This window comes from Arthrobacter sp. B2I5 (genome assembly GCF_030816735.1).
In the GTDB taxonomy this organism is placed as follows: Bacteria; Actinomycetota; Actinomycetes; order Actinomycetales; family Micrococcaceae; genus Arthrobacter.
This window is the reverse complement of the sequence record NZ_JAUSYF010000001.1, coordinates 3473822-3704507: the sequence shown is the minus strand read 5'-3', so window position 1 is coordinate 3704507 and position 230686 is coordinate 3473822. Positions and strand designations below refer to the sequence as shown.

Below are 230686 nucleotides of genomic sequence, written 5' to 3'. Positions count from 1 at the left end.
GCAGATCATCACTGTCAGACCCCCTTGTCATGATGGGTTTATGGGGAAAGCGGCGGTGGTGAGGGCGTTTGAGGACATCAAGGCTGCCCTCGCTGTGCTTGACGCGGAAGTTGATGGGGCGGGTTTGGAGCCGTTTTCGTTGACTGATCCGTTGGCCGGTTTGGCGGATGGGTGCCTGGATATTCTGGCTGGGTCCCGGCGGGTCGAGGCGGGGATCGCGGGGCTAAAGGCGAAGGCCGCGGTGAGGTACGCGGAGAAGGCCCATGCTCTTGCGCCCCCGGATACCCCGGTGGTGGCCCAGGAGATGGCGGTCGCTGCGGAGATAGGGTGCGTGCTGGCGTTGGGTCCGCGGGCTGCGGGGTCGTTCCTTGCCACGTCCCACGCCGTAACAGCCACGTTGCCGCGGACCCTGGAGGCTTTGCAGGCCGGGGTGATCTCATGGCAGGACGCCGTGGCCATGGCCGATGAGACGGCCAGTCTTGATGCTAGTGGGGCGGCGGCGTTGGAGGCGCATTTCCTGGACCCCGACGCACCGGACGCGGCAAGGGGGTGCCCAGTGGGGCAGATGCCGGCGCACCGGTTCAAGGTTAAGGCCCGGCTCTGGCGGGAACGCCACCATGCCGAGTCGATCGAGAAGCGCCACACCAAGAGTGTGGCGGACCGGCGGGTGGAGTTCCGGCCGGACCAGGACGGGATGGCCTGGCTCAGCGCGTGCCTGCCCGCGGACCAGGCTGTGGCTGGCTGGAACCGGCTCACCGCTATTGCCCGCGGCATGCAGGGCCCTAACGAGTCCCGCACCATGCCCCAGCTCCGCGCGGACACCTTTGCCGACGCGATCCTGAGTGGTGGGCTGGGCGCCTGGGGTGACGCCGGGACTGTTGAAGCAGCAGATGTCCTGTCCCCGTCTATCCGGGCGCAGGTTTTGGTCACCGTCCCGGTGTTCGCGCTGATGGGCCGGACGGATGAGCCTGCAGTCCTGGACGGGTACGGGCCCATCCCGCCGTCGATGGCCCGGCGGCTCGTCGCGGGCGGGGCCGACTCGTTTTACCGGGTCCTGGTGGATCCGCGGGACGGGGCGCCGTTGGAGATTGGCAGGACCAGCTACCGAATCACGAAAGCGATGCGGGCCTGGTTGAGAATGCGGGACGGCAAGTGCCCGTTCCCCGGGTGCAGCAACAACTCGCTGGACAACGAGGCCGACCACCTCCTCGCCTGGCACCAGGGCGGCACCACCGGTATCAGCAATTTGGGACAACCTTGCCCGAAACACCACAAACTCCGGCACATCACCGGATGGAAACCCACCCCGGCCAGCAAGAACGAACCACCCGGCTGGAACTCACCCACCGGCCGGCACTACAAAAGCGAACACCAGGACTGGGAACCACCACACTGGCCTCCCGGGTTCCTGCCCGGCCAACGAAGCCTCCTCGAGGAAGCACTCGTTCAATACCTTGCCTCGTAGTAGCCCAAGATGCTGCATTGCGGAACATTGATCCAACCGTGACTTGTCGACTTGTCGACTTGCCCGCTTGCCCGTCTGCCCGCTTCCCTGGCGGCGGCGGCCGGCACTGGCGTCCGGCGCAGGCTGCGACACCCTGCCACCCGCCGTCCGGCGCAGGCTGCGACACCCTGCCACCCGCCGTCCGGCGCAGGCTGCGACACCCTGCCACCCGCCGTCCGACTTTCCCCGTCCATGCACGTCCGGTTAGATTCATCAGCAAGATGACAAATTCACAGACTCCAGTCCACGCAACCGCATACTGGACAACTGCCAAGGAACACGGCGAGCTCAGGGCCGAAGAGGTGCCCGCACCGGGGCCAGGCGAAGCACTCGTGAAGGCCTTGTACTCCGGCATCAGCAAGGGCACCGAAATGGTGGTCCACGCGGGAGCCGTGCCGCCGCGCGTTGCCGAAGAGATGCGCGCCCCACACCAGGAAGGGAAGTTCCCCGGACCCGTGAAGTTCGGCTACCTCTCCGTGGGAGTGGTGGAGGAAGGACCCGAGGAGTGGAAGGGCCAGCGTGTCTTTTGCCTGAACCCGCATCAGGACCTTTACGTGGTCCCGGTTACCTCCCTGACCAGGATTCCCGACGACGTTCCATCCCAGCGCGCTGTCCTCACCGGCACGGTGGAAACGGCAGTCAATGGCCTGTGGGAAGCGGGACCGCGGCTGGGTGACCGGATTGCCGTCGTCGGCGCCGGCCTGGTGGGCGGCATGGTGGCGACGCTGCTGCGCACCTTCCCGTTGCAGCGCCTGCAGCTGGTGGACCTCGACCCCGGCCGGAAGCAGCTCGCGGAGACCCTGGGCGTGGACTTCGCGCATCCGGATGATGCTTTGGCGGACTGCGACATCGTGTTCCACTGCTCGGCATCGCAGGAAGGCCTGGCGCGCAGCCTGCAGCTCGCCGGCGATGAAGGCGAGGTCATCGAAATGTCCTGGTACGCCAACCGTGAGGTCACTGTGCCGCTGGGAGAGGATTTCCACGCGAGGCGGCTGTCCATCAGGGCGAGCCAGGTGGGCATGGTCTCACGTGCACGCAGACACCGCCGCACCAATGCGGACCGCCTGGACCTTTCCGTATCGCTGCTCAAGGACCCCGTCTTCGACGCGTTCCTGACCGGATCGTCCCCGTTCCAGGACTTGCCAAAGGTCGTCCAGAGCCTTGCAGACGGCAGCCTGGAAGCCCTGTGCCACGTCGTCGAGTACCCCTCCGGCGCTCCCGAGCCCGCACCAGCCGCCCACAACCCGGAAAACTCGAGGTAACCCATGTTCAGCCTGACCATCCGCCGCCACTTCATGATCGCCCACAGCCTTCCCCGTGAAGCTTTCGGACCCGCGCAGGGCCTGCACGGCGCAACCTTCGTCGCCGAGGTGGCCTTCCGCCGCCGCGCCCTGAACGCCGACGCGATCGTCCTGGACATCGGCGCCGCCGGAACCATCCTCGAGGAAGTGCTCGCCGGCCTGAACTACCGCAACCTGGACGAGCACCCGGACTTCGAGGGCCAGCTCAGCACCACGGAAGCCCTCGCCGAGTACATTGCACAGAAGGTGGCCGCACAGATCAAGGACACCGACGACGGCCGCGAACTCGCAGGAATCGACGTCACCCTGCGCGAGAATCCGGACGCCTGGGCCACCTACTCCCTGGACCTCACCGCCTAGCCATGCGCCCCATCCGGCTGCTGGTCCCCGGCAACATCCGCCACAGCTCAGGCGGCAACGTCTACAACGCGCGCCTGGTTGCCGGGCTGCAGGAACGTGGGGCCCACGTCGAAGTGGTCGCCGTGGAGGGCAACTGGCCGGACGCCGGTGCGAAGGACCGGCGCCGGCTGGGCACCTTCCTCGGGGCATGGGGGCCAGGGGAGGGCCCGGGGGAGGCAGTGACCATCGTGGATGGGCTGGTAGCGGTGGGCGCCCCGGAAGAGATGGAATTCGCGGCGAAGGCAGGGCGCGAAACATGGATCCTGGTGCATATGCCCGTTGAGGAAAGTTCCGGAACTGCAGCACTGGAACGTGAAGCCAGGGCTCTCCGCGCGGCAACAGGCGTGATCTGCACCAGTAGTTCTTCAGCAACGCTCCTCCTGGAGAGGGGGCTTTCGCGGGCGGAAGTTGTCCTTCCCGGAGTCAGTCCCGCACCGCAGGCACACGGATCCACGCCCCCGCACGTGGCGGTGGTCGCTGCGCTGCTGCCTAACAAGGACCAGCTGCTGACGGTGGAGTCGCTGGCCCAAATCCAGGACCTCGAATGGACGGCATCGCTCGTGGGTTCAGACCATGCGGACCCGGACTACGCGCAGCAGGTCCGGGCTGCCATTACGGCCAACGGGCTCAGTAAGCGGGTCCAGCTCACCGGCGAGCTCAGCGGCGAAGCCCTTGAGGCTGAATGGGCGCGCACGGACCTGACTTTGCTGGTTTCACGGGTGGAAGCGTTCGGCATGGCCGTCACCGAGTCCCTTGCCCATGGCATCCCCGTCCTGGTTCGCGAAGGGACAGGGGCGGTGGAGGCACTCGGCCTGGCTGGACCGGCAACGGTCGACGGCGAACCACACCTTCCTGGGGCAGCGCTGCCCCTTCCCGACGGGGGAGGGGAGAGCGCTGGCCGGCTGGCCGCGGTCCTGCGCCAGTGGCTGACAGAAGCGGCGCTGCGTCGGCAGTGGCGAATTGCAGCTGGTACAGCGCGGGTTCACCTTCCGACTTGGGAGTTCACTGCACGGTCAGTTGCAACATTTGTAGGCCTGCAAGTCTCGTGAACCGAGCGGCGGACCGTTTAGGCACCGCGTGACGGCGAACATTGGCCCAAAGCCAGTGGAGGAGACTCAGCGGTCAGACGCCGGCCAGTCGCGCCAGGCAACTCCCGGCTCAATACAGTTGGCTGGCAGGAAAGGCAGTCAGCATGATTAGCCATGAGTGGCGACGGGCAGATTGGACGAGGACCGTCGGCCCGACAGTTCCGGCGCACGGGCAGGGAAGGAATCTGCTCTTGAAACGACTGACTCCAGAGTCAAGGTCGCCAACAGGATGAAGTAGGGCAGGTAAAGGTATAGGTACCTGGAGCGCGTCTCAAAGAGTAGTAGAAAGAGGAACAAGCAAAGAAGCGCGATTCGCATGATGGATGCCGAACTGCTGAACAACTTGTTTCCGCGAAGGAAGAAAGCAATTCCTACGAGTAACAGGATGGCTAGCCAAGTTGATTGCCATACGCCGGTAGTAAACGGAAAGTTTTCACCTCGCACCCACAGATAATCCTGCACGTCACGGCTCAGCGGATCTTTTGACAGGAAGGGGTCTTCCTGGTTTGCGACAAGGCCCTCAGACCACATGAAAAACGTGCCGTCCCCATAAGTCCACAATGCCTTACGTCTTAAAAAGTCCGCATATCCCCCTACGCCCATTGCTTCTACCCGCTGTGCGTAGACCTTCAAGCCGTTAACGAACCGTTCGTGGGGGTCGGCAATTCCCACTGTTTCATGCACGTCCGCTTCATTGAAGGTTCCATACCCTTGGGCCCCCATTTTAAGAAAATGCGTAAGGGGTACTGCTTGGGTGTTCTCTTTGACATCGAACGGAACGACTGAAGTGCTTCGTTCAAGCTGGGTCAGTGCAACGCTGCCTGCCCCGAACGTGGCAGCTAAAACGGCGACTGAAGTCAAGACTGATCCAATCTGGTGCTTTTTCTCCCGTTTCAACACCGCCGTCATCACCGTGACGACTACCACTCCAACAAGGACAAACACGACGGTAGGTTTGATATTAAATCCGATTACTCCGGTTAGCCCCATGGCTGCCCAAAGGACAAGCCTAGACGCAAGCCTGGCCGCCTCTTTAGCCCGGAGGTAGAGGTATATCAGGAGTAGCGGGAAAGGCAGGCCGAAGGTGTCCGAATAGGGGACTGCGATCCATGGCGAGACTACGACAAACACCGTGGACGGCAGGAGGGTCAGGATGGCAGCGCCTGTTCCCGCCAGGCGGCGCGCCACCAGATATGTGAGTAGGACGCCCGTCAGCAGGGCGACCACATTCAGTACAACGCTGGCCCACAGCAGGTCCGTGACGCCAAAGAAGATCATGACGCGGCTGAACGCGGCGATCAGTAACGTCAGGGTGATGTTATTCGGATATTTCGCAAAATAGTCGGCGCTCATCGTTGCTAGGGAATGGTCCGCGAGTCCGAAAGCGTTGCTCAGAACGGCACCTGCATCCCAACCTGGGAATTGATACAGGGCCTTTGCAATGGTTAGCTGCGCGCAAAACAGCGCAGCCATGACAAAGCATAGGAAAACCGCGTGCAGCAGCTTCAGTTTTGAGTCAAGCCATAACCCCACTTGCCGGGCCCGCAAGTGCAGCGATGGCAGCACCAACATGACGGTTAGAGTGCCCAGCAATACCGGCGCTGTGTCATAGTGCAGGAAAGCCAGCTGGATGGGGCTTACGACGATGTTCATAAGCAGGACGAGGATGATCGCGGTGAACAGAAGGCCGGGAAGGATGATCAGCCAAGGTTCACCGATTTTCGAACGGAATCTGGGCAGGAACTGATCGAACATGGCCCCATAAAAATTCGATATCCGGCGGGCGTCCCAGACGACAACGGCAGTGTTCACAACCGCCAATATTTGAAAGGCCAGGTTGGGGATGAGAAGCGGCGCGACGGTAGCCGCCAGCCCCGCGAGCAAGAGAGCTAGACCTGCTCGAAACCAAGGGAATGAAGCAACCCGCGTGCGCTGTTTTCCGGACTGTTGGCTCATCTTGCCACAGTGTCTTCCAACGAGGGCGTCTTGTCCCGGAATGCCCAGAACCGCATGAGCAGGAAGGTGACTACTGCGACAAGCCCAACTGCAGCTAACTGAACCGGGATTTGGGGCAGGTGCCAAGTAACGACGAAAAGCGTGAGGATAAGGAAGTTAAGTCCGTAGCCTACTGCGTTGACTGCAAGAAACCGCGCGAGCGCGTGAGACAGCTTGCCTCGATGGCCAAACGTCCATTTTCGATTGCCGCTGAAGCTAATTGCCATGCCCAACGCATAGCTGATTGTCATCGCCCCCAGGGCCGGCACACCTGCCAGGGAGAGCATAACGAAGGTGCCGTAGCCGATGAGGTTATTGATTACGCCCACAATGGCGAACTTCATTACCGGCCTCGCGAGGCGGTAGCGGTCAGTTTTCAGGGCTTCGGGAAGGCGGGCGGTCGTGGCGGCAAGGCTGACCTTTTGTTGCCGGTCGCTGCTCATAGCTCCGACGCTTGTTCGACGCGGCGAGACGTCCGGGCTGCGTTGCCACGGATCTCCCTGACGCTATATAGCGGTCTGTCCTGAACCTCGGTATAGATGCGGCCGATGTAACCGCCCAATATCCCAAGCATAATCAACTGCAGGCCACCCATGAAGAGGATCGAGATCACAATGAATGTCCAGCCTTCCACCACTGCAGCGGGGACAAAGATCTTCATATACATGGCATAAAGTACGCCGCAGATACTCAAGGCGGCGACACCAAAACCTACTCGGGATATCAGTGTCAAAGGAAAAGTTGAGAAGCCCAAGATGCCAGCCGCGGCAAGTTTGAACATCTTCCTAAGGGGATACCCGGAGGTCCCGGCGAACCGCTCGTCGCGGTCGAATTGGACGGCGACCTGCTTGAATCCCACATGGCTGACCATGCCGCGGAGAAAACGGTCGTGTTCGCGGTACTTGTTTACCTCGTCGACCACCCGCCGGTCCATCAGCCTGAAGTCACCAGTGTTTGGCGGAATGTCTACATCAGCTACTCGGCCCAGTAGACGGTAGAAAGCCGCTGCCGTCCATTTCTTAAATGCGGTGTCCTTGCGTGTGCGGCGCTGTGCATACACGACGTCATAGCCGGCCTCCCACCGCTTCACGAGTTCCAGGCAGATTTCCGGGGGGTCCTGCATATCGCTGTCAAGGACAATGACGGCATCGCCGGTTGAAGCATCCAGGCCAGCCGTTACTGCCAGCTGATGTCCGAAGTTACGAGCAAGGTCGATGATGGTGACGCGCTGGTCTCGGTCCTGGAGGGCAGTAAGCAGGTTCAGCGAGTTGTCCGTGCTGCCGTCATTGATGAAAATCATCTCGACACCGTAATTGAGCACTGACGCAACGGCGTCTAAGCGCTCGTACAACCGCGGTATATTTCCCTCCTCATTGTAAATAGGAAGGACAAACGTGACGTTCCTGCTACCGTCTCCGGACATGGAAGTGCTCCCCTGAAAGCCTGCTCTTGCTGGTCTTGGTCTGCGATATTGAGCCGCAGCGACCAAACGCCCCGGAGATACGTGCTCCTCTGACATTCGGTTTACCCGGACCATCGTATCCTTTGGTGGGGACATCAGGGCCCTCGACCAAGGCTAGAGACTGCTGCGGTGCGCCGCGAAAAACTCCCGCAGCACCAAGGCGCATTCTTCTTCGCGGACCCCGGGGTACACCTCAACCCAGTGGTTGAGCCGGCGTTCCCGGAGGATATCGAACACGGATCCCGCGGCACCGGCCTTCTCGTCCCAGGCCCCAAAGACAACCCGGGGGATCCGGGCCAGGACAATCGCGCCCGCACACATGGCGCAGGGTTCCAGGGTGACCACCAGCGTGCAGTCGGACAACCGCCAGCCGTCGCCACTGCCGCCCTCGAGCCGTGCCCTCTCCTTCAACCGCGCGGCTGCCTCCCTGATGGCCACCACCTCGGCGTGGGCTGTGGGGTCGCCCAGCTCCTCCCGCTGGTTCCGTCCGGAACCCAGCACATCGCCGTCGGGCCCTATGACCACGGCGCCGATGGGCACATCCTCCGTAGCCAGCGCGCGGCGGGCCTCCGCAAGGGCAAGGCCCATCCAGGCGTCGTGTTTCTTTTCGGGCAACCGCATGGCTCAATGATAGTTTCGGGGTTAGTCAGGTTACTTGCCGATGCCGGGAGGCACCATGGACACTCTGAGGGACCGCCTAGGTACTTGGTTCAAACCGTACGCGGCGCTGATCCTCACCATTCTGGTGGGCGGTGTGGTCATCGTGTCCCTGGCGCTGCTTGGGTCCGAGGTCTACGACGACGTGGTGGACTCCGCCGGGCTGGCCAACCTGGACAAACCTGCCCTGTCGTTCGCCGAGACCCTGCGCAGCCCCTGGCTCGATGCGCTTGTCACGGGGTTCACCAACATCGGTGGCGGCATCGGAATGCCGATCCTTGCCAGCATCCTCACGGCATGGCTGACCTTCCTCAGCCGGAACTGGCGCCCCCTGGTGCTGATCGGCGGTGCAGCGGCAGCCTCCGTCAGCGCCACCACCTTCGGCAAGAAGCTGGTGGGCCGTACCCGCCCGGACCACGCGGACGCCGTTCCCCCGTACGAGGATTCGCCCTCCTTCCCCAGCGGGCACACCTTGAACACGACCGTGGTGATCAGCCTGGTGATCTACCTCATTTGTCTCCAGTTCCATACGATGCGGGTGCGCGTCAGCGCCATCACCGCCGGTTCCCTCTTCATCATCGCCATGGGACTGAGCCGGGTCTTCCTGGGCCACCACTGGCTGACGGACGTCATGGCCGGGTGGATCCTGGGACTGGCCTGGGTGGCCATCGTCATCCTGGCCCACCGGCTGTTCCACCTGGTCCGCAGGCGCGAACACATCGGCGCAGCGCCGTCGTTCGACCGTCCCATTGTCCGCGACGTGGTGGCCGAGGAACTCCACGACGGCGGATCTTCCGGACGTGGGAAGGGCAGCGCCGGGTGATAGTTTTGGGGGATGCGCACTCTCGTTGTTGACCACCCCCTGGTCGCCCACAAGCTCACCGTCCTGCGGGACAAGAACACGCCGTCGCCGGTCTTCCGCCAGCTGACGGAAGAGCTGGTAACCCTGCTGGCGTACGAAGCAACGCGGGAGGTCCGCACAGAGCCGGTCACCATCCAGACGCCGGTCAGCACCACCATCGGCACCGCGTTCACCAAACCCACCCCGCTGGTGGTTCCCATCCTCCGCGCGGGTTTGGGCATGCTGGAGGGCATGACCAAGCTCGTTCCCACCGCTGAGGTGGGCTTCCTGGGCATGGCCCGGGACGAGGAAACGCTGGACATCATCACCTATGCCGAGCGCCTGCCGGAGGACCTCACCGGCCGCCAGGTCTTCGTCCTGGACCCCATGCTGGCCACCGGCGGAACCCTGCGCGAGGCCATCAAGTTCCTGTTCAAGCGCGGCGCCTCCGACGTCACCTGCATCTGCCTGCTGGCCGCTCCCGAGGGCCTGGCCCGGCTGGAAGAGGAACTGTCAGGGGCCAACGTGCACATCGTCCTGGCCTCCATCGACGAGAAGCTCAACGAGAAGTCCTACATCCTCCCCGGCCTGGGGGACGCCGGCGACCGCCTCTACGGCATCGCCGGGTAGATTTCACCCTTTTTCAAAACAGTTCCCGCCGCTAGCCTGTGCGGATGGACTGGAAACTCGAGCTTGTCTTTCTCCCCGTGTCCGACGTTGACCGCGCCAAGGACTTTTACGTCAACAAAGTGGGCTTTAACGCCGATTTCGACGAGCGGCCCTCCGACTCCATCCGCTTCGTGCAGCTGACGCCGCCCGGTTCGGCCTGCTCCATCTGCATCGGCGAAGGCCTCACCGACGCCCCTCCCGGCACCGGTTCCAACCTGCAACTGGTGGTTAACGACATCAAAGCCGCCCATGACCACCTGAAAAACAACGGCGTGGAGGTCAGCGACGTGGACGTGCAGGATTGGGGCCACTTCGTCTACTTCGCCGACCCCGACGGTAACAAGTGGGCTGTCCAGTACATCCCCTGGCGGAACACCGGACAGGACGCCGGGCAAACTGCCGGTTAACCACAAACGCGGGCCGCATCATGATGATGCGGCCCGCGGTTGAAGCTGGTTGCCTAGTACCAGTTGTGCGCCAGGTGGAAGTTCAGGGCGCCGCAAGGTGACTGGTAGCGCTCCTTGATGTAATCCAGGCCCCAGTTGATCTGGGTGCGGTAGTTGGTGAGGTAGTCCGCGCCGGCGCTGGCCATCTTCTCGGCAGGCAGGGACTGGACAATGCCGTATGCCCCGCTGCTGGCATTGGTGGCCGTGGTGGTCCAGTCCGATTCCTTGGTCCACAGCGTCTGCAGGCACTGCATCTGGTCCGGTGCCCAGCCAAAGGTCCCCAGCTGGCTGGCGGCGTACGCCTGGGCGCCGGCGGGATCGTTGACCGCGACGACGGGAGCCGGCTCGGGTGCGCGGGCGGGCTCGGGAGCGGGCGCCGGGGCAGGGGCGGGCGCTTCGGGCGCGGCCGGTGCTGCAGCAGGAGCCGGTTCCGCTGCCTGCGGTGCCACGCTGATGGCGGCGGGAGCGGGGCTGGCTGCCGGGTTGGAACGGATTTCGCTCTTCTCGATGCTCATTTGAGCGTCTGACGCTGCAGTGGAAGAGTTGGACCCGGTGGATGACACCGGAGTCATACTGCTGGTGGCCTGTCCTGCCGCGCCAACCCCCACCAGCACCGCACAGGATGCTGCAAGGACGGCCGCGCGCTGGCCCAGGGTGGTCTTCTTTGCCTGCTGCTTGGCCCGGTGTTTAGCCCTGGCCTGCAGCAGACGTGCTTCTGCCGTGTTTTTGGACATGATTGATCGCCTCTCACACCTGCGGAGTTAGCTGTCGGGTTCGGATGAGGGCATCCGGCCGTACGGAAAGATCACGTACTGGCTTAACCCCAAGGGCATTCAGTGCCCGGGACGGTGGGTCCCCCGCCTCTGCCGTAGCTCAATCGGAATCCGGGGAAGCGGCAGAGCTTGGCGTCAACCCGGGATATGCGGCCCGAACGGGGACCGCACCCAATCGACGGTACAGGAAGAACACGCCAAAGTCACATTTAGGTAACGGAAGTCACGGGAACCAGCGCGTCGAATTGCGGACTTCCTGCGGCCTATGTCGTTTTTACCGTTCTGCACATACCTGAGCGTTACCTGGCCAATGGTGTCCTACCGGGTGAGTTGGTACATGGTGGAGTTGCCTACGGACTGGGCATGGAAGTTGGCATGGACCCACGCAGCAACCTCGGAGTTGCCGCTGCGGCCGCCCATGCCGCCCCCGCCCATACCGCCGCCGCCTTCGATGAAGTAGCCGATCTCTCCTTTGGCCACCATGGCCTGGAACCCGGCGAGCGTGGGGTATGGGTCACCGCCGTTCCAGCCGCCCAGGGCAATGACGTCCGTGTTGGTGGCGAGTTCCAGGCTGGCTGCCTGGCTGGCGCCGGACACAATCGCCGACCATTTTGTGGTGGTACCCGCCAGAAGTGCCGTCACTGCGGCATCTGCCGTTCCTTCACCCGGGCCGCCGGATCCATCCGCGGCACCGCCGGGGCCAGTTGCACCGTCGAAACCACTGGAGGGATCAAGCCCGCCAGCGCCTGGGGCAGAGTCCATAGCGGCGGCATCCCTGCCGCCTGCCCGGTTGCCGCTGAACCCAGCGGCCCGGTTCCCGAAGCCGCCCGCCGACGAACCCGCGGGCCCCGACGTGGGAATGGAGCCTGAGTGTGCGGAGGCAGCGGTGGCGAGGGTCCAGGCGCCGGTTCCGAGTCCTCCGGCCAGGAGGGATAGGACGACGACGGCGGCCGCGCCGGCGCGCCGGAACCGTCCGGAGGTGCCCAGTGCGTCGAGGCGGAGGAGGATTGCGGCGGCCGCGAGGACACCCAGGGCGATGATGGTGACGCGAAGCCAGGGGAGCCACGATGCGTCGCGGCCCAGCAGGACGGCGGACCAGATGGAGGTGCCAAGGATGGTGGCGGCCAGGACGGTCCGGGCCGGCCAGTAATCCCGGCCACGCCACAGTTCCACGCTGCCGATGCCCACCAGCGCTGCGACCGCCGGAGCCAGTGCCACTGAGTAGTAGGGGTGGACGGTGCCGCTCATGAAGCTGAACACACCCGCGGTGACCAGGAGCCAGCCGCCCCACAGGATCAGTGCCGCACGGCCCGGGGAGGTCCTGACTTCGCGGCGCGTGAACCACAGGCCCGCCACCAGCAGGACCAGGGCGGCAGGCAGCAGCCAGGACACTTCGCCGCCAAAGCTGGTGCCGAACATCCGCAGCAGGCCCGCTGCCCCGCCGAACCCGGCGTTCCCGCCGCCTAAGCCGCCACCAGATCCGCCGGCCGCGCCTCCCGCTCCGCCGCCTGGCATGCCTTCGCCGGAACCGGTGATGCGGGCCAGTCCGTTGTAGCCGAAGGTCAGTTCCAGGAAGCTGTTGGTGCTGGAACCTGCCATGTACGGCCGCTCGGAGGCAGGCGTCAGCTGGAAAAGTGTGATGTAGCTGCCGGCTACCACCAGGATTCCGCCCAACGCGCCCAGCAGGTGCGCCAGCCGGCGTCCGATCGACGTGGGGGCGGCCCAAAGATAGGCGAGTCCCAGCGCCGGGACGATCAGGAAACCCTGCAGCATCTTGGTGAGGAACGCCAGGCCAATCACGGCCCCCGCAGCGACAAGCCACGTCCATCCCGCCCGTTCGATGGCGCGGGTGGTGAAGTAGGCGGCGAGCACCAGGCAGAGGGTAAGCAGGGCGTCCGGGTTGTTGAACTTGAACATGAGCGCAGCCACCGGCGTCAGCGCCAGGGCGCCGCCAGCGAGCAGGCCTGCAGCCGGTCCGGAGACGCGTTTGACCGCCAGGTAGAGGAAGCCGACGGCGGCCACCCCCATGAGTGCCTCCGGCACCAGCATGCTCAGCGGCGAGAATCCGAAGATGCGCCCTGCCAGGGCGGGGATCCAGAGTGCTGCCGGCGGCTTGTCGACGGTGATGGCGTTGCCGGCGTCGAGCGAGCCGAAGAGGAACGCGGTCCAGTCCTTGGTGCCGGCCTGGATGGCTGCGGCATAGAACCGGTTTCCGTAACCGGTTGCTGCCAGGTTCCAGAGGTACAGGACCGCCGTGGCCACCAGAAGCCCTGCGGCGGAAGGCCGTACCCAACGGGGCTGGACGCCGAATGTGTAGCGGGTCCAGCGGGATCCCGGCACAGCCGACCCGGTCATGGACACCCCGTGTCCGGATGACGAGGGTTGCCGGCCTGCGGCTGAACCGGCGTCCGCGGGGGAGACGGTGGAGGTCATGATGCTGCCGTTTCTCTGGAAGGCGTGGTGTCTTTCGTGGCCCTGTTGCTGAGGTTGCCGCGGAACACCCACAGCCGGAACAGCAGGAAACGGGCCCCCGTGGCCGCAAGGTTCGCCGCCACAACGGTGAGGATTTCCACCCACCGGTCGGGCGCCGTCGTCCGGTGGACCAGGGCGAGTGCTCCGGAGGTGAGCAGCAGGCCGATGCCGAACACGATCAGCCCCTCGAAGTGGTGCCGGACCGGGTTGCCGCCCTGGATTCCGAACGTGAAACGCCTGTTGGCGCCGGTGTTGGCCACGGCGGTGACCAGCAGCGCCAGGAAGTTGGCCAACTGCGGGTCCATGAAGCCCCGGCAGGACACGAAGATCAGCAGGTAGGCCAGGGTAGAGGCGGCGCCGATGGCGGCGAAACGGATCAGCTGGCCGAAGAGGCTGCTGCCACGTGTCTGCTCGGCCGCCCGTGAAGACGCCGGAACCGGGCCCCGTGCCAGGGCCGCCCGCAGCTCCGGCACCGGGATGCGGCCCAAGACCAGGTCACGGGTGAGCCGGGCCATTCCCCGGACGTCGGAAAGTGCCGTGCGGACCACATCCACACTGGAGTCTCGATCGTCAATCCAGTCGACGGGGACTTCGTGGACGCGCAGGCCGCAGCGTTCGGCGAGGACCAAAAGCTCAGTATCGAAGAACCAGGAGGTGTCCACGGTGTGGGGCAGGATCTGCTGGGCGACGTCCGCGCGGATGGCCTTGAACCCGCACTGTGCGTCGCTGAACCGGGCGCCCATGAAGGAGTGCAGCATCAGGTTGTAGCTGCGTGAAATGAACTCCCGCTTGGGCCCGCGGACCACACGGGAGCTGCGGGTCAGCCGGGTGCCGATGGCCAGGTCCGAGTGCCCGGAAATCAGGGGCGCCAGCAGCGGGGGCAGGGCGGCGAGGTCGGTGGAGAGGTCCACGTCCATGTAGGCCAGGACCGGTGACGGGGAGGCCAGCCATACTTTGCGCAGGGCATTCCCGCGGCCCTTCTCGTCGAGGTGGACCACGACGAGCTCGGGAAACTCCCGGGCCAGCCGCTCAGCGATCTTCAGGGTTCCGTCCGTGCTGGCATTGTCCGCCACGGTGATCCGGAAGCTGTGGGGGAAGGTGTCGGCCAGGTGCGCGTGGAGCCTGCGGAGGCATTCCTCAAGGTCTCGTTCCTCGTTGAAGACGGGAACGGTGACATCGAGGACGGGGACGGCGGTGCGGGTGTTCACGGGGGCCCGCCGTGCAGCATATGCCCGGGACCGAGGGTCCGGCGGCGCCACCGCGGCGTCCTGCAGGGTTCCTGAAGTGGAGTCGGTGAGCGTCATGCATCAAGAGTGGTGCCGCCGGATTTGAGGGCTTTAGGCGCAACCTGTGACGTGCCTGTGTAGTCTTGCCCCGCCGTCGCGATCAGGGCGTGGCGGGGCCCGCAGCGGGAAGGCGGACGGCGAACTCGGTCCTGCCCGGCCGGGAGACCAGTTCCACGGTGCCGCCGTGGGCCATGGCGATCGACTCGACGATTGACAGGCCCAGGCCGGACGAGCCCTCGGAGCCGGAGCGGGCGGCGTCAGCCCGGGTGAAGCGCGAAAAGATGCTGCCTTGGAATTCGGCGGGGATGCCGGGCCCGTCATCGGTGACCGTGACCACCACGCTCCCGTCTGCGGAGCGCATCAAGCCGGTGGCCACGGTGGTCCCGGCCGGGGTGTGCTTCCGGGCATTGGAAAGCAGGTTGGCCAGCACCTGGTGCAGTTGGGTGGTGTCCCCACTGACCGTGACAGGTTCGTCTGGCAGCTGCAGCTGCCAGGTGTGGTCCGGGGCCACGACCTTTTCGTCACTGACGGTTTCGATCACCAGCTGGGTAAGGTCCACATCGGTGCTCTCGGTTGCCTTGCCTTCATCCAGCCGGGCCAGCAGGAGGAGGTCCTCCACCAGCGCGGTCATGCGCTCCGACTGGCTCTGCACCCGCCCCAGCGACTTCCGGCCGTCCTCGGTGAGGGTCTCGGTCATGCGCATCAGCTCGGTGTACCCGCGGATGGCGGTCAGCGGCGTCCGAAGCTCGTGCGAAGCGTCGGCAACAAACTGGCGCACCTTCATCTCGCTGCGCTGCCGGGCTTCGAGCGCCCTGGAAACGTTGTCCAGCATCAGGTTCAGGGCGTGGCCCACGCTGCCCACTTCCGTGTTGGGATGGGCGGCCGACGGCGGCACGCGGACGGCGAGCGCCACCTCGCCGGCGTCGAGGGGCAGCTTGGAAACCTTGGTGGCGACGTCGGACAGCTGTTCCAAGGGGCGCATGGTCCGGCGGATCAGAGCGGTGCCAACCAGGCCGATCAGGACCAGCCCGCCCAGCGAGACCAGCACCATGGTGAGCACCAGTGAGGCTTCGGTGGCTTTCTTCGTGCCCAGCGGAAGGCCGGTGATCACCACGTCGCCGTACGGCGTCTCGGTGGCCATCAGCCGGTAATCGCCGTTAGACAGCTGGCGGTCCACCGGCACGCCGTTATGGGGAAGCGCCTGCAGGGCCGCCACATCCGAGGAAGTCAGGGCCGTGCGGGTCGCGTCGGAGGACAGGAAGCCTGCCTCCCGGCTGATCTGGCCGTTGATGACGCGTGCGTTGAGCGTGCCCACGCTTTGGCCGCGCGCATCGAGCGGGTCAGGCCGTCCGGACGGGTTGCCTTCCGGCGGCCGGCCGCGGGAGGCCTGCATCAGCTGGTTGTCCAGCTGGTTGGTGAGGACCACGTCCATGGAGGCGTAGCTGACCACGCCGATGGCGCCCGAGATGGCCACCAGCAGGGCCATGGACAGCAGGATCAGGCGGGTGCGGAGGTGCCAGGTGGATGGGTTGAACCAGGACCGGCCGGTGGGCCGGGGGACACCGGAAAGAGACACGCGTTTCCTTTGGCTAGTCTGCAGGCTTGATGACGTAGCCCGCTCCGCGCACGGTGTGGATCATCGGCGGATGGTTGGCTTCGATCTTCTTGCGCAGGTAGGAAATGTACAGTTCCACGATGTTCGCCTGGCCGCCGAAGTCGTAATCCCACACATGGTCCAGGATCTGGGCCTTGCTGACCACGCGCTTGGGATTTTCCATCAGGTAGCGGAGCAGCTCGAACTGGGTTGCCGTCAGCTGGATCCCTTCCCCGGCACGGGTAACTTCCCGGGTATCCACATTGAGCACCAGGTCGCCCACCACCAGTTCGGCAGTATCCATGGCGGCCACTCCGGAACGCTGGACCAGGCGGTGCAGGCGCAGCAGGACTTCCTCCATGCTGAAGGGTTTGGTGACGTAGTCGTCCCCGCCCGCGGCCAGTCCCACGATGCGGTCCTGGACGTCGTCCTTGGCTGTCAGGAAGAGCGCAGGCACCTCCGGCGCAAAGGCGCGGATCCTGCCCAGCAGCTCCACGCCGTCGAACCCCGGCAGCATGACGTCCAGCACCAGGACATCCGGATGGAAGTCCTTGGCGAGCTTCACGGCAGCGGGTCCGTCCGCGGCCACGGCCACAGACCAGCCCGCCATGCGCAGGCCCATGCTCATGAGTTCGGACAGGCTCGGTTCGTCATCCACCACCAGGGCACGGATAGGGGAGCCGTCCGGGTGGGTGAGCTGGGGAAGGTTGTTGGTCATGGAGTGCGGGGATGCCATGGGACAACTCTCCGATCTGTCGGTTTGCCAAGGCTTTGCCATTGCTGTGTTCCAGCTGTGAGGTCCAGCCTAGCCACCTGGGACGAAGGCAGCCGCTGGGCCTGCCCCCGCGGGCCCGGCAGGTCACAGGCTGGCTTGGCCTGCCGCACAGCCCTTGCACAGCCTGGCGGCAGAGCCTGTGGGGACAACAGCATCAACACCATCAGTTCCGACCTTTTGGAGAAAGCCATGGATCAGCAAGACGACCAAGCCGTACCCCCGGCCTCCGGGCAAAAGAACCAGCCGGCTCCTGTATGGGGCGGAGCGGCCGACGGCGCCGGCCGTGACGGTGCCGCCCCGGCCAACCAGGCCGGCGGCGGGCATGAACCGGCCTCGGCCAGCCCGCCCGGCGTCGACCATGGACCGGCCGCACACAATCAGGCGACGCAGGACCAACCTCCGCAGGGGCAGCCAGCACAAGGCTGGGGTGCACCCGCTCCAGCCTCGCCTTCCCCGGAATGGGGCACGACGCCGGCAAACGGCCGGGTGCCCAACACCGGCACGGGCTGGGGCGCACCACAGCAGTACTCCGCCGGCACTTCCTCCCGTTCCGGGAAAGGGAACTGGACGGCGAAGAAAGGTGTACTGGTGGGCGGTGTGGTGGTGGTTGTGGCTGCCGCAGCCGGTGCCGGTGCCTACGCGGCCGGAAACGGGACGGCTGTTGCTTCCACGAACAACGGCGTGGGCACAGGTGCCACCGGCCAGTCCGGAACGGGAGGGCAAAGCGGCATGACCGGGCAGGGCGGCATGATGGGGCCGGGCGGCCAAAGCGGCATGGACGGCGGCATGGACGGCGGCATGGCCGGCGGCACGGGAATGGACGGTGGGCCCGGGGGCCTGGGGATGGGTTCGGCGGCTCTGAACGCAGCCGTCCATTCCGAATACGTGGTTCTCCAGGACTCAAGCTATGTGGCCATGGCCGGCCAGAAAGGCACCGTCACGGAGGTCTCCGCCACCTCCCTGACCGTCAAAAGCGAGGATGGCTTTTCCCGGACCTATGCGGTGGGTTCCGATGTGCAGGTGACGCAGGGAATGCGGCAGCGGGGCAGCGGGACCGCTTCCAGTCCGCTCAGCATGTCCACCGTGACCACCGGAGCCACCGTCCGCGTGACAGCGCTGAAGGATTCGGACACCTACACTGCGCAGACCATCCAACTGGCAATGGCCGGTTCCGGCACAGTCCCGGCCCCGGGCACCAGCAGCAACTGACACGCACAGCCAATGCTCGTGCCCCCTGCGATGGACAGCGCAGGCCGTTCAAGCGCAAAAAATCGGCAGAGGACGGGACGTCGGCTGGACAGGAAGGGTCCCTGTCCGGCCGATTCTATGTCAAACGGTTGAATTTCGGCTCAATTCGAAAAACGGCGGTCTGGGCAAAGAAAATTCGAGGCTAGAGGAGACGCAAGCCCCTTTTCCGGATAAGCAGCAAAAAAATTTCCCTCTTCCGAAATAGTGATCTGCGGCACAATTCCACATTTTGTCTCACGATGCGGACGATCCGGTCCATTGTTACTTGCAAGTTCGCATTGTTACGCTGCACACTTCCAATGTGAACAAGAACTCAACAGCACCTGCAGCCGCAGAATATTGGCCCAGCACATCAGCTGCTGCCGACATGCGCTGTTGTCGAATGCACGCCTGACCTTCCCACCCACCGAAGTTCTTAGGCATTCGCCCCCAAGCCCAGCGTCGGGCGCCCCTCCCCGGTCCGCTGACGGGGAAGCCAGCATTCGAGCCGCGAAGACGGCCATTCACATTGAGGTAACCACACATGTCAGTTGCATCCGGATACGTCCACATCTCAGTCCGTAACGCCGCCAAGGCAGGACAGCCCTCCGGTCTTCGTCCGGGCTTCGCTCCCCGCCCGTCGCTTGCTCCCTCCACGTCCGGCAGCAGCTTCCCCGGCCAGGGTTTCGCCCCGCAGGGATACAACCCCAACTCCTACGGCCAGCTCCGTGCCGTGCACCCCGCAGAGTCCGCACCCGTTACCGCCCCTACCCCTGTGGTGGCCGGCCCAAACGCGGTCCGCCCGGTAGCCAACGAGAACGTCGCCCGCGGCTTCGTCCTCTACATGGGCATCGACGAGGAGACCGCAGCAGCAGCCGGAACCTCCATCGCCAAGCTCGCACAGGAAATCCGCGCCTACGCCCAGTCGCTCGTCTCCGGCGCCGAGAGCTACGCCGCCGTTGCAGTAGCCCCCGCCGGCACCCCCGGTTCCGCTCTCGACGTCGTCCGTTCCACCTTCGGCGACCCCACCGTCAACTCCCGCCAGCGCACCGAAACGCCGCGCGCTGCCCAGCCGCAGGAACCGCGCCCCTCCGGCGTGCTCATCGACCTCGCCCGGCGCGAAGTCCACCTCGACGGCGAATCCCTGAATCTGACCTTCAAGGAGTTCGAGCTCCTCAACTACCTCGTCGAAAACGGCACCCGCACCGTTGGCCGCGACGAGCTCCTCGAAGGACTGTGGCGCAACGCCGAAGAAGTGCCCAACGAGCGCACCATCGACGTCCACATCCGCCGCCTCCGCTCCAAGCTGGGCCGCCTCGCCAACACCGTCCGCACCGTTCGCGGCCAGGGCTACCGGTTCTACGAGCACCCGGAAGTTGTTGTCTGGGCCGCTCCGGAGTACTCGATCTAGCTTCTCTCTACGCACAAAAGCGGCTTTCTGCCGTGCCTTAGACACCTCCTTCGTTCCTCAGTCGGCGATGCGGCACTACGCAGAAAGTCGCTTTTGTGCGCCCGGGCTCTCCAAGTACTGTGCCTACGCGGCGGAGGGATCCTCGTGTCACTGTTGGCCTCACGCAACAACGGCGCTGTCAGGATGCCTCGCTGCGCTACGGCGCCGCACGATAAAGGCAGCCTTCGAGGCGCGTTGAGGCTCTCCGGGTGCTATGCCTCCGCGGCTTAGGGATGCTCGCGTCACTGTGAGCACGTTTTCGGGCTGTTGTCTGCTGCCGGGGCCCGGGATTCCGCCAATTTTGTTTTTTGCTGGTGCCTAAAGCGGGCTTGGCGTGACGTTCTCCGGCCAAGGAACTGTGCGCTTCCTCGTGCTTTTGCTGGGGCTAGGCTTGGGCCATGAGTTCGCACCATGTCCGACGCCTTGTGATCATGCGGCACGCCAAGGCAGACTGGCCCGGCGGGGTGGCCGATCACGAGCGGCCACTCGAAGAGCGCGGGCACCGGGAAGCGCCGCTGGCCGGGCGCTGGCTGCTCAAGCACAACATCGTCCCGGACTTCATCCTGTGCTCCAGCGCCCTGCGTACCCGGCAGACCTGCACCTGGGTCTGCTCCGAACTCGGCGACAAGGCCCCCACGCCCAAGCTCGAGGACGGACTCTATGAGGCGTCGGCCCTCCGGATGCTCACCGTGGTCAACCACGTGCCGGACACCGTGACCACGCTGATGCTGATCGCGCACCTGCCCGGCGTGCAGGACCTGGCCATGCACCTGGCCTCACGCGACTCCGACCACGACGCCTACATGGACGCCGCCACCCGCTTTCCCACCAATGCGCTCACCGTCCTGGAGACGGAGAAGCCGTGGGCGGAACTCGACGGCCAGGATGCCCGGATCATGCGGTTCGCGGTGCCCCGGGCCCACTAGATACAGGCCCACTGGACAGAGCCGCACTGACGCCCGTCCCACCGGTCCCGGTCCCACTGCCCGCGATCTCCCGCAGAAGTCCCGCCACGTGCCTGATGCCGGGACTGGCCGTCATGGTCCTGCGGTGGACGAGTCCCACTTGCCGCGCCTGGACCGGATTGACCACTGGAATGGCGACGACGTCCGGAGGCAGCGCCGGGCGGCCCAAGCGCGGCACGAGCGCTACAGCCACCCCCTGCTCCACAAAAGCGATATGCGTCGCAAAATCGGGGTCGTAAACCCTGATGTCGGGGACGCGCCCCAGGCCGGCGAAGATCCGCAGCAGGGCTTCGTTGCAGATCGCTCCTGCCGGCGTGCTGATCCAGCGCTCGTCCACGAGCTGTGCGGGTTCAACCTCCGGCTGCTGGGCGAGCGGATGCCCGCGGTGGACCAGGACGTCCGCCACGTCCTCGCACAGCCACTCCAGCGTGAGGTGCTCCGGGATGACCAACGGCACGGAATTCCAGTTGTGCACCAGGCCCAGGTCGGCTTCGCCGTTGGCGACCCGGGCCACGGCCTCGCGCGGGTCCTCGGCCAGAACGGAAATATCCAGCGCTGCCCCCGATTGCCCAACCTGGGCCAACAGGGGGCCTACCAACCCACGGCACGCGGTGGAAAAGGAAACCACCCGCAGGCTGCCGCTGGGTTTGGCCGGATCGGCCATCAGCGTGGACTCCAGCTCCTCCAACTCCGCGAGGATGCGCCGCCCATAGGCAGCCAGGGCCAGTCCGCGCTCGGTCAGCAGGACTCCCCGGCCGCGGCGTTCCAGGACAGCGAAGCCGCCCTCTTTCTCCAGCTTCTTCACCTGCTGCGAGACGGCTGACGGGCTGAACCCCATGGCTTCCGCGGCGGCAACGACCGTGCCGTGCTTTTCTATGGCCGCGAGCGCCCGTAAGGACCCTATGTCAATCATGAAGCAAAGTTACATGATCGAACGCCGAATAAAGCGCTGGTGCTTCATTTGCCCCTCTGCCAGAGTAGGAGCGTGAGCCTCCGCGATTCCCTCCTTGCCCTTCTCGTCGCCCTGCTGTGGGGCCTGAACTTCGTGGCCATCGACATCGGACTCCACGCGGGCGGCCAGAACTTTCCGCCCCTGTTGTTCGTCGCGCTGCGCTTCGTCCTGGTGGTGGTTCCCTGGATCTTCTTCGTCAGGAAACCCGAGGTGGGCTGGAAGGCCATTGTCGGCGTCGGACTTTTCATGAGTGCCGGCCAGTTCGGCCTCCTCTACCTGGCCATGGCGCTCGGCATGCCGGCGGGTCTCGCGTCGCTGGTCCTGCAGGCGCAGGTGCTGCTGACCGTCCTGCTGGCCGCCGGGTTCCTCGGCGAGCGGCCCAGCCGGCGCCAACTCGCCGGAGTGGTGCTGGGCGTGGCAGGACTGGCCGTCGTGGCCGTCGGCCGCAGCGCCGTGGCCCCACTGCTGCCGCTGCTCGTCGTCCTGGCGGCAGCGCTGTCCTGGGCGGCCGGAAACGTCATCGCCCGGAAGGCCAGGGCCGCCTCAGGCCTGGGGCTGGTGGTCTGGTCGGGCGCCGTGGTGCCGCTCCCGCTGGGAGCATTGTCGGTGCTGGTTGACGGGCCGGGCCAGGTCTGGACCTCGCTGTCCACCGTCCAGGTGCCCACCATGCTCAGCGCCCTGTACACCGCTGTTTTCGCCTCGCTGGTGGGCTACGGAATCTGGAACCGGCTCCTGGCCAGCCACCCGTCGTCGGCCGTTGTGCCGTTTACCCTGCTGGTCCCGGTGGTGGGAATGAGCGCTGCCTGGCTGGTCCTCGCGGAAGTGCCGTCGCCAACGGAACTGGCGGGCGGGCTGCTTCTCCTGGGCGGCGTGGCGACGGCGGTGCTCACCGGGGCAGGAGCGCGGCGTCAGCGGCGGGAGGCCGAGCCGCTGCCGGGCCTGGGAGCCGGCCGGGCTGAGGGTGGAGCGGACGACGGCGGGCGCTTGGCCGGCGGGGAGCCGGCGGGCGGGGTGCGGGTGACGGAAGCCCGTTGACGGGCGGCGGCTTGGCTGCCCGGGCGCTGGGCGGCAGGGCGTTGGGCGGCAGGGCGCGCCGCGGCAGGGCGCGCCGGCCGCGGACTCCCGCGCCGTGCGGCGGAAGGCCGGCGGCCCGCCGCGCTCCCTCCCCGTCCCGGCCACAAGGCACCCAGGAAGAGGATCCCGAAGGTTCCGGCCAGCGCGCAGGCGGCACCGAGGAAATAGTTGTCGGGGTCGTCGGTGGGGAGTGGGGTGCCCAGGAAGGAGGACTGGCCGTCGAACGCGAGCTCCCATGTGCTGAGGAACGCCAGGGAAAAGCCGAGGGCAAGGGCAGTTCCGGCGCCGGCGGCCAGCAGGGCAAACCGCCGCCGCCGGAACAGGATCTCGGCAAGCGCTGCGAGGTAGGCCAGGCCCAGCACGCCGAGGAACGCCATGAACACCGGCTCGGCCAGTGTCATCGCCGTAAGGACCAGCAGCCCTGCTGCGACGATGCCGCAGATCACCGCGAACTTTCCGCTCTTCCCCGTATGGCGCATGTGCTCCATCATCCCCGAGGAGCGGGTTCCCTGAGGACGTAGCCGCGCATGATGGCCATGATTGCTGCAACGCTCTGGTCGCGGGTGCGCTCGGGGTTGTAGGTCTGCCGGTCCAGGCCCACCACGAAGCAGGCACCGAAGATGGCGGTCTCCAGGCTTCCCCTGGACACTGAATCGTCCACGGGGTAGGCCTCGGCCACACGTTCCACGGCCTGGCCGATCACTTCCAGGAGCTCGCCGCGCAGGACCGAGAAGGTGCCCTGCCACTCGCTGGGAATCCGCCAGTTCTCACTGACCCACAGGCGTGCAAACGACGGGTACTCGGCCATGAAATCCATGGCCTGGCCAATCATCGCTTCCATGCCCAGCAAGGGGTCACGGCCGGTGCCTTCACTGCCGGCGGCCTCGAGCAGCTGCGCCTTGAGGATGTCCACCCCATGCCGCAGCAGCTGCGCGATCAGCTCCGACTTGCTGCCGAAGTTGTAGTAAACGGTGCCCTTGGATACGCCGGCAGCAGCAGCGATCTCGTCCACCGTGACGCTTGCCGCCCCGCGCTCACCGATCAGCTCCATGGAGGCGTCGAAGAGTTTCTGGCGGGTGGCGTTGGTGCGGGCGGGCCGGAGCCCTTTGGCAGCGGCCGTGGGTTCGGTGCTCATACCGCGATCTCCGGTTTCAGCGTCTTGAGGGTCCAGTATTTGTTCTTGCGCACCGCGAGCGTGGACAGTGCCGCGCCCAGCACCGTGTAGCCCAGCAGGCCCGCCAGGGTGGGGACAATCATGGACAGGTCGCCGCCGTAGATCAGGTGACGCATCCCGGTTACCACATAACCCATGGGCAGGACCTGGTGCACCACGTGCAGCGGCTGCGGGGTGGTCTGCCACGGGAACGTGCCGCCGGAGGACACCAGCTGCAGGACCAGCAGGATGAGCACCACCAGCTTGCCCGGCGAGCCCAGCAGCGCCACGACGCCCTGGATGAGCGCACTGAACGCCATGGCGGCGGCCAGCATGAACAGCCACATCAGCACCGGGTGGGCCGGGTTCAGCCCCAGCGCCACGTCCACCACCAGGGTCAGCAGCGACGCCTGCACCACTGAAACCAGCAGGAAGGGAAGCCAGCCGCCCAGGGCGATCTTCCATGACGGCGCGTTGGAGGCCAGCGCCCGTTGCGTGATGGGACGCATGGCCTGGACCAGCATGAAGATCCCGATCCACAGGGCGAGCGTGAGGAAGAACGGGGCCAGGCCGGCGCCGTAGGACCCGGCCTTGGCCTGCGACACGTTGCTGACCGCCACGGGATCGGCCATGACCTGGGACAGGTTGCTCTTCTGGGCGTCGTCCGGGTTGGGGACCTGGCCGGCGCCCTTGCCGATTTCATCGGCCAGCGCGCGGGAGCCCGATGCGGCCTGGCCCGCGCCATCGGCCACCTGGGCCGCTCCGGCATCCACCTTGTGTGCGCCGTCCGTCAGGGCGGCGGCCCCGTCGACGGCGGACTGCTCACCGGCTGCCAGCGCGGCGGCGCCGGTGTGCAGCTGGTCAGCCCCTGCTGAGGCCTGTGCGATGGCGTCCTTCAGTGCGGGCATCCCCGCCGCCAGCTGGGCCGCGCCAACACTGACTGCTTCGGAACCGTTGGCCAGCTGCTGGACCTGGGCCGCGTCCGTCTGGATTTTGCTCTTGGCGCCTGCCACCGGACTGGATGCCGCGGCAGCGTCGAAATCGGCAAGGACCTTGTCCGCCTGCTCCTGGGTGAGGACGCCCGAAGCGACCAGCCTGCTGTTGGACTCCATAACCCGGGCGCGGAGTCCCTGGTCCGCTGCCTCCAGCTGGGCCGCCACGTCCTGGACCTTCGCGTTCAGCTGGGCATTCCCCGCAGCCACCCGGGCCGCGCCGGACGCGAGCGTCTGGGTATCCGTGGGCAGGGTGGCCGTCTTGTCTTTCAGGACTGACAGGCCGCTGCTGAGCTGCCCGGCGCCATCGGTGAGCTGGTTGGCGCCGTCGCGCAGCTTCAGCTGGCCGGCGTACAACTGGTCCGCCCCGCTGCTCAAGGCCGTAGTCCCCTCGTGGAGGGTAACGGTTCCGTCCCTGAGGATTGCCACGCCGTCGGCCAGTTGGGAGGCCCCGTCCGCGGCCTGGACCATCTTGCCGTGGATGGTGCCGAAGCCGGTAAGCAGCTGGTTGGCGGTTTCCTCACCCACTTCCTTGGCAACGGTGGAGTGCACGGCAGTGGTCAGTTTGTCCACGATGGTGCTCAGGAGGTAATTGTTGGCATCGTTCGTGGTCACGTTCAGCATGGCCTGGCTGGCGGAGTCGAAGCTGCCGGGGGAAACCAGGTTGGCTGAAAAGTCCTTGGGGATCTTCAGCGCGAAGGCGTACTGACCGCTGCTCACTCCGGCGTCAGCTTCCGTGGAGCTGGCCACGGGCACCCAGTGGAAGACGTTGCCTTCCACCAGGCTGTCCGCCACTTTGGCCCCCGCCTCCAGCCGGGTGCCGTCGGCTGTGGTTGCACCTGCATCCTCCACCACCAGTGCGGCGTCCAGGTTGTTGAGGTGCCCGTACGGATCCCAGTTGGCGTAGAGGTATACCGCGCCGTAGAGCAGCGGGACCATGGTCAGCGCCAGGATGGTCAGCTTGGGCAGCAGCCCGCCGGTCATGCGCTTGAGTTCGGAGCGGGCCAGCCGCAGGACACTCACTTGGCAACCTCGGTTTCGAGTGGGGTTTCCTGGTTTTCGGGGGTTTCCGCGTCGTCCGGTTCCGCGCCGGCTTCCGCGGCCGGGGCCGCCTCCGGCACCGCGTTGCCGATCACAGCCACCGGCCCGTCCCACGAGCCGGGGACGGCACTGACTGCCGCCACGACGGCGAGTGGGCGCCCGGCGTCGTACGCCAGTTCCTGCAGGCGCGGCAGCCAGGTGTGGTCATCGGCGCTGTGGCGGTCCGGGGAGTCCACCACCAGCAGGTCCGTGCGGGGGTTGGCCAGGGCCAGCGCCGTCAACAGCTCGAGCCGCCGCTGCGGTTCCAGCTGTTCTGTCCACAGCCCCGCGATGTCCTCGAACCGGTTGACCTTGAGCCACGGGCCGCTGATCAGCGCCCCGCGGTAGCGGCGGGGTATCAGGGCCAGGTCCTCGGTCACCAGGTCGCGGACGCTGAGGTGTTCCTCAGGTTCATTGACACCGGGGGAGTCCACCAGGGCTGCCGCCAGGCGGAGGTGCTTGGTCCGCGTGCTGTTGTCCCAGCTGACCTGTCCACCTGAAGCCTTCATCCTCCCGCTGAGCAGGAGGGACAGGGCGGTGCGCTGGTCCTGGCGGTCGCCGGCAACGAGCAGCAGTTCACCGCGGCCCACGGCCAGTGAGGTTGGCGGAAGCAGCGGGTCCCGGCGTCCTTTGGCGTGGAGCTGGTGTGCTGAGAGCAAGGCATGCCTTTCACAGAAATGGTCTGCATCAAGGCTAACCGAACTGACTGGTCAGTTCAAATAAGAATCAGAGCCCACACTTTTCCAGCAGCCGGAGCCACACCTCGCTGATGGTGGGGTAGGAGGGGACGGCATGCCAGAGGCGCTCCAGCGGCACCTCGCCCACCACGGCGATGGTGGCCGCATGCAGCAGTTCCGCCACATCCGGCCCGGCGAACGTGGCACCAAGAAGGACCTGGCGGTCCTCATCAACCACCAGCTGGGCCCAGCCTTCATAGTTCTCCGAGTGGAGGGAGGATCCAGCCACCTGGATGGGCAGCTCCACGGAGGCCGCGTTGTACCCGTCCTTCCTGGCCGCCTGCAGCGTGCGTCCGACGCTGGCCAGCTCCGGGTCCGTGAAGACGACGCTGGGCACAGCATGCTGATTGGCCGTCTGGGCATAGCGGGACCAGTCATCGGGGGTTCCCTTGAGCTCACCGTTGGCCCGCGCCGCGATGGCGGTGCCGGTGGCGCGGGCCTCGTACTTGCCCTGATGGGTAAAGAGGTTTTTGCCCGCGGCGTCCCCCACTGCGTAGAGCCAGGGGTCCTCTCCGGGGGTTTCTTGGACCAGGCCCGACGTGTCCGTGGTGAGGGAAAGGTGCCCGGAATCATCCGGCTCGAAGCCCAGGCTCTCGAGGCCCAGGCCTTCTAGGGCCGGATGCCTGCCCGTGGAAACCAGGACCTTCTCCGCCGTGACGTCGGTTCCGTCGCTGAGGCTGACGGTGAGGGTGCCGTCGTCGTTCTCCCGGATGCGTTCCGTGGCGGTGTTCAAGCGAAGCTCCACCCCGTCCGCGCGAAGTCCTGCCGCAACCAGTGAGGAGGCCTCCGGCGGAAATTTGCCCAGCAGTCCACTGCGCGCCACCAGGGTGACGCTCGAACCCAGCCGGGCGAAAGCCTGGGCCAGTTCAGCGCCGGCCACGCCGCCGCCCAATACCGTCAGGCGCTGCGGGACCTCACCCGCCGATGTGGCTTCGCGGGTTCCCCATACCTGCACATCCTGCATGCCCTCAATGGGTGGTGTGTTGGGGGTTGAGCCCGTGGCGAGTACCACGGCATGCCGCGCCCTTAGCAGGTGCCGGTTTCCGTCCAGTCCTGCCACCTCCACGGCCTTGGGTCCTGTCAGCCACGCGTGGCCGCGCACCAGGTCAATGCCTGTGTCCTCCACCCAGGAGACCTGGCTGTCATCCTGCCAGTTGGAGGTGAAATAGTTACGGCGTTCCAGGACGGCGGCGGTGTCGAGGGTGCGGGTGACTGCCTCCTTGGCGCCCGGCGTCGTCTGTGCCCCGTGCAGCGCGGTGCCGGGCCGAAGGAGTGCCTTGGACGGCATGCAGGCCCAATAGGAGCATTCACCGCCCACCAGTTCCGCTTCCACGAGCACGGCGGTAAGCCCGCCCTCCACGACGCGGCCTGCCACGTTTTCCCCTACGGCGCCTGCGCCGATCACAACAACATCAAATTCGCGCTCAGTGGCGTCGGGCATCATGTGCACAGCCTAGCCGGGGACGATGGGGTTGGCGGCACAAAAAAGGTCCGCACCGGCGAACCGGTGCGGACCTTGTTGGTGCGCCCAAAGGGATTCGAACCCCTGACCTTCTGTTCCGTAGACAGACGCTCTATCCAGCTGAGCTATGGGCGCATTCCGTGTCCCGGGAGAAGAACCGCTCTCCCCGAACCTCGAATTACTTTACGCGAGGGTTGGCCGGGATGCCAAATCGAAAGGACTGTAATCTCGACAACTAGACCGGTATAGGTGACCTTTGTCACTTAATCGGCCTTTTCGCCGCAATAATTCCTTGATTTTCCGCGGAATTCACTTTTGGTGACGGCAGATGTCAGTCAAGCTCCCCAAAAACTCCACTGGTCCGGACCATAGCATTTAGCTCACACCGATGAACCCGAGGAAGGGAACTGCAATGGGCGATCTGGCGCAGAAGCCGCTGCTTGAGAAAGCACCCACCACACATGCCGGCCTGCTGGCATGGGTCGAAGAGGTTGCTGAGCTTACGCAGCCGGACCGCATTTACTGGGTCGACGGGTCCGAAGAGGAATACACCCGCCTTACCGACGAGCTTGTTGCTGCCGGAACCCTGACCCGGCTCAACCAGGATCTCTTCCCGAACTCCTTCGCCGCCTTCTCGGATCCCGCTGACGTTGCCCGCGTTGAGGAACAGACCTTCATCTGCTCGGAAAACAAGCGTGACGCCGGGTTCACCAATAACTGGATGGAACCGCGGGAGATGAAGGACAAGCTGCGCGGCCTGTTCGCCGGTTCCATGCGCGGCCGCACCATGTACGTCATCCCGTTCGTCATGGGCCACCTGGACGCCGAGGACCCCAAGTTCGGCGTGGAGATCACCGACAGTGCCTACGTTGTTGCCTCCATGCGCATCATGGCAAACATTGGCACCGAGGTCCTGGACAAGATCACGGCCACCAACGCCTTCTTTGTTCCCGCCCTGCACTCGCTCGGCGCCCCGCTAGCCCCGGGCCAGGAGGACGTGGCATGGCCCTGCAACCCGGACAAGTGGATTGTCCACTTCCCCGAAGAGCGGTCCATCTGGTCCTTTGGCTCCGGTTACGGCGGCAACGCCCTGCTCGGAAAGAAGTGCTACGCCCTGCGCATCGCCTCGGTCATGGCCCGCGACGAAGGCTGGCTGGCGGAGCACATGCTCATCCTCAAGCTCACTTCGCCGGAGAAGAAGTCGTACTACATGTCCGCAGCCTTCCCCTCGGCCTGCGGCAAGACCAACCTTGCCCTGCTCGACCCCACCATCGAAGGCTGGGAAGTCGAAACCCTTGGCGATGACATCACCTGGATGCGCATCGGCAAGGAAGGCGAACTGCGCGCCACCAACCCGGAGGCCGGCCTCTTCGGCGTAGCCCCCGGCACCGGCTGGGGCACCAACCCCAACGCCATGCGCGCCATTGCCAAGGGCCACAGCATCTTCACCAACGTGGCCTTGACCGACGACGGCGGTGTCTGGTGGGAGGGCATGACGGACGAAGTTCCGGCGCACCTGACCGACTGGGAGGGCAACTCCTGGACCCCCGATTCGGGCCGTCCCGCCGCCCACCCGAACTCCCGGTTCTGCACGCCGATCTCGCAGATCGACATGCTCGCCGAGGAGTACTACAGCCCCGAAGGCGTGGAGCTCTCCGCCATTCTCTTCGGCGGCCGCCGCAAGACCACCGTTCCGCTGGTCACCCAGGCGCGCAGCTGGACCAACGGCATTTTCATGGGTTCCACACTGTCCTCCGAGACGACGGCCGCTGCCGCCGGACAGGTCGGCGTGCTCCGCCGCGACCCCATGGCCATGCTGCCCTTCATCGGCTACGACGCCGGCGACTACCTGAAGCACTGGATCAGCGTCTCCGGAAAGGCCAACCCCGAACGCCTGCCGCACATCTTCCTGGTGAACTGGTTCCGCCGCACCGCCGACGGTGACTTTGCGTGGCCTGGCTTTGGCGACAACGCCCGGGTCCTGAAGTGGGCCATCGAGCGCCTCGAGGGCAAGGCGGACGCCGTCGAAACCCCCATCGGCTTCGTTCCGGCCGGACACTCACTGGACCTTACCGGCCTTGACCTCACCCACGCCCACGTGGAGGACGCCGTCCGCGTTGACCGCGAGGAATGGGACGCCGAGCTCGCCTCCATCGAGGAATGGTACGCAAAGTTCGGCGATTCCCTGCCGGGTGCCCTGCGCGCGGAGCTCGACTCCCTCAAGGAACGCATGGCCAAGCACTAGCCACTGGTTAAACCAACGACGGCGGCCCCGCACCTTTTCGAAAAGGTGCGGGGCCGCCGTCGTTCCACCCATCGATTGCTCCCCACCGGCCCCTGGTCTCGCAAGCTCGGCCAGGGAACCCTGCCGGCGTGGGCCCACCCAACCATCGATTGCTCCGTACTTGTCGTTTTCAACCTCCAAAACGACAAGTACGGAGCAATGGAATCAGCTGGCGAGCCAGATGTCCGGCCCGAAGACCTCGTAGTGGATCTTGGTGGCCGGGATGCCGGCGTTGATGGCCTCGTTGCGGATGTTCTTCATGAACGGCAGGGGGCCGCACAGGTAGAGGGAGGCGTCGGCCGGAAGGTCCACTTCGCGCAGGGACATGAACCCTTCCCGGGTGCCGTCCACCGGCTTCTCCAGCCAGAGCTGCAGCTCGGCGCCGTCAAGGCGCTCCACGTCGTCCGTCATCTGGCTGCGCAGGGCCCAGCTGTCCAGGGTGCTTTCCGCGTGCAGTACCAGGACCTGGCGGTCGGAGCCGGACTCGGCGAGCGAGCGGAGGATGGAGGCGGTGGGGGTGCAGCCGATGCCGGCGGAGGCGAGAACCACCGGGCCGTCGCCCTCCTTGAGCGTGATCTCGCCGTAGGGGTTGGAGATCTCGACGACGTCGCCCACCTGGACGGTGTTGTGCAGGACGGGGGAGACCTCGCCGCCGTCGTCCAGCTTGGTGGTGAACGTGCGGCTGGTGCCGGCATCGCCTGAGAGGGAGTACTGCCGGACCTGGCGCAGGCCATCCGCGACGGCCACCTTCACGCTGATGTACTGGCCGGGAAGGGCCGGGGTTACAGGGGTGTCGTCGGCGGGCTCGAGCGTGAAGGTCATGGAGCCGGTTCCTGCCGGTTCCTTGGCTGCCACGCGCCAGGGCATCCACATCCTGTCATTCGCCTGTGCGGCGTAGAGGCCTTTTTCGAGCTTGATCAGGGCGTCCGCCATCAGCCAGTACACCTCGGTCCAGGCTTCGGCGATCTCGGGCGTGATGACCTCGGCCAGGTCTTCGGCGATCGCCGCGAAGAGGTGCTCGTAGACCACCTGGTACTGCGGTTCGGTGATGCCCAGGGAGGCGTGCCGGTGCGCGATGCGCGAAAGGACGGTTTCCGGCAGGGTGCCCGGGTTGTTGACCAGGTGGGTGGCGAAGGCGGCGATGCTCCCGGCCAGGGCCTGCTGCTGGTTGCCTGAGCGCTGGTTGGAGCGGCTGAACAGGCCATCCATCAGTTCAGGGTGCGCCGCGAACAGGCGGGCGTAGAAGTTGGGGGTGATGGATCCGATCCTGGAACCCACCAGCGGCAGGGTGGCCTCAATGACGGGGCGGGACTTGTCCGAGAGCATCTGAACTCCTGAGGTTATGGCCGGGGCCTTCGTCCGGCCGGATGAAAACTCATATTTCAAATACAAGTATTTCAGCCTCAGTTCTACACCTTGTAGAAGTTTGAAATCAAACCGGGAGCCGGCACCCGGATAGCAGGGTCAAAGCCCTGGACGGAGGCCGATCATCTGGAAGACCGGCGCCATCTGCCGCTCCTGCGGGAGGTCCGCGATGACCACGGAGTCCAGTTCCGCATAGAAGGCCTCGCGGGCGCGGGCGAGCGCACCGCGGAGTTTGCAGTCGTTGATGAGGGGGCAGTTCCCGCCGGGTGCCACGCAGTCGGCAGGGTCAGTGCGGGTATCCAGCTGCCGCAGGATCTGGCCCACGGTGGCGATGCGGCCCGCATGGCTGAGCCGTGAACCGCCGGAGCGGCCGCGGACAACCTCAATGAGGCCCATGGTCCGCAGCTTCGCCATGGCCTTGCTGACGTGGTTGTAGGGCGTTCCCACTGAGTCCGCGATGCTCTGGGTGGTGAGCAGCGCGCCGTCCGGAACGGCTGCGAGCACCATGAGTGCGCGCAGGCTGACGTCGGCGAAGGCGTTGATCTTCATGGCTGCAGTCCGGTCTAGTCCACCCAGATCGCGGGTTCGCTGGCGTCCGCGCCCAGTTCGCCGAACTCCCAGGACTGGGTGGTTGCGTTGGCTGAGTACGGCAGCACTGCGGCAAACAGGGAACCGTCCCGGTGCTCGGCGGCCACGTGGATGGCGTCCGACTCCTCCTCCACCAGCAGGATGTCGCAGACCACGGCCGCGGCGCGGAAGTCGTCCCGGTTCTGGCGGAGGAGGGCCTGCAGGTCGTGGATCATGGCATCGGCGTCGAAGTCCCCGTCGCTGCCTTCCGTGGCATCCGCCGGGGAGACGGCAACCAGCCGCACCTCGCCGTCGTTCTGGACCGTCAGGGCGAAGGGCAGGAAACCGCCGTTGCGCTGGAGCTGCTCCTGGGCCGCGCTGACGCCCGTGCCCAGGAGGTTTTCCAGGTCGGTTGCCGTGGCCTCGGAAACGGAATCGCGCCAGCTTTCCTGCCCGCTGTTTCCGTCCGCTGCCTGCCCGGTGTGGTCTGCCATCCGCTGTTAGGCCCGCACCAGGGACAGGACGCGGTCGCGGATGCGTTCCATGGTGGCCCGGTCCGTGGCCTCGGCGTTGAGCCGCAGGAACGGTTCGGTGTTGGAGGGGCGCAGGTTGAACCAGTAGCTGCCGTCATTGGCCGTGAAGGTGCTGCCGTCCAGGTTGTCGATGGTGAGGTCCTCATCCGCGAAGGCCTGGCGCACCCGCTCCACCGCTGCCGGCTTGTCCTCCACCTCAGAGTTGATTTCGCCGGAGCTGACGTAGGGCTCGTATTCGCGTGCCAGGTCGGAGAGCGGGCCGTCCTGCTCGCCCAGGGCTGCCAGGACGTGCATGGCTGCCAGCATGCCGGTGTCGGCGTTCCAGAAGTCGCGGAAGTAGAAGTGGGCGGAGTGCTCGCCGCCGAACACCGCGCCTTCCTTTGCCATGACTGCCTTGATGAAGGAGTGGCCCACGCGCGTGCGGACGGCGCGTCCGCCGTCGTGTTCCACCAGTTCGGCGACGGCGCGGGAGGTCAGCAGGTTGTGGATGATGGCGGGCTTTTCCTCGCCCTGGGCCTTGGCTCGGGCGATCTCGCGGCGCGCCACCATGCCGGTAATGGCCGACGGCGACACGGGCTCGCCCTTCTCGTCGATGACAAAGCAGCGGTCGGCGTCGCCGTCGAAGGCAAGGCCGATGTCCGCGCCATGTTGGATCACGGCGGCCTGCAGGTCGCGGAGGTTTTCCGGCTCCAGCGGGTTGGCCGGGTGGTTGGGGAATGAACCGTCCAGCTCGAAATACAGGGGGACGATGTCGAATGGCAGCTTGGGCAGCAGCGCGTCGCCCAGGACGGCCGGGGTGGTCAGGCCGGCCATGCCGTTGCCGGCGTCCACCACAACCTTCAGCGGGCGGGAGGCAGAAAGGTCAACGAGCTTGCGGAGGTACTCGGAGTAGTCCTTGAGTACGTCGCGGACGCTGATAAGGCCCCTGGTGCCGGTTGCGGGGATGGACCCCGAGTTGAGGTACTGCTCCGCGAGGGCCTGGATCTCCTTGAGGCCGGTTTCAGAGGAGATGGGGACAGCACCCGCCTTCGCCATCTTGATGCCGTTGTACTCGGCGGGGTTGTGGCTGGCGGTGAAGGTGGCTCCGGCGCGGTTGAGGAACCCGCAGGCAAAGTAGAGCTCATCGGTGGAGATCAGGTCCAGCAGCTCCACATTCGCGCCGCGGGCTGCCGCCCCGTTGGCGAAGGCCTTGGAGAACTCAGGGGAGGAAGGACGCATGTCCCCGCCCACTACGATGGTCTGGCCTTCAAGCTGCAGGACATCCACGAACGCGGCCCCCACGGCTTCGACGATTTCGGCAGTGATCGACTCGCCCACAATCCCACGGACGTCGTAGGCCTTGAAGGATGCCGAAAGGTCAAATGTCGTTGTCTGTTCGCTAGTCACGGGCTTTATCTTACGTGGGCAGCGCGGGCGGCCAATGTGGTTGGGGGAGCTCTTTCGTAACAGGTCCGCCCTTAGGGGCCGCTTTCCACATAGCAGCCGGCCGCTGTGCAGGGTGTCGGAGGGTGCTGGGATACTGAATCAATGGCCGATAACCAGTACACGTCCACAGTTTCCGCTACCGCCGTTGCAGACATGGCAGGTCCCGGCGCACCCGGCACCGCCACCCACGCCGAGGCGCTTGAGGTCCTGCGCGGCCTGGTGGGGCACCCGGACGCGGTCTTCCACGACGGGCAGTTTGAAGCCATCGAGGCATTGGTCGACGGCGGGCGGCGGGCTTTGGTGGTCCAGCGCACCGGCTGGGGCAAGTCGGCCGTGTACTTTGTGGCATCCCTGCTGCTGCGGCGGCGGGGCGCCGGGCCAACGCTGATCGTCTCGCCGCTGCTCGCCCTGATGCGGGACCAGGTGGCCGCCGCCGCCCGCGCCGGCGTACGCGCCGTGGCCATCAACTCCGCCAACCAGCTGGAGTGGGACAGCGTCCGTGAACAGCTGGCCGCCGATGAGGTGGACGTGCTCCTGGTTTCCCCGGAACGGCTGACCAATCCCGCGTTCCGGGAAACCCAGCTGCCCGAATTGATCCGGCGGACCGGCCTGCTGGTCATCGATGAAGCCCACTGTATTTCCGACTGGGGCCACGACTTCCGCCCCGACTACCGGCGGATCGCGGACCTCATCACACGGCTGCCGGATTCGGTCCCGGTCCTGGCCACCACCGCCACAGCCAACTCGCGCGTGGTGCACGATATCGAAGAGCAGCTCGGCGCCGGGGTCCTGACCATCCGCGGTTCGCTGGGCCGCGACTCGCTGCGCCTTGGGGTCCTCTCGCTCCCCGACTCCAAAGAGCGGCTGGGCTGGCTCTTGACCCACCTGGCGGATCTGCCGGGCAGCGGGATTATTTACACCCTTACCGTTTCCGCGGCCGAGGACACAGCCCGCCTGTTGTCGGAGGCGGGACATAACGTGCTGGCCTACACCGGACGGACCGATCCCGCGGACCGTGAGCGGGCCGAACAGCTCTTGAAGGACAACCAGGTCAAGGCGCTGGTGGCGACGTCCGCCCTGGGAATGGGCTTCGACAAGCCCGATCTGGGTTTCGTGGTCCACCTCGGGGCGCCGTCCTCGCCCGTGGCTTACTACCAGCAAGTGGGGCGTGCCGGCCGTGGTGCTGCCAACGCTGACGTCCTCCTGCTCCCCGGCGCGGAGGACCGGGAGATCTGGCAGTATTTCGCCACCGCGTCCATGCCCTCGGAGGAAAAGGCCGCGGCGGTGCTGACTGCTTTGGCCGAAGCTGGAACCGCACTGTCCACGGTGGCACTGGAAGCAAGGGTGGACCTTCGCCGCACACCGCTTGAGCTCCTGCTGAAGGTGTTGTCGGTGGACGGCGCTGTGGAACGGGTCGGCGGCGGCTGGCGGTCCACCGGCCAGCCGTGGGTTTACGACGCCGAACGCTACCGCCGGATTGCCGAGGCACGGGTGGACGAGCAGGACTCCATGGTGATCTACCAGGACACCGCAGGCTGCCGGATGGAGTACATCACCTCGGTCCTGGACGATGAGACGGCCCGTCCGTGCGGGCGGTGCGACAACTGCGCGGGCCGGTGGTTCCCGGCGGAGGTGGCAGCCGATGCCACAGCGGCGGCCAGCCAGACCCTGAGCCGCGCCGGCGGCGTCCTTGAACCGCGGCTTCAGTGGCCCAGCGGCATGGACCGGCTGGGAGTGCCGGTGAAAGGAAAACTCAAGCCCGGAGAGGGCCTCTCGGAGGGGCGTGTCCTGGCCCGGTTGACGGACCTCGGATGGGGCGGCGCTTTGCGGGAGCTGTTTGCCGCCGGTGCGGAGGACCGGCCGGTGGACCCCGGGATGCTCCAGGCATGCGTGCAGGTGCTGCGCGAATGGGGAACCGGCGACAGCCGGACCCCTGGGTGGAGCGGAGCGGGCAGGCCGGCCGCCATCGTGGGTGTGCCGTCCCGCAGCAAACCGCAGCTGGTGGGTTCGCTGGCGCGGGGAATTTCCGATATCGGGCGGATCCCGTATCTCGGTGAGCTGCAGCTGGCACACGGAGGCCCCACCGGCGGCCGCGGCGGAAACAGCGCCTACCGACTGGCGGGAGTATGGGACCGGCTGATGGTGGGACCCGAGCTTGAAGCCGCCCTGCAGTCCGTCCAGGGCCAGACAGTCATGCTGATTGATGACCTGGCCGACAGCCGGTGGACCCTTACCGTCGCGGGGCGCGCCCTTCGGCTTGCCGGGGCGGGAGCGGTGCTTCCCCTGGTTCTGGCCCAGGCCGGCTGACGGCGGCCCCTGCGTGGCGGGGGAGCAGGAGGCTGTCCGCGGTACTGGCCAGCATCAGGACAGCCATCGCCACGAACGCGCCGCGGAAGGGCCCGGCCGGGTCCTGCGGTCCAAAGGGCAGCCCGTCGAAGGTCCGGATGAGCAGGGCAGCCACCGCGATACCCGAACCCGTGCCGAGTTGTACCAGCGTGGCGGAAACAGTGTTGGCGGAGGTCAGCTGTGCCGGGGGGATGTCGGCGTACTGCACGGAGGCATAAGCCGAGAAGCCGATGGAGCGGAAGGCTCCGCTGCACACCATCAGAACCACCATCAACGCTTCAGGGGTCTCCGGTGTGAGGAGGGCGCAGAGAGCGAAGGTGACGGCGGACCCCAGCGAGGCGAACACCAGCATCGCCTTGAAACCGAACTTCCGGATCAGCGGGGTGGTGGCCGGCTTGATCCCGATGTTCCCAATGAACACGGCTGCCACCAGGGCGCCGGCATGCAGCGGAGACCAGCCGAACCCGGTCTGGAGCATCAGCGGAAGCAGGAACGGGACCGAACTGATGGTCACCCGGTACACAAACCCGCCCGTGGCCATCGCCCGGAAGGTCCGGGTACGGAAGACCTGCAGGTTGAACAGCGGATGGGGCGTCCGCCGCATCCACAGCACGGCTCCGGTCAGTGCGGCAATCCCGGCAGCAGCACTGATTCCGGCCCAGGGGAGGTCCGGGTGGCTGCTGGCCAGCTCCAGGCCGGCCACCAGGGCGCCCACCCCCACGGTGGTCAGGACCATCCCGGGCCAGTCGAGCCGCCGGCCGGAATCCCCGGGTGCTGCTGGGACCAGGCGCAGGGCGGCGAGAAATGCGGCGGCACCCAGGGGGATGTTCATCAGGAAGATCCAGTGCCAGGAAAGGTACGTAGTGAGCGCCCCGCCCACCAGCGGTGCCAGGACCGGCGCCAGGAGTCCGGGCCACACCAGGAAGGCGGTGGCGCGCAACAACTCGGATTTCGGGGTTCCGCGCAGGACCACCAGGGTCCCCACCGGAACCATCATGGCCCCGCCAACGCCCTGGGCGACCCGGCTCAGCGTCAGCGTGGCCAGGTCCTGGCTAAGGGCGCAGGCCAGGGAAGCGAGCGTGAAGACGGCGATGGCCGCGCAGAAGATCCGCCTTGCGCCGAACCGCTCCGCCAGCCAGCCGCTGATGGGAATGCCGACGGCTACCGTCAACAGGTACGCGGTCATGGTGATGTTGACGTCGGCGGCGGGAACGGCCAAATCTGCCGAAATGCTGGGGATGGCCGTGGTGAGGACCGTGCCGTCCAGGAATTCCATGAAGAACGTTGCCGCCACGAGAAGTGCCAGTCGTGGGTTCCATGCCGCCCGGGCGACGTCCGGTTGGTGTGATTTGCTGCGTGCCGCCATGGGCCAATCCTGCCACTGCGGCAGAGGCAGGCGCCTTCCCCGTCCGCTGTCCGGACAGCGCGTTCCCGCGGGAGGCGAAAGCGGCGCCCACGCTCTCAGAAGCTTGTCCGCGCATCCGAACCTACAACGCGCTGATCTGCGAACGGGCTTATGGCCGGCCGCGGGGCGCCGGGAAACGCAAAAGGCCCCGGTCCAGTGGACCGGGGCCAAACGCGGAGACGGGGGGATTTGAACCCCCGGTCGAGTTTAACCCCGACCCTTCATTAGCAGTGAAGTCCATTCGGCCGCTCTGGCACGTCTCCAATTGCTATTCCTAGCCCACCAAGGATACGCAGATCCGGCCATGCAGTGCAAAACGGTCACTGCCAAAGCCCTGGGACGCCGGCCGCGATCCGGGCAGCTTACGGGAAACGCTGCACGGGGCGCACCATGCGGATCTCCGGCAGGTCCTCCCAGTCCGGCAGGATGTCCCGGGCGCCATCGGGTTCAAAGCCGAAACGGCGGTAGAAACCGATGGCGCGGCCGTTCCCGGCGGCCACCCACAGACTTGCCGCCTTGGTGTCCAGGGCCGCCGTGAGCAGGCGCCGGCCCAGCCCAAGGCCCTGGTGTGACGCCAGCAGGTACAACCCCCACAGTTCCAAATCACCCGAGGACGGCGGCGGGTGTCCTTCGGGGGAACCGGGAGCCGGCAGGAGCCGTGCACCCGCGAACCCGACCACCGTCGCGCCGTCGCATGCCACCCACACCTCGGCAGGTTCGGGCCGGCCCAGCAGGTGCCGCCAGAGCCGCAGCCGGTCTGCCGGATCCACTGCAGCGAGGAAAGCATCGGACAGCATGCCCCGGTAGGTTTCCTGCCAGCAGCGGACGTGCACCTGGGCCAGTTGTTCGATGTCCCCGGCGCCGGCCCGGCGGACGGCCAACCCGGATTCCATAGCGGTCAGCCTGCCAGCGCCTTCCACAGGAAGTGCTGGCTGCGTGCCTGGAGCGCGGCGGCCTGACGGTTGTCCGAGGCACCCGCATGGCCGCCTTCCAACGCTTCGTGGAACCACACGTTGGGAATGCCCATGGCCAGCATCCGGGCTGCCATCTTGCGCGCCTGCACCGGGCCCACCCGGTCGTCCGATGTTGCAGTCCAGATGAAGGTCTCCGGGTACTCCACCGCGTCCTTGAGCAGGTGGTAGGGCGAGAAGGTCCTGATGTACTCCCACTGTTCGGGGACGTCCGGGTCCCCGTACTCGGCAATCCAGGAATGCCCGGCGGAGAGCTTGGTGTACCGGCGCATGTCCAGCAGGGGCACCCCGCAGGAGACGGCCCGGAACAGTTCGGGGTAGCGGGTGAGCATGTTTCCCACCAGGAGGCCGCCGTTGGAGCCGCCCACGCAGCCCAGCCGCCGGGGAGATGTGACCCCGCGAGAGATCAGGTCGCGGGCCACAGCGGCGAAGTCCTCGTAGGCACGGCGCCGGTTTTCCTTCAGCGCGGCCCGGTGCCATGCCGGCCCGTACTCGCCGCCGCCACGGATGTTCGCCACCACATAGACACCGCCGCGGGAGTGGGGTGCCTTGCCGTCGCTTGCATCCGACAGCGTGGTCCGCCGCTCCAGCCATGCCCGGCCCACCGTGCCGCTGTAGGCGGGCGTCCGGGAAACCTCAAACCCGCCGTAGCCGGACAGCTGGGTGGGGTTCTGCCCGTCCAAAGCCAGCCCGCGCGGAGCTATCTGGAAGTACGGGACCCGGGTGCCGTCGTCGGACACGGCGAAGTGCTGCTCCACCTCATAGTCACCGTCGGCAAAGAACGACGGCGAGGTCTTGATGGTGGCGTGCCGGCTCACCACGCCGGACGTCCCGGCGTCGTCATGCCCGTCCCAGGCCCTTTCCAGGGTGCCGCGCATGAGGGTGGTGGGGGTGGTGAAGCCGGTGGCGACGAGCCAGAAGTCCTCGCCGGCGCCGCCGTCGGCCGGTCCCTCGTCCTCGTCGTCCACGGCGTAGGCGTTCACGTCATGCAGCGGCGGGCAGGCATCAAGGAGGCTGGCCGCCCAGCCGCCGTCCGCATGGCCAGTGGGCCGGGAGGGGTCCAGCACCCGGATTTCCGAGGAAACGTCCCTGAGCAGGTTGAGCAGCAGGAAGTTCCGGGTCCAGCTCCAGGACTGAAGCGACGTGTGGTCATCCGGAGTGAACAGCACAATGAGCTGCGGGCTGCCGGAAAGGTAGTCCTCGAAGTTGGCGGCCAGGAGTGATCCGGACGGGTAGGTGGTGCCGTCCAGGACCCAGTCCTGCTGGGGGCGGAAGAGCAGCCATTCCCGGTGCGCGCTGATGTTGACGTCGGTGGGCACATCAATCTGCACCCAGTCCCCGTCCCGCAGCACAAAGTTGGTCCGGTTGAAGAAGTCTATGTAGTCCACGGCGAAGGTGCGCTCAAATCCGGGTGTGGAATCGTGCGCCGCAAACGCCATCATGTGCTCTTCCGGCACCTCGAACAGGCGCGGGGCCGCGGCCAGGGAGTCACCGCGCTTCAGGGTCACCGCGGTACGGGCATAGGAGGATGCGGTTTTGGGCAGGCCCTCTGCGGTGGAGGACACCAGGAGCGTATCGGCGTCCAGCCATGACACATTGCCCTTCGCGGTGGGCAGGTCGAACCCGCCCCGGGCGGGATCAACGAAGCCGCGCGCCTCGACGTCGAACTCACGGTAGCGGTTGGCGTCGCCGCCGTCGGGGGAGAGGGCAAGCAGCGCCAGGCGGTAGGGCTGGCCGGCCGCGGGGCGCAGGAACGTGGCCCCGTGGAACACCCACTCTTCCCCTTCGGCCCGGGACAGTTCGTCAACATCCAGCAGGACGTCCCATTCGGGGGAGTCGGTGAGGTAGCTCTCCCAGGTGGTGCGCCGCCAGAGGCCCTTGGGGTTCCCGCTGTCCTTCCAGAAGTTGTAGTACCAGTCGCCGCGCTTGCCCACCATGGCGATCCGGTCCGTGGAGTCCAGGACCTCCAGGATGCTGTTCTCCAGTTCGGCGTAGCCGGAGTCCTCCAGCAGGTCCTCGGTCCGGGAATTCTGCTCCCTGACCCAGGCCAGCTGTTCCTCGCCGTAGATGTCCTCCAGCCACACATTTTCGTCGACGGGCACCGGTGCCGTTCCCTGCGGTGCGGTGCCGCGGGTGTCCTGGCCGGAACCGGGAAGGGACGCTTGATCAGCTGCTGTGGTGGTCATGTGGCCCATCCAAACAACATCCCCCAAGGCTGGCAAGTCAAGCGGCCGCGGCATACTCCGCTTCCAGCCCGTACGCTGGATGCCGTGGAATTATCGCAGAGCAACCGGGCCGTCATCATCGGCGGCGGCCCCCGTGGCACCAGCGTGCTGGAGCGGCTGCTCGCCCACACCGCCGCAGCGGGCGCCTCCGTGCGGCTGCACATCGACGTGGTCGACCCGTACCCGGCAGGCCCCGGACACGTGTGGCAGCCCGGTCAGTCCCGGCTGTTCCTCATGAACACCCAGTCGTTCTACCCCACCCTGATCCCGCAGGACCCGTCGCTGCCCGCACCGGTTGCCGGCACCACGTTCGACCAGTGGCGGGCGCAGCAGCAGCGGGACCCGCTGCCGGCCCTCACCGGCGAGGAACGGGCGGAACTGGCGGTGCTCGAGTCGAACGACTTTCCCAGCCGCGCCCTGTACGGACGCTACCTTCAGTGCACGCTGGAGGAACTGCTGGGCAAGGCTCCCGACGGCGTCACGGTCGAATTCCACGACACGTCTGCACAGTCGGTGCGTCCCGTGGGGGACGGAAGGTACGACGTCGGCCTCGTCACCGGAGCGACGCTGCGCGCCAGCGCCGTGGTGCTGGCCCTGGGGCACATCCCGTCGCGGCTGAATCCGGAACAGCGCGAGCTGCAGGCCGCAGCCTCGCAGCTGGGTCTGCAGTACTTTCCCCCTGCCGTGCCAGCGGACGTGGACTGGTCCCGGATCCCCGCGGGTGAGCCCGTCCTGGTGCGCGGCATGGGCCTGAACTTCTTTGACACGATGGGGCAGCTCACCGAAGGCCGCGGCGGGAAATTCGTGTCCACGGGCAGCCGCCTCGAGTATGAACCGTCCGGCCAGGAACCCCGGATTATTGCTGCTTCCCGGCGCGGGACCCCTTACCGGGCCAAAGCAGCCCTTGACGGCTACTACGCCAGGTCCGTCACGCTCCGCTACCTCACGGAGGCCGCCTTGGAGCGGCTGGCGAAGGCGGGAATCCGGCCCTCGTTCGACCACGACCTGTGGCCGCTCCTGCACCGCGACGCCCTCTGGGCCTACTACTCGACGCTCGTGCGCTCGCAGCCGGCCGCGGTCCCGGATGCGAAGGCCTTCCTCGCGGCGCTGGAGGAAGCCCTGCAGCCGCACGCGCACAGCGCCACCAAATGGGAAGACAACGTGGAGAGCGTCCTGGCCGTCCACGTCGGTCCTCGGCACCGCCTGGACCTGCCGGGCTTGGCGGCCCCGCTGGCGGGCCGCTCGTTCGCGTCCCGTCGGGAGCATGACGCAGCAGTGGTGGAATTCCTGCTGGACGATGCGCGCCGTTCAGCCCTCGGCGAGGACGACCCCGTCAAAATGGCCATCGCCGCGCTGCACCACGGGCGGGCCGTCCTCAAAACGGCAGTGGCCGACGGCGGCATCACCGACGAGTCCTGGGTCGCCGGGCTGCGTGGCTGGTTTGAGTCCTTCGTGGAGGGCCTCGCCAGCGGGCCGCCGGCGCTGCGCGCCGAACAGCTGGCCGCACTGGCCAGGGCCGGCGTCGTCAGTTTTGTGGGGCCGGACCCCAAATTCGGAGTGGACCGGAAGTCCGGGACGTTCACTGCTTCCTCGCCGTGGGTTGCGGGTCCCCCGGTCATGGCGCGGACCATGGTGGAAGCCCTTGCCCCGGGCAACCGGGTGTCGGCCAACGATTCGCCGGTCCTGGAGCAGTTGCTGTCCGATGGGCTGGTGCGGCCCCGGCTCATGATGGCCGCAGAAGGCGCTCCCGTCGAGTCCACCGGTCTGGACGTGGAGCCCCACCCGTACCGCCCGGTTGCCGCCAACGGGTCGGTAACGGAAAACCTGTACGTGCTGGGCCTCCAGTTGTCCTCCACCCAGTGGGGTACCGCCATCGCGGCCGAAGCCCTCCAACCCGGCAGCCCCGCCTACCGCAGCGGCCAGCGGACCCTCCGGGATGCCGACGAGATCGCGGCAGCCATCCTCGGCAGCTGACCCACGCCCGCTCACCTTTGGCAATGATTCTCCAAACGCCCGCTCACCTTTGACCGTTAAAACAACAGCGCCCGCTCACCAATGGCGAGCGGGCGCTGTTGTTACGCCGGGCGCGTGGCAGCGCCGTCGGGGTGCCTTTCCGTTAGCCCCGCAGGCAGGCACGGTAGGCGGCCATGGCCTGCCCGTAGTTGGCCTGGCCCCTAAGATCGGCCGGGCGGGTGGGCTTGACCGGCAGCACGCACACCGGCTCAGTGGGGGTTTCCGCCCCGACCAGGACGGCGACCTTCACTACGGTGCCGGACTCGACGGCGGTGAGCAGCAGTGTGGCCGCGCCCTCCGCTGCCCCGGCCGGGACCGCCAGGTTTACGGCGGCCGCGCCGGAGGCAACCGGAACGGTGCCCAACCGGGTCACGGTGCCGGCGGCGTCGGTGAACGAGGCCTCCAGTGCCGTGTTCACCGGGCTGCCCAGGGACGTCAGGTCGAGCTTGGACACGGCCAGCGTGACCGGTTCGCCGGGCTTGGCCCCAGCGGCGGTGGTGTTGGTGACTGCGACCGAACGCCGGGCGAAGTCCGGGGAAACGGGGCTGCTCTGCTGGAGGTACCCCATCCACGCGTCCCGGTCCACCAGCCCGGAATCGCGGGTGTTGGTGCCCTCCGTGAAGATCCGGAAGTTGTCGCCGCCGGTTGCCAGGAAGCTGAACGTGCCCACCCGGTAGGACCTGGCCGGGTCCAGCAGTTCACCGTTCACCCAAACCGAGGTGATGCGGTCCCCGGCTGCGCGGGCGGCGTCATAGGTGTAGTTCACGTTTTTTGACAGGCCCAGCTGCAGGTAGGCGCGGCTGGGAACCGTGCCGTCCGGGTTGGTCTGCCACTGCTGTTCCAGCTGCGTCTTGAACTGCGCCCCGGTCAGGGACGTGGTCCACAGGTTGTTCACGAACGGCAGCACCGCATTGGCCTCGGCGTAGGTGATGGTGCCGTCCGGAGCGTAGTACAGCTCGTTGCGCAGGCCGCCGGGATTGACGACCCCGATCTCCGCACCGCCGAGCTCAGCCGGCTGCAGGGAAGAGAGCAGGGAGTCGGCCACCAGGTTGCCCAGGGTGGATTCGCTGCCGCGGTCATCGCGCTTGGGGGTACCGGCGGCGTCTGTGGTGAACGCGGTGGTGATGTCCTTGGTGACCGAGCCGATGGGCTGGTTGCCCACAACGGCCGCGTCCGCCAGGGCCTTCTTGACAATGGCATCCACTGCGGCGACCCGCGGGTATGCGGCAACCAGGTCAGCAGCAGCGTCAGCGGTGCGTTTGACGTTACCGGCCTTGTACGCCGTCACCTCCTTGCTGGCGGTGTCCACGGTCAGCTGGATCTGGCCCACGTTCTCGCCGTAGTTTCCGGTCTGCACGATGGGACGGGTCTTGCCCGCTGCGCCGGGAACGGGTGCGTCCCAGGCGTATTCCTTGTGCGTGTGGCCGGTGAAGATCGCATCCACCTCGGGGGACGTTTCGGTGACCAGCTTCGCGAACGGGCCGCCGGCTGCCACTTCCTGCTCCAGTGTGGCGCCTTCCACCACACCCGAGCCGGCGCCGTCGTGATCCTCCACGATGATCACGTCCGCCAGCTTGTCCGCCGTGATCTTTGCGGCCACCCGGTTGATCGCGTCCACCGGGTCCCCGAAGTCGAGGTCGGCGATGCCGGCCGGCGTCACCAGGGACGGAACCTCCTGGGTAACCGTGCCGATCACGGCGACCTTGATGCCGTTAAGGTCCAGCACCGTATACTCGGGCAGCACCGGTTCGGTGGTGCCCTTCCTGTAGACGTTCGCACCCAGGTAGGGGAACTTGGCGTTGGTGCCGCCCGCGATGACGCGGTCCCGCAGGTCGGCCCAGCCGCCGTCGAACTCGTGGTTGCCCACGGCAGACGCCTTCAGTTCCAGGGCGTTGAGAACATCGATGGTGGGCTGGTCCTTGGCAACTGCCGAGGCGAACAGGGAAGCGCCGATGTTGTCACCGGCGGACAGGAAAGCCGTGGCGCCGGGAGCGGCCGCGGCCCGCAGCTTCTCGATGGTGCCGGCGAACTGGACCGTGTTGGTGTCGATCCTGCCGTGGAAGTCGTTGATGTTCAGGAGGTTGAGGTCAACGGTGGCAGGTGTGGACGCCAGGTTCAGGCCCACCACCACGGGGTCGTGGTCGCTGGCACGGAACTGGTCCGGGGCGTAGTAGTTGGTGATGTTGTTGTTGTAGCGGCTGTATTCCAGCGCCACGGATTCCACGGAGTTGATGTTCCAGATGTCGGCGCCGCTGACCACGGCGTTGGCGGCGGGGGAGGCAAGGATGTGGTCCAGGGACCCCACCAGGCCGCCGAAAAGGTAGGAATGCTTGGCTGATCCGTCTGCGTTGCGGGCCTTGTCGTCCTGGTTGACATACCCCGCGCCGGTGAGGACATTGATCGGGTCTTCCTTGCCGTACGAATTGAAGTCACCGGCCAGGAACACTTTGTCGGTGCCCTTGGACTTCTGCAGTTCGTCTGCGAATGCCAGCAGGGACTGCGCCTGGGCAGTGCGGGCGAGGTTCGAGGCGCCCTGGCCCTTGTCGGTGTCGTCAGGGGTTGCAGCCGAGCCCTTGGACTTGAAGTGGTTGGCGATGGCGATGAATTCGGTGCCGGCTCCGCCGTCCACAGGCCTGAAGACCTGGGCCAACGGCTTGCGGGCGCTGGCAAAGGCCACGGTGTCGTTGTGGATGATGGATTCACCTACGGGTTCGGTCACGGCCTTTTTGTAGATGAACGCGGTGCGGATCATGTCCTCGTCAGCCAGCGGCGGAGCGTTGGCAGGGGAGCGGACGTAGTCCCAGATGCCGGGGGAGGGGATGTTGAGGGCTTCCACCAGTTTGGCCAGGGCATCGTCCCGGTTCTTGCCGAACTGCGCGGAGTTCTCGACTTCCATCAGGGTCACCACGTCGGCGCCGGATTTGGTGATGGCGGAGACGATCTTGTCCTGCTGGCGCTTGAAGTTCCCGGCGTTGGCGGCGCCGCGGGCGTCACAGCCGCCGCGGACCGTGATCGGGTTGCCGTCGCGGTCCTCATGGAACGTGCACCCGGACAACGTGTCGCCCGTGGTGGGGAAGTAGTTCAGGACGTTGAAGGACGCGATCTTCACGTTGCCGCCCACCGGCGCGGGAGCTTCGGTGCGGGTGGCCCCGAAGCTGGCGGGCTGGACCGTAGCCTTGTTGGCTTCGGTGAGGTGGGTCAGCGGCTGGAGCTTCCAGGAGTTGTTGGCGTAGCCCAGCACCACATTGGTGGTGAAGCTGACCGGTGAGCCCACCCGGACCGGGTCCGTGGTGGTGAGGTAAGGCAGCACCTCGGCCTTGGTGGTGGCGTCCTTGAGGAAGTTGGTGCTGGACCCGTCGTCGAGCTTGATGCCCCGGGCAGCATTGTCCGCGACGACGGCGGCGTACTCAGGTGAGCCGTACGGCGCCACGGCGGTGGGCTGCACCAGGGGAGTGGTTCCGCCGGCCAGGCCAATCTCGCCGTACTGGTTCAGGCTGTAGTTGTCGCTTACGGTCAGAGGTCCCTGGGGTGCCAGGAGCATGCCTTCCAGCGACTCACGGAAGGCCTCGCTGGCGGGCAGGGTGAAGAGTGCCGGCTTGACTTCGGGAGCCGCGTCGCTGAGCTTGGTAAGCCCGGTTTCGGCTGTGACGTTGAGTTGGGTCATGCCGTAGTACTCGGCCACGGTGCCGGTTACCTGGACGTAGTCACCGGCCTGCACTGAGGCCGCTGTGGCCGGGGAGTAGACGAAGATGCCGTCGGAGGCTGAGTGGTTGGTGGCCGTCAGGTCGCCGCCGGTGCCGGGGGTCTGGAGGTAATAGCCGTTGAGCCCGCCCGTGGGGAAGGCTGCGGTGACTTTGCCCTTGGTGGTGACGGTGACGCCGGCCAGGGGGCTTTCCGTCCCGGTGCCCTGGATTTCCGCGATGGCCCTGGCCACGGGGTCGGGGGCGGGGACCGGCGTCGGATCCGGAGCGGTGCCGCCGGAGGAAGCCGGCGTGACGGAGGCGTTGAGCGTGAAGTCCGCGGCGTTGCTGTTGCTGTCCGCGCCCGCGGTCCGGTTGAGGCTCTTCACGTCCGTGTTTGATGCAGGTGCCGCGGCGGCCCGGGTCTCGAAGGTGTTGGAGGTGCCATAGCCCAGGAGGTCGGCCACGCCCGTCGTTTCCACCGCGGAGCCGGTGGGGAGGCCGACGGCGGTGGGCTGTTTGGCGAGCACGATGGTGCCGCTGCTGCCGCTGAAGTTAAGGGCGCCGGCAACGAGGTCCGGCGCCGGCAGGTCGGCGCCGTTGGTGCCGTTGCTGCTGCCCTGTACCAGGTAGTAGCCCTTGGCGGGAATCGAACCTGACAGGGCGGCGACCCCCGTTGGAGCCGCGGTGCCGGTGCCGGAACGGTACTGAACGGACCAGCCGTCCAGGGAAACAGGAGCGTCGGAGCGGTTGTACAGCTCCACGAATTTGTTCTTGTAGGCGGCCCCGCTGCTGCCGCCGCTCAAGTAGGCCTCGTTGATGACAACGGGGGAGGTGCCGGCCGCGGCTGAGACCTCCGCGGCCGCCGGGACAGCTGTCAGCGGGGCTGCGATGAGCCCCGCTGACAACGCTGTGCCCAGCGCTAACTTCCAAGGTGTTTGATGCATCCGCTCTTACTTTCATTGAGGTGTCCCCGGTGGGGGACCCGGTGGAGTGCGTCCGGCTGTACCAATCGGACTGGGGCCCGGATCCTGCTCCTGGTCAAGTGGGTGTCCGGCACATGACAACAGCACTGAATGAACGCAGGGTGGATGGAGCGTGCATTCGGCGGGACGTTCCCCAGCGGAGCGGCCCGCTCTCCGGCCCGGACCTGCCTGGCCCGAACCGGAGGTGCTGTTGGCGGGAGTGATGTCACCGGAAAACCCCCAGGTGTGCCGGCAATCACAAACGATACCCGCGGGTAGCTTTCGGTCCAGGGTTTGGCAGCGGATTAATCCAAAGAATTTACGCGCCTGCAACAGGCGCGGCCCGGAAGTTCAGGACCCGGAAAGTTAAAGCAGGAAACCCCTGGCGGCCGTTGCCGGCTGCCAGGGGTTTCTTCCGCGGAAGGTAAGAGATTCGAACTCTTGGTACGGGGTTACCGCACACTGGTTTTCAAGACCAGCTCCTTCGGCCGCTCGGACAACCTTCCTCAGCTAGTAGTGTTTCATAGGCACTTGCCTGCAACAAAACAGGCCGGGGTTGGTGACCGGTGCAGACTGGTTGCAGCCAGGATTTGAGTCAGGAACGGGAGAGGTCCATGAAAGCCGTCTACATATCGGAACCGGGCGGCCCGGAAGTGCTGGAAGTCCGGGACGTGGATGCGCCGGTGCCCGGCCAGGGCGAGGTGCTCATTGATGTGGTGGCCGCGGGCCTGAACCGGGCTGATGTCCAGCAGCGCAGGGGTTTCTACCCGCCGCCGCCCGGAGCCTCCGAAATCCCCGGGCTGGAAGTGTCGGGCCGGATCGCAGGCTTTGGCCCCGGTGTCAGCAAGCCCTTCTCGCTGGGGGACAAGGTGGTGGCCCTGCTGGCCGGCGGCGGCTACGCCCAGCAGGTGGCGGTTCCGGCCGAACAGGTCCTGCGGGTTCCGGAAGGGGTGGACCTGGTCACCGCGGCGTCGCTGCCGGAGGTGGCCGCAACGGTCTACTCCAACCTGATCATGACCGCGCAGCTGCAGGCTGGTGAAACTGTCCTCATCCACGGGGCTACTGGCGGGATCGGCACCATGGCCATCCAGCTTGCCAAGGCCTTCGGTGCCAGGGTGGCCACCACGGCCGGCACGGAGGAAAAGGTCAGCACTGCCAAGGCCTTCCTTGGAGCTGACATTGCCATCAATTACGCCGAGGAGGACTTCCCGGAAAGTCTTCGGCGGCAGAATGACGGCAAGGGGGCGGACGTCATCCTGGACGTGGTGGGTGCCAAGTACCTGCAGCAGAACGTGGATGCCTTGGCAGACTACGGGCGCCTGGTGGTGATCGGCCTGCAGGGTGGCACCAAGGGTGAGCTGGACCTTGGCCTGTTGCTGAAGAAGCGCGCGGCCGTGGTGGCCACCGCCCTGCGGCCCCGGCCCGTGGCGGAAAAGGGCGCCATCATGACTGCTGTCCGGGATGCTGTCTGGCCGCTGGTGGCCGATGGCAGGATCCGCCCGCTGGTTGCCAAGACGTTCCCGCTGGACCAGGTGGCCGCGGCGCACCGCTATTTCGACAGCGGCGACCACGTGGGCAAAGTCCTTCTGGTCATGTAGCACCGGCGTTACATACCGGGTATTGCCTTCAGCTGCCATCCCCATTAGGCTTCCTATACGCGGTATGCACGGGTCTTGGGGGCCTGTGCATGCCGGTATCGACCAGCCCGGGGGAGCACAATGTCCATTCGCCACAGTCTCCTCGCCCTGCTGCAGGACCAGCCGCGTTACGGCTACCAGCTGCGGGTCGAGTTCGAGAACCGCACCGGAGCCACGTGGCCCCTGAACATCGGGCAGGTGTACACCACGCTTGACCGGCTGGAGCGCGACGCCTTGGTGGCCAAGGAGGGCGACGACGGCGAAGGGCACGTCGTCTACAGCATCACCCCCGCCGGCAAGGCCGAGGTGCGGAGTTGGTTCGCCGCCCCCGTGGAGCGGAACAACCCGCCGCGCAACGAGCTTGCCATCAAGCTCGCGCTCGCCGTCACCCTGCCCGGTGTGGATGTCCAGGCCATCATCCAAGCTCAGCGCGTGGCGTCGATCAGGGCGCTTCAGGACTACACCAAGGCGCGCCGCGACACGGCCGCCAACCAGCGGGCCACGGACACCGCCTGGCTGCTGGTCCTCGATTCGCTGATCTTCCAGACCGAAGCGGAAGTCCGCTGGCTGGACCTCTGCGAGGCCAGGATGGTCCAGCAGGCCCAGGCCGCTGCGGCGGGTGGAGCACGGAAAACGTCCAACGGGGCCACGGAAGACGCCCCGCTCAATGCGGACAGCCGCCGGTGAGCGTGCAGGGTCCGCAGCAGGTCCTTGAACTCGCCAAGGTGGGCAGGACGTTCGGGGAACGCGCGACGGCGGTCGCCGCCCTCCGCGACGTTGACCTCACCATCTCAGCAGGGGAGTTCGTGGCCGTCATGGGCCCCTCGGGCTCCGGCAAGTCCTCCCTGCTGGCTCTCGCCGGCGGACTGGACCAGCCGACGTCGGGCGCTGTCTACGTGGAGTCCACGCCCCTGGCAGGGCTGGGACTGAACGAACTGGCCCGCTTGCGCCGCCGTGCGGTCGGATATGTCTTCCAGGACTTCAACCTGGTCCCCACGCTGACCGCGGCGGAAAACGTGGCGCTGCCGCTGGAACTGGACGGAACATCCACGAGGAAAGCGCAACGGCAGGCGGCCGATGCGCTCCGGCAGGTAGGAATTCTGGAACTGGCAGACCGGTTCATGGACCAGATGTCCGGCGGCCAGCAGCAGCGCGTGGCCATTGCCCGGGCCATCGTCGGCAAGCGGCGCCTGATCCTGGCGGACGAACCCACCGGGGCGCTGGATTCCACGACGGGCCAGGGCGTCATGGAGGTCCTGCGCGCCCGCGCCGACGCCGGTGCAGCCGTCATGCTCGTAACCCACGAACCCAGGCACGCAGCCTGGGCCGACAGGGTGGTCTTCCTTCGCGACGGACGCATCATCGACCAGGCCGCAGCCATGCACGATCCCGCCATGCTCCTGACGCAGGCCGGACTCTGATGCCCCTGGACCTCGCTCCGGTGCCGCAAGGGCGCCGGAGCAGCTACCGGGTTGCCCTGCGGCTGGCACGCCGCGACATCGCACGGCACAAGGGACGGTCGCTCCTCATCATCCTGCTCATCATGCTGCCCGTGGCCGGATTGACCGGCGCCGCCACCCTGTACCAGAGCTCCCAGCGGACGCCGGGGGAGATCGTCAACTACGAACTGGGCAATACCCAGGCCAGGTTCAGCGTCCTGCCGGTGCCCAGTGCGGACTCCCTCCAGGATCCGCTCAATGACGGCGTGGTCGCCTCCAGTACTGGCCGGTTCGACCCTGATTTCCAGCGAACGGACCCTTTCGACGCCATCCCGGCAGGCTACGGCGTCCTGCCGCAGCGCCTGCTCCAGCTGACCACCGGCGTAGGGGAAGCCCTTGTTTCACTGCAGGGCCGCGAAGTGGATGCGCTCAATCCGGCCTTCACCGGTAAATTCAGCCTCCTGGCCGGGCAGGCCCCAAGCGGCGGGACGGAGGTGCTTGCTTCGCCCGGGCTGATGACGCGTTTCAACCTCACCTTCGGGCAGGAATTTGCGACGTCGGCAGGAACCTTCGTCCCGGTGGGCACCATCCGCGATGCCGGCGTTTCAGACGGCAACAGCATCCTGTACCTGCGGGAAGGCCAAGTCCCCGCTGACCTGGCCCAGGGGCCGCTGACCCGCCAGTCCGTGTCGTACTACCTGGTGGGCCCGGACCCGGTCACCTGGCCGCAGGTCAGGGAAGCCAACAGTAAAGGCGTGGGCGTGCTGTCCCGCAGCGTGGTGCTGAACCCGCCGTCCCGTGAGGAACGGACCGTCGCCGGTTCCCTTCCACGGAATGATTCGACGGAAGCGGTGGCAATCTACGCCAGTTTCGGGATGATCGGTGCGCTGGCGCTGCTGGAGGTGGGCCTGCTGGCCGGTGCTGCCTTCGCCGTCGGCGCCAAGCAGCAGGTGCGTGAGCTGGCACTGCTGGCATCCTCAGGCGCGGAAGGCGCCACCATCCGCGCTGTTGTCACCGCCGGGGGACTCTGGCTTGGCGGCCTTGCCGTTGCCGCCGGAGCCGCGGTGGGGCTGGGAGCTGCTGCCGTCGTCGTCCACGTGGTCCGGGCGAACGGATCCGCCCGGCTGCCGGGACTGCATCCGGATCTCCTCCTGACAGCCGCAGCCATGGCCATGGGACTGGCATCCTGCGCCATCGCGGCCATGGTGCCTGCACGCCAGGTGTCCCGGCAGGCAGTGCTGGGTGCCCTGAAAGCCGGGCGGGCTCCGGCGGCGAAGAGCCGGCGGGCAACCCTGGCCGGCGCCGGTACGGTGGTGCTTGCCGCCGGGCTGTTGGCGGCCGGTTGGGTTTTGGGACGGTCCACCAACGATCCGGACCTGCAGGCCGAGCACCTGCCGGTGGTGGTCACGCTGCTCATCCTCGGCGCCGTGCTGGCGGTAGCCGGACTGGTGCTGCTGACCGGCTGGCTGGTCCTCCGCTTGACCTCCCGCATCCAGTGGATGCCGCTGCCCCTTCGGATGGCGGCCCGGGATTCGGCGCGGAACCGCGGGCGCAGCGTTCCCGCCGTCGCAGCGGTACTCGCCGCCGCCACCCTGGCAAGCGCGGCCCTGGTTCTCTCTGCCAGCCAACAGACGGCGCTGCGGGAGTCGCATTACTGGAGTGCCCTGCAAAACCAGGCGTACCTGCCGCTGGTCGTGGACCCGCCGGCATCAGCCGACGGCAGCAGGCAGCCGTCCGTCCGGGTGGATGTCCACGAACTCTCCTCTGCGGTGGCAGATGCCCTGGGCACTGTTGAATCGACCCAGGTCATCACCGCACCTGAGAGCCTTCGCCACTGCCCCGACGGTCCTAGCGACCTCACAGTGCCCGCCCGGACCGCAACCTCCAACTGCCTGATGTACTCATTGGCTAAACCTGCAGCCAACCAGTGCCCCAGGACTCCCAAGGGAAGGCTGCTGGACCCGGGCGACTGGCGGTGCCACGGCTCCCTGGTCAACGAACAACCGTCCGGGCCGGCCATCCTGGTTGGCGGCGAGGAGGACATCCGGGCGGCGCTGGGCCGCAGCGCCACCCCGCAGGCCCTTGCGGTGCTGAACGCCGGCGGGATGGTAGTGACAAACCCGGTGTTCGTCAGTGACGGAAGGGCACTGCTGGAGGGGAAGGATGTGCGGACCCACGAGCCGGCGTCTTCGGGGCCTGGCACCGTCCACGCAACCGTCAGGAGCGACTCCCTTGCAGCGGCAGTGCTGGAACCGGCTGTCCCCGTGCCCTACTACGGCGTAATCTCCCCTGAAACCGCGGAACGCCTGGACCTCCACGTGGCCCCCGCAGGAGTGCTCGTGCAGCTTTCGACCTACCCCTCCGAGGCTGCGGCGGATGCAGCCTCAGCTGCGGCCGCCGCTGTCTACGGGCAGCCCGGCATGCCTTTCCAGCCGGAAGCGGGCATCTCGCAGGCACATCAGTGGATCACCTGGTCCATCGTGGCCGCGGCTGCCCTCATCACCTTCAACGCGGCGGGCATTACCACGGGGCTGTCGATGGCAGATGCCCGGAAGGACCATGCGGTCCTGGCCGGCGTTGGTGCCTCGCCACGGCTGCGCAAGGCGCTTGCCGGGTCCCAGGGACTGTTCACCAGCGGGGTTGGAGCGGTCCTGGGAACGATGGCGGGATCGATGCCCGCGGTCCTGCTGGTCCTGTCCACGGACATGCGGACAGCCCTTGAGGTTCCCTGGCTGCAATTGTCCGCACTCATTGCGGCAGTACCTTTGACCGCGGCCGCGCTCGCCTGGGTTTTTACCCGCCCCGGGCTGCCGCTGCAGCGGCGCGGGTGGATCCAGCGGCAATAGGACACACAAATGGGTCTTTTTGATCACTGGGATCAGGCCTACGGTGGGTTCCGGGAGCCGCCCGCCGGGCGGCGGAACTTACGGAGGAACGTCATGACAACACATGTTGCCGACTGCAGTGTCACCCGTTGCTCATTCAACGACCACGAAGGCTGCACCGCTCACGCCATCACTGTTGGCGGAACCCAGGACCATGCATCCTGCGCCACCTTCATCGAGACCGGCATCCACGGCGGCCTGCCCAAGGTGCTGGCGGATGTCGGTGCATGCCAGCGCGCCGAGTGTGTCCACAACGACCACCTGATGTGCAACGCTGCCGAGGTGCACGTCGGGCCCGGCGCCGACAACGCCGACTGCCTCACCTACGCCCACGCCTGACTGCCCCTGGCCCTCACCCTCGCGGAGGCTCCTGCCCGGACTCCCGGACGGGAGCCTTCGCTGTGCCGCCGCCCGCCGTCGTCCACGTGATCCTGCTCATTCGGCGCCGGCTTACCACCGCTCGCCGCACAGCGACGGCGCCGCGCCGCCGTCGGGCGTTCCCGGCATGTTACCCCTTGGTAGGGTGCCCAGTAGGAAAAGTGGGAAATCTCTCAAGGAGGAGACATGGCCGGAGTGCCTGACCAGCGGAAGAACGGATCCCGGGCGGAGGGCGGACTGGCGACGGACCCGGATCTTCCCCCACCCGCCGTGGACGAGGCACGGCTTGAAGCCGAGGACCGGAGGTGGACGCCGGGCAAGATCGCCCTCTGGGCAGCAATTGCCCTCCTGGGCGGGGTCGCATGGTTCATGCTGGCGATCGTCCGCGGGGAAACCGTCAATGCCATCTGGTTCGTCTTTGCCTCCGTGTGCACCTACCTGATCGGGTACCGCTTCTACTCCAAGGTGATCGAGCGCTACATCACCAGGCCTGACGACCGCCGCGCCACCCCCGCCGAATACAAAGCCGACGGCAAGGACTACGTCCGTACGGACCGCAACGTCCTGTTCGGCCACCACTTCGCCGCCATCGCCGGCGCGGGCCCGCTGGTGGGCCCCATCATCGCTGCCCAGATGGGATACCTCCCCGGCACCATCTGGATCATCCTCGGCGTCGTCCTCGCCGGTGCCGTCCAGGACTACCTGGTCATGTTCTTCTCCATGCGCCGCGGCGGCCGCTCCCTCGGCCAGATGGCCCGCGAGGAACTCGGCGTCATCGGCGGCACTGCCGCCCTCATCGCCACCCTGCTGATCATGGTGATCATCGTGGCCATCCTGGCGCTCGTCGTCGTCAACGCCCTGGGTGAAAGCCCGTGGGGCGTGTTCTCCGTGGGAATGACCATCCCCATCGCCCTCTTCATGGGCGTCTACCTCCGCTTCCTGCGCCCCGGCAAGGTCATGGAGGTCTCGATCATCGGCTTCGTCCTCCTCATGGCGGCCATCATCGGCGGCGGCCTGGTGGCCCAGACGGAATGGGGCGCCACAGTGTTCCACCTGGACAAGGTGACCATTGCCTGGGGCCTCCTCATCTACGGCTTCATCGCAGCGGTCCTGCCCGTGTGGCTGCTGCTGGCCCCGCGCGACTACCTCTCCACCTTCATGAAGATCGGCGTCATCGTGATGCTCGCGCTGGCCATCATCGTGGTCCGGCCCGAAGTCAGCGTCCCGGCCTTCAGCGAATTCGCCGGCCGCGAGAACGGACCGGTGTTGTCCGGCGCCCTGTTCCCCTTCCTGTTCGTCACCATCGCCTGTGGTGCGCTGTCCGGTTTCCATGCCCTGATTTCCTCCGGCACCACCCCCAAACTGGTGGAGAAGGAACGGCAGACCCGGTACATCGGGTATGGCGGAATGCTGATGGAATCCTTCGTGGCCATCATGGCGCTGGTGGCAGCCATCTCGATCGACCGCGGCCTCTACTTCGCCATGAACGCCCCCGCAGCCCTGACGGGCGGGACCGTGGAAACGGCAGCAACCTGGGTCAACAGCCTTGGCCTGAACGGCGTCAACATCACGCCCGGCCTGCTCAGCGAAACGGCGGCAAACGTTGGGGAGCAGAGCATCGTCTCCCGCACCGGCGGCGCACCCACGCTGGCCGTGGGGCTGGCGCACATCATGCAGCAGTTCATCGGCGGGACGGCCATGATGGCGTTCTGGTACCACTTCGCCATCATGTTCGAGGCACTGTTCATCCTCACCGCCGTGGACGCCGGCACGCGCGTTGCCCGTTTCATGCTGCAGGATTCCATCGGCAACTTCGTCCCCAAATTCAAGGAAGCCTCCTGGCGCCCGGGAGCCTGGCTCTGCACGGCCATCATGGTGGCTGCCTGGGGCGCCGTGCTGCTGATGGGCGTGACCGATCCGCTGGGCGGCATCAACACCCTGTTCCCGCTGTTCGGTATCGCCAACCAGCTGCTGGCCGCCATCGCGCTGGCTGTATGCCTGGCGATCGTCGCCAAGCGCGGCACCTTCAAGTACCTGTGGGTCGTTGCCCTGCCGCTGACCTTCGCCGCCGTGGTCACCATCACTGCCAGCTTCCAGAAGATCTTCTCGCCCGTCCCCGCCGTGGGGTACTTCGCCAACAACGCCGCCTTCAGCAAGGCGCTGGCCGACGGCAAGAAGGAATTCGGCACCGCCAAGACCGTGGCCGCCATGGAAGCCGTGGTCCGCAACACCGCCATTCAGGGCTGGCTGTCCGTGATCTTCGTGGTGCTCACCATCATCGTGATCGCGACGGCGGTGCTCGCCACCGTCAAGGCGTTCCGCGACAGGGCGGCCGGGAGAGCCACCACGGACAATGAGGACCGGGCAGTTCCTTCGCGGGTCTTCGCCCCCGCCGGGCTGGTGCCGACAACGGCCGAACGGGAACTGGCAGCCGAATGGGACAGGGTGCCCGCAGACGCACGGCTTGAACGGGCCGGGCACTGATGAGCGCCGGCATGGCCCTGGTGGCCAATGGATTCCGCGGCTTCGCCCGATACCTGGGCGGAGTCATGGGCGCGGACGCTTATGCCAAGTACCTGGAACACCACAGGGCGGCCGGGCACCAGGAACCACCCCTCACTGAACGCGAGTTCTGGAGGGACCGCACGGACCGCCAGGACACCAACCCGCAGGGGAGGTGCTGCTGATTGAGCCGGCAGCGGACAAGCCCGCCACAGGCCTTCATGCGTGGACCCCGGGCGGATGGGCCGTGAGAGTATGAACGCATGAGCGATCCCAATGACACTCAGGCACCTGAGGACCTCCCGGTAGAAGGCACTCCCGTTGACGACACCCAGGACCCGGTACAGGCTCCGTCCGCCATGGACGGCAAGCCCCGGGGCAGCAGCCTGCAGGACCTCGTGGACGAGCCGGCCAAGGTGATGCGGATCGGCACCATGATCCGGCAACTGCTGGAAGAGGTGAAGTCCGCGCCGCTGGACGATGCTGCCAGGGGCAGGCTGGCGGCCATCCATGCGCGCTCCATCAAGGAGTTGGAGGACGGGCTTGCGCCTGAGCTGGTGGCGGAACTGGACAGGATCAACCTGCCGTTCTCCAACGAGGCCACCCCCTCCGATGCCGAGCTCCGGATCGCCCAGGCCCAGCTGGTGGGCTGGCTGGAGGGCCTGTTCCACGGGATCCAGACCGCCATCGCAGCACAGAACGCCGCGCGCGAACATGCCGCAGCGCAGCTGCAGCTTCGCCAGTTGCCGCCGGGCACCATGATTGCCCCCGGCGTCGTGATTGGCGAAAACGGTGAGCCGCAGCGTGCCCCGGCCGGGGCACGCCCCGGTCCGCAGGCGCGGCCCGGCCAGCGTGACGACCCGGACCACGGTCCGGGGCAGTACCTGTAGGTTCCGCTTGGGCCTTTTCAGCGCTGCCCGGCAGGGGCGCAAAGATGACGCGGAATTGGGCAAGGGGCTGTGGCGCCGCGCGCACGACCGCTTCCAACGGGGACTTGACCGCTTCCACCAGGTGCTCGAGGGCGTGGAGGACGACCAGCTGTACGGCGAACTGCTGGAGATCGCCAACGAACTGGCTGCCGTCCTGCAGCGCGTCCGGGCGGTGTGCATGGAGGCGCAGCGGCGTGCGCCCAGCGAGGGCCTGGACATACCGGCAGGCCTGGCGGACGTGCACCGGTCCCTGTCCAAGGCAGGCAATTCGCTCGCCACCACCGCGGAAGCGGCGGCCATGCTTCGGCTCGCTGTGGGCCCGGTGCCGGTGGGTGCCGCGTCGGTGCGGCGCCGGGCTGACGCCGTCTTTCAGCAGGTGGACGACGCCGAGAGGCGGCTTCGCGGGGACTAGCTGGGCCGGTGCCACGAAAATATTCCCGTCTGGGCAGGAGAATTTTGCGGTTAAGCGGGTGGCTTACATTGACCGAAACGGGGGCGTGGCGCGGGGGACGTTTGGCAGGATGAAGGAATGACTTCTTCACCTACCTTGACTTTCAACGACGGAAACACGATCCCCCAGCTCGGCTACGGTGTGTGGCAGGTTGAGGACGACGTGGCTGAAAAGGTTGTCCGCCAGGCGTTCGAAGCCGGCTTCCGCCACATCGACACCGCGAAGATTTACGGCAACGAGGCGGGCGTGGGCCGTGCCATCGCCAGCTCCGGCCTGTCACCGGAGCAGATTTTCATCACCACCAAGCTGTGGAACGCGGACCAGGGGTACGAGTCCACCCTCGCCGCTTTCGAGGATTCCATGGCCAGGCTTGGCCTCGAAACGCTTGATCTCTACCTGATCCACTGGATGCAGCCCAAGCAGGACAAGTACGTCGACACCTGGAAGGCGCTGATCGAACTCCAGAAGCGCGGCCGGGTCAAGTCCATTGGTGTCTCCAACTTCACCGCCGAGGGCCTGCAGCGCCTGATCGACGAAACCGGAGTGGTTCCGGCCATCCACCAGATCGAGCTGCACCCCTACTTCAACCAGCGTGAACTGCGGGACTTTGGAGCCGAAAAGGGCATCCTGACCCAGGCCTGGTCCCCGCTGGGCCAGGGCGGGGAACTGCTGGAGGACCCTGTTGTCGCCTCGATCGCTGCGAAGCACCAGGCCACCCCTGCCCAGGTGGTCATCGCATGGCACCTCGCCATCGGCAACGTGGTCATCCCCAAGTCCGTCACCGAGTCCCGCATCAAGGAGAACTTCGCGGCACTTGAGGTATCCCTGGACGCTGAGGACGTTGAAGCCATCAACAACCTGGACCGGACCGCCAGCGGCGAAGGCCGCATTGGACCTGATCCCGCGGTCTCCGACTTCGCGTAACCCCGCGACGGCGGCACCGGCCCAACAGGCCGGGGAATCCGCCAACCATCGTCAGCCCGTGCTGCCGGCAACCGCCAGGCAGCGCGGGCTGACGCCGTTAACGTCGATGGTGCGGAACAGTAGCTGCTGGCCCTGGGTCTTTCCCCGGGGCCGGTCAGGCAGCGATCTGGACGTGTTCTACTGTGACGGCATCCACCATGGCCCAGCTGTCTTCGCCATGGCAGTGGCGGCAGGCGAAGCGCTCCGCCTCTTCAAGCGTTTCAAAGACCTCTGAACGCGTGCGGCCGCAGTCGGCGTCGAAGTACGTTACGTGAAATTCCTGTATAGCTTGGGTTTCCATAAATCCAGTGTGCAACCGGGGTCTGACATTCCCAGGAACCAGCGCGCCGCGTGTTGTCCGGACCTGCCACGGCGGCGGGTCTGGCGGCGCACCTGGAGGGTCAGTTGGTCCCTGAATCCGGGATGGCTTCCGGCGCCGGCCGCACCTTCAGCGCGAGTCCGGCCAGCGACAGCATTGCCAGTCCGCTCCAGGTGAGGGTGCCGGTCCAGATCTCGGGCTGGAAGCTGAGAGCCCCGTCATGCAGTGCCACAGCGGCGAAATACGGGGCCCAAAAGACGACCGGTGCCAGGCCTGCCGCGGTTATGAGCCGCGCGGACCGGTCCGGGGCAGGACGCACTGCTGCCCACACCAATCCCACGAGGACGGCACCGGCGAGGGCCGCCGGAATGAACCAGGCATCCCGCAGGGCCACCATGATCTGCAGGACTGCGGAGGGAAACAGCGCCATCGCCGCAGGCACCACGGCCGGCAACCGCCACCGCAGTGACAGCAACAGGACGGGAACGAAGAGCACTACGGTCGAGACAAGGAATGAGGCCAGGGAAACCATGATGCTCGACGACGTCGGAACCGTCACCGCCGGCAGGGTCCCGGCGGCGCTGGAGTATGTCTGGATGAGGCCATGGCGGGCGAAGACCGCAAACTCCTGCAGGATGAACGCCGCCACCATGCCGGCCAGCATGGCGCTCACGAACGCCGGCACCAGCTGCGGCCAGGCACGGTCAGGAGAGTGCCATGCTGCCGAGAAAGGGGCGCCCAGGATGAGGAAGGCGCCGGTAGCGAGTCCCAGATGGGCCGGGCTGAACAGTGCGTTGATGTTCTGCTCAATGCCGAACAGCGAATGCCAGGCAAAGTCGCCCATCCCCGACGCCAGGAAGAGCATGACGCCGGCCGCTGCACCGCCGTAGCCGGCAGGGATTGCATCCTGCCATCGCGTACCCGGGGCGTGCCGGCGCCAGGTCAGGGCGGCGATCCAGACGGCGCAGGCCGCGAAGCCCGAGTAGAGGATGGCATGCCACGGTGTGAAGAACGTCTCCAAGTCGCGGAGGTTGTTGTGGGCCCAGCCGTCGACGTAGGTCCCTGTAATCAGCCAGACACCGGCCGCGAGGGTGACGGCATCTTCCGCGGCCGTCGTGGGGCGGTGAACTGCTACCGGCGGAATCGCAAAGGCGTGTGCTGCTGCGGCGTCCATGGCTCCAGAGTAGGTCCTGCCGGCACCCGGGGCGAGGGGACTTCCACAATACGTTGGCACTTCTCAGCTGCTGGCCAGGCGGAGGACGCGTTCCTGCGCCAGCATGGCAGTACGGCTGGCCTTGCCGGCCGCCCGCACCGCCTGTTTCGCCTCCGCCGAAGTGGCGGCAAGCCCCTTGCGGGAGCGTTCCAGGCTCTCCTCGGCGGCCTTGAGCCGGCTTCGAAGTTCAGCCGTTTCCTGCTGCAGTTCCGCGATTTCCGCCCGCATCCGTTCCTCCTGCTCCTGCAGGTCACGTGCCAGCCGGGAGGCTTCCTCCTCGGTCGCCTGGGCCTCGACCAGCGCGGCCCTGGCCCTTTCCAGCGCCGGCGGCGACGCCGGCCGCGGTGTCTGCCGCACAGCCTCAAGCCGGGGCTTGGCGGGCTTTGGCTGGGTGGTGTGCTCCGCCGTCGTACGGGTCTTTGCCGCTGTTGCTTTTGCTGCCTTCGCCGCTGTTCCCTTCACCACAGCCGGGGGAGGGCCGGCACGGTTGCCGGCGGGCGCTGCCGGGAGCAACCCAGGGAGGGCCACCGCCCCGTCCAGGTCCACGTCGTTGATGCCGTCGGCGCTCAGCACTTTCAGCAGCCGGCTGCTGCCCACGGCAGCGGCAGCACGCTCATCTGCCGTCATTGCGCGCAGGGTCTCCTCAACGTCGGCGGCGATGGCGTCACTGATGGAGCGGCCCTGCTCCTGGGCAACAGACCGGGCAACGTCGACGGCGTCAGCCAACATCGAGCGGCGCTCCCGGCCCAGTTCCCGGAGGGCAGGCGCATCCAGCGACTCCTGGGCCGCCCGCATGCGCTCGCCAAGGCCGCCCAGCCCGGCCAGCACATCCGGCCGGAACCTGGCGAGCATGTTGACTGCCCACGCCGCCACGGATGGTTTCGGCAGGGCGCGGACCGCTGCTGCCAGCTGCTTGTCCTGGCGCGCAACGTCCTTCGCCGCTGCGGTCCGGGCCGCAATGAAGTCGTCCAGCGGCCCTCCGTACAGCCTGTCAGCAATGTCCGCCAGGGCTTCGTCTTCCATGCCGCCATCTTAGGTGCCGTGCTGCGGCCGGCCGGTCACCCGTCCGGCTCGGCGGACAGGACGCCTGCCGCCTGCAGTGGCAACGGCACCCTGTTGTTCATCGGCCCGTAGGGGTATGTTGCACGAATGGACGATTCATACCAGGTCATCGTGGTTGGCGGCGGCTTCGCCGGAAAGACGGCGGCTGAGGAGCTGGGCCGCAAGGGCGTCCGGGTGCTGTTGCTCGATGCCAACAATTACCAGCAATTCCAGCCGCTCCTTTACCAGGTGGCTGCCTCCCAGATAGGCGTCTCGGCGGTTACCCGGCCGCTCCGCTCCGAATTCCGCAAGATCAACAACGTGCGGGTCCTGACGGCGGAAGTGACCTCGATCGACGCGGCCAACCGCGCCGTCACCACCGCAGACGGCTCAAGCTACCGGGCCAGGATCCTGGTCATCGCCACGGGGGCCGTGCCGAACTTCTTCAACACCCCGGGCGCTGAAGAGAACGCCTACCCGCTGTACTCGGTGGCGGATGCAACGCGGCTCAGTGCTGCCATCACCGCCGTTTTGGACGAAGCCGACCGCGAGCCGGCGGCAGCGGAAGCCGACGTGATTGTGGTGGGCGGTGGTCCCACCGGCGTGGAGACTGCCGGCGCCTTGGCGGAAAACGTCAAATACATTCTGCCCAAGTACTTCACGCCGGGACTGGCCGCCCGGTGCCATGTCCACTTGGTGGATATGGTTCCGAACGTGCTTGCCGCCTTTTCGGAGAAATCGCAGGCGTACGCCCGCGACCGCCTGACCAAGCTGGGCGTGCAGTTGCACATGGGGCAGGCAGTCGGCGAAGTGCGTCCCGACGGCGTGACCCTCAAGGATGGCACCGTCATTCCTGGCCGCATTGTGGTGTGGGCCGGTGGCCTGCAGGCCGGCCGGATCATCACCGAGTCCGGCCTGAAACAGGGCAGGGGCGGCAGGGTGGACGTGCAGCCCGACCTGACAGTCCCCGACTTCGAGGGGGTGTACGTGCTGGGGGACTCCGCCAACATCACCGACGCCGCGGGAAATAAATTGCCGCAGCTGGGTTCGGTTGCCCAGCAGTCAGGCAAATGGGCGGCCCGCAACATCCATGCTGACCTTACCGGGGGTGTGCGGCAGCCCTTCCGCTACGTGGACAAGGGTTATATGGCCATGGTGGGCCGCGGGGCAGCCGTGGCGGAGCTGGGGCCCCGGCGCCTGCAACTGCAGGGACCATTGGCATTCGTGTCGTGGCTGGCGGTCCACCTCGCCCTGCTGCCCGGATTCCAGCAGAAGGTCAGGGCGCTTTTCTCGTGGGCCAACGGCTATGTCACGCACAGTCCGGCGCAGGTCGTGGTGGGCAGGCCGGACTAGGTTCGCCGCGCGGATCTGGGTGTCTGGCCCCAAACACCCGGACATTGTTGGCCAAGCCGGGCCGCCGCCGTCGTCAGTTTTTTGTGAAACTCAGGAGGCGGCCCGCCACGGTCCAACCGGATGCCTCGTAGAGGTCAGCGACGTCCGGGTCCACCACCATGTGCAGGTACTCCGCGCCATGGAGGAATGCCTCCTCAGCCATGGCCGCAAGCAGGCCCTGTTGGAAGCCCGCCTGATCCGGCCCGTCCGGGAGTTCCGTGATGGCCACCGCCGCGAAGTCGTCCCGCACCTGGATGCGGCCCCTCGCCACGGGGCGGTCAAAGACCGTGATTTCGACGGCGTCGTAGGTCTCCATGGGTGCCAGGGCCACCTGGGAGTTTTCCGGCAGTTGCACCGCTGTGTTCAGTTCGGCGGTCGGAGCCATGAGCAGGACCCGCTCCGAAACCCGGGTGAGCCCGTCCGGGTCGCCCATGCCCTCGGCGTCGGCGCAGACCAGGGTGAGGCGCGCGCCGGCCCCGCCCACTGACTTGGTGGCCAGCTCCTCGGTGGCAGGACCCAGCCAGGCCGCCACGTACTCCTGTCCCCCGGCCGTTTGTCCTTCGCCCATCTGCCCATTGACCGCCTGCCCGGCATCCCCGACGAGGAATCCTCCATTGACGGGCTCCGCCGTGCGCTCCTGAAGATCGGCCCAAGCCGGGACCCAGCCGATGGCGGGGGTGCTGCGCTGTTCCGGCATGGCGGGTTCCTCACGTTCGGCGCCGGCCTTACTGGTTTAGCCGTACGCTGCTGGGCAGGGCTTCCTTGTCAAAGTATCGGATCGACGGGGACCCCGCCAGCCGGGCGTTGTGTCATTCTCAGGGCAAATGGGTGAAGGACAATCCGGCCGCCACGAGCTTGTCCAGCGCCTGCTTCATGCCATCAGCCGTTCCACCGTTGGGGTGGTTGCCGTGGCAGATGACCACATCACCTGCCCGTGCCCTTCCCACCTCTTTGGCTAAGACGGCGGCAGGATAGGTTGCGCCGCCGTCGCCATTGATGCTGAATCCCGCGGGCTTCACACCCAAGGCGTTCAGGATGTCTACGGCGACATCGTCCATGTAGGCGGTGCCGGGGCGAAAGTACCGGGGACGCTTGCCCGTGATTCCGGACAGGACGCCATCGTTGGGCATGATCTCGTCGTAGACTTCACCCGCATTCCTGGTGCCCGGGATGCCATAGGCCGTGTTGCCTGTGGTGGAAAGCGGCTTATGGGACGTTCCGTGGTTGGCGATGTCAAAGAGCGGATCTGCCGCCAGTTGCCTCGTCGCGGGATTGGCCGTTATCCACCGCGAATTCAGGAAGAGCGTGGCCGGGACGTGCCGTTGGCGCAGCGTGTCAGTCAGCGCCTGGTCATAGCCGCTGCCGCCGGGGCCGCCGCAAAAAAGGACCTTGGCATCACTTATCAGCCGCGCTGTGAGTGTGCCCTGCCCCCAGTCAGCACTTCCCGCTTAACCAGCGAAAAACCCCGGAAACCCCTAAAAGAAGGGGCTGTCCGGGGTTTATCCCGAGCTTCCTATCAGAATCGAACTGATGACCTTTTCATTACGAGTGAAACGCTCTACCGACTGAGCTAAGGAAGCACCGCATGACATCCCCGGCGGAACCGGGCGCTTCATGCAAGAGTCAACTGTAATAGAGTCCCGCCGCCGCGGTCAAAATGGCCGGGCAGGGGCTGCTGCGATCCTCAACACACCGTGTTGTCGGCCGGCAGTTTGCCGCTGACCAGATAGTTGTCCACCGAATCCTCCAGGCAGCTGTTGGCCCGGCCGTAGGCGGTGTGTCCTTCACCCCGCCACGTCAGCAGGGAAGCGTTCCCCAGCTGCTTGCGCAGTGACGCGGCCCAGTCAACGGGCGTGGCGGGGTCGCCCGTGGTGCCAATGACCACAATGGGGGAGTCTCCGCTGTATTCCACCGCGGCCGGCGTACGCACGTTCTTATAGGGCCACTCAGCGCATGTGACCCCGCCGTACGCGAAGAAGTAGCCCAGGGTGGGGGAGTCCTGTTCCAGCCGCTTCTCCTCCGCGCGCATGCCTTCCGTGTCCGAAACCATGGGGTAGTCCAGGCAGTTGATCGCGTTGAAGGCGAACGTCGAATTGGATGTGTAGGAACCATCGGGGGAACGGTCGGCGCCGAGGTCGGCAAGCCGAAGCATGAGGCTGACGTCCCCGGACACGGCAGCTTCCAGCGCCTGGGTGAGGGCCGGCCAGCTTTGGTCGTTGTAAAGCGGGGTAATCAGGCCGCTGACCAGCGTGGTGGCATTCACCAGGCGGCCGTCCTTGGCAGTGCGGGGTGTCTGCTGTACGGAGTTGATGAGGTCCCGGATCTGCTGTACGCCGGAGTCGACGTCGCCGCCGAGGGGACACTTGCCTTGCTTCTGGCAACTGGCCACATAACTGTGCAGCGCTTTTTCGAAGGCGCGCGCCTGGCCGCTGGTCAGGTCCTCATTGCTGATTGATGGATCGAGGGCGCCGTCGAGGACCATCCGGCCCACATTGTCCGGGAACAGCGAGGCATAGGTGGAGCCAAGGAAGGTGCCGTAGGAGTACCCCAGGTAGTTCAGCTTGGTGTCGTTGACGACGGCGCGGAGCACGTCCAGGTCCTTCGCGGAGCTGACGGTATCGATGTGCGCCAAAACCGGGCCTGTCTGTGCCGCGCACTGGTCGGCGATGGCCTTTGTGTCAGCCAGTGCCTCCGCCAGCCCGGCATCGGTTTCATACGAGTAGATTTTGGCACGCGCGGCGTCGCGTTCCGCGTCCGTCATGCAGGTGACGGGGGCGGAGCGCTTCACGCCGCGCGGATCGAAGCCCACCAGGTCGTAGGCGTTGCGGACAGCCGCTGAAAAATGTGTCCCGGCAGCGTCTTTCACAAAGTCGTACCCGGAGGCCCCGGGGCCGCCGGGGTTAACCAGGAGGCTGCCGGTCTTCTTTCCTGTGCTGCCGGCCCGGAGCGCGGCAATCTGGATGGTATCCCCGCCCGGATTGCCGTAATCCATGGGCACGGTCACTTTGGCGCACTGGAATTCCCCTTCGCAGGGCTGCCACACGACTTCCTGCGAGTAGAACTTCTCCAGCCCGGCAGGAGCCGACGCCACGATTGAGGGGTCGGCCTTGGCGGTGGCAGCCTCCGGCGGGTTCTTGTCGCCGCCATTAAGGAGACTGCATGAGGCCAGAACCATCGCCAGGGCCATTGCGCCGGCGGCGCGGACGGCGACACCGATGGACCTGTGGCGTGCGGGCAGGGGGCGGGCAGTCATCGGGTCTCCTTGGAGGGCTGGATCAGGCTGGCAGCCATGGACTCAATGGTCAGCAGCGGGGCAACGTTGGTGGTGGTGATGCGTTCACGGGCTTTGTTGATGGCATCCATTCGGGCCAGCGTGGCTTCCGGGGTGGAGCGGGCGGCAAAGTCTTCCAGCTCACTCCTCAGCTCAACGTTGACCAACTCCACGGCGTTCCCAAGCTGGATGATCAGGACGTCCCGGTAGAAGGACAACAAATCCGTCAGCGTCCGGTCCAGGGAGTCGGTGATGGATCTCTTGGCCCGCCGTTTTTGGTCGTCTTCGAGCTGTTTGAGCTGGCTGCGCATGGCCGGGGGAAGGGTTCCTGATTCCGGAGCGCCCAGGGTCGCCAGGAGGGCTGCCTTCTCCGCCGCATCCCTCTCCTCGTTGGAGCTGTTGGCTTCTGCCGTGGCGATCTTGACCAGCTTGTCCGCCATCATGACCGCGGCAGTTACACCGCGCAGCCCAAGTGGAAAGCGGACTGTCTCCAGGCGGCGTTCCCTTGCGGCGGGATCCCTGGCGAGTCGCCGGGCAATGCCCACATGGCTCTGGGCAGCACGGGCCGCCTGCTCAGCAAGGACAGGGTCCACGCCGTCGCGCCGGACCAGCAGCGCTGCCACGTCGGAGGCGGGCGGCAGCCGCAGGGCAACGCTGCGGCAGCGGGAACGGATGGTCACCAGGACATCGGCGGGGGAGGGTGCGCAGAGCATCCACACGGTCCGCGGTGTGGGTTCCTCGATGGCCTTGAGGAGCACGTTGGTGGTCCGCTCGGCCATGCGGTCGGCGTCCTCCACCACGATGATCCGCCAGCGCCCGGACGATGGCCGGTTGCCCGCGGTGGCCACCAGTTCGCGGGCCTCGTCAATGGTGATGGTGACCTTCTCGGTGCGCACGAACGTCACGTCCGAATGGGTCTCACCCAGGATGGTGTGGCAGGCCTGGCACTGCCCGCAGCCACGCAGGCCCACGTCCTCCTGGTCACAGTTCAAGGCGGCAGCGAACGCCTTGGCGGCGTTGGACCGCCCGGACCCCGGCGGACCGGTGAACAGCCACGCGTGCGTCAGGCCTTCGCCGCTTGCGGCCTGGCGTAGTTGTTCGACGACGGCGGGCTGGCCTTGGAGGTCATCCCAGACGGTCATGAGGCACCGCCGTCCGTGGCCGCTGCCGGGGCGGGAACGGCCAGGAGCGTATCCACCCGGGCGAAGATCTGCCCCGCCAGCTCATCCACCGGCAGGTGGGCCGGGAGGACCAGGTACCGCTGCGGGTGGCCGGCGGCGAGGCTGAGGAAAGCTTCCCGGATCCTGGTGTGGAACTCGTCGGCCTCGGATTCCAGGCGGTCTTCCGCTGCCTGGCCGGCAGTCCGGCGCCGGCGGCCAAGTTGGGGGTCAACGTCCAAGAGGACTGTGAGGTGGGGCTGGAGGCCGGAGGTGGCCCAGTCATTGAGGGAACGTACCGCCTCCAGGCCCAGGTTGCGGCCGGCCCCCTGGTAGGCCACGGAGGAGTCGATGTACCGGTCCGTCAGCACGATCTCGCCGCGGCTCAAAGCCGGGCGGATGACCTGGCTGGCGTGGGCGGCACGGGAAGCGGCAAATATGAGGGCTTCCGTGTGGGCATCGATCTCGCCGTTGCCGTGGTCCAGCACCAGCGACCGCAGCTTCTCGCCAACGGTGGTGCCGCCGGGTTCACGGGTGCGCAGCACGGTGTAGCCACGGGAGTCCAGTGCCGCCGCAAGCCTGGCCGCCTGGGTGGACTTGCCGGCACCATCGCCGCCTTCGAAAGCGATGAATACGCCGGCCCTCTGTTTATTCACTTCTCAAGCCTACCGAGGCCTGCCGACATTTCCCGACCCGGAACTGCCCGGAAGGCGGCTGCCATGTGAACGGCGCCAGTCCACAAAGCGACACCGCTTTCCGGCGGATCCGGGAGGAACAGTACGCTTTTCACCATGAGTCTTTCCGAGCATCAGGCCGCTTCCCTTTCACCCGAGACCGTGGTGGTGGCGGCAGGGCGGCCGCCGCGGGAAAGGGACCAGCCGGTCAATCCCCCCATTACCCTTTCCTCCACCTACTTCGGCACCGGCCCCCTGGGGGACGGGGACCGGGGTTACGGCCGCTACTCCAATCCCACCTGGGATCCGTTCGAGGAGGCGCTCGGCCAGCTTGAAGGGTCCACTCTTCCCGGCCTTCTCTACGCATCGGGGCTCGCGGCGGTCAGTTCCGCTCTGTCCCTTATTCCTGCCGGGGGCGTGCTGGTCATGCCCAACCACAGCTACTCCGGCTCGCTGGTGATGGCCTCCGAACTCGCCGAAAAGGGCTTCATCGAACTCCGGACCGTTGACATCGCCGACACCGGTGCGGTGAAGGACGCCCTGGCACCGAAAGGCCCGTCGTCGAAAGCCGCGGCCATGCTGTGGCTGGAAAGCCCCACCAACCCCATGCTGGGGATCGCGGACATGTCCGCCGTCGCGGAGGCCGCCCACGCTGTCGGGGCAATCGTTGTCACGGACAACACCTTCTCCACCCCCTTGGTGCAGCAGCCCCTGCTGCTCGGATCCGACATCGTCCTCCACTCGGTGACCAAGTACCTCGCCGGGCACTCCGACGTCGTCCTTGGTGCGCTGGTCACCGCCAACCCGGACATCCGTTCATCGCTGCTCCACCACCGCATCATCCATGGCGCCATCGCCGGTCCCTTCGAAGCCTGGCTCGCACTGCGGGGCCTGCGGACCCTCGCGTTGCGCGTGGAACGGTCGCAGGAGTCCGCGATGGTCCTCGCGGAACGGCTCGCCGGGCATCCCGGCATTGAATCCATCCGGTTCCCCGGCCTCGACGCCGACCCCGGGCATGCCCGGGCAAAAGGGCAGATGAAGGGGTTCGGCTCCATCATCTGCATCCAGGTGGCACCTGCGGCGGGCCTGGGCGGCGCCGACGCCGCGGACAAACTGGTGCAGGCGCTGGAGCTCTGGCTGCCTGCCACGTCCCTGGGCGGGGTGGAATCCCTCATCGAACGCCGGCGCCGGCACTCAGCCGAACCCGCAAGCGTGCCGGAGAACCTGGTCCGGCTCAGTGTCGGCGTGGAAAACGTCGAAGACCTCTGGGCCGACCTGAAACAGGCGCTGGACACGCTGGAGGGCTAGGCTGGGCTTGTGGACGGTCGAATAATCATCGCGTACGTAGAGCAGGCAGTGTTCTTCATTCTTGGCCTCGTGGCGCTGGGGCTTGAACTGTGGGCGTTCGTCGACTGCGCCCGGCACCGGGCCAACGCCTTCGAAGCCACGGGCAAGCGGACCAAGACCTTCTGGCTTGCCCTGACCGGTGGCGCGCTGCTGGTCGGCATCATCTCGCTGTTCGGCGCCGGCGGCGGCATCATCAGCACCCTTGGGCTCTTCGGGCTCGCTGCAGTGGTGGCGGCCTCCGTCTACCTGGCCGACGTCCGCCCCGCGGTAAAGGACGCCGGCCGCGGCGGCAGCCGCAACATGGGCCCCTACGGCCCCTGGTGATCAGCGCTTAACCCGGCTCCCTAACCCAGCGGAGCCACCGCCTCCCAGTCCACCGTGAGTTCGCCCAGCCGCCACCGGGCCGGTCCGTCCTGGAGCGGCCATCCGGCGTCGCGCATGCTCTGGCACATCCCCACCCAGCGCTGCCTGTTGCCAAATGAGGCAAGCGGTGCACTTTCAAGCCACGCCCGGTCCATCGCCTGCATGAAGGCATGAATCGGCTCGCCCGGGACGTTGCGGTGGATCAATACCTTGGGAAGCCGTTCGGCCACGTCCGAGGGCAGGTCAAAGCTGCCGAAGCGCACGGAGATGCTGAGGGACAACGGGCGGTGTTGGTCCAGCGCCACCCAGGTCACCCGCCGCCCAATCTCGTCGCACGTGCCGTCAACGAAGATGCCGTCCGGCGATAACCTGTTCTGCACCAGCCGCCAGATGCCCTGGACGTCGGCTTCCTCGTACTGGCGCAGGACATTGAAGGCGCGGACCAGGACCGGACGGCCTGGAACAGGCAGTTCAAAACCGCCCACGTGGAAGGTCAGCCCGGGCCGCTGCAGGGGAAGCGCAGCGCGGACGCGTCCGGGCTCGATTTCGATCCCGCAGACCCGTACGTCCGGCCGGACGGCAGTGAGCCTTTCATGGAGTTCGACGGCGGTGGCAGGGGTTGCGCCGTAGCCCAGGTCGACGACGAGGGGGTCGGCCGCGGACCGCAGGCGCCAGGCCTGCGGTCCGGCCAGCCAGCGGTCCACGCGGCGCATCCGGTTGGGGTTGGTGGTGCCGCGGGTGACGTTGCCTACCGGACGGCCCTGCCGGGCGCCGGGCGTCCTGCCGGAAAGTTGCGGGGCGTTCACCCGTTCAGCCTTTTGAACCACCGCACAACCCTATCCCCGCCGCCTGGGGAGGCGGGCGTACGGCAGCCGGCCTTGTAACGCTGGGCGGGCGGCAACACTGCTCGGCTAGGATGAAAATCATGACTTACAAGCTGATTCTGCTGCGCCACGGCCACAGCGAATGGAACGCCAAGAACCTGTTCACCGGCTGGGTGGACGTTGACCTGAACGACCAGGGCCGCGCGGAAGCAGCGCGCGGCGGTGAGCTGCTGGTGGAGAACAACATCCTCCCGGACGTGCTCTACACCTCCCTGCTGAAGCGGGCCATCAACACCGCGAACATCGCCCTGGACAAGGCCGACCGCGGCTGGATTCCGGTCAAGCGCGACTGGCGCCTCAACGAACGCCACTACGGCGCGCTGCAGGGCAAGGACAAGGCCCAGACCCTGGCCGAATACGGCGAAGAGCAGTTCATGGAATGGCGCCGTTCCTACGACACCCCGCCGCCGCCCCTGGATGACGACTCCGAGTTCTCCCAGGCCCACGACCCCCGGTACGCGGACCTCGGCGACGCCCTGCCGCGCACTGAATGCCTCAAGGATGTCCTGGTGCGGCTCCTGCCCTACTGGGAATCGGACATCAAGGAAGACCTCAAGGCCGGCAAGACGGTCCTGGTCACCGCGCACGGCAACTCTCTCCGTGCCCTCGTCAAGCACCTTGACGGCATCAGTGATGAAGCCATCGCAGGCCTGAACATCCCCACCGGCATCCCGCTGGTCTACGAACTGGACGAGGACTTCCAGCCGGTCAAGCCCGGCGGAACCTACCTTGACCCCGAGGCTGCCGAAGAGGCCATCCTGGCCGTCGCCAACCAGGGCAAGAAGTAGAGCCTTAGAGCCGACGACGGCGGGCTGGTCACCTAAGTGGCCAGCCCGCCGTCGTATATCCGCTCGTTATGCGTCAGCTGTGCTCGGTGGCGTTCGGCTGCCATGCCCCGGTAACCAGGTAGGTCACCTTCTGGGCTACGGAGACGCCATGGTCCGCGAAGCGCTCGAAGTAGCGGCTGGCGAGGGCCACATCCACCGTGGTGGCGGGGGACTCGTTCCACTCAGGCGCGGCAATGGCCTTGAAGACGCTCAAGTGCAGATCATTGATGGCCGTGTTGGCCTTGAGGATATCCCTGGCCACCTCAAGGTCGCGGCTCTCCAGCAGGACCGTCAGCTTGTCGGCGATCTCCTGGTCGAGTTCCGCCATCCGGTTGAAGGTCTCCGTCATGGACTCCGGAATCACCATGGACGGGTACCGGAGACGGGCCAGCTGGGCGATGTGCCGGGCCAGGTCACCCATCCGCTCGAGGGAGGCGCTCATCCGGAGCGAACCGACGATCATGCGCAGATCGCTGGCGACGGGACCCTGCAACGCCAGAATGTCGATCGCCCGCTCATCGAGGCTGTTCTGCAGGAAGTCGATGCGCGCGTCCGCGGCGATGACATCCTGCGCGAGATCAACGTCCGCTACCTGGAATGAGGTAGTGGCCTTGTTGATCGCTTCGCTGACCAGCCGGGAGATCTCCACCAGCTGGTCACCGACCTGGGTGAGCTCTTCCTGAAAAACCTTACGCACGTAGGCGTCCTTTCCTTGGAACTCCCGCGGCCGCTCCGGGGCAGCAGGAATCGTGTCGCCATGAGGCGCTCTGACCACCAACTCTGTCACCGCCGGGTAAACGATTATGCCCCCATAGATGAACGTTAGTTGAACCGTTTGCCGGATGGGCCTGAAGGCGGCAGGGGGTTGAAGGCAAGAGCATAAAGTGGAGCTGTGGATCCTATGCTCATTGGTCTGGTAGCCGGCCTTGTCGGCCTGGCGCTTGGCACGTTCGGCGTGCTCGCCTACCGGGTCAGCGAGAAGCAGCGCCAGCTGCTCGATGTCGACGCCGGGGAGCTGGCGCTGCCGGCCGGCGCAGCGGAGGTGCTCGCCGTCGTCGGACGTGCCTTCGTGGTGCTGGATGACGTGGACGGCGTGGTCCGTGCCAGCCCCGCCGCATACGCCTACGGCCTGGTCCGCGGACACACCGTGGTGCACAAGGAACTCCTGGACATGAGCGCCGGAGTCCGGCGGGACGGCGTCATCCTTGAAAAGCAGCTCGAACTCCCGCGCGGGCCGCTGGGCAAGGGAACCATCATCGTCCAGGTCCGTGCCGCCATGCTCGGCGAGGAATACATCCTGCTCCTGGCCGATGACCGGACGGAAATCACCCGCACCGAAGAAATCCGCAACGACTTCGTCGCCAACGTATCGCACGAACTGAAAACCCCCGTGGGTGCCATCTCCTTGCTGGCAGAGGCGCTGGAATCCTCCGCCGACGACGAAGAAGCCGTCCGCCGCTTCGCCAAGCGCATGCACAAGGAATCAGCCCGCCTTGCTGCCCTGGTCCAGGACATCATCGAACTTTCCCGCCTGCAGGGCGCCAGCGTGACGCAGGAGGGCGGCCCGGTGGACATCAACGCCGTCATCACCGAGGCCGTGGACCGGTCGCAGCTTCCCGCGGAGAGCAAGAACATCAGCATTGTGGTGGGCGGCCGCGCCGACGGCAAGGTCTTCGGTGACCAGGACCTGCTGGTGACGGCGCTGCGGAACCTTATCGACAATGCCATCCGCTATTCGCCGGCCAACACCCGGGTGGGGATCGGTGTCCGGTCCCGGGAAGGCCTGGTTTCGATTTCCGTCACGGACCAGGGGGACGGGCTGAACCCCGAGGACCAGGAACGCGTCTTTGAACGCTTCTACCGTGTGGACGCCGCCCGGTCCCGCCACACCGGCGGCACCGGCCTGGGCCTGAGCATCGTGAAGCACGTGGCATCGAACCACGGCGGCGAAGTGACCCTGTGGTCCCAGCCCGGGCAGGGGTCCACCTTCACCCTCCGGCTGCCCGAGATGGAAGGCCAGGACGGCGAGGCCGGGCCCGCCGCAACGGAAGCGCCGGCATTGGCGCCGGAGAAGGTCAGTCTCACCCCAGTACCCCGCGCCGCCGGCGCAACAGAACGAGGAGCCAGCGCTTGAGCAGGATTTTGATTGTCGAGGATGAGGAGTCGTTCAGCGACCCCCTGTCCTATTTGCTGGGCAAAGAAGGGTTCGAGGTTGAAGTGGTGGACAACGGCCTTGACGCCATCACCGAATTCGACCGCAACGGCGCCGACCTGGTGCTGCTTGACCTGCAGCTGCCCGGGCTCTCCGGCACCGAGGTGTGCCGCCAGCTCCGCCAGCGCTCCAGCGTTCCCGTCATCATGCTGACGGCCAAGGACTCGGAAATCGACAAAGTGGTGGGCCTGGAGCTCGGTGCGGACGACTATGTCACCAAGCCCTACTCCTCACGGGAACTGGTGGCCCGTGTCAGGGCAGTACTGCGCCGCCAGGGCGAGCCGGAGGAACTGATCTCGGCAACCGTCCAGGCGGGTCCGGTCCGCATGGACATCGAACGGCATGTGGTCAGCGTGGACGGAGAGCAGGTCCTGCTTCCCTTGAAGGAGTTCGAGCTCCTGGAGATGCTCCTCCGCAACTCGGGCAGGGTGCTGACCCGCGGCCAGCTGATCGACCGGGTGTGGGGCTCCGACTACGTGGGCGACACCAAGACCCTGGACGTCCACGTGAAGCGGCTCCGCGGCAAGATCGAACCGGACCCCTCCGCACCGCGCTACCTGGTGACCGTCCGCGGCCTCGGGTACAAATTCGAGCCGTAGGCCGAGCCGGGACAAGCCCGGAAGGCATAACAAAAGGGAGGGCCTGGATGGCCCTCCCTTTCGTTATGCCTGCTTCCGGCGGCGACCCGCTGTTCGCCTAGCGGCTGGTGGCGGTCGCCGTGGCGCTCGGAGTGGCAGTGGCGGAAGAGCCGGCGCCGGCGGACGCGCTGGAGCTGGCTGAGGAGCCCGTGCTGGCCGAGGAGCCGGCGCTGGGGCTCGCGGACGACGAGGATGTCGCCGAGGAGCTCGGGGTCGGCACGTAGTCCTTGTATTCCGCCAAGGTGGCGTCCAGGACGGGAACCTTCACCGTGTTGCTGACGTTGGTGCCGTTCTCACTGATCTTGACGTCCACCAGGGAGCCGGGCTTGCCGCCGGTGGTGCTCAGGATGGCCTCGTCGGAGTCCTCGTTCAGGAGCGTGTACGAGTTGGCCTTCACTGGCACCTCGGTCTGTGAACCCTTGGCGCCGTTGACCGTGAGCTTCACGTCCTTGGAGGAGGAGTTGTAGACGGCGCCGATGAGGCGGCCGGGCTGGTCCTCGCCCGCGGAAACAATCAGGATGTTCCGCAGCTGGAGGGGACCGAGGTCGGCGCGGATGCCGTCCGAGGCGGAGTACTGGTGGCTGGTCTGCTGGGGTGTGATGTAACCGCAGCCTGCGGTCAGCAGGCTGGCGCCAAGGGCAGCAGCCGTCAGTGCCAGTTTGCCGCGCTGGGCCCGGTTCATCGCAGTGGAACGCACGTCACGTACTCCTCAAGAAATTTGAAGTCTTTTTCAGCCATAGCCTATCCGCAATGAGGGGCAAACGAGGATTCGGCAGTGTCACATCGGGCGTGGGAGCGCTCACGTGATGCACTAATCTTGCCATCCGTCAAGGGGGCGGAGGGGGTCGATTGGGCCGATTTTCCGCGTATTTTCGCGGTTGGAAGCCCTTTCTCCGGCCGGTCATATGCCTGAATCGTGATAAACTGGTCTGCGGGAAAGGGGAAATGTCCACATGGTATTTGAGGTCGGCGAGACAGTAGTTTACCCTCACCACGGTGCTGCGAAGATTGAAGAAATCAAGATGCGCACCATCAAGGGCGAAGAGAAGATGTATCTCAAGCTCAAGGTGGCTCAGGGTGATCTGACCATTGAAGTTCCAGCAGAGAACGTTGACCTTGTTGGGGTCCGGGACGTAGTGGGCAAGGAAGGCCTGGAGCACGTGTTTGATGTGCTCCGCGCCGAGTTCACCGAGGAGCCCACCAACTGGTCACGCAGGTACAAGGCAAATCTGGAGAAGCTTGCTTCCGGTGACGTCATCAAGGTGGCAGAGGTTGTTCGCGACCTGTGGCGCCGGGATCACGACCGGGGCCTTTCCGCAGGCGAGAAGCGAATGCTGGCCAAGGCCCGTCAGATTCTGATTTCAGAACTGGCGCTGGCTGAAAAGACCGACGAGGAGAAGGCTGCAAGCGTTCTCGACGAGGTCCTGGCTTCCTAAGAATTTAGCCCCGGCGGCACGCAAGTGCCGCCGGGGCTTCTTTTTTTGCGCCCTTCCGGCGGTGCCCTCGGCACCTGACCGAAGTGGCGGCGTCGTAGGCTTGTCCGCATGAGTGATTCATCCACGCGCCTGGTCACCGCCGTCATCCTTGTGGCCGCCGGTTCCGGGCAGCGCCTTGGCTACGGCATGCCCAAGGCGGCTGTGCCGCTCGGCGGCGAGCCCATCCTGATGCATGCCCTCCGGGGAATCGTCGCGTCAGGAGTGGCCAGCCAGGTGTGCGTGGCCCTGCCCGCCGGGGACCAGGGCCTGCGCCAGTTGTGTGACAGTTTCCGTGGCGAGCTTGCCGACGGCGGCCCGCTCCTGACGATCGTCGACGGCGGATCCACCCGGGCTGATTCCGTCCGGGCCGGGATCGAGGCGCTGATGGACGGCATCGAGGCGGTCCTGGTCCACGATGCCGCCCGCGCACTGACGCCCGAATCCGTCTTCCACCGCGTATCCGATGCCCTTGCCGCCGGTGCTGCCGCCGTCATTCCTGCAGTCCCGGTAGTGGACACCGTGAAGACCGTGGCCGCCACCACTGGCGGGGACACTGCCTTTGCGCCGGAGGTTGTCACGGGGACGGCCCGCCGTGAGGAGCTGAGGGCTGTGCAGACGCCCCAGGGTTTCACGATCAGGACCCTGTTGCAGGCCCACCAGGCCGCACAAGCGCTGGATCAGCAGCAGTCCGCGGCCGTCACCGACGACGCCATGCTGGTGGAGATGCTCGGCACCCCCGTCCATGCCGTCCGCGGCTCAACGCAGTCCCTCAAGATCACCACACCCCTTGACCTGATCTTCGCGGAAGGACTCCTGGAAGGTCCGCTCGGAGCCCGGTGGGTGGAAGGATGAGCGCGGACATGGTCCTGCCGCGTACCGGAGTGGGAATCGACGTCCATGCCTACGCGCCGGAAGACTCACCCCGCCCGCTCTGGCTGGGCGGACTCCTTTGGCCCGGCGAACGCGGCCTGGCGGGGCACTCTGACGGTGACGCCGTGGCCCACGCTGCCGCGGACGCCCTGTTCTCTGCCGCCGGCATCGGCGACCTTGGCACCCACTTCGGTACCGACCGCCCCGAGTTCGCCGGCGCATCCGGCGCCACCCTTCTTGCGGAAGCTGCTCGGATCGTCCGGGCCGCGGGTTTCGAGATCGGCAATGTTGCGGTGCAGTTCGTGGCCAACCGGCCCAAGTTCGGGCCGCGGCGGGAAGAATCCCAGAAGGTCCTCAGCGAAGCCGCCGGCGCCCACGTGGGTGTCACGGCCACCACCAGCGACGGCCTGGGATTCACCGGACGCGGAGAGGGTATTTCCGCGGTAGCCACCGCACTGGTGTACCCGCAGCAGCCCCAAGCCATCAGCTAGTCTGGAGCGGTGACCCTGCGCTTCTATGACACCGCCTCCGCCGAAGTCCGGAACTTCGTCCCCATCGTCGACGGCAAGGTCAGCCTCTACTACTGCGGTGCCACCGTCCAGGGCATGCCGCACGTGGGCCACATCCGCTCCGCCATCGCCTTCGACCAGCTCACCCGCTGGCTTGAGTACCGGGGCCTGCGGGTCACGGTGGTCCGCAACGTCACGGACATCGACGACAAGATCCTTGCCAAATCCGAGGCGTCCTTCGCTCCGGACTTCAGTCCAGAGGCGGGCGAAGTGCCGCGCGAGGAGTGGTGGGCGCTGGCGTACCGCTACGAGCAGGAGTTCCTGAAGGCCTACGACACCCTGGGCGTCTCGCGTCCCACCTACGAACCCCGCGCCACCGGGCACATTCCCGAGATGCATGCCCTGATCCAGCAGCTCATCGAGCGCGGCCACGCCTACCCCGCCCTGGACGATTCGGGTGACGTGTATTTCGATGTCCGTTCGTGGGACAAGTACGGCGCCCTGACCCGGCAGAACATCGACGACATGCAGGCAGCGCCCGACGCCGATCCCCGCGGCAAGAAGGACCCCCGCGACTTTGCGCTGTGGAAGGGCTCCAAAGAAGGGGAACCGGCCACAGCCAGTTGGGCGTCGCCCTGGGGAGCCGGCCGGCCCGGCTGGCACCTTGAGTGCTCGGCCATGGTCACGAAGTACCTGGGCACGGCGTTCGACATCCACGGCGGCGGCCTGGACCTGCGCTTCCCGCACCACGAAAACGAGATGGCGCAGTCACAGGCGGCGGGCCACCCGTTCGCGAACTTCTGGATGCACAACGGCATGGTGACCTACCAGGGCGAAAAGATGTCCAAGTCCATCGGCAACACCATCAGCCCGGCAGAAATGCTGGAACTGGCTTCCCCCCGGGTGGTGCGCTACTACCTGGGCCAGGCACACTACCGCTCCGTCCTGGACTACCGGCCCACCTCCCTGCAGGAGGCTGCGGCCGCCGTCGAACGCATTGACGGGTTCCTTGCCAAGGCCGGTGCCCGGTTCGGCGGCGACGCGGGTGCGATGGACGGCAACCACGGCTCCCCTTCCCCGGCCATGAACGCATTTTGCGAAGCCATGGACGATGACCTCAACGTCCCGCGCGCCCTGGCCGCACTCCACGAGACAGTCCGCGCGGGCAACACGGCCCTTGCCGAGGGCGACGACGACGCTGCCCGGAACGCGATGCACGCCGTCGTCCTGATGACCGGAGTCCTGGGGCTGAACGCCGTCGAAGGTTCCGCCGCGGCGTCGACCCGTGAGGCCGAAGCCTTGAGCGTCCTGGTCGAAGCGCAGCTGGCGGCCCGCGCTGCTGCCCGGGCTGAGAAGGACTGGGCAGCGTCCGACGCCATCCGGGACACCCTCAACCAGGCCGGCGTCGTGGTGGAGGACGGCCCTGACGGCGCCACCTGGAGCCTCAAGCGGGACTGATCCGCCGGACCGCCTGAGCTCCGCAAAAGGCCGGAGCCCGCCGATTTTTCTTCGGTCAGTAGACTGGTATGCAGACTCAGTCAACACAATCAAGGGTGGAACATCATGGCCAACAATGGTCGCCGATCGGTTAAAGCGAAGAAGGGCCCAACCATCGGAACCGGTGGCCATGGCCGCAAGGCCCTGGAGGGCAAGGGCCCCACGCCCAAGGCCGAGGACCGTCCGTACCACAAGGCGCACAAAGCCAAGCAGCTTTCCGAGCGGTCCGCCGCCAAGCGCGGAACCGGTGCCCGCAGCGCCGGCGCGGCGAAGTCCGGGCCCAAGGGCCGTGCCACCGAGGAAGTCGTGACCGGGCGCAACTCGGTAGTTGAAGCGCTCCGCGCCGGCATCCCCGCCAAAGCCCTGCACGTTGCCATCCGCATCGAGATGGACGACCGCGTCAAGGAATCCCTGAAGCTCGCCGCCGAACGCGGCATCCCGCTGATGGAAACGGGCAAACCCGAACTTGACCGGATGACGGACGACGCCGTCCACCAGGGGCTGGTGCTGCAGATTCCGCCCTACGAGTACCAGGACGCCTACGAACTGGCCGAGGAAACCGTGGAAAAGTGGAAGAAGGGGCACATCAAGAATGCGCCGCTCTTTGTTGCACTGGACGGCATCACGGACCCCCGGAACCTGGGCGCCATCATCCGCTCCGTCTCCGCCTTCAGCGGCCACGGCGTCATTGTGCCTGAGCGCCGCTCCGTCGGCGTCACCGCAGCGGCCTGGAAGACCAGCGCCGGCGCTGCCGTCCGCGTGCCGGTGGCCCGCGCCTCCAACCTGAACAACGCCCTGAAGCAGTTCAAGAACATGGGCATCTTCGTATTGGGGCTCGACGGCGACGGTGACGTCTCGCTGCCTGACCTCACCCTGGCCACCGAACCCGTCTGCATCGTGGTGGGCTCCGAGGGGAAGGGCCTGAGCCGACTGGTCCGCGAGAACTGCGACCAGATCGTCTCCATCCCCATCGATTCCGCCATGGAGTCGCTCAACGCTTCAATGGCCGTGGGTATCTCGCTGTACGAGGTCTCCCGGCAGCGCGCAGCAGGGTAAGCACTCCAGGCCCGGACCTTGCCGGGCTGGTTACCCGGCGCCGCAGGGGCGAACGGGCAGGTCAGTGCCGCTGGCGGCTACTATTTAGGTGATGGTCATGCCGCTCTTCGACACTGCTTCCGCCATGGACGCCTCCTCGGCCGTTCCGCTTGGTGTCAGTGTTCCGCGCGCTGATTCGGGCGGTACCCGGCACCATGCCGGCGCGCGCGCCAACGTCGCCTGCCTGGCTCCCGGGGTGTCCAGCCTGGACATCGTTTACTGTCCTCCCGGGGGCCGGTGGCGGGTCCAGACGTTGCCCAATGTGACCCGGGGCGTCCATCACGGCATTGTGGAGGACCTGCCCTACGGATCCCGCTACGGCTTCCGTCCCACCACAGACGGCCATTCACTGCCTCCGGGGGCCGCCTCGGCCAACGGGAACGGTTCCGTTAGGCAGCCCCTGCTCCTGGACCCTTATGGCCGGGCGGTGGACCAGCGCGACGGCTTCCTCACCAGCGTACGGACTGCCGCCGATTTCGACTGGGGGGCGGACGAACGCCTGCGCCTTCCCTGGCGGAACACCATCGTTTACGAAGCGCATGTCCGCGGCCAGAGCATGCTCCACCCCGATGTTCCGGAAGAGCTCAGGGGCACCTACGCCGGCCTGGCCCACCCCGCCGTGGTGGAGCACCTGACCAGCCTGGGCATCACGTCCGTCCAGCTCCTTCCCGTGCACTTCCACATCGATGAGCCGCACCTGCAGGACCTCGGCCTGGCCAACTACTGGGGGTACAACACCGCCGCGTTCTTCGCCCTGCACCCTGGTTATGCCACCAGGGCGGCACGGGAGGAAGGCCCGCAGGCCGTCCAGGATGAGTTCAAGGCTATGGTCAAGGCACTCCACGCCGCCGGGCTCGAGGTCATCCTGGACGTTGTTTACAACCACACGGCCGAAGGCGGGCCCGATGGTCCGGTCCTGAGCTTCAGGGGCCTGGGGGAGGACACGTACTACCGGGTGGACGGCCACGGCAAGTACATCGACACCACCGGCTGCGGCAACTCGCTCAACTTCGCGGACCCGCGCGTGGTCCAGCTGGTGACCGATTCCCTGAGGTACTGGGTGGACGAGTTCCACATCGACGGCTTCCGGTTCGACCTCGCCGTCACGCTCTGCAGGGACGCCGCCAATGAGTTCGACCCCGAACATCCCTTCCTCACCGCCGTCGCCGCCGACCCCGTGTTGTCCGAGGTCAAGCTGATCGCCGAGCCCTGGGACATTGGCTATGGAGGCTGGCAGACCGGCAGGTTCCCGCCCGGATGGGTGGACTGGAACGACCACTTCCGCGACGCCGTCCGTACCTTCTGGCTGGCAGACCGTGGGGCCATCGATTCCGGCGGCCACGGCGGGACCATGGCCAAACTCGCTGATGCCCTTTCCGGTTCCGCCAGCCTCTTCCAGGCGTCCGGACGCTCGCGGCTGGCATCGGTCAACTTCGTCACCGCCCACGACGGCTTCACCATGAACGACCTTGTGTCCTACGACCGAAAGCACAACGAGGACAACGGCGAAGAGAACAGGGACGGGCACGGGGACAACCGCAGCTACAACCATGGCGTGGAGGGTCCCACCGAGAACGGCGTGATCCTGGAAAAACGGGCACAGTCGCGGCGGAACCTCATGGCGTCATTGATGGTTTCGCTGGGCGTTCCCATGATCACCGCCGGCGACGAGCTGGCCAGGACGCAGCAGGGGAACAACAACGCCTACTGCCAGGACAATGCCATTAACTGGCTTGACTGGACCATGACGCCGGAGGCGCACGAAATGCTGCGGAGCACCAAACGGTACATCCGCTTGCGCAAGGAGTTCCTGGCCGCCCAGCCGCATGACTTCCCCGTCCGGGACGAACAGTCGTACCTTTACTGGTTCGACCAGGATGGCCAGCCCATGTCCGCCGAACGCTGGAACGATCCGCATCACCGGGTCATGCAGCTCCTGCTCGGGGACGACGGCGGTGACCTGGCCGGCCTGGTGGTGGTCAACGGCAGCGCGTCGGACGTGTTGGTCACCCTGCCGGATGCGGGGAGGAAAGTTCCAAGCCTGTTCGAGCTTCGGCTGACCACCTCGCCGCGCCACAAGCAGCGGCAAGGCATCCAGGTGGCTTCGGGGGAAACCGACCTTGCCGAGGCCAACTCCATCAGCATTTACCGCACGTAGGCCATCAATGCGCAACCGCTCTGTCCTTCCCTTGCTCCTGGCCGCCCTCGTGGTGCTGGCCTTGGTGGCGTTCGGCGGCGCCGGCCTCCTGGGCCAGCAGACGGAACGCACGACGCCGGAAACGGCTTCCAGCCCCAGCTCCACGCCGGGTGGAACGGCCGCGTCCGCGGCAGCGAAGCAGTCCCCGCCACAGCGGAGCGCCAACCCGTCCGGCCTGCCGGAGATCCGCGAATCGGCCCTCCCCGCGGAGGGCCGCCGGGTGCTGGGTCTGATCCGGGCAGGCGGCCCGTTCCGGTACAGCCAGGATGACCAGGTGTTCGGCAACTTTGAGCGGGTCCTGCCCGTCCGGAACCGCGGCTACTACCGCGAGTACACCGTTCCTACTCCCGGGGAAGCGGACCGGGGCGCGCGGCGCATCGTGGCCGGCGACGGCGGGGAGAAGTATTACACCAGTGACCACTACGCAACGTTCAAGTACATAGCGGAAGGCAACTAGCACAACCATGAGAATCTTCTCCGGCGACACCTGGACCCTGGAAGAACTGCAGGAACAGGTGGCCGACGCCGGCCGGCGCAGCGTGGTGGTCCCTCCCGCGGACAGCAAACGCGCTGTCCTGGAAACCTTCGGTGAGGTCCTGGACTTTCCCGAGCACTACGGCGTGAACCTGGATGCACTGAACGATTCGCTCCACGACTTTGCAGACAGCATCACCGACAACGGCAACCCGCCCATCACCGTGCTGTGGCAGGTGGCGGCCCCGTTCCGCAGCGACAGGTCGTTCGGCATCATCTGCGAAATCCTGCAGGACGCCGAACGGTACGCGGGCAAAGACCTTGCCGTTACCGCCGTGCTGCTCTGAGCCCGGCGGGCGGCCCTAACGCCGTCCCCGGCTTCCGCGCCTAGCCCTCGCGGCGTTCCTCGTGCGAGACGTAGGTGTCCAGCAGCGCTGAGGCCCGGCCGCCGTCGTCCTCCGCCGCCAGTCCCTTGCGCATGCTTTCCGCCTTCTGGCGCCCGGCCGGGAACGGCGGAAGCAACGGGATCTCGGGGTCGGTCAGGACCTCGATCACCACGGGGCAGTCCGCTGCAAACGCCTGGTCCCAGGCGTCTGCGATCCGCTCCGGGTCCTCCACCCGGATGCCCTTCAGCCCCAGCAGGTCCGCGTAGCCGGCGAACGGAAAATCGGGCAGTTCCTGGCTGGCGGCAAAGCGTGGTTCGGCCTCGGACTCACGCTGCTCCCACGTGACTTCGGTGAGCTCCCGGTTGTTGAAGACGCACACCACGAACCTCGGATCCTGCCAGTCGCGCCAGCGGTGCGCCACCGTGACCAGTTCGGCGGTGCCCAGCATCTGCATGGCACCGTCTCCGGCCAGGGCCACCAAGGGACGGTCCGGATGCGCCAGCTTGGCGGCAAGCCCGTACGGGATGGCGCAGCCCATGCTGGCCAGCGTCCCGGACAGATGCGCCGGGACGCCCTGGGGCAGCATCAGTTGCCGGGCATACCAGTAGACGCAGCTTCCGACGTCGACACTCAGCTGGGCGTTCTCCGGCAGCCTGCCGTTGAGCTCCCGGACCACGCGTTCGGGATTGACAGGGCTGGCGGGCACGGCGGCCCGGTCTGCCGAGAGGATCCGCCAGCGGCTGACTTCCTCCTCCACAACTGATCGCCATGGGGTGGGCTGACGGTGTTCCAGTCGCTGGTTCAAAGCTTCCAGTGCAGACGCGGCATCTCCCGCCAGGCCCACCTCCACGGGATACCGGTTGCCGATCTTCTTCTCGTCGATGTCGATCTGCACGGCGCGGGCAGCCCCGGGCGGCGGGTAGAACTCCGTCCAGGGGTCATTGGACCCCACGATGAGGAGCGCGTCGCAGTTACCCAGCAGGTGGGCGCTCGCCGTGGTGCCAAGGTGGCCCATGGTCCCCACCGCAAAGGGCAGGTTCTCATCAATATATGGCTTCCCCAGCAGGCTCGTGGCGATGCCTGCCCCAAGCTTTTCCGCCACGGCCACCACTTCCCCGGCGGCATGCCTGGCGCCCTGGCCCACCAGGAGTGCCACCCGCTCCGCAGAATTCAGGAGGGCGGCTGCGGCGGCCAGGTCCTCCTCCCGCGGGGTCTTGGCTGCAGCACTCCAGGAGGGGGCAGTGACCACGATGCCGTGCTGCTGCTCGAGCTCCGGGGCGGGAGCGGACTGCACGTCATGCGGAATGATGACCACGCAGGGGGAGGAGGTGGCCTTCGCCGCCCGGAAGGCACGGTCCAGGACCATGGGCACCTGCTCCGGTGCGCTGACCTGCTGCACGAACTGCGACGCGACGTCCTTGAACAACGCCATGAGGTCGATTTCCTGCATGTAGGCCGAACCCAGCACCGTGCGGCTCTGCTGTCCCACGATGGCCACCACCGGCACGCCGTCCAGCTTTGCGTCATACAGGCCGTTGAGCAGGTGGACGGCGCCGGGGCCCTGGGTGGAGGTCACCACCCCCACGCCGCCGGTGTACTTGGCGTGGCCCACGGCCATGAAGGCCGCGGACTCCTCGTGCCGGGCCTGGACGAACTCCACCTGCCCGTCGGTCCGGCGCAGGGCGCCCATGAACCCGTTGATGCCGTCCCCGCTGTAGCCGAAGACCCGGCCAACACCCCATGTGGTGAGGCGCTCCACGATGACATCGGCCACTGTACGTTCGGTCATTGAGCCCTCCTGCGTCGGGTTGGTTCCGTGCCTGCAAGGAGCCTTACCCATCCGGCAAAGGGGCTAAGCGTTGACGATCAGTCCCAGTTCCGCTTTCGAGGCCAGGGCTTCATGCCGGGGCAGGACGCGGACCGTGTATCCGAACGGTCCCGAGCGGTCGATGACAAGCGAACCGCTGAACAGGTGCCGGCCGCTGCCCAGGTCCTCCTTCACCTGCAGTTCCATCATGGTGATGTCTGCAAGGGCGTCATTTTCCTCCGCCCGGCCGTAGGCCACTTCCACGGAGACATCGTCGGGGGTCAGCGCGTTCAGGGCCACGTAGGCGTTGACCTGGAGGGTATCGCCGATCTGCGGATCCTCCGATACGCCCACCGAGTCCACGTGCTCCACGTGCACCTGGGGCCAGGCGCCGCGGACCTTCGCGGACCAGGATGCCAGGGCACGGGCCTGGGCGTACGAGTTGGCGGTGGCGCTGCGGCCGGCTTCCGCGGCGGGGCGGTACAGGATGTTCACGTAGTCACGGAGCATGCGCTCCGCGGACACGGCCGGGCCGAGGTGGGACAGGGTGTGCTTGATCATGGACACCCAGTGCGTGGGCACCGTTTCGCTCCTGGTGGTCGAGGGGCCGGCAGCTCCTGCCCCTTCGGACACCGTGCTCCCGTAGAAGCGCGGGGCCACCTGTGTTTCCAGCAGCTCGTACAGAGCCGCGGCCTCGATGTCGTCGCGTTCCTCCGGGGAAGCGTCGTTGTTGGCCGTGGGGATCGCCCAGCCGTTCTCGCCGTCGTACATCTCATCCCACCAGCCGTCCAGGACGGACAGGTTCAGGGATCCGTTCAGCGCCGCCTTCATGCCGGACGTCCCGCAGGCCTCCAGCGGCCGCAGCGGGTTGTTCAGCCAGACGTCGCAGCCAGGGAACAGGGTCCTGGCCATGGCGATGTCGTAGTTGGGCAGGAACGCGATGCGGTGCCGCACCTCGGGATCGTCAGTGAAGCGCACCAGGTCCTGGATCATCTTCTTGCCGGCGTCATCGGCGGGGTGGGACTTTCCGGCGATGACCAGCTGGATGGGGTGCTCCTTGTGCAGGAGCAGTGCCTTGAGCCGCGCCGGCTCGCGCAGCATCAGCGTGAGCCGCTTGTATGTGGGCACCCGTCGGGCAAACCCGATGGTCAGCACATCCGGGTCCAGGACGTTGTCCGTCCAGCCAAGCTCGGCGTCGGCCGCGCCGCGCTTTTTCCAGGCTGCGCGCAGCCGGCGGCGGACGTCCTCCACCAGGGCAGCCCGCATCTCCCGGCGCAAGGCCCACACATCGGCGTCGCTGACGTTGTAGGCCAGGTCCCATTTGCCCAGCGCTTCCGCCTCGCTGCCGAACTGGTCACGGGCCAGCTTGGAAATGCGGCTGTCCACCCAGGTGGGCACGTGCACGCCGTTGGTCACGGAGGTAATGGGCACCTCGGAGTGGTCAAAGCCCGGCCACAGGGCGGAGAACATGCCGCGGGACACTTCACCGTGGAGCTTGGCCACACCATTGGCGCGCTGGGCCAGGCGCAGGCCCATCACCGCCATGTTGAACACTGCCGGGTTGCCGTCCGCGTAGTTTTCGCGGCCCAGTTCCAGGATCCGGTCCACCGGGACCGCGGGCGCCAGCCCGGCCTGGAAGAAGTGGCTGATCTGGTTGATTTCGAACCTGTCGATGCCGGCAGGGACGGGCGTGTGCGTGGTGAAGACCGTGGAGGCGCGCCCCGCGGCCAGCGCTTCGTCGAACGTCAGCGCCTGCTCCCCGGACATCAGTTCCTGGATGCGTTCGATCCCAAGGAACCCCGCGTGCCCTTCGTTGGTGTGGAACACCTCCGGTGCGGCGCAGCCCGTGAGCTTCTGGAAGGCGCGCAGGGCCTTGACCCCGCCCATGCCCAGCAGCAGCTCCTGCTGCAGCCGGTGGTCGCCGCCGCCGCCGTACAGCCGGTCCGTGATGCTGCGGGCGGCGTCGTCGTTGCCCGGCACGTTGGAGTCCAGCAGGAGCAAGGGAACGCGTCCGACGTCGGCACGCCAGATATGTGCCAGCAGTCGCCTTCCGTTGGGGAGGGGGAGGGAGATCTGCAGGGCTTTGCCGTTGCCGTCAGGGGAAGGCTCGCGGAGCAGCGTCAGGGGCAACCCGTCCGGATCCAGGACGGGGTAGGTCTCCTGCTGCCAGGCATCGCGCGACAGCGACTGCTTGAAATAGCCGGCCTGGTACAGCAGGCCCACCCCGATCAGGGGAACACCCAGGTCCGAGGCAGCTTTCAGGTGGTCACCGGCCAGGATGCCCAGGCCGCCCGAATACTGCGGCAGGACCTCGGTGATGCCGAACTCGGGGGAGAAGTAGGCAATGGAGGCCGGGGCCTCCGGGCCCAGGCCCTGGTACCAGCGCGGCTCCTCAAGGTACCGGTCAAGGTCCTCCTCGGCGGCACGCACCCGGTCCACCACCGACTGGTCCGTGGCGAGCTGCTGGAATTCCTCGCGGCTGACCATCCCCAGGAAACCCACGGGGTCCTGCCCGCTTTCCTCCCACAGCCGCGGGTTCAGCCCGGCGAAAAGTTCCCGGGTGGGACGGTGCCAGGACCACCGCAAATTGCTGGCCAGCCGGGCCAGTGGCCTGATCGGCTCGGGGAGGACTGTACGGACCGTAAACCTGCGGATTGCCTTCACCTGCGTCACACTAACCGACAACATGCGCGGCTGGAACCAGCTTTCGGTTTCTTTTGGGTAAATGACAGGGGCATGAAGAAATTACGCCACGGCACAAGGAATTTAGTGAGCACGCTTAGCAATCCTGGCCATTTCTCGCTAACGTCGAGCCTGTGACGACTAACTCAGGAACCAGTGCCGCATCCACCAAAATGCCCCAGCGCCGCATCACCGAGGGCCTGCGGTTCGGGCGTTTTCCCATCACCGCCGTGCAGCCTGTCGTCGAGGACGGCAAGTTTCCGGCCAAAGCCCTGCCCGGCGAGTCCATTGTGGTTGGCGCCACCGCCTTCCGGGAAGGGCACGACCAGCTCGGCGTCAGCGCCGTACTCCTGGATCCCTCCGGCGCAGAGCGCCAGCGCGTGCGGCTTGCGCCGCCCCGCGGGGAACGCGGGATGGGAACGGACCGCTGGGAAGGCGTGCTCACGCCGTCGGAAACCGGGAACTGGTCCTTTGTGATCGAAGCCTGGCACGACCGCTACGGCACCTGGCACCACAACGCGGAGGTGAAGATCGACGCCGGGATCGACGTGGAACTCATGCTCGCCGAAGGTGCCAAACTGCTGGGCGAAGCGTCCGCGGAAGACTTCCGGGACGAAGTTGACCGGGCCGCCCTGCGGCACGCTTCCGGCGTCCTGGCCGACCAGTCCCGCAGCACCGAGGAACGGCTGGGCGCCGGGTTCAGCCAGGAAATCGCAGACATCGTGGCACGCCAGCCCATCCGGGAACTGGTCACGGTTTCCGAGAAGTATCCGCTGCTGGTGGAGCGGGACAGGGCCGGCCGCGGCGCCTGGTATGAGTTCTTCCCCCGCTCCGAAGGGGCGGTGAGGGACCACAACACAGGGGAGTGGACCTCAGGAAACTTCCGGACCGCGGCCAAGCGGCTTGACGCCGTGGCCGCCATGGGGTTCGACGTCCTGTACATGCCGCCCATCCATCCCATCGGCGTGCAGTTCCGCAAGGGACCCAACAACACCCTCGTTGCCGGCCCCCATGATCCCGGCTCGCCCTGGGCCATTGGAGCCAAGGAGGGCGGCCACGATGCCATCCATCCCGACCTCGGTTCCTTCGAGGACTTCGACGCTTTCGTGGCGCGGGCCAACGAACTGGGCCTGGAAGTGGCCCTGGACCTTGCGCTCCAGGCGGCCCCGGACCACCCCTGGGTGCAGTCCCACCCGGAATGGTTCACCACCAGGGTGGACGGCAGCATTGCCTATGCCGAAAACCCGCCAAAGAAGTACCAGGACATATATCCGCTCAATTTCGATAATGACCCCGAAGGGCTTTCCCAGGAAATTCTGCGGATTGTCCTCTTGTGGGTCAGCCACGGCGTAAAGATTTTCCGGGTGGATAACCCGCACACCAAACCGGTGTGGTTCTGGGAATGGCTTATTGCCGAAGTGAATAAAACAGCGCCCGGCGTGGTGTTCCTCGCCGAAGCGTTCACCCGTCCTGCCATGATGCACGCACTGGGCCGCGCTGGCTTCCAGCAGTCCTACACCTACTTCACCTGGCGCAACACGAAGAAGGAGATCGAGGCGTACTTCGACGAAGTCAGCCACGAATCCCCGGCGTTCTTCCGCCCCAACTTCTTCGTCAACACCCCGGACATACTCACGGAGTACCTGCAGTACGGCGGGCCGGCGGCGTTCCGGATCCGGGCTGTCCTTGCCTCCACCGGAAGCCCGCTCTGGGGCGTCTATGCAGGTTACGAACTGTACGAGCACGTCGCCCGGCCCGGTGCCGAGGAGTACATCGACAACGAGAAGTTCGAGTACAAGGCCCGCGACTGGGATGCGGCCGCGGAATCGGGGCGTTCGCTGGCGCCGTACATCACCCGGCTCAACCACATCCGGCGTGACCACCCTGCGCTGCTGGACCTGCAGAACCTGACGGTCCACCAAAGCACGGACGAGTCCACCGTGGTCTACTCCAAGCACAAGACCCTTCCGGACGGGTCCAAGGACACCATCATCGTGGTGGTCAACGTGGATCCCCACGTCACCAAGGAATGCAGCGTGATCCTGGACATGGCGGCCCTGGAGCTGGACCCGCAGGACCGCACCCCGGGCGGCGGCTTCTACGTGGACGACCTGATCTCCGGCCAAAGCTGGGAGTGGGGCGAGTACAACTACGTGCGGCTTGACCCGCACGTGGAACCGGCCCACATTCTGAGCGTGAGGAGAATGCATTCGTGAATTTCAATCCGCAAAGTTCCGGCCACTTCACCCCAAAGAGCACGTTCGAGCTAAATGCGCCTGGCCTCCAGCATGACCCGCTGTGGTACCGCAAGGCAGTGTTCTATGAAGTACTTGTCAGGGCCTTTGCGGATGCCAACGGCGATGGGTCCGGGGATTTCTCCGGACTCATCGACCGGCTGGACTACCTGCAGTGGCTGGGTGTGGACTGCCTGTGGCTGCCCCCGTTCTTCCAGTCGCCGCTGCGGGACGGCGGCTACGACATTTCCGACTACAACTCGGTCCTGGACGAATTCGGCACGATCAGCGATTTCAAGCGGCTGGTGGCAGAAGCCCACGCCCGCGGCGTCCGGGTCATCATCGACCTGCCGTTGAACCACACCTCGGACCAGCACCCCTGGTTCCAGGAGTCACGGAAGGATCCTGACGGCCCCTTCGGGGACTTCTACGTCTGGAGCGACACGGACGAGAAGTACCAGGACGCGCGCATCATCTTCGTGGACACCGAGGAATCCAACTGGACCTTCGATCCCATCCGGCGGCAGTTCTTCTGGCACCGTTTCTTCAGCCACCAGCCGGACCTGAACTTCGAAAACCCAAAGGTCATCGAGGCGCTCTTTGATGTGGTCCGGTTCTGGCTGGACCAGGGCATTGACGGGTTCCGCGCGGACGCCATCCCGTACCTCTACGAGGAGGAAGGGACCAACTGCGAGAACCTTCCGGCAACCCACGATTTCCTCCGGCGGCTCCGCACCATGGTGGACGAAAGCTACCCCGGGCGCGTCATTATCGCTGAGGCCAACCAGCCGCCCAACGAAGTGGTGGAGTACTTCGGCACCGAGGACGAACCTGAATGCCACATGGCGTTCCACTTCCCCATCATGCCGCGCCTCTATTACGCACTGCGGGACCAGAAGGCCGCGCCCATCATCGAAACCATGCGCGACACCCCGGACATCCCGGAGGGCGCACAGTGGGGCACGTTCCTGCGCAACCACGACGAGCTGACCCTTGAAATGGTTACTGCGGACGAGCGCGCCGCCATGCTGGGCTGGTACGCCCCGGATCCGAGAATGCGAGCCAATATCGGCATCCGGCGCAGGCTGGCTCCGCTGCTGGATAACTCGCGGGCCGAGATTGAGTTGATCAATGCCCTCCTGCTCTCGCTTCCGGGCAGCCCGTTCCTCTACTACGGGGACGAGATCGGCATGGGGGACAACATTTGGCTTGAGGACCGCGACGCCGTCCGGACCCCCATGCAGTGGAACCCGGACCGGAATGCAGGTTTCTCCAGCGCGGACCCCGGCAAGCTGTACCTGCCGCCCATCCAATCACTGGTCTACAACTACAGCATGGCCAATGTCGAAGCCGAGGCCGCCCATTCCGGCTCCCTGCTTCGCTGGACCCGGCAGATCCTCAGCGTCCGCAAGAACCACCCCGCGTTCGGGCTGGGCGAATTCAAGCACGTCGAGGCAGACCACGATGCCGTCGTGGCCTACCTTCGCGTACTGCCGGACAGCAACCCGGCGGGAGTCGACGGCGAGACGGTTCTGTGCGCCTTCAACCTCTCCCAGCACCCGGTCGCTGCCACCCTTCGCATCCCCGAATATGCCGGGCGCGGATTGCGCGACGTCTTCGGTGGACAGATCTTCCCCGGCATCGGCGATGACGGGACGCTCACCCTGACCATCGGAAGCCACGATTTCTTCTGGCTCCGGATGCGCTCGGCGGGGTCCAATCCGTCGTCGCCCTACACCCAGGCCATGCCCATCCTGTCGATAGAGAACTGAGATGAACCAGCCAATCCTCACTCCCGCCCTCACCGCGCTGCTCAAGGAATGGCTGCCGCAGCAGCGATGGTTCCCCGTCAAAACCCCGGATTTCACCATCTCCCAGGCCGGCAGCCTGGGCCTGGAGGACCCCAGCGGGCACGCCGCGCTGGCCGTGTTCCTCCTCAACGTCACCATTGAGGGGCCCGACGGCGGCCCGCGCACCGCCGTGGTCCAGGTCCCCTTGAGCTTCCGGCCGGCACCTGCCGGCGGTATGGAACGGGCGCTGATAGGCGAAGCCGCCGGAATGGATCCCACCCGCCCTTGGGTCTACGACGCCGTGCACGATCCCGACTTCGTGGGCGCGTGGCTCGATCTCATCCGGGAAGAGTCAAAGGCCACGAGCGGCACTGCCACCGGATTCCGGGTGGAAGGGCCCCACCGCCTGCCCACGGCCAAGGGCGTGGTGAAGGTGCTCTCAGGCGAGCAGTCCAACAGCTCCGTCATCGTGGACGACGGCGAATCGGCCGCCATGGTGAAATTCTTCCGGGTCCTATCGGACGGGACCAACCCGGAAATCGAAGTGGGCGCTGCCCTGACCAAGGCCGGCACCGCGGAAGTCCCAGCCACCCTGGGCTGGGTACGCGGCGAATGGCTCGGGAAGCCCGCCGACGCCGGAGAAGGAACCCGTTACGTCCAGGGTGAACTTGCAGTGGCCCACGAATTCCTGGCCGGCGGCCGCGACGCCTGGCGGCTGGCCGTGGACGCGGCCCGCTCGGGCACCGACTTCACCGCAGAAGCCCGCGCCCTGGGAGCGGCCACCGCCACTGTGCACAAACGCCTGGCGGAGGCACTGGGGCAATCAGCCGAGCCTGAACCCGGCAAGGCGCCCGGACCTGCTGCTGCCCAGCGCGTCCGGACTGCCTGGGCGGAAGCCCATGCCGCCGTCGGACCTTACGACGACGCCCTGGATGCATTGCTGGCGGGCCTGGAAAAGGTTCCGGCCGGGCCCCTGCAGCGGATCCATGGCGACCTGCACCTGGGCCAGATCCTCCTTGTGACCGGGCAGTCCGGCGACGAGTCGCGCTGGGCCATCCTGGACTTCGAGGGCGAGCCGCTGCGGCCCATCGCCGAACGGAACGTCCCGGATGTACCCCTGCGCGACGTGGTGGGAATGCTCCGGTCCTTCGACTACGCGGCCGGAGCAGCGCAGCGCGAGCAGGAAGGTGCCCACGTCCCCGACAGCTGGGTTGATGATTGTTCCGACGCCTTCCTTGCCGGCTACGCAGGGGTCATTCCCGGCACGGTGGACCGGTCATCGCCCCTGTTTGTGGCATTGTGGCTGGACAAGGCGCTGTACGAAGTTGTTTATGAAATGCGTAACAGGCCCGACTGGCTGGCGATTCCAGTGAACGCCTCCAGGCGGCTCCTAAGCGGTAACGGCGCCGGCGAACACGCCGGCGCAGCATCGGAAGGTAACAAAATGACAGGCTCAGCACGAACTGACCGCCCGGGGGTGCCGCTGCACGTGGATGAAGGCACCCTGGGCAGGATCGCGAACGGTGAACACCACGCCCCCCACTCCGTCCTGGGTGCGCACCTGGACGATTACGGGCACGTCACCATCCGCACGGTAAAGCATCTGGCCGAAGCAATCACGGTGGTCACCCAGGCCGGTGAAGTGCCCATGCAGCACGAGGCCCACGGCGTATGGGTAGCAGTCCTGGAGCCGCTGGAACACGGCCACGTACCCGACTACCGGCTCACCGTCACTTACCCGGGCAAGGACCCGGTGACCGTTGATGAGCCATACCGCTACCTGCCGACGGTAGGCGAAGTGGACCTGCACCTCATCGGCGAAGGCCGGCACGAGAAGCTGTGGCAGGTGCTCGGAGCCCACGTCCGTCACTACAAGTCATCGCTCGGGGACGTCAACGGCGTGTCCTTCGCCGTCTGGGCCCCCAACGCCCAGGCTGTCCGCGTCAAGGGCGATTTCAACGCCTGGGACGGACGGGAAAACTCCATGCGGTCACTGGGTTCCTCCGGTGTCTGGGAAGTCTTCATCCCCGGCGTCCCGGCAGGCGCCTGCTACAAGTACGAGATCCTGACGCGCGGCGGCTACTGGGTTGAAAAAGCCGATCCGCTGGCGTTCGGTACGGAAGTTCCCCCGTTGACGGCCTCCAGGGTGGTGGAACCGTCCTACGCTTTCAAGGACGACGAGTGGATGGAAGCGCGGGCCAAGCGGGACCCGCACAACTCGGCCATGAGCGTCTACGAAGTACACCTCGGATCCTGGCGCCTGGGCCTTGGCTACCGTGAACTCGCCAAGGAACTCGTGGACTACGTCAAGTGGCTCGGGTTCACGCACGTGGAATTCATGCCCGTGGCGGAGCACCCCTTCGGCGGTTCCTGGGGTTACCAGGTCACGTCCTACTTCGCCCCGACGTCCAGGTTCGGGCATCCTGACGAATTCCGCTACCTGGTGGACGCCCTACACCAGGCGGGCATCGGCGTGCTGCTGGACTGGGTTCCCGCACACTTCCCCAAGGATTCCTGGGCGCTGGCCCAGTTCGACGGCGAGCCCCTTTACGAACACTCGGATCCGGCACTGGGAGAACACCCTGACTGGGGCACCCTGATCTTCGACTTCGGCCGCACCGAGGTCCGCAACTTCCTGGTGGCCAACGCCCTCTACTGGCTGGAGGAGTTCCACATTGACGGCCTGCGCGTGGACGCGGTGGCCTCAATGCTCTACCTTGACTACTCGCGGCAGGAAGGCCAGTGGCGGCCCAACCGCTTCGGCGGCAGGGAGAACCTCGAGGCCATTTCCTTCCTGCAGGAAGTCAATGCCACCGTCTACAAGACGCACCCCGGCGCCGTCATGATTGCGGAAGAATCCACGGCTTTCCCGGGCGTCACCGCTCCCACCAGCCACGGCGGCCTGGGTTTCGGCCTCAAGTGGAACATGGGCTGGATGCACGACTCCCTGAAGTACATTTCGGAGGACCCGTACAATCGCAAGTGGCACCACGGAACGGTCACGTTCTCGCTGGTCTACGCCTTCACCGAAAACTTCCTGCTGCCGATCAGCCACGACGAGGTTGTCCACGGCAAGGGCTCCATGCTCCGCAAGATGCCCGGCGACCGCTGGCAGCAGCTGGCCAATCTCCGCGCGTTCTTTGCCTACCAGTGGGCGCATCCAGGCAAGCAGCTCATCTTCATGGGAACTGAGTTTGGCCAGGAAGCCGAGTGGTCCGAGCAGCACGGCCTGGACTGGTGGCTCGCGGACATCCCGGCCCACCGTGGACTGCAGCTGCTGACCAAGGACCTGAACGAGCTGTACGCGGCAACGCCTGCCCTCTACACCCAGGACAATGTTCCTGCCGGGTTCCAGTGGATCAACGGGGGAGACTCCGACCGGAACGTGCTGTCCTTCATCAGGCGGGACACCGAAGGCAATCCGATTGTCTGCGCCATCAACTTCTCCGGTTCGCCGCACGTCGGCTACACACTGGGCGTTCCCCTGGCAGGCGCGTGGACCGAGGTCCTGAACACGGACCACACCACCTACGGTGGATCCGGTGTTCTGAACAGTGGAGAGCTGAAGGCCACGAACGAAGGGCAGGATGGCCAGCCGGCCACACTGAGTGTCACGCTGCCCCCGCTTGGAGCGTCCTACTTCAAACCCGCAACCTCGTCCGCCAGCTGAGCCGGCTCGTGCGTTGTCCCGGTAGGGACTGAGAACGAAAGGCCCGGAATCTGCGCGATTCCGGGCCTTTCGGGCCTCGGTGGGAGGCCTCCTGACGGCGGACTGGCGGTCCAGGATGAGTGGTGGTAGAGTTTATTTCCGCGCTGCTCCACGGAGTCAGACGGAAAACCGAACCCCCCGAAGCTTACGCTGAGGATGGTCGCGGAAACCGGTTTGACACGCAGGAGGTCAGCGGGTAAGTTTGGAAAGTTGCTCCGGAGCGATCCTGAACGGAATGTTTGGGTGGTGCCGGGTGTGTCTGTTGTTTGAGAACTCAATAGTGTGCCAAGTTTGTTGATACCGATTTTTTATAAATTGGTTGAATTTGCCAAGCCGTGCCGCCCCTGTGGTGTGGTTTGGTGTTTTTAGCTGGTTTCAAATTTTGTGCAGCCGTTTCCGCCGTTATTTCCGGTGGTTGTGGTTGTGTCTGTTTTACTTCAACGGAGAGTTTGATCCTGGCTCAGGATGAACGCTGGCGGCGTGCTTAACACATGCAAGTCGAACGATGAAGGGAGCTTGCTCCTGGATTAGTGGCGAACGGGTGAGTAACACGTGAGTAACCTGCCCTTGACTCTGGGATAAGCCTGGGAAACTGGGTCTAATACCGGATATGACCGACTATCGCATGGTGGTTGGTGGAAAGCTTTTGTGGTTTTGGATGGACTCGCGGCCTATCAGCTTGTTGGTGGGGTAATGGCCTACCAAGGCGACGACGGGTAGCCGGCCTGAGAGGGTGACCGGCCACACTGGGACTGAGACACGGCCCAGACTCCTACGGGAGGCAGCAGTGGGGAATATTGCACAATGGGCGCAAGCCTGATGCAGCGACGCCGCGTGAGGGATGACGGCCTTCGGGTTGTAAACCTCTTTCAGTAGGGAAGAAGCGTAAGTGACGGTACCTGCAGAAGAAGCGCCGGCTAACTACGTGCCAGCAGCCGCGGTAATACGTAGGGCGCAAGCGTTATCCGGAATTATTGGGCGTAAAGAGCTCGTAGGCGGTTTGTCGCGTCTGCCGTGAAAGTCCGGGGCTCAACTCCGGATCTGCGGTGGGTACGGGCAGACTAGAGTGATGTAGGGGAGACTGGAATTCCTGGTGTAGCGGTGAAATGCGCAGATATCAGGAGGAACACCGATGGCGAAGGCAGGTCTCTGGGCATTAACTGACGCTGAGGAGCGAAAGCATGGGGAGCGAACAGGATTAGATACCCTGGTAGTCCATGCCGTAAACGTTGGGCACTAGGTGTGGGGGACATTCCACGTTTTCCGCGCCGTAGCTAACGCATTAAGTGCCCCGCCTGGGGAGTACGGCCGCAAGGCTAAAACTCAAAGGAATTGACGGGGGCCCGCACAAGCGGCGGAGCATGCGGATTAATTCGATGCAACGCGAAGAACCTTACCAAGGCTTGACATGAACCGGACCGCCGCAGAAATGTGGTTTCCCCTTTGGGGCTGGTTTACAGGTGGTGCATGGTTGTCGTCAGCTCGTGTCGTGAGATGTTGGGTTAAGTCCCGCAACGAGCGCAACCCTCGTTCTATGTTGCCAGCACGTGATGGTGGGGACTCATAGGAGACTGCCGGGGTCAACTCGGAGGAAGGTGGGGACGACGTCAAATCATCATGCCCCTTATGTCTTGGGCTTCACGCATGCTACAATGGCCGGTACAAAGGGTTGCGATACTGTGAGGTGGAGCTAATCCCAAAAAGCCGGTCTCAGTTCGGATTGGGGTCTGCAACTCGACCCCATGAAGTCGGAGTCGCTAGTAATCGCAGATCAGCAACGCTGCGGTGAATACGTTCCCGGGCCTTGTACACACCGCCCGTCAAGTCACGAAAGTTGGTAACACCCGAAGCCGGTGGCCTAACCCCTTGTGGGAGGGAGCTGTCGAAGGTGGGACTGGCGATTGGGACTAAGTCGTAACAAGGTAGCCGTACCGGAAGGTGCGGCTGGATCACCTCCTTTCTAAGGAGCACCTACAAACACCCTGCCTCATGTATGTGAGTGTGGTGGGTTTGTCAGGAAGCAAAGCCCGTTGCGCAGACGCAAGTTCTGCGGCGGGTGCTCATGGGTGGAATATCAGCAAATAGCGGCCGCGTTGTTTCCTTCTTGTCCTAGTACGGACCAGTGATGGTTCTGGAACGGTGGGTGGGGTGCGGGGTGGTTTAGTGTTTGGCACACTGTTGGGTCCTGAGGCAACAGGACCACGGGGTTTCCCGTGGGTTTGTTTGTTTCTGGTTTCCCTGCCATGACGCCTCCACGCATGCTGGCTCCCTTTTTTGGGGGTTGTGTGTGGGGTGTGTGGTGTGGGGTTGTTGTTTGAGAACTACATAGTGGACGCGAGCATCTTGTATAAGAAGCAATTTCCAAGATAAATGAACCTGGATCTGGCTGCGTTGTTGATGCCTCTTTGTGGGGTGTTGGGAGCGTGGTTGGTTTTCGTGGTTCTCTCGAAATTAGTTTTTGATCTTTGTGGTCAAGTTTTTAAGAGCACACGGTGGATGCCTTGGCATTAGGAGCCGAAGAAGGACGTAGGAATCTGCGATAAGCCTGGGGGAGTCGATAACCGGACTGTGATCCCAGGGTGTCCGAATGGGGAAACCCCGCTGAGCGCGCGAGTGACTTGGTGACCCGTACCTGAACACATAGGGTGCGTGGGGGGAACGCGGGGAAGTGAAACATCTCAGTACCCGCAGGAAGAGAAAACAATAGTGATTCCGTTAGTAGTGGCGAGCGAACGCGGATCAGGCTAAACCGTTCCATGTGTGATAGCCGGCGGGCGTTGCATGGTCGGGGTTGTGGGACTTTCCATACCAGTTCTGCCGGGCTGGTGGGGTGTGATGTGCGCGCATAGGTGAACGGTTTTGAAAGGCCGGCCAGAGAGGGTGTTAGTCCCGTAACCGTAATGTGTTTGTACCGCCTGTGAGAGTATCCCAAGTAGTACGGGGCCCGAGAAATCCCGTGCGAATCTGTCAGGACCACCTGATAAGCCTAAATACTCCCTAATGACCGATAGCGGACCAGTACCGTGAGGGAAAGGTGAAAAGTACCCCGGGAGGGGAGTGAAACAGTACCTGAAACCGTGTGCTTACAATCCGTCGGAGCCAGTCTGATTCTGGTGACGGCGTGCCTTTTGAAGAATGAGCCTGCGAGTTAGTGTTACGTCGCGAGGTTAACCCGTGTGGGGCAGCCGTAGCGAAAGCGAGTCTGAATAGGGCGTTGCAGTGGCGTGATCTAGACCCGAAGCGAAGTGATCTACCCATGGCCAGGTTGAAGCGACGGTAAGACGTCGTGGAGGACCGAACCCACTTCAGTTGAAAATGGAGGGGATGAGCTGTGGGTAGGGGTGAAAGGCCAATCAAACTTCGTGATAGCTGGTTCTCCCCGAAATGCATTTAGGTGCAGCGTTGCGTGTTTCTTGCTGGAGGTAGAGCTACTGGATGGCTAATGGGCCCTACAAGGTTACTGACGTCAGCCAAACTCCGAATGCCGGTAAGTGAGAGCGCAGCAGTGAGACTGTGGGGGATAAGCTTCATAGTCGAGAGGGAAACAGCCCAGACCACCAACTAAGGCCCCTAAGCGTGTGCTAAGTGGGAAAGGATGTGGAGTTGCCCAGACAACCAGGAGGTTGGCTTAGAAGCAGCCACCCTTAAAAGAGTGCGTAATAGCTCACTGGTCAAGTGATTCCGCGCCGACAATGTAGCGGGGCTCAAGTACACCGCCGAAGTTGTGGCATTCACATTTTAGCTAAGCCCTTGTGGTTCAGGCGTGTGGATGGGTAGGGGAGCGTCGTGTGGGCGGTGAAGTCGCGGTGTAAACCAGCGGTGGAGCCTACACGAGTGAGAATGCAGGCATGAGTAGCGAAAGACGGGTGAGAAACCCGTCCGCCGAATGATCAAGGGTTCCAGGGTCAAGCTAATCTGCCCTGGGTAAGTCGGGACCTAAGGCGAGGCCGACAGGCGTAGTCGATGGACAACGGGTTGATATTCCCGTACCGGCGAAAAACCGCCCATGCTGAGCGGGGGATACTAACTGCCCGATACCTGCCCGATCACCCTTGTGGTGTGAGGGTTTTGGTGGAGCGCAGGACCTGATCCCGGGAGGCAAGCGTATTAACAGGTGTGACGCAGGAAGGTAGCCGAGCCGGGCGATGGTTGTCCCGGTCTAAGGATGTAGGGCGAGTGGTAGGCAAATCCGCCACTCACGAAGCCTGAGATCTGATGGGACCCCCTTTTGGGGGGATTTGGTGATCCTATGCTGCCGAGAAAAGCATCGACGCGAGGTTTTAGCCGCCCGTACCCCAAACCGACACAGGTGATCAGGTAGAGAATACCAAGGCGATCGAGAGAATTATGGTTAAGGAACTCGGCAAAATGCCCCCGTAACTTCGGGAGAAGGGGGGCCCCAACCTTGAAAGAACCTTGCGTTCTGGAGGGGATCGGGGCCGCAGAGACCAGGGGGAAGCGACTGTTTACTAAAAACACAGGTCCGTGCGAAGTCGCAAGACGATGTATACGGACTGACTCCTGCCCGGTGCTGGAAGGTTAAGAGGACCGGTTAGCCGCAAGGCGAAGCTGAGAATTTAAGCCCCAGTAAACGGCGGTGGTAACTATAACCATCCTAAGGTAGCGAAATTCCTTGTCGGGTAAGTTCCGACCTGCACGAATGGAGTAACGACTTCCCCGCTGTCTCAACCATAAACTCGGCGAAATTGCAGTACGAGTAAAGATGCTCGTTACGCGCAGCAGGACGGAAAGACCCCGAGACCTTTACTATAGTTTGGTATTGGTGTTCGGAGTGGCTTGTGTAGGATAGGTGGGAGACGTTGAAGCCCGGACGCCAGTTCGGGTGGAGTCATCGTTGAAATACCACTCTGGTCACTTTGGACATCTAACTTCGGCCCGTAATCCGGGTCAGGGACAGTGCCTGATGGGTAGTTTAACTGGGGCGGTTGCCTCCTAAAAAGTAACGGAGGCGCCCAAAGGTTCCCTCAGCCTGGTTGGCAATCAGGTGTCGAGTGTAAGTGCACAAGGGAGCTTGACTGTGAGAGAGACATCTCGAGCAGGGACGAAAGTCGGGACTAGTGATCCGGCGGTACATTGTGGAATGGCCGTCGCTCAACGGATAAAAGGTACCTCGGGGATAACAGGCTGATCTTGCCCAAGAGTCCATATCGACGGCATGGTTTGGCACCTCGATGTCGGCTCGTCGCATCCTGGGGCTGGAGTAGGTCCCAAGGGTTGGGCTGTTCGCCCATTAAAGCGGTACGCGAGCTGGGTTTAGAACGTCGTGAGACAGTTCGGTCCCTATCCGCTGCGCGCGCAGGAAATTTGAGAAGGGCTGTCCTTAGTACGAGAGGACCGGGACGGACGAACCTCTGGTGTGTCAGTTGTACTGCCAAGTGCACCGCTGATTAGCTACGTTCGGATGGGATAACCGCTGAAAGCATCTAAGCGGGAAGCTCGCTTCAAGATGAGATTTCCATACACCCTCGGGTGTGAGAGGCCCCCAGCCAGACCACTGGGTTGATAGGCCGGATGTGGAAGCGAGGACTAACGACTCGTGAAGCTGACCGGTACTAATAGGCCAACAACTTACACCACACAGACATATACAAAATTCTGCTTGCGTCCACTATGTGGTTCCCAACCAACAACCCCCAACACCGGGGTTCGTTGCACGGAACCAACACAATTGAATAACAACACCACAATGTTGTAACCACACAAAGTTTTCCCACACCACCCCCCCAGCGGGTGGTGACGGGTACAAGGGTTACGGCGGTCATAGCGTGGGGGAAACGCCCGGTCCCATTCCGAACCCGGAAGCTAAGACCCACAGCGCCGATGGTACTGCACCCGGGAGGGTGTGGGAGAGTAGGTCACCGCCGGACATAAATTGAGTAGGACCCTGACAAAGGAATGTCAGGGTCCTACTGCTTTAACCACTCTTTTTACTACCTAGCTCCAAGCACCCTGCCCCTCCTCCTGGCCGCGTGCCGCCCTCCGCAGGATTGCCCCGGTAAAGTATTTCCCCATGAGCAGTATCTTCAGCCACGCACAGGATCCTTTTGAAGACGCCGGACAGCGGGCAACTGATCCCTTGGAACCGGTGGTGAACACCGTCGTTGTCCCGGGCCCCGTCGCGCGGGCTTTTGCTGGCTTTACCGACCACACCCACCTGTGGTGGCCCCTGGAGCAGCATGGCGTCTACGGCGCAGGGTCATATGTCGAGTTTGAAGAGAACCTGATCCTCGAAACCGCAGATGACGGTCGCACCAGTATCTGGGGAACCCTTGATGACTGGCAGCCGCCGCTCTCGTTCCACGCCAGCTGGCATCCCGGCACCACGGCGCTGTGGTCCACCGAACTGCTGGTGGTGTTCCGTGCCCTCGACGCGGGAACTGAGGTCCGGGTCTTCCATGAAGGGTGGGAGGGCGCCGAGGATCCGGCTGCCGCGCGTCAAGAGTACGTGGCGGCCTGGCCGTTGATCCTGGACAGGTATGCACGGTTCATGGGAGCGGAGGACACCCCGGATGACTCCGTGCAGTAACGGTTGACCTAACCCCGGTGCGCGGCTGTGTCCGGCGGTACTGCGGTGCTGCTCCTGATCACAAACTCTGTTGGATATTCCTGGTCGCGCGCTCCATCCCCTGCCGGGCCGCCGTCGGGCTCTCCGCCGGGGCCGTCCAGCAAGGCCAACGCGGTGGCGGCCGCCAGCCTTCCCTGGCCCTTCGGATCCTGGCTGATGGTGGTCAGGCCGAACGTTTCTGCAAGTTCGTGCCCGTCAATGCCCACGACGGAAAGATCCCGCGGCACCTGAAGGCCGAAGTCCCTTGCAGCGAGCATGATGCCCACGGCCATCTCGTCCGAAGCCGCAAAAACGGCGGTGGGACGTTCAGCGGACGTCCCCAGCAGCCGACGGCCCGCTGCATATGCACCTTGGATGGTGAAGTCGGCCCTGGCCTGCCACTCGTGCCGCAGCGGCAGGCCCGCGGCTGCCATTGCCGCAGCAAAGCCCTTCTGACGGAGCTGCGGAAGATTGAAATCGCGGTTCAGTGCCGCGTCCCCCGTGACATGGGCGATGCGGGTATGGCCCAGCCCAATCAGGTGCCGGGTGGCCATCATGGCCAGGCCCTCGTCATCGATTTTTATGGTGGAGGCGCCGCGCAGCGCCCCTCCGATGCCCACAATGGGACGGTGCACGGCAAGCAACTGGCCGATTTCTTCCTCGCTGAGCACCAGTGCCACCGCAATCACCGCATCCAGGCGTTTCCGCAGCAGGAAGTCGTTCAGGATGCTGCTGCGGTGCTCCGGCTGCTCGCCCACGTTGTACAGCGTCAGGTCGTAGCCGGCATCCAGGAGGGTTTCCGAAACGCCCTCAAGGACGGAGGAGAAGTACCACCGCTGGACGTTCGGCACCACCAGCCCGATATTGTGGTTCCGCCCCGACGCGAGGCTGGACGCGTGGTACGACGGGATGAAGCCCAGTTCCCGTGCTGCCTCCTGGGCAAGGCGGCGGCTCCTGGACGAGACATTGGACTTGCCGCTGAGCGCCCTGGAGACGGTGGCTACGGACAGGCCTGCCCGGCTGGCAACTTCTTTGATGCCCGCCATTGTCAGTCTGCTGCAGGAATACTGATCCAGGCTGTTTCGCCCGAGGCCAGGAGTCCTTCCGTGCCTGACAGGTTACTGCGGACAAGGACGCGGCCCGCGGGAATCTCCAGCGGCTCGTGGTTCAGGTTCATAAGCACCAGCGTAGTGCCGTTCACATACCCCAGCGAGGACCCGGTGCACCAGTCCTCTGCCCAGGACAGCGAGCCCCTGCCCAGGTCCAGGTCCCGGCGGCAGGCCAGGGCGGTGCGGTAGAGGGAAAGGTGCGACGACGGCGACTCCGCCTGCAGGTCCCGCGCCAGGCCGCCAAACGAGGCGGGAATGGGCAGCCAGGGATCGCTGCCCGAGCTGAAGCCCAAGTGCTTGTCTCCGGCCCGCCAGGGCAGCGGCACCCGGCAGCCGTCACGGCCAAGCCGCTGACCTTCGGTGCGCGCGAAGGTGGGGTCCTGGCGCAGGTGGCCGGGGATGTCGATGCCATCCGGCAGCCCCAGCTCCTCGCCCTGGTAGAGATAGGCGGCGCCGGGCAGGCCCAGCATGAACAGCGAAGCGGCAGCTGCGCGGCGCCGGCCCAGTTCCTCATCCGGCTGGGGATCGGCCACCCCGATGCCGTCGCCGTCGCGGGGGCCATGGCCGTTATAGCCAAACCGGCTGGCATGGCGGACAACGTCATGGTTTGAGAGTACCCAGGTGCTCGGGGCGCCCACGCCGTCCAGGACGGTCAGGGAATCCGTGATGACCGAGCGCAGCCGGTATACGTCCAGCCCGGCATGGAGATAAGGGAAGTTGAACGCCTGGTGCATCTCATCCGGCCGTACCCAGTGGGCCAGCCGGTGGAGGTCCACGCTTGCCTCGGCGCAGAGGATGCGGTCCGGGCCGTACTCGTCCAGGATCAGCCGCCAGTTACGGTAAATGTCATGGACGGCGGGCTGGCCGAACATGGGTGCCTCGTGGCCTGGGTACCCGTCGCTGCTGCCGCCATCGGCACGGCCACCCCAGGCGGGCAGGCCGGGGGCCTTTACCAGGGCGTGGGCTACGTCCACCCGGAAACCGGAGACGCCCCGGTCCAGCCAGAAACGAAGCACGCGCTCGAACTCGGCGTGGACGGCCGGGTTGTCCCAGTTGAAGTCTGGCTGCGAGGAATCGAAGAGGTGCAGGTACCACTGCCCCGGCCGGCCATCCGTGCCTGCTACCCGTGTCCAGGCGGGTCCGCCGAAGTGGGACTGCCAGTTGTTCGGCGGCTCCTGCCCGTCGGGGCCGGTTCCGTCGCGGAAGATGAACATGTCCCGCTCCGGGCTTCCTGCCGGCGCGGCAAGGGCTGCCTGGAACGCGGGATGCTGGTCGGAGCAGTGGTTGGGCACCAGGTCCACAATCACCCGCAGGCCCAGCCGGTGCGATTCAGCCATCATGACGTCGAAGTCACCGAGCGTTCCGAAAATCGGATCCACGTCGCAGTAGTCGCTGACGTCGTAGCCTGCGTCGCGCTGCGGGGAACGGTAAAAGGGTGAGAGCCAAACGGCATCGACACCCAGGTCAGCGAGGTGCGGCAGTTCCTCGGTGATTCCTGCAAGGTCTCCCACGCCGTCGCCGTTCAGGTCCCGGAACGACCGGGGATACACCTGGTAGATCACGGCGGAGCGCCACCAGCCGGGGGCAGTGTCGGCAGCATGGATGAGCGTCAGGGGACCGGCAACAGTGGAAGTGTCCTGGGTCACAGTATCGACAGACATGAGAGCCAGCATAGCGTTGGCGGCGACTTAATGGAAACGCTTCCATTCCTCATTACAGACATTGCTGCGCTGCTTTCCACGTGAGGAAGCCAACGAACTGGAAGCGGTTGCAGAAAAGGGCATCCAGGGACCCAGCGGTAGCACGTCCTAAACTGGGAAGATATGTCCGACGACGGGTGGAGGCTTTGTGGGAAGCATCGTTGACGAGCTGGATGCCATCCTGGCGCAGGAGCAGGTGGACGTCGGCGAGGTCTCGCTCCGGCGGTACGCCATCGACCAGGCGCCCGTCATCGATTTCCAGCTTCCCCTGGCGGTGGTGTTCCCGGAATCAGTTGCCGACGTCCAGGCAGTGGTAAAGGCCTGTGCCGGCAGTGGTGTGGCAATTGTCCCCAGGGGCGCAGGCACCGGGGTATCCGGCGGGGCCCATGCCACCAGGAACTGCATCATCCTCTCGCTGGAGCGGATGAACCGGATCCTCGCCCTGAATCCCGACGACGAGACTGCCCTGGTGGAGCCCGGAGTGGTCAATGCCGTCCTGAATGAGGCCGTTGCAGCGCATGGGCTTATGTACGCCCCGGATCCGGCCAGTTTCCGGAGCTCCACCATCGGCGGCAACGTCGCCACCAATGCCGGTGGCCTGCGCTGCGCCAAGTACGGGGTCACCAGGGATTCGGTCCTGGCGCTGGACGTCGTCCTAGCCGACGGATCCCTCATTCACACAGGCCACCAAACCTTCAAAGGGGTGGCGGGCTACGACCTCACGGGCCTGTTCGTGGGGTCTGAAGGAACCCTGGGCGTCGTCGTCGGAATTACCGTGCGGCTGAAGTACCTGCCCCGGGAAGTCCACACGGTTGCCGCCTTCTACCAGGACTTCAGGAGTGCGGCTGCAGGGGTCCTGGCCGTAGGCAAGGCGCGTGTCCAGCCCGCCATCATGGAACTGCTCGACGGCGGCACGCTGGCCCAGCTGGACGACATCCACGGCTCCGACCTCACCGCCCGCGGAAGATCACTGCTGCTGATCCAGACGGACGGGTTCGGGGCCGCCGCCGAGGCGGAGGTGGTGCGCCAGGTCCTCCGTGAAGGCGGGGCAACTGTCAGCACGGAGGCAAGTGCCGAGGCGGAGCGGCTGGTGGAACTCCGCCGGCACAGCAGGGGGACGGAGGTGGACGACGAGTACCGTGTCGGCGAGGATGTGGCTGTTCCCCGGTCCCGGCTGGTGGACTACGTCGCAGAGCTCGAAGCCATGGCTGCCAGGCAGCAGGTGCACCTGAAGGTGGTGGCCCACGCCGGTGACGGCAACCTCCACCCCACCTTCTGGATCGACCGGCAGGGGGCAGGCGTGGACTCCGCGGAGATGCAGCGGCTGCAGGTGGCGCTGGATGAGTCCATCACCGCCGCCCTGGCCATGGGCGGCACCATCACCGGCGAGCATGGTGTGGGGCAGTACAAGCTGCGGTGGCTGGGCCAGGAGCAGCCGGAACCGGTCCGGGAACTCCAGCGCAGGATCAAGGACCTGTTTGATCCTGCGGGAATCCTCAACCCCGGTAAGGCGATCTAGGACTTAGTCGTCCGAGTCCGGATACTCGTCCGCGGAGTCATCAGCACCGTAGCGGGACTCCTCGTTCTCCACCTCAAGGATCTTCAGCAGTTCGGTGTCCGGGTTCAGCATGATCGCGGCCTCGTCCCGCCGGTGCCGGAGGATGGAATCGATGTACGACTGCACGGCCTCCGCCAGCGGAATGTGGCGCTCCTGCTTCTCGGACATGTACCAGCGGTGTTCAAGGACCTCGTGGACCACCTCTGCGTGTTCCAGCTTGCCTGAGAGGTCGCGGGGGATGGCGCGCACGATTGGTTCGAAGATCTGGCTGACCCACAGGTGGGCGCTGTATTCCTCATCCATTTCCGGGTTGTTGTCCGCGCGGAAGGAGTCCATGTCGTTCAGGAGGCGGCGGGCCTGGTTCTCCTGGGCATCCAGGCCGGTGAGGCGCAGGAGCCGCCGCTGGTGGTGCCCCGCGTCCACCACCTTGGGCTGCAGCTGGATGGTGGAGCCGTTCTGCGTGGTCTTGATGGCGTATTCCTCGACGTCGAAGCCGAGTTCGTTCAGGCGGCGGATACGGGCACTGACCCGCCAGCGTTCGCCCAGTTCGAAGGATTCCTTCTCGGTCAGCTCGGCCCACAGCCGCCCGTAGCTGTCCATGATCAGCTCACTGGTGGCCACCGGGTCCACCTTTTCCTCGATGAGCCCGCCGTCCAGGAGGTCCATCAGCTCACCGGCGATGTTCACGCGGGCAATTTCCAGGTCGTATTCGCGCTGGCCGGTGGAGAGGTCAGGGTAGAGCTCACCCGTTTCGGCGTCCACCAGGTAGGCGGCGAACGCGCCGGCGTCACGGCGGAACAGGGTGTTGGAAAGCGAGACGTCGCCCCAGTAGAACCCGATCAGGTGCAGCCGCACCATGAGGAGAGCCTGGGCGTCGATGAGGCGGGTGAGGGTGTCCTTGCGCAGCATCTGGGAAAAGAGCGCGCGGTACGGCATGGAGAATTTCAGGTGCCGGGTTACCAGGACGGGGTTCAGCGGGCGTCCGTCCGGGGTGGTGCGGCCGGTGATCACGGCTACGGGCTCCACGCAGGGTACGTCCAGCCGTGCCAGTTTGCGCAGCATGTGGTACTCGTGGCGGGCCACGTGTTCGGAGGTTTCCTTGATGGCAATCACCGAACCGCCAAGGTGGGCGAAGCGCACGATGTGCCGGGAGATGCCGCGGGGGAGTGCCGCCAGGTATTGGGCCGGCCACTCTTCGAGGGCAATGTGCCAGGGCAGGTCCAGCAGCTCCGGATCAGCCGCTGCGGCCGTGATGCTCAGCGATGAGGCCACCGAGGCTGCCTTGTTGTCATCGGCACTGGCGGCCACGAACCGCGGCAGCTTACCCACCTGGGCGTAGTCGGTGGGTTCGTCATGCCACTGCGCGCTGTGTTCCTCGGTCATGGGCTCAATTCTTCCGTAGATGGGCGCGGCCAGCTAATTCTTCTGCAGGGACGGTTAAACGCCGACGGCGGCCGTCCGGTAAGGAGGGCCGCCGTCGGTACTGCGGTTGGGGTGCCGGTGGCGATCAGTCGCCCAGGCGCAGGCCCGTCTTGGTGTCGAACAGGTGCACGTGGCCCGACTGCGGACGGACGTAGATGACCTCGCCCTTCATCGGGGGGCGGCGGCCGTCGACGCGTGCCACGATGTCGTGGTCCTTGCCGTCCAAGGTGGTGTGGCCGTAGACGTAGGCGTCGGCGCCGAGTTCTTCGACGACGTCAACCTCAACCTTCAGGCCTTCACCGTGCGGAGCGGTTTCCAGGTCTTCCGGACGGCTGCCCAGCGTGACCGTGGAGCCGTGTGCCTCTTCGAGGACGTCGCGCGGCACCGGGTAGACGGTCCCGCCGAACTGGACGCCGCCGTCGACGACGGGAAGTTCGAGCAGGTTCATGGCGGGGGAGCCGATGAAGCCGGCAACGAAAACGTTCTTCGGGCGGTCGTAGAGGTTGCGGGGAGTGTCAACCTGCTGCAGGAGGCCGTCCTTCAGCACGGCGACGCGGTCACCCATGGTCATGGCCTCGACCTGGTCGTGCGTCACGTAAACGGTGGTGACACCCAGGCGGCGGGTCAGGGACGCGATCTGGGTGCGGGTCTGGACGCGGAGCTTGGCGTCCAGGTTGGACAGCGGCTCATCCATGAGGAAGACCTGCGGGTTACGGACGATTGCGCGGCCCATGGCAACACGCTGGCGCTGGCCGCCGGAGAGTGCCTTCGGCTTGCGGTCCAGGTACTGCTCGAGGTCCAGGAGCTTGGCGGCTTCACGGACGCGCTCGGCGCGCTCTTCCTTGGAGACGCCGGCGATCTTGAGGGCGAAGCCCATGTTGTCGGCCACAGTCATGTGCGGGTACAACGCGTAGTTCTGGAAAACCATCGCGATGTCGCGGTCCTTCGGCGGAACATCGGTGACGTCGCGGTCGCCGATCAGGATCCGGCCTGCGTTGACGTCCTCGAGGCCTGCGAGCATGCGCAGGGAGGTGGACTTGCCGCAACCGGAGGGTCCAACGAGGACCAGGAATTCGCCATCGGCGATGTCGATGTTGAGCTTATCGACGGCGGGCTTATCTGTGCCCGGGTACAGACGCGTAGCGTTATCAAAAGTAACTGTAGCCACAGTTATCAATCCCTTCACCGGCAGGTACGTGCCGGACGATCCGTTGTGAATGGTTCATGTTTATTCAGTTGTGTTCCCACAAAATGCTCCGCGGCTAAGCGCGGAGCACCACGTGACGCCGCACGGTTGTTGTGCGCCACATCACACCCAAGAGTATGCCAGAAGTTGCTTCTTTTAACGCAAATGTTACGGATGTCACATCTGCTGCCGGCCACGGCCTACCCGGAAGCTGCCTGCGGGTCTTCCTCGGCGACGGCGAGACTCCGCTCCTGGAGCAGGGCCTCCAGCAGCTCTGCGATGTGGACAGGGGCCTCCACCCGGTATTGGGCCTGGGTGAAATCGAGGCCCACCTTGACTCCCACATCGCCTGGTTCGAGCCGGCCAAACGCGTCCTCGTCCGTGACGTCGTCGCCGGCGAACAGCACGGCGGTGGCCCCGGTGGCCTGCCGCAGGAAGGTGACGCCTTCGCCCTTGGACGCATTGACCACTGAGGTCTCCAGGACGCGCTTGCCCTCCTTAAGGAAGACACCCTTGCGGTCCTGGAGCACTGACTTTGCCGCTGACACAGCATCCCCGGCAACGTCGTCTTCAGCCTGGCGGGTGTGCAGGACGACGCCGGCGGGCTTGTATTCCAGGGAGGTGCCCGGCGCCTCCGCCACGATCGCCGCCAATTCGGCCCGCACTTCTTCAAGGAGCGCTTTCTGGCCCTCATCCAGCGCCAGTTCGGTGGAACCCGGTCCCAGCCAGGCTTCGGCGCCGTGGCTGCCAATCAGCAGGGTATCCACTGGCGGGGAAGCAACCTCCCGCAGGCTGGCGAGGGCGCGGCCCGAGATGAGTGCCGTCGTCGTGCGGGGAAGCACGGCGAGCCCTGCGAACGCCGCCGCCGAGCGTGGAAGCGGCCGTGCATCCTGGGCGCGGTCCACGATAGGCGCCATGGTGCCATCAAAATCCATGGCCACGAGCAGGTGCTCCGTCGCGGCGATCCGGTGCAGCGCTTCCCGGAGTTCCGGGGTGAGCGCCAGCGATGCCTTGGTGCGGCCGTCAGGAGTCATCGCGGACCACTTTCTCGTCCAGGGCACGCAGGAAGTCGGCGGACCAATGGTCCACGTCGTGGTCCAGGATCTGCCGGCGCATGGACCGCATGCGCCGGGACGCTTCGCGCGGGCTGAGCTCGACGGCGGTCATGATGGCGTTCTTGAGGCCTGCGATGTCGTGCGGGTTGATCAGCAGCGCCTGCTTGAGCTGGTCCGCGGCGCCGGCGAACTCGCTCAGGACCAGGGCGCCATCATTGTTGTTGCGTGCGGTGACATACTCCTTGGCCACCAGGTTCATCCCGTCCCGCAGCGCGGTGACCAGCATGACATCCGCGGCCAGGTACAGCGCCACCATCTCCTCTACGGGGTAGCTGTGGTGCAGGTAGCGGACGGCGGTGTTTTCCAGGGTGTCGTAGGTGCCGTTGATGTGGCCTACGGTTCCTTCCACCTCCTCACGCAGGAGCCGGTACTGCTCCACCCGCTCGCGGCTTGGGGAGGCCACCTGGATGAGGGTCGCATCGCCCACCGTGAGGCGGCCGTCCGCCAGGAGCTCCTCAAAAGCCTTCAGCCGGTGGCGGATGCCCTTGGTGTAATCCAGCCGGTCCACCCCGAGCAGGATGGTCTTGGGGTTGCCCAGGTCCTGACGGATCTGCCGGGCGCGTTCGATGATGTCGGGCCTGGCCGCAAGTTCGCTGATCTGCTTGACGTCGATCGAGATGGGGAAGGCCTGCGCCCGGGCGATGTGCGTGATCCGGCCGTCATGGCCCTTGACGTGCACCTGCTGCTGCTTAACGCTGGCGCCCAAGAACCGGCGCGCGGAACGCATGAAGTTTCCCGCGTCGCTGGGCCGTTGGAAGCCCACCAGGTCTGCGCCGAGAAGGCCGTCGATGATGGCCTGGCGCCAAGGGAGCTGGGCAAAAATCTCCGGCGGCGGGAACGGGATGTGGTTGAAGAATCCGATCCGGAGGTCCGGCCGGGCTTCGCGGAGCATCCGGGGGACCAGCTGCAGCTGGTAGTCCTGGACCCAGACCGTGGCGCCCTGGTCCGCGTGGTGCGCGACGGCGTCGGCGAACCTGCGGTTGACCTTGCGGTAGGCGTCCCACCAGGTCCGGTGGAATTCCGGCGGAGCGATGACATCGTGGTACAGCGGCCACAGCGTGGCGTTGGAGAAGCCCTCGTAGTACAGCTCCACATCGTCCGTGCTGAGCTGGACGGGGACAAGGTCCATTCCGCCATGGCTGAATGGCTTCACGGTCTCGTCCGGTGCCCCGTGCCAGCCAACCCACGCGCCGTCGGTCTTGGTCATCATCGGGGCCAGCGCGGTCACCAGGCCGCCGGGGGACCTGCGCCAGCCTGATTCGTCATCCGGGCCGTCGCCTGCGGCAACCCGGTCGACGGGCAGCCTGTTGGAGACCACCATGAAGTCATACTTGGTGTGGCCCCCGTGGCCGGAACCGGAACTGCCGGCTGTTGCTTTGCCTGCGGGTTTTTCCTGGACGGGTGTTTGCATTGCTGCCCCCTGGGGTTGCTTGTGCCTCTAAGCCACCCTAGCCGGACGGAATCATCGGGGCTATTCGGCCGTTGGTCAACCCGAAGGAATAGTTGAAACCGCAAGCTCTCAGCTTTCTCCCCTAAAATGTTGGAGGTGCCACGAAGTGGTCCCCCTACGTCGACCGACCCAAGGAACTCATGAGCCCCGCAAACGAAGTACGTAAGTCCAAGGCTGAGCGAACCGTGGAGGCGCGCGAAAAGGCGCGCCTGATCCGCGAAGCGCAGCTAAAGAAGGACAAGCGCAACAAGCTGCTGATCGGCTGGGGCATCGTGGCGGCAGTCGTGGCCATCCTGGTGGTGGTGGCGCTGGTGGTTACCAGCAACATCAAGCAGAACGCCCCGGTCGCGGACCAGGGCCCCACTCCGGCCAACGCCAACGTGCATGGCGGCGTCACCCTGCTGGCCAACACGGACGTGGCAAAGTCGGAGCCGGCCACTGTGGACGCCGCCTCCCTGGGGGAGGCCCCGAAGACGCCGCCGGCCGAGGTAGTGGCGCCCGGGGCGGAAGCGGAGGCCGGCAAGCCGGTCAAGGTAGTCCTGTACATCGACTTCATCTGCCCCATCTGCAAGAACTTCGAGACCCAGTACAACGAGCAGCTCACGTCGCTGCGCAACGAAGGCAAGATCACGGTTGAGTACCGGGCTCTCGGCTTCCTGGACAGCCGGTCCACCACCAACTATTCGTCCCGGGCCGCCAACGCAGCAGCCTGCGTTGTCAACGAATCCCCCGAGAAGTACTCCGATTTCGTCAACGAACTGTTCGCCAAGCAGCCGGCGGAAGGCACCGCGGGTCTTTCCGACAACGACCTAAAGAAGATGGCGTCCGATATGGGCGTCAACATTGACTCCTGCGTGGATGACAAGACCTACCGCCCATTCGTGAAGTTCACTACGAAGGAAGCCTCGGCCATCGGGGTCACCGGCACGCCCACCGTGTTCGTGGACGGCAAGCAGTGGGGCAAGGGGGACAGCGCCCAGACGCCGTTCCCGGACTTCCTGCAGGCAGCCATCGCCGCCAAGGGCTAAGGACCACCAGACAGGGCAGGGGCCCGTCCCGGAGCGTTTCCGGGGCGGGGCCCCTGCCGCTTCCGCAGCCCGTACCGCCGCGTTTTTACGCCCGGCGGGAGTTGGGCTAACCTTATCTAGCGCCTTCACGGCGCACGCCCGCAGGGGCGCGCCTCCTTAGCTCAGTTGGCCAGAGCACCGCTCTTGTAAAGCGGGGGTCGTCGGTTCGAATCCGACAGGGGGCTCCATACAACGTCCGGGTTTAAGCTGGATCCATCCAAATAATCAGCGTGCTGACTAAAGGAGGATGGGTGCCATGCCCAAGACCGGCAAGAACGATCACGCCCGTAAGGAAGAACTTCCTACCACTCTTCAGCGTTCAGAGCAAAAGGCGCAGGACACCTTCGCCAAGACCTACGATTCCGCCCTTGAGTCGTACGACCAGGACGAGCAACGGGCGGCCCGCGCAGCATACGCATCCCTGAAGCACAGCTACGAGAAGGTGGGCGACCACTGGGAGCCCAAGGAAAAACGCGGACCGTCGGACAAGCGGGCGGAACAGGGCCTCCGCTCCTCCGAACCCACCGCCGGCGGTGTCGATGCCAACGCATCCAAGGACCACCTCTACAAACTGGCCAGGGAACTGGACGTCAAGGGCCGCTCGAAGATGGACAAGGACGAGCTGGTGAAGGCCATTCAGAAGGCCAACGACGCAGCCACCCGCAAAGCCCGCAGCAAATAGCCTGCGCTCTTGCCGTCCCGCCGTCCAAGGTGTCGAATCAGAGGACACGTCCGGTCGGGTGGCGATGATGCCAGGAGGTTCCAATGTCGGTGAAGAGCACCAAGGAGTCAGCGCGGGCGGCAGGCGGCAGGAACGGGCCTGAATCAAAGCGGGCCGACCAAGCCACCGGCATCGCAGCCCAGGACCCGGCGCGGATCCGGAACGTGGCCCTGGTGGGGCATTCCGGCGCCGGGAAAACAATGCTGATCGAGGCCCTGCTGGCGGCCAACGGCATGATCACCCGGAAAGGCTCCATCGCCGACGGATCCACGGTGAGCGACTCGGACCCCGCCGCGGTGCACCAGCAGAGGTCCGTCACGCTGTCCCTGGTGCCCCTGATGCTGGATGACGTCAAGGTGAACCTCCTGGACACACCCGGCTACCCTGATTTCATTGGTGAGCTTCGTGCGGGCCTGCGCGCCTCCGACGCCGCGCTCTTTGTCGTCTCCGCCGTGGACGGAATAGACGCCACCACCACCGCGCTCTGGGGCGAGTGCGGGCACATGCAGCTGCCACGCGCCGTCGTGATCACCCGGATGGACCACCCGCGGGCAGATTACGACGGCGCCCTGGCCGCCTGCCGCAAAGCGTTCGGCGACGGCGTGCTGCCGCTGTGCGTCCCGGTGAGGACAGGGGAGGAGGCCGCCGGCCCGCTGTCCCTGCTTGACCTGCTGCCGCAGGAGGTGACGGACTATGCCTCCGGAGATACAACCCCTGAGGTCCGGCCGGCAACGCCGGATGAACGTGCGGCTGCCGGTCCGGCCAGGGGCGACCTGATTGAGGGCATCATCGCCGAAAGCGAAGACGAGACGCTCATGGACCGGTACCTGGAAGGCGAGGACATCGATACGGAGGTGCTGGCAGCCGACCTGGAAACCGCCGTCGCCCGCGGCTCGTTCTTTCCCGTGCTGCCCACATCCGCCGTCACCGGGCTGGGCACCGCTGAACTGCTGGACCTGCTGGTCCGCGCCTTTCCACCGCCGGGGGAACGCAGCCTGCCGGACAGCACGGATCTTGCGGGGGAACCTGCCGGAAGCCTTTCCTGCGATCCGTCCGGCCCGCTCGCCGCCGAAGTGGTACGCACGTCCAACGATCCCTTCCTGGGCCGCATCTGCCTGGTGCGGGTTTTCTCCGGGACGCTCCGGGAAGACTCTCCCGTCCATGTGGGCGGCCACGGCCTCGCGGACCGGGGCCACCAGGACCATGACACCGATGAACGGGTGACCCACATTTACTCACCGCTGGGTGCCTCCCTTCGGCCCGTTCCCTTCTGCGTGGCGGGGGACATGTGCGCGCTGGCAAAGCTGGGCAGCGCCGAAACAGGGGACACCATTTCCGCCCGGGAAAACCCGTTGCTGCTCGCCACCTGGGAGATGCCGGAGCCGCTGCTGCCGGTTGCCGTCGAAGCCGATTCCCGCAGTGATGAGGACGCATTGGCCCGCAGCCTGGGCCGCATCGCGGCAGGGGATCCCACGCTGCGCGTGGACAGGAACGCCGAAACGCACCAGCTGGTGCTGTGGTGCATGGGCGAAGCGCATGCGGAGGTGGTCCTGGACAGGCTGCGGGACCAGGGCGTGAAACTGCACAGCGTGGACGTGGTGACGCCGCTGCGCGAAACCTTTGCGGGCGCCGCCTCCGGCCACGGCCGCCACGTCAAACAGTCCGGCGGCCACGGTCAGTACGCCGTGTGCGACATCGAGGTGGAACCGCTGGAGCGCGGCGCCGGGTTCGAGTTCGTGGACAAGACGGTGGGCGGTGTCATCCCGGGAACGTTCATCCCGTCGATCGAGAAGGGGGTCCGGGCCCAGATGGAGAAAGGCGTTTCAGCCGGCTTCCCCGTGGTTGACCTGCGGGTGACCCTGGTGGGCGGCAAGGCCCACAGCGTGGATTCCTCGGATGCGGCGTTCCAAGCGGCCGGGGCACTGGCACTCCGGGAGGCCGCGGGGGCCGGGAAGATCCAGTTGCTGGAACCGGTGTCCGCAGTATCCATCACCGTGGCCGACGAACACGTGGGGACGGTGATGAGCGACTTGTCCGGCCGGCGGGGACGACTCACCGGCACCACCTCCTCCGGCGGGGGACTGACCGAGATCAGCGCCGAAGTCCCGGACCAGGAACTCCTTCGGTACGCAGTTGAACTGAGGGCACTGACGGCCGGCACCGGGCGCTTCCGCCGCCAGTACCTGCGCCATGACCCCGTCCCCCCGAACTACAGCCCGTCCTGAGCCCGCCGTGGCACGAACAGACATCAAGAGCGCCGTCCGCAAGTGAACGCCGCAGCACGGAAGATCCAGACCGTCTACCTGACGCTGACGTTGGGCAACACCCTTGCGGCATCGTTCATTTGGGGGATCAACACGCTGTTCCTGCTCGACGCCGGGCTGACCAACCTGGAGGCCTTCGCCGCGAACGCCTTCTTCACCGCGGGGATGGTTCTTTTCGAGGTGCCCACCGGGGTGGTGGCGGACAGCTGGGGACGGCGTGCATCCTTCCTGCTGGGAACCGTGACCCTGGCCGCCTCCACCTACCTCTATTACCTGCTGTGGCAGTTGTCCGCGCCGTTCTGGTGGTGGGCCGCGGTGTCGGCGCTGCTGGGACTTGGCTTCACCTTCTTCTCGGGGGCAGTGGAAGCCTGGCTGGTGGACGCCCTGCACTTTTCCGGATACGACGGCGGGCTGGAGGCGGTCCTGGGCCGCGGCCAGATGGTCTCCGGCGTCGCCATGCTGGCCGGTTCAGTGGCCGGCGGAGTGATCGCGCAGGCAACAAACCTGGGCGTGCCGTTCCTGCTGCGCGTTGGGGTGCTGGCGGCGATGTTCGCGGTGGCCTTCCTGCTCATGCACGACGTCGGTTTCACACCGGAGCGTTCGGCCCACCCCGTGCAGGCCACCCGGGCGGTCCTCAAGGCATCGCTGGACGGCGGCCTCCGGAACCCGCCGGTGAGGTACATGATGCTGGCGGCCCCGTTCACCGAAGGCGTGGGGTTCTATGTTTTCTATGCCCTCCAGCCCTACCTGCTGCAGCTGTTCGGCGATCCCAAGGCCTACGCCATCGCAGGCCTGGCAGCGGCCATCGTTGCGGGCTCGGAGATCGCAGGCGGCTGGCTGGCCCCGCTGGTCCGCAAACTGGTCCGCCGCCGAACCACCGTGCTGATCGCTTCCACCGTCACCAGCTCCGTAGTCCTGGTGGTGCTCCTGGCCACCAACATCTTCTGGCTGGCCCTGGTGCTCCTGGCACTCTGGGCCGTAGTGGGGTCCGCCGGCACCCCGGTGCGCCAGGCCTACCTGAATGACATGATCGGCTCGAAGCAGCGGGCGACCGTCCTGAGTTTCGCCTCGCTGATGGGCTCCAGCGGGGGAGTGGTGGTGCAGCCGGTGCTCGGCCGGTCCGCCGACGTCTTCGGATATCCCGCGGCACTGGCACTGGGCGGCGTGGTGCAGCTGCTGGCGGCACCCTTCATCCTCCTCAGCCGCCGCAGGCGCTCGCCGGCGGATGTGGCCACGGGACTGGCGGCAGCGCCTTAAAGGGCCAGGACGCACGTGAAGGCCCTTGGCCCCGAAATGAATCCGGGCCCAAGGGCCTTCAAAGCGCGTCCTACTTGACGCCTGCCTCCACCGTTTCGCTGGCAGCCGTCGTCGGCTTTTCCTCCGCGGGCGGGGGTGTGGTCTTCAGCTTGAACCGCTTGCCAAGGTCGCCGCCGCCTCCGCTGCGGTTCTTGTTGAAGATATCGAACCCGACGGCGACAAGGAGGACCAGGCCCTTGATGAGCTGCTGGTAATCGGTGCCCAGGCCCAGGATGGACATACCGTTGTTGAGCACGCCCATGATCAGGCCACCGATCATGGCTCCCGCCACCGTTCCGATGCCGCCGGTGACTGCGGCGCCGCCGATGAAGGCCGCGGCGATGGAGTCCAGTTCGAAGCCCGTACCACCGGCGGGCTGCGCCGAGTTGAGCCGGGCGGTGAAGACAAGGCCCGCCAGCGCGGAGAGCACTCCCATGTTCACGAAGAGCCGGAACGTGACGGCCTTGGTCTTGATGCCCGACAGTTCAGCCGCATGCAGGTTGCCGCCGATGGCGTACGTGTGCCGGCCGAAGACGCTGTTGTTCATCAGGGCGGTGTAGGCGATCACCAGCACGGCCAGGACCACCAGGACGATCGGCGTGCCACGGTAGGAGGCCAGCAGGAAGGTGATGATGAGCATAAGCAGGGCCGTGAACGTGGTCTTGATGATGAACCAGACCAGGGGTTCGCTTTCGAGGTCGAACTTCCTGCGGATCCTGCGCTCCTTGAAGGCCTGGATCAGCAGGGCCGCCGTGGCACCGACGCCCAGGATGACAGTGAGCCATTCCAGGACGGACGTGCCGCCGGAGATGTCGGGAAGGAAGCCGCCGCCCAGGGCGCGCAGCTCGGCGGGGAAGGGGGTGATCTGCTGGTTCTTGAGGGTGATCAGCGTCAGCCCGCGGAAGATCAGCATGCCCGCCAGCGTGACGATGAAGGCGGGGATCCCCACGTAGGCGATCCAGTACCCCTGCCAGGCGCCTACAAGGGCGCCGACCAGCAGGCAGGCAGGGATTGCCGCCCACCAGGGCCAGCCCCAGTGGACGATCATGACGCCGGCCACGGCGCCGATGAACCCGGCGACGGACCCGACGGAAAGGTCGATGTGCCCGGCGATGATTACCATCACCATGCCGATGGCCAGGATGAGGATGTAGCTGTTCTGGACCACCAGGTTGGTCACGTTCTGCGGTTCCAGCAGGATTCCGCCGGTCAGCCCCTGGAACAGCAGGACGATCAGGATCAGGGCAACGAAGATGCCAACCTGGCGCAGGCGGCTTGTGAGGAATCCGAGCGATTCTCGTAAGGCGGACATTTCGCTATTCCTTCTCTTTGGTCATGTAGTGCATCAGGGTTTCCTGGGTGGCCTCGGCAATGAGCACTTCACCGGTGATGTGGCCGGCGGCGAGCGTGTAGATGCGGTCGCAGATGCCCAGGAGCTCGGGAAGTTCCGAGGAAATGACGATCACGGCTTTTCCTTCGGCCGCGAGTTTGGCGATGATCGTGTAGATCTCGTACTTGGCGCCGACATCGATGCCGCGGGTGGGCTCATCGAGGATGAGCACGTCGGGGTCAGAGAACATCCACTTGCTCAGCACCACCTTCTGCTGGTTTCCGCCGGAGAGCTTCCCGGTGATGGCAGCCACCGAGGGCGCCTTGATGTTCATGCTCTTCCGGTAGCCGTTGGCCACCACGGTCTCCTGGTTCTTGTCCACGAAGCCGCGTTTGGCAAGCTTGCGCAGCGCTGCCAGGGAGATGTTGCGCTTGATGTCCTCGATGAGGTTCAGGCCGTAATGCTTGCGGTCCTCGGTGGCGTAGGCAATGCCATGCCTGATGGCGTCCGAGACCGTGGCGGTGTTGATTTCCTCGCCGTACTTGTAGACCTTGCCGGACGTGGCGGTGCCGTAGGTGCGGCCGAAGACGCTCATGGCAAGTTCGGTGCGCCCGGCGCCCATCAGTCCGGCAAGTCCCACCACCTCGCCCTTCCTGACATGGAGGTTGGCGTTCCTGACCACCATGCGGCTGTGGTCCTGGGGGTGCCGGACGGACCAGTCTTCGATCCGGAGGACCTCGTCGCCGATGTTCGGCTCGCGGTCCGGGTACAGGCTCTCCAGGTCCCGGCCCACCATGCCGCGGATGATCCGTTCCTGGGTGATCTGGCCTTCATCGAGCCGGAGGGTCTCAATGGTCTTGCCGTCGCGGATGATGGTGACGGCGTCGGCCACCTTGCGGATTTCATTGAGTTTGTGGCTGATGATGATGCTGGTGACCCCTTGGCCCTTCAAGTGGAGGATCAGGTCCAGCAGGTGGCCGGAATCCTCATCGTTGAGGGCGGCCGTTGGCTCGTCCAGGATGAGCAGCTTCACTTCCTTGGACAGCGCCTTGGCGATTTCCACGAGCTGCTGCTTGCCCACGCTGATGTGCTGCACGGGGGTGACAGGGTTTTCATCGAGGCCCACGCGGGCCAGCAGCTTTGCGGCCTCCAGGTTGGTCTTACGCCAGTCCACCCACCCGTTGGTGGCCTGTTCGTTGCCAAGGTAGATGTTCTCGGCGATGGAGAGGAACGGGCTCAGCGCCAGTTCCTGGTGGATGATCACAATGCCCCGCTTCTCGCTGTCCGAGATGCTGGAGAAATTGCAGGGGTCATTTTCGAAGAGGATTTCCCCGTCGAAGGTGTTGTGTGGATAGACGCCGGACAACACTTTCATGAGCGTTGATTTGCCGGCTCCGTTCTCACCGCAGATGGCGTGGACCTCTCCACGGTTCACATCCAGTGTGACGTCCTGCAGCGCTTTCACGCCGGGGAACGTCTTGGTGATTCCTCGCATTTGAAGAATGGGTGTGTTCATCGTCAATTCCCACTGACTGGTCGAAGCTTGGCCTTCCTGCTGGTGCAGGAGGCTGCGGGCGGGGCTGTGGCCGGATGGAGGTCCGGCCACAGCCCCCGGACGTTGACTACTTGACGTCGGAGTCCTTGTAGTAACCCGAGTCGATCAGTTCCTTCTTGTAGTTGTCCTTGGTGATGATCACGGACTTCAGCAGGAATGCCGGGACAACCTTGACCTTGTTGTTGTAGGTCTTGGTGTCGTTGGTTTCAGGTTCCTGGCCTTTGAGGACGGCGTCAACCATCTTGACAGCCTGCGCGCCGAGCTGGCGGGTGTCCTTGAAGATGGTGGAGTACTGCTCGCCGGCGATGATGGACTTCACGGAGCCCTTTTCGGCGTCCTGTCCGGTGACCACCGGCAGGCTTCCCTTGGCGTAACCGCCGGTGCTGGTGAGGGCGGAAATGATGCCGATCGACAGTCCGTCGTACGGCGAAAGGACGCCGTTCAGCTTGGTGCCCGAGCTGTAGGCGGAGGTGATGATATCCTCCATGCGCTTCTGTGCCACGGGTGCCTGCCAGCGAAGGATGGCCGCCTGCTCAAACTTGGTCTGGCCGCTGGGAACCTTCAGGGTGCCGGCATCCATGTACGGCTTGAGGGTGTCCATGGCACCGGTCCAGAAGAAGTTGGCGTTGTTGTCGTCCGGGCTTCCGGCGAAAAGTTCGATGTTGAAGGGCCCCTTGCCCTCCACCTTCTTGCCGCTCGCATCCACCAGGCCCAGGCCCGTCAGCAGCGAGGTGGCCTGCTGGACGCCCACCGTGTAGTTGTCGAAGGTGGTGTAGTAGTCCACGTTGGCGGTGCCGTTGATCAGGCGGTCGTAGGCAACCACCTTCACGTTCTGTTCCTTGGCCTTTGCCAGGACGTCGGTCAGCGTGGTGCCGTCAATGGCAGCGATGATCAGGGCCTTGGCGCCCTTGGTCAGCATGTTTTCGATCTGCGAGACCTGGGTTGGAATGTCGTCATTGGCGAACTGGAGGTCCGTCTTGTAGCCGAGGTCCTTCAGGGACTTCTCAACGTTGGCGCCGTCGGCAATCCACCGTTCGGATGTCTGGGTGGGCATCGAGATGCCAACCAGCGAGTCGGCCGGCTTCGCCGCGCCGCTGGATTCACTGGTTCCGCCACGGGAGCCACAACCGGTAGCCCCCACGGTCAGGGCGAGGACAAGGGCCACCGCGCCCATGAGTTTTTTGATTCTCACCATTATCTCCTTCCGCGGCAGCATTGCCGCGAAGTGTTGTTGGACGGGGAAGCGGCGACGCTCCCGGTCCTGGCCACATTGTTGATGTGTCGGTTCAATATAGACTGATTTGTGAACGCTAACAAGAGCATCCTCCCAGAAATCCCGAAACTCTTTCGACTTCATTGACTTCTGCTTTGTTAGCGTTCACACTTGCTGCAGCACGTAGCTTGACCCTGACCCTACAAAACCCGGTAATGAGGCCCTTGCCTCCCGGATGGAGGCAACCCCATGCCAGATGCGTTGTTCACTTCCAGTTCCGAGCCCCGCCACGACCACTGCGTCATTGGGGTGGACTACGGAACGCTCTCAGGCCGCGCCGTGGTGGTACGCGTCCGCGACGGCAAGGAGCTTGGCAGCGCCGTCCACGAGTATCCCCATGCAGTGGTGACCGGCTCCCTGCCCAAAGATGTAGCGGGCGACGACGGGGCACGGCTTCCCGGGGAATGGGCACTTCAGGTGCCCAACGACTACCGGGACGTCCTGCGCAACGCGGTCCCAGCCGCGCTGGCGGACGCTGGGATCGACCCGGCCGCCGTCGTCGGCATTGCAACCGACTTCACCGCCTGCACCATGGTGCCCGTCAAGGCTGACGGCACGCCCCTGAACGAACTGCCCGGCTATGCCAACCGCCCGCACGCCTATGTAAAGCTCTGGCGGCACCACGCCGCCCAGGGGCAGGCGGACCGGATCAACCGGCTGGCGGCCGAACGGGGCGAAGACTGGCTTCCGCGGTACGGGGGCCTGATCTCCTCCGAGTGGGAATTCGCCAAAGGCCTGCAGCTGCTGGAAGAGGACCCGGACGCCTACGCCGAAATGGACCACTGGGTGGAGGCGGCCGACTGGATCGTCTGGCAGCTGTGCGGCCGTTACGTCCGCAACGCCTGCACGGCCGGCTACAAGGGCATCTACCAGGACGGGCGGTACCCGTCGGAGGAGTTCCTGTCCGCCCTGAACCCGGACTTCAAGGACTTTGTCAGCTCCAAACTCGAGCACACCATCGGACGGCTGGGCGACGCCGCCGGCACCCTGACGTCGGAGGCGGCGGCCTGGACCGGCCTGCCGGAGGGCATCGCCGTGGCCGTGGGAAACGTTGACGCCCACGTCACGGCACCGGCTGCGAAGGCAGTGGAGTCCGGCCAGCTGGTGGCCATCATGGGCACCTCCACCTGCCATGTCATGAACGGCAGCGAACTGCATGAAGTACCGGGCATGTGCGGGGCTGTGGACGGCGGCATCGTTCCCGGGCTGTGGGGTTACGAGGCGGGGCAGTCCGGCGTGGGCGACATCTTCGGCTGGTACACCAAGTACGGCGTCCCGCCGGAATACCATCAGGCGGCCCGGGACGCTGGAGTGGGAATCCACGAGTATCTCACCGGCCTGGCGTCGCGGCAGGCCATCGGGGAGCACGGCCTGATTGCGCTTGACTGGCACTCGGGCAACCGTTCTGTGCTGGTGGACCACGAACTCTCGGGCATTGTGGTGGGCCAGACCCTCGCCACCAGGCCCGAGGATACGTACCGGGCCCTGCTGGAAGCCACCGCGTTCGGTACCCGCACCATTGTTGACGCTTTCCGTAACGCCGGCGTGCCGGTGAAGGAGTTCATCGTGGCCGGCGGCCTGCTGAAGAACAGGCTCCTGATGCAGATTTACGCTGACGCCACCGGCCTGCAGTTGTCCACCATCGGCTCGGAGCAGGGCCCGGCCCTGGGATCGGCCATCCACGCCGCCGTTGCCGCCGGGGAGTACGCGGACATCCGCGAAGCCGCTGCCGTCATGGGCGCCGAGCCCGGCGAGGTCTACACCCCGATCCCGGAAAACGTTGCGGCGTACGACGAGCTGTTCCAGGAGTACAAGGCACTGCACGACTACTTCGGCCGCGGCGGCAATGACGTGATGCACCGGCTTAAGGCCATCCAACGCAGAGCGCACCGGACAGTCCTGGCCGGCACCGGTTCTGCAACCGAGGCAGCAGTGGAGGTGTCCGCATGAGCACCGACGCAGGGATCCTGGAGGCCATTGCCCGGGTCCGCGAGGAAGTGTGTGCGCTGCATGCTGAGCTGACCCGCTACGAACTGGTGGTGTGGACCGCGGGCAACGTCTCGGCCCGCGTGCCGGGCACCGACCTGATGGTCATCAAGCCTTCCGGCGTCTCCTACCAGGACCTGACTCCCGAGCAGATGATCGTCACCGACCTGCACGGCACTCCCGTGCGGGGCACCAACGTCGGTGGCGGCGGCACTGTCGATTGGGGCAATCCGGCGCTGTCGCCGTCGTCGGACACCGCCGCGCACGCCTACGTGTACCGCCACATGCCAGACGTGGGCGGGGTGGTGCACACGCACTCCACCTACGCCACCGCGTGGGCTGCCCGGGGCGAGGCCATCCCGTGCGTGCTGACCATGATGGGCGATGAGTTCGGCGGCTCCATCCCCGTGGGCCCGTTCGCGCTGATCGGGGACGACTCGATCGGCCACGGCATCGTGGAAACGCTGAAGAACTCCAATTCCCCGGCGGTCCTGATGCAGAACCACGGCCCGTTCACCATCGGCAAGGACGCCCGGTCTGCCGTGAAAGCGGCCGTGATGTGCGAGGAAGTGGCCCGCACCGTGCACATCTCGCGGCAGCTCGGTGAACCGCTGCCCATCGACCAGGGCTCCATCGACTCCCTCTACGCCCGCTACCAGAACGTCTACGGCCAGTAACGCCGTCACCCAATAACTTCCAGGAGAATCCATGAGCACCGCAGCAAACACCTCCCTCGACGGTTACGAGGTCTGGTTCCTCACCGGCAGCCAGCACCTGTACGGGGAGGAAGTCCTCAAACAGGTTGCCGCCCAGTCGCAGGAGATCGCCAACCAGCTCAACGCCAGTTCCGCCGTCCCGGTAAAGATCGTCTGGAAGCCGGTCCTCACCGATTCTGACGCCATCCGCCGCACCGCCCTTGAGGCCAACTCGGATGATTCCGTCATCGGCGTCACCGCCTGGATGCACACGTTCAGCCCGGCCAAGATGTGGATCCAGGGCCTGGACCTGCTGCGCAAGCCCCTGCTGCACCTGCACACGCAGGCCAACCGGGACCTGCCGTGGGCGGACATCGACTTCGACTTCATGAACCTGAACCAGGCCGCGCACGGCGACCGCGAGTTCGGATACATCCAGTCCCGCCTGGGCATCGCCCGAAAGACCGTCGTCGGGCACGTCTCCAATCCTGAGGTGGCACGCCAAGTGGGTTCCTGGCAGCGCGCCGCCGCCGGCTGGGCCGCCGTGCGGACCCTGAAGCTGACCCGCTTCGGCGACAACATGCGCAACGTGGCCGTCACCGAAGGCGACAAGACCGAAGCGGAGCTGCGCTTCGGCGTCGCGGTCAACACCTGGTCCGTCAACGAGCTCGCGGACGCCGTGCACGGCGCGGCAGAGTCCGACGTCGACGCCCTGGTGGCCGAATATGAGGACCTTTATGACGTGGTGCCGGAGCTCCGCGCAGGCGCGGCACGGCACGATTCGCTGCGGTACGGCGCCCGGATCGAACTGGGCCTGCGCAGCTTCCTGGAGGGCAACGGCTCTGCCGCGTTCACCACCTCCTTCGAGGACCTCGGTGCCCTGCGCCAGCTCCCGGGCCTGGCGGTGCAGCGGCTCATGGCCGCCGGCTACGGGTTCGGCGCCGAAGGCGACTGGAAGACCGCCATCCTGGTCCGCGCTGCCAAGGTGATGGGCGCAGGCCTGCCCGGCGGCGCCTCCCTCATGGAGGACTACACCTACCACCTGGAGCCCGGGTCCGAGAAGATCCTGGGCGCCCACATGCTGGAGGTCTGCCCCTCCCTCACGGCATCGAAGCCCCGCCTGGAGATCCACCCGCTGGGCATCGGCGGCAAGGAGGACCCTGTTCGCCTGGTGTTCGACGCCGACGCCTCCCCGGGCGTCGTCGTCGCCCTGTCCGACATGCGCGACCGTTTCCGCCTGGTGGCCAACGCCGTGGACGTCGTTCCCCTGGACCAGCCGCTGCCCAACCTGCCCGTGGCCCGCGCCCTCTGGGAGCCCAAGCCGGACTTCGCCACCTCCGCCGCCGCCTGGCTCACCGCCGGCGCTGCCCACCACACCGTGCTCTCCACCCAGGTGGGCATGGACGTGTTCGAGGACTTCGCGGAAATTGCCCGGACGGAGCTGCTCACGATTGACGAGGGCACCACCATCCGGCAGTTCAAGAAGGACCTGAACTGGAACGCCGCCTACTACAAACTCGCCGGCGGGATCTGATTCCGTGGCACGGCTGAGCTCCTGGCACCCGCCAATGGCAAGAACCTCGTGACGCCCGGCAAGCCGGTACGGCTGCCGAGGCTTGAGGACGTGGCGGAGCTGGCCGGGGTCTCACACCAGACGGTGTCACGCGTGGTCAACAGCCACCCCAACGTGAGCGCCGGGACACGGGAAAGGGTGGAAGCGGCGATTGCCCGGCTGGGCTACCGCCGCAACACCGCCGCCCGGAGCCTGGTCACCCGGCGCTCGCAGACCATCGGCGTTCTGGGCAGCGAACTTTCCCAGTATGGGCCCGCCAATACGCTGCTGGGAGTGGAACGCGCTGCGCGGGACGCAGGGTATTTCGTCAGCGTCGCTGCCTTGCGGGAGGTCAGCCGGGACACCATCCTGGACGCCGTCAGGCACTTCCTGGACCAGTCGGTGGACGGCATCGTGGTGATCGTTCCGCACCTTCAGACGCTGGCCGCGCTGGCCGAACTTCCCATCGGCGTGCCGGTGGTGGCCGTGGGACCGGAGGGGAATGACGCAGTTGGCGGCGTCAGGGTGGACCAGCGCCGCGGAGCCGAACTGGCGGTGTGGCACCTGATAGGGCAGGGACACGTCCGGATAGGTCACGTCGCGGGGCCGCAGGACTGGATTGATGCCGTAGCCCGCGCTGACGGCTGGCGGTCCACCCTGGCGTCGGCCGGGCTCGATGCGGACCTGATGATCGAGGGTGACTGGAGCGCCGGCAGCGGCTATGAAATCGGGCGGCAGATTGCGGCCACCCGCCGCGCCTCCGCCATCTTTGTTGGCAACGACCAGATGGCCCTGGGGGTGCTGCGCGCCCTGACAGAGGCCGGCATCAGGGTGCCGCAGGACGTGTCCGTCGTGGGCTTCGATGACCAGCCCGAGGCCGGCTACTTCAGTCCGCCGCTGACGGTGATCCGGCAGGACTTTGAAGAACTGGGCCGGCGGTGCATGCAGATGATGCTCACGGCATTAGATGGCGCAGACGGACCACGGACGCTGGTGGTGCAGCCGGAACTGGTCCTGCGCAGCAGCACGGCACCGCCGGCCTGACGAATCCGCCTGGACAACCTGACCGGAGGTGCGGCCGCCAGCGGATTTAATCCGGGGGAGACCGCGCCGAAACCTGGCCACAACAATCCCTGCGTAGGTTTCAGGGCATGATGGCTGACCTGCTCATCCGGCTCCGCGACTGGCTGCTGGATACGTTCACGTACGATTCCGAATCGGCGGCTGCCGAAGCCATGGCTGATGCCACCCGGTGGGGCTGGCTCCCGGCGCTCAGCGGGGTGTCCGCAGGCGCGGAGCAGGCCCGGTCGGAGCATGCCGGATCAGCGGGTGGAAGCGGCAGGATGTCTGCTTAGCCACACTATTGCGCCGGTAGCGGGATCATGCCCTAAACTGCTGCACTGAGGTGCCTGAAATGGCGCTGCGCAGCAACGAAAGTGAACACGCTATGGCTACCGATTACGATGCTCCACGCAAGCAGGAAGAAGAGTCGCCCGCGGACTCTCTCGAAGCCCTCCAGGCGTCACGGAGCGGCAGCGCGCAGACCGCAGTTATCGATGTCGACGAGAACGACACTGCTGAAGGCATCGACCTGCCCGGCGCCGACCTGTCCAACGAGGAACTGACTGTCATTGTGGTTCCTGAACAGTCCGATGAGTTCACCTGCTCGTCATGTTTCCTGGTCCGCCACCGGTCACAGGTTGCCCGCGAAAAGGACGGCATGAAGTACTGCCGCGACTGCGAAGGCTGAATCTTTTCCTGATCTTTTTTTGCCGGCGCCGGCCACCTCCCCGAGGGTGGCCGGCGCTGCTTTGTCCCCGGACGCCGTCGTTATCAAAATGCTCACTCGTTTCCCGGACCCAACACTCCTACGCTGAAAGCATCCAATGGCTTTGATTCGTGGATGGCACTGCTATGAAGAAGTTCCTTACCTGGCTCGCAGCAATTCTGTTGGCTGCAGGGCTGGGAATCGTGGTTCAGGCGCCTGCGTCTGCGGCGCCCTATTGTGGCCTCACGTGGGGCTCGCTGATGAAAACGGAAGGCCCCATGACCGGCGCGGCCGTGACCAACGTCCGGACCGGGCAGCACTACTGCTTTGACCGGCTGGTGGTTGACCTGGGTTCCGGCCCGGCTGCCGGCTACAGCGTCCGCTACGTGGGGCAGGTTATCCAGGACGGCTCGGGGAAAGTCGTGCCCACACGGGGCGGAGCCCGCCTGCAGATCGTTGTCAAGGCCCCGGCCTATGACAATAACGGGCAGCCCACCTATACCCCCACGGACCAGAATGAGCTCTCCAACGTGTCCGGTTACCAGACCTTCCGCCAGGTGGTCTGGGCCGGAAGCTTCGAAGGCCAGACCACCATGGGCCTGGGCGTCCGTGCCCGACTGCCGTTCCGGGTGTTCACCTTGGACGGGCCGGATTCCGGTCACCGACTGGTGATCGACGTGGCGCACTATTGGTGACAGACCCCGTCGTAATGCAAAAGGTGCCGTGCCCCTGATGGGGGCACAGCACCTTTTGTGTCGGCGACTCAGCGTTGGCGTGCTACTCCGGGACCACCAGTGCGGGGGTGTCCTGCTTCAGGGTTTCGCCGCGGAAGAAGCCCGGATGCGTGCGGGACATGACCAGCATGACCACGGCGCCCAGGGCCAGGATGCCGACGCCCAGGATGAACACCAGGCCCACGCCGAAGACCTCGGAACCGCTGCCGAACTCCGGTGCCAGGCTGTCAACGGCGGTCTGGCCGAACACCACGAACAGTCCCACGCCGCCCACCACCGGGCATACCAGCCGCAGGATGAAGTGGCGCATGCTGTTGAACAGGCTGTGGCGGAAGTACCAGGTGCAGGCCAGCGCGGTGAGGCCGTAGTAGAAGCAGATCATCAGGCCCAGGGCCAGGATGGTGTCATTCAGGACGTTTTCGCTGACCACGTGCATCACTGCATAGAAACCTGCGGACATCACGCCGGCTGCGATGGTGGCGAAGCCCGGCGTGGCGAATTTCCTGCTGATGCGGCTGAACGGTTCCGGCAGGGCGCCGTAGTGCGCCATGGCCAGCAGGCTCCGGGACGGCGACATGAACGTGGACTGGAGGGAAGCCGCTGAGCTGGAGAGCACGGCGAGGGACATCAGGATGGCGAAGGGACCCATGATGGGGGAGGCCAGGGCCGTGAAGATGTTTTCGTGGTTTTCGGCGTTGTTCAGGCCGTTGCCGGTATCCCCAACGCCGGCGAACATCATGGTGGCGATGCTGACCAGCAGGTAGATGGCCAGGACGATCACGGCGGTCAGGGTGCCGGCCACACCGGCGGTCTTCTTGCCATTGGCCGTTTCCTCGTTGACGGTGAGGCAGACGTCCCAGCCCCAGTACACGAAGATCGACAGGGAGATGCCGGCCGCAATCTGGCCGAAGGTCTCAATCTTGGTCACATCGAACCAGTCCCAGCTGAACGGGATTGCCGTTTCGGAGGTGGACCAGTTGGCGAAGGCCATGGCCACGAACAGGCCCAGTACCAGCAGCTGGAAGCCCACCAGGCTGTACTGCACCATCTTGGTGGTGTGCAGGCCGCGGTAGCTGACCCAAACGGCCAGGGCCACGAACACGAAGCAGGTGAGGACGTTCAACGCTTTGTTGTCGGCCAGGTCCGCCAGTTCCGGGGAGCCTGTGAGCTGGGACAGGAAAAGGTAGAAGAAGTCGACGGCGACGCCGGCCAGGTTGGACAGCACGATGATGTTTGCGGCCAGCAGGCCCCACCCGCCCATCCAGCCGATCCAGGGGCCGAAGGCTTTGGTCACCCAGGTGAACGTTGTGCCGCTGTCCGGGGAGTCGGCGTTGAGCTCCCGGTAGGCGAGCGAGACCAGGATCATGGGGATGAACCCGATCAGGAAGATGACTGGCAGCTGGAGCCCGGCTTCGTTGACGGTGGGTCCGAGTGCGCTGGTGAGGGTATAGGCGGGGGCGATGGTTGAAATGCCGAGGACGACGACGGCAAGGAGGCCGAGCTGCCCGCCCTTGAGTCCCTTGGCGCTGACGCCGTCCGCGGAGGGTGCGTGGGCGTGCGGGCCGGGTTTGGCGGTACTGGTGCGGATTATCTCTGTCATGGCACCACTTTCTGGAAGGCTGTGAGACGGAGGTCACTATATGAATGGCGTTCATTTAGTATGGGGGCACGTGGCCTGTGACGCAAGACGCAATATGAATCACATTCGTTTATTACTCTCCGCCGAAATTAGTAAGCTCACTGAGAAATTGCCGCAAGCCCTGCCGCCGCGCGCTGTGTGGCTGGTAGCGTCGGCCGTATTGGACTACTTGAGGAGGATGCATGAAAGCTTCACCGACACTGACCAACAACCTGCAGGCTGTCCTGGCCGACCTGATCGAACTCCACGTTCAGGGCAAGCAGGCGCACTGGAACATCGTGGGCCCCAACTTCCGCGACCTTCACCTGCAGCTTGATGAAATCGTCGACGCTGCCCGCCAGTTCGCCGACGACACTGCCGAGCGCATGCGTGCCCTGCACGCGGTCCCGGATGGCCGCAGCTCCACGGTTGCCGAAACCACCAGCCTGGCCCAGTTCCCCGACGGGCTGATCAGCACCACGGATGCCATCGAGCGGATCGTTGCCGCCATGGAGGCCGCCGTGGGCACCATGCGCAAAGTCCATGACGAGGTGGATGAGGAGGATCCCACCTCCGCGGACCTCCTCCATGAGTTCATTGCCCGGCTGGAGCAGTTTGCCTGGATGGTGCAGGCCGAGAACATGAAGCCCACCGCCAAGGTAACCGCCGCCGACTCCAAGTAGCGGCTCAGGCCGCCTCCCATCTCAAAGGGCGCCCGGCGCCGGGGTATTCCCTCGGCGCCGGGCGCCTCTTTGTGCAGCCAACACGGCACCCTCGCCTGCTAGCCCGCTTTTGGCACTTTCCGCAGCACGACGGCGGCGAGGACTGCCGCCGTCGCCATCAGTACCAGCCCAATCGCCGCGGTGATGTGGACGCCGGAATCAAAGGCTGCTGCCGCAGCTTGGCGGACGGCTTCCGACAGTGATTCGGGCACCAGGTTTGCCGCTTCAATTGCGCCGGCGAGGGTTTCACGGGCATTGTGCAGGGTGGATCCGGGCAGCATGCCGTCCAGTCCCGCGGGCAGGCGCAGGTTCTGCTGGTAGGACGCGGTCAGGATGGAGCCCAGCACCGCGGTCCCCAGCAGCGAGCCCACCTCGTAGCCTGTCTCCGAGATCGCCGCGGCAGCGCCTGACTTCTCCGGCGGGGCGGACCCGAGGATGAGGTCGTTGGAGATGGTTTCGGCTGTGCCCACGCCCAGTGCCAGGACCAGGAGCGCCGCCAGCAGCAGCGAGGGCCCGCCGTCGTGGTTGCCGAAAGCCACCATGGTGTAGCCCGCAGCGCTGAAGGCGAGTCCAGCCGCCACCACGAAGCCGGGGCGTACCTTGCGGACCAGCGGCACCACCACCAGCCCGGCCACCACCGTGGCGGCCAGTGCCGGGATCATGGCAACGCCCGCCGCGGAGGGGGTCATGCCCTCGAGGAGCTGGAGGTGCTGGGCAAGGAACAGGATGAATCCGTTGAAGGAGAACAGGGCAAGGATGTTGGCGCTGATGGCCATGCTGAACACCCTGTTCCGGAACAGGGACATGTCCAGCAGCGGGTGCTTTAGCCGGTGCTGCCGCCGCACGAACACGGCTCCCATCAGCAGGCCGAAGGCGATTGCGCCCAGCCCTGCAGTCCCCGGGCCTTCGGTGGCAACTGCCTTGATTCCGTAGACGACGGGCACCATGACCAGCATGGAGAGCACGATGCTGGGGGTGTCCACTTTGCCGGGCGCCGGATCCTTCGATTCGGGGATGACGGCCGGGCCAAAGGCCAGCAGGGGGAGCATGAGCGGGACCGCCACCAGGAAGACGGCGCCCCACCAGAAGTGCTCCACCAGCCATCCGCCGACGATCGGACCCAGGGCCGCGCCGCCGGAGAAGCCGGCAGCCCAGATGGCCACGGCCAGCCTCCGGCGGTTGGGCTCCGGGAAGATGTTGCGGATCAGCGACAGCGTGGAAGGCATCAGCATGGCCCCGAAGAACCCCAGGGCGGCGCGGCCGGCGATAAGCCACTCCGGCGCCGGCGCAAAAGCGGTGGCAACGGACAGTCCGGCGAAGCCGATGCTGCCAAGGATCAGCAGCCTCCGCCGCCCGATCCGATCGCCCAGGCTACCCATCGATACCAGCAGTCCGGCGAGTACCAGCGGATACGCGTCAACGATCCACAGCAGCTGCACGCCGGTGGGTTCCAGGGCCCCTGCGATGGCGGGCAGCGCGAACGTCAGGGCGGTGTTGTCCACCGCCACCAGCAGAACCGGGAACATCAGCAGCCCCAGCGCCAGCCAGTCACGCCACGGAGGACGCCGGGCCGTTGCCGCCTGCACGGACGCGGAACTCTTGATGGAAGTGGTCATGGAAGTAACTATACCGTCCGGACGGTACAGTTTCAAAGTGCGTGGTTTTCCTTCTTTCCGGCCTGGTGGAAGGCATGATGGAAGGCATGCCCCGAAAGCCTGTTGCCCGTGACGCGGTCCTTGACGCCTTCGAGTCCCTGCTGATCGAGGTGGGGGAGCGCGCGGCCACCCTTGATGCCGTGGCCCGCAAGGCGGGGGTGTCCAAAGGCGGCCTCCTCTACCACTTTCCCAACAAGGAAGCGCTCATCGCCGTGCTGCTTGACCGGCTGGAGGGCCTGGCCCGGGAGGATGCCGACGCGATGGCCGCTGCCACTGAAGGCGCCGCCGCATACTTCATCCGTTCCTCCGTCTGGGCGGATACTCCACTGGACCGTGCCATCGTGGCCGCCACCCGGCTTGCCGAGGTGGCCCACGAAGAGACGCGGCGCCGGTTCGCGGCCATCCAGCAGCGCTGGCTGGACGAGATCGCTGCCGATGTTGGACCGGGCCTGGCCAAGGCAGTCCTCTACATGGGGGACGGCCTCTACTTCAACGCCATGCTGTCCGTTGCCCCCGCCCCGGCAGGGGGAGCGGCCGCCGACGTGGAGGAACTCCTGGCCGCTTTGGAGCGGCTCCGGAGGTAGTTCCGGTCATTTGCCGGGAGGGGTTGCCGCGTAGGACAATAGAGAGTTGTGAGGGCTGTCACCGGCCTTCATGGTTCGACAATTGAATAGCCTTTGATCTGCGGCGGGAGAGTTCTGCCGGAAGTACAGGCAGGCGCCGTTGGAGCAAATCCTCCCCAGGAATCTCGCAGGCCCCCGTACCGCCGCGGCGAGGCACCTCTGGAAAGCAGCAGGCAGTCCACCACCCCTTTGGGAATGCAAGGACTGTTGTGCTCACCGACGGTGCAAGCGGGTCCTGCCCAGGCAGGCTACGCGGAAACTCTCAGGTCCAATACAGAGCGGGGAGGGACCCGAATAGCTGTGGCGTACCCTTCGCCGCCTGAGTAAATGGAGTTCCTTCGTGTCGGTTACCCCAGCCTCCACCACCTTCGTAGACCGCCATATCGGCGCGCGCCGCCAGGCCGACGTCGACACCATGCTCAAAGCCGTAGGCTACGACTCGGTCGACTCCCTTGTTGATACCGCCGTTCCCAAGGTCATCCGCCAGGACACCGCGCTTCGCCTGCAGGACGCCCTCAGCGAGGTCGAAGTCCTCACCGAGCTGCGGAAGCTTGCCGCGAAGAACAAGACGGCCGTGCAGCTGATCGGCCAGGGCTACTCCGATACCGTGACCCCGCCGGTGATCCGCCGCAACATCCTCGAGTCCCCGGCCTGGTACACCGCCTACACCCCTTACCAGCCCGAGATTTCCCAGGGCCGGCTGGAGGCGCTGCTGAACTTCCAGACCATGGTGCAGGACCTCGTGGGGCTGCCCATTGCCAACGCATCGCTGCTCGATGAAGCAACCGCCGTGGTTGAGGCCGTGCTGCTGATGCGCCGCGCCAACAAGGCCAAGCCCGCCGCCGACGGCAAGACCGTCCTGGACATCGACGTGCTCCCGCAGACCATCGCCATTGTCAAGGGCCGTGCGGAGGCGCTGGGCTTCGAGGTGGAGGTGGCCGATCTCTCCAAGGGCCTGCCCGACGGCGGCATCAACGGTGTGGTGCTGCAGCAGCCCGGCGCTTCGGGCCGGGTCTGGGACCAGTCCGGTGTGATCGCCGCTGCAAAGGAGCGCGGCGCGCTGGTGACTGTGGCCGCGGACCTGCTGGCCCTTACCCTGATCACCCCGCCGGGCGAGCAGGGCGCCGACATCGCCGTCGGCTCAGCCCAGCGTTTCGGTGTTCCGCTGTTCTTCGGCGGCCCGCACGCCGCCTACATGGCTGTCCGCAAGGGCCTGGAGCGCTCGCTTCCCGGCCGCCTGGTGGGCGTGTCCAAGGACGACGCCGGCGTTCCCGCCTACCGTCTGGCCCTGCAGACCCGCGAGCAGCACATCCGCCGCGAGAAGGCCACGTCCAACATCTGCACCGCCCAGGCGCTACTGGCCATTGTCGCCTCGATGTACGCCGTGTACCACGGGCCGGACGGGCTGAAGGCGATCGCCGAAACGGCACACGGCCACGCCCGTACCCTGGCTGCCTCCCTTGCCGCCGCCGGCGTCGACGTCCTGCACCGGAGCTTCTTCGACACCCTGACCGTCCGGGTGCCCGGACGGGCTGCCGGCATCATCGCCGACGCCGAGGCGCGCGGCATCAACCTGCGCAGCATCGACGCCGATACTGTGGGCATCGCCCTGGATGAAACCACGACGCCGGCCATCGTCGCCCAGGTGGCCGACGTCTTTGGCGCTTCCGTTGCTCAGGGTGAAGGTTTTGCGCTGGAGACCGCCGTCGAGCGTTCCTCCGACTACCTGCAACACCCGGTGTTCAACACCCACCGCTCGGAAACCCAACTCCTGCGCTACATCCGCAAGCTCTCTGACCGCGACCTTGCGCTGGACCGCACCATGATCCCGCTGGGCTCCTGCACCATGAAGCTGAACGCCACCGCGGAGATGGAGGCCATTTCCTGGCCGGAGTTCGCCTCCATCCACCCGTTCGCCCCAGACTCCCAGACCGAAGGCTGGCGCGAACTCATCGCCGATCTCGAGGCAGACCTGACCACGATCACCGGCTACGACCAGGTGTCCATCCAGCCCAACGCCGGCTCCCAGGGCGAGCTCGCGGGCCTGTTGGCGATCCGCGGCTACCACCACTCCCGCGGCGACCAGCAGCGCAACGTCTGCCTGATTCCCGCCTCGGCGCACGGCACGAACGCTGCCTCCGCAGTGCTCGCGGGTATGAAGGTCGTCGTTGTCGCCACCGCTTCTGACGGGACGATCGACCACGATGACCTCACGGCCAAGATCGAGGCCCACAAGGATGTCCTGTCCTGCATCATGATCACCTACCCGTCCACGCATGGGGTGTATGACGGGGACGTCCGTGAAGTCTGCGATGCCGTTCATGCTGCAGGCGGCCAGGTCTACATCGACGGGGCCAATCTGAACGCCCTCGTCGGCCTTGCCCAGCCGGGGCAGTTCGGCGGCGACGTGTCGCACCTGAACCTGCACAAGACCTTCTGCATCCCGCACGGCGGCGGCGGACCGGGCGTCGGACCCGTGGCTGCCAAGGCCCACCTGGCACCGTTCATGCCGGGCGATGCGAACAAGGCCGCCCACGAGGACGGGCATGGGGTTGCCATTAGCGCGTCCCGGTTCGGCTCGGCCGGCGTCCTGCCCATTTCCTGGGCCTACGTGAAGCTGATGGGCGGCGAGGGCCTGACCGAGGCCACCAAGTCCGCACTGCTGGCAGCGAACTACGTCGCGTCCCGCCTGAACGAGTACTTCCCGGTCTTGTACACGGGCGAGGGCGGGCTGGTGGCCCACGAGTGCATCCTGGACCTGCGCGAACTCACTGCGAAGACCGGCGTTACCGCGGAGGATGTGGCCAAGCGCCTCATCGATTTCGGCTTCCACGCCCCCACCCTTTCGTTCCCGGTGGCAGGCACCCTGATGGTGGAGCCCACCGAGTCCGAGGACCTGGCGGAGATCGACCGCTTCATCGAGGCCATGATCAGCATCCGCAAGGAAATCGACCAGGTGGCCAACGGCGACTTTGCCGTGGCAGACTCACCCCTGCGCCGCGCACCCCACACGGCAGCCGCCGTCGTCAGCTCTGACTGGGACCGCGCCTACCCCCGCGAGCAGGCGGCCTTCCCTGCCCATCACATGCAGGACAAGTACTTCCCGCCCGTGGGCAGGATCGACGGCGCCGCCGGCGACCGGAACCTGATCTGCTCCTGCCCGCCGCTGGAAGACTTCGAAAACTAAGGACCGGCACCAATGACCGAGAAATACACCGCGCTTTACGACGAGCACAAAAAGCTCGGCGCATCCTTCACGGACTTCGGCGGCTGGCAGATGCCGCTCAAGTACAGCTCTGAACTTGCCGAGCACCACGCCGTCCGCAACGCTGCCGGCCTGTTCGACCTCTCCCACATGGGCGAGGTCTGGGTGACCGGCCCTGACGCCGCAGCCTTCCTGGACTACGCCCTGGTGGGAAAGATCTCCGCCATGGCCGCGGGCAAGGCCAAGTACTCGCTGATCTGCAATGAGGACGGCGGCATCATCGACGACCTCATCACCTACCGCCGCCCCGCCGCGCAGGACGGTACCGACGTCTTCCTGGTGGTCCCCAACGCGGGCAACGCCGCCGTGGTGGCCACTGCCCTGCAGGAACGGGCTGCGGGATTCAATGTCGTGGTGGATGATGCCTCGGCCCGGACCTCGCTGACCGCCGTTCAGGGTCCGAAAGCCCAGGAACTCCTGCTGCGCCTGGTCCCGGCCGCGCAACACTCCCTGGTGACGGAGCTGAAGTACTACGCCGCGGCCAGCGTTCCGCTTCTGGTAGGCGGCACCGGCAAAGAACTGCTGCTTGCGCGCACCGGGTATACCGGTGAAGACGGGTTCGAGATCTTCGTGGACAACGACGATGCGCCCGCGCTGTGGCAGTCGCTGATCGCCATCGCCGACGACGGGGAACTGATCCCGGCAGGCCTCGCCTCCCGCGACTCCCTCCGCCTCGAAGCAGGAATGCCCCTGTACGGCAACGAACTGTCGCTGCAGGGCGACCCGTTCGCCGCCGGCCTGGGCGCCGTCGTCGCACTCTCCAAGGAAGGCGACTTCGTTGGCAAAGCCGCCCTGGCAGCCATGAAGGAAGCCGGCGCCGGCAGCACCTCCGGACGCCGCCTCGTAGGTCTCAAAGGCCACGGCCGCCGCGCCGGCCGCGCCCACTACCCGGTCCTCAAGGACGGCACCGCCGTCGGCGAAGTCACCTCCGGCCAGCCGTCGCCCACCCTCGGCTACCCCATCGCCATGGCCTACGTCGACGTCGAACACTCGGCCCCCGGCACGGCCCTGGGCGTGGATCTCCGCGGCAAGGCCGAACCGTTCGAAGTCGTCGACCTGCCGTTCTACCGCCGCGCCAAGTAGTCCAGGTGCTGCTCCGTGGCTGGCTTCGGGGCCGGCGGACCGGAATCCTGCTGCTCCGTGGCTGGCTTCGGGACCGGCGGACCGGAATCCTGCTGCTCCGTGGCTGGCTTCGGGACCGGCGGACCGGAATCCTGCTGCACCGTGGCTGGCTCCGGGACCGGCGGACCGGACATTTTCACGCGTGCTGCTCCTTCGTCGCTTTGACGCACGCTTTCGAAAAGTCCGGCTCCGCCGGCCCCTCAAGCGCACGTCGCCGGGCGTGAAGGCGGCAGACCTACAGGAAACGCGTGGAGGACAGGATGTACAGGCAGCGTGTGGAGGCGGACTACGTGGTTTCCGGTTCCGCCCAGCATGCCTTGCGGTTCGTTGCCTGCTTGTGCTGTTGCTCTGGTGACGGGCGCGTTGGCGACTGGGCGGATTCCGGAGACGTGCGTCTAAGGGAGCGTCACGTCCGCTCAGCGGGCGTCTTCGCGACCGAGCACGCGGAGGAATTCGGCCAGGCGCACCCAACCCTGCCACGGCGTCACGTCCGCTCAGCGGGCGTCTTCGCGACCGAGCCCGCGGAGGAATTCGGCCAGGCGCACCCAAACCCGGCCACCATCGACCGAACCAGAGTTTTAGTTAGGAAGACCCGTTATGGCTGTTGGCGTTTTTGATCTGTTTTCGATCGGTATTGGGCCTTCGTCGTCGCATACTGTGGGGCCGATGCGGGCTGCTGCGGTGTTCGCTGAGGAACTCAAGGCCTTGGGTGTGCTGGCTGGGGTGGCGTCGTTGCGGGTGGATTTGTATGGGTCGTTGGCCGCGACGGGGCACGGGCACGGGACGATGACCGCGATCCTGCTGGGGTTGGAGGGGTTCCATCCGGAGCTGATCCTGCCCGAGGAGGTGGAGGAGCGGCTGGCCTCGATCGCGGAGAACGGGACGTTGAACCTGGCCGGTGCGGTGCCGTTGCCGTATGGGGTGAAGGACATGGTGCTGCGGCCGTTGACGGTGTTGCCGCGGCACACGAACGGGATGACGTTCACGGTGTCAGATGCCGGCGGCAATGTGCTGCATACGGCGACGTTTTTCTCGGTGGGCGGCGGGTTCATCGTCCGGGAGGGTGAGGAGGACGCGGCGCAGCAGGAACTGGACGCGTCCAAACAGGAACTGCCGCTGCCGTTCCGGACCGCCGCGGAACTGCTGGAGCACTGCGCGGTGACCGGGCTGGGCATCGCCGACGTCATGCTCGTGAACGAAAAAGCCGCCCGGACCGAGGAGCAGATCCGGGCGGGTCTGCTGCAGATCTGGTCGGTGATGGAAAACTGTGTGGCCACCTCGCTGAAGCGTGAAGGGGTGCTGCCGGGCGGGTTGAAGGTCCGCCGCCGCGCCCCGGACTGGTACGACCGGCTGAAGAAGGAATCCGCGCACACCCAGGACCAGGACGAGGACAGCGGCCAGGACGCGGCCTGGGACGCGGTCCGCTTCGACCCCCGGTATTGGCAGGAGTGGGTTAACTTGGTGGCGTTGGCGGTGAACGAGGAGAACGCCTCCGGTGGCCGGGTGGTCACCGCCCCGACCAACGGCGCGGCCGGGATCATTCCCGCGGTGCTGTTCTACGCGCTGCACTTCGCCCCGGGCATGGACCAGGCCAGCCAGGCCGACCGGGACGATGTGGTGGTGCGGTTCCTGCTCGCTGCCGGCGCGGTTGGGGTGCTCTACAAGGAACAGGCCTCGATTTCCGGGGCCGAGGTGGGCTGCCAGGGCGAGGTGGGCTCCGCGTCGTCGATGGCCGCCGCGGGTCTGGCCGAGGTGATGGGCGGGACCCCGGCGCAGGTGGAGAACGCCGCGGAGATCGCGATGGAACACAACCTGGGCCTGACCTGTGACCCGATCGGCGGGCTGGTCCAGGTCCCCTGCATCGAACGGAACGCGATCGCCGCCGCGAAAGCAATCAACGCCGCGAAAATGGCGCTCTGGGGCGACGGCACCCACCGCGTCTCCCTCGACGAAGTCATCATCACCATGCGCGAAACCGGCAAGGACATGTCCTCCAAATACAAGGAAACCGCCATGGGCGGCCTCGCCGTCAACGTCGTCGAATGCTGACCACCAACAACCCAGCCTGGCGCCGCAGCTGACCGGTGTCCCGGCGCTAGTTATGCACTGCCGCCCACCGGTTCAGGCTGGCAGCGAACACCAGCCATGACATGTAGGGCAGCAGGAGCAGTCCGGCCGTCCGGCTGATGGGGCCGAAAAACAGGACTGTTACCGCGACGGCGCAGTCAGGGCAAGGATGATCACCAGCCCCAGCCACAATGCCGGCGTGCCGAGGGCAGGGTAGAGGGCAAAGAACGCCGGGGTCCAGGCGAGGTTGAGAACCAGCTGGATGGCGTAGGCGGCCATCGCCGGCCGTGTCCTGTTGGTCCGCTTGCGCCATACCAGCCAGGCGGCCACGGCCATTGCCGTGTAGAGGATGGTCCACACGGGACCAAACACGCCGTTGGGAGGGGACCATGGTGCATTGTCGGCGGTGGCGTACCAGCCCGTGACATTGGCCGCAGAAGCCAAGCCTCCCAGCGCCGCCACCACCAGGGAGGCCACCAGGAATCCGATGAGCGCGGCCACCTGGATTCCAGCGCCGTAGGGCTGCCTGCCGCCTCCCGTGCGGGCTGTGGTTTCTTCCCTGTCCGGCCTCATGCCTCAACCCTTGTTGAATGCCAACGGCGCCGTCAAGCCTACGCCGGGCAACGCGGCAGGCACGCTGTCCGGCCATGCGGGGAAAAGCCGGAAGCGCATGAGGCTTTAGACTTGAGGCTGCATGTCCGCACGCATCCAGAAGTACAGAAACCGCGCACAGACCCGATTGGACAAGGCCCCCTTGCGACAACTCACCGCACGTTTTGCCACCGCCGAGGAAATCGAAAACTGGGACAAGCACGTCACGGCCAACCCGAACGGCGGCAATATGCTGCAGTCCGCAGCCTATGCATCGGTCAAGAATGGCAGCGGCTGGAAGGTCCGGTTCCTGGTGCTGGAAGGCGACGGAAACCCCAGCTACAACCTGGTGCTGGAGAAGAGCTTCCCCGTCCTGGGACGGTTGTGGTACCTGATCAAAGGCCCTGACCTGGCGGCTGCAGCGGACCTTGGAGCCGCCCTTGAAGCCTGTGCCTCCTTTGTCCGCAGCAGCAAGCTGAACGTCTTCACCATCAAAGTGGAGCCGGACATCATCGATTCCGACGAGGCACAGAAGGAACTGCGCGACGCCGGCCTGGTCAAGGCACCCAATATCCAGTCCAACGACTCCACGGCCCTGCTGGACATCTCGGGCTCCGAGGAGGAAGTGTTCAAAGCCATCTCCTCGCGCGCTCGGAACGCCATCCGCCGCGCCGAGCGCGAGGGCTGCCAGGTGGTCCGGCAGGAACAGGGACCTGAAACCTACCGCGCCCTGTACGACCTGATGGCCAACACCGTCAATGCCAAGGGATCGATGCCCCTGCGCAGCTACGACTACTACGCACGGTTCTGGGACGAGTTCTGCAGCCGGGGCCAGGGAAATTTCTTCTTCACCTACGAGGACGGAAAGCCCAGCGTTGGTGCGTTCGTCATCAACTACGGTGCAAAGGCAACCTACAAGGACGGCGGTTCCACCCAGAACCGCAAGCAGTACGGGGACTCGCACCTGGTGCAGTGGGCCGCCATCCGGCGGATGCAGGAACTCGGCTGCACGGAATACGACTTCTGCGGCACCCCGCCGGCTGCGCGGATCAAGGACAAGACCCACAACCTCTACGGAATGGGCATGTTCAAGACCAGCTTCACCAAGTCAGTCACAGACTTCGTGGGCTGCCACGACTACGTCCTGTCCCCGCTGCGGCACCGGCTCTGGGTCAAGGGCGGCGAAAAGGTCTTCCGCCGCATCGAAACCGCACGGACCGGCCGGCAGTTCTACTGACCGGCCACCGCCGCACCCCACAGCCAACGCGACCCCGAAGGTCCGCACGCATCCGTGCGGCCCTGCCCCCGAACACCGCCCGTCCAGCGCGTGCCCGCCACGCCGCGAAGAGTCCAGAAGAAGGTCATCCCTTGAATCCAGTTTCCGCCGCTACCGGGCTTGAATACGCCAACCTCAGCGACGCCGAATTTGAGGCCTTCGCCCTGAAGCACCCGCAGAACAGCTTCCTGCAGTCCGTCGATTTTGCCCGTTTCCAGCGCTCCCGCGGCCAGCAGGTGGAACTGTTCGGGGTCCGGCGCAACGGGGAACTCCTGGCGGCGGGGAAGCTCAACTACACCACCACCCGCCTGGGCTACACCGTCTGCGAATGCGCCAAGGGCCCCCTCATGGACTACACGGACCGTGAACAGGTAAGTGCCGTCGTCGAAGTTCTCCGCAAGCACGCGGCAGGCCGCAAGGCCGCCGAACTGCGGATCTCGCCGAATATCCGTTACATCGCCCGCGACGCCGACGGCGCCAAGCACCCCGACATCGAGGACAACCGGCCCCTGGTGGCCGCCCTGGAACGGCTGGGATTCCGGCACCAGGGCCTGGACATGAACTTCGTCAACGTCAACTGGATGTTCATCAAGAACCTGGTGGGCATCCAGGACGCCGAAGAACTGATCATGAGCACCAGTTACCGGACCCGCAAAGCCATCCGCAAGGCGGAAAAGAACGGCGTCTTCCTGGAACAGGCCACCCTGGAAACCCTGGATGATTTCTACGGTGCCCTGAGCCGGGCCGGGGACGAAAAAGGATTCGTCTACCGTGAACGCGAATACTACGAACACCTGCTCCGCACCACCTCTGCGGAATTCACCAAGCTGATGATGGCCAAGATCGACATCCCGGCCTACCGGAAATCCATCACTGAGCGCCTGGCCACCGAATCCGCCACCGCCGCAGATCTCCGCCGTGAAGTGGAGGAGACCGGCAGCAAGAAGAAAGCCAACCGCCTCAAAGTGGTCCAGGACCTGGTGGACAGCTACGAGCGCAGCCTGAAGGACATCGAAAGGTTCCCCGATTCCGTGGGGACCGCCACCGTGGCAGCCATCCACTTCGTCTGTTACGGGGACGAGGTGGTGTGCGTCATCGGCGGCACCGTGCAGGACTACATCTACTTCAATGGCGCCACCTCCCTGTACTGGGGAATGATGCTGCATGCGCTCGAGAAGGGATACCCCAGGTACAACTTCTATGGCACCTTCGGCATCTCCGGACAGGACGAGGAAGGCCACGGCGGCTACGAGTTCAAGAAGGGATTCGGCGGGGAAGTGGTGCAGCTGGTGGGTGACTTTGTCCTGCCGGTGCGGCCGGCCGTCTTCCACGCCAACCGGCTTGCCAGGTCCGCTGCGGCGGCTGCCCGCACGCTGCTGGGCAAGCTGCCTTCGAAGCGTGCAGCCTGACCGTCCATAAACCGCGTCCAGGGAGGAAACGGGCATGACCGACCGGCCCCCACGGCCAGGGCACAGGCCGAAGACTGACGGCCTGCCCAAGACTGAACCGCTGACTCCTGCGCAGCTTCGGCAGGATGCTGCCGCCAAGAGGATGCTGCGCCGCCTGGTGCAGGGGGAGAACCCGCCGACGGCACCGTTGAGCATCGTGGACCGGCTGGCGGGCAGCCCTTACGCCAACCCCACCATCCAGGTGGGCGGCGTGGACACCTCCGCCCGGAAGACCCTGGACTTCGCCCTGCACCTGGCCGAGACCATGTTCCGGTACGGTGCCGGCGCCCTGGAGGTGGAAACCAGCATCATCGCCGTCACCGCGGCACTGGGGCTGAAGAACATCGAAGTGGACATCACCAACCAGTCCGTGGGCATCAATTACGCGCCCAAGGACCAGACGCCCATCGCCTTGCTGCGTGTGGTGCGGTCCTGGACCAACAACTATGCAGGCCTGGCCAAGGTGCACCAGCTGGTCACGGACATCGTGGCCGGCGGCGTGGGCCGTGACGAAGCGATCCGCCGGCTCAACGAGGCCATCACCAGCCCCAAGCCGTACCCGCGCTGGATGGTCACGGTGGCGTTCGGCATCTTCGCCGCCGTGTTCGTGGGCGTGCTGGGCGGCGGTCCCGTGTCCTCGGCAGTGGCGTTCGCGGCCAATATCGGCATCAGCCTGCTGGCCCGGCAGCTGGGGCGCTGGCGCGTGCCGGACTTCTTCATCACCGCCAGCTGCTCCTTCGTGGTCACCATGCTGGCACTGCTGCTGTGGCAGTTCGGGCTCACAGCGTCGCCATCCATTGTGGTGGTGGGCGGCATCCTGCTGCTCCTGCCCACCGGCCGCCTGGTGTCCTCGGTGCAGGACGCCATCAACGGCTTCCCTGTCACGGCGGCCGGACGGTTCCTGTCCACCCTGCTGACGTTCGGCGCGATCGTTGCAGGAATTGCCGTGGCCTTCGTGGTGGGGGAGCTGACCGGGCTGCAGCGCATCGACGTCACGCAGACCTTCCCGCCCGCCTACGATCTGTGGGTCCTCATCATCTTCGTGGCCGCCGCCGTGATGGCCATCGGCATCACGGAACAAACCACCTGGAAGCTCCTGCTCCCCACGGCAGGCGTCGGCGTGGCGGGCTACCTTGTGCTGCTCGGCTGCGGCCTGCTCGGCATCGGCGACCGTTTCGCCCCCGCCATTGCCGCCGTCGTCATCGGCCTGCTGGCCAGGGTGGTGGCGCTGCGGATGGGGGCGCCCCAGCTCGTGGTGGCAGTTCCCGCCGCCCTGATCCTGCTGCCGGGCCTCACAATATTCCGGTCCATGTATGTCTTGACCGTCGAGGAGTCCGAAATCCTGGCCGGCGCGGGAGGAATGCTCAGTGCCGGGGCCATCGTGCTGGGAACGGCCGGGGGGATCGTCCTGGGCGACGTGCTGGCCCGTCCGCTGACCCGCAGCTTGGCGAGCAACGAGCGGCGCCGGGCCCGGCGCCGCTAGCCTGCGGCCGCCGGTCTCCTAGATCTGGCCGACGGGGAGCTTCTTCTCGGCCTGGAATACATCCTCCACCCGGCCCTGCGCCCAGTATCCGGAGAGGGATACCTGCCCGCGCTCCAGGCCGCGCTGCTTGAAGAAGACTTCGCGGAGGGACTTCATGTAGCCGCGTTCGCCATGTGCAAACACGTCCACAGTGCCGCCGCGCCACTCGGCCTCCGCCACTGCCTTGATCAGCAGGTCGCTGGAACCTGCCGGAGTTCCGTTGCGCGCCAGCCAGGTGATGTCCAGCCCGGCGGGAGCGGAGATGGGCTGGATGTCGGCCTCGGAACCAACCTCCAGGAAGGCAAGGCCGGTTGCGTCTGCCGGCAGCGCCTCGATGCAGGCGGCGACGGCCGGCAGTGCCGCTTCATCTCCGGCGAACAGGTACCAGTCCGCGTCCGGGTTGGGGTTGTAGGCGCCGCCGGGGCCCGTGAACGTGAGGTTGTCGCCGGGCTGGGCCGAGGCCGCCCAGGGACCCGCCAGGCCCTCGTCGCCGTGGACCACGAAGTCAATGGCAAGCTCCCGGGCCTCCGGATCAACCCACCGCAGCGTGTAGGTGCGGGTGAACGGCCACTGTTCGCGCGGCATCGTTTCCCGGACAGCCCACAGGTCCAGCGGGGAGGGGTAATCCACGCCAGGCTGGGGGAAGACGATCTTCACATACCTGTCCACGAAGCCGTTGTTGGTGAAGTCGCTGAAGCCCTCCCCGCCGGCCACGATCCGGACCATGTGCGGGGACAGCTGCTCCTTGCGCAGCACGGTCAGGTTGACCTGGGGGCGGCTCTTCTTTGTGGCGCTGGTGGCGGCAGGGACGGTGCTCATAAGGCAAGCCTAAGCTAGGGCGACGGCGGGAGCTCCCAGGTTACGGCCGGCGCACCTTGTTCACGCAGCAGTTGGTTGACCCGGCTGAACGGCCGGGAGCCAAAGAACCCGCGGGAGGCGGACAGGGGGCTTGGGTGGGGGCTGGTGACGGCGGGGGCACCGGCCAGGAGCGGCCGGACGCCCTCGGCCTCCTTGCCCCACAACACCGCCACAAGGGGCATCCTGGACCCGTCCGGGGCCCGGCGGCCGGCGAGCGCGGTGACTGCCGCCGTCGTAATCTCCTCCCAGCCCTTGCCGCGGTGGGACCCCGCGGCTCCTGCCCTGACCGTGAGCACCCGGTTCAAGAGCAGCACGCCCTGGTCCGTCCACGCCGACAGGTCGCCATGGGCGCGTGGCGGAATGCCAAGGTCCGACTCAAGCTCCTTGTAGATGTTCACGAGGCTGCGGGGGAGGGGGCGCGTACGCGGGTCGACGGAAAACGACAACCCCACGGCGTGCCCCGGGGTGGGGTAGGGATCCTGCCCAACAACGAGGACCTTCACCCGGTCAAGCGGCTGGCGGAAGGCGCGCAGGACGTTCGACGGCGGCGGCAGGAGTTGGTGCCCCGCCGCCTCTTCAGCGGCCAGGAAGGCCAGGACCGACCGGAGCCTGCCTTCCACTCCCTGCAGGGCCGCCGCCCAGTCCGGAGCCATCAGCTCTGCCAGGGGCAGGGCGGCCAGGTCAGCGAAGCGGATTCCGTCCGCCCGGTCCTGCTCCAGCTCGAAGAGCGCGTCCGATTCAAACATCGTTCCATTCTTGCAGGCCTCCTTGCAGGCGCTGGGCCGAAGCCCGTCGGCACCATCGGCTGCCCTTACCGGCGCAAATGACACTCGTGTTGTTCCACCGGTACCATGGGGGTGAGACATTTACCGTAACCAGCGAAGGAGTGTGCCGTGGCGGAACCGGCCCGGGAACATCTGCCGGAGCAGGATCCACGGAAGTCCCTCCTGGCGGATTTCACCCTCCGTGAGTCCTCCCTCACAGAGCGGGAACAGCAGATGCTGGCCCTGGAACGGCAGTGGTGGAAGTACGCAGGGGCCAAGGAACAGGCCATCCGCGACCTCTTCGACCTCTCCGCGACGCATTACTACCAGCTCCTCAACGCACTGATCGACCGCGAGGATGCCCTGGCCCACGATCCCATGCTGGTGAAGAGATTGCGTAGACTACGTACGTCGCGCCACCGCGCGCGCACTGCCCGGCGCCTGGGATCAGACGCTTAACACGCCCCAGGCCGGGAGAACCGCCGCAATCAACAAGGATATCCTTCCACCATGACCAGATACGCCCGCGATGAATTCGACAAGGTCCCGGAGGCCGCGTCGCGACAAGGTGTCCACCGGACGGCTTCGGCCCCGTCACGGGTACGGCTGTGGCCCATCCTGGCGGTGGGAATGGCGGCCCTGGCCATTGGGCTGGTGTCCTTCCTGATCCTTCCCAAGCTGGGGCTCAACGCAACGGTCAGCCAGGCCTCGGCAAACGTGGAGGCATCCCTGCTGGCCGGCACCGGAACCACCCCACCGGCCACGCAGGCATCCGCTCCTCCTGCCGCGCCCGGGCCGTCTGCCTCGTCCGTGCCAACCCCGAGCAACGACCCCGAGCCCCTGGCGAGCCCTTCTGCCACTCCCCAGGCCGCCGTCGACAGGACCCAGGCCGTTGCCGTCTATAACGCCGCAGGGACGGCAGGGCTGGCCAGCCGGGTGGGCGGAACGGTCCAAGCGGACGGGTGGCGCCTGGGCCAGGTAGGCAACTGGTCCGGAGCCCCCCAGAAATCCTCCGTGATCTTCTACTCCGGCCCCCAGCAGCTGGCCAGTGCGCAGGCGCTTGCTGAGCTGCTCAACATCCCCACCGTGGTGGGCAGCACCGAATTCCAGATGCCGCTGGTGGTAGTGCTGGGCCCCGGATACCGGTAACCGCACCCTCTCCCGTCACACCTGCATAACGTTCCTGGTTCCGGGCAGGCCGCTGTCAGGGTCGGGATGCGGGGATTGGCTAGAGTGATTTCCAGGCCAGGGCCGGCCCGGCTTTACGCCCCACGGTCCGGTCCCGCCCGGCCCCCAACGGAAAGAGTTGTTCATCATGGCACTGGGAACCGTCAAGTGGTTCAACGCTGAGAAGGGCTATGGCTTCATCACCGTTGACGGCTCGGGTGACGACGTCTTTGTCCACTGGTCCGCGATCCAGGGGGAGGGCTACCGCGCCCTGGATGAAGGACAGCGGGTGCAGCTGGACCTCGGGGAGGGCGAAAAGGGCCCGCAGGCGGAAAACGTCCGGCCCGCCCAGTGACCCGGTTGTACCGTTCCACAGTCCGCGTCCGTCCGGCGCTGGCCGTTTCCCTGGGAGCCGTCCTGGCGGTCACGGCATGTTCGGGTGCCGGCGGCAACGCCCGGGTGGACACACCGGAAGCCTCCGGAGACGGTGTGCTCCGGGTGGGCCTGATCCTGGACAACACCGGGAACAACGCCTTCCTTAATGCGCCCCAGCTGGCCGCCGCCAAGCTGGCCATCCAGGAGATCAACGCCGCGGGCGGACACAAGGGCCGTCCGGTGGAGCTGCTCCCGGCGCATCCGGACCATGAAGCAGCAGGGCAGGCGAATGACCTGGCGGCTGCCAAAGCGGATGTGGTCATTGGACCGACAGATTCCAGCCACGCGACCGCCGCTGTGGACGTCCTGTCCCGTGCGCACATACCCCTCATCTCGCCGGCCAACACCGCTGCCGCCCTCTCCGGAATCGCCAGCGGAGGCTACTACTTCCGCACCGCTGCCGCCGACGTCGCACAAGGACCCGTGCTCGCCAAACTCGCCAGGGACGCCGGGGCCGCCACCATCAGCGTGCTGCACCAGGAAGGCGCCTACGGCAAGGACCTCTCGGCTGCCGTCACGGAGGCTGCCCAACAAGCCGGCCTCACGGTCCTGCCCGGGGCCGGCTTCAAGCCAGGCGACCCCGCCCAGGCCGCACGCTCCACCGCCAAGGCCAACCCGGACGCCGTCGTCCTCATTGCCCGCGAAGGTGCACAGGGGGCATTGGCCGAGCTGAACAATTCCGGCTTCAACGGTTCGAGAATCATCCTCAGCGACGGCGGCTTCGCCCGCTACGGATCCGGGCTCGCCTCCCGGTTACTGGACGGAGCCCGCGCCGTCGTCCCCGGCCAGCTGCCCACCGCCGCCTTCCAAGGAAGACTCCTGGGCGTGGATCCTTCCCTGAAGGACGTTTCCTATGCTGCTGAAACCTACGACGCCGTAACGTTGGCGGCGCTGGCTGCTGCCAGGGCCCAGGACGACGCGGGGCGCTCCATCGCCGCCAACCTGATCCCGGTATCGGGCGGAACTGCACCTACCGGCGGCAGTGCAGGCGCACCGCCGCCGGCCCCATGCCTGACATACAAGGAGTGCCTGGGCGGACTTGCCGCCAGCCCGGACATCAATTACGACGGCGAATCGGGACCCGTTGCCTTCGATTCCAACGGAGATATCACCAGCGCCGTTTTCTCCGTCTACAGATACGGCCCGGACAACAACCCCAGCCCCACCGGCCGGGAGACGGCCGAACGCGCCGGCTGATCGCCCTGGGCGAAGCGGCTCCCTTCACCCGGCCGTGCAGCGTCTTTTCGCTTGCACTCTCACCTGGGGAGTGCTAATTATTGAGTTAGCACTCTGACGTACCGACTGCTAAAGCAAAGCCTGGTTCCGGCCGGCAGCGCGCGGCAACCGGTCGAGGAGCGAAAGAAACACCTCACTTCAGTGAGATCCCCACCCGGAGGCATACAGAGGCCGCCGCCAAAGGATCGTCCGTCGCGGGCACTGCAGCGAAGGTTCATTCTTAACGACTGTCCCGAAAGGACTACTGCCGTTATGGCCAAGATCATTGCATTTGATGAAGAGGCACGCCGCGGCCTTGAGCGTGGCCTGAACACCCTCGCCGACGCCGTTAAGGTCACCCTCGGCCCGCGTGGACGCAACGTCGTCCTCGAAAAGAAGTGGGGCGCCCCCACGATCACCAACGATGGTGTTTCCATCGCCAAGGAGATCGAGCTGGACGATCCTTACGAGAAGATCGGCGCCGAGCTGGTCAAGGAAGTTGCCAAGAAGACCGACGACGTTGCCGGTGACGGCACCACCACGGCTACCGTACTGGCACAGGCCCTGGTCAAGGAAGGCCTGCGCAACGTTGCCGCCGGCGCCGACCCGCTGTCCCTCAAGCGCGGCATCGAGAAGGCCGTTGACGCCGTCACCGCCGAGCTGCTGAACTCCGCCAAGGAAATCGAAACCAAGGAAGAGATCGCGGCCACCGCCTCCATCTCCGCCGGTGACGACGAGATTGGTGCGCTCATCGCCGAAGCCCTGGACAAGGTGGGCAAGGAAGGCGTCATCACGGTCGAGGAGTCCAACACCTTCGGCCTGGAACTCGAGCTCACCGAAGGCATGCGCTTCGACAAGGGCTACATTTCGGCCTACTTCGTCACGGACACGGAGCGCCAGGAAACGGTCCTCGAGGATCCGTACATCCTGATCGTCAACTCCAAGATCTCCAACGTCAAGGAACTGGTTGCTGTCCTGGAAAAGGTCATGCAGTCCAACAAGCCGCTGCTGATCATCGCCGAGGACATCGAGGGCGAGGCCCTGGCCACCCTGATCGTCAACAAGATCCGTGGCACCTTCAAGTCCGTCGCCGTCAAGGCTCCGGGCTTCGGTGACCGCCGCAAGGCCCAGCTGGCCGACATCGCCGTCCTCACCGGCGGCCAGGTCATTTCCGAAGAGGTTGGCCTCAAGCTGGAGAACGCCGGCCTGGAGCTCCTGGGCCAGGCCCGCAAGGTTGTTGTCACCAAGGACGAGACCACCATCGTCGAAGGTGCCGGCGACGCCGACCAGATCGCCGGCCGCGTTTCCCAGATCCGCGCCGAGATCGAGAACTCCGACTCCGACTACGACCGCGAGAAGCTGCAGGAACGCCTGGCCAAGCTGGCCGGCGGCGTTGCAGTCATCAAGGCCGGTGCCGCCACCGAGGTTGAGCTCAAGGAACGCAAGCACCGCATCGAAGACGCAGTCCGCAACGCCAAGGCTGCAGTTGAAGAAGGCATCGTTGCCGGTGGCGGCGTGGCCCTGATCCAGGCCGGCGCCAAGGCATTCGCCAACCTGCAGCTGTCCGGCGACGAAGCAACCGGCGCCAACATCGTCCGTGTTGCCATCGACGCTCCGCTGAAGCAGATCGCCTTCAACGCAGGCCTCGAGCCCGGCGTGGTTGTGGACAAGGTCCGCGGGCTCCCCGCAGGCCACGGCCTCAACGCAGCAACCGGCGAGTACGTCGACCTGCTGGCCGCCGGCGTCAACGATCCCGTCAAGGTGACCCGCTCTGCCCTGCAGAACGCAGCTTCCATCGCCGGCCTGTTCCTCACCACCGAAGCAGTGGTGGCTGACAAGCCGGAGAAGAACGCTGCCCCCGCAGGTGGAGACGACATGGGCGGCATGGGCGGCATGGGCGGCTTCTAAGCCTTCCTGCCGGGACCTGTCCCGCCAAGCAAAATGCGGCCCCCTCGTTTGCGAGGGGGCCGCACTTTTGTGTCCGGCGGGATTACTTCCGGGCCGAGTCCAGCATTCCCTGGACTTCCTTCTTGAAAGCATCCGCCGCAGACTGGGGAGTCATCCGGTCATACAGCACTTCATCCGTGTACCGCTTGATGACGTTCTGGACGCTGCCCGCACCTACCGGCGGGACCGGTGGTGCCTCCTTGATGTCCGGCCCCAGATCCTTCAGGAATCCAACCACTGTGGTGTCTGCCGGCTTCAGCGAGGGCGCTATACCCGAGACAATCTCACTGTTGGTGGGGACACCCCTGTCCGTCATCAGGATGGCCCCGGCTTCAGGGCTGTTGGTCAGGTAGTTGATGAACTCCGCGGCCTGCTGGGGATGCTTTGAGCGGGAGGAGGCAGACCAGAACATGCTGGGCTTGTAGTACATGCCATTGCCGGCGGAGGTGCCGTCGACGCTGGGGGCCCGCAGCATCTTGATGCTGCTGCCAGTGGTGGCTTGAAGCGACCCAAGCTGGTTGGTCCACCACCAGGCCATGCCCACCCGGTTCGTTCCGAACAGGCTTTCCTCCAGGCCGGCGCCTGCGTCCTCGGTGGCCACGGTGGCCGGGGGGCTGGCCTTGGAGTCGCGTTGTTCCTTGAGCCGTTCCCAGAAGGATGCCGCAGTGGCGGTCTCAAAGTCGAGCTTGCCGTCCGCCGAGTACAGGTTCTCCCCGTGCTGGCGGAGCCAGATGATCAGGTCCGCTTCGTTGCTCCCATACGCGGCCCCGTAGCTCTTTCCGTCTCCTGCGGCGCTGATCTTCGCCGCCGTCCCCACGAAGTCTTTCCACGTCCACGTCTTGTCGTCCGGAACAGGCACTCCCGCGTCCTGGAACACCTTGGTGTTGGCCATGATGACGTAGGCGTTCTGGCCTGTGCTCAGGCCGTACTGGGCGCCGTCGTACTGGCCGGAGGCCAGTGCTTCCTTGTCCAGTTTTGAGGTATCGATGCCGTTCTGCTTGGACAGGTCCAGCAGCGCTCCGCGGCCGCCATACTCGGCGATGTATTTCTGGTCCATCTGGATGACGTCCGGCGCATCATTCGCGGCAGTTTTCGTTGCGAGCTTGTCCCAGTAGCTGGACCATTCGCCCGGTTCCGCCTTGATCTTGATGTTGGGGTGCGATGCTTCAAAGGCTGCGATGACCTTGTCCGTCTGTGAGTTCAGGTATTCATTTCCCCACCAGGCGAACCGCAGGGTGACCTGGCCGTTGTCGCCTGACCCGCCGGGGGCTCCGCAGCCCGTGGCCAGGATGGAGAGGGCCAGTGCGGCGGCACCCATCTGGAAGCGGCGCCGGCTTACGACTGGAATCGTCATTGATGTTCCTTCCGGATTGGCTCCTCTTGGGCGGGGCAGCAACCGCCGCTAACCCACTCGAGCGAGAAACCGTTTTCTTAGCTAATGCTGCGATTGTTTCGCGCGATCGCCGCTCGAGTCAAGAACTTTCGGTAAACGTTTTCCCATCGCTTCGACCGGCCATGCCCGTTTGCCGCTTCCCACGCCCTTGGCCTGGCCCCGCCCTGCACGGGCCCCGCTCAAGTGTGCAACGGCGCGGTTGAACGCCCATGATGCCCCCGCCAATGGCATTCCGTTGTCGGTGGCTTCTGGCAGGATGGATTGGTGACGATTACTGCAGCGGCTGATGGTTCGGCCTTGGGAAATCCCGGTCCGGCCGGTTGGGCCTGGTATGTGAATGACGATTGCTGGCGGGCCGGCGGCTGGCCGCACGGCACCAACAACCAGGGCGAGCTGATGGCTGTCCTGGATCTCCTGCGGGCCACCGCGCATCTGCCTGGGGAGGACCTGCGCATCCTTTGCGACAGCCAGTATGTCATCAACTCAATTACCAAGTGGATGCCGGGCTGGAAGCGCAAGGGCTGGCGCAAGGCCGATGGCAAGCCCGTCCTGAACGTGGAACTCCTGAAGGAACTCGACCGAGAACTGGCCGGCCGGACCTACAAGTTTGAGTGGGTCAAGGGCCACGCCGGACATGAGCTGAACGAGGCCGCCGACGAACGGGCCAGGGCCGCGGCGACCGCGTACCAGCAGGGAGTGGCAGCGAGGTCCGGCCCCGGTTTCCCCGGCGGGCACCATCCGGGCACACACCAGGCCGCTTCCGGGCGAAGCGCGAATGCCCAGTCATCCTCGGGCAGTGAGCTGCAGCCCGCCACCCTGGACATCCCTTCCGCAACCTTTAACATCCCGGCCAGCGCGTCTGCCCGCCAGGCAGCCGGACCCGGCGCCAGCGCACCTGTGGCGGGGGGCGGCCGGCCCCGGATTACCCCTGAACCGGTCACTGCCTTCGATGAACTTGACCTGTTCAGCGAACTGGACAGCGAGGCCCTTGAAGAGGCCGAGGCAACGCAGCAGGCCGGCTCCATCCCGCCCGAGGCGCTGGTGGAGGAGCTCGAACGCGAGCTGCTGGGCCCACTGGTCCGGGGGGATATTGGCCGGACCGCTGTCCTGCTGCACCCGGACTTCATGGAGATCGGCAGCTCTGGAAGGGTCTGGACGCGGGACGCCATGATGATGGCCCTCGAAGAGGACCCAGGGGAACGGACCGACATCGAGATCCTGGGCGCTGACCGCATCGGCGCCGGCGCCGTCCTCCTGACGTACCGGAGTTTCGCCCGCTCCGGCACCACGCTGCGCAGCTCGCTGTGGGTCCTGGACGGCGGCCGGTGGCGGCTGCGGTTCCATCAGGGAACGCCGGAAGCCTAAGGCACCTCCGGCTGGGGGACTGTCAGCTGAACCGCTGCGTGTTTCCCTGCTCGGCTTGGGCATACGTGGCGGCGGCAGAGGCCAGGGCCGCGTTGATGGACGCCAGCGACGCCTCCACCCGGCCTTGGGTGATGGTCCATTCGGTGACGAGCGCCTGGAAGCTGGTGGCCGCGGAACCGCGCCAGGAACCCTGCAGTTCGTCGAGGCCGCGCTTCATTGTCTGCACGTCCGCACTGATCCGGTCCACGGTTGCCTGGACGTTTGCGGACTTCAGCTGCAGTAATTCGGTGTCGACGGAAATGATGCTCATGGCTGTCCCTTTCGAACGGCGGGCTGAACGCCCGCGCCCGGCGGATCCGGGCTGCTGGGACGAGCCTACGGAGCATGGGCAGGAGGCAGCCATGGGCGGCAGGCTATATGTGGATAACCGATCCGCCGCTGCCGCTGGCTGCGGCAGCGGCAGCAGCGTCCTGCGCGTCCGCGCCGTCGGTGCCGGCTGCATCCTCACGCCGCGGAAGGCTGACCACCAGCGTGGCGCCGCCGCCGTCGGTCCTTTCCACCCTTACCGACCCGCCGTGTGATCCGACGATCGCCGCCACGATGGCAAGCCCAAGGCCGCTGCCGCCCGTCTCCCTGGTCCGGGACGTGTCAGCCCGGTAGAAGCGTTCAAAGACCTTGGCGGCGTCCTCTTCCGAAATGCCCGGACCATGGTCCCGCACTTCGATGACCGAGCGTTCCCCGCCGTCGGTCCTGCGGACCCCGACGGCGAGTTCGATGGGGCTGCCCTCCGGGGAGTAGCGCAGCGCGTTGCCCACGAGGTTGCCCACTACCTGGCGCAGCTTGGCCTCGTCCCCAAGCGCCGGGGCCGGTGCCGCTGGTCCGCCGTCGAGCCCGGTGAGCGTGATCAGCCTGGACCGGTCACTGGCCTGGGTGTCAACCACTGCGTCGTGCGCAATGAGCTGAAGGTCCACAGGCTTCTGCTGCAGCGGCCGCTGTTCATCGAGGCGGGCCAGCAGGAGCAGGTCCTCCACCATGGACCCCATGCGTTTGGCTTCGCTTTCGATCCTGCCCATGGCGGTGGCAACGTCTTCATCTGTGGCCAGGGCGCCATGGCGGTACAGCTCGGAGAATCCCCGGATGGTGACCAGGGGAGTGCGCAGCTCGTGGGAGGCGTCAGCGGCGAAGCGGCGCATCCGTGCTTCGGAGGCAGTCCTGGCAGCGAACGCGGTCTCGATGTGCGCCAGCATGGCATTCAGCGAACTGCTCAGCCTGCCAAGCTCGGTAGTCGGGTTCTCCACCTCCACACGGCGGGAGAGGTCGCCGGCGGCAATCGCAGCCGCCGTTTTCTCCACGCGGGCCAGCGGCCGGAAGGACCGCGACACGGTCCAGCTGGCAATCAGCGAGGCCAGCAGCAGCGTCAACAGGCCCACGCCGGTGACCACCAGGGTGGCATGCTTGAGGACATCGTCCACGCTCTCCAGGGGCAGTCCGATGACCACCACGGCGGTGGTCTGGCCGTTCTGGACGGTCACTGCAACCACCCGCCAGTTTTCCCCGTCAGTCCCGCGTACCTGGAAGGGAACCAACCCTCGGGCCTGTGCCTGCTCCACGGTGATGGCGCTGATGTCGGGGTGGTCGGCGGGATCCCCGCCGAACGTGTACGGCTCCTCACCCGGGGCGAAGAGCATCAGCGAATAGTCGGTGGGAATGGAACTGGGCGCCTGCAGCTGGGTGAACGAGCGTTGTTTCCGGGCGGAGTCGACGGCGGCATTCAGCTTGTCGTCCACCTGGCCCTGGAGATAGCTGTGCAGCAGCGTCAGCGTGACCGCCCCGGTTACCGTCAGGGCCACGATCAGCAGGGCCATGATCATGGCCACCAGCTGCGACCTGAGCGAGGCCGACTTCCACCGCTTAAGCAAGATCAGCGCTTTTCAGCCGTCCGCAGCACGTAGCCCACGCCGCGCTTGGTCTGGATGAGGGCAGGCGCCTCCGGGTCGATGTCCACTTTCCGCCGGAGGTAGGAGATGTAGGACTCCACGATGGAGGCGTCGCCGTTGAAGTTGTACTCCCAGACGTGGTCGAGGATCTGCGACTTGGACAGGACCCGGTTGGGGTTGAGCATGAGGTAGCGCAGCAGCTTGAATTCGGTGGGGGAGAGTTCGATGACGGTGCCCCCGCGCCGCACCTCGTGGGCGTCGTCGTCGAGTTCCAGGTCGTCGACCCGGATCACCGCGTCATCGTCCAGGAGGGGCTGCGTCCGGCGGAGCACGGCGCGGATCCGCGCCACCACTTCGTCGAGGCTGAATGGCTTGGTCACGTAGTCATCGCCGCCTACCGTAAGGCCGGTGACTTTGTCCTCGGTGTCGTCTTTCGCTGTGAGGAAGAGGACCGGGAAGTGCTTTCCGGAGGCACGGAGCCGGCGGGTGACGGTGAACCCATCCATGTCCGGGAGCATGACGTCCAGTACGGCCAGGTCAGGGGCGTGGGTATCGGCTGCGGCCAGGGCGTCGCGCCCGTTCGCAGCGGAGACCACCTCAAAGCCGGCGAACCGCAATGAGGTGGAGAGGAGCTCCCGGATGTTGGGTTCATCATCGACGACGAGCAGCCTGGCTTCTGGACCGTTCTTGTTCATGCTCCCATCATGCTCCCAGTGTCTGGGAGTTGTCTGGATATTCGTTGTGAGCATGATGGGCGGGCGCCTGCCCTTACCAGTCCATTGTTCCAGGGGCTCCCTTGAAGGGCCCCACCACGCGGCTGGTGATCCAGCCGCCGTAGAAGCGGCCGGGCTGCGCACGCACCCGTTCGCCGTCCACTTCGCAGTAGTCCATCCTTCCCGGGTAGACGGCAACCCGGTCAGCGAGCACCTCAAACCCGGAGGCCGGCTGGGGATACGACCAGGCAGCGCCCTCCGCCTCTTTCCCGCCGCCGCGCACGGTCAGGTAATCCGCCGCGCCCTTGAATTCGCAGAAGCTGCTGCCCGCAGCGGGCTCCAGAGCGCCGGGGACAAATGCCGACTGCAGGACGTAATACACCGGCGGATGGCTGGTCTCAAGAACGCGGAGGGAATCGGTGGTATCAAGGATTACCTCGCCGCCCAAAACGATGCGTACCCGTTCCGTGCTCGGTTCGATCCGCGGTGGACGGGGATAGTCCCAGACGGACTCCTGGCCGGGCCCGGGCACGTCGGGAATGATTCGTGGACTCATGCTTCCAGTGTGCGTCCCGGACCGCTGTTCCGCACGCTTGCGCCCGCGGGAACCCAATTCCCCGCAAGAACGTTCCGCGCCCCGCGTCTTCCGCAGCCCTGCACCCGGGAATACAGTGATGCTTGCCGGGCGGTCAAGCCGGGCACCAGCGTTCCAACGGATCACCTGTTGCTGCCTGCACCGCTGCCGGTGACCCTCCGCCAACCACGGTAGTTACCCGATAGTTCCTGGCCCATCGAAGGGGATAGACCATCATGACTGACCTGAGTGCTTCTGAAAACGCAACTGCCAACGAACGCAGCATCCGTGACTGGGCAGACCTTGCCGAGGAGATGTGGTCCTATCTCACCGGCAAAGGTGCTGCGATCAATTACCAGTTCATCGACATGACGGTGGAAGTTCCACGGGACATTGGCCCTGATGCGCCGCGTGCCACCTGGAAGCTCAACGGCAGCCTGCGCGTCACCACCAGTGACAGGGATGCCGCCGGGTCGGACGCGAACCGCGGCTGACGGACATGCCGGAGTACCGTCTGGACCTTGACCTGGCCTTCTCATACACGGATGGGGCCGGCGCTGTCACAACGGGCAGCGCCAAGGCTTCCGGGACCGAAGTAACGGTGTCCCTGGCGGGCCTGGCACCCTTGACCGGCGGGGGGTTGCCCTCCCTGGAGGAGATCAAACCGCTGGCAGAGCTGCTGGCCGGCAAAGGGGTCAGCATCACCGTGGCCGGCCCTGACGGAAACATCCTCAGCCTGGGCAAGGTGGACAGCCCTGCCTCACAGCGGCTGATTACGCGTTCGCCCCACATCAAGCTCGGGAAGCTCGGCTCCCTGCTGCCGCTGGTCCGGCAGGGCAGGCGGAAGCCCAAGGGCATGCCGCTGTTGCCGCCGTCCACACCCCTGCCGCTGGTGCCTACCGTCCAGCGGAAGATCAAGCGTCGCATCACCACCACCCATTACGCCAGGGGCGGTGGCCGGCCGCGGCTGATCTTTGTCCAGGACGCCGTGACCTGGACCGGACAGATTCCGCGGGAGGTGACCCTGACGGCAGACGTTACAACGATCGGGAGCGGCGCGGGGGCGGATGTGCGGCTGGACGGCCTGGAGGAGCTGCACGCCGAGATCAGGCACGACGGGCAGGACGAATATGTCCTGGTGCCGAACGGGCCCGTGAGCGGCAGCGTCTCCCGGACCGGGCCATCTGTCCTGCGGACCGGGGCAAGGATCCAGATGGGGCAGTGGTGCCTGGCCTTCTTCCGGGAAGAGTTTGCGGACCACGGCCGTCCCTACGGCGGCCGCAGCGGCGGGGAACTGGCCTACGAACGTCCGCAGCTCGACCCCAGGACAGGCACCATGGAGCGGGACAGTTCCGAGGGCGTGACGTGAACGGCGTGCGCGGCGGCTACTCCGCCGCGTGCACGTCCTTGGCGTCCATGATCCGGTAGGCATACCCCTGTTCAGCCAGGAACCGCTGGCGTTTGGCGGCGAAGTCCTGGTCCAGGGTGTCGCGTGCCACCAGCGAGTAGAAGCGTGCCGCCCGGCCGTCTTTCTTGGGCCGCAGCAGCCGCCCCAGCCTTTGCGCCTCCTCCTGGCGGGAGCCAAAGGAGCCGGAGACCTGGATGGCCACCGAGGCCTCCGGCAGGTCGATGGAGAAGTTGGCCACCTTGGACACCACAAGGGTCTGCAGTTCTCCGGCGCGGAACGCGTCAAAGAGTTTCTGCCGTACCTTGACGGAGGTATCGCCCTTGATCACCGGTGCCTGCAGGCGCTCGCCGAGGTCGTCCAGCTGGTCGATGTACTGGCCGATCACCAGCAGCTGTTCTCCGGCGTGCCGTGCCACCAGCTGCTCCACCACCTGCGTCTTGGATTCGGAGGTGGCGCACAGCCGGTACTTGTCGGCGTCGTCGGCCATTGCGTAGGCAACGCGTTCGTCCTTTGGCAGGTCGACGCGGACCTCCACACAGTCGGCCGGCGCGATGTAGCCCTGGGATTCGATGTCCTTCCAGGGCGCGTCGTACCGCTTGGGCCCGATCAGGCTGAACACCTCGCCCTCGCGCCCGTCCTCCCGCACCAGCGTCGCGGTCAGCCCAAGGCGGCGGCGGGCCTGCAGGTCCGCCGTCATCCTGAAGATCGGTGCCGGCAGCAGGTGGACCTCGTCGTAGATGATCAGTCCCCAGTCATGGCCGTCCACCAGCTCCAGGTGGGGGTAGATGCCGCCGCGCTTGGTGGTCAGTACCTGGTAGGTGGCGATGGTCACCGGCCGGACCTCTTTCAGGGCTCCGGAGTATTCGCCCACTTCCTCCTCCGTGAGGGAGGTGCGCCGCAGCAGTTCGTCCTTCCACTGCCGGGCGGCGACGGTGTTGGTGACCAGGATCAGCGTGGTGGTGGACCCGGTGGCCATGGCGGCAGCCCCCACCAGCGTCTTGCCGGCGCCGCAGGGCAGCACCACTACGCCGCTGCCGCCCGCCCAGAAGTTCTCGCTGGCCAGGCGCTGGTACGGGCGCAGTTCCCAGCCGACCTCGTTGAGCGAGATCAGGTGCGGCGTGCCGTCCACGTAGCCGGCCAGGTCCTCTGCCGGCCAGCCGAGCTTCAGCAGCAGCTGCTTGAGCTGCCCGCGCTGGGAGGCGTGCACAACCACCGTCTCGCCGTCGATCCTCGGGCCCAGCAGCGGCGCAATCTTCTTGGCACGGATCACTTCCTCCAGGACCGGATAATCGTCCGTCCTCATGACCAGTCCGTGGCGCGGGTCCTTTTCGAGGCGCAGCCGGCCGTACCGTGACATGGTTTCCTCCACGTCGATCAGCAGCGAGTGCGGAACCGGAAAGCGCGAGTACTTCAGAAGCGCGTCCAGCACCTTTTCCGCGTCCAGTCCGGCGGCGCGTGCGTTCCACAGTCCCAACGGGGTCAGCCGGTAGCTGTGCATGTGCTCGGGCGCCCGCTCCAGCTCCGCGAACGGCGCGATGGCGTGCCGCGCCTCGGTGGCCAGCTCATGGTCCACCTCGAGGAGGATGGTTTTATCGCTTTGGACGATCAGGGGTCCGTCGGTCACGCGGGGAATCCTTTACTGGCGCAGTTCCTCTGCGGCCTCAATGTCGATGATGCGGTGGACGGACAGGACCCGTTCGGTGTCCTTGGCAGGATCGAACACGCGGACCCGGCCCCCGCTTACAGAGAGCGGAACAACAACTTCCAGGCTGGCATTCCCCAGGTTGTCCACCACATTCATGTTGATCCGTTGCTTCAGCCGGATGGCCCGTTGCAGCGCTTCAAGCCCCAGCTGGGTGGCTGCCTCGCCGTCCGCGGCGCCGAAGTGGTGTCCGACGGCGGGGCCGGCCTGCCGCAGGACGTCCAGTTGGGCTTCGACCTCCTCCGCCGGCGGCGCAATCCCCGGAGCGCTGTAGACAGGACGGGGGCTTTCCTGCGCGGCGGCAGGCCGGCGCAAGTGCGCGGCGGGTTCGGCCCCGTCGATGGACGGGGAGAGGCCAAGGTTCTTGAGTGCGGCGGCCAGTTCGCGCGGCGGTGCCGATGACGTCAGGACCGTGGGGGAAAGCCTGGCCAGGCCAAGCTGCGCCGCCTTGGGTCCTGCCAGCAACTCCCGGAGCGCGGCTTCATCATCGCTCTGGATGAAGCTTGCTGCCTGGCCCACCCGAAGGCTGCCGTGCCGGGAAGCGGTGTCCTCCACCAGATACTCCAGCGGCTGGGGAACAGCGGTGGCGGAGTGTTCCCGCAGGAATGCCAGCAGGCCGGCGGCGTCGTAGCCCTCGTCGAGTGCCCGTTTGATGGACGCCGCCGAAAATCGGTAGATGGTGGCAGGGCCCCGCCCCTCGGCATCGGCCATGACCAGGAGCTTTTCGGTCAGGGCGGGAGCGAGGTAGCCGGGGGCCACAGCGGTGAGGTCGGCCTGCAGCAGCACGTGGTTCAGGGCCGCCGGCAGGTGCTCGCCTAGGATGGCCAGGGCAGCATCGGGGTCGTCTTCGGCGAAAGCGCTCCCTAATTGGCTCAGGGCCCCCGATCCCACCAGGCCCAGCAACTCCGCCTCGGCGAGCACCCCGCGGATGAGGGAACTGAACCGGCGGGCCATCCGCGGCTGTGACCACTCCGCACGCTCCAGGACCGCAGCGGCGTCAAGGACGGGCACGGCACCGTCCGGCCCTTCGGCTTCGAGGGTGAGTTCGTGCAGGATCTCCAGGATGCGCTTGCGGACCACGGGCGCGTCAGGCCGCTGCGCCCCCGCGGACAATGCCGCGATGGTGGTTCCCGCTGCGCCCCGGGACGGGGCCCCCGGCGCCGTGTTCATGGGCTGGCCCACCATGGAGGGCACGCGCTCGCTGGCCAGCCAGGCGTTCACCAGCCACAGCCACTGTTCCTGCCGCGGCAGCACCAGCCACTCCAGCTGCGGCGGCTGCACCCATGACGACGAGTCGACGTCGAGGCGGATCAGCCCTGCCAGGCCGCACAGCTCCAGCAGCCGGCCGGCTGCGTCCTGGTCAATGCGCAGCTGGTCGGACAGCCGGCGCATCTCGCGGACCCCCACGCCTCCGCTGCGCAGCGTGGCCAGCGGGGTTTCCCTGACGGCATGCAGCAGTTCGGAGACCAGTCGCAGGGTTTCCGAGATGGCGCTGAGCGCTGCGTTCCTGCGCAGCGCCGCGGTGGTCCGGCCCAGCTCCGGAACCGGCGGTGACAGGGTGAAGTCGTTGATGATTGCGCCGCCGCGCAGGGCCAGCCCCACGCTGTGCGGCAGCTCCACGTGGGCGGCGTCCAGCGGAACCAGCAGCCCGCGCGCAAGGAGCCAGTCAACGGGCCCGACGTCGGCACCCTCCGTGGTGACCGATGCCTTCCGTTGCGCCTGGGGGACCGCACCCATGGCCCAGTTGCGGAACCGGGCGAGCAGCGCCGTCGTCCGTTCCGGAGCGTTGGCGAGGATGTCCCGCAGTGCCTCGGGGGAGGAGGTCCAGTGCTGGAGCGCAAGGGCCGCCTCCATGGGCGTGGTGGCATCGTGGATGGCAAAGCCGCTGCGGTGCAGCTCGGAGACCAGCTGGACCACACGTTGGGCGAAGGCAGGCTGCAGGCGGACCAGTTCCGTGTAGCTGCGGCCCAACCCGGCGGGATAGATTCCCACCACATCCTTGAGGGAACCGACGGGGAGGTAGAAGTGTTGCGCGGCAGCCTGGGGCGGGGTGCCGTGCGGGGGAATGGCAGGGTGTGCCAGGGCAAGTTCCTGCAGGGTCGCCATGATTTGTTCGACGACGGCCAGCGACGCACCCCGGATCAGCTGGTGCAGGTGCTCGGCCGAGGCGCTGTGGCCGGTATCTGTGTTGGTGCACAGGTGGAGGGTCTCGAGGACCTGCATCTGCGGCCGGTTGAGGCGCTCCAGGGCGCGCTGCACGCTGACCCGTGAACTGGCCCGGGCCGCCAGCGCGGCGAAGTCCGGAACAGGCGGGGAAATGAGGTCCGGCCGCGCGGCGAACAACGCGCGCAACGAGTCGTTGCTGCGCGCCTCCAGGTCCTTGCCGAGCGCACGAATGAGGGACATCAGTTCAACGTTACCGCGGCTCCCGCTTCCCCGCCCGGCGCCGGGCGGCAACGCCGTCCAGGACCAGCAGGAGCATCAGGATGAAGGCGACCGGGAGGCCGTACAGGGCCGAGTAGGTGACCCATGCCGGGGCGACGGAGTTCCCGAAGGCCAGCGCCATGACCGTCCCCACGGCGACGAGGGAAAGCACGGCAATAACTGCGGCGAGGACCATCAACGGCCGCCGGTAACGCGATGGAGTCATGGACGTAACGGTACAGCGGCCGGGCCGCCGCCCGTGAAAGCCGTGGAGCTTGCGCCTGGGGCGGAACGGTGCGGCCGGAAGCATGATTAGGGCATGCGGCAGGATAACCTTGAAGGATACAGACCAACACGGTTTGCGCTGGCCATACCCTGAACCCGCACAACAATGCGGACGCGGTGGCAGCGGGCCGTGTCTCATGACAGCAGAACGAAGAAGGTTGATTACGTGCCTACCGGCAAGGTCAAGTGGTATGACAAGGACAAGGGCTTTGGCTTCCTCGCGGGCGAAGACGGCCAGGAGGTCTTCCTGCCCAAGTCGTCACTGCCCGAGGGTGTGACGGAACTGAAGGCGGGCACCCGGGTGGAATTCGGGGTGGCGGACGGCCGCAAGGGCGCCCAGGCCCTGGGACTGCGGGTGCTGGACAAGACACCGTCCATCGCCAAGGCCAAGCGCCCAAGTGCGAAGGACCTCGCCCCGCTGGTGCAGGACCTCGTGACCGTCCTGGACAACCTGTCCGGAACCCTGTCCAAGGGCAAGTACCCGGACGGCAACAAGGGCAAGGCCATTGCTGCCGCCCTGCGCAAGGTCGCCGACGAGCTGGACGTTTAGGCGCCCATGGACCCCCAATCTGAACAGCCGGGCACGCCAGTGCAGGAGCAGGCTGCCAAGACTCCGCCCAAGCGCAAGGCAGGCGTGCCCGTGTGGCGTACGGGCAAGCCCGATGCTTTCCTGGCCGCGGCGGTGGACACTGCCCGGACCGCAGTGGAAGGCATCACCCCGGCCGGCACCATAGGGGCGCACCTGGCAGCCAAGAGCGAGGGCGACCGGTTGGTCACGCACCTGTTCGAGTCCCGGCTGCCCGGTTACGTGGGCTGGCAGTGGTACGCGGTGCTGACCCGCAACTCGCGCTCCAAGGCTGTCACGGTCAACGAGTTGGGCCTGCTGCCGTCCGAGGAATCCATCCTGGCCCCGGAGTGGGTGCCGTGGGCCGAACGTGTCCGTCCCGAGGACGAGCAGCAGCAGGAGCCTGAGCAGCAGGAGCCCGAACAGCAGGAGCCAGGGCAGGAGACTCCGGAAGAGCTTCCGGCAGGGCAGCAGGAACCTGGCGGCCAAGAGCCTGACGACGGCGGCGGGCCTGGCGGCGTCGCGGAGCCTGGCGATGTCGCGGAGCCTGGCGACGAAGCAAGGACTTCCTGACCACAAACAAACGGCGCCGCCCGGGATAACCCGGGCGGCGCCGTCGTGCATTAACTAGGGTTACTTGCGCAGCTGGCCCACCACGTAGTCGATGCTGGCCAGCAGCGCCGAGACGTCGCCGGGCTCGATGGCCACGAAGGTGGCGATGCGCAGCTGGTTGCGGCCCAGCTTCCGGTACGGCTCGGTGTCCACTATGCCGTTGGCGCGCAGGACCTTGGCCACGGTGGCAGCGTCAACCGACTCGTCGAAGTCGATCGTGGCGATGACGTTGGAGCGCTCCTCCGGGTTGGTGACGAACGGGGTGGCGAACTCCGAGGCGTCGGCCCAGCTGTAGATGCGGCCGGCGGAATCGGCGGTGCGCTTGGAGGCGAAGTCCAGGCCGCCGTTGGAGTTCAGCCACTGAACCTGGGCATCCAGGGTTACCAGCGTGGACAGCGACGGCGTGTTGTACGTCTGGTTCAGGCGGGAGTTGTCGATGGCGGTCTGCAGGTCCAGGAAGTCCGGGATCCAGCGGCCGCCGGCCTTGATGGCGGCGGCACGTTCCAGCGCCGCGGGGGAGAACAGGCCCAGCCAGAGGCCGCCGTCGGAGGCAAAGTTCTTCTGGGGGGCAAAGTAGTAGACATCGCTTTGGGCGACGTCCACGTCGAGCCCGCCGGCCGCGGACGTGGCGTCCACGAGGACCAGCGATCCCTCGTCCGCCCCGGACACCCGCTGGACGGGGGCTGCAACACCTGTGGAGGTTTCGTTCTGCGGCCAGGCATAAACGTCCACGCCGGCCTCGGCCTGGGCTGCGGGCCGGGTGCCGGGCTCGGACTTGATGATGGAGGAGGCTTCGAGGAAGGGGGCCTTGTTGGTGGCGGCGGCGAACTTCGACCCGAACTCACCGAAGGACAGGTGCTGGGCCTTCTTCTCCACGAGGCCGAAGCTGGCAACGTCCCAGAAAGCGGTGGAGCCGCCCACGCCGAGGACCACCTCGTAGCCGTCCGGAGCCCGGAAGAACTGGCTCAGCCCTTCCCGGACCGACCCGACCAGGTTCTTGACCGGCGCCTGCCGGTGTGAGGTGCCAAGGATCGTCCTGGAAGCCGCTGCCAGCGCGTCGATCTGTTCCTGCCGGACCTTTGACGGGCCGGCCCCGAACCGCCCGTCCTGGGGCAGGAGGTTGGCGGGGATCGTGATGCTGGTGTCGCTCACAGGTGCTCCAATTCGGCGGGGACGAAAGCTATGGTCCGGAAGGGCGGGCAGTGGTGGCCGGCAGGGCGCGCGGTGGCTGCGCTGCAGGCCACTCCCATTCTGCCTGAACCGCCGCCGGGGGCGGGAGCCGGGTACGTCATAGTCCGGACAGTGAGACGTGCCCGTCCCGCCCAGCCCTTTGGGGCTCGGCTATTCGGACAAAGTCAAAATAGGCTAAGCTTTCCCCCGGACTATTTCGCGGGAAGAGGCGATACGGTGGGACAACGCAAGGTACTGCGCTCGAGGAGCTGAGCTGGATGACGGATCTGATCGACACTACGGAGATGTACCTCAGGACCATCCTGGAGCTTGAGGAAGAAAACATCGTTGCCCTCAGGGCCCGTATCGCCGAACGTCTGCGCCACTCCGGGCCCACCGTCTCCCAGACCATCGGCCGCATGGAGCGGGACGGGCTCGTCGTTGTCTCCGGTGACCGCCACCTGGAACTCACGGATACAGGCCGCAAGCGCGCCACGGAGGTCATGCGCAAGCACCGGCTGGCCGAACGCCTGCTGGCAGATGTCATCGGCCTGGACTGGGCCTACGTCCATGACGAAGCCTGCCGCTGGGAACACGTCATGAGCGAGCGGGTGGAGCGGCGCATCTACGAAATGCTGGGCCACCCCACCGAGTCGCCCTACGGCAATCCCATTCCCGGCCTTGCTGCGCTTGGAGGCCAGGCGGGCCGCGGCTTTGCCGACGGCGCGATCAGCCTGGTGGAAGCAATGAAGAACTACGGGCCCGCCTCGGGCGTGACCATCAGCCGTTTGGCGGAGCCAATCCAGGTGGAACCGGAACTGCTGGCCCAGTTGGACGAGGGCGGCATCCGGCCCGGTGCTGCGGTGACGCTGGAACGCGTGGGCGAGTACATTTCCGTCCGGGTCGCGGGGATCGAAGGGGCGCTGGAGCTGCCGCCCGAGGTTGCTGCCCACGTCTTCGTTGCCATCAACCAGGACTGATCCGGCACCTTCCATACCCCAGACAGGGGCGTCCACGCAAAGGTAACGGAATTGTTACCTAGGGACTTAAGCCCCTATAGTGGAACCAAGCGTTGATACATAAGCGTTACCTGACCCGGAGCCGAGCTCTGCCAGCGGGCCAGGTGAACGAGTTCGTTACTGGCAGAGGCGGGGGAACCACAAGCGGCAGCGGGGGACTGCCTTGGGGTGAAGTCCGTCAGCAGCAAGCCTCTCCAGTGAAGGATTCTTCCGGGAATACCCCTGCGCAGAAGCTTGCCTACGGCGGACCGGGTCTTTGAACTCTCTGACCCGAATCCGACAGCTAACTCCGCAGGCTTCTTCCAGAGAGGAACCCTTCTTGACCATGCAGACCCCACGGGGCCGCCGACGCGCGGCCGGCCCCCCTTCGGCACCCCGGGTTGCCGAAGTCGTCGCAGCGGAGCGCCCCCGCGACCTGCATCGCGACGCGCGCCGCCGCCGGGGTCCCTTCCGGCAGATGACGGAGTTTGCCGCCGCCAGCGGCATCGGCCAAAAAGCCGGTATTGCCCTCGCCGCAACGGGCCTGGTGCTGACGGTTACGGTGCCCGCCACGAGTCCCGTCATGGCCACGGACGCCGCCGGCAGTACCCCCATGGCTGCTTCCGCCGTCAGCCCGCAGCCGCAGATTTCCGCCGATATCGGAGCCCAGGTCGACTTCAGCCGCTCCGCCGTGGTGACGCAGGCGGACCCGGACGGGAAGCTGAAGCAGCTCCTGAGCGCGCAGTCCGCCGGCTCCGTCACGCGTGCCGCTTCGGCCGGCACCCTGGCTGCACCCCTCGGGTCCCTCGCCACCGCTTCGCCCTTCGGTTACCGGGTCAGTCCCATCACCGGAGGTTCCGGAGACTTCCATAGGGGCCAGGACTTCGTGGCGCAGTGCGGCACCTCGGTCCTGGCGGCCGCAACAGGGACGGTCACCTTCGCGGGCTGGCACCAGTTCGGCGGCGGAAACCGGGTGGTCATCGACCATGGCAATGGGCTGGAAACCACCTACAACCACCTCTCGTCCTTCAGCGTCAAAGTCGGCCAGACCGTCTCCCGCGGGGATGTCGTGGCACTGAGCGGCACCACCGGCGCGTCCACCGGCTGCCACCTGCACTTCGAGGTCCAGGTCAATGGTGAAGTGGTCGATCCAATGGGCTGGCTGTAACCGAATGATTGCTCACTCTCAGATCATCGTGACCCGTCGTGACCTGAATGTGACATTGAAACAAAACTGCTGTACCGTCTAACTCGCGTCAACTTTTCCGAAGTTGACGCTCTTGAGTGGATTGCCTAACTCTGCCACCGCTCAAGGTCCGTTCGCATTTCATCGTCTGGCAGGGGCGGGGGAACCAATTTTGGCCTTCATTTCCAGAAGGCCTTGGGGTTAAGTCACAAAGCTTCCCAGGAAGCAGCGTGGCCGGGTGACTCCCATCCGAATCCGACAGCTCACCTCGCAGGCATTGGGAGAGGCTACCTTCGTGTCTTCACGCCATCATTCTGCGCGCCACCGTGCACAAACGGTTCGCACCAACCCCCTGGACGCCATGTCCAAGGCTGTCAGTGCAAATGCCGGGACCGTAGGCCGCCAGGCTGCCGTTGTGGCAGCGGCTTCGGGCCTCATCCTGAGCATGGGCCTGCCCGCCACGGCAGCTGACACCACTGCCGGTGTCTCTGCCTCCACCGAGTCCGGTTCGGCCCAGACGGCACTCGCCGTCACCGCTGCCCCCACGGCCACGGTGTCCTTCGAGCGTCCGGTCGTCAAGACCACCGCCGCTCCCAAGGTTGAGGCGGTACGTACCCAGTCCACGGCAGCAGCCAACCGCGCGGCCAACACCGCCACTGCAGGCCAGGAGGCGTCCCCGGCCGCAAAGGCGGAAGAGTCCGTATCCGCTGCAGCAACCTCGGGCATTGCCGCCATCGCCTACACCGGCATCGGCCACTCCTACGTGTGGGGCGGCACCAGCCCCGTCACCGGCTGGGACTGCTCCGGTTTCGTGCAGTGGGTTTACGCCCAGGCCGGAATCAGCATCCCCCGCACCAACGCGTGGAGCATCATGACCCCCACCTCCGCACCGCAGCCGGGTGACCTGGTTGTCCAGAACGGTGGCGCGCACGTCGGCATCTACGTCGGCAACGGCATGATGATCAGCGCCCTCAACCCCTCGCAGGGCACGCTGCTCCACTCGCCCGCAGCCACCGGTTCCTCCACGTACTACCACTACAGCAAATAGTTCTTGGGCAACACGTTCCAAGGGCTTTTTCTTTGCCCAAAGCTTCTTCGCTAAAAACCACATCCCCGTTCGGGACGCGCCGGCGTACCCCCAAGATGCCGGCGCGTCCAAGACCCTTCGCCTGCCCACCTGCGGTTCGAGGGAAAAACGAAAGAGAGAACTGATGACGACTCGTGCCACCGCACGGCATCGCGCCGAGGTCACCAAAACCAACTCAATCGCTGTCATTGCCAAGGCTGTCAGCGACAACGCAGGCGGCATGGGCCGCCAGGCAGCGGTCATCGCTGCGGCTTCCGGCCTGGTCCTGACCTCCGGCATCGCGGCCAACGCTGCCGACGCCAACGTCAAGCGTGATTCCGCGCCGGCCTCCGCGCTGGAAGTTGGATCCGCCGTCGACGCCCCGATTTCCGCGGCTTCCACCATCTCCATCAGCTACGAGAAGCCTGCCGTGACCACCACGCCGGCTCCCGTCGTCGAGCCTGAGCCCGAGGTCGAGGTGCAGGAAGCCGCTCCCGCTCCTGCGGCGCAGCCCGCTGCTGCCCCCAAGGTCACGGCCAAGGTTGCCACCGCCGCCGCTCCTGCCGCTCCTGCAGCCCAGGCATCCGCCAGTGGCAAGGGTGCCGCCATCCTCTCCGCCGCGTACGCACAGCTCGGCGTGATGCAGGACTGCACCATGCTGGTCACCAATTCGCTGGCCGCCGTCGGAATCCACTTCCACGACTGGCCCGCCGGCTACCTGTCCCTGGGCCGCACCGTCAGTGCAGCCGAGGCACAGCCGGGCGACCTGATCTACTACGCTGACGGCGGCGCGGGCATGGCCCACATTGCTGTCTACGCCGGAAACGGCATGGCCGTCCACGGCGGCTACAACGGAAACCAGACGGTGGTCTTCAGCGCAAACGTTGGGTCCGGCCCCGTCTTCATCCGCGTCAACTAGGCATTCCGACGCTGGCGTGAACGGCCGCCAGCCTCAAAATGTCCCAAAGACCCCCGCCCATGAGGTGGGGGTTTTTGGTGTTTAAGAGGGGTGCCGCCGGCGGGGGCGAACGCCTCCTGACGTGTCAGCCGCTGATTGGCTCCCGGGCGGAGATTACCTGATTCTGCATTTCTTTGTTTACTCTTGTGATGTCGATCCATAGCCCGGACATGCCGAGGGCAGCCGGCCCTCGTGCCCCTGACGGGTGCGGCCGTGAAGAGGTAAGTGCATGCGCACTCTCGTTCTGAATGCTGGATATGAACCGCTGGCGGTTATTACTTTCCGCCGGGCGCTGGTGCTTGTGCTGACAGGCAAGGCCAGTGTGGTGGCCGAAGGGGACGACCCCGTGGTGGGCCCCACCGACGTCCTGGGGCGCCCGTCCGTGATCCTCCTCAACCGCTACATCCGACCCCGGTACAACCATTCCACTGCCGTCAGCCGCAGGGGAGTGCTCCGGCGCGATGGGCATAAATGCGCCTACTGCGGGAAGGCTGCGCACACCATTGACCACGTGCATCCGAAATCCAGGGGCGGGGCAGATTCGTGGGAGAACCTGGTGGCCGCCTGCCTGAGGTGCAACAACGTCAAAGGCGACCACACTCCCGCCGAGATGGGATGGACCCTGCGGTTCGTGCCGGCACCTCCGCATGGAACCATCTGGCAGATCAAGGAGCTGGAGAAACCCACACCGGCGTGGGATCCCTTCCTGCTTCCGGAACGCGCTGCCTGACCCGCTGCTCCCGCAGTGACCTGTCTGCGGCGTGACTTGTCTTTTCGCCCTGACCTCTCAGGCCGCCCTGATCCCACATGCTGCCGGCCGGCGCGCCGGTAGCTAGGCTGGGGGAGTGGAAGTGAACAGCCCTGCCTTTGACGCCCTGGTCCTGGCCGGCGGGAGGTCATCACGGCTGGGAGGCATGCCCAAGCAGTCGCTGGTCTTCCAGGGCCAAACCCTCCTGGAACGGGCTGTGGCTGCTGCCGCGGGAGCCGGGCTTACTGTCGTCGTGGGCGACACGGAGTTCCTGCCGCAGCGGCCATCGGTCGCGCAGTCCCTGCCGGCCTTGCCTGCCAACCTTCTGACCTGCCGGGAGGAACCACGCTTCGCCGGTCCCGCGGCTGCCATCGCCGCCGGTCTGGAGGCGCTGGCGGCCCACCACGCCCGGACGGGCAACGGCGGCGGACTGCCCTACACCCTGGTGCTCGCCTGCGATATGCCGTTGGCATCCCAAGCGGTGGCCGTGCTGCAGCACGCATTGGTCGCCTCCATCGAAGGGGCGTCCGGAGGTGTCATGGCTTGTGCCGAAGACGGCAGGGCCCAACCGCTGGCAGGTTTTTACCGCACGTCCGAGTTAACTAAAGCCTGTAAGGCCCTTGCGGCCCGCGACGAGTTGGTCAACGGCTCTGTCAGGGCGCTCCTTGCTAGTCTGGACGTGCAGCTTGTCACAGTCCCTGCCGGGTCCACCGCCGATGTGGATACCTGGGATGACGTTGCCGCGCTGGGGATTGCCGCCGGGAACCAGCGTGATGGCCAGGACCGGCATTCGGGCGGAGCAAACGTGGGAGGCAATTCGTGAAGAGCCAGGACGAAACGCTGGAAGAGTGGTGCAGGGCCCTTCTCCAGGCGTACAAGCTTGAGGATGTCCAGGTGGATGTCAACGCTGTGCTGGCGCTTGCCGGTGTTGCCGCCCATGCTGTAGTCCGTCCCGCTGCCCCGCTCACCACTTTTATCGCCGGGTTCGCTGCAGGCCTGGCTGCCGCTCCCGGCAGGGAAATGGATGCCGAAGCAATGGACGCGGCATTGGCCGTTGCCCGCACGCTGGCAAAGGACTACGAGGCTGAGGCCGCCGCCGGGACTCCCGGCGAATGACTGCAGAACCCCAGGGCGATCTTGAGGCACCACCTGGCAGTGACGTGGTCCCCCCGGCCGGCACAACCGAACCGGCAGCGACTGAACCCGGTACCGCTGAACCCGATATGACTGAACCTGGTACCGCTGAACCCGGTACCGCTGGACCAGGTACCGCTGAACCCGATATGACTGAACCTGGTACCGCTGAACCCGGTACCGCTGGACCAGGTACCGCTGAACCAGGCACCGGAGGATCCGGGGCTCCGGATGCCCGGTCGGCTGAAGAAGGGCATGCGGACCATCACCATCTGGCCCATACCTGGGAAGAAGCACGGCGGGCTGCGTTCGATGCCGCAACACCGATTCCCCCGGGGCCGGTGCCCCTGCGGATCGCCTTGGGCCGCAAACTCGACCGCGACATCGTTGCCCTCCAGGACATGCCCCACTACGCCTCATCAGCCATGGACGGCTGGGTGGTCAACGGAAGCGGCCCCTGGATACCGGTGGAGCCCGGCACCCGGCTGGCGCCGCACCAGGCCAGCCCCATCGCCACGGGCGGGCTGATCCCCGCCGGCGGCAAGGCAGTTCTTCGCACCGAGAACGCGGTCCTTGGCCAGGATGATGAAGGACTTCCTGTCCTGATGACCGGAGGCAAGGCCCGGCCCGGCGAACCCCGCGCCGGGGAGCATATCAGGAAGGCCGGGGAGGAAGCCCTGGAGGGGGACGTCCTGGTCAAAGCGGGGGTGGAGCTGAATCCGGCCCACCTGGCACTGGCCGCCTTGGCCGGCTACGACGAACTGCAGGTCCAGGGCAAGCCCGTGGTGCGCCTGGTGCTGACCGGGTCCGAGGTGGTGGAACACGGTACGCCGGCTCCCGGCCAGGTGCGCGACACCTTCGGTCCGCAAATGCCGGACGTCGTTTCAATGCTGGGGGGCATCCCCGGCGGGCAGCAGCGGATCGGCGACTCGTACGACGAATGGCTGGCGGCGCTCGAGGACGTGCTGCCGGAGGTGCCGGGCGCGCCGGACCTGCCGGCCGACGTCGTCCTTACGACCGGGGGCACCGGGCGCTCGGGAACGGATCATCTCCGGCGGGCGGTGGCCGAACTCGGCGGCCGCCTCATTATCGATGGCGTGGCCATGCGGCCGGGCCACCCCGCGGTCCTCGCCGAACTGCCGGACGGACGCTTTGTCCTGGGGCTGCCGGGCAACCCGTTGGCGGCAATGATGGCGCTCTCCACCGTGGGTGCACCGCTGCTGGCAGCGCTGGGGCACCGCGCCATGCCGGCGGTGGAGGAGGTGCCCTGCGGGACGATGATCGAGCCGGATCCCGGCCGTACCCGCCTGATGCCGTTCCGGTTGCTGTATGGCATGGCGTCCCCGGCACAACACACGGGCCCGGGAATGATGCGGGGACTGGCCGCTGCCAACGGTGTGCTGGTAGTGCCCCCGCATGGCGTGCAGCTTGGGGAGCCGGTACCCGCATTCGCCCTGCCGTGGGGGCCGCCCATACCCCGCGCCCAGGAGGGCCCGGTTAAAACCAAACCGCGCAGCAACGCACGGGGCGGCCAGCCCAAGGGCAAACCGGCAGCGAGTGGACCCGTGGACTGGAGCGCGCTCCTGGGCTGAGGCGGGCCCTGTTGGTGCCATGATGGAGTAATGAACAGGCAGGGTGGAACATGGGACGAGTAACCCAGCGCCGCAAAGTGCACAAGTATGTTTTGGACGGTTCGCCGAAGGCCCTGGAATATCCGGTCCGGCATCGCGAGGACGTCCTCGCCGTCGAGGAGCCGCTGGAAATCCGGCTGGGCAGCCTTTCCTATTCGGTCACCATGCGGACTCCGGGGGACGACTTTGACCTGGTGGCCGGGTTCCTGGTCTCCGAGGGCGTCATCTGGGCTCCCGAGCAGCTGGTCTCGCTCCGCTTTTGTGCCGGCGAGGACGAGAACGGCGTCCAGACATTCAACGTAGTGGAAGCCCAGCTGCGGCCGGACGTCCCGCTTCCCGACACAGGCCGCAAGGTCTACACATCCAGCTCCTGCGGCATCTGTGGAACCGACTCCATCGAGGCCGTGCAGAAGTCCTCCCACTTCAGCCCGCGGGCGGACCCGTTGACTGTGGATGCCAAAGTCCTGGCCGCCCTCCCGGGGCTGTTGCGGAAGTCCCAGCGCGTCTTCGAGGACACCGGCGGCGTGCATGCGGCTGGCCTGTTCAGGATTGGGGACGACGGCGACCCGCAGCTCCTGTGCCTGCGCGAGGATGTTGGACGGCACAACGCCGTGGACAAAGTGGTGGGCTGGGCACTGCGCGAGGACCTCCTGCCGCTGACCGGAACCGTCCTCCAGGTGTCCGGCAGGGCATCCTTCGAACTGGTCCAGAAAGCGTCCCTTGCGGGAATTCCCGTCCTGGCCGCTGTCAGTGCCCCCTCCAGCCTTGCGGTGGAGCTGGCGGAGGCGAACGGGCTGACCCTGGCGGGTTTCAGCCGGGAAACCAGTTTCAATGTCTACGCCGGGGATGCACGGATCCTGCGCCCCGCGCCCGCCGTGCCCATCGCCTAGGCCGTCTCTGCCGGGATGGCCAGTGCCTGCCCTGGAAGGGGGTTGGTTGAGGTGCTCCCAGCGGGTAGATTTGTCCATCGAATGGACGCGATGATCCAGCCACGAGCCTAAAGAGGATTCATATTGCATGACGACCGCAGGATCACGGAAGTCCGCCTGGCCAGGTTTGTGCGCGAGCGCATCCGCCCTGCCGTGTACAGCCGGACAGTTCCCCTTGCCCTGAGCAGCTGGGAAGTTCCCGGCGAACCGGTTCCCGCGCTCGAAGCAATGCGGCAGGAGTTCCAGCCGCAGGAGCACGGCGCCGCGTGGGGCCGGCCCTGGGGCACCACGTGGCTGCGGCTGCAAGGGGAAGTACCGGACTCCTGGGGCGGCGGCCCGGACACCACCGTTGAGGTGGTGGTGGATCTTGGGTTCACCACCGAAGCGCCCGGGTTCCAGTGCGAGGGCATTGCCTGGCGGCCGGACGGGACCATTATCAAGGCCATCTCACCCCGTAACCAGTACATTCCGCTGAAGCTGCTGGGCGGCGGCATGGCGGTGGACTTCTACGTGGAGGCGGCAGCGAACCCGGACATGGCGCAGGGCTGGACCTTCGCCGCCACTCCGCTGGGCGACAAGGCGACGGCCGGGGGAGCGCCGCAGTACCGGCTGGGGAACATCGCCATCGCTGAACTTAACCAGTGTGTCTGGGAACTCCAGCAGGACGTGTGGACGCTGGCCGGCCTGATGGAGCAGCTCCCGCTGGAGCTTCCCCGCCGGCACGAGATCCTCCGGGCCCTGGAACGCATGATGGATGTGATGGACCCGGATGACGTTGCCGGCACCGCCGCGGCAGGGCGGGAAGCTCTCGCCGAGGTCCTGGCCCGGCCCGCGTACGCGTCCGCGCACCAACTGGTGGCCACGGGGCATGCGCACATCGACTCGGCGTGGCTCTGGCCGGTCCGCGAGACCATGCGCAAATGCGCCCGGACGTTCTCCAATGTGGTGGCACTGATGGATGAAGACCCCAATTTCGTCTTCTCGTGCTCCTCAGCCCAGCAGCTGGCGTGGATCAAGGAGTTGTATCCGGAGCTGTTCAGCAGGATCCGGGAAAAGGTGCGGGCGGGCCAGTTCGTCCCCGTCGGCGGCATGTGGGTGGAATCGGATACCAACATGCCCGGCGGCGAAGCCATGGCGCGTCAGTTCGTGGAGGGCAAGGGCTTTTTCCTGGCGGAATTCGGCATTGAATGCAGGGAGGCCTGGCTGCCGGACTCCTTCGGATACAGTGCGGCACTGCCGCAGATCGTGAAAGCCGCCGCCAGCCGGTGGTTCCTCACCCAGAAGATCTCCTGGAACCAGACAAACAGGATGCCGCACCACACCTTCAACTGGGAAGGGATCGATGGCACCCGGCTGTTCACCCATTTTCCTCCGGTGGACACCTACAACTCGGACCTGAGCGGCAGGGACCTGGCCCACGCCGAGCGGAACTACCGGGACCACGGCCGGGGGAGCGTGTCACTGGTGCCGTTCGGTTATGGCGACGGCGGAGGCGGGCCCACCCGTGAAATGCTTGCGGCGGCTGCCCGGACCGCTGACCTGGAGGGATCACCCAAAGTCAGGATCGGCTCCGCGGAGAGTTTCTTCCGGCAGGCCGAGGAAGACTACCCGGCCCTGCCCGTGTGGGTGGGAGAGATGTACCTGGAGCTGCACCGGGGCACCTACACCAGCCAGGCCAGGACCAAGAAAGGCAACCGGCGCAGCGAACACCTGCTGCGTGAAGCGGAGCTGTGGTGCTCCACGGCTGCGGTCCGTGCGGGCGGCGCTTTCGATTATCCGGAGGCAGAGCTCAAGCGCCTCTGGCAACTGGTGCTGCTGCAGCAGTTCCACGACATCCTTCCCGGCAGCTCCATCGCCTGGGTCCACCAGGACGCCGAGCGGAACTACCAGGCCATCGAAACCGCACTCGAAGCAATCATCAGCCAAGCTGCTGCGGCCATGCTGGGCCCGGGTGACCGGCAGTTCCTCCTCAACGCGGCACCGCATGACCGAGATGGGGTGTCCGCACTGGCCGCAGGTGAAGCCTTGGCGGTCCCGGACCCGGTGCAGGCCACAGCCCACAACGGCGGCTACATCCTGGACAACGGAATAATCCGGGCCGTGGTGGACGCCGATGGACTCCTTGCCTCCCTGCGCGACCATGCCAGCGGCCGTGAGGCCATTGCGCCCGGCCAGCGCGGCAACTTGCTGGAGCTTCACCGCGATACCCCCAATGAGTGGGACGCCTGGGACATCGACGAGTTCTACCGGCGCAACGTCACACCGCTGGTCCACGCGGTGTCAGTCCAGCTGTCCGGTGAGGGCGGCAGTGCCGTGGTGGTGGTGGAACGGCTGGCAGGCAACTCCCCGCTGATCCAGCGCATCACCCTGGCGCCCGGCAGCCCGTCACTGGAAATCACCACCTCGGTGGACTGGCAGGAGCGCGAAAAGCTGCTGAAGCTCGGGTTTGCCCTCGATGTGCGGGCAGACCGTTCCGCCGCCGAAACCCAGTTCGGCCACGTCTTCCGGCCCGCCCACACCAACACCTCGTGGGAAGCCGCGAAGTTCGAGATCTGTGCCCATCGGTGGATCCACGTAGGTGAACCCGGGTACGGCGTGGCGGTGGCAAACGCATCCACCTACGGCCATGACGTGGGCAGGAGCATCAGGGAATCCGACGGCGGGACCACCACCACCGTGCGCCTGTCCCTGCTGCGCGCGCCGAAGTTCCCCGACCCCGATGCCGACCGCGGCCACCACGAGCTGACGGTCACCATCCGCCCCGGTGCCGACATTGCCGCCGCCGTCCAGGAAGGGTACCGAACCAACCTGGCGCCACGGCTGGCCAGGGGCGGCTCCGCGGTGGAGCCGCTCTTCTCCGTCAGCAACCCCGCTTTGGTCATTGAAGCCGTGAAGCTGGCCCAGGACGGATCAGGCGATGTGGTGGTCCGGCTTTACGAGTCGCTGGGGCAACGGTCCACCGGAACCCTCACAGCCAACTTCCCGACGAAGGGTGCTGTGCCGACGGATCTCCTGGAGCGTCCCACCGAGGCGCCTGGAATTGTTTCTGCGGACAACGGGGTCCAGTTCACGCTCCGGCCGTTCCAGCTGGTGACGATGAGGTTTACGCGGAAATAGTCTGGGGCCAGGGCAGCGGTTAGAGGCCTTAAATAGGCTGAGTGGGGGCGGTCCCCAACGATCCGCCACCACTCATCCCCCCAATGTGTGCAAAGGCCCCCGGGACGGCCTGCGCTTTGGAATTTATCCCCGTTCGAAAACGCTTGGCGGCCCCGCCTTCACACATTCATGATTGTTTCACATTCTAATGATTTTGTGAAAGCGGCTGAACGTTACGTTTCGGTAGATGTCCTGCGCCTGCTCACGGTACGGGCGTTGACCACCCTGGCTGCCCAGATCAAGGCCAGTCCAACGACGTAGCAGAGTACCGCCGTGTAGTTGATGATGAACTCCAGGGCGTCCATGGAGGGCGGCACCACCGGGAAGAGCAGGGTGAGGGCCACGGCGACTCCGCCCAGGGCCAGCAATGCGGAGGCTGCCCGCACCAGGGGTGGCAGCCGGTTCTGCACGGCACGGACCATTGCCGGCACCAAGGCCAGCCCCACATACGCCGGGTAGGCCCTGCCTGCCGCACCGTAGAACTCAACAAGGGCGAAGTTCCGGCCGTCCTTGTCGGAGATGGCCTTCAGTCCCGCAGATGAACCTGCGGTGTCCATCATGAAGAAGACGCCAACCAGGACCACGGAGACAGCCAGCAGGACCAGCATTCCGGCCCGTCCCGTAATGAGGCGGTGTGCGCTCTCTGCACCGAAGCCTCTGGAGATGCGGATGCCCATGAAGTAGATGGCACCGAAGATCACGAACCGGAGCAGCAGGTTGGCCAGGTTGATTCCCCCCAGCGCCTGGTCGATCACCAGGTAGGGCTCCTGGATGCTCAGCAGGATGGCCAGGGTCATCAACGCGAAAATGCCAAAGAGGGAGCGGTTCTCACCCCGGAGGGTGCTGGGGATGCGGGCCGCCGCAATAAGGGCGCATATCGCCAGCGTGGTCCACTGCAGTGTCTCGATCATCCGAGGTTCTCCCAAATTTTTTCTGTCTGCGCTTGGTCCTGCTCCTGGCGGCGCAGCACTTTGCCCATTGCCTGAAGCCGGTCTCCAGCAAGGGCTGTAAGTTCGCCATCCGAGAGGCTGTCCAGCGCCGCCTGCCGGGCACCCGGAGGCCAGCCAGCCTCCTCCTCCGTAATGATTCCGGTGGCCACCAGCCCGCCTGCCGGCCCCACTCCGGCTGCCAGCGCGGTGGCGACGGCGAGCTCGGGGGACAGCCGGTTGGCGGTCAATTGGGCGGAATAGTTTTGCGGTGCCACTCCTGTGGAGGCCGAAACGCGGTGCCGCACCTCGCCGTCGTCTATGGCGTCCACCCAGTTCTTCACGGAGGTGGCGTGCGGGGCAGGACTGAGGGCCGGAGCGGCTGCTCCCAAAGCCGCGTCCATGGCCGGCCGGACCAGCAGCGCCCGGAGAAGGTCCGGCGTGGAAACCTGGCTGACCAGCTCGCTTCTGGTGGGTGGGCGCTGCGGGCCCGCCAAGGCGGTGTAGGCGTCAAATCCGGCCAGTGCGGCGACGGGGTTGATCTTGTACGCGCGGCTGATGCTGACCACAGTGCTCACGGAAACCTTGCCCCGGACCAGCTGCTGCGCCAGCGTGGTCCGCTTGATCCCGGAGACCCTGCAGACGTCTGCAGTGCTGGCATCGGGCGCGATGCCTTGCAGCCAGCGCTGGAACGCCTTGGCGGAAAGGGTCATGGAGGGCTCTCTGCAGAATGGGTGGTGCGCTCGATTTTACCGTGCCGCCGGGCCCGCGCCGTGACGGACGATTTTGCCCATTGAGCCGGTTCGTCTATAGTTGATGGTCGAGCCCGCTGGTCCGTACACCCCCCAAGTCCGGACCAGCGGGTTCTTCTATGTCCTGCAGCCCCAGCGGCGCCGCGGCCCGGTTTACGCCGCATCTGCCGGCCGCCGATGGCTGTCCGGGCAGCGGCGAAAGGACGAATCCATGACTGCAACCCTTGTTGCCAAAGACATCTCCGGTGGCCATGGCCACCGTGTGCTCTTTTCCGGGCTCTCGCTGACGGTGGCCCCCGGCGACGTCGTGGGCGTCGTGGGCGCCAATGGTGCCGGGAAATCCACGTTGCTGCGCCTCCTTGCCGGCGTCGACCAGCCACAGCAGGGCACGGTGAGCCTTGCCCCATCCGACGCCTTCGTCGGCTGGCTGCCCCAGGAGCACGAGCGGGTTGCGGGCGAAACAGTGGCGGCCTACATTGCCCGCCGGACCGGCTGCGCGGAAGCCACCCTGGAGATGGAGTCCACCGCGGAAGCACTGGGTTCCGGCGCCCCCGGAGCTGACGACGCCTACGCCCGCGCCTTTGACCGCTGGATGGCCTCCGGCGCCGCCGACCTGGACGACCGCATCCCTGCCGTGCTGGCAGACCTGGGGCTGGATGCCGGCCCCGAAGCGCTGATGACTGGTCTTTCCGGCGGCCAGGCCGCCCGGGTGGCCCTTGCTGCCCTCCTGCTGAGCCGCTTCGACGTGGTGTTGCTGGACGAGCCCACCAACGATCTCGACCTTGCGGGGCTGGCCATGCTGGAGGGCTTTGTCAACGGGCTGCGCGGCGGCGTGGTGCTGGTCAGCCACGACCGCGAGTTCCTGGCCCGCTGCGTGACCCGGGTGGTTGAGCTGGACCTGGCCCAGAACAGTGTGGCCGTTTACGACGGCGGCTATGACGCCTTCCTCGAGGAACGCGCGGTGGCGCGGCGGCACGCACGCGAAAAGTACGAGGATTTCGCCGCCACCAAGGCGGACCTGGTGTCCCGCGCACGGACCCAGCGTGAGTGGAGCTCACAGGGTGTCCGGAACGCCATGAAGAAGAACCCCGACAATGACAAGATCCGGCGCGCGGCCAGCACGGAGTCCTCCGAAAAGCAGGCGCAGAAGGTCCGGCAGATGGAGTCCCGGATCGCCAGGCTGGATGTCGTGGAGGAGCCCCGGAAGGAATGGCAGCTCCAGTTCAGCATCGGCCAGGCACCACGCTCCAGCGCCGTCGTCGCCACCCTGCGCAACGCCGTGGCACGCCAGGGTGACTTCACGCTGGGACCTGTCAACCTCCAGCTCAACGGCGGCGAACGCGTAGGCATCACGGGCCCGAACGGAGCCGGCAAGTCCACCCTGCTGCGGCTGCTGCTGGGCACCCAGGCGCCGGACGACGGCGATGCCTCCATGGGTGCCAACGTGGCCGTCGGCGAGATAGACCAGGCCCGCGGACTGCTCGACGGTGCCCTGCCGTTGGGCGACGCGGTCGAAGCAGTTCTGGCGGATTGGAACAGCGCCGATGTCCGCACCCTCCTGGCCAAATTCGGCCTTAAGGCGGACCATACTTCCCGGACCGTGGATTCCCTGTCGCCGGGGGAGCGGACGCGGGCGGCCCTGGCGCTGCTCCAGGCACGCGGCGTGAACCTCCTCGTGCTGGACGAACCCACCAACCACCTCGACCTGCCGGCCATTGAGCAGCTGGAAGAGGCCCTTGAAAGCTACGACGGAGCGCTGCTGCTGGTAACGCACGACCGCCGGCTGCTGGAAAACGTTCGACTCGACTACCGGTGGCACCTGGAAGACGGCACGGTCCAGGAACTCCACCACACTGCAAGCCAGGAGAAGTAACCATGAGCATGGACCGCGTGGCATGGAGTTCGCTCTACAACATCAGCACCGCAAAGAGCGCTTCCAAGCCGTTTTCCAAGGAAACCCTGAAGCGGGTACTTGCCTTTGCCGCCCCGCACAAGGGCAAGCTCATCGCCTTCGTGCTGTCCTCCATCGCTGCTGCCTTCCTGGCCGTCGCCACCCCGGTGCTCGCCGGGCAGGTGGTTGACGCCATCATCGCCAAGGCAGGTGCGGACACAGTCATCTGGCTGGCGGTGCTGATCGCCATCGTTGCCGTGGGGGAAGCCGGGGTGGGACTGCTGACCCGCTGGCTGTCCTCCACCATCGGTGAAGGCGTCATCGTGGACCTGCGGACGCGCGTGTTCGACCATGTCCAGCGCATGCCCATCGCCTTCTTCACCCGGACCCGCACGGGCGCGCTGGTCAGCCGCCTCAACAATGACGTCATTGGGGCGCAGTCCGCCTTCGCCGGAACCCTGTCCGGTGTGGTGAGCAACTCGGTGGCGCTGGTCCTGACGCTGGCCGTGATGCTGAATACGTCCTGGCTGGTGACAGTGCTCGCCATGGTCCTGCTGCCGATCTTCCTGATCCCCGCCCGCCGCATGGGCTCCAGGCTGGCCGACCTGCGCCGGGAAGCGGCCGCGCACAACGCCGCCATGGGCACCCAGATGACCGAGCGGTTCTCCGCTCCGGGCGCCACACTGGTCAAGCTCTTCGGCAGGCCGGACGAGGAATCCCGCGAATTCGCTGCGCGCGCCGGACGGGTCCGTGACATCGGCGTCCGGATGGCGATGCTGCAGTTCACGTTCGTGACCGCCCTGACGCTGGTGTCCGCGCTCGCACTGGCGCTGGTCTACGGCCTGGGCGGCTGGCTCGCGCTGGGCGGCCAGCTGGCGCCAGGGGACGTGGTGGTCCTGGCACTGCTGCTCACCCGCCTCTACGCTCCGCTCACGGCATTGTCCAACGCCCGGGTGGAAGTCATGAGCGCCCTTGTCAGCTTTGAACGCGTCTTTGAAATCCTGGACCTGCAGCCGCTGATCCAGCAGAAGCCGGACGCAGTGCCGGTACCGGCCGGTCCGGTGTCCGTTGAATTCGACGACGTCCGCTTCGCTTATCCCTCCGCGGACAAGGTCTCCCTGGCCTCGCTGGAGGAAGTGTCCACCCTGGATACCCGCGGCGGCGAGGAGGTTCTGCACGGCGTCAGTTTCCGGGTGGAGCCCGGCCAGACGGTTGCCCTGGTTGGTTCCTCCGGCGCCGGCAAGTCGACCATTGCCCAGCTGCTGTCGCGGCTGTACGACGTCGACTCCGGGGCCGTGCGGCTTGGCGGTACCGCTCCGGGGACCGGGCTGGACGTCCGCGATGCCACCTTTGATTCACTGCGCGACACCCTGGGCATGGTGACCCAGGACGGCCACCTGTTCCACGAAACCATCGCGTCCAACCTTCGGCTGGCCAAGCCCGGCGCAAGCGAAGAAGACATGTGGGATGTCCTGCGCCAGGCCCGGCTGGAGACCATGATCAGGTCCCTGCCCGACGGGCTGGAAACGGTGGTGGGGGAGCGCGGCTACCGGCTTTCCGGCGGCGAACGCCAACGGCTGACCATCGCCCGGCTCCTCATCGCCCAGCCCCGCGTCGTCATCCTCGACGAGGCCACCGCCGCGCTGGACTCAACGAACGAAGCCGCCGTGCAGGCAGCCCTGGGTGCGGCACTCGAGGGGCGGACCGCCGTCGTGATTGCCCACCGGCTGTCCACCGTCCGCGCGGCCGACGCCATCCTGGTGGTGGAGGGCGGCCGGATCGTGGAACGCGGCACCCACACCGAGCTCCTGGCGGCCGGCGGCCGCTACGCCGAGCTGTACCAGACGCAGTTCGCGGAGGCCACCGCCGTGGCGCAGGAGGCCGTGCCCGAGTTCTAGCGGCGCGGCGGAGCCTGCGCCGCTCCCGGCACAGCACGGGCCGCCAGCAGGGGCAGGATGTGGTCGGTCAGCAGCGGAGCCAGGTCCCGGGGGAGCCCTGCGTTGCATGCGGCCACGCCGATCTCCAGCCAGCGGATTTCGGCGATTTCGGCCGCCGGACTGGCCGTCCAGGTGCCCGGTGCCACGAACACGGTGGCTTCGATGTCGGTGGCGGCCTCGTTCGCGGCGTCCGCGATCCAGACGCCCATCAGTTCAAGCTCCTGCGGCGGCACCACGATCCCCACCTCTTCGGCGAGCTCACGGGCTGCGGCCTCAACCGCCGTCTCGCCCGGTTCGGGCTTGCCGCCCGGGTGCATGAACATGCCGGTTCCGCGTTTCCGTACTGTCAGCAGCCGCCCCGCGTCGTCGAACACGCAGACGGCGGAAACCACAATCCGGTCCTTCACGACGCCACCCTAACCAGGCGCGAGACCAGCAGCAGGTCCTTGCGGGGGCCGGTCACATCCCAGCTGTAACTGAACTGGTCAGGCCCCTGGCGGGTGTAGGACACGCGGTAGGTATCCGGATCGCACCAATGGGTGTCCAGGCTGGAGTCGGGGGTGAAGCTCATCCGGTGGAACGGCCTGCCGTCGGGGAAGAACACGTCCAGCGCATCGGGCCGCGGCGCGGGTTCCAGGACGTACTCCCGCGAGGCGGGGCCGGTGAAAGAAGGCCAGCGCATGGTTCCTTCCTCGCGAAGGGCCAGGCCGCCGTCGTCCGTGGGCGTGAAAAGGACGACGCCGGAAAAGGTTCCGCGGGTGCCGTCGGACCTGTCCAGCAGGTCCCGCTCCACCCGCCAGCGGCCCGGCTGACCGGCGGGACTGGTGGCGCTGGCCGGCTGGCTGCCCAACAGGTAGGCGCGGAGGCTGGGCTCCGGGGAACAGGAGTTCAAGTGCCCTCGATTGGAATCGAACCAACGACACCGGCTTTAGGAGAGCCGTGCTCTATCCACTGAGCTACGAGGGCGGGCATCCGGTGGTTCGGCGGGGCCGGTCCGTCCGGACACGGTTACAAGCATACAAGGTGCGGGGCCGTACTACGCTCAAGCCATGAGTCCAGCCCCCACTGCCGCTCCCGCCGCCATCATTCCGAATGTTGCCTCCACCCGCCAGTACATCGGGGCCTGGGCCATCCTGAGCGTGCTGCAGTACTTCGCCGCGGAGGCCGCCGTGGCCATGGCCTGGGCGGGACCCCGTCCCTACGACCTGCGCACCGGGTACATCAGCGACCTGGGCGCCCTCCACTGCGGGACATTCTCCGGCCGGGACGTCTGCTCCCCGTTGAACTGGCTGATGAATGCCTCGTTCGTGGTCCAGGGGCTCGGGATGCTGGTGGGGGCGTTGCTGCTGACGTCGGGGCTGCTGCGCGTGGCCGCCCGGCCCGGTATCCGGATCAACTGGGGCCGGAAGGAACCGTGGCTCGCGGCCGCCGCGGTCCGGCTGCTCACTGGAGCCGCGGGTGCCGGAACGGTGGTGGTGGGCCTGGTGCCCGAAGACGTTGGCTCCCCATGGCACTACTGGGGCGCGGTCACGTACTTCCTGGCAGGCGGCGCTGCCCTGCTGGTGCTCGGCCTGCTCTGGCTCCGCAAAACCGGCATGGCATGGTTCATCCTGGCATGCGGCGTGGTGTCACTGGCGGCGGTGGCGACCGGCGGCCTGACGCACATGATGGTCCCGGAGCCCGGCACACTGGAACGGCTGATGGGATATCCCGTGACGGTCGGCACGGCCGCCTCGGGGCTGGTCATTGCCCAGCGGGTGCACCGGCACCGGAAGGAACGGCGGGCTGCTGCCGCCCGGGTAACTGCCGCCTAGGCCTCGTTCCGCGTCCGCCTGTTCAGGAAGACCGCCGCCGCCCCTGCCAGCAGGCTCAACACCAAAAGCACCCAGCCGGCAACGGTGAGGCCGGACGCCAGGGCAACCTGGCCGCCGTCGGGACCTTCCGACGCCAGCATGGCGTCAATCGCCACGTTCCCCCACAACCGGACCACCACGAACAGCATGGGCACGGCCCACAGTGCCCAGCGCAGCGCCTTCCGCGCCACGTTGGTCCCAATGAGCAGCAGCCAGGTGAACCCGAAGATCAGCGGGAAGAGGGTGCCGGCAGTCTTGTGGACGTAGTTCAGCTGGCCCAGGGCGTCGCCGTTCATCTCCCCCTGCAGGCGCCCGATGTAGGCGGGGTCGAACCCGCCGATGAGCGAATCCGGCGTGGCCAGGCCCTTGGTGAGTTGCGTGAGCTGGTCCAGGGTCAGCAGGTGCAGGTACCAGAAGAGGAACAGGCTGGCCACGACGCCCGCAATGACGATCAGGTTGCTGTTGCCCTGCGCCTTTTCCGGCGTCCGGTTGGTGGTGGGGTTGACCACCGGTGGCAGTTGGTGTTGCGGTACAACCGCTTTGGCGCCGTGCTTCTTGATCCGCTGGGCAGGGGTTTTGGCCATGGCACCATTATCCCGCCCCATAAACTGAAGCCATGACCACTGGCCGACACAGCGCAGCTGTTCTTGACCCCTCACTGGACGACTACGAACTGGCGGCGGCGCTGGTGCGTGAAGCCGGGCAGCTGGCGCTCCTCATGCGCATGGCCGGCCTGCAGTCGGAACAAAAAACCTCCGTCTCGGACGTGGTGACCGCAGCGGACCACGCCGCCGAGGCCTACGTGCTGGAACAATTGCAGCGCTGCCGGCCGGAGGACGGCATCCTGGGGGAGGAAGGCGCCTCCGTCCAGGGAACCAGCGGCCGCACCTGGGTGATCGACCCCGTGGACGGCACCTACAACTTCCTGCACGGCTCCACCTACTGGTGCTCCGCCATCGCCCTCAAGGACCGGGACGACGCAGTGCTGGGCGCCATCTTCCAGCCGGAGGAGGACAAGCTGTGGCTGGGCGGCCATGACCGGCCCGCCACGCTGAACGGCGACCTCCTCACCGTTTTCAGCGACGACGGCGGCAAACGCAACGCCACCAGTGTCGCCGAACTTGGAGCGGCCACCTACATCCACCCCACCTGGCTGATGGACCCGATGTGCGCCATGCCCTGGCACGCCGCCGCCACCTCCGCGGCGTCCCTCCGCATGCTGGGCTCCGGGTCCTGCGACCTGGGCCGCGTTGCGGACGGACAGCTGGGATGCTGGTTCCAGCACAGCTGCCCCGAATGGGACTGGCTGCCCGGCAAGGCGATCGTCCGTGCCGCCGGCGGCGCCGTGGACACGGTCCGGGTCAACGGCCTGGAGTGGTTCCTGGCAGGAGGAACGACGGCGGTGCATCAGTTGCGTGCGGCGCTCCAGTCAGGCTCGGTGGCCTGAGGCGCTTTGCTCAGGCGGTTGCCGGCCCAGGGGAGTAATCCACAGGCTGGAAGGCGTTGTCGGTCCCACCGCCTAGACTTGTATGCACCATGGATATGTTGTTTGACCCGTACTCTGACGGACCGTTCAAGGCCGCTCCCGCCGCCGCCGCCCGCACCAGGACGGGGCCGGAGGGCGTTGCCACCACGGCCGGACCCGGCGGAATGCCGGGCAACGGCGGCCTGCAGCACCGGAACAATGCGGACCAGGACAACGGGGGCTGGAACCACGGGGACAGGCACGACGCCGGACGCCACCACAGCCGCCGCCCGGACGCCGCCCAGCTGCTGGAGGGACTGAACCCGCAGCAGGAGGAAGCGGTCAAGCACGCCGGGTCAGCGCTGCTGATCGTCGCCGGTGCAGGTTCCGGCAAGACCCGCGTGCTCAGCAACAGGATCGCCTACCTGATCGCCACCGGCCGTGCCCACCACGGCGAAATCCTGGCCATCACCTTCACCAACAAGGCGGCTGCGGAAATGCGGGAGCGCATCGAGGCCCTGGTGGGCGGGCGCGCCAAGATCATGTGGATCTCCACGTTCCACTCGTCCTGCGTGCGGATCCTGCGGCAGGAAGCGGCCAACGTCGGCCTGAAATCAAACTTCTCCATCTACGACTCCGCCGATTCCCTGCGGCTGGTCACGCAGGTGTCCAAGGCCCTGGACCTGGACCCCAAGAAGTTTGCCCCCAAGGCCATCCAGCACAAGATCTCGGCGTTGAAGAACGAACTCATTGACGCGGATTCCTTTGCCTCGGCGGCCAACTACAACGACCCCTTTGAACACGCGGTGGCGGACGTCTACAAGGGCTACACCCAGCGCCTCCGGCAGGCCAACGCCATGGACTTCGACGACCTCATCGCCGAAACCGTCTACATGTTCCGCGCCTTCCCCGCCCTCGCCGAGTCCTACCGCCGCCGGTTCCGGCACGTCCTGGTGGACGAATACCAGGACACCAACCACGCCCAGTACGCCCTGGTGCGGGAAATCGTGGGGGAGGGACCGGGCTCGTCGGAACTCACCGTGGTGGGTGACTCCGACCAGTCCATCTACGCCTTCCGCGGAGCGGACATCCGGAACATCGTGGAGTTCGAAAAGGACTACCCGGAAGCCCGCACCATCAAGCTGGAGCAGAACTACCGCTCCACCCAAAACATCCTGAGCGCCGCCAACTCAGTCATCTCGCGGAACCCCAACCGGCCGGAAAAACGGCTGTGGACCGCCGAGGGCGAAGGCCACAAGATCATCGGCTACGTCGGCGAAAACGAACACGACGAAGCGCAGTTCATCGCCAAGGAAATCGACCGGCTCCAGGACGAAGACAACCTGCGGCCGGGCGATGTGGCCATCTTCTACCGGACCAACGCCCAGTCCCGCTCCATCGAAGACGTCCTGGTTCGCGTGGGCCTGCCGTACAAGGTGGTGGGCGGCACCCGCTTCTACGAGCGGAAGGAAATCAAGGACGCCTTGGCGTACCTGCGCGTCCTGGTGAACCCGGATGACGACGTCAACCTCCGCCGGGTGCTGAATGAGCCCAAGCGAGGCATCGGCGACCGTGCCGAAGGCGCCGTCGCAGCCCTGGCCCAGCGCGAGCGGACGTCGTTCATGGAAGCCGCCCGCCGCGCCGACCAGGCGCCCGGCATGGTCACCCGGTCCGTCAACGCCGTCCTGGGCTTCGTGAAAATGCTGGACGACCTCGCCGAGGTAGCCTCCGGATCCGGAGCCGCCGCCGCACTGGAAGCCGTCCTGGAACAGACCGGCTACCTTGCCGCACTGCGCTCCAGCACGGACCCGCAGGACGAATCCCGCGTGGAGAACCTGGCCGAACTCGTGGCCGTGGTGCGCGAGTACGAGCAGGAGAACCCGGAGGGCAGCCTCGGCGCGTTCCTGGAACAGGTGTCCCTGGTGGCTGATGCCGACCAGATCCCGGATGCCCCCGGCGCGGATATTGACGCCGCCGTGGCAGAGGCCAAACGGCTGGGCGTGGTGACCCTCATGACCCTGCACACGGCCAAGGGCCTGGAATTCCCCGTGGTATTCCTTACCGGCATGGAGCACGGACTCTTCCCGCACCAGCGCTCCGCCACCGATCCCAAGGAACTGGCCGAGGAACGGCGCCTGGCCTATGTGGGGCTGACCCGTGCCCGCAAGCGGCTGTACGTAACCCGGTCCGAGGTACGCAGCATGTGGGGCCAGAGCCAGTACAACCCCGCCAGCCAGTTCCTGGAGGAAATCCCGGCCGAGCTCCTGGAATGGAAACGGGAAGGAACCAGCAGGCAGGCCGGCGGTTGGGGCGGCGGCTCCATCGGATCGGGCCGCTACAGCGGCTCCTTCTGGGGCGCCGGCACCGCCCGCGGCGCGGCCGCGGACTCCTCCGCCGGGTTCAACGCCGACGTTCCGGCGTTCATCGCCAAGAACCGGGTGCAGCCGCAGAAGGAAATCATCGCCGTCAGCGTGGGGGACAAGGTCAATCACACCAGCTTCGGCAATGGAACCGTCCTGGCGCTTGAAGGGGCGGGGGACAAGACCGTAGCCAAGGTGAAGTTCGATGTTGGGGAGAAGCGCCTGCTCCTGCGGTACGCGCCGCTGACCAAGCTGGACGCCTAAGCCGGCCGGCGGCGGGCATAATGGAGCCCATGCGACGCACTGTATGGGGGATGCTCGCCGCCCTTTTCCTCGCCACCGCCGTGACCGCTACGGGGTGCAGCGTGACCACCGAGGACCCCTCCTATATTCCGCCGGCGCCGCTGCCTCCCATGGAGCAGCTGGAAAAGGTGCCCCTGGCCGATCCAAAGAACTTCTCCAGTGGAGGGGACGTCCTGTCCTTCATCACCGCGGACCGGACCATTTCCTGCTCACTGACGTCCGCGCGCGGGGAACATGTGAACCTGCCGTACGAACAAAACGGCTACAGCGATGCTGCCAACAACAAGCTGCCCATTGTCCCGGTGGCCCACTGCGGGCTTGCCACCTATCAGCCTCCCCAACCCGGCGACGTCAAGGATGACTGTGCCGGCACCCACCTTGGTTACCTGGGCGGCGTGGCACTGCTGGCGCCGGACACTGCACGCTACGGGGAATGCCGCTCCGGCGTCACTCCGATGGAGGCGGCCTACGGGCCCGGGGGGACCAAGGCCGGTCCGCTGACTCAGCTGACTGTGCTGGCGGACGGGCAGAACCTCGAACGCAACGGCTTGCGCTGTTCGGCCTACAACGGCGGCGTGGCATGTGGAAATGTCTCCGCCGGCGTCGGATTCTTCATTTCCCCCGAACGTTACGAACTGGTCCCGGCCCCCGCCATAAGCAGCGCATCCCCGCAGGCAGAAGGCCCAAAAACCCCGTAAATCCGCGGTTTTTCTACGCTCCATAGAATAGTGTGCTTACTCACATAAGAGGTAGTCTGGGACGGCCCGGTCCCTCCAAAGGACTAGAGTTCCCCATGGAGCATCACGCCGCGTGGCTCGTTTCCAAACAGGCCGCCGGTGCGTGCAATCCGCAGCCCGGTCATCGTCCTATTCGATGGTGTCCGACTGTATAGAAACTACTTCGACGTAGAAGGACACTAAACCGTGGACCTGTTTGAATACCAGGCGCGCGATATGTTCGAGGCGCACGGTGTACCCGTGCTTGCCGGCATCGTGGCGTACACCCCAGAAGAAGCAAAGGCAGCTGCCGAGAAGATCGGCGGCGTAACCGTTGTCAAGGCACAGGTCAAGGCAGGCGGCCGCGGCAAGGCCGGCGGCGTGAAGGTGGCAAAGTCCGCCGACGAGGCGTTTGAGCATGCCACCAACATCCTGGGCATGGACATCAAGGGCCACACCGTCAACAAGGTGATGATCGCCCAGGGTGCCGACATCGCGGAGGAGTACTACTTCTCCGTTCTGCTGGACCGGGCCAACCGCAACTACCTGGCCATGTGCTCGGTTGAGGGCGGCATGGAAATCGAACAGCTCGCCGTCGAACGCCCCGAAGCGCTGGCAAAGATCGCCATCGACCCCGCCGTGGGCATCGACCAGGCCAAGGCTGACGAAATCGTCGCAGCCGCCGGCTTCGCCGAGGAACTCCGCGGCCAGGTGGCAGGTGTCATCCTGAAGCTCTGGGACGTCTTCAAGAAGGAAGACGCCACCCTGGTGGAGGTCAACCCGCTGGTCAAGACCGGCAACGGTGACATCCTGGCCCTCGACGGCAAGGTTTCCCTCGACGAGAACGCCGACTTCCGGCACCCGAAGCACGCGCAGCTCGAGGACAAGGACGCTGCAGACCCGCTTGAGGCCAAGGCAAAGGCGCAGGACCTCAACTACGTCAAGCTCGACGGCGAAGTAGGCATCATCGGCAATGGCGCCGGCCTGGTCATGTCCACGCTCGACGTCGTCGCCTACGCCGGTGAAAACCACGGCAACGTCAAGCCCGCCAACTTCCTGGACATCGGCGGCGGAGCCTCCGCAGAGGTCATGGCCGCAGGCCTGGACGTCATCCTGGGCGACGAGCAGGTCAAGTCCGTCTTCGTCAACGTCTTCGGCGGCATCACCGCCTGCGACGCCGTCGCCAAGGGCATCGTCGGTGCACTCGCCGAACTCGGCCACTCCGCGAACAAGCCGCTGGTAGTCCGCCTCGACGGCAACAACGTCGAGGAAGGCCGCCGCATCCTCACCGAGGCCAACCACCCGCTGGTTACCCTGGCCGCCACCATGGACGAGGGCGCCGACAAGGCCGCCGAGCTCGCCAACGCAGCGAAGTAAAGGGACGCACCATGTCTATTTATCTGAACAAGGACTCCAAGGTCATCGTCCAGGGCATCACCGGCGGCGAAGGCACCAAGCACACCGCCCTGATGCTCAAGGCCGGCACCAACATTGTTGGCGGCGTCAACGCCCGCAAGGCCGGCACCACGGTCCTGCACGGCGACAAGGAAATCAACGTCTACGGCACCGTCAAGGAAGCCATGGCGGAAACCGGCGCCGATGTCTCCATCGTCTTCGTGCCGCCGGCATTCACCAAGAACGCCGTGGTTGAAGCCATCGAGGCCGGCATCGGCCTGGTCGTAGTCATCACCGAGGGCGTTCCCGTCCAGGACTCCGCCGAATTCTGGGCCCTGGCCCAGTCCAAGGTGGACGCCAACGGCAACCAGGTCACCCGCATTATCGGGCCGAACTGCCCCGGCATCATCACCCCCGGTGAAGCGCTGGTTGGCATCACGCCGGCCAACATCACCGGAAAGGGCCCCATCGGCCTGGTCTCCAAGTCGGGCACCCTGACCTACCAGATGATGTACGAACTGCGCGACCTGGGCTTCTCCACCGCCATCGGCATCGGCGGCGACCCCATCATCGGCACCACCCACATTGACGCCCTGGCCGCGTTCGAGGCTGACCCCGAGACCAAGGCCATCGTCATGATCGGTGAAATCGGCGGTGACGCCGAAGAGCGCGCCGCCGACTTCATCAAGGCCAACGTCACCAAGCCGGTTGTTGGCTACGTGGCAGGCTTCACGGCTCCCGAAGGCAAGACCATGGGCCACGCCGGTGCCATCGTCTCCGGCTCCGCCGGTACCGCACAGGCCAAGAAGGAAGCCCTCGAGGCCGCCGGCGTCAAGGTCGGCAAGACGCCGTCCGAGACCGCCAAGCTGCTCCGCGAGGTCTACGCAGCCCTCTAGCAGTACTGCACAACGCGGGGCCACTCCCGGCCCGGTCCGCTCAACGGACCGGAAAGGGGTGGCCCCGCGTTTGCTGTTTAACGAACTTCCTTGTTTAACGAATGACGGCGGCCGGGCAACGGGTGCCCCGGTGCGTCGAGTAATGTTGAGGAAGGAAAATCAGGGGCGCCCAGGGTGCGCAGGCAGGGGAAAGACGGATGGCAGAGAAGCGACCCACCCTGGTCGACGCCGTCGTGGACAAGGTCCTTGAGCACATCCTCAGTGGCGAGATCAAGGCCGACGACGCCCTGCCGCCGGAGGCTGACATCGCCAAGGAGTCCGGCGTCAGCAGGCTGACGGCCCGCGAAGCCATGAAAGTGCTGAAGGCGCAGGACGTCGTGTACGTAAAGCGCGGCCTGGGCACCTTCGTCAACCCGCCCGAGCGCTGGACGGGACTGGACGCCATTATGCGCTCAGCCTCCCGGGGAGTGGCCTCGGACCAGGTGGCGCTTCGTTTGCTTGAAGTCCGCCGCATGGTGGAGACCGGCGCGGCGGAACTCGCTGCCTCCCGCCACCGGCCGGCTGACCTCGCCGCACTGCAGGACAGCGTGGAGCAGATGGAAGCGGCGCATCATTCCGGCGACGTGGATGCGCTGACCGTGGCCGACATCGCCTTCCACGACACCGTCCTGCGCGCATCCGGCAACCCGTTCGTGCCGGCCCTGCTTGGCCAGCTGTCCACCCTGCTTTACGCGATGCGGCGCGAAACCTCAGCGTTCCCTGACGTGCAGCGCCACGCCATCCACCATCACAAGATGGTCCTGGCCGCCATTGCCGCCGGGGACCCGGCCACCGCCCGCTCCACCATGGACGCGCACATTACCCAGACCTTCGAGGACTACGAGCGCTACCTCGCCGTGTCCAGCCCCTCCGGAGCAAGTGCCCGCTAGGCCTGTCTGAACCCCTTCCAACTGGGTATTTGCCTGCTATCGGCATGCCGTCCGGTCGCGTCGGCACTCGTGTTTGACGCTCCCGGTCCCTGTGATTAGAATCTCATACAGACATCAGACATCTGATATCAACTTTCCCCCAAAAAATGCCGCCAGCCAAAGGAGTCGTTATGCGCGCGCATTCCCCTTTCGAGGGTTTCCTCACCGCACTGGGAGGCCAGCGATGACCTCCCGCGCCACTGCCCCCGCCCTCAGCGAGCTGGGCGAGACCACCCTCCGCAAGGTCCGCCGGAGGCTTATGCCCCTGATCGTCCTTCTGTACTTCATCGCCTACCTGGACCGGAATAATGTGGGCTTCGCCAAGCTCGGCATGCAGGGGGACATCGGCCTGACCGAAGCCGCCTACGGCCTGGGCGCCGGCATCTTCTTCCTCGGCTATGCGCTGCTGGAGATCCCGTCCAACGGCGGCATGTACCGCTATGGGGCCCGGAAGTGGATCGCCCGCATCCTGATCAGCTGGGGCATTTTTGCCACTGCCATGTTCCTGGTGAACGGTGAAGCCACCTTCTACATCATCCGGTTCCTGCTTGGAGCCGCCGAGGCCGGCTTCTTCCCCGCCATCCTTTTCTACCTGACCCTGTGGTTCCCCGCAGCGCAGCGGGTGACGGTGCTGGGTATCTTCATCCTGGCCCAGCCCATCTCCAACGCCCTCGGCGCACCCGTGTCCGGCATGCTCCTGAACCTGGAAGGCGTGGCAGGCCTGCACGGCTGGCAGTGGCTGTACATCCTTGAAGGCATTCCCGCCATCCTGCTGGGCATCATCACCCCCTTCGTCATGACGGACCGGCCCGAACACGCCAAGTGGCTCAAGCCGGAAGAGCGTGAGTGGCTCTCCACCACGATGGCCGCCGAACTCGCCCACAAGCAGAAGGCCGGCAACCACAACTTCCTTGCCGGCCTGAAGGACCCCCGCACCATCGCCTACTCGGCGCTGTACTTCGGCCTGGTCTGCGGCATCTACGGTCTGGGGCTCTGGCTGCCCACCATCGTCAAGGCGCTGGGCAAGTTCGACTCGACCCAGGTGGGCTTCATCGTCTTCATCCCGTACGCCATCGCAGCGGTGTTCGTCTACTTCTGGAGCAAGCGCTCGGACCGGACCGGCAACCGCGTATGGCATGCCAGCATGAGCATGGTGCTCGCCGCCGTCGGCCTCCTGGGCGCAGGCTTCCTGCTGCCGGTCAACGCCGTGCTGGCCATGGTGTTCCTGACCCTCGCGGCCATGGGCATCTACTCCGCCATAGCACCGTTCCTCGCCATGCCTTCCGCAGCCCTCACCGGTGCTGCTGCCGCTGCCGGGCTTGCCATGGTCAACTCCCTTGGCAACCTGGGTGGCTTCGTAGCGCCCTACATCGTGGGCATCCTCAAGGACGCCACCGGAAACAGCCAGAGCGGGCTGGTCTTCCTGGCCGCCTGCCTCGCCATCACTGCTGCAGCCACCTACCTTTACGCACGCAAACGGCCGGAAGGTGTCTCCGCCCCCGGGGCCACAATTCCTGCCGCCGAAACACACTAGGACACACCAATGACTACACAGCACACCTTTCCCGCAGAACGCACCGCGGTCCTGACCGGGGCTGCATCGGCCCGCGGAATAGGCCGGGCAACCGCAGACCGGCTGGCCAGCGAAGGCTGGTCCATCGCCATCCTGGACATCAATGCCGAGGATGCGAAAGCTGCGGCGGCGGAAATCGGCTCCAGCCGTGCCGTCAAGGCCATCGGCGTGGGCGCCGACGTCTCGGACGAGGCATCGGTGGACCGTGCCATCACGGAGATCGAGCAGGCGCTTCCGCCCATCGTCGGACTGGTCAACCTCGCGGGAATCAGTTCACCCACGCCCTTCATGGAAACCAGCGTGGCGGAATGGGACAAGGTCTTCGCCATCAACATGCGTGGCACGTTCCTTGTTTCCCAGCGCGTCCTTCGGGGCATGATCGAGCGCGAACTCGGGAGGATCGTCAGCATCTCCTCCATCTCGGCCCAGCGCGGCGGCGGCACCTACTCCAAGGTGGCCTACAGTGCGTCGAAAGCCGGCATCCTGGGCTTCACCCGTGCCCTGGCCCGCGAGGTGGGCGGGCACAACATCACCGTGAACGCCATTGCCCCGGGTCCGATCGACACGGACATCATGGGCGGAACGCTGACGGACGAGCGCAAGGCCCAGATGTCCGAGGGGATCATGATGGGCCGGGTGGGAACCCGTGAGGAAGTAGCCGCGCTGATCGCGTTCCTGCTTGGCGAGGATGCCGGTTACATCACCGCCGCCACGTACGACATCAACGGCGGCCTGCAGGTTTCCTGACCCCCGTTTCCTGCTGGTGCCGTGCAGCCGCCCGGCCGCACGGCACCAGCAGGCGTGCCCGGGACCATCACACCCACGCGCTCCCGCGCATCTTCCGGCTATAGGATTTCTACATGGCAACCAAGAACCAGGCCTCCGGCGGCGTGAGCAGGCAGGTCCTCGCCGACCACGTGTATGAAGCGCTTCTTGTTGCCCTGATGGACGGCCGGCTGGAAGCCGGCACCCCGGTCAGCATCGACGGGATGGCCCGGGAACTGGACGTTTCCCCGACACCGGTGCGCGAGGCGCTCGCCCGGCTGGAAGCGACCGGGATGGTGCGCAGGGCCGCCCTGCGCGGCTACCGGGTCGCCCCGCTGTTCTCCCCGGAGGAACTTGCCGATCTCATGGACGCCCGCCTGGTCATCGAACCGGCCAATGCTTTCATGGCCTGCAAACATGCGGACCCGCAACTGACAGGGCAACTGGAGCAGGCCATCGAGGACCTGAAGGCAGCGCCGCGCGGGCCGTCCTTCGCGGAGTTCCGCGCCTACTGGGAAGCCGACGAACGCTTCCACCGGCTTATCGCCGAGTCCGCGGACAACCAGTTCCTGCTGTCTGCCTACAACGCGTTGGGCGGCCAGGTGCAGCGTTTCCGCTTCTTCGGCGGCCTGGGCGTGACGGATGCCGACTATGCCATCTCCGAGCACACCGAAATCCTCAAGGCCTTCGAAGCCGGCGACGCCGAGCTTGCCCGGCAAAAGATGATCGACCACATTGAAGGGGTCAAGCAGCGCTCGCAGCACGACAGCGAAGTGCGCAGCTAGCACGTCCCCAGGCCCCTGCAGGCCCTCCCTGCACAAGCTCCCGCAAGGGAGCAACAAACACCCCCTTGACAGGACCCACGCAAAGCGTAGATCCTATAGGAAATGCGATTCTAAATCTGGAGTGACAATGCCGTACACAGCTGAAAACTGGCCCATCGCCGCTGCCCTGCTGCAGTTCCCGGGAACCAAACCCGACGGAACCTCCGTCCAGGACGCCCCTGCCAGTGACTGGCAGCAGGTCTTCGAAGAAGTGGCAGACGCCGGCTTCACCAACGCCGACCTCACCGACAGCTGGGTGCGCCCCGGCGATCTCTCAAGCGGCCGGCTGGACGAACTGAAGGCGGCCGCTACCGCCGCCGGCCTGGGGCTTCCCTCCATCTCCGCCATCCGCCGCAGCGTGATCGAAGAAGGCAAGTGGGAGGAAAACCTGGCCTACACGCACCGGACCCTCGAGGCCGCCGCCCAGCTCGGTTGCGAGGTGGTCTCGATCGGCCTGCACCAGGCCATCACCCCGGAGCAGCAGAAGCAGCTCTGGTTCTGGACCGTCGAGGGCCACAAGGACCCGGCAGGGGACAAGGAAACCTGGAACAACGCCGTCACCCGCATCCGCGAAGTTGGCAAGCACGCCGCCGAACTGGGGCTCCTGGTCTCGCTGGAGATGTACGAGGACACCTACCTTGGCACCGCAGACTCCTCGGTCCAGCTGGTCCAGGACATCGACCTGCCCAACGTTGGCTTGAATCCGGACCTGGGAAACCTGATCCGCCTGCACCGCCCCATCGAGGACTGGCGCGAGCTGGTCCACAAGACGCTGCCCTACTCCAACTACTGGCACGTCAAGAACTACATCCGTGACGAGGACCAGGCCCGCGACCACTACGTTGCAATGCCGGCGCCCATGGAGTCCGGCCTCATCAGCTACCGCGAGGCCTTCCAGTTCGCCATCTCGGTGGGCTTCCAGGGCATCATCTGCACCGAACACTATGGAGGCGACGGCCTCAGCGTTACGGCCGCCAACCAGGACTACCTGCGCCGGCAGGTCCTCCCGAAGCGGGACAGCTACGCACTGGGCACCAGCCTGGTGGCCCAGGGCCGGCAGACGCCGGCGGCCGTTCCGGCACGCTAGCACCGGCAGGCATCCCAACCGACCCAACGGGTTCAACGAGGAATCATGACAAAAATATTTGACGATCCAGCGCAGTTCGCTGACGACGCCCTCGACGGCTTCGTTGCAGCCAACCGCCAGTACGTGGCCCGGGTGGACGGCGGCGTTGTCCGCTCCACCGAATCACCCGAGGGCCAGGTGGCAGTGGTCATCGGCGGCGGTTCCGGCCACTATCCGGCCTTCGCCGGCCTGGTGGGCGCCGGGCTTGCCGCCGGAAGCGCCTGCGGCAACATGTTTGCTTCCCCCTCCGCCGGGCAGGTGTACCGGGTGGCCAAAGCCTCCCAAACCGGCGGCGGTGTCCTGCTCAGCTACGGCAACTACGCCGGCGACGTGCTCCACTTCGGCCAGGCGCAGGAGAAGCTGAACGCTGAAGGCATCGAAACCCGCACCGTGCTGGTGACCGATGACATCGCCAGTGCGCCCCTCGAAGAAATCGGCAAGCGCCGCGGCATCGCCGGAGACCTTACCGTCTTCAAGGTGGCCGGCGCGGCCGCAGAGGCCGGGCTGGACCTGGACGAGGTGGAGCGGCTCGCCATCAAGGCCAACTACCACACCCGCTCCCTCGGCGTGGCCTTCGCCGGCTGCACACTCCCCGGCGCAAGCGAGCCCCTCTTCACCGTGCCGGAAGGCATGATGTCGGTGGGACTGGGCATCCACGGCGAACCCGGGATCTCCGAACAGCCCCTGCCCAGCGCCAGCGAACTGGCCAAACTGCTGGTTGACGGGCTGTTGAAGGACAAGCCGGACGCCGCAGGCCAACGCGTGGTACCCATCCTCAACGGACTGGGAACGGTCAAGTACGACGAACTCTTCCTGCTGTTCGGAAAGGTCGAAGCCCTGCTCACCGCTGCCGGACTGGACATCGTCGAGCCTGAGTGCGGTGAACTGGTGACCAGCCTGGACATGTCCGGCCTGTCCCTGACGCTGTTTTGGCTGGATGAGGAACTGGAGAAGTTCTGGGCCGCGCCGGCTGATACCCCTGCGTTCCGCAAGGGCAACCTGGCCCCGCGCCGGGCACGTTCGGTGGAGTCCCTGGCTGAGGCTGCCACGGCGCCTGCGCTGGCCGCCACCGCCGCCTCCACTGCCTTGGCCGCCACGGCCGTGGACGCTCTGAAGGAGGCGCGCGCCGTCGTCGTCGAACACGAGGAGGCACTCGGAAAGCTGGATGCCATCGCCGGGGACGGCGACCATGGCATCGGCATGCGGCGCGGCGTGGACGCTGCCGTTGCGGCCGCGGAGAAGTCGCACGCAGGCGGCGCCGGCCTGGAGGAAGTCCTCGCCGCGGCGGGGGAGCAGTGGGCCGAGCGTGCCGGCGGTACCTCCGGCGCCCTCTGGGGCGCTGCCGTCACCGCCGTCGGCAGGACCCTTGGCAGCAAGGACGCCTATACCGCCGCTGACGCAGCGGCGGCCGTCAATGCCCTCCGCGATGCCATCATCACCCTGGGCAAGGCGGAAGCGGGAGACAAGACCATGGTGGACGCGCTCCTTCCGTTCGCTGAGACCTTCACCAAGGCAATTGACGACGGCGGCAGCTTGGCCGGCAGCCTGCGTGCGGCAGCGGAAGCTGCCGCCAAGGCCGCTGACGCGACTGCCGACCTCAGCCCGAAGAAAGGCCGTGCCCGGCCGCTCGCCGAAAAGAGCCTCGGCCACCCGGATCCCGGCGCCGTCTCGTTCGGCCTTATCGCCCGCAGGGTGGCGGACTACGCCGCCACCATCGAAAGCCACTAAGGAGAATCGCATGACCGAGCAAACCCAGCCAGGCTGGCGCATCGTCGTCGGCAACGACGAAGCCGGCGTCGAATACAAGAACGCCCTGCGCGAGATGCTGGAGGCGGACCCCCGGGTCGCCTCGGTGGAGGACGTAGGCGTCGCTGCCAACGACACCACCGCCTATCCGCACCTGGCCGTCACGGCGGCCCGCAAGGTGGCCGCCGGGGAAGCGGACCGCGCGCTGCTGATCTGCGGAACCGGCCTTGGCGTGGCCATTTCAGCCAACAAAGTTCCGGGCATCCGGGCCGTCACAGCACATGACAGCTATTCCGTGGAACGCTCCGTGCTGTCCAACAACGCGCAGGTGCTGACCATGGGCCAGCGCGTCATCGGCCTGGAACTGGCCAAGAAGCTGGTGGGCGAGTGGCTCAACTACCGCTTCGATGAAAACTCCGCATCCGCGGCAAAAGTAGACGCCATCTGCTCCTATGAGGGCGCGTCGGAAGGACTTGAAACCAAATGAGCACCCGTAACATCGCCGTCGTCGGCTCCGGCTACATGGGCGGCGGAATCGCCCAGGTCCTGGCGCTCGCCGGAGCCCGCGTGGCACTGGCGGACGTCACCGCCGAAATCGCCCAAAGCAACTACGAGCGCCTGCTGAAGGAATCCGACGAGTTCGTCGCGGCCGGCCTGTTCCCGGCCAACGCCACCGACCTGCTCAAGGAAAACCTCTGGGCAGCCAAGGACATCGAAGAAGCCGTGGCCGGCGCCGAGTACATCGAGGAGGCCGTGCCGGAGGTCCTGGAGATCAAGCACGCCACCCTGGGCAGGATCAGCGCCGCCGCGCGCCCCGATGCCATCATCGGCTCGAACACCTCCACCATCTCCATCGCCAAGCTGGCCGAGGTGGTGGACAACCCGGAGCGCTTCCTGGGCGTCCACTTCTCCAACCCTGCCCCGTTCATCCCCGGTGTTGAGGTCATTCCGCACGAGGGCACCTCCGAAGCCACCGTCCAGGCCGCCCGCACTATCGTGGGGGAGACCGGCAAGGAAACAGCCACCGTCAAGGACGTCACCGGCTTCGTGCTGAACCGGCTCCAGTACGCCCTCTTCCACGAAGCCGCACAGGTGGTGGAGGAAGGCATCGCCACCGCAGAGGACGTGGATACCCTGGTGCGCACCACCTTCGGCTTCCGGCTGCCGTTCTTCGGGCCGTTCGCGATCGCCGACATGGCGGGCCTGGACGTCTACGCCTTCTGCTACAAGTCCCTGCAGACCGGCTTCCCGGAGCGGTTCGCCACCCCCAAGATCCTGCAGGACAAGGTCGACGCCGGCCAGCTGGGTACCAAGACCGGCTCCGGCTTCCTGGACGTCCCGGCTGACCGGACCGCTGCCCTTGTTGCCTACCGGAACAAGGCATACGTCGCCATGCAAAAGCTCATCGAAGAGCTGGGCCCGGCCCCGCTTTCCTGAGCGCGCCGACCCTCCACACAAAGGAACACCTCCATGACAGCATTTCCCGCAGACCGCACGGTGATCGTCACCGGTGCAGTCTCCGAACGCGGCATCGGCCGCGCAACCGCCGACTACCTCGCCGAGCGCGGCTGGAACATCGGCGTGGTGGACCTCGATGACGCCGCCTGCAAGGCGGTTGCCAAGGAACTGGCGGAAAAGCACGGCGTCAAAGCCCACGGTGCCGGAGCCAACATCGCCGACGAAGCCTCGGTCCGGGCTGCCATCGACGAAATCGAGGCCGAACTTCCGCAACTGGTGGCCCTGGCCAACATCGCGGGCGTCAGTTCCCCGGTGCCGTACCTGGAGCTGGACGCCGCCGAATGGGACCGCGTCCTCAGCATCAACATGAACGGGGTCCACTACGCCACCCGCCGGGCTGCCGAATCGATGGCCAGGAACCGGCTGGGGCGGATCGTGAACATCTCCTCCGTCTCCGCCCAGCGCGGCGGCGGAACCTTCAGCAAGACCCCGTACTCGGTTGCCAAGGCCGGCGTGATCGGCCTGACCCGCGCCACGGCACGGGAACTGGGGGAGTACGACATCACCGTCAACGCCATCTCACCCGGCCCGATCGACACCGACATCATGGGCGGCACCCTGAGCGAGGAACGCAAGGATGAACTGGTCAAGGACCTGGTGGTGAACCGCGTGGGCAGCCCCCGTGACGTCGCGGCCGCCATCCATTTCCTGATTGGCGAAGACGCCGGCTACATCTCCGGCCAGACGCTGAACGTCGACGGCGGACTGTACATGCACTGATTGGCACCCCCGCCGGGCGCCACCACTCAAAGCCTGCAGGCCGCCGGCCCGCAGGAAAATCACCAACGTCACCACTCGAAGGAGAGTGTTGTGTCCGAAACCACCGCTACATCCAAGGAACTTCTGGCCCGCCCGGTCCTGAAGTCCGCTATCTTCAAGGCGGCCCGCCGGCTCATGCCGATGCTGGTCATCCTGTACGTCGTTTCGTTCCTGGACCGCACCAACGTCGGCTTCGCCGAAGCGGCCTTGGGGGCGGACAAGGGAGTGTCCGCCGCGGCCTTCGCCCTGGGCGCAGGCATCTTCTTCATTGGCTATGCGATCTTCGAGATCCCCAGCAACCTGCTGCTCAAGAAGGTCGGCGCCAAGATTTGGCTTGCCCGCATCGCCATCACCTGGGGCATCGTTTCAGCGTGCTTCGCGTTCGTCCAGGGCGAGACCTCATTCGTGATCCTGCGCTTCCTCCTCGGCGTGACTGAGGCCGGCCTGTTCCCCGGCGTGATCATGTACCTCGCCGAATGGTTCCCCAACAAGGTGCGCGTCCAGATGTTCGCCATCTTCTACCTGGCCCAGCCGTTCTCGCAGATGATCGGTAACCCGCTGTCCGGCTGGCTGATCAACATTGGCGACCAGGTGCCGGGCCTGCGCGGCTGGCAGGTGATGTTCTTCGTTGAAGGCATGCTGGCCGTCCTGGCAGGCATCGCGGCGTTCTTCTTCCTGATCAACGGCCCTGAAAAGGCCAAATTCCTTAACCGTGAGGAGAAGTACGCGCTGAAGGAAGTCATGGCGCTCGAGGACAACATCAAGGACGAGCACGGTCCCCGGGGCATCCTCGCCGCCATGCGCAACGGCCGCGTCTGGTACTTCACCGCCATCTACTTCTGCCTGCAGATCGCCGTCTACGGCGTGACGTTCTTCCTGCCGCAGCAGGTGTCCTCGCTGACAGGGCAGAAGGTGGGGCTCGCCGTCGGCCTGCTGATCGCCGTCCCGTGGTTCTTCGGCATCTTCTCCTGCTACTTCATCGGCAAGGCCGCGGACACCGTGGCCAAGCGGCGGAAGTTCGGCACCATCCTGTTCATCTCCACCGGCCTGTGCATCTTCGGCTCCGCCTGGGCAGGGACCAACCACCAGCCGGTCCTGGGCATGATCTTCATTACCCTGGCAGTGTGCAGCTTCCTGGCCGTGGGCCCTGTTGTCTGGTCCTATCCCACCGCATTCCTGGCCGGCTCCGCGGCCGCGGCGGGCATCGGCCTGATCAACTCGCTGGGCAACCTGGGCGGGTTTGTTGCACCCATTCTCCGGACCGCCGTCAACGAGGCCACGCACTCACCCACCGGCTCCATGGGTGTTTACGCCCTGGGCGTCCTGCCCTTCGTGGCCGCAGCGATGATGTACGCCACCAAGCGGTTCAAGAACAAGGCCGACGACCTGCTCGACTGAGCACCGCAAGTAAAAAGGAAACCCATGGCCACCTCCGGCAGCAGCACAGGCAACGGCACCGTCTTCGTCGGTGTCAGCACCAAGATGTACCTGGGATACCAGGCAAGCCTGCGCTGGCTGTCGGAGGTGCGCTCCGTTGTGGACGAAAGACCCGGACTCGGCCAGGACTCCCCGGTCCGGGTCTTCGTCATCCCTTCCTTCCCCGTATTGGAGCCGGCCGCGCGGATCCTGGCCGGCTCGCCCGTCCTGCTGGGCGCACAGAACTGCGCCTGGGGAGACGGGCCCTTGACCGGCGAAGTGAGCCCCGGCATGCTGGCCGAGCTCGGCGTCACGCTCGTCGAAATCGGCCACGCGGAACGCCGGCGGCTGTTCGCCGAAGACGACGCCGTGGTGGCCCGCAAGGTGCGCGCCGCCGTCGGCCATTCCCTCACCCCGCTGCTGTGCATCGGTGAGCCGGACATGCTCGACGCCGGTGCTGCCGCCAACTTCTGCGCCGGGCAGGTCCGTGCCGCCACCGGCGGGGACCCCGCACTGCTGGACCGCCTGGTGCTGGCCTACGAACCTGTGTGGGCCATCGGCGCCGAGGCGCCCGCCCCGCCGCACCACGTCAATGCCGTGCTGGCCCTGCTCCGTGCTGAGCTGGGTCCGGACTGCCCCCTGATCTACGGCGGCAGTGCCGGTCCCGGGCTGCTGCCGCAGCTCCCCGCCGCGGACGGGCTTTTCCTGGGCCGCTTTGCCCACGACGCCGGAAACCTGGGCCGCGTACTGGACGAGGCCCTTGCCTTAACTCAGACCCGCGCCCCGGCCAGCAATTCCTCCAGCCGCTCGTAGCCTTCGCTTATGCCGCCCTCCATGCCGGACTGGGCCATGCCGTCGCGTGCCTCCTGGCTGGGGTAGACGGAGTGGCCCCGCAGCCGGGTGCGCCCGTTGCCCAGGTCCTCAAACGACATGAAATCCAGGCTGACCACATCCGGGTACCCGCCGAACTCAAACGTCTGGATGGCGAACTCGTTGTCCCGGACCGTGTGGAAGATGCCCTTGAACTCGTAGGCCACCCCGTCCGGTCCCGTGTGCAGGTAGCTGTAGCTGCCGCCCGTGCGGAAGTCGTAGTGGTCGATCTCCATTTTCATGCCCCGCGGGCCCAGCCACTGGACAATGAGGTCCGGCTCTTTGTGCGCGCGGAACACATCCGCGACCGGGAAATCGAACTCGCGCTCAAAATCGATGAAGGGGACGCCCTCGGGAACGCTGAGTTTCAGGGAATTGCTCATCATGACTCCTTGGAGGATTGATCGCCGCTGTCCGCGGTGTTTGATCTGAGTACGGCGTCGAGGCTGCGGAACTGCCCTTCACGCACCAACCGGTAGCGGTCGATCCATGCGGTTAGCGCCTCAAGCCGCGCCGGGTTCAGGTGGACGGGCCTGCGCTGCGCGTCCCTGCTTCGGGTCACCAGTTCCGCCTGCTCGAGCACCTGGATGTGTTTCGAAACCGCCTGCTTGGAGATTTCGAACGGTTCTGCCAATTCGTTCACTGTTGCCGGGCCCCGGCTGAGCCGGGCAATGATGCTCCTTCGCACGGGATCTGCTAAGGCCATGAAGGCCGAGTCCAAGGCCGCACTGTCAGAGTTCACCGTCGTCCTTTTCTAATCAACCTTCCGGTTGATCAACCGGATGGTTGTTCAAGGATAGCCCCCTCGTTGTGCCGTTTCAAGACCTAAAGCCCTTGTCTCCGGGATTGGCGGTTTGTTAGTATGTCAGTACAAACTGTGAGAAGGAGAAGTTCCATGCCATTGGTTCGCATCGACGTTAATGAAGGGCGCACCGCCGAGGACCTGCAGCAGCTCAGCCGCGGAATCCACGACGCGATCCTTGCCGAGTACGGCATTCCGGAGCGGGACTACTTCCACATCCTGACCGAGCACCCGCAGGGCCAGATCTTCGCGCAGGATGCCGGGCTGGGGTTCGAGCGCACCGGAGGTGTGGTCATGATCCAGATCTTCACCCAGGGCGGGCGTTCGCAGGAGGCCAAGCTGCGGCTCTTCGCGGCGGTGGCCGAAAAGCTTTCGGCAGTTGGCGTGGCAGGGGAGGACGTCTTCATTGGCTATGTCGAAAACACCGCCGGCGACTGGTCCTTCGGCTTTGGCCGCGCCCAGTACGTGACGGGCGAATTGGCCGTTCCCAAGAAGTAGGAGAAGCGCCCATTCATTGGGGGATGGGCGCATCGCAAACCTCGTTGTAAGTATGTCAGTACAAACCTTTGACAGGACATTCGATCTAGGGCAAAGTAGTGCCTGTGGCCCACACCACGGCCTGCCAGTCCCGGAACTCCTGCCCCTCAAAGGATTCGAGTTCCACACCAGAAAGGTCCACGATTCACGTGACCCACGAGCTTCTTACGATCGGGCGCATCAGCGTTGATATCTACCCGAACGACATCGGGGTTGGCCTGGAGGACGTCAATTCCTTCGGCAAATACCTTGGCGGTTCGCCCTCCAACGTCGCCGTTGCAGCAGCCCGCCACGGACGGCGCACCGGCGTCATCACCCGCACCGGGGACGATCCGTTCGGCACCTACCTGCACCGCGAACTGCAAAAGTTCAACGTCGATGACACCTACGTCACGCCGGTGAAGGACTGGCCCACCGCGGTGACCTTCTGCGCCATCAAGCCGGCCACGGACGAGTTTCCGCTGTACTTCTATGGCCGCTTCCCCACCGCGCCGGACCTGCAGATCAAGGCCGGGGAACTGGACCTCGACGCCATCCGCGGAGCCGGGATCTTCTGGTCCACCGTCACGGGCCTGTGCCAGGAACCCTCCCGCAGCGCCCACATCGCCGCCCACCAGGCCCGTCCCCGCACCGGCCTGGCCGAGGGGCAGTTCACCATCCTGGACCTGGACTACCGGCCGATGTTCTGGGCATCGGAAGAGGATGCCCGCGCCGAGGTCGCCAAGATCCTGCCGCACGTCACTGTTGCCATCGGTAACGACAAGGAATGCGCCGTGGCCGTAGGCGAAGGCACCCCGGATGAGCAGGCGGACCGGCTCCTGGCCGCAGGCGTGGAAATCGCCGTCGTCAAGCTTGGCGCGGAAGGCGTGATGGCCAAGACCCGCACCGAACGCGTGGTCTCCGCTCCCGTCCCGGTGGAAACCCTGAACGGACTCGGTGCCGGGGACTCCTTCGGCGGCGCCTTCTGCCACGGGCTGCTGTCGGGCTGGCCGCTGGCACAGGTGCTGGACTACGCCAACGCCGCCGGCGCCATTGTGGCTTCCCGCCTTTCCTGCGCCGATGCCATGCCGACGCCGGATGAGGTCACCTCGCTGCTGGCCGAACGCGGCCGCGCGGTTCCCGGCGCCTCGATTCCCGAAGGAGCAGCACTGTGACCCTCACCCCGTTAGCGTCGAACAACGCACTGGACGACGATCCGCGCCGCTATGAGCACCTGAGCACCATCCGCCTGGAAGACCCGGATGCCGTGGCCCGTGCCGCCAAGTCCCGTCGGCGCCACCCCGGCCTGAAGTCGGGCCGGCAGAACTTCATCGTCGCCGCCGACCACCCCGCCCGCGGCGCCCTTGCCGTCGGCAGCGACCCCGTGGCCATGGCCGACCGGCGTCAGCTGCTGGACCGGCTGCAAATCGCCCTGGCCAACCCCGCCGTCGACGGTGTCCTGGCGTCCCCGGACATCATGGACGACCTGCTGCTGCTGGGCGCCCTGCACGGCAAGCTGGTGTTCGGTTCGATGAACCGCGGCGGCCTGTCCGGGCTGGTCAACGAGTTCGACGACCGCTTCACCGGCCACACCGCAGCAGCGCTGGAGGCACTGGGGGCCGACGGCGGCAAGATGCTCACACGCATCTGCCTGGGCGACCCCGACACCGTGGCCACCCTGGAAGCGACCGCGAAGGCCATTGATTCGCTGGCGGAGCGGAAGCTGATCGCCATGGTGGAGCCGTTCCTCTCCGTCCGTGAGAACGGTAAAGTCCGCAACGATTTGTCCACGAACGCCGTGATCAAGTCCATCGCGATCGCCGAGGGCCTGGGTTCCACCAGTGCCTACACCTGGATGAAGCTTCCCGTGGTGGCGGAGATGGAACGCGTCATGGCCGCCACCACCATGCCCACCGTCCTGCTGGGCGGGGACCCGGACGGCACGCAGGACGAGGTCTTTGCGTCCTGGCAGGCAGCACTGGCGCTTCCCGGCGTCCAGGGCCTCACCGTTGGCCGGACGCTGCTTTACCCGGCAGACGGGGATGTCGCGGGCGCCGTCGCCAGCGCCGCTTCGCTGCTGCACCACACCACTGAAATCCCGGAGAACTAGCCATGGGCACAACAACAGGAACGCGCAGGATGACGGTGGCGCAGGCCGTCGTCGAATACCTTTCCAAGCAGTACACGGTTGACTCGGTCAACGGCGTTGAGTACCGCGAGCGGCTCATTCCGGGCACGTTCGGTATTTTCGGGCACGGCAACGTGGCCGGTGTGGGCCAGGCCCTGAAGCAGTACCAGCAGCTGGACCCGGCCATCATGCCGTATTACCAGGGCCGGAACGAACAGGCCCAGGTCCACCAGGCCGTGGGATACGCCCGGCACACCCGCCGCCGGCAGACCTACGCGGTCAGCACCTCGATTGGCCCGGGTTCCTCGAACCTGCTGACCGGTGCCGCGCTGGCCACCACCAACCGGCTTCCGGTGCTGCTGCTGCCGTCTGACACGTTCGCCACCCGTGCGGCAGACCCCGTGCTGCAGCAGCTGGAGCAGCCCTACGCGTACGACCTCACGGTCAACGACGCGTTCCGGCCGCTGTCCAAGTTCTTCGACCGCGTCACCCGCCCCGAGCAGCTGTTCTCCGCGTTCCACCACGGCCTGCGCGTGCTGACCGACCCCGCCGAGACCGGCGCGGTGACCATCTCGCTGCCGCAGGATGTCCAGGCCGAGGCCTTCGACGTCCCGGCGGAATTCCTGGCCGAGCGCGAGTGGCGGATCCGCCGCCCGGAGGCAGACGATGACGATATCGCCCGAGCCGCGGCCGCTATCCGGGCTGCCAAGCGCCCGCTGATCATCGCCGGCGGCGGCGTCCTTTACGCCTACGCCAATGACGAACTCGCCAGGTTCGTGGAACTGACCGGCATCCCGGTGGGGAACACCCAGGCCGGCGTCGGCGTCCTGCCCTGGGACCACCAGCACTCCCTGGGTGCCATCGGCTCCACCGGCACGACGGCGGCCAACGCCATCGCTGCCGAGGCGGACCTGATCATCGGCATCGGCACGCGGTACGAGGACTTCACCACCGCGTCCCGGACCGCGTTCCAGAACCCGGACGTGCGCTTCATTAACATCAACGTGGCCCCGATCGATGCGTACAAGCACGGCACCACGCTCCCGATCGTTGCCGATGCCCGCAAGGCACTGGTGAAGCTCAACGCAGCACTGGGCGGCTACCGGGTGGGCGCCGACCTGGAGCGACGCGTCGCGGCCGAGAAAAAGCGCTGGAACGCCACCGTGGACGAGGCGTTCGACACCCGCTACACCCCGCTGCCTGCACAGAATGAGATCATCGGCGCCACCAACCGGGCCATGGACGCCCGCGACGTTGTCATCTGCGCGGCCGGGTCACTGCCCGGGGACCTGCACAAGATGTGGCGGGTCCGGGACCCGTTCGGCTACCACGTCGAATACGCCTACTCCTGCATGGGCTACGAGATCCCCGGCGGCCTGGGCGTCAAGCGTGCAGCGCTTGCTGAAGCGGCGGAAAGTACGACGGCGGGCGGCGAGGGCCGCGCGGACGTCCGCGACGTCGTCGTCATGGTGGGGGACGGCTCCTACCTCATGATGCACACCGAACTGGTCACCGCCGTCGCCGAACGCATCAAGCTGATCGTGGTCCTGATCCAGAACCACGGCTACGCCTCCATCGGCTCCCTCTCCGAATCCCTCGGCTCACAACGGTTCGGCACCCAGTACCGGGCACTGAACGAGGAACAGCACAGCTTCGACGAAGGCGAGCCCCTGCCGGTGGACCTGGCCCTGAACGCCGAATCCCTTGGTGTGAAGGTCATCCGGATCGAGCCGGGGGAGAAGGTCATCGCCGAACTTGAGCAGGCCATCCGCGATGCCAAGGCCGCTCCCGAGCGCAGCGGACCCATCCTGATCCACGTCGAATCCGACCCGCTGCTGGACGCACCGTCCTCCGAGTCCTGGTGGGACGTCCCCGTCTCCCAGGTCTCCGAACTCGACTCCACCAAGCAGGCCTTCCAGACCTACGTCGACCACAAGTCACGCCAGCGCAAACTGCTCGGCTGACGCCTGCTCCCTCCAAGACCCACCACTCAAGGAAGAGTCCCATGACTGCCACCACCACTGAAACTGTCATCAACCACTTCATCAACGGCGCGGAGACCGCCGGTGAGGGTGAGCGCACCACCCCGGTATACAACCCCGCCACCGGGGCCGTGCCCGCCACGCTGCGCCTGGCCAACCGCGCCGACCTGGAGGCCACTGTCTCGGCCGCCCGCAAGGCCGCCGATACCTGGGGGGACATCTCCCTGGCCAAGCGCACCGCCGTCCTGTTCAAATTCCGCGAACTGGTCGCCTCCCACGTCGAGGAGCTGGCGCAGCTGGTCACGGCCGAGCATGGCAAGGTCATCTCCGACGCCAAGGGTGAAATCGGCCGCGGCCTGGAAGTCATCGAGTACGCCTGCGGCATCCCCACGCTGCTGAAGGGCGACTACTCAGACCAGGTCTCCACCGGCATCGACGTATTCAACTTCCGCGAACCCCTCGGCGTGGTGGCCGGCATCACGCCGTTCAACTTCCCGGTGATGGTGCCGCTGTGGATGGCCCCGATGGCGATCGCCACCGGCAACGCGTTCATCCTCAAGCCCTCCGAACGCGACCCTTCCGCGTCCCTGCTGCTGGCCAAGCTCTGGAAGCAGGCCGGCCTGCCGGACGGCGTGTTCCAGGTCCTGCACGGCGACAAGGAAACCGTGGACGGGCTCCTGACCCACCCGGACGTGGACGGCATCTCCTTCGTCGGCTCCACCCCGATCGCTCAGTACGTCCACGAGACCGCCACCAGGCACGGCAAGCGGGTGCAGGCCCTGGGCGGGGCGAAGAACCACGCCATCGTGATGCCCGACGCCGACCTGGACAACGCCGCCGACCACCTCGCCGCCGCCGCCTTCGGTTCCGCCGGTGAACGCTGCATGGCCATCTCCGTGGCCGTGGCCGTCGGGGACGCAGCCGACCTCATCGTCAAGAAGGTCGAAGAACGCGCCCTGGCCGTCAAGGTCAAGAACGGTACCGAACCCGACGCCGAAATGGGCCCGGTCATCACCCCGGCCTCCAAGGAACGCATCGTACGGATCGTCACCGAAGCCGAAGCCGCCGGCGCCGCCATGGTGGTGGACGGCCGCGACCTGGTGGTCCCCGGCCACGAGGACGGCTTCTGGGTCGGCCCCACCGTCCTTGACCACGTCAAGACCGAAATGACGGCCTACACGGAAGAGATCTTCGGGCCGGTCCTCGTGGTGGTCCGCGTGGACACCCTCGAGGACGGCATCAGGCTCATCAACGCCAACCCCTACGGCAACGGCACCGCCATCTTCACCTCCTCCGGCGCGGCCGCGCGCAAGTTCCAGCGCTCCGTGACCGTTGGCATGATCGGCATCAACGTGCCCCTGCCTGTCCCCGTGGCCTACCACTCCTTCGGCGGCTGGAAGGCATCCCTCTTCGGCGACAAGCACATCTACGGTCCCGAAGGCGTCTCGTTCTACACCCGCGGCAAGGTGGTCACGTCCCGCTGGCCCGAAACCCACCACGCCTCCGGCGCCTCCTACAACTTCCCCTCCAACTAGCGGCTCACCCCCACCATTTACCGTCGATTGCTCCGTACATGTCGTTTTGAGCGACCAAAACGACACCTGCGGAGCAATCGATGCAAAGGAACAGACAATGACTGAGAACAAGCTGATCATCGGCACGGCGCCGGACTCCTGGGGCGTCTGGTTCGCGGACGACCCCAAGCAGACCCCGTGGGAACGCTTCCTCGACGAAGTGGCCGAGTCCGGCTACAAGTGGATCGAGCTGGGCCCGTACGGGTACCTCCCCACGAATCCCACGCACCTGGCGGAGGAACTCAAGCACCGCGACCTGCAGATTTCCGCCGGCACAGTGTTCACCGCCTTCCACCGCGGGCTGGACCAGTGGGAAACCGCCTGGGAACCCGCCCGCAAGGTGGCCGAACTCACCGCGGCCATGGGCGGCGAGCACATCGTGGTCATCCCGGCCATGTGGCGCGACGACGTTACCGGCGAAGCCGTGGAAAGCGGCACGCTGAGCGACAAGGCCTGGAGCGACCTGTTCGCCGGCCACAACCGCCTGGGCAAGACCCTTCTGGAGGACTTCGGCCTCAAGCAGCAGTTCCACTCCCACGCCGACTCCCACGTCGGCGCGCAGCAGGACATCGAAACGCTGCTGGCCGCCACTGACCCGCAGTACCTGAACCTCTGCCTCGACACGGGACACGCCGAATACTGCGGCGCCTCCAGCCTGGACCTGATCAAGAACTACCCGGACCGGATCGGCTACCTGCACCTGAAGCAGATCAACCCGGACATCCTCAAGAAGGTTAACGAGGAGAACATGACGTGGGCCGCCGCCAACCTGGCCGGCGTCATGACCGAACCGCCCAACGGCCTGCCGGACCTGCGCGCGGTCATCGAAGCCGTGGAAGCCCTGAACCGACCGATCTTCGGCATCGTGGAGCAGGACATGTATCCGGTGGCCTTCGACGTGCCGATGCCCATCGCCAAGCGCACCCGCAACTACCTGCTGTCCTGCGGCTCCCGCACCACCGTCAGCTAACCCGCCACAGACACCGAAGGAACAAAACAATGACTGAAACCCTCCGCGTCGCCGTCATCGGCGCAGGCCGCATGGGTGCCGACCACATCCAGCGCCTCAACAAGCGCATCCACGGAGCTGAAGTTGCCGCCGTCGTCGACGTGGACCTCGCCCGCGCCCAGGCCGCCATCGAAGGCATCCCCGGCGCCGTGGCCCTCACCGACGCCGAGGAAGCCCTCAACAACGGCGACGTCAACGCAGTCCTGATCGCCACCCCCGGCTTCCTGCACGAGGAAATCCTGCTCAAGGCGATAGCCAAGGACATCCCGATCCTTTGCGAAAAGCCCCTCACTCCCGACGCCGAATCCTCCTGGAAGATCGTCCAGGCAGAGGTGGCGCTGGGCCACAAACGGATCCAGGTCGGCTTCATGCGCCGCTTCGACGCCGAATACGCCTCGCTGGGCAAGATCATCCGCGACCACGAACTGGGTGAACTGCTGATGCTGCACCACCAGCACCGCAACCCGAGCACCCCCGCGGGCTTCACGAACGAGATGCTCATCAACGACTCCGTGGTCCACGAGTTCGACGCCATCCGGTTCTTCACCGGCGAGGAAATCACCAGCATCCAGGTCCGCCTGGGCAAGGCCACCCGGAACGCCCCGAATGGCCAGCACGACCCCCAGCACGTCCTGCTGGAGACCGAATCGGGCGTCCTGGCCGACGTCGAAATCTACGTCAACGCCAAGTTCGGCTACGAGGTTGCCACCCAGGCCTCCTTCGAGGACGGCATCGTCAGCATCGGCGGCGACAAGGGACCCTACACCCGCAGCGCCGGCCACTGGGGCGGCAATGTCACCCCCGGCTTCGAGGAGCGCTTTGGCGCAGCGTACGACGTCGAAATCCAGTCGTGGGTGGACGCTGCACTTAAGGGCGAAATCGGCGGCCCCTCCGCCTGGGACGGGTACGCCACCGCAGCGTGCTGCGAAGCAGGCGTCGAAGCGCAGAAGAACGGCGAAAAGGTCGCCGTGAAGCTGGCCGCAAAGCCCGACCTCTACAAGTAGGACAGGAGAAGGGGACGGAGCCATTTCCGTCCCCTTTCCATTCCCCTGACTGATCCACAATGGAGTGTTTTTCGTGAAAATCGCACTTGACCCCACCCCGTTCCACCACTCGCACAGCCTGCTGGAGTTCCCCAAGGTGGTGGCGGACCTTGGCTACAAGTACATGCAGATGACCCCGCACGCGGACTTCATCCCCTTCTTCAACCACCCCAAAGCGGATGATGAACTGGTGGGCCAGCTGAAGAAGGCCTGCCGCGACGCCGAAATCGAGATCGCTTCCGTCCTGCCGGTGCTCCGCTGGTCGGGCCCCGACGAGGATGCCCGCGAAGCAGCCGTCCGCTACTGGAAGCGTGCCATCCAGATCGCCGTGGACCTGGGCGTCAGCACCATGAACACGGAGTTCAGCGGCCGGCCGGAAAAGGCGGAGGAGTCCGAGCGGGCGTTTTACCGTTCCATGGAGGAACTGCTGCCCATCATCGAGCGTGAGGGCATCGACCTGCTGATCGACCCCCACCCCGACGACTTCGTGGAAGAGGGTCTTGCCGCCATCCGCGTGATCCGCGGCGTGAACTCGAAGAATGTGGGCATGGTCTACGTGGCCTCACACAGCTTCCACATGAAGAACTCGCCGCTGGACATTATGAGGGCTGCGGGGGACAAGCTGCGCCTGGTCCACGTGGCCGACACCATGGACCACCACGCGTCCCACGGCCTTCGGTACATCACCAACCCGCCGGGCAACCCCGTCCGCGTTCACCAGCACTTGAAGATCGGCGACGGCGACGTCAACTGGGACGAGTTCTTCGGCGGCTTGAAGGAGATCGGCTTCCTGGACCGGGAGAATACGGTGATGGTCTCCAGCGTCTTTGCCGAAAACGAACATGCCGAGGAGGTCTCCCGCTACCAACTGGAGACCATGAAGCAGTACGTCCAAAAGGTCACCGTATGAGTTCGCCTGTTTCCGGTGAAGCAGCCGCAAAGCAGCCCGGCAACCACCAGCGCGCGCTGCGGACCGTCACCATCATCTCCACCTTCGGCGGGCTGCTGTTCGGCTACGATACCGGCGTCATCAATGGCGCCCTGCCGTACATGCAGGAAGACCTGGGCCTCACGCCGCTGACCGAGGGCCTGGTCACCTCGTCCCTGCTGTTCGGTGCCGCCTTTGGCGCCCTGTTCGGCGGACGCCTGGCGGACCGCAACGGCCGGCGCAAGATGATCATGGTGCTGGCCATCGTCTTCCTGCTGGGCACGCTGGGCTGCACGTTTGCACCCAGCACCGAAGTGATGATCGCCGCCCGGTTCGTCCTGGGGCTCGCGGTGGGCGGTGCATCTGTCACGGTTCCCGTGTACCTGGCCGAGGTATCGCCAAGCAACCGGCGCGGCCGGATTGTCACCCAGAACGAGCTCATGATCGTCACCGGTCAGCTGCTCGCCTTCATCTTCAACGCCTACCTGGGCAACTCGTTCGGCGAGTCCCACGGAATCTGGCGCTGGATGCTGGTCATCGCCACCCTGCCGGCCATCGCGCTCTGGATCGGGATGAACTTCATGCCCGAGAGCCCCCGCTGGCTGGCCTCCATTGGCAGCTTCGGGGAGACCCTCAGCGTGCTGCAGCGGATCCGGTCGCAGGAGGAAGCGCGCAGGGAGTTCGAAGAAGTCAAAGCCATGGCGGTGGAGGACTACAAGTCCAAGATGGGCTCCTGGAAGGACCTGGGCATCCCATGGCTCCGCAGGATCTTCTTCGTGGGCCTGGGCCTTGCGGTGATCCAGCAGATCACCGGCGTGAACTCGATCATGTACTACGGAACGCAGATCCTGTCGCAGTCCGGCTTCGGCCGGGAGGCGGCATTGACCGCCAACATCGCCAACGGCGCCATCTCGGTCCTGGCCACGTTCGTCGGGATTTGGCTGCTGGGCAAGGTGGGCCGGCGCAGGATGCTGATCACCGGCCAGGTGGGAACCACGACGGCGCTGCTGCTCATCGGCCTCTTCTCCCTAATCCTGCCCGAAGGCTCGGCCCGCGGTTTCGTCATCCTGTCCCTCACCGTGACGTTCCTGGCCTTCCAGCAGGGCGCCATCTCCCCAGTGACATGGCTGATGCTCTCGGAGATCTTCCCGTTGAAGATCCGTGGCCTGGGCATGGGCGCGTCGGCCTTCCTGCTGTGGATCGTGAACTTCCTGATCGGCTTCGGGTTCCCGCAGCTGCTGGCGGCCATCGGGATCTCCAACACGTTCTTCGTGTTCGCCGTGCTGGGTGTTGGCGCCATCGCCTTTGCCGCCAGGTACGTGCCCGAGACCAAGGACAAGAGCCTTGAGGACCTGGAGCACTACTTCAAGAACGTCGCCGGCACCAAGGCCGGGGCCACCGAAGCCAAGGTTCCCTGACCGGTCCAGCCACAGCCGTCCCAACCAGCAACGCCCCTTTGAGGATCCTCAAAGGGGCGTTGCTGTCCTGGACGTTCTTGTTCCGGGCGTTGTTGCCCCGGGCGCGACTGTCCTATGCGTGCGCGTGCAGCCGCGGCAGGGCCTCCACCAACGGCGCGAGTTCGGGGATCCCCATCGCCTCGCCCAGCGCGCGCTCAAGCGTTGCGTCGTGCACGGGCCGTGCATCCGCCAGCAGGGTGCTTCCGCTGGGCGTGAGCTCGGTGTAGATACCCCGCCGGTCGTCGTCGCACAGGATCCTGGTGAGGAGGCCGCGGTCCTCCAGCCGGTTCACCAGGCGCGTGGTGGCACTGGGGCTTAGCGCCGTGGCGCGGGCCAGCTGCTGCATCCGCATGTGCCAGCCGTCCTGCCGGCTGAGGGCGTCCAGCACTGTGTACTCCACCACGGAGAGCTTCGACTTTGCCTGGAGGGAGCGTTCCAGTTCGTTCTCGATCAGCCCGTGCAGGGCCGCCAGGGTGCGCCAGCCCTGGGCGCGGACCTCGACGGCGTCGTCCTTGATGCCCATGGTTTGCTCCTTACGGGATGGCCCGGCAGGAGGGCCAACGGTAGCTGCGGTCAGAGATAGTTGCTTGCGCGGCATATTTGCTTATGCAACAATAAACACCGCGCCTGCAACTATCTTAGGCGCCTTCCCCGAGGGGGGACAACCACACGTACAGATCAAAGGAGCATTCGCATGCCTGTTGGCCTGATTGCACTCGCCCTGGGCGGGTTTGGCATAGGACTCACTGAATTCGTCATTGCGGGCCTCCTGCCGCAAGTGGCGGCCGACTTTGGCGTCACCGAAGCGGAGGCCGGCTGGTTCATTTCCGGCTACGCGCTCTCCGTGGTGGTGGGCGCGTTGGGCCTCACGGCCGCCGTGACGCGCTTCCAGCGCAAACCGGTCCTGGCCGCCCTGCTGGTCCTGTTCATCGCCGGAAACCTGCTCTCCGCCACAGCGGACGGTTACTGGTCCATGATGCTGGGCCGGGTTGTTGCCGCCCTCTCGCACGGCGCCTTCTTCGGAATCGGAGCCGTGGTGGCTGCCGGTATGGTCCCGCCGAGCAAGAAGGCAGGAGCCATCGCGCTCATGTTCACCGGCCTGACCGCAGCCAACGTCCTGGGCGTGCCGTTCGGGACGCTGCTGGGCCAGGCCGCCGGCTGGCGTGCCACCTTCTGGGCCATCACTGTCATCGGCGTGGCCGCGCTCGCCGGGATCCTGTCGCTGGTCCCAAGGTCAGCAGGTGCAACGGAAGGGGCGGCCAGCCTCCGCTCCGAGCTTCGTGCCTTCCGTTCCGGCCAAGTGTGGCTTTCCATCGTGGTCACCATCCTGGGCTTCGGCGGCATGTTTGGTGCGTTCACCTACATCGCGTACACCCTGACCGAAGTCTCCGGGTTCGCGGCGTCCACCGTGCCGTGGCTGCTCATCGTCTTCGGCGCCGGCCTCTTCGCGGGCAACACCCTGGGCGGCAAGGCCGCAGACCGCAACGTGGACCGGACGCTCCTGGTGGTGCTCGCCGCGCTGGCCGTGGTCATGGTGGCATTCGCCCTGACCGCCGCCAACCCCGTCCTGACAATCGTGTCCCTGGTCCTCATGGGAGGCTTCGGCTTCGCCACCGTGCCGGGACTGCAGATGCGCGTGATGAAGTACGCCTCCGGGGCTCCCACCCTGGCCTCCGGCGCCAACATCGGTGCGTTCAACGTGGGCAACGCCCTGGGCGCCTGGCTTGGCGGCCTCACCATTACTGCCGGGTTCGGCTACACGTCGCCCATCTGGGCCGGCGCCGTCATTACCCTTGCAGGGCTGGCGGTCATGGCGATAGCCGCGGCAGGCGGCAGGCGGAAGGAGCGGCGCCGGGAGGGCCAGGCGCCAGTGGCCTTGGAGGAGCTGGCCAGCCGCTAGGCCGCGGGGCCGGAGGAGCGGCGCACCATCAGGGCGGGTTCGAGCTTCTTGGTGGTGGCCGGTCCTGCCGTACCCCCGATCCTGTCCAGCATGGCCTGTGCGGCCAGGCGGCCCAGCTGGCCGGCGTGCTGGTCAATGGACGTCAGGCCAATCAGGGGGGAGGCCGCCACTTCGATGTTGTCGCAGCCGACGATTGCCACGTCGCCCGGGACGGACAGTCCGTGCGACGCCAGGGCCTCCATGATGCCGATGGCCGTGAGGTCGTTGTGCGCAAAGACTGCCGTGGGGAGGGTGCCGCCGGAGTCCAGGAACTGCTCCATCACGGCGCGGCCCCCGCGTTCGGTCATGTCACTGTGGACCAGTTGCGGCTCCAGGCCGAATGTCCCCATGGCGTGCAGGTAGCCTTCCCTGCGCGCTGTGTAGGGGAGCCAGTCGGAGATGTCCACGTGTGCAATCCGCCGGTGCCCCAGTCCGTACAGGTGCTCCACGGCAAGTGCTCCGGAACGGAAGTCGTCCGTCAAGACGGAATCCACGCCGTCGACCTCCATCTCCCGGGTGATGACGACGGCGGGTGTCCCCCGCAGTGCCGCAGCCAGCTCTGCAGAGGTGCCGGTGTAGCCGGCCAGCAGGACGCCGTCCACGCGCAGGTCCACGAAGGACCGGACGGCCTCCAGTTCCGTTCCCGGATCAGCGGAGCCGACGGCGACCATCACCTGGTTGCCGCTTCCCGCCAGGCCTTCGGTGATGCCGTCATAGATGTCTGCGAAGACCGAGTTATGCAGGTCGAGGAAGAGGACTCCGATGGTGTTGGTCCGGTGGCTGGCCAACCGGCTGGCCAGCCTGTTGGGGGAGTAGCCCAGGGCGGCGGCAGCTTCCATTACGGCGGTCCGCTTGGCGGCGGAGACCTTGGGGGAATCCCGCATGACCAGGGACACCAGGGCGCGGCTCACTCCGGCGTTGCGTGCCACGTCCTCCATGGTCACGGACCGCGGCGCCGGAGATGTCTGTTTCACAAGACTCCACTATGCCAGCCTGCCGCCCCTGCCGGGTCAGGTCCCTTACGCGCCGAACGGCAGCCGCGGGTCGATGTTCTGGCTCTCCCAGGTCTGCCGCACCCAGCCGTGGTGCGGATCGTCGCTGATGAGCCACTCCCGCACGGGGCCGGGGCCAGCCATGACATTCAGGTAGTACATGTCGTAGCCGGGCGCGGCCATGGCGGGACCGTGCCAGCCATAGGGAACCAGGACGACGTCGCCGGCGCGCACTTCCGCCGAAACATCGATGGGGCGCTCGTCCGAGGCGTAGACGCGCTGGTAGCCGATGGCGTCGGCGTCGGAGGGCGCGCCTGATCCTGCGGCTGCCTGTGTCTCGAAGTAGTAGATCTCTTCGAGGGAGGTCTCGCCGTCCTTCTCCTCATCATGCTTGTGCGGCGGGTAGGAGGACCAGTTCCCGGCAGGGGTGAGGACCTCGCACACAATGAAGCGGTCCGCCTCGAGTGCTGCAGGTGTACCGAAGTTGTGGACCTGGCGTGAGCAGTTGCCGGCACCGCGCAGTTCCACCGGTGTTTCGGCCGCCGTCACGAGGCGGGTGGGGTAATTGGCCTTGGCGGGTGCCGTGGCCACGGCGACGCGGCCGCCGTCGGCCGAGCTGATGCTCACGGCACGGCCCGTGCCTGAGTAGAGCACGTCGGAGGGCCCGGAAAATACCGAGGGCCGGCCGTTCAACGGATAGTTGGTGCCGTCAACGGTGACGGTGAAGGACCCGTTGAGGGGCACCACGATCCGTTCCTCGTCCGCGGCGGGGAGTTCGACGGCGGCGCCGGCAGGCACGCTGGCCACCTTCAGGCCAGTGTGTGCCCAGCCGTCCACGGTGAGGGAAGAGTCGGAAGTTCCGATTGAGACGTCCCATTTGCCGTCGGCGGCAGTGCCCAGGGGGTAGACCCAGTTGGTCATGGAGTTGGCTCCTTGGATTATCGCTGTACGAGTGTCATTTCAAAGCTGTAGGAATCGGCGCGGTACACATGGTGGCCCGTTTCCACCCGGCGCCCGCTATCGTCCACGGCGGTGCGTTCCATGGTGACCAGCGCCGATCCTGCTGGGGTGTCCAGCATGGAGGCCTGGTAGTCATTGGCGGTCATGGCGCCGATGCGTTGCGTGGCCAGCCGGAAGTTCACGCCGCCGCGGCGGAGGATCGAGTACAGGCCCTCGGCACCCAGCATCGCCTCGTCCATCTCGGCGATGTCGTCGCGAACCCAGTTCTCCATCAGGGCGAGCGGTTTGCCGCCCACTTTCCGCAGTCGGGTGAAGTGGTACACCTTGGAGCCCGCGGGAAGCTGGAGCGTGGCCAGCGTGGGGTCGTCCGCTTCCAGGTGCGAGAAGCTCAGGACTTCCGTGGTGGGTTTCTTGCCGTTGTTGGTGAGGTCGTCGTAGAGGCTGGACAGTTCGAGTGGCCGGCGCACCTGGCTGGAGACCACCTGCGTTCCCACGCCCCGTTTGCGCACCAGCAGGCCGGAGCGGACCAATTCGTCCATGGCCTTGCGCATGGTTGGCCGGGACAGGTTGAGCTGGGCTGCCAGATCGATCTCGTTGTCCAACCGGCTGCCGGGCTCCAGCACGCCACTGTAAATGGCTGCCTCGATGCCCTGGACCACCTGGTGGTACAACGGCACGGGGGAGGAGCGGTCGATGCTGAGTCCCAGGTTATTCGCCACGGTGCGTTCCCTCGTCTTCGGTGTCTGCGCCGCCGTCCGATCCGGACAGCCGCGCCTTCGGCAGTAGGCCGCTATATGTTCGCTTGATAGGACATACCTTCTTCCTCGATCGTAGCAGGCGGCTTCCGGGGGTCAAGAGTGGAGGCCCGCTACTGCTGGAGGGCAAGCGCGAATCAAATTGTGCTGACATTAAGACTTTCTATTGACGCCGGGGATTAGAGCGCTCTAACGTTAGTGCCACGCATCACATTCCTGACCGGCCTTCCGGTCCCCGAGAGAATCTGAGAGGCAACAATGCTGTTGCAGAAACAAACCATGGGCGCACCCGGCACGCAGCGCCGCGGCTACCTGGCCCGGCTCACCGTCATCTCCACCCTGGGCGGCCTGCTCTTCGGCTACGACACCGGCGTCATCTCCGGCGCCCTGCTGTACATGAACGACTCCCTCAACATGACCGCCGTCGAGGAAGCCACTGTGGTGAGCGCACTGCTGTTCCCGGGTGCCGCCGTCGGCGCCCTCACGGGCGGCCGCATGGCCGACAAACTGGGCCGCCGCGGCTCCCTGCTGGTCTGCGCACTGCTGTTCCTGCTCGGCGCCATCGGCTGCGCCATCGCTCCCAACGTGACCTTCATGATCGCCGCGCGCATCGTGCTGGGGCTGGGCGTTGGTGCCGCCGCCGTGACCTGCCCGCTGTACCTGGCCGAAATGGCCCCGGCCCACCTCCGTGGCCGCATGGTGACCATCAATGAACTCATGATCGTGACCGGCCAGATGCTCGCGTTCGCCATCAACGCCCTCCTGGATGCCCTGATCCACGACAACGAGGTCTGGCGCACCATGCTGGGCATCGCCTCGATCCCCGCCCTTGCACTGCTCGCCGGCATGCTGATGCTGCCTGAATCGCCGCGCTGGTACGCCATCCGTGGCCGCCTTGACGACAGCCGCCGCGTCCTGAACCTCAGCCGCAGCCCGCAGGAAGCGGCCGCCGAATTCGAGGAGATCGCCCGCGCGGCACGCACCGCCAAGGAGGAACGGGGCCACGCGCTGCGGGACCTGAAGAACAACCCCTGGATGCGCCGGCTGCTGTGGATCGGCATCGGGCTGGCCACCGTCCAGCAGGCCACCGGCATCAACACCGTGAACTACTACGCTCCCACCATCCTGGAAAAGAGCGGGCTGGGCGTCAGCGCTTCGCTCGTGGCCACCATCGGCGTCGGCGTCACCTCCGTGCTGATGACCATCCTGGGCATTTGGCTGCTCGGCTTCGTCGGCCGGCGCAGGATGCTGGTGATCGGCTTCTCCGGAGTGGTTGGTTCCCAGGCCCTGCTGGCCGTCGTCTTCCTCCTGCCTCAGTCGGACCTGGCCAGCTACACCATCCTGGCGGCCATGATGCTGTTCGTCGCCTTCGTCCAGTGCTTCATCGGCACCTGCGTATGGCTCCTGCTCTCGGAAATGTTCCCGTTGGCCATCCGCGGCTTTGCGATGGGAATCGCGGTCTTCGCGCTGTGGACCGTGAACGCCGCCATCTCGTTCCTCTTCCCCATCGTGGTCAACGCCCTGGGCTCCACCGGCACCTTCGGCCTGTTCGTCCTGGTCAACCTCGCCTCCCTGGCGTTCGTCATCAAGTTCGTTCCGGAAACCAAGGGCCATTCGCTCGAGGACCTGGAAGCGCACTTCCGTGACGGCGCCGTGCCAGCCAAGCTCCCGGCCTAGGCAGGCAGCGCTTCCCGGCAGCCGCTGACCAACGCGGGGCCGGACCCGGCACTTTTCCGTCATTGACGAAAGGGCAGGGTCCGGTCCCGCGTTTGCGTCCGGTGGCCTAGGCTGGCTCCATGATGTGGACTGTGGGGCAGCAGCGGTGAACTACGCCGGAAGCCTTGGTCCCCGTCCCCGCACCCTCGAAGTCCAGGACCTGGCGAGCTTTGACCGCCTGGTGGCCGGCGGTGCGGTCAATCTGCATGGCTGGCATGCGCAGATCGCTGGACCTGCGGGGCCGGCAGTCCGCACTGGAAAGCGTCAGCGTCGAAGGCGCCATGTTCCTGGGCTGCCTCTTTGACGACGGCATGGAAGCCAACCTGCGCAGCCGCGGTGCCCTGATCTTTCCACGGCTCGATGGCGTCCCCTTCGACCCCTACCGGGCTTCGCTGTACTCGCCGGCCGAACTGTATTCCGGACTTGCCAGGTCCCCGTACGAGGAACTGCCGGATGCCCGCATCTACCACTGGAGCATCCAGCCCGGGCAGCGGCACCGCGTGGACGCCACCCTGGCCTCTGCCCTGCACGACCATGCGATCGGGGACGCGCTGGAGGAACTGACGCGGTCGGCGGCGTGGACGCGCCGGTCCATCGTCGGCGTCATGGGCGGCCATGCGGCGCCCCGGGGGAGCCGGGAGTTTGCGGACGCGGCGCGGCTCGGAAAGCTGCTGGCCCTTGAGGGCTATTCGGTGGCCACCGGCGGCGGACCCGGTGCCATGGAGGCGGCCAACCTGGGTGCCTACCTGTGCCAGGCGTCCGACGCCGACCTGCAGGCGGCGCTTGCCACGCTCGCCACGGTCCCGGGGTTCCGGCCGTCCGTGTCGGCGTGGGCGCGCGCGGCGGCTGCCGTCGTCGAACGCCATCCGGACGGGACGCCGTCGCTCGGAATCCCCACCTGGTTCTACGGGCATGAGCCGCCCAATTACTTCGCCACGCACATCGCCAAATATTTCGCCAACGCCATCCGTGAAGCCATCCTGCTGGAACTGTGCCACGGCGGAATCGTCTTCCTGCCGGGGGCTGCCGGCACGGTCCAGGAGATCTTCCAGGACGCGTGCGAGAACTACTATGGCGCCCGCGAAAAGGTGGCCCCCATGGTCCTGGTGGGGCGGCACCACTGGGAGCAGGAATACCCGGCCTGGCCCATGCTGCGCAGCCTTGCCGCCGGGCGGCCCATGGCGGACTACATCTTCCTGGTGGACACGGTGGACCAGGCCGTGGAGGTCCTCCGGGGCTGAGCGTTAGCCGACTGCAGTGCCGAAGAGCAGGCCCAGCAGGTAGGTGATGGCGGCGGCGCCCAGGCCGATGGCGAGCTGCCGCAGGCCGCGGGTCAATGGGGACGTGCCGGACAGCAGTCCGACTGCGGCACCGGTGGCCAGCAGGGCAACACCGACCAGGACCCCGGCCACCACGAGGGCGGCGACGCCGGTCAGGCCGAACAGGAACGGCAGGATGGGCACGATGGCGCCGGAGGCGAAGAAGCAGAAGCTGGACAGCGCCGCCCCCCAGGCCGTACCCACGGCCTCGTGCTGGTCCTCTTCCTCCGGCAGGTCCGGCTGCAGGGACAGGCTGGGATCGCAGTCGCAGGACAGCAGCCCCATGCGCTCGGCCACGCGGTGTTCCGCTGCTTCACGGGACATGCCGCGGGCCAGGTACACCAGGAGGAGTTCGTTGTGTTCGAGGTCCAGCTTGGGTGCGGCGGCCAGGGTGATCTGCGTGGGACGGGTGGCGGCCAGCAGTTCGCGCTGGGAACGGACGGAGATGAATTCGCCGGCGCCCATGGACATGGCGCCCGCCAGGAGCCCGGCGATGCCGCTCAGCAGCACTACGGTGCTGGCCACGCCGGACGCCGCCATGCCCATCACCAGGGAGAGGTTGCTGACCAGGCCGTCGTTCGCGCCGAAGACAGCTGCGCGGAACGTGCCGGCCAGGCGGTTGCGGCCGCGGGTGGCCAAGCCGCGCACCACTTCCTCATGGATCTGCTCATCGGCAGCCATGGCCGGAGTGGCGTTGGGGTCCTTGGCGTACGGGGAGCGGCCCTCGGCGCGCTGGGCGAGGGCCAGTACAAACACGGAGCCGAAGTGCCGCGCCAGGAAACCCAGGAAACGGCTTCGCGCGGAGGCCCTCTTTGGTTTGCCCGCATGATCGCCCAGCAGGGCCAGCCAGTGGGCCTCGTGCCGGCCTTCAGCGTCCGCCAGGGCCAGGAGGATGGCCCGCTCTTCGCCCTCGCGGTTCTGGGCGAGGTCCCGGTAGACCGCGGCTTCCGCACGCTCATCGGCCAAATACTGGCGCCACCTCTTGATGTTAGACGGCGAGGGCTGGCTTTGCGGGGTGTGGGCGGTCCCCGGCGGCATGGCATGGGAATTGGAACGGGCGTGCTGCGACACTGGTAACTCCTGGGCTGGAAAGGGCATGTTTTTCGCGCCTTTGCCCTGCCAGCGTACTGCGAAATTCCGCGGTTTTTTGGCTGGCAAACCTCGCTGGGAAGTTTCGGTTCGCCGTAAAACTTCGGCTCACGGCGCCGTCATTCAATGCTCTTCCAGGCGCCGCGGCCTCTATTGACCCGTCCGCCCGGCGGGTGCTGTGATGAAGGTGTGGCGCAGCCTGCGCCCTACCTGAAAGAGCACGTCAGGCGAACAACGGAGGTTGAATCATGAGCACCACCGGACAGCACCCGGACATGCCGCACCTGGACGCCGTGGAAGCGGACCCCGCCTACGATTACGCCGAGGATGCACCGGTAGACGATGCCGATTGGGACGCGGAGGATGAGTTCCTTGACGAGGAGGAGCCGGTGGTCCAGCCGCCGCCGGTGATCATCGACGCCGAGGACCGCGAGGTCCCGCTGGACGACGACGAGCCCCGCGACACAGGCGAGTAGGACTTACGACGGCGGCGCCTCCTTTCGCTTCACAGTGAAAGGAGGCGCCGCCGTCGTGCTTAATGCTTGTGCAGCCTTGCGCTTGTGCAGGGTCAGCGGCCGGCGAGGACGTCCTCGGGCGCTTCCTCCGCCTCGTGCCCGGCAACGCGGAGCTGCCAGGCGCGCATCACCGCGGGATCCGTGGGGCGGCTGAGCAGCGAGGCTGCGATGTAGACGACCGCGGAGGCGATCAGGCCGTAGTAGATGGGCTCGTTGGCGTAGATGCCGTCCAGCGGCGCCTCGGCGTTCACTTCCAGGATGATCATGGTTCCCAGGGTCACCACTGATCCGACGGCCATGGAGGCCGCGGCCGCCACGCCGGTGCCGCGCTTCCACACCAGGCCGCCGAGGATGGCCACCAGGAGGCCGCCCACCAGGATGTCGTAGGCGATGGTCAGGGCCGCCACCACATCCTTGGTGATGATGGCGATGACGATGGCCACGATGCCCAGTGCCAGGACCCAGAGGCGGTTGGCCTTGACGTCATGCTCCGGGTTCTCCGTGTCACCGGTGTTGATGTCCTTGCCGAACCAGCCGGCGACGAACGGCAGGACGTCGGCGCGGGCAACGGTGGCGGCGGCGATGAGGGCGCCGGATGCCGTGGACATCATGGCGGCCACCGCCGCGGCCAGCACCAGCCCGCCGATGCCGACGGGGAGCAGGTTCTGGGCCACTTCGGCGTAGACGTCGTCCTTGGCGGCAATCTTGACGTTGGACAGGGCCACGTTGGCCGCCATCCCGATCAGCGCGCCGGCCACACCGTAGAGGATGCAGTAGATGCCGGCGGTGGCGCCGCCCCAGCGGGCCACCTTGGGCGTCTTGGCCGTGAACACGCGCTGCCAGATGTCCTGGCCGATCAGCAGGCCCAGGGTGTAGACCACGAAGTAGGTGATGATGGTCTGGACGCCGATGCCGTCCATCTGGAAGAAGCTGGCATCCACACGGCTGCGGATGCCGTCCAGGCCGCCGGCAGCGTTCAGCGTGAACGGGAGCATGAGGAAGAAGATGCCCACCGTCTTGATGACGAACTGCACCTGGTCCGCAAGGGTGATGGACCACATGCCGCCAATGGTGGAGTACACCAGGACGATGGCGCCGCCGATGGCGATGGCCAATGCCCGGTCAAGGCCGAACAGCACGACGAAGATGGTGGCGTAGGCGCCCGTTGAGGTGGCGCACAGCATCAGCGTGTAGGCGAGCATGACGATGCCCGAGGCTTCGGTGGCCTTGCTCCCGTAGCGGAGGGTGAGCATCTGGGACACGGTGTAGATCTTCAGCTTCTGGATGGTCCCGGCAAAGAGCAGGCTGAGCAGCAGTACGCCGGAGCCGATTGCCACCACCAGCCACATACCGGAGATGCCGAACTTATAGCCAAGCCCCACGCCGCCCACGGTCGAAGCCCCGCCCAGGACGACGGCGGCCATGGTGCCGGTGTAAAGGAACGGTCCCAGGCGGCGGCCGGCAACGAGGAAGTCGCTGTTGTTCCTGGTGCGGGATTTGCCCCACCAGCCGAAGGCCAGCATTGCGAGCAGATACACCACCACGATGGCGATGTTGATGGAACTTGCATCCATAGTTGGCTCCTTGGAGCTGTTGGGGGTGTGGTGCCGGGGGCGAACGGCGCCCGGCACCGCCGTGGGCGAACGAAGAGGGGATCCTGCTTTTCACCTATAGGCAACAGGAGTTTCACAGATTAGAGTGTGACGCCCGCAACAGTCAAGGGGCGGGGATACCGGGTGCCGCTCCCGTGTGGCATGGGCGTGTCACAAAAGCGGCGCCGATTAGTATGGCTCGAGAGTGGAGCCGGACTGCCGGCCATGAAAGGTTCGTAGATGAAGGCACTGCCAGTTGAGCCCAGCAATGTCCCTGTTGCCATCGGCTCCAGGATCCGGGCCGCCCGGCAGTCCCAGCGGCTCACCATCGAGCAGGTTGCCGACGCCACAGGACTGACCAAAGGCTTCCTCAGCCGGGTGGAGCGGGACCTTACCTCGCCGTCGGTCGCTTCCCTGGTGACGCTCTGCCAGGTGCTGTCCATTTCCATTGGCGATCTTTTCGCAGCGCCGGAAACCCACCTGACGAAGCGGAATGATGGCCCGCGGATTTCGCTCGGGGGCCAGGGTATTGTGGAGCGGCTCCTGACGGCACGCTCGGAACGCCGGGTCCAGATCATCCAGGCCGTCATTGAACCGCATGGCCGTGGCGAGTCCGAACTCTATGCGGTGGACTGCGACGTGGATGTGCTGCATGTGATCAAGGGGTCCATCAAGTTGATCCTCACCAACGAGGAATACGACCTCAATACAGGCGACACCGTGACCTTCCCGGGCCGCGAGCCGCATACCTGGGTCAACCCCACGGACAAGCCGGTCGAGGTGCTCTGGGTCCTGGTCCCCGCCGCCAGCCGGTAATCACCCCCCAACTAGGTAGCAGTAAGTGTCGTTATGAGCCTCCATAACGACACTTACTGCTACCTAGTTGTGCGCCAAGATCGGGCTTGTAAACAACTGATGCTCATTGGAAAACAGGGGTGTATGATTGCAGTCACACCAGTCCCGTCAACTCCTCGAAGGAGAGGCCTCCATTGGAAGAGCTGCGCATTGAAGCCAACGGTAACCTTGGCCCCATCGATTCATCCCGCATTCCCCGCTATGCCGGAGCCGCCACCTATGCCCGCCTTCCCCGCCTGGACCAGGTGGAAAAAGCGGATGTGACAGTGGTGGGCGTACCCTTCGATTCAGGCGTTTCCTACCGGCCGGGAGCCCGCTTCGGCGCCAACCACGTCCGCGAGGCCAGCAGGCTGCTGCGCCCCTACAACCCGGCCTGGGACGTTAGCCCGTTCGAGAACATCCAGGTGGCCGACGCCGGGGACATGGCCGTCAACCCGTTCCACATCAACGAAGCCATCGAAACCATCCAGCAGAACGCGCTGCACCTCACCGCCGCCGGGAGCAAGCTGCTGACCCTTGGCGGGGACCACACCATCGCGCTGCCGCTGCTCCGGGCCGCCGCCGAGCGCGCCGGCGGACCCATCGCCATGCTCCACTTCGATGCCCACCTGGACACCTGGGACACCTACTTCGGCGCCGAATACACCCACGGCACGCCCTTCCGCCGCGCAGTGGAGGAAGGCATCCTGGATACCGAGGCCATCAGCCACATCGGCACCCGCGGCCCGCTCTACGGCAAGAAGGATCTCGACGACGACCACCGCTTTGGGTTCGGCATCGTCACCTCCGCGGACGTCTACTACCAGGGCGTGCTGGAAACCGTGGCCAAGGTCCGCGACCGGATCGGCAACCGCCCGCTCTACATCTCGGTGGACATCGATGTCCTGGACGCGGCCCACGCGCCCGGCACCGGCACCCCCGAAGCAGGCGGCATCACCAGCCGCGAACTCCTTGAGATCATCCGGGGCTTCCGCGGCATGAACCTGGTGGGCGCCGACGTCGTTGAGGTGGCTCCTGCTTACGACCACGCCGAAATCACCGGCGTTGCTGCCAGCCATGTCGCCTACGAACTGGTGACCCTCATGGCGGACAATGCCGTGCCGGGAAGCCGCTTCGGAGCCGAGACCGGCTACCAGGCGCAGGCCCTGGGCCAGGAAGCCCGCCGCCCCGCAGGTTTCGCGGCCGCCGGCAAGGAGTAGGGCCGTGACCGAAATGGGCGCACCTGTCCCCGAACAGGGGAGGGGTGCCCGCAACGGCGGGGACCTCGTCGTCGAGACCCTCGAAGCGCTGGGCGCGAAGACCGTGTTCGGCATCCCTGGCCAGCACGCCCTGGGGCTGTTCGACGCGATGGGACGCGGGAACCTGCATTTCGTCTCCTCCCGGATCGAGAACAACTCAGCCTTTGCCGCCGACGGATACTCCCGCGCCACCGGGGAAGTGGGCGTGCTGTTCCTGTCCACCGGACCCGGCGCGCTGACCTCCCTGGCCGGCCTGCAGGAAGCGTACGCCACGGGTGTGCCCATGGTGGTGGTGGCCAGCCAGATTCCACTGGAGGGTCTGGGTGCCCGGCGCAAGGGCATGCTGCATCAGCTTGATGACCAGAAGGCGTCCGCGGCGAACGTGACCAAGAGCCAGCGCCTGATCCAGCACGCCTCGGGCATCCCGTCCGCCATCCAGGATGCCTGGACCGAGGCCATCTCCTCACCGCAGGGTCCGGTGTGGCTGGAGATCCCGCAGAATGTGCTGCTGGACCCCATCATGGTGCCTCCGGTGGAGGATGCCCTGGCGGAGGCGGCGGACAACCCGCCCCGGATCGAACTGGTGCGGGAGGCCGTGAAGTGGCTGGAGTCAGCCGAGCGCCCTGCCATCATCGCCGGCGGCGGAACCCGGCGCGGCAAGGCGGAGAAGTCCCTGCTGTCCATCGCGGAGAAGCTGCGCGCTCCGGTGATCTGCACTCCGGGCGGCAATGGGGCATTCCCCTGGAACCACGAGCTGTCGCTGCAGGCCTGGATCGAGGACCGCTACATGACCGATGTCCTGGAGGACGCCGATGTCCTGGTGGTAATCGGCTCCTCCCTGGGCGAGGTGACGTCCAACTACTTCACCTTCGAACCGCGCGGGCGGATCATCCAGATCGACGCCGAGCCGCGGGTCCTCGAGTCCAACCGGCCCGGCCTGGGCATCCGTGCCGACGCCGGCCAGGCGCTCGCCGCCCTGGACGAGGCACTGCAGTCCGGCAGGACCACGAGTCCTGACTGGCATGGTGCCACGCCCGAAGTGCTGGTGAAGGAATCGCTCGCCAAAGTCCGTGCGCGGCTGGAATCCCAGGACCTGGCCAAGGAGCTGAAGTTCATGGCCGATATCCGCGAGGCTGTGCCGGCCGATATGCAGACCTTCTGGGACATGACCATCGCCGCCTACTGGGGCTGGTCCTGCTGGGACGCGCGGCAGGGGCAGTTCCACTCCGCCCAGGGCGCCGGCGGCCTGGGCTTCGCGTTTCCCGGTGCCATCGGTGCAGCCGTGGGATTGGAAACCACGGGCAGGCCCGGACGTGTCCTGGCCGTCTCCGGCGACGGCTCCTCGATGTATTCGATCGCCGAACTTGCCACAGCGAAGCAGCACAACGTGCCGGTCACCTGGCTGATCGTGGACGACGGCGGCTACGGCATCCTGCGCGAATACATGGTGGGTGCATTCGGCAAGGCAACCGCCACCGAGCTCGCGCGCCCGGACTTCGTCAGGCTTGCCGAGTCCTTCGGCGTCCCCGCCGCCCGGGTTGCACCGGAGGATGTGGGGGACGCGCTCAAGGCGGGATTCGCTGCGGACGGGCCCAACGTCGTCGTGGTTGAAACCCTCCTGAAGATGTTCAGCCCCACCCATTTGGACCGCTGAGCGGCACCTCTGCCATCAAGCGCTCCCTCACTTCCCGGCCAGTCCGGCGGAAGTGGGGGAGCGTTTGCATTTAAGGGCCCCCAGCAACAAACTTCGTTTCCCTAAGCAACCTTTTCCTGATACAGTTGCTTGCAGCAACTAATTCTTAGGGAGCATCATGTCTGTCGCACCGGCCACTGCAGCCGACCTCGTCAGCACTATCTATGACCTCCAGCGCGCACTGCGCTGCGTCACCATGATCAATATCAAGGGCCAGGACACCGGCATTGCCCTCCAGGGCGTGCTCAAGTTCATCGGCGAAGGGGAGACCCGCGCCGCGCACCTGGCTGAGCGGCTGGGGGTCAGCCCTCCCGTGCTCAGCCGGCACGTGGCCGAGCTGGCAGATGCCGGCTTGGTGGTCCGCACCCCGGATCCGGACGATGGCCGTGCCCAGCTGCTGGCCCTTTCCCCGCGCGGGAAGGCAAAGCTAGCAGAGCTGGTGCGGCACCGGGCGGAAACGCTGCAGGCCTACCTCGCCGACTGGAACGAGGACGACGCCGTGGCAACAGCCGCGATGCTGAGCAAGCTCACCACATCCCTGAAGAATTCCATCCGGGCAAGGGCGGCCGGAACCACCATTGAACACGAAACGCAGGAGTCCATTAATGGCTAACGTCACCGCCGCCGCGGACCAGGAACAGGAGCGCCAGCGCCAACGCAGCGCCAAACAGGAGTCGCGGCAATCCAAGCGCCACGAACCCGGCGCAGTCATGAACCACCGGCAGATCATGGAGGCCCTGACCGGCCTCCTCGCCGCCTTCTTCACCGCAATCCTCAGCAGCACCATTGTGGCCAACGCGCTGCCCACCATCATGTCCGAGCTCAAGGGCACCCAGACGGACTTCGCATGGGTTATCACGGCCGCGCTGCTGGCCAACGCCGCCACCACCCCCATTTGGGGCAAGCTCGCCGACCTCTTCGACAAGAAGGTCCTGGTCCAGCTGAGCATCGTGATCTTCGTGGCCGGCTCGGTCATGGCAGGCTTCTCGGAAAACATCCCGTTCCTGCTCACCGCCCGCGTCATCCAGGGCATCGCCATGGGCGGGCTCACCGCCCTGGCGCAGGCGATCATCGGCTCCATCATCCCGCCGCGCGAACGCGGCAAGTACTCCGGCTACATGGGCGCGGTCATGGCGGTGGGCACTGCCGGCGGTCCGCTGCTCGGCGGCTTCATCGTGGACAGCTCGCTCGGCTGGCGCTGGACGTTCTTCGTCTGCGTGCCGCTCGCCGTCGTCGCCCTCATCCTGCTCCAGGTCACGCTCAAGGTTCCGCACGTCAAGCGCCCGGCCAAGATCGACTGGCTCGGTGCCATCCTGCTCACCTCCGGCGTCAGCCTGCTCCTGGTCTGGGTCTCCTTCGCCGGCAAGGCCGACTACTACGACTGGTGGTCCTGGCAGTCCGCGGTGATGGTGGGCGGCGGCGTCCTCCTGCTGGCGCTGCTGGTGCTGGTTGAATCCAAGGTGTCCCAGCCGATCATCCCGCTGAAGATCATCTCCGAGCGCACCACGGCCCTGGCCATCGTGGCCTCCGTGGCCGTCGGCGTGGCAATGTTCGGTTCCTCCACCTTCCTGGGCCAGTACTACCAGGTGGCCCGCGGCGCCACGCCCACCGAGGCCGGCCTGCTGACCCTGCCCATGATCGCCGGCAACCTGGTGGGTTCGGTGGTGTCCGGCCAGCTGATCAGCCGCTACGGCAAGTGGAAGCGCTTCCTGATCGGCGGCACCATTCTGCTGATCGGCGGCCTGGCGCTCGCCGGAACCATGGACCACACCACCGAACTCTGGCTGACGGGCCTCTACACCGGCATCTTCGGCATCGGTCTGGGCATGCTGATGCAGAACCTGGTCCTGGCCGTCCAGAACACCGTCCGCGCCCAGGACATTGGCTCCGCCAGTGCCTCCGTTGCCTTCTTCCGCTCCGTCGGCGGCGCCATCGGCGTGTCCGTCCTGGGCGCCGTCATGGCCAACCACGTCAAGGACCTGGCCACCGACGGGCTGGCAAAGCTGGGCATCCAGGCCTCCGGCAACAGCGGTGCCACGCTGGACCTCAAGGACCTGCCCGCGCCGGTGGCGGACGTCATGCGCGCCGCCTACGGTGACGCCACGGCCGGGATCTTCATGATTTCCGCCATCGTGAGCGCGGTGGCCCTCATCGCCGTGATCTTCATCAAGGAAGTGCCGCTGCGCAAGACCGTGGACATCACCCCCGAGGCGACGCTGCAGGCCAATGCCGCCGGTGAAGCGGGAATGACGGCCATGACCGGCCAGCTGCCCATGGTCTCTCCCGCGGCGAACGCGGATGCCCCCGCCGGGGGCGGAATGACGGGCCGCAGCGCTGAGCGTGCAGGGTCGGCCGGCGCACCGGCAAAGATGTACGACGGCGGTGCTGCCGCTGCCGCCGCGGCGTCCGGCCGGGTGGCCACGGAGGACTTTGAGGAAGCCTTCGCCCGGAGCTTCCGTTCCGAAGGGCTGGACCTGGGTTCCGTTGACGCCGCCTCCGTTGACACCCTCGCCGTTGACGGCGCCTCGGCCGGGAGCCTGGACAAGGCTG

189 protein-coding genes, 6 tRNA genes, 3 rRNA genes, 2 pseudogenes and 4 riboswitches (1 of these 204 only partly in view) are annotated in these 230686 nt (G+C 66.0%); of the genes and pseudogenes, 123 read left to right on the top strand and 77 right to left on the bottom strand.

Annotated features, from left to right (window positions below; genetic code table 11):
* The first annotated feature begins 40 nt into the window (after window positions 1-40).
* The 4 genes from QFZ60_RS17125 to QFZ60_RS17110 all read left to right on the top strand — a co-directional run bounded on the left by QFZ60_RS17125 (window position 41) and on the right by QFZ60_RS17110 (window position 4253).
* The gene (locus QFZ60_RS17125) at window positions 41-1465 is read left to right on the top strand and encodes an HNH endonuclease signature motif containing protein (RefSeq protein WP_307092020.1); all 1425 of its coding nucleotides are present in this window, start codon (window positions 41-43) and stop codon (window positions 1463-1465) included.
* 260 nt (window positions 1466-1725) lie between these two features.
* Window positions 1726-2766 carry a zinc-binding alcohol dehydrogenase gene (locus tag QFZ60_RS17120; RefSeq protein ID WP_307092019.1) on the top strand — a complete coding sequence of 347 codons (1041 nt, stop codon included), beginning with the start codon at window positions 1726-1728 and terminating at the stop codon, window positions 2764-2766.
* A 3-nt stretch (window positions 2767-2769) separates the two neighbouring features.
* The gene (locus tag QFZ60_RS17115) at window positions 2770-3165 is read left to right on the top strand and encodes a 6-carboxytetrahydropterin synthase (RefSeq protein WP_307092018.1); all 396 of its coding nucleotides are present in this window, start codon (window positions 2770-2772) and stop codon (window positions 3163-3165) included.
* A gap of 2 nt (window positions 3166-3167) precedes the next feature.
* Window positions 3168-4253: a glycosyltransferase family 4 protein gene (locus QFZ60_RS17110; RefSeq protein WP_307092017.1), complete on the top strand. Its 1086-nt coding sequence runs from the start codon at window positions 3168-3170 to the stop codon at window positions 4251-4253.
* Window positions 4254-4400: 147 nt separating this feature from the next.
* On the opposite strand, the gene QFZ60_RS17105 is transcribed toward QFZ60_RS17110, so the two are convergent.
* The 4 genes from QFZ60_RS17105 to QFZ60_RS17090 all read right to left on the bottom strand — a co-directional run bounded on the left by QFZ60_RS17105 (window position 4401) and on the right by QFZ60_RS17090 (window position 8370).
* Complete coding sequence (locus QFZ60_RS17105; RefSeq protein WP_307092016.1) at window positions 4401-6248, bottom strand: glycosyltransferase family 39 protein; 1848 nt, start codon at window positions 6246-6248, stop codon at window positions 4401-4403.
* Window positions 6245-6730, bottom strand: a complete 486-nt coding sequence (locus tag QFZ60_RS17100; protein ID WP_307092014.1) for a GtrA family protein — start codon at window positions 6728-6730, stop codon at window positions 6245-6247. Before QFZ60_RS17100 ends, QFZ60_RS17105 begins: the two co-directional genes overlap by 4 nt.
* A complete protein-coding gene (locus tag QFZ60_RS17095) occupies window positions 6727-7710 on the bottom strand; it encodes a glycosyltransferase family 2 protein (protein WP_307092012.1) in 984 nt (327 codons plus the stop codon). The genes QFZ60_RS17100 and QFZ60_RS17095 overlap by 4 nt, the downstream gene beginning before the upstream one ends.
* A 153-nt stretch (window positions 7711-7863) precedes the next feature.
* Window positions 7864-8370, bottom strand: a complete 507-nt coding sequence (locus QFZ60_RS17090; RefSeq protein WP_307092011.1) for a nucleoside deaminase — start codon at window positions 8368-8370, stop codon at window positions 7864-7866.
* 55 nt (window positions 8371-8425) lie between these two features.
* Here QFZ60_RS17090 and QFZ60_RS17085 point away from each other — a divergent pair, with 55 nt between their 5' ends.
* Genes QFZ60_RS17085 through QFZ60_RS17075 form a run of 3 tightly spaced genes read left to right on the top strand, consistent with a single transcriptional unit; the run spans window position 8426 to window position 10323 of the window.
* Window positions 8426-9229, top strand: a complete 804-nt coding sequence (locus tag QFZ60_RS17085) for a phosphatase PAP2 family protein (protein ID WP_307092009.1) — start codon at window positions 8426-8428, stop codon at window positions 9227-9229.
* Between the two features lie 12 nt (window positions 9230-9241).
* Window positions 9242-9877 (top strand): uracil phosphoribosyltransferase, encoded by a 636-nt coding sequence (gene upp, locus QFZ60_RS17080; RefSeq protein ID WP_307092008.1) that lies wholly within the window; start codon window positions 9242-9244, stop codon window positions 9875-9877.
* Window positions 9878-9921: 44 nt separating this feature from the next.
* The gene (locus QFZ60_RS17075) at window positions 9922-10323 is read left to right on the top strand and encodes a glyoxalase superfamily protein (RefSeq protein WP_307092006.1); all 402 of its coding nucleotides are present in this window, start codon (window positions 9922-9924) and stop codon (window positions 10321-10323) included.
* A gap of 53 nt (window positions 10324-10376) precedes the next feature.
* On the opposite strand, the gene QFZ60_RS17070 is transcribed toward QFZ60_RS17075, so the two are convergent.
* The 5 genes from QFZ60_RS17070 to QFZ60_RS17050 form a co-directional block, all read right to left on the bottom strand.
* Entirely contained in the window at window positions 10377-11096 is a 720-nt protein-coding gene (locus QFZ60_RS17070) for a hypothetical protein (protein ID WP_307092004.1), read from the bottom strand.
* Window positions 11097-11101: 5 nt separating this feature from the next.
* A riboswitch (cyclic di-AMP (ydaO/yuaA leader) is annotated at window positions 11102-11262 on the bottom strand.
* Window positions 11263-11453: 191 nt separating this feature from the next.
* Window positions 11454-13568, bottom strand: a complete 2115-nt coding sequence (locus tag QFZ60_RS17065) for a glycosyltransferase family 39 protein (RefSeq protein WP_307092002.1) — start codon at window positions 13566-13568, stop codon at window positions 11454-11456.
* Complete coding sequence (locus QFZ60_RS17060) at window positions 13565-14911, bottom strand: bifunctional glycosyltransferase family 2/GtrA family protein (protein WP_307092001.1); 1347 nt, start codon at window positions 14909-14911, stop codon at window positions 13565-13567. The genes QFZ60_RS17065 and QFZ60_RS17060 overlap by 4 nt, the downstream gene beginning before the upstream one ends.
* 82 nt (window positions 14912-14993) lie before the next feature.
* Window positions 14994-16469 carry a HAMP domain-containing sensor histidine kinase gene (locus QFZ60_RS17055; protein WP_307092000.1) on the bottom strand — a complete coding sequence of 492 codons (1476 nt, stop codon included), beginning with the start codon at window positions 16467-16469 and terminating at the stop codon, window positions 14994-14996.
* Between the two features lie 13 nt (window positions 16470-16482).
* Window positions 16483-17223 carry a response regulator transcription factor gene (locus tag QFZ60_RS17050; protein ID WP_142030193.1) on the bottom strand — a complete coding sequence of 247 codons (741 nt, stop codon included), beginning with the start codon at window positions 17221-17223 and terminating at the stop codon, window positions 16483-16485.
* 228 nt (window positions 17224-17451) lie between these two features.
* Here QFZ60_RS17050 and QFZ60_RS17045 point away from each other — a divergent pair, with 228 nt between their 5' ends.
* The 3 genes from QFZ60_RS17045 to QFZ60_RS17035 all read left to right on the top strand — a co-directional run bounded on the left by QFZ60_RS17045 (window position 17452) and on the right by QFZ60_RS17035 (window position 20865).
* Complete coding sequence (locus QFZ60_RS17045) at window positions 17452-18471, top strand: hypothetical protein (protein WP_307091998.1); 1020 nt, start codon at window positions 17452-17454, stop codon at window positions 18469-18471.
* A gap of 562 nt (window positions 18472-19033) precedes the next feature.
* Window positions 19034-19900 carry a winged helix-turn-helix domain-containing protein gene (locus QFZ60_RS17040; RefSeq protein ID WP_142119848.1) on the top strand — a complete coding sequence of 289 codons (867 nt, stop codon included), beginning with the start codon at window positions 19034-19036 and terminating at the stop codon, window positions 19898-19900.
* Between the two features lie 437 nt (window positions 19901-20337).
* Window positions 20338-20865, top strand: a complete 528-nt coding sequence (locus tag QFZ60_RS17035; RefSeq protein ID WP_307091995.1) for a histidine phosphatase family protein — start codon at window positions 20338-20340, stop codon at window positions 20863-20865.
* Here the strand turns inward: QFZ60_RS17035 and QFZ60_RS17030 are convergent.
* Window positions 20834-21817 (bottom strand): LysR family transcriptional regulator, encoded by a 984-nt coding sequence (locus QFZ60_RS17030; RefSeq protein ID WP_307091993.1) that lies wholly within the window; start codon window positions 21815-21817, stop codon window positions 20834-20836. The genes QFZ60_RS17035 and QFZ60_RS17030 overlap by 32 nt on opposite strands.
* A gap of 72 nt (window positions 21818-21889) precedes the next feature.
* On the opposite strand from QFZ60_RS17030, the gene QFZ60_RS17025 reads away from it, so the two are divergent.
* Window positions 21890-22891, top strand: a complete 1002-nt coding sequence (locus tag QFZ60_RS17025; RefSeq protein WP_307091991.1) for an EamA family transporter — start codon at window positions 21890-21892, stop codon at window positions 22889-22891.
* Window positions 22892-23417: 526 nt separating this feature from the next.
* Here the strand turns inward: QFZ60_RS17025 and QFZ60_RS17020 are convergent.
* The 5 genes from QFZ60_RS17020 to QFZ60_RS17000 form a co-directional block, all read right to left on the bottom strand.
* Window positions 23418-24065, bottom strand: a complete 648-nt coding sequence (locus tag QFZ60_RS17020) for a TetR/AcrR family transcriptional regulator (RefSeq protein WP_307091990.1) — start codon at window positions 24063-24065, stop codon at window positions 23418-23420.
* Window positions 24062-26098, bottom strand: a complete 2037-nt coding sequence (locus QFZ60_RS17015; RefSeq protein WP_307091989.1) for a YhgE/Pip domain-containing protein — start codon at window positions 26096-26098, stop codon at window positions 24062-24064. Before QFZ60_RS17015 ends, QFZ60_RS17020 begins: the two co-directional genes overlap by 4 nt.
* The gene (locus QFZ60_RS17010) at window positions 26095-26814 is read right to left on the bottom strand and encodes an ABC transporter ATP-binding protein (protein ID WP_307091988.1); all 720 of its coding nucleotides are present in this window, start codon (window positions 26812-26814) and stop codon (window positions 26095-26097) included. Before QFZ60_RS17010 ends, QFZ60_RS17015 begins: the two co-directional genes overlap by 4 nt.
* Before the next feature lie 67 nt (window positions 26815-26881).
* Window positions 26882-28336, bottom strand: a complete 1455-nt coding sequence (locus QFZ60_RS17005; protein ID WP_307091986.1) for an NAD(P)/FAD-dependent oxidoreductase — start codon at window positions 28334-28336, stop codon at window positions 26882-26884.
* A gap of 76 nt (window positions 28337-28412) precedes the next feature.
* A tRNA-Arg gene (locus QFZ60_RS17000) sits at window positions 28413-28489 on the bottom strand.
* Window positions 28490-28766: 277 nt separating this feature from the next.
* Here QFZ60_RS17000 and QFZ60_RS16995 point away from each other — a divergent pair.
* The gene (locus QFZ60_RS16995) at window positions 28767-30599 is read left to right on the top strand and encodes a phosphoenolpyruvate carboxykinase (GTP) (RefSeq protein ID WP_307091985.1); all 1833 of its coding nucleotides are present in this window, start codon (window positions 28767-28769) and stop codon (window positions 30597-30599) included.
* 204 nt (window positions 30600-30803) lie between these two features.
* Here the strand turns inward: QFZ60_RS16995 and QFZ60_RS16990 are convergent, their stop codons facing one another.
* From QFZ60_RS16990 to QFZ60_RS16975, 4 genes are all read right to left on the bottom strand, one after another.
* A complete protein-coding gene (locus tag QFZ60_RS16990; protein WP_307091984.1) occupies window positions 30804-31964 on the bottom strand; it encodes a globin domain-containing protein in 1161 nt (386 codons plus the stop codon).
* 138 nt (window positions 31965-32102) lie between these two features.
* A complete protein-coding gene (locus tag QFZ60_RS16985; RefSeq protein ID WP_307091983.1) occupies window positions 32103-32552 on the bottom strand; it encodes an Rrf2 family transcriptional regulator in 450 nt (149 codons plus the stop codon).
* Between the two features lie 14 nt (window positions 32553-32566).
* The gene (locus QFZ60_RS16980; protein WP_307091982.1) at window positions 32567-33064 is read right to left on the bottom strand and encodes a hypothetical protein; all 498 of its coding nucleotides are present in this window, start codon (window positions 33062-33064) and stop codon (window positions 32567-32569) included.
* Between the two features lie 6 nt (window positions 33065-33070).
* Complete coding sequence (locus tag QFZ60_RS16975; RefSeq protein WP_307091980.1) at window positions 33071-34489, bottom strand: phosphomannomutase/phosphoglucomutase; 1419 nt, start codon at window positions 34487-34489, stop codon at window positions 33071-33073.
* A gap of 192 nt (window positions 34490-34681) precedes the next feature.
* Here QFZ60_RS16975 and QFZ60_RS16970 point away from each other — a divergent pair, with 192 nt between their 5' ends.
* Complete coding sequence (locus tag QFZ60_RS16970) at window positions 34682-36835, top strand: ATP-dependent DNA helicase RecQ (protein WP_307093364.1); 2154 nt, start codon at window positions 34682-34684, stop codon at window positions 36833-36835.
* Here QFZ60_RS16970 and QFZ60_RS16965 read toward each other — a convergent pair.
* The 4 genes from QFZ60_RS16965 to QFZ60_RS16950 all read right to left on the bottom strand — a co-directional run bounded on the left by QFZ60_RS16965 (window position 36759) and on the right by QFZ60_RS16950 (window position 41436).
* Complete coding sequence (locus tag QFZ60_RS16965; protein WP_307091979.1) at window positions 36759-38240, bottom strand: MFS transporter; 1482 nt, start codon at window positions 38238-38240, stop codon at window positions 36759-36761. The genes QFZ60_RS16970 and QFZ60_RS16965 overlap by 77 nt on opposite strands.
* A gap of 213 nt (window positions 38241-38453) precedes the next feature.
* Window positions 38454-38542: transfer RNA gene (locus QFZ60_RS16960), tRNA-Ser, on the bottom strand.
* Window positions 38543-38641: 99 nt separating this feature from the next.
* The gene (locus QFZ60_RS16955) at window positions 38642-39172 is read right to left on the bottom strand and encodes a GNAT family N-acetyltransferase (protein ID WP_307091977.1); all 531 of its coding nucleotides are present in this window, start codon (window positions 39170-39172) and stop codon (window positions 38642-38644) included.
* A gap of 5 nt (window positions 39173-39177) precedes the next feature.
* On the bottom strand, window positions 39178-41436 hold the full coding sequence (locus QFZ60_RS16950; protein WP_307091975.1) for a prolyl oligopeptidase family protein: 2259 nt from the start codon (window positions 41434-41436) through the stop codon (window positions 39178-39180).
* An 84-nt stretch (window positions 41437-41520) separates the two neighbouring features.
* Between QFZ60_RS16950 and QFZ60_RS16945 the strand changes: the two genes are divergently transcribed.
* Entirely contained in the window at window positions 41521-43449 is a 1929-nt protein-coding gene (locus QFZ60_RS16945; protein ID WP_307091973.1) for an FAD/NAD(P)-binding domain-containing protein, read from the top strand.
* A 142-nt stretch (window positions 43450-43591) separates the two neighbouring features.
* On the opposite strand, the gene QFZ60_RS16940 is transcribed toward QFZ60_RS16945, so the two are convergent.
* Both QFZ60_RS16940 and QFZ60_RS16935 read right to left on the bottom strand, forming a co-directional pair.
* Window positions 43592-48115, bottom strand: a complete 4524-nt coding sequence (locus QFZ60_RS16940) for an ExeM/NucH family extracellular endonuclease (RefSeq protein WP_307091971.1) — start codon at window positions 48113-48115, stop codon at window positions 43592-43594.
* A gap of 436 nt (window positions 48116-48551) precedes the next feature.
* A tRNA-Ser gene (locus QFZ60_RS16935) sits at window positions 48552-48639 on the bottom strand.
* A gap of 108 nt (window positions 48640-48747) precedes the next feature.
* Here QFZ60_RS16935 and QFZ60_RS16930 point away from each other — a divergent pair.
* The 10 genes from QFZ60_RS16930 to QFZ60_RS16885 all read left to right on the top strand — a co-directional run bounded on the left by QFZ60_RS16930 (window position 48748) and on the right by QFZ60_RS16885 (window position 59278).
* On the top strand, window positions 48748-49731 hold the full coding sequence (locus QFZ60_RS16930) for an NAD(P)H-quinone oxidoreductase (protein WP_307091970.1): 984 nt from the start codon (window positions 48748-48750) through the stop codon (window positions 49729-49731).
* Between the two features lie 120 nt (window positions 49732-49851).
* Complete coding sequence (locus QFZ60_RS16925; RefSeq protein ID WP_307091969.1) at window positions 49852-50457, top strand: PadR family transcriptional regulator; 606 nt, start codon at window positions 49852-49854, stop codon at window positions 50455-50457.
* Window positions 50454-51191 (top strand): ABC transporter ATP-binding protein, encoded by a 738-nt coding sequence (locus QFZ60_RS16920; protein WP_307091967.1) that lies wholly within the window; start codon window positions 50454-50456, stop codon window positions 51189-51191. The genes QFZ60_RS16925 and QFZ60_RS16920 overlap by 4 nt, the downstream gene beginning before the upstream one ends.
* Entirely contained in the window at window positions 51191-54055 is a 2865-nt protein-coding gene (locus QFZ60_RS16915) for a hypothetical protein (protein ID WP_307091965.1), read from the top strand. The genes QFZ60_RS16920 and QFZ60_RS16915 overlap by 1 nt, the downstream gene beginning before the upstream one ends.
* Window positions 54056-54148: 93 nt before the next feature.
* Window positions 54149-54433 (top strand): DUF1540 domain-containing protein, encoded by a 285-nt coding sequence (locus QFZ60_RS16910; protein ID WP_307091964.1) that lies wholly within the window; start codon window positions 54149-54151, stop codon window positions 54431-54433.
* Between the two features lie 225 nt (window positions 54434-54658).
* Window positions 54659-56956, top strand: coding sequence for a carbon starvation CstA family protein (locus QFZ60_RS16905; protein WP_307091963.1), 2298 nt, complete (start codon window positions 54659-54661; stop codon window positions 56954-56956).
* Window positions 56956-57159, top strand: coding sequence for a YbdD/YjiX family protein (locus tag QFZ60_RS16900; protein ID WP_056330209.1), 204 nt, complete (start codon window positions 56956-56958; stop codon window positions 57157-57159). The genes QFZ60_RS16905 and QFZ60_RS16900 overlap by 1 nt, the downstream gene beginning before the upstream one ends.
* Before the next feature lie 78 nt (window positions 57160-57237).
* Window positions 57238-57864 (top strand): bacterial proteasome activator family protein, encoded by a 627-nt coding sequence (locus QFZ60_RS16895; RefSeq protein ID WP_307091962.1) that lies wholly within the window; start codon window positions 57238-57240, stop codon window positions 57862-57864.
* Window positions 57865-57871: 7 nt separating this feature from the next.
* Window positions 57872-58315 (top strand): hypothetical protein, encoded by a 444-nt coding sequence (locus tag QFZ60_RS16890; protein ID WP_056330214.1) that lies wholly within the window; start codon window positions 57872-57874, stop codon window positions 58313-58315.
* 117 nt (window positions 58316-58432) lie between these two features.
* Window positions 58433-59278: an aldo/keto reductase gene (locus QFZ60_RS16885; RefSeq protein ID WP_307091961.1), complete on the top strand. Its 846-nt coding sequence runs from the start codon at window positions 58433-58435 to the stop codon at window positions 59276-59278.
* Between the two features lie 154 nt (window positions 59279-59432).
* On the opposite strand, the gene QFZ60_RS16880 is transcribed toward QFZ60_RS16885, so the two are convergent.
* The 3 genes from QFZ60_RS16880 to QFZ60_RS16870 all read right to left on the bottom strand — a co-directional run bounded on the left by QFZ60_RS16880 (window position 59433) and on the right by QFZ60_RS16870 (window position 61872).
* Window positions 59433-59618: a hypothetical protein gene (locus QFZ60_RS16880; protein WP_307091960.1), complete on the bottom strand. Its 186-nt coding sequence runs from the start codon at window positions 59616-59618 to the stop codon at window positions 59433-59435.
* A gap of 100 nt (window positions 59619-59718) precedes the next feature.
* Window positions 59719-60810 carry a hypothetical protein gene (locus QFZ60_RS16875; protein WP_307091959.1) on the bottom strand — a complete coding sequence of 364 codons (1092 nt, stop codon included), beginning with the start codon at window positions 60808-60810 and terminating at the stop codon, window positions 59719-59721.
* A gap of 63 nt (window positions 60811-60873) precedes the next feature.
* Window positions 60874-61872 carry a hypothetical protein gene (locus QFZ60_RS16870; RefSeq protein ID WP_307091958.1) on the bottom strand — a complete coding sequence of 333 codons (999 nt, stop codon included), beginning with the start codon at window positions 61870-61872 and terminating at the stop codon, window positions 60874-60876.
* Window positions 61873-61998: 126 nt separating this feature from the next.
* Here QFZ60_RS16870 and QFZ60_RS16865 point away from each other — a divergent pair, with 126 nt between their 5' ends.
* Window positions 61999-63243 (top strand): NAD(P)/FAD-dependent oxidoreductase, encoded by a 1245-nt coding sequence (locus QFZ60_RS16865; RefSeq protein ID WP_307091957.1) that lies wholly within the window; start codon window positions 61999-62001, stop codon window positions 63241-63243.
* A gap of 73 nt (window positions 63244-63316) precedes the next feature.
* Here the strand turns inward: QFZ60_RS16865 and QFZ60_RS16860 are convergent, their stop codons facing one another.
* From QFZ60_RS16860 to tmk, 6 genes are all read right to left on the bottom strand, one after another.
* On the bottom strand, window positions 63317-63979 hold the full coding sequence (locus tag QFZ60_RS16860; protein WP_307091956.1) for a hypothetical protein: 663 nt from the start codon (window positions 63977-63979) through the stop codon (window positions 63317-63319).
* Between the two features lie 118 nt (window positions 63980-64097).
* Window positions 64098-64685, bottom strand: coding sequence for a polysaccharide deacetylase family protein (locus QFZ60_RS16855; protein WP_307093362.1), 588 nt, complete (start codon window positions 64683-64685; stop codon window positions 64098-64100).
* A 104-nt stretch (window positions 64686-64789) separates the two neighbouring features.
* A tRNA-Thr gene (locus QFZ60_RS16850) sits at window positions 64790-64862 on the bottom strand.
* A gap of 104 nt (window positions 64863-64966) precedes the next feature.
* Window positions 64967-66535 carry an alpha/beta hydrolase gene (locus QFZ60_RS16845; protein WP_307091955.1) on the bottom strand — a complete coding sequence of 523 codons (1569 nt, stop codon included), beginning with the start codon at window positions 66533-66535 and terminating at the stop codon, window positions 64967-64969.
* A complete protein-coding gene (locus QFZ60_RS16840) occupies window positions 66532-67695 on the bottom strand; it encodes a DNA polymerase III subunit delta' (protein WP_307091953.1) in 1164 nt (387 codons plus the stop codon). The genes QFZ60_RS16845 and QFZ60_RS16840 overlap by 4 nt, the downstream gene beginning before the upstream one ends.
* Window positions 67692-68366 (bottom strand): dTMP kinase, encoded by a 675-nt coding sequence (gene tmk / locus QFZ60_RS16835; RefSeq protein ID WP_307091951.1) that lies wholly within the window; start codon window positions 68364-68366, stop codon window positions 67692-67694. The genes QFZ60_RS16840 and tmk overlap by 4 nt, the downstream gene beginning before the upstream one ends.
* A gap of 135 nt (window positions 68367-68501) precedes the next feature.
* Between tmk and QFZ60_RS16830 the strand changes: the two genes are divergently transcribed.
* Together QFZ60_RS16830 and QFZ60_RS16825 are read left to right on the top strand one after the other, a co-directional pair.
* Complete coding sequence (locus tag QFZ60_RS16830; RefSeq protein ID WP_307091950.1) at window positions 68502-69692, top strand: PLP-dependent aspartate aminotransferase family protein; 1191 nt, start codon at window positions 68502-68504, stop codon at window positions 69690-69692.
* Window positions 69693-69701: 9 nt separating this feature from the next.
* Window positions 69702-70055 carry a DUF2516 family protein gene (locus QFZ60_RS16825; protein WP_026266062.1) on the top strand — a complete coding sequence of 118 codons (354 nt, stop codon included), beginning with the start codon at window positions 69702-69704 and terminating at the stop codon, window positions 70053-70055.
* Between the two features lie 20 nt (window positions 70056-70075).
* Here QFZ60_RS16825 and QFZ60_RS16820 read toward each other — a convergent pair whose 3' ends face one another.
* Window positions 70076-70921 carry a class I SAM-dependent methyltransferase gene (locus QFZ60_RS16820; protein WP_373427690.1) on the bottom strand — a complete coding sequence of 282 codons (846 nt, stop codon included), beginning with the start codon at window positions 70919-70921 and terminating at the stop codon, window positions 70076-70078.
* Between the two features lie 98 nt (window positions 70922-71019).
* Here QFZ60_RS16820 and QFZ60_RS16815 point away from each other — a divergent pair, with 98 nt between their 5' ends.
* Window positions 71020-71766 carry a phosphoglyceromutase gene (locus tag QFZ60_RS16815; RefSeq protein WP_142119922.1) on the top strand — a complete coding sequence of 249 codons (747 nt, stop codon included), beginning with the start codon at window positions 71020-71022 and terminating at the stop codon, window positions 71764-71766.
* 73 nt (window positions 71767-71839) lie between these two features.
* Here QFZ60_RS16815 and phoU read toward each other — a convergent pair whose 3' ends face one another.
* Window positions 71840-72502, bottom strand: coding sequence for a phosphate signaling complex protein PhoU (phoU, locus tag QFZ60_RS16810; protein WP_307091947.1), 663 nt, complete (start codon window positions 72500-72502; stop codon window positions 71840-71842).
* Between the two features lie 204 nt (window positions 72503-72706).
* Here phoU and QFZ60_RS16805 point away from each other — a divergent pair, with 204 nt between their 5' ends.
* Both QFZ60_RS16805 and QFZ60_RS16800 read left to right on the top strand, forming a co-directional pair.
* Entirely contained in the window at window positions 72707-73939 is a 1233-nt protein-coding gene (locus QFZ60_RS16805) for a cell wall metabolism sensor histidine kinase WalK (RefSeq protein ID WP_307093361.1), read from the top strand.
* On the top strand, window positions 73936-74616 hold the full coding sequence (locus tag QFZ60_RS16800; protein ID WP_142119926.1) for a response regulator transcription factor: 681 nt from the start codon (window positions 73936-73938) through the stop codon (window positions 74614-74616). The genes QFZ60_RS16805 and QFZ60_RS16800 overlap by 4 nt, the downstream gene beginning before the upstream one ends.
* A gap of 97 nt (window positions 74617-74713) precedes the next feature.
* On the opposite strand, the gene QFZ60_RS16795 is transcribed toward QFZ60_RS16800, so the two are convergent.
* Window positions 74714-75337, bottom strand: a complete 624-nt coding sequence (locus tag QFZ60_RS16795; RefSeq protein ID WP_373427726.1) for a hypothetical protein — start codon at window positions 75335-75337, stop codon at window positions 74714-74716.
* Window positions 75338-75608: 271 nt separating this feature from the next.
* Between QFZ60_RS16795 and QFZ60_RS16790 the strand changes: the two genes are divergently transcribed.
* From QFZ60_RS16790 to QFZ60_RS16755, 8 genes are all read left to right on the top strand, one after another.
* Window positions 75609-76091, top strand: a complete 483-nt coding sequence (locus tag QFZ60_RS16790) for a CarD family transcriptional regulator (RefSeq protein WP_011690592.1) — start codon at window positions 75609-75611, stop codon at window positions 76089-76091.
* Window positions 76092-76199: 108 nt separating this feature from the next.
* Entirely contained in the window at window positions 76200-76982 is a 783-nt protein-coding gene (ispD, locus tag QFZ60_RS16785) for a 2-C-methyl-D-erythritol 4-phosphate cytidylyltransferase (RefSeq protein WP_142119928.1), read from the top strand.
* The gene (gene ispF / locus QFZ60_RS16780) at window positions 76979-77491 is read left to right on the top strand and encodes a 2-C-methyl-D-erythritol 2,4-cyclodiphosphate synthase (protein ID WP_142119930.1); all 513 of its coding nucleotides are present in this window, start codon (window positions 76979-76981) and stop codon (window positions 77489-77491) included. The genes ispD and ispF overlap by 4 nt, the downstream gene beginning before the upstream one ends.
* Before the next feature lie 9 nt (window positions 77492-77500).
* Window positions 77501-78967 (top strand): cysteine--tRNA ligase, encoded by a 1467-nt coding sequence (gene cysS, locus QFZ60_RS16775; RefSeq protein WP_307091943.1) that lies wholly within the window; start codon window positions 77501-77503, stop codon window positions 78965-78967.
* Window positions 78968-79072: 105 nt separating this feature from the next.
* Window positions 79073-80062, top strand: a complete 990-nt coding sequence (rlmB, locus tag QFZ60_RS16770; RefSeq protein ID WP_307091941.1) for a 23S rRNA (guanosine(2251)-2'-O)-methyltransferase RlmB — start codon at window positions 79073-79075, stop codon at window positions 80060-80062.
* Window positions 80063-80153: 91 nt separating this feature from the next.
* The gene (gene glgX / locus QFZ60_RS16765; protein WP_307091940.1) at window positions 80154-82259 is read left to right on the top strand and encodes a glycogen debranching protein GlgX; all 2106 of its coding nucleotides are present in this window, start codon (window positions 80154-80156) and stop codon (window positions 82257-82259) included.
* Window positions 82260-82266: 7 nt separating this feature from the next.
* The gene (locus tag QFZ60_RS16760; RefSeq protein ID WP_307091939.1) at window positions 82267-82755 is read left to right on the top strand and encodes a ribonuclease domain-containing protein; all 489 of its coding nucleotides are present in this window, start codon (window positions 82267-82269) and stop codon (window positions 82753-82755) included.
* A 7-nt stretch (window positions 82756-82762) separates the two neighbouring features.
* A complete protein-coding gene (locus tag QFZ60_RS16755) occupies window positions 82763-83119 on the top strand; it encodes a barstar family protein (protein WP_142119939.1) in 357 nt (118 codons plus the stop codon).
* A 40-nt stretch (window positions 83120-83159) separates the two neighbouring features.
* Here QFZ60_RS16755 and QFZ60_RS16750 read toward each other — a convergent pair whose 3' ends face one another.
* Window positions 83160-84947 (bottom strand): thiamine pyrophosphate-requiring protein, encoded by a 1788-nt coding sequence (locus QFZ60_RS16750; protein ID WP_307091937.1) that lies wholly within the window; start codon window positions 84945-84947, stop codon window positions 83160-83162.
* Window positions 84948-85010: 63 nt separating this feature from the next.
* On the bottom strand, window positions 85011-87629 hold the full coding sequence (glgP, locus tag QFZ60_RS16745) for an alpha-glucan family phosphorylase (protein WP_307091935.1): 2619 nt from the start codon (window positions 87627-87629) through the stop codon (window positions 85011-85013).
* Between the two features lie 191 nt (window positions 87630-87820).
* Here glgP and QFZ60_RS16740 point away from each other — a divergent pair, with 191 nt between their 5' ends.
* From QFZ60_RS16740 to QFZ60_RS16710, 7 genes are all read left to right on the top strand, one after another.
* Window positions 87821-89863: an alpha-1,4-glucan--maltose-1-phosphate maltosyltransferase gene (locus tag QFZ60_RS16740; protein ID WP_307093360.1), complete on the top strand. Its 2043-nt coding sequence runs from the start codon at window positions 87821-87823 to the stop codon at window positions 89861-89863.
* On the top strand, window positions 89860-91653 hold the full coding sequence (gene treS / locus QFZ60_RS16735; RefSeq protein ID WP_307091933.1) for a maltose alpha-D-glucosyltransferase: 1794 nt from the start codon (window positions 89860-89862) through the stop codon (window positions 91651-91653). The genes QFZ60_RS16740 and treS overlap by 4 nt, the downstream gene beginning before the upstream one ends.
* A gap of 1 nt (window position 91654) precedes the next feature.
* The gene (locus QFZ60_RS16730; protein WP_307091932.1) at window positions 91655-95341 is read left to right on the top strand and encodes a 1,4-alpha-glucan branching enzyme; all 3687 of its coding nucleotides are present in this window, start codon (window positions 91655-91657) and stop codon (window positions 95339-95341) included.
* A 476-nt stretch (window positions 95342-95817) separates the two neighbouring features.
* Window positions 95818-97340 (top strand): 16S ribosomal RNA (locus tag QFZ60_RS16725).
* 509 nt (window positions 97341-97849) lie between these two features.
* Window positions 97850-100978 (top strand): 23S ribosomal RNA (locus QFZ60_RS16720).
* Window positions 100979-101151: 173 nt separating this feature from the next.
* A 5S ribosomal RNA gene (rrf, locus tag QFZ60_RS16715) occupies window positions 101152-101268 on the top strand.
* Together the 16S, 23S and 5S rRNA genes form the textbook arrangement of a ribosomal RNA operon.
* A 143-nt stretch (window positions 101269-101411) precedes the next feature.
* Complete coding sequence (locus QFZ60_RS16710) at window positions 101412-101927, top strand: hypothetical protein (protein WP_307091930.1); 516 nt, start codon at window positions 101412-101414, stop codon at window positions 101925-101927.
* A gap of 8 nt (window positions 101928-101935) precedes the next feature.
* On the opposite strand, the gene QFZ60_RS16705 is transcribed toward QFZ60_RS16710, so the two are convergent.
* Complete coding sequence (locus QFZ60_RS16705) at window positions 101936-102991, bottom strand: LacI family DNA-binding transcriptional regulator (protein WP_307091929.1); 1056 nt, start codon at window positions 102989-102991, stop codon at window positions 101936-101938.
* A gap of 2 nt (window positions 102992-102993) precedes the next feature.
* On the bottom strand, window positions 102994-104715 hold the full coding sequence (locus tag QFZ60_RS16700; RefSeq protein ID WP_307091928.1) for a glycoside hydrolase family 13 protein: 1722 nt from the start codon (window positions 104713-104715) through the stop codon (window positions 102994-102996).
* Between the two features lie 187 nt (window positions 104716-104902).
* Between QFZ60_RS16700 and QFZ60_RS16695 the strand changes: the two genes are divergently transcribed.
* On the top strand, window positions 104903-106273 hold the full coding sequence (locus tag QFZ60_RS16695; protein ID WP_307091926.1) for an FAD-binding oxidoreductase: 1371 nt from the start codon (window positions 104903-104905) through the stop codon (window positions 106271-106273).
* Between the two features lie 3 nt (window positions 106274-106276).
* Here the strand turns inward: QFZ60_RS16695 and QFZ60_RS16690 are convergent, their stop codons facing one another.
* From QFZ60_RS16690 to QFZ60_RS16675, 4 genes are all read right to left on the bottom strand, one after another.
* Window positions 106277-107695: a DUF4032 domain-containing protein gene (locus tag QFZ60_RS16690; protein WP_307091925.1), complete on the bottom strand. Its 1419-nt coding sequence runs from the start codon at window positions 107693-107695 to the stop codon at window positions 106277-106279.
* Window positions 107696-107819: 124 nt separating this feature from the next.
* Complete coding sequence (locus QFZ60_RS16685; protein ID WP_018772048.1) at window positions 107820-108902, bottom strand: ABC transporter ATP-binding protein; 1083 nt, start codon at window positions 108900-108902, stop codon at window positions 107820-107822.
* 218 nt (window positions 108903-109120) lie between these two features.
* A complete protein-coding gene (otsB, locus tag QFZ60_RS16680; RefSeq protein ID WP_307091922.1) occupies window positions 109121-109954 on the bottom strand; it encodes a trehalose-phosphatase in 834 nt (277 codons plus the stop codon).
* Complete coding sequence (locus QFZ60_RS16675) at window positions 109944-111446, bottom strand: trehalose-6-phosphate synthase (protein WP_307091921.1); 1503 nt, start codon at window positions 111444-111446, stop codon at window positions 109944-109946. Before QFZ60_RS16675 ends, otsB begins: the two co-directional genes overlap by 11 nt.
* A gap of 179 nt (window positions 111447-111625) precedes the next feature.
* On the opposite strand from QFZ60_RS16675, the gene QFZ60_RS16670 reads away from it, so the two are divergent.
* The 5 genes from QFZ60_RS16670 (at window position 111626) to QFZ60_RS16650 (ending at window position 116794) form a co-directional block, all read left to right on the top strand.
* Complete coding sequence (locus QFZ60_RS16670) at window positions 111626-112513, top strand: thioredoxin domain-containing protein (RefSeq protein ID WP_307091920.1); 888 nt, start codon at window positions 111626-111628, stop codon at window positions 112511-112513.
* 150 nt (window positions 112514-112663) lie between these two features.
* Window positions 112664-112740: transfer RNA gene (locus QFZ60_RS16665), tRNA-Thr, on the top strand.
* 68 nt (window positions 112741-112808) lie between these two features.
* Window positions 112809-113234 carry a ChaB family protein gene (locus QFZ60_RS16660; RefSeq protein ID WP_307091918.1) on the top strand — a complete coding sequence of 142 codons (426 nt, stop codon included), beginning with the start codon at window positions 112809-112811 and terminating at the stop codon, window positions 113232-113234.
* A gap of 83 nt (window positions 113235-113317) precedes the next feature.
* Window positions 113318-115498 (top strand): elongation factor G-like protein EF-G2, encoded by a 2181-nt coding sequence (locus QFZ60_RS16655; protein WP_307091917.1) that lies wholly within the window; start codon window positions 113318-113320, stop codon window positions 115496-115498.
* Window positions 115499-115540: 42 nt separating this feature from the next.
* The gene (locus QFZ60_RS16650; RefSeq protein WP_307091915.1) at window positions 115541-116794 is read left to right on the top strand and encodes an MFS transporter; all 1254 of its coding nucleotides are present in this window, start codon (window positions 115541-115543) and stop codon (window positions 116792-116794) included.
* Window positions 116795-116864: 70 nt separating this feature from the next.
* Here the strand turns inward: QFZ60_RS16650 and mmsB are convergent, their stop codons facing one another.
* The 3 genes from mmsB to chvE form a co-directional block, all read right to left on the bottom strand.
* Window positions 116865-118145 carry a multiple monosaccharide ABC transporter permease gene (mmsB, locus tag QFZ60_RS16645; protein WP_307091914.1) on the bottom strand — a complete coding sequence of 427 codons (1281 nt, stop codon included), beginning with the start codon at window positions 118143-118145 and terminating at the stop codon, window positions 116865-116867.
* 4 nt (window positions 118146-118149) lie between these two features.
* Window positions 118150-119679: a multiple monosaccharide ABC transporter ATP-binding protein gene (mmsA, locus tag QFZ60_RS16640; protein ID WP_307091912.1), complete on the bottom strand. Its 1530-nt coding sequence runs from the start codon at window positions 119677-119679 to the stop codon at window positions 118150-118152.
* 106 nt (window positions 119680-119785) lie between these two features.
* A complete protein-coding gene (gene chvE / locus QFZ60_RS16635; protein WP_373427689.1) occupies window positions 119786-120913 on the bottom strand; it encodes a multiple monosaccharide ABC transporter substrate-binding protein in 1128 nt (375 codons plus the stop codon).
* A 267-nt stretch (window positions 120914-121180) separates the two neighbouring features.
* On the opposite strand from chvE, the gene araB reads away from it, so the two are divergent.
* The 7 genes from araB (at window position 121181) to QFZ60_RS16600 (ending at window position 127687) form a co-directional block, all read left to right on the top strand.
* Complete coding sequence (gene araB / locus QFZ60_RS16630) at window positions 121181-122941, top strand: ribulokinase (protein ID WP_307091911.1); 1761 nt, start codon at window positions 121181-121183, stop codon at window positions 122939-122941.
* Complete coding sequence (locus QFZ60_RS16625; protein ID WP_307091909.1) at window positions 122938-123654, top strand: L-ribulose-5-phosphate 4-epimerase; 717 nt, start codon at window positions 122938-122940, stop codon at window positions 123652-123654. Before araB ends, QFZ60_RS16625 begins: the two co-directional genes overlap by 4 nt.
* 31 nt (window positions 123655-123685) lie before the next feature.
* On the top strand, window positions 123686-125206 hold the full coding sequence (gene araA, locus QFZ60_RS16620; protein ID WP_056332156.1) for an L-arabinose isomerase: 1521 nt from the start codon (window positions 123686-123688) through the stop codon (window positions 125204-125206).
* 48 nt (window positions 125207-125254) lie between these two features.
* On the top strand, window positions 125255-126268 hold the full coding sequence (locus QFZ60_RS16615; protein WP_307091905.1) for a LacI family DNA-binding transcriptional regulator: 1014 nt from the start codon (window positions 125255-125257) through the stop codon (window positions 126266-126268).
* 107 nt (window positions 126269-126375) lie between these two features.
* On the top strand, window positions 126376-126579 hold the full coding sequence (locus QFZ60_RS16610; RefSeq protein WP_307091904.1) for a hypothetical protein: 204 nt from the start codon (window positions 126376-126378) through the stop codon (window positions 126577-126579).
* Window positions 126580-126671: 92 nt separating this feature from the next.
* A complete protein-coding gene (locus QFZ60_RS16605; protein ID WP_307091903.1) occupies window positions 126672-126974 on the top strand; it encodes a DUF4193 domain-containing protein in 303 nt (100 codons plus the stop codon).
* A 164-nt stretch (window positions 126975-127138) separates the two neighbouring features.
* Window positions 127139-127687 (top strand): hypothetical protein, encoded by a 549-nt coding sequence (locus tag QFZ60_RS16600; RefSeq protein ID WP_307091901.1) that lies wholly within the window; start codon window positions 127139-127141, stop codon window positions 127685-127687.
* Between the two features lie 82 nt (window positions 127688-127769).
* On the opposite strand, the gene QFZ60_RS16595 is transcribed toward QFZ60_RS16600, so the two are convergent.
* Entirely contained in the window at window positions 127770-129326 is a 1557-nt protein-coding gene (locus QFZ60_RS16595) for an APC family permease (RefSeq protein WP_307091900.1), read from the bottom strand.
* A 221-nt stretch (window positions 129327-129547) separates the two neighbouring features.
* Between QFZ60_RS16595 and QFZ60_RS16590 the strand changes: the two genes are divergently transcribed.
* The gene (locus QFZ60_RS16590) at window positions 129548-130027 is read left to right on the top strand and encodes a Dps family protein (RefSeq protein WP_307091898.1); all 480 of its coding nucleotides are present in this window, start codon (window positions 129548-129550) and stop codon (window positions 130025-130027) included.
* Window positions 130028-130125: 98 nt separating this feature from the next.
* Here QFZ60_RS16590 and QFZ60_RS16585 read toward each other — a convergent pair whose 3' ends face one another.
* Window positions 130126-131682 carry an MFS transporter gene (locus QFZ60_RS16585; protein WP_307091897.1) on the bottom strand — a complete coding sequence of 519 codons (1557 nt, stop codon included), beginning with the start codon at window positions 131680-131682 and terminating at the stop codon, window positions 130126-130128.
* An 86-nt stretch (window positions 131683-131768) separates the two neighbouring features.
* Between QFZ60_RS16585 and QFZ60_RS16580 the strand changes: the two genes are divergently transcribed.
* From QFZ60_RS16580 to QFZ60_RS16565, 4 genes are all read left to right on the top strand, one after another.
* Window positions 131769-132305 carry a TetR/AcrR family transcriptional regulator gene (locus QFZ60_RS16580; protein ID WP_307093358.1) on the top strand — a complete coding sequence of 179 codons (537 nt, stop codon included), beginning with the start codon at window positions 131769-131771 and terminating at the stop codon, window positions 132303-132305.
* A gap of 94 nt (window positions 132306-132399) precedes the next feature.
* Window positions 132400-132497, top strand: a riboswitch (glycine riboswitch).
* 187 nt (window positions 132498-132684) lie between these two features.
* Window positions 132685-135531 carry an aminomethyl-transferring glycine dehydrogenase gene (gene gcvP, locus QFZ60_RS16575; protein ID WP_307091896.1) on the top strand — a complete coding sequence of 949 codons (2847 nt, stop codon included), beginning with the start codon at window positions 132685-132687 and terminating at the stop codon, window positions 135529-135531.
* A 12-nt stretch (window positions 135532-135543) separates the two neighbouring features.
* Window positions 135544-136692, top strand: a complete 1149-nt coding sequence (gene gcvT / locus QFZ60_RS16570) for a glycine cleavage system aminomethyltransferase GcvT (protein ID WP_307091895.1) — start codon at window positions 135544-135546, stop codon at window positions 136690-136692.
* Window positions 136693-137328: 636 nt separating this feature from the next.
* The gene (locus QFZ60_RS16565) at window positions 137329-138780 is read left to right on the top strand and encodes an L-serine ammonia-lyase (protein ID WP_307091893.1); all 1452 of its coding nucleotides are present in this window, start codon (window positions 137329-137331) and stop codon (window positions 138778-138780) included.
* Window positions 138781-138826: 46 nt separating this feature from the next.
* Here QFZ60_RS16565 and QFZ60_RS16560 read toward each other — a convergent pair.
* Window positions 138827-139371, bottom strand: a pseudogene (locus QFZ60_RS16560) (TspO/MBR family protein).
* A 121-nt stretch (window positions 139372-139492) separates the two neighbouring features.
* Here QFZ60_RS16560 and QFZ60_RS16555 point away from each other — a divergent pair.
* The 3 genes from QFZ60_RS16555 (at window position 139493) to QFZ60_RS16545 (ending at window position 143596) form a co-directional block, all read left to right on the top strand.
* Entirely contained in the window at window positions 139493-140626 is a 1134-nt protein-coding gene (locus QFZ60_RS16555; RefSeq protein ID WP_307091891.1) for a peptidoglycan bridge formation glycyltransferase FemA/FemB family protein, read from the top strand.
* Between the two features lie 131 nt (window positions 140627-140757).
* Window positions 140758-142074 carry a peptidoglycan bridge formation glycyltransferase FemA/FemB family protein gene (locus QFZ60_RS16550; RefSeq protein WP_307091889.1) on the top strand — a complete coding sequence of 439 codons (1317 nt, stop codon included), beginning with the start codon at window positions 140758-140760 and terminating at the stop codon, window positions 142072-142074.
* Window positions 142075-142108: 34 nt separating this feature from the next.
* Window positions 142109-143596, top strand: a complete 1488-nt coding sequence (locus QFZ60_RS16545; RefSeq protein WP_307091887.1) for a threonine/serine exporter ThrE family protein — start codon at window positions 142109-142111, stop codon at window positions 143594-143596.
* Between the two features lie 18 nt (window positions 143597-143614).
* Here the strand turns inward: QFZ60_RS16545 and QFZ60_RS16540 are convergent, their stop codons facing one another.
* Window positions 143615-144454 carry a siderophore-interacting protein gene (locus tag QFZ60_RS16540; RefSeq protein ID WP_307091885.1) on the bottom strand — a complete coding sequence of 280 codons (840 nt, stop codon included), beginning with the start codon at window positions 144452-144454 and terminating at the stop codon, window positions 143615-143617.
* Window positions 144455-144468: 14 nt separating this feature from the next.
* Window positions 144469-145239 (bottom strand): uracil-DNA glycosylase, encoded by a 771-nt coding sequence (locus tag QFZ60_RS16535; RefSeq protein WP_307091883.1) that lies wholly within the window; start codon window positions 145237-145239, stop codon window positions 144469-144471.
* Window positions 145240-145386: 147 nt separating this feature from the next.
* Between QFZ60_RS16535 and QFZ60_RS16530 the strand changes: the two genes are divergently transcribed.
* The 5 genes from QFZ60_RS16530 (at window position 145387) to groL (ending at window position 149982) form a co-directional block, all read left to right on the top strand.
* A complete protein-coding gene (locus QFZ60_RS16530; protein ID WP_307091881.1) occupies window positions 145387-145716 on the top strand; it encodes a DUF3263 domain-containing protein in 330 nt (109 codons plus the stop codon).
* A gap of 51 nt (window positions 145717-145767) precedes the next feature.
* The gene (locus QFZ60_RS16525; RefSeq protein ID WP_307091879.1) at window positions 145768-146406 is read left to right on the top strand and encodes a LytR C-terminal domain-containing protein; all 639 of its coding nucleotides are present in this window, start codon (window positions 145768-145770) and stop codon (window positions 146404-146406) included.
* A 166-nt stretch (window positions 146407-146572) separates the two neighbouring features.
* Window positions 146573-146779 (top strand): cold-shock protein, encoded by a 207-nt coding sequence (locus QFZ60_RS16520; RefSeq protein WP_142030282.1) that lies wholly within the window; start codon window positions 146573-146575, stop codon window positions 146777-146779.
* A gap of 5 nt (window positions 146780-146784) precedes the next feature.
* Window positions 146785-148056, top strand: coding sequence for an ABC transporter substrate-binding protein (locus QFZ60_RS16515; protein ID WP_307091877.1), 1272 nt, complete (start codon window positions 146785-146787; stop codon window positions 148054-148056).
* 291 nt (window positions 148057-148347) lie between these two features.
* Complete coding sequence (gene groL, locus QFZ60_RS16510; RefSeq protein WP_056331105.1) at window positions 148348-149982, top strand: chaperonin GroEL; 1635 nt, start codon at window positions 148348-148350, stop codon at window positions 149980-149982.
* An 82-nt stretch (window positions 149983-150064) separates the two neighbouring features.
* Here the strand turns inward: groL and QFZ60_RS16505 are convergent, their stop codons facing one another.
* Window positions 150065-151375, bottom strand: a complete 1311-nt coding sequence (locus QFZ60_RS16505; protein ID WP_307091876.1) for an ABC transporter substrate-binding protein — start codon at window positions 151373-151375, stop codon at window positions 150065-150067.
* Between the two features lie 303 nt (window positions 151376-151678).
* Here QFZ60_RS16505 and QFZ60_RS16500 point away from each other — a divergent pair, with 303 nt between their 5' ends.
* A complete protein-coding gene (locus tag QFZ60_RS16500) occupies window positions 151679-152779 on the top strand; it encodes a ribonuclease HI family protein (protein ID WP_307091874.1) in 1101 nt (366 codons plus the stop codon).
* Window positions 152780-152801: 22 nt separating this feature from the next.
* Here the strand turns inward: QFZ60_RS16500 and QFZ60_RS16495 are convergent, their stop codons facing one another.
* From QFZ60_RS16495 to QFZ60_RS16480, 4 genes are all read right to left on the bottom strand, one after another.
* Window positions 152802-153089, bottom strand: a complete 288-nt coding sequence (locus tag QFZ60_RS16495) for a WXG100 family type VII secretion target (RefSeq protein WP_142120013.1) — start codon at window positions 153087-153089, stop codon at window positions 152802-152804.
* A gap of 103 nt (window positions 153090-153192) precedes the next feature.
* Complete coding sequence (locus QFZ60_RS16490; RefSeq protein WP_307091871.1) at window positions 153193-154698, bottom strand: cell wall metabolism sensor histidine kinase WalK; 1506 nt, start codon at window positions 154696-154698, stop codon at window positions 153193-153195.
* A gap of 2 nt (window positions 154699-154700) precedes the next feature.
* A complete protein-coding gene (locus QFZ60_RS16485) occupies window positions 154701-155411 on the bottom strand; it encodes a response regulator transcription factor (protein WP_056331118.1) in 711 nt (236 codons plus the stop codon).
* A 73-nt stretch (window positions 155412-155484) separates the two neighbouring features.
* Window positions 155485-155985: a DUF427 domain-containing protein gene (locus QFZ60_RS16480; protein ID WP_307091869.1), complete on the bottom strand. Its 501-nt coding sequence runs from the start codon at window positions 155983-155985 to the stop codon at window positions 155485-155487.
* A gap of 254 nt (window positions 155986-156239) precedes the next feature.
* Here QFZ60_RS16480 and QFZ60_RS16475 point away from each other — a divergent pair, with 254 nt between their 5' ends.
* Together QFZ60_RS16475 and QFZ60_RS16470 are read left to right on the top strand one after the other, a co-directional pair.
* Entirely contained in the window at window positions 156240-156497 is a 258-nt protein-coding gene (locus tag QFZ60_RS16475) for a hypothetical protein (protein ID WP_142030288.1), read from the top strand.
* A 5-nt stretch (window positions 156498-156502) separates the two neighbouring features.
* Window positions 156503-157372 (top strand): FHA domain-containing protein, encoded by an 870-nt coding sequence (locus tag QFZ60_RS16470; protein WP_307091867.1) that lies wholly within the window; start codon window positions 156503-156505, stop codon window positions 157370-157372.
* A gap of 16 nt (window positions 157373-157388) precedes the next feature.
* On the opposite strand, the gene QFZ60_RS16465 is transcribed toward QFZ60_RS16470, so the two are convergent.
* From QFZ60_RS16465 to QFZ60_RS16455, 3 genes are read right to left on the bottom strand one after another with little or no spacing between them, the layout of a single operon-like run.
* Entirely contained in the window at window positions 157389-159035 is a 1647-nt protein-coding gene (locus tag QFZ60_RS16465) for a DNA repair helicase XPB (protein WP_307091865.1), read from the bottom strand.
* A 12-nt stretch (window positions 159036-159047) separates the two neighbouring features.
* Window positions 159048-161519 carry a helicase-associated domain-containing protein gene (locus tag QFZ60_RS16460; RefSeq protein WP_307091864.1) on the bottom strand — a complete coding sequence of 824 codons (2472 nt, stop codon included), beginning with the start codon at window positions 161517-161519 and terminating at the stop codon, window positions 159048-159050.
* Window positions 161520-161529: 10 nt separating this feature from the next.
* Complete coding sequence (locus QFZ60_RS16455) at window positions 161530-161763, bottom strand: hypothetical protein (RefSeq protein ID WP_142120023.1); 234 nt, start codon at window positions 161761-161763, stop codon at window positions 161530-161532.
* A gap of 225 nt (window positions 161764-161988) precedes the next feature.
* Between QFZ60_RS16455 and QFZ60_RS16450 the strand changes: the two genes are divergently transcribed.
* Together QFZ60_RS16450 and QFZ60_RS16445 are read left to right on the top strand one after the other, a co-directional pair.
* Window positions 161989-162372, top strand: a complete 384-nt coding sequence (locus QFZ60_RS16450; protein WP_018762148.1) for a cold-shock protein — start codon at window positions 161989-161991, stop codon at window positions 162370-162372.
* Between the two features lie 6 nt (window positions 162373-162378).
* Window positions 162379-162960 carry a DUF3027 domain-containing protein gene (locus QFZ60_RS16445; protein WP_307091863.1) on the top strand — a complete coding sequence of 194 codons (582 nt, stop codon included), beginning with the start codon at window positions 162379-162381 and terminating at the stop codon, window positions 162958-162960.
* Between the two features lie 60 nt (window positions 162961-163020).
* Here QFZ60_RS16445 and serC read toward each other — a convergent pair whose 3' ends face one another.
* Entirely contained in the window at window positions 163021-164151 is a 1131-nt protein-coding gene (gene serC / locus QFZ60_RS16440) for a phosphoserine transaminase (RefSeq protein ID WP_307091861.1), read from the bottom strand.
* 296 nt (window positions 164152-164447) lie between these two features.
* Here serC and QFZ60_RS16435 point away from each other — a divergent pair, with 296 nt between their 5' ends.
* From QFZ60_RS16435 to QFZ60_RS16390, 10 genes are all read left to right on the top strand, one after another.
* Complete coding sequence (locus tag QFZ60_RS16435; protein WP_142120027.1) at window positions 164448-165149, top strand: metal-dependent transcriptional regulator; 702 nt, start codon at window positions 164448-164450, stop codon at window positions 165147-165149.
* A gap of 109 nt (window positions 165150-165258) precedes the next feature.
* Window positions 165259-165503, top strand: a riboswitch (cyclic di-AMP (ydaO/yuaA leader).
* Between the two features lie 10 nt (window positions 165504-165513).
* The gene (locus QFZ60_RS16430; protein ID WP_307093356.1) at window positions 165514-166335 is read left to right on the top strand and encodes a M23 family metallopeptidase; all 822 of its coding nucleotides are present in this window, start codon (window positions 165514-165516) and stop codon (window positions 166333-166335) included.
* Window positions 166336-166447: 112 nt separating this feature from the next.
* Window positions 166448-166644, top strand: a riboswitch (cyclic di-AMP (ydaO/yuaA leader).
* Window positions 166645-166714: 70 nt separating this feature from the next.
* Window positions 166715-167401 carry a C40 family peptidase gene (locus QFZ60_RS16425; RefSeq protein WP_307093355.1) on the top strand — a complete coding sequence of 229 codons (687 nt, stop codon included), beginning with the start codon at window positions 166715-166717 and terminating at the stop codon, window positions 167399-167401.
* A gap of 163 nt (window positions 167402-167564) precedes the next feature.
* Window positions 167565-168338 (top strand): NlpC/P60 family protein, encoded by a 774-nt coding sequence (locus QFZ60_RS16420; RefSeq protein WP_142120029.1) that lies wholly within the window; start codon window positions 167565-167567, stop codon window positions 168336-168338.
* A gap of 268 nt (window positions 168339-168606) precedes the next feature.
* Window positions 168607-169107 (top strand): HNH endonuclease, encoded by a 501-nt coding sequence (locus QFZ60_RS16415; protein WP_142120031.1) that lies wholly within the window; start codon window positions 168607-168609, stop codon window positions 169105-169107.
* A 115-nt stretch (window positions 169108-169222) separates the two neighbouring features.
* Window positions 169223-169948 (top strand): molybdenum cofactor guanylyltransferase, encoded by a 726-nt coding sequence (locus QFZ60_RS16410; RefSeq protein ID WP_307091858.1) that lies wholly within the window; start codon window positions 169223-169225, stop codon window positions 169946-169948.
* Window positions 169945-170241 carry a DUF6457 domain-containing protein gene (locus tag QFZ60_RS16405; protein ID WP_307091856.1) on the top strand — a complete coding sequence of 99 codons (297 nt, stop codon included), beginning with the start codon at window positions 169945-169947 and terminating at the stop codon, window positions 170239-170241. The genes QFZ60_RS16410 and QFZ60_RS16405 overlap by 4 nt, the downstream gene beginning before the upstream one ends.
* Before the next feature lie 167 nt (window positions 170242-170408).
* Window positions 170409-171851, top strand: a complete 1443-nt coding sequence (locus QFZ60_RS16400; protein WP_307091855.1) for a molybdopterin molybdotransferase MoeA — start codon at window positions 170409-170411, stop codon at window positions 171849-171851.
* 50 nt (window positions 171852-171901) lie between these two features.
* On the top strand, window positions 171902-172780 hold the full coding sequence (fdhD, locus tag QFZ60_RS16395; protein WP_307091853.1) for a formate dehydrogenase accessory sulfurtransferase FdhD: 879 nt from the start codon (window positions 171902-171904) through the stop codon (window positions 172778-172780).
* Between the two features lie 123 nt (window positions 172781-172903).
* Window positions 172904-175936: a glycoside hydrolase family 38 C-terminal domain-containing protein gene (locus tag QFZ60_RS16390; protein WP_307091852.1), complete on the top strand. Its 3033-nt coding sequence runs from the start codon at window positions 172904-172906 to the stop codon at window positions 175934-175936.
* Between the two features lie 212 nt (window positions 175937-176148).
* On the opposite strand, the gene QFZ60_RS16385 is transcribed toward QFZ60_RS16390, so the two are convergent.
* Window positions 176149-176886: a hypothetical protein gene (locus tag QFZ60_RS16385; protein WP_307091850.1), complete on the bottom strand. Its 738-nt coding sequence runs from the start codon at window positions 176884-176886 to the stop codon at window positions 176149-176151.
* Entirely contained in the window at window positions 176883-177614 is a 732-nt protein-coding gene (locus QFZ60_RS16380; RefSeq protein WP_307091848.1) for a hypothetical protein, read from the bottom strand. Before QFZ60_RS16380 ends, QFZ60_RS16385 begins: the two co-directional genes overlap by 4 nt.
* A 250-nt stretch (window positions 177615-177864) precedes the next feature.
* On the opposite strand from QFZ60_RS16380, the gene QFZ60_RS16375 reads away from it, so the two are divergent.
* Both QFZ60_RS16375 and QFZ60_RS16370 read left to right on the top strand, forming a co-directional pair.
* The gene (locus tag QFZ60_RS16375; protein WP_307091847.1) at window positions 177865-179526 is read left to right on the top strand and encodes an ABC-F family ATP-binding cassette domain-containing protein; all 1662 of its coding nucleotides are present in this window, start codon (window positions 177865-177867) and stop codon (window positions 179524-179526) included.
* Between the two features lie 2 nt (window positions 179527-179528).
* Window positions 179529-181442, top strand: coding sequence for an ABC transporter ATP-binding protein (locus tag QFZ60_RS16370; protein ID WP_307091845.1), 1914 nt, complete (start codon window positions 179529-179531; stop codon window positions 181440-181442).
* Here QFZ60_RS16370 and QFZ60_RS16365 read toward each other — a convergent pair.
* The 3 genes from QFZ60_RS16365 to QFZ60_RS16355 all read right to left on the bottom strand — a co-directional run bounded on the left by QFZ60_RS16365 (window position 181439) and on the right by QFZ60_RS16355 (window position 182447).
* Window positions 181439-181888, bottom strand: a complete 450-nt coding sequence (locus tag QFZ60_RS16365; RefSeq protein WP_307091843.1) for an NUDIX domain-containing protein — start codon at window positions 181886-181888, stop codon at window positions 181439-181441. The genes QFZ60_RS16370 and QFZ60_RS16365 overlap by 4 nt on opposite strands.
* Complete coding sequence (locus QFZ60_RS16360) at window positions 181885-182373, bottom strand: DUF6314 family protein (protein WP_307091841.1); 489 nt, start codon at window positions 182371-182373, stop codon at window positions 181885-181887. The genes QFZ60_RS16365 and QFZ60_RS16360 overlap by 4 nt, the downstream gene beginning before the upstream one ends.
* Window position 182374: 1 nt before the next feature.
* Window positions 182375-182447, bottom strand: a tRNA-Arg gene (locus QFZ60_RS16355).
* Between the two features lie 83 nt (window positions 182448-182530).
* On the opposite strand from QFZ60_RS16355, the gene QFZ60_RS16350 reads away from it, so the two are divergent.
* Window positions 182531-183295 carry a DUF998 domain-containing protein gene (locus tag QFZ60_RS16350; protein WP_307091840.1) on the top strand — a complete coding sequence of 255 codons (765 nt, stop codon included), beginning with the start codon at window positions 182531-182533 and terminating at the stop codon, window positions 183293-183295.
* Here QFZ60_RS16350 and QFZ60_RS16345 read toward each other — a convergent pair.
* Window positions 183292-183918, bottom strand: coding sequence for a hypothetical protein (locus QFZ60_RS16345; RefSeq protein WP_307091839.1), 627 nt, complete (start codon window positions 183916-183918; stop codon window positions 183292-183294). The two genes, QFZ60_RS16350 and QFZ60_RS16345, sit on opposite strands and share 4 nt — an antisense overlap.
* A 32-nt stretch (window positions 183919-183950) precedes the next feature.
* Between QFZ60_RS16345 and QFZ60_RS16340 the strand changes: the two genes are divergently transcribed.
* From QFZ60_RS16340 to QFZ60_RS16265, 16 genes are all read left to right on the top strand, one after another.
* Window positions 183951-184781, top strand: coding sequence for an inositol monophosphatase family protein (locus QFZ60_RS16340; RefSeq protein ID WP_307091836.1), 831 nt, complete (start codon window positions 183951-183953; stop codon window positions 184779-184781).
* An 89-nt stretch (window positions 184782-184870) separates the two neighbouring features.
* Window positions 184871-187423, top strand: a complete 2553-nt coding sequence (pcrA, locus tag QFZ60_RS16335) for a DNA helicase PcrA (protein ID WP_307091834.1) — start codon at window positions 184871-184873, stop codon at window positions 187421-187423.
* Window positions 187424-187443: 20 nt separating this feature from the next.
* Window positions 187444-188160 (top strand): hypothetical protein, encoded by a 717-nt coding sequence (locus tag QFZ60_RS16330; RefSeq protein ID WP_307091832.1) that lies wholly within the window; start codon window positions 187444-187446, stop codon window positions 188158-188160.
* 225 nt (window positions 188161-188385) lie between these two features.
* Window positions 188386-189555, top strand: a complete 1170-nt coding sequence (gene sucC / locus QFZ60_RS16325) for an ADP-forming succinate--CoA ligase subunit beta (protein ID WP_142120055.1) — start codon at window positions 188386-188388, stop codon at window positions 189553-189555.
* An 11-nt stretch (window positions 189556-189566) separates the two neighbouring features.
* Window positions 189567-190469 (top strand): succinate--CoA ligase subunit alpha, encoded by a 903-nt coding sequence (gene sucD, locus QFZ60_RS16320; RefSeq protein ID WP_056331195.1) that lies wholly within the window; start codon window positions 189567-189569, stop codon window positions 190467-190469.
* Window positions 190470-190666: 197 nt separating this feature from the next.
* Window positions 190667-191398: a FadR/GntR family transcriptional regulator gene (locus tag QFZ60_RS16315; RefSeq protein WP_307091830.1), complete on the top strand. Its 732-nt coding sequence runs from the start codon at window positions 190667-190669 to the stop codon at window positions 191396-191398.
* A gap of 223 nt (window positions 191399-191621) precedes the next feature.
* Complete coding sequence (locus QFZ60_RS16310) at window positions 191622-192971, top strand: MFS transporter (RefSeq protein ID WP_307091828.1); 1350 nt, start codon at window positions 191622-191624, stop codon at window positions 192969-192971.
* Window positions 192972-192980: 9 nt separating this feature from the next.
* Window positions 192981-193757, top strand: a complete 777-nt coding sequence (locus tag QFZ60_RS16305) for an SDR family NAD(P)-dependent oxidoreductase (protein ID WP_307091827.1) — start codon at window positions 192981-192983, stop codon at window positions 193755-193757.
* A 113-nt stretch (window positions 193758-193870) separates the two neighbouring features.
* Window positions 193871-194560 (top strand): GntR family transcriptional regulator, encoded by a 690-nt coding sequence (locus tag QFZ60_RS16300; protein ID WP_142120065.1) that lies wholly within the window; start codon window positions 193871-193873, stop codon window positions 194558-194560.
* Between the two features lie 127 nt (window positions 194561-194687).
* Complete coding sequence (locus QFZ60_RS16295) at window positions 194688-195686, top strand: sugar phosphate isomerase/epimerase (protein WP_307091823.1); 999 nt, start codon at window positions 194688-194690, stop codon at window positions 195684-195686.
* A gap of 45 nt (window positions 195687-195731) precedes the next feature.
* On the top strand, window positions 195732-197453 hold the full coding sequence (gene dhaL, locus QFZ60_RS16290) for a dihydroxyacetone kinase subunit DhaL (RefSeq protein WP_307091821.1): 1722 nt from the start codon (window positions 195732-195734) through the stop codon (window positions 197451-197453).
* Between the two features lie 10 nt (window positions 197454-197463).
* Entirely contained in the window at window positions 197464-197958 is a 495-nt protein-coding gene (locus QFZ60_RS16285) for a ribose-5-phosphate isomerase (RefSeq protein ID WP_307091820.1), read from the top strand.
* A complete protein-coding gene (locus QFZ60_RS16280) occupies window positions 197955-198908 on the top strand; it encodes a 3-hydroxyacyl-CoA dehydrogenase family protein (protein ID WP_307091818.1) in 954 nt (317 codons plus the stop codon). The genes QFZ60_RS16285 and QFZ60_RS16280 overlap by 4 nt, the downstream gene beginning before the upstream one ends.
* 33 nt (window positions 198909-198941) lie before the next feature.
* Window positions 198942-199709 (top strand): SDR family NAD(P)-dependent oxidoreductase, encoded by a 768-nt coding sequence (locus QFZ60_RS16275; protein WP_307091817.1) that lies wholly within the window; start codon window positions 198942-198944, stop codon window positions 199707-199709.
* A 90-nt stretch (window positions 199710-199799) separates the two neighbouring features.
* Window positions 199800-201146 carry an MFS transporter gene (locus QFZ60_RS16270; RefSeq protein ID WP_307091815.1) on the top strand — a complete coding sequence of 449 codons (1347 nt, stop codon included), beginning with the start codon at window positions 199800-199802 and terminating at the stop codon, window positions 201144-201146.
* A 24-nt stretch (window positions 201147-201170) separates the two neighbouring features.
* A complete protein-coding gene (locus tag QFZ60_RS16265; protein WP_307091813.1) occupies window positions 201171-201977 on the top strand; it encodes a triose-phosphate isomerase family protein in 807 nt (268 codons plus the stop codon).
* Here the strand turns inward: QFZ60_RS16265 and QFZ60_RS16260 are convergent.
* Together QFZ60_RS16260 and QFZ60_RS16255 are read right to left on the bottom strand one after the other, a co-directional pair.
* The gene (locus QFZ60_RS16260; RefSeq protein WP_307093353.1) at window positions 201935-202417 is read right to left on the bottom strand and encodes an SRPBCC family protein; all 483 of its coding nucleotides are present in this window, start codon (window positions 202415-202417) and stop codon (window positions 201935-201937) included. The two genes, QFZ60_RS16265 and QFZ60_RS16260, sit on opposite strands and share 43 nt — an antisense overlap.
* Window positions 202417-202776 (bottom strand): helix-turn-helix transcriptional regulator, encoded by a 360-nt coding sequence (locus QFZ60_RS16255; RefSeq protein WP_307091812.1) that lies wholly within the window; start codon window positions 202774-202776, stop codon window positions 202417-202419. The genes QFZ60_RS16260 and QFZ60_RS16255 overlap by 1 nt, the downstream gene beginning before the upstream one ends.
* Window positions 202777-202929: 153 nt before the next feature.
* Here QFZ60_RS16255 and QFZ60_RS16250 point away from each other — a divergent pair, with 153 nt between their 5' ends.
* From QFZ60_RS16250 to QFZ60_RS16210, 9 genes are all read left to right on the top strand, one after another.
* Entirely contained in the window at window positions 202930-203334 is a 405-nt protein-coding gene (locus QFZ60_RS16250) for a tautomerase family protein (RefSeq protein WP_307091811.1), read from the top strand.
* A 188-nt stretch (window positions 203335-203522) separates the two neighbouring features.
* Window positions 203523-204527: a 5-dehydro-2-deoxygluconokinase gene (iolC, locus tag QFZ60_RS16245; protein ID WP_307091809.1), complete on the top strand. Its 1005-nt coding sequence runs from the start codon at window positions 203523-203525 to the stop codon at window positions 204525-204527.
* Window positions 204524-205462: a deoxyribose-phosphate aldolase gene (locus tag QFZ60_RS16240; RefSeq protein WP_307091807.1), complete on the top strand. Its 939-nt coding sequence runs from the start codon at window positions 204524-204526 to the stop codon at window positions 205460-205462. Before iolC ends, QFZ60_RS16240 begins: the two co-directional genes overlap by 4 nt.
* Before the next feature lie 29 nt (window positions 205463-205491).
* Window positions 205492-207444: a 3D-(3,5/4)-trihydroxycyclohexane-1,2-dione acylhydrolase (decyclizing) gene (gene iolD / locus QFZ60_RS16235; protein WP_373427725.1), complete on the top strand. Its 1953-nt coding sequence runs from the start codon at window positions 205492-205494 to the stop codon at window positions 207442-207444.
* A gap of 41 nt (window positions 207445-207485) precedes the next feature.
* The gene (locus tag QFZ60_RS16230) at window positions 207486-208997 is read left to right on the top strand and encodes a CoA-acylating methylmalonate-semialdehyde dehydrogenase (protein WP_307091803.1); all 1512 of its coding nucleotides are present in this window, start codon (window positions 207486-207488) and stop codon (window positions 208995-208997) included.
* A 97-nt stretch (window positions 208998-209094) separates the two neighbouring features.
* Window positions 209095-210006: a sugar phosphate isomerase/epimerase gene (locus tag QFZ60_RS16225; RefSeq protein WP_307091801.1), complete on the top strand. Its 912-nt coding sequence runs from the start codon at window positions 209095-209097 to the stop codon at window positions 210004-210006.
* A 29-nt stretch (window positions 210007-210035) separates the two neighbouring features.
* Window positions 210036-211049: a Gfo/Idh/MocA family protein gene (locus QFZ60_RS16220; RefSeq protein ID WP_307091798.1), complete on the top strand. Its 1014-nt coding sequence runs from the start codon at window positions 210036-210038 to the stop codon at window positions 211047-211049.
* A gap of 73 nt (window positions 211050-211122) precedes the next feature.
* The gene (locus QFZ60_RS16215) at window positions 211123-211998 is read left to right on the top strand and encodes a sugar phosphate isomerase/epimerase (RefSeq protein ID WP_307091796.1); all 876 of its coding nucleotides are present in this window, start codon (window positions 211123-211125) and stop codon (window positions 211996-211998) included.
* Window positions 211995-213434: a sugar porter family MFS transporter gene (locus tag QFZ60_RS16210; protein WP_307091795.1), complete on the top strand. Its 1440-nt coding sequence runs from the start codon at window positions 211995-211997 to the stop codon at window positions 213432-213434. The genes QFZ60_RS16215 and QFZ60_RS16210 overlap by 4 nt, the downstream gene beginning before the upstream one ends.
* A 112-nt stretch (window positions 213435-213546) precedes the next feature.
* Here the strand turns inward: QFZ60_RS16210 and QFZ60_RS16205 are convergent, their stop codons facing one another.
* Complete coding sequence (locus QFZ60_RS16205; protein WP_307091794.1) at window positions 213547-213996, bottom strand: MarR family winged helix-turn-helix transcriptional regulator; 450 nt, start codon at window positions 213994-213996, stop codon at window positions 213547-213549.
* A 171-nt stretch (window positions 213997-214167) separates the two neighbouring features.
* Here QFZ60_RS16205 and QFZ60_RS16200 point away from each other — a divergent pair, with 171 nt between their 5' ends.
* Complete coding sequence (locus tag QFZ60_RS16200; protein WP_307091792.1) at window positions 214168-215373, top strand: MFS transporter; 1206 nt, start codon at window positions 214168-214170, stop codon at window positions 215371-215373.
* Here the strand turns inward: QFZ60_RS16200 and QFZ60_RS16195 are convergent.
* Genes QFZ60_RS16195 through QFZ60_RS16185 form a run of 3 tightly spaced genes read right to left on the bottom strand, consistent with a single transcriptional unit; the run spans window position 215370 to window position 218083 of the window.
* A complete protein-coding gene (locus QFZ60_RS16195) occupies window positions 215370-216386 on the bottom strand; it encodes a LacI family DNA-binding transcriptional regulator (RefSeq protein WP_307091791.1) in 1017 nt (338 codons plus the stop codon). The two genes, QFZ60_RS16200 and QFZ60_RS16195, sit on opposite strands and share 4 nt — an antisense overlap.
* Before the next feature lie 45 nt (window positions 216387-216431).
* Complete coding sequence (gene iolB, locus QFZ60_RS16190; RefSeq protein WP_307091789.1) at window positions 216432-217325, bottom strand: 5-deoxy-glucuronate isomerase; 894 nt, start codon at window positions 217323-217325, stop codon at window positions 216432-216434.
* A gap of 17 nt (window positions 217326-217342) precedes the next feature.
* On the bottom strand, window positions 217343-218083 hold the full coding sequence (locus QFZ60_RS16185; protein WP_307091787.1) for a GntR family transcriptional regulator: 741 nt from the start codon (window positions 218081-218083) through the stop codon (window positions 217343-217345).
* A 315-nt stretch (window positions 218084-218398) separates the two neighbouring features.
* Between QFZ60_RS16185 and QFZ60_RS16180 the strand changes: the two genes are divergently transcribed.
* Window positions 218399-219796 (top strand): sugar porter family MFS transporter, encoded by a 1398-nt coding sequence (locus tag QFZ60_RS16180; protein WP_307091785.1) that lies wholly within the window; start codon window positions 218399-218401, stop codon window positions 219794-219796.
* Window positions 219797-219902: 106 nt separating this feature from the next.
* On the opposite strand, the gene QFZ60_RS16175 is transcribed toward QFZ60_RS16180, so the two are convergent.
* Window positions 219903-220052 carry a hypothetical protein gene (locus QFZ60_RS16175; protein ID WP_307093432.1) on the bottom strand — a complete coding sequence of 50 codons (150 nt, stop codon included), beginning with the start codon at window positions 220050-220052 and terminating at the stop codon, window positions 219903-219905.
* On the opposite strand from QFZ60_RS16175, the pseudogene QFZ60_RS16170 reads away from it, so the two are divergent.
* Window positions 219996-221076 (top strand): annotated as a pseudogene (locus QFZ60_RS16170) (LOG family protein). The gene QFZ60_RS16175 and the pseudogene QFZ60_RS16170 overlap by 57 nt on opposite strands.
* Before the next feature lie 3 nt (window positions 221077-221079).
* On the opposite strand, the gene QFZ60_RS16165 reads toward QFZ60_RS16170, so the two are convergent.
* Entirely contained in the window at window positions 221080-222225 is a 1146-nt protein-coding gene (locus QFZ60_RS16165; RefSeq protein ID WP_373427688.1) for a VIT1/CCC1 family protein, read from the bottom strand.
* Window positions 222226-222491: 266 nt separating this feature from the next.
* Between QFZ60_RS16165 and QFZ60_RS16160 the strand changes: the two genes are divergently transcribed.
* The gene (locus QFZ60_RS16160) at window positions 222492-222719 is read left to right on the top strand and encodes a hypothetical protein (protein WP_307091784.1); all 228 of its coding nucleotides are present in this window, start codon (window positions 222492-222494) and stop codon (window positions 222717-222719) included.
* 92 nt (window positions 222720-222811) lie between these two features.
* On the opposite strand, the gene QFZ60_RS16155 is transcribed toward QFZ60_RS16160, so the two are convergent.
* Complete coding sequence (locus QFZ60_RS16155; RefSeq protein WP_307091783.1) at window positions 222812-224332, bottom strand: sodium:solute symporter; 1521 nt, start codon at window positions 224330-224332, stop codon at window positions 222812-222814.
* A 258-nt stretch (window positions 224333-224590) separates the two neighbouring features.
* Between QFZ60_RS16155 and QFZ60_RS16150 the strand changes: the two genes are divergently transcribed.
* The 5 genes from QFZ60_RS16150 to QFZ60_RS16130 all read left to right on the top strand — a co-directional run.
* Window positions 224591-225166, top strand: a complete 576-nt coding sequence (locus QFZ60_RS16150) for a helix-turn-helix domain-containing protein (protein WP_307091781.1) — start codon at window positions 224591-224593, stop codon at window positions 225164-225166.
* Between the two features lie 173 nt (window positions 225167-225339).
* Window positions 225340-226404, top strand: coding sequence for an agmatinase (gene speB / locus QFZ60_RS16145; RefSeq protein WP_307091779.1), 1065 nt, complete (start codon window positions 225340-225342; stop codon window positions 226402-226404).
* Window positions 226405-226417: 13 nt separating this feature from the next.
* Window positions 226418-228097 carry a thiamine pyrophosphate-binding protein gene (locus QFZ60_RS16140; RefSeq protein WP_307093351.1) on the top strand — a complete coding sequence of 560 codons (1680 nt, stop codon included), beginning with the start codon at window positions 226418-226420 and terminating at the stop codon, window positions 228095-228097.
* 157 nt (window positions 228098-228254) lie between these two features.
* Complete coding sequence (locus QFZ60_RS16135; protein WP_307091777.1) at window positions 228255-228749, top strand: MarR family winged helix-turn-helix transcriptional regulator; 495 nt, start codon at window positions 228255-228257, stop codon at window positions 228747-228749.
* Window positions 228742-230686 carry the 5' portion of an MDR family MFS transporter gene (locus QFZ60_RS16130; protein ID WP_307091775.1) on the top strand. It continues 332 nt past the right edge of the window, so only the first 1945 of its 2277 coding nucleotides appear in the window; it begins with the start codon at window positions 228742-228744; the stop codon falls past the right edge of the window. The genes QFZ60_RS16135 and QFZ60_RS16130 overlap by 8 nt, the downstream gene beginning before the upstream one ends.

Coding starts and splice junctions, on each gene's coding strand:
- QFZ60_RS17125 (WP_307092020.1), top strand. CDS start 41: ATGGGGAAAGCGGCGGTGGTGAGGGCGTTTGAGGACATCAAGGCTGCC.
- QFZ60_RS17120 (WP_307092019.1), top strand. CDS start 1,726: ATGACAAATTCACAGACTCCAGTCCACGCAACCGCATACTGGACAACT.
- QFZ60_RS17115 (WP_307092018.1), top strand. CDS start 2,770: ATGTTCAGCCTGACCATCCGCCGCCACTTCATGATCGCCCACAGCCTT.
- QFZ60_RS17110 (WP_307092017.1), top strand. CDS start 3,168: ATGCGCCCCATCCGGCTGCTGGTCCCCGGCAACATCCGCCACAGCTCA.
- QFZ60_RS17105 (WP_307092016.1), bottom strand. CDS start 6,248: ATGAGCCAACAGTCCGGAAAACAGCGCACGCGGGTTGCTTCATTCCCT.
- QFZ60_RS17100 (WP_307092014.1), bottom strand. CDS start 6,730: ATGAGCAGCGACCGGCAACAAAAGGTCAGCCTTGCCGCCACGACCGCC.
- QFZ60_RS17095 (WP_307092012.1), bottom strand. CDS start 7,710: ATGTCCGGAGACGGTAGCAGGAACGTCACGTTTGTCCTTCCTATTTAC.
- QFZ60_RS17090 (WP_307092011.1), bottom strand. CDS start 8,370: ATGCGGTTGCCCGAAAAGAAACACGACGCCTGGATGGGCCTTGCCCTT.
- QFZ60_RS17085 (WP_307092009.1), top strand. CDS start 8,426: ATGGACACTCTGAGGGACCGCCTAGGTACTTGGTTCAAACCGTACGCG.
- upp (WP_307092008.1), top strand. CDS start 9,242: ATGCGCACTCTCGTTGTTGACCACCCCCTGGTCGCCCACAAGCTCACC.
- QFZ60_RS17075 (WP_307092006.1), top strand. CDS start 9,922: ATGGACTGGAAACTCGAGCTTGTCTTTCTCCCCGTGTCCGACGTTGAC.
- QFZ60_RS17070 (WP_307092004.1), bottom strand. CDS start 11,096: ATGTCCAAAAACACGGCAGAAGCACGTCTGCTGCAGGCCAGGGCTAAA.
- QFZ60_RS17065 (WP_307092002.1), bottom strand. CDS start 13,568: ATGACCTCCACCGTCTCCCCCGCGGACGCCGGTTCAGCCGCAGGCCGG.
- QFZ60_RS17060 (WP_307092001.1), bottom strand. CDS start 14,911: ATGACGCTCACCGACTCCACTTCAGGAACCCTGCAGGACGCCGCGGTG.
- QFZ60_RS17050 (WP_142030193.1), bottom strand. CDS start 17,223: ATGGCATCCCCGCACTCCATGACCAACAACCTTCCCCAGCTCACCCAC.
- QFZ60_RS17045 (WP_307091998.1), top strand. CDS start 17,452: ATGGATCAGCAAGACGACCAAGCCGTACCCCCGGCCTCCGGGCAAAAG.
- QFZ60_RS17040 (WP_142119848.1), top strand. CDS start 19,034: ATGTCAGTTGCATCCGGATACGTCCACATCTCAGTCCGTAACGCCGCC.
- QFZ60_RS17035 (WP_307091995.1), top strand. CDS start 20,338: ATGAGTTCGCACCATGTCCGACGCCTTGTGATCATGCGGCACGCCAAG.
- QFZ60_RS17030 (WP_307091993.1), bottom strand. CDS start 21,817: ATGATTGACATAGGGTCCTTACGGGCGCTCGCGGCCATAGAAAAGCAC.
- QFZ60_RS17020 (WP_307091990.1), bottom strand. CDS start 24,065: ATGAGCACCGAACCCACGGCCGCTGCCAAAGGGCTCCGGCCCGCCCGC.
- QFZ60_RS17005 (WP_307091986.1), bottom strand. CDS start 28,336: ATGATGCCCGACGCCACTGAGCGCGAATTTGATGTTGTTGTGATCGGC.
- QFZ60_RS16995 (WP_307091985.1), top strand. CDS start 28,767: ATGGGCGATCTGGCGCAGAAGCCGCTGCTTGAGAAAGCACCCACCACA.
- QFZ60_RS16990 (WP_307091984.1), bottom strand. CDS start 31,964: ATGCTCTCGGACAAGTCCCGCCCCGTCATTGAGGCCACCCTGCCGCTG.
- QFZ60_RS16985 (WP_307091983.1), bottom strand. CDS start 32,552: ATGAAGATCAACGCCTTCGCCGACGTCAGCCTGCGCGCACTCATGGTG.
- QFZ60_RS16980 (WP_307091982.1), bottom strand. CDS start 33,064: ATGGCAGACCACACCGGGCAGGCAGCGGACGGAAACAGCGGGCAGGAA.
- QFZ60_RS16970 (WP_307093364.1), top strand. CDS start 34,682: ATGGCAGGTCCCGGCGCACCCGGCACCGCCACCCACGCCGAGGCGCTT.
- QFZ60_RS16965 (WP_307091979.1), bottom strand. CDS start 38,240: ATGGCGGCACGCAGCAAATCACACCAACCGGACGTCGCCCGGGCGGCA.
- QFZ60_RS16955 (WP_307091977.1), bottom strand. CDS start 39,172: ATGGAATCCGGGTTGGCCGTCCGCCGGGCCGGCGCCGGGGACATCGAA.
- QFZ60_RS16950 (WP_307091975.1), bottom strand. CDS start 41,436: ATGACCACCACAGCAGCTGATCAAGCGTCCCTTCCCGGTTCCGGCCAG.
- QFZ60_RS16940 (WP_307091971.1), bottom strand. CDS start 48,115: ATGCATCAAACACCTTGGAAGTTAGCGCTGGGCACAGCGTTGTCAGCG.
- QFZ60_RS16930 (WP_307091970.1), top strand. CDS start 48,748: ATGAAAGCCGTCTACATATCGGAACCGGGCGGCCCGGAAGTGCTGGAA.
- QFZ60_RS16925 (WP_307091969.1), top strand. CDS start 49,852: ATGTCCATTCGCCACAGTCTCCTCGCCCTGCTGCAGGACCAGCCGCGT.
- QFZ60_RS16915 (WP_307091965.1), top strand. CDS start 51,191: ATGCCCCTGGACCTCGCTCCGGTGCCGCAAGGGCGCCGGAGCAGCTAC.
- QFZ60_RS16910 (WP_307091964.1), top strand. CDS start 54,149: ATGACAACACATGTTGCCGACTGCAGTGTCACCCGTTGCTCATTCAAC.
- QFZ60_RS16905 (WP_307091963.1), top strand. CDS start 54,659: ATGGCCGGAGTGCCTGACCAGCGGAAGAACGGATCCCGGGCGGAGGGC.
- QFZ60_RS16900 (WP_056330209.1), top strand. CDS start 56,956: ATGAGCGCCGGCATGGCCCTGGTGGCCAATGGATTCCGCGGCTTCGCC.
- QFZ60_RS16895 (WP_307091962.1), top strand. CDS start 57,238: ATGAGCGATCCCAATGACACTCAGGCACCTGAGGACCTCCCGGTAGAA.
- QFZ60_RS16885 (WP_307091961.1), top strand. CDS start 58,433: ATGACTTCTTCACCTACCTTGACTTTCAACGACGGAAACACGATCCCC.
- QFZ60_RS16880 (WP_307091960.1), bottom strand. CDS start 59,618: ATGGAAACCCAAGCTATACAGGAATTTCACGTAACGTACTTCGACGCC.
- QFZ60_RS16875 (WP_307091959.1), bottom strand. CDS start 60,810: ATGGACGCCGCAGCAGCACACGCCTTTGCGATTCCGCCGGTAGCAGTT.
- QFZ60_RS16870 (WP_307091958.1), bottom strand. CDS start 61,872: ATGGAAGACGAAGCCCTGGCGGACATTGCTGACAGGCTGTACGGAGGG.
- QFZ60_RS16865 (WP_307091957.1), top strand. CDS start 61,999: ATGGACGATTCATACCAGGTCATCGTGGTTGGCGGCGGCTTCGCCGGA.
- QFZ60_RS16860 (WP_307091956.1), bottom strand. CDS start 63,979: ATGCCGGAACAGCGCAGCACCCCCGCCATCGGCTGGGTCCCGGCTTGG.
- QFZ60_RS16845 (WP_307091955.1), bottom strand. CDS start 66,535: ATGACTGCCCGCCCCCTGCCCGCACGCCACAGGTCCATCGGTGTCGCC.
- QFZ60_RS16840 (WP_307091953.1), bottom strand. CDS start 67,695: ATGACCGTCTGGGATGACCTCCAAGGCCAGCCCGCCGTCGTCGAACAA.
- QFZ60_RS16830 (WP_307091950.1), top strand. CDS start 68,502: ATGAGTCTTTCCGAGCATCAGGCCGCTTCCCTTTCACCCGAGACCGTG.
- QFZ60_RS16815 (WP_142119922.1), top strand. CDS start 71,020: ATGACTTACAAGCTGATTCTGCTGCGCCACGGCCACAGCGAATGGAAC.
- QFZ60_RS16805 (WP_307093361.1), top strand. CDS start 72,707: ATGCTCATTGGTCTGGTAGCCGGCCTTGTCGGCCTGGCGCTTGGCACG.
- QFZ60_RS16795 (WP_373427726.1), bottom strand. CDS start 75,337: ATGAACCGGGCCCAGCGCGGCAAACTGGCACTGACGGCTGCTGCCCTT.
- QFZ60_RS16790 (WP_011690592.1), top strand. CDS start 75,609: ATGGTATTTGAGGTCGGCGAGACAGTAGTTTACCCTCACCACGGTGCT.
- ispD (WP_142119928.1), top strand. CDS start 76,200: ATGAGTGATTCATCCACGCGCCTGGTCACCGCCGTCATCCTTGTGGCC.
- ispF (WP_142119930.1), top strand. CDS start 76,979: ATGAGCGCGGACATGGTCCTGCCGCGTACCGGAGTGGGAATCGACGTC.
- rlmB (WP_307091941.1), top strand. CDS start 79,073: ATGGCCAACAATGGTCGCCGATCGGTTAAAGCGAAGAAGGGCCCAACC.
- glgX (WP_307091940.1), top strand. CDS start 80,154: ATGGTCATGCCGCTCTTCGACACTGCTTCCGCCATGGACGCCTCCTCG.
- QFZ60_RS16760 (WP_307091939.1), top strand. CDS start 82,267: ATGCGCAACCGCTCTGTCCTTCCCTTGCTCCTGGCCGCCCTCGTGGTG.
- QFZ60_RS16755 (WP_142119939.1), top strand. CDS start 82,763: ATGAGAATCTTCTCCGGCGACACCTGGACCCTGGAAGAACTGCAGGAA.
- QFZ60_RS16750 (WP_307091937.1), bottom strand. CDS start 84,947: ATGACCGAACGTACAGTGGCCGATGTCATCGTGGAGCGCCTCACCACA.
- QFZ60_RS16740 (WP_307093360.1), top strand. CDS start 87,821: ATGCCCCAGCGCCGCATCACCGAGGGCCTGCGGTTCGGGCGTTTTCCC.
- QFZ60_RS16730 (WP_307091932.1), top strand. CDS start 91,655: ATGAACCAGCCAATCCTCACTCCCGCCCTCACCGCGCTGCTCAAGGAA.
- QFZ60_RS16710 (WP_307091930.1), top strand. CDS start 101,412: ATGAGCAGTATCTTCAGCCACGCACAGGATCCTTTTGAAGACGCCGGA.
- QFZ60_RS16705 (WP_307091929.1), bottom strand. CDS start 102,991: ATGGCGGGCATCAAAGAAGTTGCCAGCCGGGCAGGCCTGTCCGTAGCC.
- QFZ60_RS16700 (WP_307091928.1), bottom strand. CDS start 104,715: ATGTCTGTCGATACTGTGACCCAGGACACTTCCACTGTTGCCGGTCCC.
- QFZ60_RS16690 (WP_307091925.1), bottom strand. CDS start 107,695: ATGACCGAGGAACACAGCGCGCAGTGGCATGACGAACCCACCGACTAC.
- otsB (WP_307091922.1), bottom strand. CDS start 109,954: ATGACTCCTGACGGCCGCACCAAGGCATCGCTGGCGCTCACCCCGGAA.
- QFZ60_RS16675 (WP_307091921.1), bottom strand. CDS start 111,446: ATGCAAACACCCGTCCAGGAAAAACCCGCAGGCAAAGCAACAGCCGGC.
- QFZ60_RS16670 (WP_307091920.1), top strand. CDS start 111,626: ATGAGCCCCGCAAACGAAGTACGTAAGTCCAAGGCTGAGCGAACCGTG.
- QFZ60_RS16660 (WP_307091918.1), top strand. CDS start 112,809: ATGCCCAAGACCGGCAAGAACGATCACGCCCGTAAGGAAGAACTTCCT.
- QFZ60_RS16655 (WP_307091917.1), top strand. CDS start 113,318: ATGTCGGTGAAGAGCACCAAGGAGTCAGCGCGGGCGGCAGGCGGCAGG.
- mmsB (WP_307091914.1), bottom strand. CDS start 118,145: ATGTCCGCCTTACGAGAATCGCTCGGATTCCTCACAAGCCGCCTGCGC.
- mmsA (WP_307091912.1), bottom strand. CDS start 119,679: ATGAACACACCCATTCTTCAAATGCGAGGAATCACCAAGACGTTCCCC.
- chvE (WP_373427689.1), bottom strand. CDS start 120,913: ATGGTGAGAATCAAAAAACTCATGGGCGCGGTGGCCCTTGTCCTCGCC.
- araB (WP_307091911.1), top strand. CDS start 121,181: ATGCCAGATGCGTTGTTCACTTCCAGTTCCGAGCCCCGCCACGACCAC.
- QFZ60_RS16625 (WP_307091909.1), top strand. CDS start 122,938: ATGAGCACCGACGCAGGGATCCTGGAGGCCATTGCCCGGGTCCGCGAG.
- araA (WP_056332156.1), top strand. CDS start 123,686: ATGAGCACCGCAGCAAACACCTCCCTCGACGGTTACGAGGTCTGGTTC.
- QFZ60_RS16610 (WP_307091904.1), top strand. CDS start 126,376: ATGATGGCTGACCTGCTCATCCGGCTCCGCGACTGGCTGCTGGATACG.
- QFZ60_RS16605 (WP_307091903.1), top strand. CDS start 126,672: ATGGCTACCGATTACGATGCTCCACGCAAGCAGGAAGAAGAGTCGCCC.
- QFZ60_RS16600 (WP_307091901.1), top strand. CDS start 127,139: ATGAAGAAGTTCCTTACCTGGCTCGCAGCAATTCTGTTGGCTGCAGGG.
- QFZ60_RS16595 (WP_307091900.1), bottom strand. CDS start 129,326: ATGACAGAGATAATCCGCACCAGTACCGCCAAACCCGGCCCGCACGCC.
- QFZ60_RS16590 (WP_307091898.1), top strand. CDS start 129,548: ATGAAAGCTTCACCGACACTGACCAACAACCTGCAGGCTGTCCTGGCC.
- QFZ60_RS16585 (WP_307091897.1), bottom strand. CDS start 131,682: ATGACCACTTCCATCAAGAGTTCCGCGTCCGTGCAGGCGGCAACGGCC.
- QFZ60_RS16580 (WP_307093358.1), top strand. CDS start 131,769: ATGCCCCGAAAGCCTGTTGCCCGTGACGCGGTCCTTGACGCCTTCGAG.
- gcvT (WP_307091895.1), top strand. CDS start 135,544: ATGACCGAGAAATACACCGCGCTTTACGACGAGCACAAAAAGCTCGGC.
- QFZ60_RS16565 (WP_307091893.1), top strand. CDS start 137,329: ATGGCTGTTGGCGTTTTTGATCTGTTTTCGATCGGTATTGGGCCTTCG.
- QFZ60_RS16555 (WP_307091891.1), top strand. CDS start 139,493: ATGTCCGCACGCATCCAGAAGTACAGAAACCGCGCACAGACCCGATTG.
- QFZ60_RS16545 (WP_307091887.1), top strand. CDS start 142,109: ATGACCGACCGGCCCCCACGGCCAGGGCACAGGCCGAAGACTGACGGC.
- QFZ60_RS16540 (WP_307091885.1), bottom strand. CDS start 144,454: ATGAGCACCGTCCCTGCCGCCACCAGCGCCACAAAGAAGAGCCGCCCC.
- QFZ60_RS16535 (WP_307091883.1), bottom strand. CDS start 145,239: ATGTTTGAATCGGACGCGCTCTTCGAGCTGGAGCAGGACCGGGCGGAC.
- QFZ60_RS16525 (WP_307091879.1), top strand. CDS start 145,768: ATGACCAGATACGCCCGCGATGAATTCGACAAGGTCCCGGAGGCCGCG.
- QFZ60_RS16520 (WP_142030282.1), top strand. CDS start 146,573: ATGGCACTGGGAACCGTCAAGTGGTTCAACGCTGAGAAGGGCTATGGC.
- groL (WP_056331105.1), top strand. CDS start 148,348: ATGGCCAAGATCATTGCATTTGATGAAGAGGCACGCCGCGGCCTTGAG.
- QFZ60_RS16505 (WP_307091876.1), bottom strand. CDS start 151,375: ATGACGATTCCAGTCGTAAGCCGGCGCCGCTTCCAGATGGGTGCCGCC.
- QFZ60_RS16495 (WP_142120013.1), bottom strand. CDS start 153,089: ATGAGCATCATTTCCGTCGACACCGAATTACTGCAGCTGAAGTCCGCA.
- QFZ60_RS16485 (WP_056331118.1), bottom strand. CDS start 155,411: ATGAACAAGAACGGTCCAGAAGCCAGGCTGCTCGTCGTCGATGATGAA.
- QFZ60_RS16480 (WP_307091869.1), bottom strand. CDS start 155,985: ATGAGTCCACGAATCATTCCCGACGTGCCCGGGCCCGGCCAGGAGTCC.
- QFZ60_RS16475 (WP_142030288.1), top strand. CDS start 156,240: ATGACTGACCTGAGTGCTTCTGAAAACGCAACTGCCAACGAACGCAGC.
- QFZ60_RS16470 (WP_307091867.1), top strand. CDS start 156,503: ATGCCGGAGTACCGTCTGGACCTTGACCTGGCCTTCTCATACACGGAT.
- QFZ60_RS16460 (WP_307091864.1), bottom strand. CDS start 161,519: ATGTCCCTCATTCGTGCGCTCGGCAAGGACCTGGAGGCGCGCAGCAAC.
- QFZ60_RS16455 (WP_142120023.1), bottom strand. CDS start 161,763: ATGACTCCATCGCGTTACCGGCGGCCGTTGATGGTCCTCGCCGCAGTT.
- QFZ60_RS16445 (WP_307091863.1), top strand. CDS start 162,379: ATGGACCCCCAATCTGAACAGCCGGGCACGCCAGTGCAGGAGCAGGCT.
- QFZ60_RS16435 (WP_142120027.1), top strand. CDS start 164,448: ATGACGGATCTGATCGACACTACGGAGATGTACCTCAGGACCATCCTG.
- QFZ60_RS16430 (WP_307093356.1), top strand. CDS start 165,514: ATGCAGACCCCACGGGGCCGCCGACGCGCGGCCGGCCCCCCTTCGGCA.
- QFZ60_RS16425 (WP_307093355.1), top strand. CDS start 166,715: ATGTCCAAGGCTGTCAGTGCAAATGCCGGGACCGTAGGCCGCCAGGCT.
- QFZ60_RS16420 (WP_142120029.1), top strand. CDS start 167,565: ATGACGACTCGTGCCACCGCACGGCATCGCGCCGAGGTCACCAAAACC.
- QFZ60_RS16415 (WP_142120031.1), top strand. CDS start 168,607: ATGCGCACTCTCGTTCTGAATGCTGGATATGAACCGCTGGCGGTTATT.
- QFZ60_RS16400 (WP_307091855.1), top strand. CDS start 170,409: ATGACTGAACCTGGTACCGCTGAACCCGGTACCGCTGGACCAGGTACC.
- fdhD (WP_307091853.1), top strand. CDS start 171,902: ATGGGACGAGTAACCCAGCGCCGCAAAGTGCACAAGTATGTTTTGGAC.
- QFZ60_RS16385 (WP_307091850.1), bottom strand. CDS start 176,886: ATGATCGAGACACTGCAGTGGACCACGCTGGCGATATGCGCCCTTATT.
- QFZ60_RS16380 (WP_307091848.1), bottom strand. CDS start 177,614: ATGACCCTTTCCGCCAAGGCGTTCCAGCGCTGGCTGCAAGGCATCGCG.
- QFZ60_RS16375 (WP_307091847.1), top strand. CDS start 177,865: ATGACTGCAACCCTTGTTGCCAAAGACATCTCCGGTGGCCATGGCCAC.
- QFZ60_RS16370 (WP_307091845.1), top strand. CDS start 179,529: ATGAGCATGGACCGCGTGGCATGGAGTTCGCTCTACAACATCAGCACC.
- QFZ60_RS16350 (WP_307091840.1), top strand. CDS start 182,531: ATGAGTCCAGCCCCCACTGCCGCTCCCGCCGCCATCATTCCGAATGTT.
- QFZ60_RS16345 (WP_307091839.1), bottom strand. CDS start 183,918: ATGGCCAAAACCCCTGCCCAGCGGATCAAGAAGCACGGCGCCAAAGCG.
- QFZ60_RS16340 (WP_307091836.1), top strand. CDS start 183,951: ATGACCACTGGCCGACACAGCGCAGCTGTTCTTGACCCCTCACTGGAC.
- pcrA (WP_307091834.1), top strand. CDS start 184,871: ATGGATATGTTGTTTGACCCGTACTCTGACGGACCGTTCAAGGCCGCT.
- QFZ60_RS16330 (WP_307091832.1), top strand. CDS start 187,444: ATGGAGCCCATGCGACGCACTGTATGGGGGATGCTCGCCGCCCTTTTC.
- sucD (WP_056331195.1), top strand. CDS start 189,567: ATGTCTATTTATCTGAACAAGGACTCCAAGGTCATCGTCCAGGGCATC.
- QFZ60_RS16315 (WP_307091830.1), top strand. CDS start 190,667: ATGGCAGAGAAGCGACCCACCCTGGTCGACGCCGTCGTGGACAAGGTC.
- QFZ60_RS16310 (WP_307091828.1), top strand. CDS start 191,622: ATGACCTCCCGCGCCACTGCCCCCGCCCTCAGCGAGCTGGGCGAGACC.
- QFZ60_RS16305 (WP_307091827.1), top strand. CDS start 192,981: ATGACTACACAGCACACCTTTCCCGCAGAACGCACCGCGGTCCTGACC.
- QFZ60_RS16300 (WP_142120065.1), top strand. CDS start 193,871: ATGGCAACCAAGAACCAGGCCTCCGGCGGCGTGAGCAGGCAGGTCCTC.
- QFZ60_RS16295 (WP_307091823.1), top strand. CDS start 194,688: ATGCCGTACACAGCTGAAAACTGGCCCATCGCCGCTGCCCTGCTGCAG.
- dhaL (WP_307091821.1), top strand. CDS start 195,732: ATGACAAAAATATTTGACGATCCAGCGCAGTTCGCTGACGACGCCCTC.
- QFZ60_RS16285 (WP_307091820.1), top strand. CDS start 197,464: ATGACCGAGCAAACCCAGCCAGGCTGGCGCATCGTCGTCGGCAACGAC.
- QFZ60_RS16280 (WP_307091818.1), top strand. CDS start 197,955: ATGAGCACCCGTAACATCGCCGTCGTCGGCTCCGGCTACATGGGCGGC.
- QFZ60_RS16275 (WP_307091817.1), top strand. CDS start 198,942: ATGACAGCATTTCCCGCAGACCGCACGGTGATCGTCACCGGTGCAGTC.
- QFZ60_RS16265 (WP_307091813.1), top strand. CDS start 201,171: ATGGCCACCTCCGGCAGCAGCACAGGCAACGGCACCGTCTTCGTCGGT.
- QFZ60_RS16260 (WP_307093353.1), bottom strand. CDS start 202,417: ATGAGCAATTCCCTGAAACTCAGCGTTCCCGAGGGCGTCCCCTTCATC.
- QFZ60_RS16250 (WP_307091811.1), top strand. CDS start 202,930: ATGCCATTGGTTCGCATCGACGTTAATGAAGGGCGCACCGCCGAGGAC.
- iolD (WP_373427725.1), top strand. CDS start 205,492: ATGACGGTGGCGCAGGCCGTCGTCGAATACCTTTCCAAGCAGTACACG.
- QFZ60_RS16230 (WP_307091803.1), top strand. CDS start 207,486: ATGACTGCCACCACCACTGAAACTGTCATCAACCACTTCATCAACGGC.
- QFZ60_RS16225 (WP_307091801.1), top strand. CDS start 209,095: ATGACTGAGAACAAGCTGATCATCGGCACGGCGCCGGACTCCTGGGGC.
- QFZ60_RS16220 (WP_307091798.1), top strand. CDS start 210,036: ATGACTGAAACCCTCCGCGTCGCCGTCATCGGCGCAGGCCGCATGGGT.
- QFZ60_RS16210 (WP_307091795.1), top strand. CDS start 211,995: ATGAGTTCGCCTGTTTCCGGTGAAGCAGCCGCAAAGCAGCCCGGCAAC.
- QFZ60_RS16205 (WP_307091794.1), bottom strand. CDS start 213,996: ATGGGCATCAAGGACGACGCCGTCGAGGTCCGCGCCCAGGGCTGGCGC.
- QFZ60_RS16200 (WP_307091792.1), top strand. CDS start 214,168: ATGCCTGTTGGCCTGATTGCACTCGCCCTGGGCGGGTTTGGCATAGGA.
- iolB (WP_307091789.1), bottom strand. CDS start 217,325: ATGACCAACTGGGTCTACCCCCTGGGCACTGCCGCCGACGGCAAATGG.
- QFZ60_RS16180 (WP_307091785.1), top strand. CDS start 218,399: ATGGGCGCACCCGGCACGCAGCGCCGCGGCTACCTGGCCCGGCTCACC.
- QFZ60_RS16175 (WP_307093432.1), bottom strand. CDS start 220,052: ATGCCAGCCATGCAGATTGACCGCACCGCCGGCCACCAGGCGGTCAAA.
- QFZ60_RS16160 (WP_307091784.1), top strand. CDS start 222,492: ATGAGCACCACCGGACAGCACCCGGACATGCCGCACCTGGACGCCGTG.
- QFZ60_RS16155 (WP_307091783.1), bottom strand. CDS start 224,332: ATGGATGCAAGTTCCATCAACATCGCCATCGTGGTGGTGTATCTGCTC.
- QFZ60_RS16150 (WP_307091781.1), top strand. CDS start 224,591: ATGAAGGCACTGCCAGTTGAGCCCAGCAATGTCCCTGTTGCCATCGGC.
- QFZ60_RS16140 (WP_307093351.1), top strand. CDS start 226,418: ATGGGCGCACCTGTCCCCGAACAGGGGAGGGGTGCCCGCAACGGCGGG.
- QFZ60_RS16135 (WP_307091777.1), top strand. CDS start 228,255: ATGTCTGTCGCACCGGCCACTGCAGCCGACCTCGTCAGCACTATCTAT.